Annotated in this window: 171 protein-coding genes, 2 tRNA genes and 1 pseudogene (1 of these 174 only partly in view); 91 read left to right on the top strand and 83 right to left on the bottom strand. The window is 42.3% G+C overall.

What is annotated here, in order from left to right:
• Positions 1–317 precede the first annotated feature (317 nt).
• The 4 genes from ACFQ1M_RS05025 (at position 318) to ACFQ1M_RS05040 (ending at position 1,990) form a co-directional block, all read left to right on the top strand.
• Positions 318–395: transfer RNA gene (locus ACFQ1M_RS05025), tRNA-Pro, on the top strand.
• 708 nt (positions 396–1,103) lie between these two features.
• Positions 1,104–1,436 (top strand): YtxH domain-containing protein, encoded by a 333-nt coding sequence (locus tag ACFQ1M_RS05030; RefSeq protein WP_386404803.1) that lies wholly within the window; start codon positions 1,104–1,106, stop codon positions 1,434–1,436.
• The gene (locus tag ACFQ1M_RS05035; protein WP_386404806.1) at positions 1,433–1,780 is read left to right on the top strand and encodes a hypothetical protein; all 348 of its coding nucleotides are present in this window, start codon (positions 1,433–1,435) and stop codon (positions 1,778–1,780) included. The genes ACFQ1M_RS05030 and ACFQ1M_RS05035 overlap by 4 nt, the downstream gene beginning before the upstream one ends.
• Before the next feature lie 9 nt (positions 1,781–1,789).
• On the top strand, positions 1,790–1,990 hold the full coding sequence (locus tag ACFQ1M_RS05040; protein ID WP_386404809.1) for a DUF6327 family protein: 201 nt from the start codon (positions 1,790–1,792) through the stop codon (positions 1,988–1,990).
• A gap of 221 nt (positions 1,991–2,211) precedes the next feature.
• Here the strand turns inward: ACFQ1M_RS05040 and ACFQ1M_RS05045 are convergent, their stop codons facing one another.
• Positions 2,212–3,330 carry a LytTR family transcriptional regulator DNA-binding domain-containing protein gene (locus tag ACFQ1M_RS05045; protein WP_386404812.1) on the bottom strand — a complete coding sequence of 373 codons (1,119 nt, stop codon included), beginning with the start codon at positions 3,328–3,330 and terminating at the stop codon, positions 2,212–2,214.
• 273 nt (positions 3,331–3,603) lie between these two features.
• Here ACFQ1M_RS05045 and ACFQ1M_RS05050 point away from each other — a divergent pair, with 273 nt between their 5' ends.
• From ACFQ1M_RS05050 to ACFQ1M_RS05170, 25 genes and pseudogenes are all read left to right on the top strand, one after another.
• Positions 3,604–3,981, top strand: coding sequence for a hypothetical protein (locus ACFQ1M_RS05050; RefSeq protein WP_386404815.1), 378 nt, complete (start codon positions 3,604–3,606; stop codon positions 3,979–3,981).
• Between the two features lie 57 nt (positions 3,982–4,038).
• Positions 4,039–4,620 (top strand): YceI family protein, encoded by a 582-nt coding sequence (locus tag ACFQ1M_RS05055; protein ID WP_386404818.1) that lies wholly within the window; start codon positions 4,039–4,041, stop codon positions 4,618–4,620.
• Positions 4,617–5,012, top strand: coding sequence for a hypothetical protein (locus ACFQ1M_RS05060; RefSeq protein ID WP_386404821.1), 396 nt, complete (start codon positions 4,617–4,619; stop codon positions 5,010–5,012). Before ACFQ1M_RS05055 ends, ACFQ1M_RS05060 begins: the two co-directional genes overlap by 4 nt.
• 18 nt (positions 5,013–5,030) lie before the next feature.
• A complete protein-coding gene (locus ACFQ1M_RS05065; RefSeq protein WP_386404824.1) occupies positions 5,031–5,882 on the top strand; it encodes a DUF5777 family beta-barrel protein in 852 nt (283 codons plus the stop codon).
• A 10-nt stretch (positions 5,883–5,892) separates the two neighbouring features.
• Entirely contained in the window at positions 5,893–6,165 is a 273-nt protein-coding gene (locus tag ACFQ1M_RS05070) for a hypothetical protein (protein ID WP_386404827.1), read from the top strand.
• 213 nt (positions 6,166–6,378) lie between these two features.
• Positions 6,379–7,566, top strand: coding sequence for a hypothetical protein (locus ACFQ1M_RS05075; protein ID WP_386404829.1), 1,188 nt, complete (start codon positions 6,379–6,381; stop codon positions 7,564–7,566).
• Positions 7,567–7,675: 109 nt separating this feature from the next.
• Positions 7,676–9,127, top strand: coding sequence for a hypothetical protein (locus tag ACFQ1M_RS05080; protein WP_386404832.1), 1,452 nt, complete (start codon positions 7,676–7,678; stop codon positions 9,125–9,127).
• A 166-nt stretch (positions 9,128–9,293) separates the two neighbouring features.
• Positions 9,294–9,731: an OB-fold protein gene (locus tag ACFQ1M_RS05085; protein WP_386404835.1), complete on the top strand. Its 438-nt coding sequence runs from the start codon at positions 9,294–9,296 to the stop codon at positions 9,729–9,731.
• On the top strand, positions 9,724–10,266 hold the full coding sequence (locus ACFQ1M_RS05090) for a YceI family protein (protein WP_386404838.1): 543 nt from the start codon (positions 9,724–9,726) through the stop codon (positions 10,264–10,266). Before ACFQ1M_RS05085 ends, ACFQ1M_RS05090 begins: the two co-directional genes overlap by 8 nt.
• On the top strand, positions 10,256–11,158 hold the full coding sequence (locus ACFQ1M_RS05095) for a DUF5777 family beta-barrel protein (RefSeq protein WP_386404841.1): 903 nt from the start codon (positions 10,256–10,258) through the stop codon (positions 11,156–11,158). The genes ACFQ1M_RS05090 and ACFQ1M_RS05095 overlap by 11 nt, the downstream gene beginning before the upstream one ends.
• Before the next feature lie 478 nt (positions 11,159–11,636).
• Positions 11,637–13,286 carry a tetratricopeptide repeat protein gene (locus ACFQ1M_RS05100; RefSeq protein ID WP_386404844.1) on the top strand — a complete coding sequence of 550 codons (1,650 nt, stop codon included), beginning with the start codon at positions 11,637–11,639 and terminating at the stop codon, positions 13,284–13,286.
• A 384-nt stretch (positions 13,287–13,670) separates the two neighbouring features.
• Positions 13,671–15,338 carry an alpha/beta fold hydrolase gene (locus ACFQ1M_RS05105; protein WP_386404847.1) on the top strand — a complete coding sequence of 556 codons (1,668 nt, stop codon included), beginning with the start codon at positions 13,671–13,673 and terminating at the stop codon, positions 15,336–15,338.
• A gap of 238 nt (positions 15,339–15,576) precedes the next feature.
• Complete coding sequence (locus ACFQ1M_RS05110) at positions 15,577–16,326, top strand: hypothetical protein (RefSeq protein ID WP_386404850.1); 750 nt, start codon at positions 15,577–15,579, stop codon at positions 16,324–16,326.
• Positions 16,327–16,368: 42 nt separating this feature from the next.
• Entirely contained in the window at positions 16,369–21,042 is a 4,674-nt protein-coding gene (locus ACFQ1M_RS05115; RefSeq protein ID WP_386404852.1) for a leucine-rich repeat protein, read from the top strand.
• Positions 21,043–21,105: 63 nt separating this feature from the next.
• Positions 21,106–21,945, top strand: a complete 840-nt coding sequence (locus ACFQ1M_RS05120; protein ID WP_386404855.1) for a T9SS type A sorting domain-containing protein — start codon at positions 21,106–21,108, stop codon at positions 21,943–21,945.
• A gap of 253 nt (positions 21,946–22,198) precedes the next feature.
• A complete protein-coding gene (locus tag ACFQ1M_RS05125; RefSeq protein ID WP_386404858.1) occupies positions 22,199–24,499 on the top strand; it encodes an FdhF/YdeP family oxidoreductase in 2,301 nt (766 codons plus the stop codon).
• A 181-nt stretch (positions 24,500–24,680) separates the two neighbouring features.
• Positions 24,681–25,100 (top strand): annotated as a pseudogene (locus tag ACFQ1M_RS05130) (polysaccharide lyase family 7 protein); the annotation flags it as partial.
• A gap of 645 nt (positions 25,101–25,745) precedes the next feature.
• On the top strand, positions 25,746–26,735 hold the full coding sequence (locus ACFQ1M_RS05135; RefSeq protein ID WP_386407062.1) for a polysaccharide lyase family 7 protein: 990 nt from the start codon (positions 25,746–25,748) through the stop codon (positions 26,733–26,735).
• A 53-nt stretch (positions 26,736–26,788) separates the two neighbouring features.
• A complete protein-coding gene (locus tag ACFQ1M_RS05140; RefSeq protein WP_386404861.1) occupies positions 26,789–27,136 on the top strand; it encodes a cupin domain-containing protein in 348 nt (115 codons plus the stop codon).
• A 208-nt stretch (positions 27,137–27,344) separates the two neighbouring features.
• The gene (locus tag ACFQ1M_RS05145) at positions 27,345–30,416 is read left to right on the top strand and encodes a SusC/RagA family TonB-linked outer membrane protein (protein WP_386404864.1); all 3,072 of its coding nucleotides are present in this window, start codon (positions 27,345–27,347) and stop codon (positions 30,414–30,416) included.
• Between the two features lie 29 nt (positions 30,417–30,445).
• Positions 30,446–31,870, top strand: coding sequence for a RagB/SusD family nutrient uptake outer membrane protein (locus ACFQ1M_RS05150; protein WP_386404867.1), 1,425 nt, complete (start codon positions 30,446–30,448; stop codon positions 31,868–31,870).
• Positions 31,871–31,882: 12 nt separating this feature from the next.
• Positions 31,883–32,905, top strand: coding sequence for a PKD domain-containing protein (locus tag ACFQ1M_RS05155; protein WP_386404870.1), 1,023 nt, complete (start codon positions 31,883–31,885; stop codon positions 32,903–32,905).
• Between the two features lie 77 nt (positions 32,906–32,982).
• Positions 32,983–33,684 (top strand): FadR/GntR family transcriptional regulator, encoded by a 702-nt coding sequence (locus ACFQ1M_RS05160; RefSeq protein WP_386404873.1) that lies wholly within the window; start codon positions 32,983–32,985, stop codon positions 33,682–33,684.
• Between the two features lie 33 nt (positions 33,685–33,717).
• Positions 33,718–35,004, top strand: coding sequence for an MFS transporter (locus ACFQ1M_RS05165; protein WP_386404876.1), 1,287 nt, complete (start codon positions 33,718–33,720; stop codon positions 35,002–35,004).
• A 50-nt stretch (positions 35,005–35,054) separates the two neighbouring features.
• Positions 35,055–35,807 (top strand): SDR family NAD(P)-dependent oxidoreductase, encoded by a 753-nt coding sequence (locus ACFQ1M_RS05170; RefSeq protein WP_386404879.1) that lies wholly within the window; start codon positions 35,055–35,057, stop codon positions 35,805–35,807.
• Between the two features lie 80 nt (positions 35,808–35,887).
• Here the strand turns inward: ACFQ1M_RS05170 and ACFQ1M_RS05175 are convergent, their stop codons facing one another.
• Positions 35,888–36,904, bottom strand: coding sequence for a LacI family DNA-binding transcriptional regulator (locus tag ACFQ1M_RS05175; protein WP_386404882.1), 1,017 nt, complete (start codon positions 36,902–36,904; stop codon positions 35,888–35,890).
• 150 nt (positions 36,905–37,054) lie between these two features.
• On the opposite strand from ACFQ1M_RS05175, the gene ACFQ1M_RS05180 reads away from it, so the two are divergent.
• From ACFQ1M_RS05180 to ACFQ1M_RS05195, 4 genes are read left to right on the top strand one after another with little or no spacing between them, the layout of a single operon-like run.
• Complete coding sequence (locus tag ACFQ1M_RS05180; RefSeq protein ID WP_386404884.1) at positions 37,055–38,095, top strand: PfkB family carbohydrate kinase; 1,041 nt, start codon at positions 37,055–37,057, stop codon at positions 38,093–38,095.
• Positions 38,096–38,098: 3 nt separating this feature from the next.
• Positions 38,099–38,767: a bifunctional 4-hydroxy-2-oxoglutarate aldolase/2-dehydro-3-deoxy-phosphogluconate aldolase gene (locus ACFQ1M_RS05185; protein WP_386404887.1), complete on the top strand. Its 669-nt coding sequence runs from the start codon at positions 38,099–38,101 to the stop codon at positions 38,765–38,767.
• 7 nt (positions 38,768–38,774) lie between these two features.
• Complete coding sequence (gene uxaC / locus ACFQ1M_RS05190) at positions 38,775–40,175, top strand: glucuronate isomerase (RefSeq protein WP_386404890.1); 1,401 nt, start codon at positions 38,775–38,777, stop codon at positions 40,173–40,175.
• Between the two features lie 14 nt (positions 40,176–40,189).
• A complete protein-coding gene (locus ACFQ1M_RS05195) occupies positions 40,190–41,158 on the top strand; it encodes a Gfo/Idh/MocA family protein (protein WP_386404893.1) in 969 nt (322 codons plus the stop codon).
• Between the two features lie 38 nt (positions 41,159–41,196).
• Here ACFQ1M_RS05195 and ACFQ1M_RS05200 read toward each other — a convergent pair whose 3' ends face one another.
• Genes ACFQ1M_RS05200 through ACFQ1M_RS05245 form a run of 10 tightly spaced genes read right to left on the bottom strand, consistent with a single transcriptional unit; the run spans position 41,197 to position 51,370 of the window.
• Positions 41,197–42,558 carry a T9SS type A sorting domain-containing protein gene (locus ACFQ1M_RS05200; protein ID WP_386404896.1) on the bottom strand — a complete coding sequence of 454 codons (1,362 nt, stop codon included), beginning with the start codon at positions 42,556–42,558 and terminating at the stop codon, positions 41,197–41,199.
• 60 nt (positions 42,559–42,618) lie between these two features.
• Positions 42,619–43,686: a T9SS type A sorting domain-containing protein gene (locus ACFQ1M_RS05205; RefSeq protein WP_386404899.1), complete on the bottom strand. Its 1,068-nt coding sequence runs from the start codon at positions 43,684–43,686 to the stop codon at positions 42,619–42,621.
• Positions 43,687–43,691: 5 nt separating this feature from the next.
• Positions 43,692–44,990: a TRAP transporter large permease gene (locus ACFQ1M_RS05210; protein ID WP_386404902.1), complete on the bottom strand. Its 1,299-nt coding sequence runs from the start codon at positions 44,988–44,990 to the stop codon at positions 43,692–43,694.
• Positions 44,991–45,000: 10 nt separating this feature from the next.
• Positions 45,001–45,465 carry a TRAP transporter small permease gene (locus ACFQ1M_RS05215; RefSeq protein WP_386404905.1) on the bottom strand — a complete coding sequence of 155 codons (465 nt, stop codon included), beginning with the start codon at positions 45,463–45,465 and terminating at the stop codon, positions 45,001–45,003.
• Positions 45,466–45,470: 5 nt separating this feature from the next.
• Positions 45,471–46,451 (bottom strand): TRAP transporter substrate-binding protein, encoded by a 981-nt coding sequence (locus ACFQ1M_RS05220; RefSeq protein ID WP_386404907.1) that lies wholly within the window; start codon positions 46,449–46,451, stop codon positions 45,471–45,473.
• A 17-nt stretch (positions 46,452–46,468) separates the two neighbouring features.
• Positions 46,469–47,656: a DUF4861 domain-containing protein gene (locus ACFQ1M_RS05225; RefSeq protein ID WP_386404910.1), complete on the bottom strand. Its 1,188-nt coding sequence runs from the start codon at positions 47,654–47,656 to the stop codon at positions 46,469–46,471.
• Between the two features lie 11 nt (positions 47,657–47,667).
• A complete protein-coding gene (locus ACFQ1M_RS05230) occupies positions 47,668–48,462 on the bottom strand; it encodes a gluconate 5-dehydrogenase (RefSeq protein WP_386404913.1) in 795 nt (264 codons plus the stop codon).
• 3 nt (positions 48,463–48,465) lie between these two features.
• Complete coding sequence (gene kduI, locus ACFQ1M_RS05235) at positions 48,466–49,305, bottom strand: 5-dehydro-4-deoxy-D-glucuronate isomerase (RefSeq protein ID WP_386404916.1); 840 nt, start codon at positions 49,303–49,305, stop codon at positions 48,466–48,468.
• Between the two features lie 22 nt (positions 49,306–49,327).
• Positions 49,328–50,530 (bottom strand): mannonate dehydratase, encoded by a 1,203-nt coding sequence (gene uxuA / locus ACFQ1M_RS05240; protein WP_386404919.1) that lies wholly within the window; start codon positions 50,528–50,530, stop codon positions 49,328–49,330.
• A 12-nt stretch (positions 50,531–50,542) separates the two neighbouring features.
• Positions 50,543–51,370 carry an SDR family oxidoreductase gene (locus ACFQ1M_RS05245; protein ID WP_386404922.1) on the bottom strand — a complete coding sequence of 276 codons (828 nt, stop codon included), beginning with the start codon at positions 51,368–51,370 and terminating at the stop codon, positions 50,543–50,545.
• 237 nt (positions 51,371–51,607) lie between these two features.
• Here ACFQ1M_RS05245 and ACFQ1M_RS05250 point away from each other — a divergent pair, with 237 nt between their 5' ends.
• The 9 genes from ACFQ1M_RS05250 (at position 51,608) to ACFQ1M_RS05290 (ending at position 69,598) form a co-directional block, all read left to right on the top strand.
• Positions 51,608–53,275, top strand: coding sequence for a hypothetical protein (locus tag ACFQ1M_RS05250; RefSeq protein ID WP_386404925.1), 1,668 nt, complete (start codon positions 51,608–51,610; stop codon positions 53,273–53,275).
• Positions 53,276–53,334: 59 nt separating this feature from the next.
• Entirely contained in the window at positions 53,335–57,429 is a 4,095-nt protein-coding gene (locus ACFQ1M_RS05255) for a hybrid sensor histidine kinase/response regulator transcription factor (protein ID WP_386404928.1), read from the top strand.
• Positions 57,430–57,659: 230 nt separating this feature from the next.
• Positions 57,660–60,659 (top strand): SusC/RagA family TonB-linked outer membrane protein, encoded by a 3,000-nt coding sequence (locus ACFQ1M_RS05260; protein ID WP_386404931.1) that lies wholly within the window; start codon positions 57,660–57,662, stop codon positions 60,657–60,659.
• A 50-nt stretch (positions 60,660–60,709) separates the two neighbouring features.
• Positions 60,710–62,230: a RagB/SusD family nutrient uptake outer membrane protein gene (locus ACFQ1M_RS05265; RefSeq protein ID WP_386404934.1), complete on the top strand. Its 1,521-nt coding sequence runs from the start codon at positions 60,710–60,712 to the stop codon at positions 62,228–62,230.
• A 23-nt stretch (positions 62,231–62,253) separates the two neighbouring features.
• On the top strand, positions 62,254–63,438 hold the full coding sequence (locus ACFQ1M_RS05270) for a glycoside hydrolase family 88 protein (RefSeq protein ID WP_386404937.1): 1,185 nt from the start codon (positions 62,254–62,256) through the stop codon (positions 63,436–63,438).
• 4 nt (positions 63,439–63,442) lie between these two features.
• Positions 63,443–65,878: a glycoside hydrolase family 2 protein gene (locus tag ACFQ1M_RS05275; RefSeq protein WP_386404940.1), complete on the top strand. Its 2,436-nt coding sequence runs from the start codon at positions 63,443–63,445 to the stop codon at positions 65,876–65,878.
• A 9-nt stretch (positions 65,879–65,887) separates the two neighbouring features.
• Positions 65,888–67,114: an alginate lyase family protein gene (locus tag ACFQ1M_RS05280; RefSeq protein ID WP_386404943.1), complete on the top strand. Its 1,227-nt coding sequence runs from the start codon at positions 65,888–65,890 to the stop codon at positions 67,112–67,114.
• Between the two features lie 158 nt (positions 67,115–67,272).
• The gene (locus ACFQ1M_RS05285; protein WP_386404946.1) at positions 67,273–68,346 is read left to right on the top strand and encodes a T9SS type A sorting domain-containing protein; all 1,074 of its coding nucleotides are present in this window, start codon (positions 67,273–67,275) and stop codon (positions 68,344–68,346) included.
• A 373-nt stretch (positions 68,347–68,719) separates the two neighbouring features.
• Positions 68,720–69,598: a polysaccharide lyase family 7 protein gene (locus ACFQ1M_RS05290; RefSeq protein ID WP_386404949.1), complete on the top strand. Its 879-nt coding sequence runs from the start codon at positions 68,720–68,722 to the stop codon at positions 69,596–69,598.
• Between the two features lie 39 nt (positions 69,599–69,637).
• Here the strand turns inward: ACFQ1M_RS05290 and ACFQ1M_RS05295 are convergent, their stop codons facing one another.
• From ACFQ1M_RS05295 to ACFQ1M_RS05315, 5 genes are all read right to left on the bottom strand, one after another.
• A complete protein-coding gene (locus ACFQ1M_RS05295) occupies positions 69,638–72,028 on the bottom strand; it encodes a polysaccharide lyase 6 family protein (RefSeq protein ID WP_386404952.1) in 2,391 nt (796 codons plus the stop codon).
• Between the two features lie 151 nt (positions 72,029–72,179).
• On the bottom strand, positions 72,180–73,847 hold the full coding sequence (locus ACFQ1M_RS05300; RefSeq protein ID WP_386404954.1) for a sodium:solute symporter: 1,668 nt from the start codon (positions 73,845–73,847) through the stop codon (positions 72,180–72,182).
• A 30-nt stretch (positions 73,848–73,877) separates the two neighbouring features.
• A complete protein-coding gene (xylA, locus tag ACFQ1M_RS05305) occupies positions 73,878–75,203 on the bottom strand; it encodes a xylose isomerase (RefSeq protein WP_386407064.1) in 1,326 nt (441 codons plus the stop codon).
• Between the two features lie 10 nt (positions 75,204–75,213).
• Positions 75,214–76,692 carry a xylulokinase gene (locus tag ACFQ1M_RS05310; RefSeq protein WP_386404957.1) on the bottom strand — a complete coding sequence of 493 codons (1,479 nt, stop codon included), beginning with the start codon at positions 76,690–76,692 and terminating at the stop codon, positions 75,214–75,216.
• 7 nt (positions 76,693–76,699) lie between these two features.
• A complete protein-coding gene (locus ACFQ1M_RS05315) occupies positions 76,700–78,952 on the bottom strand; it encodes a glycoside hydrolase family 3 N-terminal domain-containing protein (protein ID WP_386404960.1) in 2,253 nt (750 codons plus the stop codon).
• Between the two features lie 666 nt (positions 78,953–79,618).
• On the opposite strand from ACFQ1M_RS05315, the gene ACFQ1M_RS05320 reads away from it, so the two are divergent.
• Positions 79,619–85,441, top strand: coding sequence for a choice-of-anchor D domain-containing protein (locus ACFQ1M_RS05320; RefSeq protein WP_386404963.1), 5,823 nt, complete (start codon positions 79,619–79,621; stop codon positions 85,439–85,441).
• Positions 85,442–85,513: 72 nt separating this feature from the next.
• Here ACFQ1M_RS05320 and ACFQ1M_RS05325 read toward each other — a convergent pair whose 3' ends face one another.
• The gene (locus tag ACFQ1M_RS05325) at positions 85,514–85,891 is read right to left on the bottom strand and encodes a hypothetical protein (RefSeq protein ID WP_386404966.1); all 378 of its coding nucleotides are present in this window, start codon (positions 85,889–85,891) and stop codon (positions 85,514–85,516) included.
• 37 nt (positions 85,892–85,928) lie between these two features.
• Entirely contained in the window at positions 85,929–86,453 is a 525-nt protein-coding gene (locus ACFQ1M_RS05330) for a glutathione peroxidase (protein ID WP_386404969.1), read from the bottom strand.
• Between the two features lie 159 nt (positions 86,454–86,612).
• Here ACFQ1M_RS05330 and ACFQ1M_RS05335 point away from each other — a divergent pair, with 159 nt between their 5' ends.
• The 3 genes from ACFQ1M_RS05335 (at position 86,613) to ACFQ1M_RS05345 (ending at position 91,138) form a co-directional block, all read left to right on the top strand.
• A complete protein-coding gene (locus ACFQ1M_RS05335) occupies positions 86,613–87,155 on the top strand; it encodes a fasciclin domain-containing protein (protein WP_386404972.1) in 543 nt (180 codons plus the stop codon).
• Positions 87,156–87,434: 279 nt separating this feature from the next.
• A complete protein-coding gene (locus tag ACFQ1M_RS05340; RefSeq protein ID WP_386404975.1) occupies positions 87,435–88,838 on the top strand; it encodes a family 43 glycosylhydrolase in 1,404 nt (467 codons plus the stop codon).
• Positions 88,839–88,843: 5 nt separating this feature from the next.
• Complete coding sequence (locus tag ACFQ1M_RS05345) at positions 88,844–91,138, top strand: glycoside hydrolase family 3 N-terminal domain-containing protein (protein WP_386404978.1); 2,295 nt, start codon at positions 88,844–88,846, stop codon at positions 91,136–91,138.
• A gap of 105 nt (positions 91,139–91,243) precedes the next feature.
• Here ACFQ1M_RS05345 and ACFQ1M_RS05350 read toward each other — a convergent pair whose 3' ends face one another.
• Both ACFQ1M_RS05350 and ACFQ1M_RS05355 read right to left on the bottom strand, forming a co-directional pair.
• On the bottom strand, positions 91,244–91,966 hold the full coding sequence (locus ACFQ1M_RS05350) for a hypothetical protein (RefSeq protein ID WP_386404981.1): 723 nt from the start codon (positions 91,964–91,966) through the stop codon (positions 91,244–91,246).
• Positions 91,967–92,553: 587 nt separating this feature from the next.
• A tRNA-Ser gene (locus ACFQ1M_RS05355) sits at positions 92,554–92,638 on the bottom strand.
• Positions 92,639–93,030: 392 nt separating this feature from the next.
• On the opposite strand from ACFQ1M_RS05355, the gene ACFQ1M_RS05360 reads away from it, so the two are divergent.
• Positions 93,031–93,783, top strand: a complete 753-nt coding sequence (locus ACFQ1M_RS05360; protein ID WP_386404984.1) for a sulfite exporter TauE/SafE family protein — start codon at positions 93,031–93,033, stop codon at positions 93,781–93,783.
• Here the strand turns inward: ACFQ1M_RS05360 and ACFQ1M_RS05365 are convergent.
• Both ACFQ1M_RS05365 and ACFQ1M_RS05370 read right to left on the bottom strand, forming a co-directional pair.
• Positions 93,780–94,052, bottom strand: coding sequence for an acylphosphatase (locus ACFQ1M_RS05365; protein ID WP_386404987.1), 273 nt, complete (start codon positions 94,050–94,052; stop codon positions 93,780–93,782). The genes ACFQ1M_RS05360 and ACFQ1M_RS05365 overlap by 4 nt on opposite strands.
• A gap of 3 nt (positions 94,053–94,055) precedes the next feature.
• Positions 94,056–94,445, bottom strand: coding sequence for an acyl-CoA thioesterase (locus ACFQ1M_RS05370; protein WP_386404990.1), 390 nt, complete (start codon positions 94,443–94,445; stop codon positions 94,056–94,058).
• 129 nt (positions 94,446–94,574) lie between these two features.
• On the opposite strand from ACFQ1M_RS05370, the gene ACFQ1M_RS05375 reads away from it, so the two are divergent.
• From ACFQ1M_RS05375 to ACFQ1M_RS05400, 6 genes are all read left to right on the top strand, one after another.
• The gene (locus ACFQ1M_RS05375) at positions 94,575–95,204 is read left to right on the top strand and encodes an NAD(P)H-dependent oxidoreductase (protein ID WP_386404993.1); all 630 of its coding nucleotides are present in this window, start codon (positions 94,575–94,577) and stop codon (positions 95,202–95,204) included.
• Positions 95,205–95,272: 68 nt separating this feature from the next.
• On the top strand, positions 95,273–95,719 hold the full coding sequence (locus tag ACFQ1M_RS05380; RefSeq protein WP_386404996.1) for a thioredoxin family protein: 447 nt from the start codon (positions 95,273–95,275) through the stop codon (positions 95,717–95,719).
• A gap of 101 nt (positions 95,720–95,820) precedes the next feature.
• Positions 95,821–97,029, top strand: a complete 1,209-nt coding sequence (locus ACFQ1M_RS05385) for a DegT/DnrJ/EryC1/StrS family aminotransferase (protein WP_386404999.1) — start codon at positions 95,821–95,823, stop codon at positions 97,027–97,029.
• 507 nt (positions 97,030–97,536) lie between these two features.
• Complete coding sequence (locus tag ACFQ1M_RS05390) at positions 97,537–98,049, top strand: hypothetical protein (protein ID WP_386405002.1); 513 nt, start codon at positions 97,537–97,539, stop codon at positions 98,047–98,049.
• 180 nt (positions 98,050–98,229) lie between these two features.
• Positions 98,230–98,646, top strand: a complete 417-nt coding sequence (gene aroQ / locus ACFQ1M_RS05395) for a type II 3-dehydroquinate dehydratase (protein WP_386405004.1) — start codon at positions 98,230–98,232, stop codon at positions 98,644–98,646.
• Positions 98,647–98,677: 31 nt separating this feature from the next.
• Positions 98,678–99,241 carry an outer membrane beta-barrel protein gene (locus ACFQ1M_RS05400; protein WP_386405007.1) on the top strand — a complete coding sequence of 188 codons (564 nt, stop codon included), beginning with the start codon at positions 98,678–98,680 and terminating at the stop codon, positions 99,239–99,241.
• A 76-nt stretch (positions 99,242–99,317) separates the two neighbouring features.
• Here the strand turns inward: ACFQ1M_RS05400 and lpdA are convergent, their stop codons facing one another.
• The 6 genes from lpdA to ACFQ1M_RS05430 all read right to left on the bottom strand — a co-directional run bounded on the left by lpdA (position 99,318) and on the right by ACFQ1M_RS05430 (position 104,361).
• On the bottom strand, positions 99,318–100,709 hold the full coding sequence (gene lpdA / locus ACFQ1M_RS05405; protein ID WP_386405010.1) for a dihydrolipoyl dehydrogenase: 1,392 nt from the start codon (positions 100,707–100,709) through the stop codon (positions 99,318–99,320).
• A gap of 269 nt (positions 100,710–100,978) precedes the next feature.
• Complete coding sequence (locus tag ACFQ1M_RS05410) at positions 100,979–101,548, bottom strand: DUF1572 domain-containing protein (protein ID WP_386405013.1); 570 nt, start codon at positions 101,546–101,548, stop codon at positions 100,979–100,981.
• A complete protein-coding gene (locus ACFQ1M_RS05415; protein ID WP_386405016.1) occupies positions 101,548–102,564 on the bottom strand; it encodes a YncE family protein in 1,017 nt (338 codons plus the stop codon). The genes ACFQ1M_RS05410 and ACFQ1M_RS05415 overlap by 1 nt, the downstream gene beginning before the upstream one ends.
• 11 nt (positions 102,565–102,575) lie before the next feature.
• Complete coding sequence (msrB, locus tag ACFQ1M_RS05420; protein ID WP_386405018.1) at positions 102,576–102,980, bottom strand: peptide-methionine (R)-S-oxide reductase MsrB; 405 nt, start codon at positions 102,978–102,980, stop codon at positions 102,576–102,578.
• Positions 102,967–103,476: a peptide-methionine (R)-S-oxide reductase MsrB gene (gene msrB / locus ACFQ1M_RS05425; RefSeq protein ID WP_386405021.1), complete on the bottom strand. Its 510-nt coding sequence runs from the start codon at positions 103,474–103,476 to the stop codon at positions 102,967–102,969. The genes msrB (ACFQ1M_RS05420) and msrB (ACFQ1M_RS05425) overlap by 14 nt, the downstream gene beginning before the upstream one ends.
• A gap of 15 nt (positions 103,477–103,491) precedes the next feature.
• Positions 103,492–104,361, bottom strand: a complete 870-nt coding sequence (locus ACFQ1M_RS05430) for an alpha/beta hydrolase (protein ID WP_386405024.1) — start codon at positions 104,359–104,361, stop codon at positions 103,492–103,494.
• A gap of 193 nt (positions 104,362–104,554) precedes the next feature.
• On the opposite strand from ACFQ1M_RS05430, the gene ACFQ1M_RS05435 reads away from it, so the two are divergent.
• The 3 genes from ACFQ1M_RS05435 (at position 104,555) to glgB (ending at position 110,115) form a co-directional block, all read left to right on the top strand.
• The gene (locus ACFQ1M_RS05435) at positions 104,555–106,495 is read left to right on the top strand and encodes an alpha-1,4-glucan--maltose-1-phosphate maltosyltransferase (protein WP_386405027.1); all 1,941 of its coding nucleotides are present in this window, start codon (positions 104,555–104,557) and stop codon (positions 106,493–106,495) included.
• A gap of 1 nt (position 106,496) precedes the next feature.
• Positions 106,497–108,137: a trehalose synthase gene (locus ACFQ1M_RS05440; protein WP_386405029.1), complete on the top strand. Its 1,641-nt coding sequence runs from the start codon at positions 106,497–106,499 to the stop codon at positions 108,135–108,137.
• Positions 108,138–108,207: 70 nt separating this feature from the next.
• Complete coding sequence (gene glgB / locus ACFQ1M_RS05445) at positions 108,208–110,115, top strand: 1,4-alpha-glucan branching protein GlgB (RefSeq protein WP_386405032.1); 1,908 nt, start codon at positions 108,208–108,210, stop codon at positions 110,113–110,115.
• Between the two features lie 16 nt (positions 110,116–110,131).
• Here glgB and ACFQ1M_RS05450 read toward each other — a convergent pair whose 3' ends face one another.
• Both ACFQ1M_RS05450 and ACFQ1M_RS05455 read right to left on the bottom strand, forming a co-directional pair.
• A complete protein-coding gene (locus tag ACFQ1M_RS05450; protein WP_386405035.1) occupies positions 110,132–110,917 on the bottom strand; it encodes a class I SAM-dependent methyltransferase in 786 nt (261 codons plus the stop codon).
• Positions 110,918–111,352, bottom strand: coding sequence for a DUF1801 domain-containing protein (locus tag ACFQ1M_RS05455; RefSeq protein WP_386405038.1), 435 nt, complete (start codon positions 111,350–111,352; stop codon positions 110,918–110,920). It abuts the gene before it with no gap.
• 195 nt (positions 111,353–111,547) lie between these two features.
• Here ACFQ1M_RS05455 and ACFQ1M_RS05460 point away from each other — a divergent pair, with 195 nt between their 5' ends.
• From ACFQ1M_RS05460 to ACFQ1M_RS05475, 4 genes are all read left to right on the top strand, one after another.
• Positions 111,548–113,947, top strand: coding sequence for a glycoside hydrolase family 31 protein (locus tag ACFQ1M_RS05460; RefSeq protein WP_386405041.1), 2,400 nt, complete (start codon positions 111,548–111,550; stop codon positions 113,945–113,947).
• A 46-nt stretch (positions 113,948–113,993) separates the two neighbouring features.
• On the top strand, positions 113,994–114,818 hold the full coding sequence (locus ACFQ1M_RS05465; protein WP_386405044.1) for a M48 family metallopeptidase: 825 nt from the start codon (positions 113,994–113,996) through the stop codon (positions 114,816–114,818).
• 61 nt (positions 114,819–114,879) lie between these two features.
• Positions 114,880–116,193 (top strand): MFS transporter, encoded by a 1,314-nt coding sequence (locus ACFQ1M_RS05470; protein ID WP_386405047.1) that lies wholly within the window; start codon positions 114,880–114,882, stop codon positions 116,191–116,193.
• A gap of 33 nt (positions 116,194–116,226) precedes the next feature.
• On the top strand, positions 116,227–117,195 hold the full coding sequence (locus ACFQ1M_RS05475; protein WP_386405050.1) for a DUF6252 family protein: 969 nt from the start codon (positions 116,227–116,229) through the stop codon (positions 117,193–117,195).
• A 79-nt stretch (positions 117,196–117,274) separates the two neighbouring features.
• On the opposite strand, the gene ACFQ1M_RS05480 is transcribed toward ACFQ1M_RS05475, so the two are convergent.
• From ACFQ1M_RS05480 to ACFQ1M_RS05495, 4 genes are read right to left on the bottom strand one after another with little or no spacing between them, the layout of a single operon-like run.
• On the bottom strand, positions 117,275–118,057 hold the full coding sequence (locus ACFQ1M_RS05480; protein ID WP_386405053.1) for a head GIN domain-containing protein: 783 nt from the start codon (positions 118,055–118,057) through the stop codon (positions 117,275–117,277).
• A gap of 27 nt (positions 118,058–118,084) precedes the next feature.
• Positions 118,085–119,173 carry a hypothetical protein gene (locus tag ACFQ1M_RS05485; RefSeq protein ID WP_386405056.1) on the bottom strand — a complete coding sequence of 363 codons (1,089 nt, stop codon included), beginning with the start codon at positions 119,171–119,173 and terminating at the stop codon, positions 118,085–118,087.
• A complete protein-coding gene (locus ACFQ1M_RS05490; protein WP_386405059.1) occupies positions 119,154–119,714 on the bottom strand; it encodes a hypothetical protein in 561 nt (186 codons plus the stop codon). The genes ACFQ1M_RS05485 and ACFQ1M_RS05490 overlap by 20 nt, the downstream gene beginning before the upstream one ends.
• Complete coding sequence (locus ACFQ1M_RS05495; RefSeq protein WP_386405062.1) at positions 119,711–120,271, bottom strand: RNA polymerase sigma factor; 561 nt, start codon at positions 120,269–120,271, stop codon at positions 119,711–119,713. The genes ACFQ1M_RS05490 and ACFQ1M_RS05495 overlap by 4 nt, the downstream gene beginning before the upstream one ends.
• 354 nt (positions 120,272–120,625) lie before the next feature.
• Between ACFQ1M_RS05495 and lon the strand changes: the two genes are divergently transcribed.
• The 3 genes from lon (at position 120,626) to cmk (ending at position 124,937) form a co-directional block, all read left to right on the top strand.
• Positions 120,626–123,076, top strand: a complete 2,451-nt coding sequence (lon, locus tag ACFQ1M_RS05500) for an endopeptidase La (protein WP_386405064.1) — start codon at positions 120,626–120,628, stop codon at positions 123,074–123,076.
• A 116-nt stretch (positions 123,077–123,192) separates the two neighbouring features.
• Complete coding sequence (porQ, locus tag ACFQ1M_RS05505; RefSeq protein ID WP_386405067.1) at positions 123,193–124,212, top strand: type IX secretion system protein PorQ; 1,020 nt, start codon at positions 123,193–123,195, stop codon at positions 124,210–124,212.
• A 20-nt stretch (positions 124,213–124,232) separates the two neighbouring features.
• Positions 124,233–124,937: a (d)CMP kinase gene (cmk, locus tag ACFQ1M_RS05510; protein WP_386405070.1), complete on the top strand. Its 705-nt coding sequence runs from the start codon at positions 124,233–124,235 to the stop codon at positions 124,935–124,937.
• 92 nt (positions 124,938–125,029) lie between these two features.
• Here cmk and ACFQ1M_RS05515 read toward each other — a convergent pair whose 3' ends face one another.
• Complete coding sequence (locus ACFQ1M_RS05515) at positions 125,030–125,410, bottom strand: LysM peptidoglycan-binding domain-containing protein (protein WP_386405073.1); 381 nt, start codon at positions 125,408–125,410, stop codon at positions 125,030–125,032.
• A gap of 349 nt (positions 125,411–125,759) precedes the next feature.
• On the opposite strand from ACFQ1M_RS05515, the gene rpsA reads away from it, so the two are divergent.
• The 4 genes from rpsA to ACFQ1M_RS05535 all read left to right on the top strand — a co-directional run bounded on the left by rpsA (position 125,760) and on the right by ACFQ1M_RS05535 (position 131,622).
• Positions 125,760–127,538 carry a 30S ribosomal protein S1 gene (rpsA, locus tag ACFQ1M_RS05520; protein WP_386405076.1) on the top strand — a complete coding sequence of 593 codons (1,779 nt, stop codon included), beginning with the start codon at positions 125,760–125,762 and terminating at the stop codon, positions 127,536–127,538.
• A gap of 189 nt (positions 127,539–127,727) precedes the next feature.
• Entirely contained in the window at positions 127,728–129,794 is a 2,067-nt protein-coding gene (locus ACFQ1M_RS05525; protein WP_386405079.1) for a M1 family metallopeptidase, read from the top strand.
• A complete protein-coding gene (locus ACFQ1M_RS05530) occupies positions 129,794–130,705 on the top strand; it encodes a patatin-like phospholipase family protein (protein WP_386405082.1) in 912 nt (303 codons plus the stop codon). Before ACFQ1M_RS05525 ends, ACFQ1M_RS05530 begins: the two co-directional genes overlap by 1 nt.
• Positions 130,702–131,622, top strand: a complete 921-nt coding sequence (locus ACFQ1M_RS05535) for a patatin-like phospholipase family protein (protein ID WP_386405085.1) — start codon at positions 130,702–130,704, stop codon at positions 131,620–131,622. The genes ACFQ1M_RS05530 and ACFQ1M_RS05535 overlap by 4 nt, the downstream gene beginning before the upstream one ends.
• Before the next feature lie 805 nt (positions 131,623–132,427).
• Here ACFQ1M_RS05535 and ACFQ1M_RS05540 read toward each other — a convergent pair.
• From ACFQ1M_RS05540 to ACFQ1M_RS05555, 4 genes are all read right to left on the bottom strand, one after another.
• The gene (locus tag ACFQ1M_RS05540) at positions 132,428–132,970 is read right to left on the bottom strand and encodes a hypothetical protein (RefSeq protein WP_386405088.1); all 543 of its coding nucleotides are present in this window, start codon (positions 132,968–132,970) and stop codon (positions 132,428–132,430) included.
• A gap of 161 nt (positions 132,971–133,131) precedes the next feature.
• Positions 133,132–133,893 (bottom strand): LytR/AlgR family response regulator transcription factor, encoded by a 762-nt coding sequence (locus ACFQ1M_RS05545; protein WP_386405091.1) that lies wholly within the window; start codon positions 133,891–133,893, stop codon positions 133,132–133,134.
• Between the two features lie 99 nt (positions 133,894–133,992).
• A complete protein-coding gene (locus ACFQ1M_RS05550) occupies positions 133,993–137,127 on the bottom strand; it encodes a histidine kinase (RefSeq protein ID WP_386405094.1) in 3,135 nt (1,044 codons plus the stop codon).
• Positions 137,128–137,955: 828 nt separating this feature from the next.
• A complete protein-coding gene (locus ACFQ1M_RS05555) occupies positions 137,956–140,388 on the bottom strand; it encodes a DUF5916 domain-containing protein (RefSeq protein ID WP_386405097.1) in 2,433 nt (810 codons plus the stop codon).
• 164 nt (positions 140,389–140,552) lie between these two features.
• Between ACFQ1M_RS05555 and msrA the strand changes: the two genes are divergently transcribed.
• The 4 genes from msrA (at position 140,553) to ACFQ1M_RS05575 (ending at position 142,440) form a co-directional block, all read left to right on the top strand.
• Positions 140,553–141,119: a peptide-methionine (S)-S-oxide reductase MsrA gene (gene msrA, locus ACFQ1M_RS05560; protein ID WP_386405100.1), complete on the top strand. Its 567-nt coding sequence runs from the start codon at positions 140,553–140,555 to the stop codon at positions 141,117–141,119.
• Positions 141,109–141,705 carry a GTP cyclohydrolase I FolE gene (gene folE / locus ACFQ1M_RS05565; protein WP_386405103.1) on the top strand — a complete coding sequence of 199 codons (597 nt, stop codon included), beginning with the start codon at positions 141,109–141,111 and terminating at the stop codon, positions 141,703–141,705. Before msrA ends, folE begins: the two co-directional genes overlap by 11 nt.
• Positions 141,706–141,782: 77 nt before the next feature.
• Positions 141,783–142,064 carry a hypothetical protein gene (locus tag ACFQ1M_RS05570; RefSeq protein ID WP_386405106.1) on the top strand — a complete coding sequence of 94 codons (282 nt, stop codon included), beginning with the start codon at positions 141,783–141,785 and terminating at the stop codon, positions 142,062–142,064.
• Positions 142,065–142,119: 55 nt separating this feature from the next.
• The gene (locus tag ACFQ1M_RS05575; RefSeq protein WP_386405109.1) at positions 142,120–142,440 is read left to right on the top strand and encodes a hypothetical protein; all 321 of its coding nucleotides are present in this window, start codon (positions 142,120–142,122) and stop codon (positions 142,438–142,440) included.
• Positions 142,441–142,460: 20 nt separating this feature from the next.
• Here the strand turns inward: ACFQ1M_RS05575 and ACFQ1M_RS05580 are convergent, their stop codons facing one another.
• The 8 genes from ACFQ1M_RS05580 to ACFQ1M_RS05615 form a co-directional block, all read right to left on the bottom strand.
• Complete coding sequence (locus tag ACFQ1M_RS05580) at positions 142,461–143,003, bottom strand: DUF4287 domain-containing protein (RefSeq protein ID WP_386405111.1); 543 nt, start codon at positions 143,001–143,003, stop codon at positions 142,461–142,463.
• A gap of 54 nt (positions 143,004–143,057) precedes the next feature.
• Positions 143,058–145,019, bottom strand: coding sequence for a S9 family peptidase (locus ACFQ1M_RS05585; protein ID WP_386405114.1), 1,962 nt, complete (start codon positions 145,017–145,019; stop codon positions 143,058–143,060).
• 158 nt (positions 145,020–145,177) lie between these two features.
• Positions 145,178–145,489 carry a DUF6787 family protein gene (locus ACFQ1M_RS05590; protein ID WP_386405117.1) on the bottom strand — a complete coding sequence of 104 codons (312 nt, stop codon included), beginning with the start codon at positions 145,487–145,489 and terminating at the stop codon, positions 145,178–145,180.
• 33 nt (positions 145,490–145,522) lie between these two features.
• The gene (locus ACFQ1M_RS05595) at positions 145,523–145,942 is read right to left on the bottom strand and encodes a DUF6146 family protein (protein ID WP_386407067.1); all 420 of its coding nucleotides are present in this window, start codon (positions 145,940–145,942) and stop codon (positions 145,523–145,525) included.
• Positions 145,943–146,107: 165 nt separating this feature from the next.
• Complete coding sequence (locus ACFQ1M_RS05600) at positions 146,108–146,746, bottom strand: DUF937 domain-containing protein (protein ID WP_386405120.1); 639 nt, start codon at positions 146,744–146,746, stop codon at positions 146,108–146,110.
• A 148-nt stretch (positions 146,747–146,894) separates the two neighbouring features.
• Positions 146,895–148,490, bottom strand: coding sequence for a M28 family peptidase (locus ACFQ1M_RS05605; protein WP_386405123.1), 1,596 nt, complete (start codon positions 148,488–148,490; stop codon positions 146,895–146,897).
• 116 nt (positions 148,491–148,606) lie between these two features.
• Positions 148,607–148,960, bottom strand: coding sequence for a hypothetical protein (locus tag ACFQ1M_RS05610; protein WP_386405126.1), 354 nt, complete (start codon positions 148,958–148,960; stop codon positions 148,607–148,609).
• Between the two features lie 6 nt (positions 148,961–148,966).
• Positions 148,967–149,719, bottom strand: coding sequence for a DUF3108 domain-containing protein (locus tag ACFQ1M_RS05615; protein WP_386405129.1), 753 nt, complete (start codon positions 149,717–149,719; stop codon positions 148,967–148,969).
• A gap of 229 nt (positions 149,720–149,948) precedes the next feature.
• Between ACFQ1M_RS05615 and ACFQ1M_RS05620 the strand changes: the two genes are divergently transcribed.
• The 3 genes from ACFQ1M_RS05620 (at position 149,949) to ACFQ1M_RS05630 (ending at position 152,435) form a co-directional block, all read left to right on the top strand.
• Positions 149,949–150,335 carry a hypothetical protein gene (locus tag ACFQ1M_RS05620; protein ID WP_386405132.1) on the top strand — a complete coding sequence of 129 codons (387 nt, stop codon included), beginning with the start codon at positions 149,949–149,951 and terminating at the stop codon, positions 150,333–150,335.
• Between the two features lie 613 nt (positions 150,336–150,948).
• Positions 150,949–151,743: a sensor histidine kinase gene (locus ACFQ1M_RS05625; RefSeq protein WP_386405135.1), complete on the top strand. Its 795-nt coding sequence runs from the start codon at positions 150,949–150,951 to the stop codon at positions 151,741–151,743.
• An 11-nt stretch (positions 151,744–151,754) separates the two neighbouring features.
• Positions 151,755–152,435 (top strand): response regulator, encoded by a 681-nt coding sequence (locus ACFQ1M_RS05630; RefSeq protein ID WP_386405138.1) that lies wholly within the window; start codon positions 151,755–151,757, stop codon positions 152,433–152,435.
• A gap of 9 nt (positions 152,436–152,444) precedes the next feature.
• Here ACFQ1M_RS05630 and ACFQ1M_RS05635 read toward each other — a convergent pair whose 3' ends face one another.
• From ACFQ1M_RS05635 to ACFQ1M_RS05645, 3 genes are all read right to left on the bottom strand, one after another.
• Positions 152,445–153,197 (bottom strand): hypothetical protein, encoded by a 753-nt coding sequence (locus tag ACFQ1M_RS05635; RefSeq protein ID WP_386405141.1) that lies wholly within the window; start codon positions 153,195–153,197, stop codon positions 152,445–152,447.
• Positions 153,198–153,351: 154 nt separating this feature from the next.
• Positions 153,352–156,861, bottom strand: coding sequence for a hypothetical protein (locus ACFQ1M_RS05640; RefSeq protein ID WP_386405144.1), 3,510 nt, complete (start codon positions 156,859–156,861; stop codon positions 153,352–153,354).
• Between the two features lie 49 nt (positions 156,862–156,910).
• Positions 156,911–158,728, bottom strand: a complete 1,818-nt coding sequence (locus tag ACFQ1M_RS05645) for a hypothetical protein (protein ID WP_386405147.1) — start codon at positions 158,726–158,728, stop codon at positions 156,911–156,913.
• 290 nt (positions 158,729–159,018) lie between these two features.
• On the opposite strand from ACFQ1M_RS05645, the gene ACFQ1M_RS05650 reads away from it, so the two are divergent.
• Positions 159,019–160,554, top strand: coding sequence for a YifB family Mg chelatase-like AAA ATPase (locus tag ACFQ1M_RS05650; RefSeq protein ID WP_386405151.1), 1,536 nt, complete (start codon positions 159,019–159,021; stop codon positions 160,552–160,554).
• A 75-nt stretch (positions 160,555–160,629) separates the two neighbouring features.
• On the opposite strand, the gene ACFQ1M_RS05655 is transcribed toward ACFQ1M_RS05650, so the two are convergent.
• The gene (locus ACFQ1M_RS05655; protein ID WP_386405154.1) at positions 160,630–161,169 is read right to left on the bottom strand and encodes a hypothetical protein; all 540 of its coding nucleotides are present in this window, start codon (positions 161,167–161,169) and stop codon (positions 160,630–160,632) included.
• 424 nt (positions 161,170–161,593) lie between these two features.
• On the opposite strand from ACFQ1M_RS05655, the gene ACFQ1M_RS05660 reads away from it, so the two are divergent.
• The gene (locus tag ACFQ1M_RS05660) at positions 161,594–162,181 is read left to right on the top strand and encodes a hypothetical protein (protein WP_386405157.1); all 588 of its coding nucleotides are present in this window, start codon (positions 161,594–161,596) and stop codon (positions 162,179–162,181) included.
• A 114-nt stretch (positions 162,182–162,295) separates the two neighbouring features.
• Here ACFQ1M_RS05660 and ACFQ1M_RS05665 read toward each other — a convergent pair whose 3' ends face one another.
• The 28 genes from ACFQ1M_RS05665 to ACFQ1M_RS05800 all read right to left on the bottom strand — a co-directional run bounded on the left by ACFQ1M_RS05665 (position 162,296) and on the right by ACFQ1M_RS05800 (position 211,678).
• Positions 162,296–163,702 (bottom strand): hypothetical protein, encoded by a 1,407-nt coding sequence (locus ACFQ1M_RS05665; protein WP_386405160.1) that lies wholly within the window; start codon positions 163,700–163,702, stop codon positions 162,296–162,298.
• A 34-nt stretch (positions 163,703–163,736) separates the two neighbouring features.
• On the bottom strand, positions 163,737–166,139 hold the full coding sequence (locus ACFQ1M_RS05670; protein WP_386405163.1) for a DUF7452 domain-containing protein: 2,403 nt from the start codon (positions 166,137–166,139) through the stop codon (positions 163,737–163,739).
• Positions 166,140–166,159: 20 nt separating this feature from the next.
• Positions 166,160–167,611, bottom strand: coding sequence for a M12 family metallopeptidase (locus ACFQ1M_RS05675; protein ID WP_386405166.1), 1,452 nt, complete (start codon positions 167,609–167,611; stop codon positions 166,160–166,162).
• Between the two features lie 19 nt (positions 167,612–167,630).
• A complete protein-coding gene (locus ACFQ1M_RS05680) occupies positions 167,631–169,550 on the bottom strand; it encodes a hypothetical protein (RefSeq protein WP_386405169.1) in 1,920 nt (639 codons plus the stop codon).
• A gap of 25 nt (positions 169,551–169,575) precedes the next feature.
• The gene (locus ACFQ1M_RS05685) at positions 169,576–171,552 is read right to left on the bottom strand and encodes a hypothetical protein (protein ID WP_386405172.1); all 1,977 of its coding nucleotides are present in this window, start codon (positions 171,550–171,552) and stop codon (positions 169,576–169,578) included.
• An 8-nt stretch (positions 171,553–171,560) separates the two neighbouring features.
• Entirely contained in the window at positions 171,561–172,247 is a 687-nt protein-coding gene (locus ACFQ1M_RS05690) for a hypothetical protein (protein ID WP_386405175.1), read from the bottom strand.
• 11 nt (positions 172,248–172,258) lie between these two features.
• On the bottom strand, positions 172,259–173,998 hold the full coding sequence (locus tag ACFQ1M_RS05695) for a hypothetical protein (RefSeq protein ID WP_386405178.1): 1,740 nt from the start codon (positions 173,996–173,998) through the stop codon (positions 172,259–172,261).
• A gap of 26 nt (positions 173,999–174,024) precedes the next feature.
• Positions 174,025–175,842, bottom strand: a complete 1,818-nt coding sequence (locus ACFQ1M_RS05700) for a hypothetical protein (RefSeq protein WP_386405181.1) — start codon at positions 175,840–175,842, stop codon at positions 174,025–174,027.
• Positions 175,843–176,209: 367 nt separating this feature from the next.
• Positions 176,210–177,541, bottom strand: coding sequence for an ATP-binding protein (locus tag ACFQ1M_RS05705; RefSeq protein WP_386405184.1), 1,332 nt, complete (start codon positions 177,539–177,541; stop codon positions 176,210–176,212).
• A gap of 112 nt (positions 177,542–177,653) precedes the next feature.
• Positions 177,654–178,790, bottom strand: a complete 1,137-nt coding sequence (locus ACFQ1M_RS05710; RefSeq protein ID WP_386405187.1) for a hypothetical protein — start codon at positions 178,788–178,790, stop codon at positions 177,654–177,656.
• A gap of 9 nt (positions 178,791–178,799) precedes the next feature.
• Positions 178,800–183,197, bottom strand: coding sequence for an eCIS core domain-containing protein (locus ACFQ1M_RS05715; RefSeq protein ID WP_386405190.1), 4,398 nt, complete (start codon positions 183,195–183,197; stop codon positions 178,800–178,802).
• Between the two features lie 163 nt (positions 183,198–183,360).
• Positions 183,361–184,002 carry a hypothetical protein gene (locus ACFQ1M_RS05720; RefSeq protein ID WP_386405193.1) on the bottom strand — a complete coding sequence of 214 codons (642 nt, stop codon included), beginning with the start codon at positions 184,000–184,002 and terminating at the stop codon, positions 183,361–183,363.
• 10 nt (positions 184,003–184,012) lie between these two features.
• Positions 184,013–188,554: an eCIS core domain-containing protein gene (locus ACFQ1M_RS05725; protein ID WP_386405195.1), complete on the bottom strand. Its 4,542-nt coding sequence runs from the start codon at positions 188,552–188,554 to the stop codon at positions 184,013–184,015.
• Positions 188,555–188,595: 41 nt separating this feature from the next.
• The gene (locus ACFQ1M_RS05730; protein WP_386405198.1) at positions 188,596–190,179 is read right to left on the bottom strand and encodes an eCIS core domain-containing protein; all 1,584 of its coding nucleotides are present in this window, start codon (positions 190,177–190,179) and stop codon (positions 188,596–188,598) included.
• 15 nt (positions 190,180–190,194) lie between these two features.
• Positions 190,195–192,006, bottom strand: coding sequence for a contractile injection system tape measure protein (locus ACFQ1M_RS05735; RefSeq protein ID WP_386405201.1), 1,812 nt, complete (start codon positions 192,004–192,006; stop codon positions 190,195–190,197).
• 3 nt (positions 192,007–192,009) lie between these two features.
• The gene (locus ACFQ1M_RS05740) at positions 192,010–197,736 is read right to left on the bottom strand and encodes a hypothetical protein (RefSeq protein WP_386405204.1); all 5,727 of its coding nucleotides are present in this window, start codon (positions 197,734–197,736) and stop codon (positions 192,010–192,012) included.
• Complete coding sequence (locus ACFQ1M_RS05745) at positions 197,733–200,474, bottom strand: hypothetical protein (protein ID WP_386405207.1); 2,742 nt, start codon at positions 200,472–200,474, stop codon at positions 197,733–197,735. Before ACFQ1M_RS05745 ends, ACFQ1M_RS05740 begins: the two co-directional genes overlap by 4 nt.
• Positions 200,462–203,725, bottom strand: a complete 3,264-nt coding sequence (locus ACFQ1M_RS05750; RefSeq protein WP_386405210.1) for a baseplate J/gp47 family protein — start codon at positions 203,723–203,725, stop codon at positions 200,462–200,464. The genes ACFQ1M_RS05745 and ACFQ1M_RS05750 overlap by 13 nt, the downstream gene beginning before the upstream one ends.
• A gap of 15 nt (positions 203,726–203,740) precedes the next feature.
• Positions 203,741–204,148 carry a GPW/gp25 family protein gene (locus tag ACFQ1M_RS05755; RefSeq protein ID WP_386405213.1) on the bottom strand — a complete coding sequence of 136 codons (408 nt, stop codon included), beginning with the start codon at positions 204,146–204,148 and terminating at the stop codon, positions 203,741–203,743.
• A 33-nt stretch (positions 204,149–204,181) separates the two neighbouring features.
• Positions 204,182–204,475 carry a PAAR domain-containing protein gene (locus ACFQ1M_RS05760; RefSeq protein ID WP_386405216.1) on the bottom strand — a complete coding sequence of 98 codons (294 nt, stop codon included), beginning with the start codon at positions 204,473–204,475 and terminating at the stop codon, positions 204,182–204,184.
• 61 nt (positions 204,476–204,536) lie between these two features.
• The gene (vgrG, locus tag ACFQ1M_RS05765) at positions 204,537–206,282 is read right to left on the bottom strand and encodes a type VI secretion system tip protein VgrG (RefSeq protein WP_386405219.1); all 1,746 of its coding nucleotides are present in this window, start codon (positions 206,280–206,282) and stop codon (positions 204,537–204,539) included.
• Entirely contained in the window at positions 206,283–207,008 is a 726-nt protein-coding gene (locus ACFQ1M_RS05770; protein ID WP_386405222.1) for a CIS tube protein, read from the bottom strand. It lies immediately after the preceding gene.
• A 10-nt stretch (positions 207,009–207,018) separates the two neighbouring features.
• The gene (locus ACFQ1M_RS05775) at positions 207,019–207,183 is read right to left on the bottom strand and encodes a DUF5908 family protein (RefSeq protein ID WP_386405225.1); all 165 of its coding nucleotides are present in this window, start codon (positions 207,181–207,183) and stop codon (positions 207,019–207,021) included.
• Positions 207,184–207,185: 2 nt separating this feature from the next.
• Positions 207,186–207,635, bottom strand: coding sequence for a phage tail protein (locus ACFQ1M_RS05780; protein WP_386405228.1), 450 nt, complete (start codon positions 207,633–207,635; stop codon positions 207,186–207,188).
• Complete coding sequence (locus ACFQ1M_RS05785; protein WP_386405231.1) at positions 207,635–208,075, bottom strand: phage tail protein; 441 nt, start codon at positions 208,073–208,075, stop codon at positions 207,635–207,637. The genes ACFQ1M_RS05780 and ACFQ1M_RS05785 overlap by 1 nt, the downstream gene beginning before the upstream one ends.
• Positions 208,076–208,109: 34 nt before the next feature.
• A complete protein-coding gene (locus tag ACFQ1M_RS05790) occupies positions 208,110–210,083 on the bottom strand; it encodes a phage tail sheath family protein (RefSeq protein ID WP_386405234.1) in 1,974 nt (657 codons plus the stop codon).
• A 23-nt stretch (positions 210,084–210,106) separates the two neighbouring features.
• The gene (locus ACFQ1M_RS05795) at positions 210,107–211,087 is read right to left on the bottom strand and encodes a hypothetical protein (RefSeq protein ID WP_386405237.1); all 981 of its coding nucleotides are present in this window, start codon (positions 211,085–211,087) and stop codon (positions 210,107–210,109) included.
• A gap of 3 nt (positions 211,088–211,090) precedes the next feature.
• The gene (locus ACFQ1M_RS05800) at positions 211,091–211,678 is read right to left on the bottom strand and encodes a DUF4255 domain-containing protein (protein WP_386405240.1); all 588 of its coding nucleotides are present in this window, start codon (positions 211,676–211,678) and stop codon (positions 211,091–211,093) included.
• 408 nt (positions 211,679–212,086) lie between these two features.
• Here ACFQ1M_RS05800 and ACFQ1M_RS05805 point away from each other — a divergent pair, with 408 nt between their 5' ends.
• From ACFQ1M_RS05805 to ACFQ1M_RS05840, 8 genes are read left to right on the top strand one after another with little or no spacing between them, the layout of a single operon-like run.
• On the top strand, positions 212,087–212,599 hold the full coding sequence (locus ACFQ1M_RS05805) for a hypothetical protein (RefSeq protein ID WP_386405243.1): 513 nt from the start codon (positions 212,087–212,089) through the stop codon (positions 212,597–212,599).
• Positions 212,600–212,619: 20 nt separating this feature from the next.
• Positions 212,620–213,285, top strand: coding sequence for a hypothetical protein (locus tag ACFQ1M_RS05810; RefSeq protein ID WP_386405246.1), 666 nt, complete (start codon positions 212,620–212,622; stop codon positions 213,283–213,285).
• Positions 213,258–214,088 carry a sensor histidine kinase gene (locus ACFQ1M_RS05815; RefSeq protein WP_386405249.1) on the top strand — a complete coding sequence of 277 codons (831 nt, stop codon included), beginning with the start codon at positions 213,258–213,260 and terminating at the stop codon, positions 214,086–214,088. Before ACFQ1M_RS05810 ends, ACFQ1M_RS05815 begins: the two co-directional genes overlap by 28 nt.
• A complete protein-coding gene (locus tag ACFQ1M_RS05820) occupies positions 214,085–214,726 on the top strand; it encodes a response regulator transcription factor (RefSeq protein ID WP_386405252.1) in 642 nt (213 codons plus the stop codon). The genes ACFQ1M_RS05815 and ACFQ1M_RS05820 overlap by 4 nt, the downstream gene beginning before the upstream one ends.
• 59 nt (positions 214,727–214,785) lie before the next feature.
• Positions 214,786–215,982, top strand: coding sequence for an Nramp family divalent metal transporter (locus tag ACFQ1M_RS05825; RefSeq protein WP_386405255.1), 1,197 nt, complete (start codon positions 214,786–214,788; stop codon positions 215,980–215,982).
• A gap of 4 nt (positions 215,983–215,986) precedes the next feature.
• The gene (gene pxpA, locus ACFQ1M_RS05830; protein ID WP_386405258.1) at positions 215,987–216,727 is read left to right on the top strand and encodes a 5-oxoprolinase subunit PxpA; all 741 of its coding nucleotides are present in this window, start codon (positions 215,987–215,989) and stop codon (positions 216,725–216,727) included.
• A complete protein-coding gene (gene pxpB / locus ACFQ1M_RS05835) occupies positions 216,720–217,454 on the top strand; it encodes a 5-oxoprolinase subunit PxpB (RefSeq protein ID WP_386405261.1) in 735 nt (244 codons plus the stop codon). Before pxpA ends, pxpB begins: the two co-directional genes overlap by 8 nt.
• Entirely contained in the window at positions 217,447–218,301 is an 855-nt protein-coding gene (locus ACFQ1M_RS05840) for a 5-oxoprolinase subunit C family protein (protein ID WP_386405264.1), read from the top strand. The genes pxpB and ACFQ1M_RS05840 overlap by 8 nt, the downstream gene beginning before the upstream one ends.
• Here the strand turns inward: ACFQ1M_RS05840 and ACFQ1M_RS05845 are convergent.
• Genes ACFQ1M_RS05845 through ACFQ1M_RS05855 form a run of 3 tightly spaced genes read right to left on the bottom strand, consistent with a single transcriptional unit; the run spans position 218,298 to position 221,261 of the window.
• Entirely contained in the window at positions 218,298–219,077 is a 780-nt protein-coding gene (locus ACFQ1M_RS05845) for a hypothetical protein (protein ID WP_386405267.1), read from the bottom strand. The genes ACFQ1M_RS05840 and ACFQ1M_RS05845 overlap by 4 nt on opposite strands.
• A gap of 31 nt (positions 219,078–219,108) precedes the next feature.
• Positions 219,109–219,840 carry a nitroreductase family protein gene (locus ACFQ1M_RS05850; RefSeq protein ID WP_386405270.1) on the bottom strand — a complete coding sequence of 244 codons (732 nt, stop codon included), beginning with the start codon at positions 219,838–219,840 and terminating at the stop codon, positions 219,109–219,111.
• On the bottom strand, positions 219,840–221,261 hold the full coding sequence (locus ACFQ1M_RS05855) for an aldehyde dehydrogenase (RefSeq protein WP_386405272.1): 1,422 nt from the start codon (positions 221,259–221,261) through the stop codon (positions 219,840–219,842). The genes ACFQ1M_RS05850 and ACFQ1M_RS05855 overlap by 1 nt, the downstream gene beginning before the upstream one ends.
• Positions 221,262–221,421: 160 nt before the next feature.
• Between ACFQ1M_RS05855 and ACFQ1M_RS05860 the strand changes: the two genes are divergently transcribed.
• The 7 genes from ACFQ1M_RS05860 to ACFQ1M_RS05890 form a co-directional block, all read left to right on the top strand.
• Positions 221,422–222,150: an energy transducer TonB gene (locus ACFQ1M_RS05860; protein WP_386405274.1), complete on the top strand. Its 729-nt coding sequence runs from the start codon at positions 221,422–221,424 to the stop codon at positions 222,148–222,150.
• Between the two features lie 505 nt (positions 222,151–222,655).
• Positions 222,656–224,335, top strand: a complete 1,680-nt coding sequence (ilvD, locus tag ACFQ1M_RS05865) for a dihydroxy-acid dehydratase (RefSeq protein WP_386405277.1) — start codon at positions 222,656–222,658, stop codon at positions 224,333–224,335.
• A 54-nt stretch (positions 224,336–224,389) separates the two neighbouring features.
• Positions 224,390–226,123 (top strand): biosynthetic-type acetolactate synthase large subunit, encoded by a 1,734-nt coding sequence (ilvB, locus tag ACFQ1M_RS05870; protein ID WP_386405280.1) that lies wholly within the window; start codon positions 224,390–224,392, stop codon positions 226,121–226,123.
• A 5-nt stretch (positions 226,124–226,128) separates the two neighbouring features.
• Positions 226,129–226,656, top strand: coding sequence for an acetolactate synthase small subunit (ilvN, locus tag ACFQ1M_RS05875; RefSeq protein WP_386405283.1), 528 nt, complete (start codon positions 226,129–226,131; stop codon positions 226,654–226,656).
• A gap of 29 nt (positions 226,657–226,685) precedes the next feature.
• The gene (gene ilvC, locus ACFQ1M_RS05880; RefSeq protein ID WP_386405286.1) at positions 226,686–228,200 is read left to right on the top strand and encodes a ketol-acid reductoisomerase; all 1,515 of its coding nucleotides are present in this window, start codon (positions 226,686–226,688) and stop codon (positions 228,198–228,200) included.
• Between the two features lie 20 nt (positions 228,201–228,220).
• Positions 228,221–229,486: a threonine ammonia-lyase IlvA gene (gene ilvA / locus ACFQ1M_RS05885; protein ID WP_386405289.1), complete on the top strand. Its 1,266-nt coding sequence runs from the start codon at positions 228,221–228,223 to the stop codon at positions 229,484–229,486.
• A 66-nt stretch (positions 229,487–229,552) separates the two neighbouring features.
• Positions 229,553–230,686 carry the 5' portion of an NADP-dependent glyceraldehyde-3-phosphate dehydrogenase gene (locus tag ACFQ1M_RS05890; protein WP_386405292.1) on the top strand. Its footprint extends 468 nt past the window's final position, so the window shows 1,134 of its 1,602 coding nt (coding positions 1–1,134); it begins with the start codon at positions 229,553–229,555; its stop codon lies beyond the right edge, outside the window.

A 230,686-nucleotide genomic window follows, 5' to 3' on the forward strand; every position in this document is an offset into this window, starting at 1 on the left:
CAGGCTTTTATTGAGCAACACAACCCTTTTCAGGATCAGGAGCGAAGCGAGTAATCCTGCCACCCTACCAATAAAAGTGTGGATTTTTTAGAACATTTATCATTTTGAATCAACTAAAGTTTCACGTCAATAAGTTCAGCAGTTCTTCGGACTTTTTTTACATTATCATGCAGGATGCGGTATTATGAGCGCTGCTCGCAGCGGCATGATATTTATGTTGCTTGAGCTCATCCAAATTTATACCCATGGACTTTTACCGAGCAAATACATTTTATATATTTGCGCACCCTTTTGATTCAAGGGTCCAATTTTTCAATCGGGATGTGGCGCAGTCCGGTTAGCGTACACGGCTGGGGGCCGTGTGGTCGCAGGTTCAAATCCTGTCATCCCGACCAAGCACAAAAGTGATTTCGAGTATCGAAATCACTTTTTTTGTTTCCGAAAGTCGTGAAAGCTTGCTTTAAAGGCTGTAGGAAACAAAAAAAGGAGCGCGTGAGCGATTACTTTTGTATTTTCAGCAAGGGTTTTTCGGGATTCTCTAAATCCTGTTCGAGTGCTGTGGGAAACAAAAAAAGGAGCGCGTGAGCGATTACTTTTGTATTTTCAGCAAGGGTTTTTCGGGATTCTCTAAATCCTGTTCGAGTGCTGTAGGAAACAAAAAAAGGAGCGCGTGAGCGGTTACTTTTGTATTTTCAGCAAGGGTTTTTCGTAATTCTCTAAATCCTTTGAGCTCCCGCGATATGAAAGCCTGCTTTCAAATATTTAAGGAAATAATAACGGCCGATGCTCAAAGATCAACTTTTTAATTTGCTAACTGCTTTGACATTAGAGTCAGAAAGACCTATCGGCAAAAGGCCAGAGTGGCTGTAAATCTCGGTAAATATATGTTCATGATCCTCCTTATTGATCTTATTAACGATGATCATTGCTAGACTTATTGGTATATATGGTTAAATGATCTTTACCAGGACTATCAATGGTATGTGAACCATTCAAGTCAATGTTTATCTCGTTTGAACAAAGACATTTTATGAAGATCATGGAATTTTGCGATAACCGTTTAAATCACATTTCAATAATCAATATTTTCAAAATTCAAACTTATGAGCAATAACACAAATACCTTTTTGGGGGTCATTGCCGGAATCGCATCTGGCGCAATATTGGGAATCTTGTTCGCACCAGATAAAGGGAGCAATACACGAAGAAGAATAGCAGAGGAGGCAACAGCCGTTAAGGATAAGATTGCCGATGAGGCATCGACCATAAGAGATAATGTCGTAGATACGATCAGCCAAAAGAAAGGCACCCTGGACGAACAGCTCGAAGAGGTAGTTTCTAACGTGAGTTATAAGACAGAAGATGTTATATCGTCTCTAGAAGCCAAACTTGCGCGACTTAAAGAAAAGAATAGAAAGCTACAAAAGAACGCATGAGTATCGTAGAGTCTTTAAGTAAGATTTCAGATAAGGCGGTGGATGCTGGCGAGCAATACTTAGAATCGACACAGAAATACGCAGAGTTGAAGATATTTCAGCAGCTCGTATCCACCACCTCTTTTTTGTTGAAATTTATAATTTTGGGGGGGCTTTTTTTCCTAGGTCTAACCTTTTCGGCTGTTGCAGGTGTCATAGCTCTTAGTAAATTACTCGAAAGCATGACGCAGGCCCTCATGCTTGTTGCTGGAATCCTTTTTCTGATAACGGTATTGGTCTACTTATTCAGAAAATATATCGACAAAAAACTCATCAAGAAACTTTCAAAGACCTATTTCAATTAGCTGTCAAATATGAGAGAATATTCTTCTTTTGAAGAGATCAATACAGAACTTAGAACTTTAGACCTAAAGCGAAAAATTGCTTTGGAAGAGCTAAGATCCTTGCAATACGATGTAAAGGAAAGTCTTCAGCCTTCTGCTTGGGTAACTACAGCGTTAAAGGCAACCAGAAAATACGGCATACTGTTATTGGTACGAAAGATATTTAGGTAATAGCAAGGACTGTCCATTTCATTGCTCGAATGTTCTAGTTAAGGCTGCGGATGTCGCCTGCTGCTCGGCCATTGCAAAGAAAGGATGTTGTAATGTCCAATATCATCAAGGCCAATGAGAGACTTCAAGAGAATTTTTGATGCTATCTTATGTTTAAATAGATACTTTAAAGACCTACTCACCTTACGCAAGCTCGAGGAATCTTCGAGTTTTTCATTTCCTTAAAGGTCCAACCATCTTTTAAATTCCGCTGCCTTATTTTTACTGATGATAATACCCGTCTCAGAATTAGGTGTCACAAGGATCTTTAATTGATTATTACCATATTTCACGATCTTCTCAATGCTAGAGATGGCTATGATAAATTGTCTGTTGGCTCTAAAGAAATACGATTCGTCCAATTGTGAAAAGAGTTCATCCAAACTCAAATTGGTCGTCGACCGTCTTCCGTCCGTACAAATAAGGTACGTGATAGTGCTTTCGGTATAGATATAGGCGATTTCCTCGATGGGTACCGGCACCAATTCATTTCGAATATAGGTCAGTATCCTCTTTTTTGTATTGTTATTATCTTCAGTATTTCCCTCAACAGTATCTTCCTTTTCTATAACCTTTTGCTGATAATTTCCCACGGCTCTATTCAATTTTGAAAGGTTGATCACCTCATCCTCTAACTTCTCATTTTTTAGCTCCAATCGCTTTTCATAGGTACTCCCTAGTAATCTTAACACAAAAACCGACGAAAGGATCACCAGCAATCCCATAACTATGAATACTACGAAGAATTGTCTTTTGAAATCGGCAATCTGCAGACCAATATTACTGATGTTTGCGTGGCCTGCCACGATCCAGTCGGAGTTTTGAATAGGATAAAGAAAAATGACCTTCGACCTATCTCCACTATCCTCGGGCGAGACTACGTTGATATTTTCCATGTCTGCAGTAAGCAATTCATAGAAATTCTCCGGACTTAAGTCATCGGTGACCGATGAAACATAGGCATTGTTGGTGCTGGCAAATTGCCCGACATATTTGATGTCTGGATGCGCTACGATCTTTCCAGACCAATCATACATGCTTAAAAAGCCCATTTTAAGGTCGGTCCCCTTTAGACTCTGCTGAATATTATCAATAATCGAATCTTGAGATATTCCGTAGGCCAATTGTTGCCCTACCAGAATGGCAAATGATTTAGCCTCTTTTTTGTTGAATTCCAAATGGGTCTCTAATAACCGGTGCGTACTTTCCTTTACCAACAAACGGAAAGCGAGACTTGCAATGATCATATAAATGAGCGCAACCGAAAGGAAAGTATAAAAATAGAGTCTATCTTTTCTCATAGGTCCGATGACTATTTTTTTGGTCTAAGATAGTAATAAGATCGACATGAGCCTGTCATCGACCATTTCGTACGCAAGAAGGATATGGCTTTCGCTTATAGCCCATTTATTCACTCCTACATTCTTCCCTTTCACAGCCAAATATTCCCTCTCATATAGGTTTTATAGGTGATAGCGGGGTTTTGTCTGTTGCTTTGTATCACAATAACGACGGAAGCTCAATCGGCTTTCTTGCAATTTGAAAAAGCAATTATAAAACCAAATCACATTAAAATGAAACGAATTTTAACAAACATTTTTCCATTGGTGATGCTGCTCATCGTCGGATGCACCAATGACAGTGAAAGCGATCTCATCTCAATCGAAAACGAAGAGATCGTCAATCCAGAAACTCCGGTGACGTACGCGGCCGATATTCAAGCGATCATCAGCAATCGATGTTTGGGATGTCATTCGGACCCTCCAGCTGGTGCTCCTTTCCCATTGGCCACTTACGACCAAGTCTCGGCTAGAGCATTAAATGGTCAGATCCTTGGTGCCATTAGCCGTTCTGCAGGAGACCCTCGAATCATGCCACCTTCCGGAAGGCTACCTCAATCTACGATTGACCTTATCGAAAAATGGATACAAGATGGAGCCATTGAAGAATGATCATTAAAAGGCAAACAATCAATTAACAAATAAATAAATCTCAAAAAGTAATTCATTATGAAAAAAGTTAGCAAAGAATTTGTCCTAGTGATGATATGGTTTGGCCTGTTATTCGGCGTGTTTTCGCTTACGCTGTCCGTGGCCCAAGAACAGTATTTGGATAAGAATGGTGTGTTGATCTTCGAAGCTTCCGAGAAGTTGTTTGAGGAAGTAAAGGCGACCAACAAATCGGTCACAACCATCTACGACACAGCAACCAACAAGATCGCGTCGCTGGCGCTGATGAAGGGTTTTCATTTTAAGAATTCCCTTATGGAAGAACATTTTAATGAGAACTATATCGAATCGGGCACCTATCCCAAAGCAAAATTCAGAGGAACACTGATCGACTTTGACCCTAAGGCCGATTTGAATAAAAATGGCAAGAAAGTACGGGTAAAAGGCACGCTCGAAGTTCGTGGAAAGGAAAAGGATATCGACACCACCTTGGACATATTAAAGGTTCAAGACATTATTTCTATTACCGGAGAATTTGTAGTGAGCCCGGCCGATTTTGATATTGAAATTCCAGGAATAGTCCGTAACAAGATCGCCAAGGAAGTAAAGGTGATGCTAGATTTTAAATTGAAAAGAAAATGAAAGCGAAAAGAAAAAACGTCGCCTTAGGGATTCTTTTGTCGGTCATAGCTGTTGTTGCTTTTTCGGCATACAACTACCTCTACCAGGATCATCGGGATATAGCCAAGGAGCGCATTGATTTTGACATTCAAACTACCCAGCTCAAATCAGCGATGGAGGATACTAATACCTCCTTGCAATTTGTAGACAAGGTGATACAGACTAAAGGAAAGGTCACTTCACAAGACCAACAGTCTGTTATTCTTGACAATTCGATTCAGGTGAATTTTAATCCTGAAGTGAATTTTACATCACAAATGGAAAAAACGCTGACCATCAAAGGACGATGTGTAGGGTATGACGACCTACTAGAACTAGTGAAAATTGACCAGGCAACGATAATTGATAATTAACCAACATTCTAAGAAAACATGAAAAATATCTTTTCATTACTGTTATTATTCATACCCATGCTGATATCGGCTCAAGACGATCTGCTCGATGAGATCGATACTGGAGAAGAGCTTGTAGATTATGAGACGGCGGCCTTCAAAGGTTTGAAAATAGTGAATTTCGAATCTACCAAAATGGTCTCAAAGAAAGAGTTGTACTTCGTGGTCTCGCACAGATTTGGCTCTATCAAGAACGGGCTAAAGGATTTCTTCGGTCTAGATCAGGCAGTTACCAGGCTCAATCTTATCTACGGAATTAGCGATGGTATCAACATTGGGTTTTCTCGTAGTTCATTCCTCCAGATCTATGAAGGTTCTTTAAAACTAAGATTGCTAAGGCAGAAGAAAAAAAGCAACCCTTTCAGTCTGGTGCTGTTCAACACGGTTTTGGTGAATACGTCTCTGGACAAAGAAGTATTGCCAGGATTGGAGTTTGACAATAGATTGAGCTACGCGGTTCAAGCCTTGATATCTAGGAAATTCAACGAGGACCTATCCTTGCAGTTGATACCAACGCTATTTCATGATAATTTGGTGCCCTTTGACCCTCAAGATAACACACAATTCGCCATCGGTATCGGGGGGAGACAAAAATTAACCAAGCGATGGTCTCTTAACGTAGATTACGGTCTTCACCTGACCAGAGCCTCTGGCTCTCCATTTAAAAATCCACTGTCCATAGGATTCGACCTAGAAACTGGAGGTCATGTATTTCAACTCCATTTTACCAATGCACAGCCGATGAATGTCAACAATATTTTGGGACGGGCAACGGGTGATTGGAGTAAAGGAGACATCTTCTTTGGATTCAACCTTTCTAGAGTTTTTTAAAACAAGAGTCATGACAACAACAGGTTTAGCTAAAATCTTCGTTCAGAATACCTTCTGCAACCAATGTACCACAACGATCAAAAATAAGATGGTTCAAGAGCAAGAGGTAAGAAATGTGATATTATATCCTTCAGATTCTTTAGTGGTTTTCAATTTTAAGAGGGCCAATCAATTATCTGGAGTGATGAACATGCTCACCGCTTTGGGCTATCCGCCAAAGGGTGACCGGATCACATCGGCAAATACAGCAGTGGCATTATGCCAGTGCGAGATAGCGTCATAGACACCGGTAGGTCTAAATATCAAATCACCACCACAAAAGGTATTGATTTAATAATCAAATAATTAAAAACAATAACTGCAAAAAATGGGAAGTCAATCGATGTCGGAAATGTATTAGCATTCTACGGATTCGTTACAGCCTTCGGTTGAATTCACCAATAATTTTGCACAAGCAACAAAAGATCAAATGAAATCACATCATAAAAAAATAACCATGAGAAATATACTTACATTATCAATGAGCTTTGTACTGCTACTCAGCAGTTGCAGCAGCGACGATTACGGGCAAGATGGAAATAATAATTCGCCACCAGCGAACAACGCCGTAAGACTTTCAAGCGATGCCAACTTCGGCAATGTTTTGACCAATGCCGAAGGGTTTACGCTATATTTTCTTTCAGCAGACAGCAAGGGGACTTCAAATTGTCTTGGGAATTGTATCGATATGTGGCCACCTTTCTATGCCGAAGACTTGACCCTCGATAGCGGATTGGATACAAACAATTTTGCAACGATCACTCGAGAGGATGGTTCTAAGCAAAACACCTATAAGGGCTGGCCGCTATATCGCTTTGCAAACGATCCTGCTCCTGGCAACATCACCGGGGACGGATTTGGAGACGTGTGGTTCGTAGCAAAGCCAGATTATACCATCATGATGGCCAAAGCACAACTCGTTGGGCGCAGCTTGGACGGAGTTGAAACCAATCTTACCAGTGACCTCACACCAGGCGATGGCGAAACGGCCTATATAACAGATGCTGCTGGTAACACACTATACAGTTTTTCTGATGATTATAAAGAAACAAATACGTTCACCAATGCAGATTTCTCTAACAATGGGGTCTGGCCCATCTTCGAAGAGGCCTTGGAAAATGTTCCTAGCATTCTAGATCCTGCGGACTTCTTGATGATCGATGTTTTCGGTAGGCAGCAGCTTACCTATAAGGGCTGGCCGCTTTACTATTTTGGGCAAGATGCGCAACGTGGCGATAACTATGGGGTTGGTTTTCCAACGGCGGGAGTATGGCCTGTATTGAATAAAGAATCTGCCGCTGCACCACCAGTCGAAACTGACGTTACTGCGATATTCAATGTTACCAACCAGGGGGCGTCTGCTTATCTGTTCAATGGTGGAGACTTTAGCAATACGTCCAACCCAAGTATCACTTTAGAACGAGGCAAAACTTACGAATTCAACATCGACGCTCCCGGCCATCCATTTCTTATCAAATCGGATCAAAGCACTGGGACAGGAAATCAATATAATAATGGTGTTAGCAATAATGGGGCTTCAGATGGCACGATCACCTTTACGGTCCCTCAGGATGCACCCAACACCTTGTTCTATATATGCGAGTTTCACGGTTCGATGACTGGGACCTTCAATATCGTGGATTGAAAAAGAAAAGACCATTGACACTAACTAAAGACCAAGGGTGACCAGCCCTTGGTCCTTAAGGTGGAGTACTTAAAATCAAAACAATTAACAACCATAAAATCTCACAACAATGAAAAATGCATTTCTATTTATCCTAGGAGGGCTGCTGTTCTTAAGTTGCAGCAATGACGATTCCGTTGATGATGGAACCCCAGTACCGACAGGTAATACAGTAAAGTTAGGCAATGACGCTACTTTTGGTAACATTCTAACCAATTCGGACGGTTTTACCCTATACTTCTTTGCCCCGGACAGCAAAGATGTATCTACCTGTAATGATACTTGTGCCATCAACTGGCCACCTTTCTACCAGGAAAATCTTTTGTTGGACAATGGATTAGATGTCAATGATTTTGGGACGATCACTCGTAACGATGGCACACAACAAAACACGTACAAGGGGTGGCCACTTTATCTATTTTCTAACGACTCGGCTCCCGGTGTGATCAGCGGAGACGGTTCTGGAGGAAACTGGTTCGTCGCCAAGCCCGACTACACTGTGATGATGGCCAAGGGACAGCTTGTTGGTAGAGATCTTTCTGGCAATGAAACAAATCTAACCAGCGATTATACAGAAGGTGACGGCGAGACCTTCTATATGACCGATGCTGAAGGAAATACGCTTTATAGCTTTTCCAAGGACTTTGAGGGCGTGAACAATTTTACGAATGATAACTTCTCCAACAATGGGGTTTGGCCCATTTTTGAAGAGATCTTGGAGAATGTTCCGAGCGTATTGGACCTAGGCGATTTTGGAATGATCGATGTCTTTGGGAGACAACAGCTTACCTATAAAGGATGGCCATTGTACTATTTTGGACAGGATATCCAACGCGGCGATAACTTTGGAGTAGGATTCCCAAGCGCCGGCGTATGGCCTGTATTGAATCCAGATATCGAACTTCCGCCTGTGGTATGGGTGGGGCCTGCTCTTACCTTTACAAAGGAAAGCAATGCCGATTGGACCTTGCCTGAGAACCAAGATAAGATCACCGAAACGGTGACCATCACACGCCAAGACAGACGACAAATATATAACTACGAATATTGGCAGAGGACCTTTGGGCAAGACCCAAGCGGTGCCGATCTTTTCAGGGAGTTCTGGGGCTCAATTGCAGATACTTCATCTACGACGCTCAATTTTACCCCAACCGGGGGTACTAAGGGTTTGCGCTGGGCCATTTTGGATGATACGGGAGCCACTACCGACTGGTCTGGCTTTGAATTTTACGGGCAGCTGGGTGACCCGACTCACTTTTATAGCTTTCACAATGTTGCCTCAATGATATTTGAACTAGAAGGTGAAAATGGTGTGAGTTCAGTTGATGATAACTTCAACATCAATGGTACTGTAGGTGGATCTTCTACTGATATGGAAGCTTTGGTTGGTAAAAAGCTAGGAGTTTGGGCAGTTGAGGAAGATATCTTTTTCACGCTCACCTTCGACACTTGGGGTTCGGGAGGAAGTGGAGGTGCCGTTTCCTATACCCGAACTACGAATCAAAATGAAGTGGTCAACTAGGGATGCTTCATTTTAAAATGTTGTTTTTTGTTTGATTGGGGAATTAGAACCAGGGGCCAATATTTTTAGTTGGTCCTTGTGTTCTATTCAAGAGAAGGCATCAACTTTTACACGAAATTTGATTTTTAATGCTATAAGAATTTCTCTTAGTTAGTATTTTAGTAGTGTGAAAGTGACTAGACAAAATAGCATCATTTTCTTGCTCATAGGTACAGCTTTGTTGGGTTTCCTATGGAGCAGGGCCTATTTTTTTAAACAAGACACCATCAATATTACAGACCAAGAACCTGCCTATATGCTACATGCCGAAAAGATCATCAGTAGTATTGACAATGAGAGCCTACATTTTTTGGAGGCCGAGGCTATCGTTGAGATCGAAGGCATCATAAAGGAGGTCAACTATACAAATGATCGAGTCACTATTTTTTTGAGAGCTGACAAGGAAGAAGCACCATTTGTGATCTGCGATATGCAGCAAGGCCAAAAAGAAAGAGTTGAAAAATTACACCCCGGAGATACGATACGATTAAAAGGTATGTTCAAAGGGTATTTAAAAGATGCTATTTTTTTGAATTGCGTCATTTCAGAAAAAAACTATGAATAAGATCATCCTATTTCTTCTGTTACCCTTCTTGTTTGTGAAGCAAGAATCTGAAAAGATCATTGCACGGCAAGGCCAAGTATCCTTTTTTTCTTACACGTCTGTAGAGCACATTAAAGCCCAGAACAATCAAGTGCTGAGTATCGTGGACCTTTCGTCGCAGGAGATCGCTGTAAGCATGCTGATGAATGCCTTTGTTTTTGAAAAGGCACTGATGCGAGATCATTTTAACGAGAGCTATATCGAGTCCGATATTTACCCCAAAGCTACTTTTGAAGGGAAGATCATGGATTTTGATCCCTCCATGGATGGATCGCAAACACGTATCATCAAAGGAATTTTATCCATGCATGGAGCACAAAAGGAGTTAGATATAAAATCCAAGATCGAGAAAACAGCAGATGGCTTTTTGATCACAGGAAGTTTTCAGACCATGGTAGAAGATTATAATATTAAGATTCCTCCACTTTTGGCAGGGAATATCGCTAAGAATATTTCAGTAGATTTTCGATTTCAATACACATCCTATGAGAACTAGAATATTTTCATTATTACTGTTGTTGAGCGCAGCAACCAGCTCCGTCGTTGCTCAAGATCTTTTGGAGATTCTCGATAATGAGCGCAAGGTGACTTCAGAATATACGACCGCTACTTTCAAGTTCTCCAGGATCACCTTTGGGCACGCAGTAGAAACTCGAAAGGACGGGACCCTGGATGTCTTCGTTTCTAGCAGGTTTTGGAATACCCCCGCGGATCGATCGCAAAGTTTCTTTGCCGAAAGGTTAAGCAGCAGAATCGCCATAGAATATGGGCTTTCCGATCGTTTTCTAGTTGGGGTAGGTGGTACTACATTCGATGGCCGCTTCGATGGGTTTTTAAAATATAAACTTCTGCGTCAGCGTGCAGATGGCAAGGGCTCGCCATTTAGTATGTCGCTCTTTCAGAATATGAGCTATTTTAGTGAGGGGTTGGCAGCCAATGGGTTTGATGTTGAAGATTCTAATAGAACATCCTTCACCACACAATTGTTGATCGCTAGAAAGTTCTCGCCAAGATTTTCATTCCAACTATCACCTACCTTCGTGCATCGCGGTTTGGTCTATGAGGAAGAAGATCCGCAAAGTCATTTCGCCTTAGGTTTTGGAGGTCGGTATCGTTTGGGAGGCCACGTTTTTCTAGTGTCGGAGTATTACTATGTGGCCAACCCTATAAGATCGGTGGATACCTACGGTGCATTTTCACTTGGTGTCAATTGGGAATTGAGCGATGTGATGCTACAATTTATGCTCACCAATGCACAGAGCATGGTAGAGGATGCATTTATTGTGGATACTCGAAACAATTTCAACTTTAAAGCGCCCAATCTTAACTTCGGATTCCATTTCACCTATACCTTTCATTTAAAAAAGGAATTGAAACTGGCGGAATAGTTTCTTTAGATCCCTAGGTAAAAGCTTTTACGATATGTCGGAAAGACTATTGTCGCATTTATGAAGATCGAGCATCCTCTGAAGACTAACGTCGATCATTTCATGCTTCAAGGGTATCTAAGGTCCTGTATTTTCAATGTCGGAAATGTAGCAGCATTGTGCGATATTGTTATATCCAAAAACGGCTTACCTACGTAATTTGGCTCTCATAGCAAAACCTTTAAAAATCTTACCGATGAAATTAATACGTAAATATACCTTGGAGATCTTCTTGTGCATCTTTTATACTACCTTACTGTATTCCATTGGAATTTTGTTTTTCTAGCTTATGACGTGAGTCGTTTCTCAATTTAAAAAAGCGACCTCATTGTAAAAAGCTGCTAAAACGGTTGTCGAGTTGTCAAATACTGGGTATTTCATTAGAGATTAAATAGTATCTTTAAAGGAAGTTATAGTGTTTATCTACAGATAACGGCCCTTGAGAGCTAAGTTCACCCTCATAATATTTTTTATCGGCGCCTTGCTGCTGCACGCACAGGCACCAGATAGTATTGGGATATCTTTAAGATCACAGATACGAGCGGCAAGATCCGATTCGATCAGAATGCCGCTTCAAATAGAACTGGCGCGTCATTTTGTTTACTCCAAGACGGACAGCGCTCGTATTCTTTTTAATAAAGCCTGGAGGCAAAATGAGGCCGCGTCGTATAGCAAAGACTACTATCTGAAGCAAAAAGCAGCGATACTCAACGGCTTTGGTCTACTGGAAGTGCTCAATGGAGATGCTGATGAAACCTTGAAGTTTTATCTTCAGGCGCTGAAAATAAGAGAACAAATTGGTGATTCTATAGGATTAGGTATTTCTAACAACAACATTGGAAATGTTTATAGAAGAAAGGGCGAGCATGCCAAGGCTAGATACTATTATAGAAAAGGATTTATCATTAGCCAACAGGCCAGACATACCGAAAACGCGGCTAGAACGTTGATCTCTATGGGCATATCCTATGCAGAAAACCAACAAAAGGACTCTGCGCTTTATTGTTATGAAAAGGCAAAGAAAATAGATAATAAAGGTACCACCATTTATAGGGCGAACACCAATATAGCTGCGCTCTATTTTATGGATGGGAAGTACGACAAGGCAAAAGCGATATATCGAGAAAGTGTCGATATATTCAAGGCTCGCAGAAACTATTTGACCGTTAGTATTTGCTTTTTGAATCTTGGGGTGGTACAAACAGAGCTGAAGGCTTATGATGAGGCCATCGCCTTGGTCGATAGTGCCATCCATTATGCCAAGATCATTGGTAATAAAGAACTACTGCGCAAACAATATTTTAGTCGAAGTAACATCAATGAACGCAAAGGTGATTTTCAAAAGGCCCTAGCAGACCACAGGATCTATAAACGCTATGCAGACTCTATCAATGATGTGGAAAAGGCGAAGCGTTTTACAGCGTTGGAATTAAATCACAAATATGAGAAAGAGAAGGAGATCACCACTATTCAATTAGAAAATGAGGCCTCGAAAAAGTCACTGTACTTGGTGTTGTTTGTTATCACCTTATTGACAGGGCTTGTCGTCATATTGCTATTAAGAAAATACAACAGACAAAAACTGACTTTGGCAGCCAATAAAATAGAGCTCGAGCAAATGGAAAAGCTAAAGGCCGATCTCGCACTTGCGAATAGGGAAAAAGATCTGAAGAATGTGGTGTTGGAGAACTCGATACGAGAGGAGGTGCTTAACAAGACCCTGGCCGCGGTCAAGAATGTCATAAGCTTGAAGAATGAAAGAGAGAGAGAAATCGCACTACGCTCCTTATCGGCCTCATTGCTTTCAGAAAAAACCGCTCAAAAGGCGTTGTTCAATCATCAGGACTATTTTGACGAGGTGAGCTTGGATTTTAAAGTGCGCTTGGACACCCATTTTTCCGAACTAAAGCCCAATGAAAAGGAGTTGCTTTGTCTGATGAAGTTGGGTTTAAGCACTCCCGAAATAAGCAAATTATTGAATACTTCTGTGGCAGCGGTAAAATCTACCAGATACCGGATTCGTAAAAAACTTGGCCTCGATTCCAACCAAGATATCATCTCCTTTATAGAGAATAATAATTCTGCATGAGCCGAAATACCATCATTTCTTAGCTAGAGTGAGCGTCAAACTACAGCCCATCTCGAAGCTATTTTACATGGCCAATATAATATCTCAAAAAGCTGATTTACAGTAATAAAATAGGTTTTGCTACCTATTTGCTACCCCTCTGTCTTTTGTGTTCTATTCGGTGTTGCTGTTCTTTGTGTACAAGCGTATTCTTGTATAGAAGCGGAATGCTGTGGGCAATAGGATTCGGGAATTTTTCAAATTCCTTTTCAAGTCCAAATTTTCCAACTCAGCCCTCGCATTTCGCCCTCATACACTTTTTGTTGAAATGAAAGGTTGCACAAAACTAATATTGCATCATCAAAATGTACAACCAACAAGAATGACTCTTGGTAATTGAAAAAAATGATGATACCACAAATTCAATACACGAAAAGCGGAGATATAAACATTGCCTATCAGGTCTTTGGTACTGGCCCTATCGATTTGGTGTATATCCCAGGATGGATCTCTAATATCGATTGGATGTGGGCCTGCCCAGAATTAGTAGATTTTTTTAAGGAACTTGGTAAGGTCGCTCGGGTCGTGCTTTTTGATAAACGCGGAACTGGTCTCTCCGATCGTGTAGTGGAGCTTTCTACCTTAGAAGAGCGAATGGAAGATATCAAAGCAGTGATGGATGCCATCAATTCGGAAAAGGCCATATTGTTTGGTCATTCTGAGGGGGGAAGTGTATCGGCCATGTTCAGCGCTACCTATCCCAACCGTGTTATCGCTCTTATAGCGTTCGGTATTTTTGCAAAGCGTAGATATTCTCCAGAATACCCTTGGGCACCGACCGACGAGGAGCGTCAAAAGGTATATGATATGATCGAGAACAATTGGGGAAGTGGGAAGATGAATTTAGAGACCCTGGTACCTTCGAAAGCAAATGATGAGCGATTTATGAATTGGTTGGCGAGTTACTTCCGTTCTGGTGCAAGTCCGCAGGCGGCCATGAGACTCACGCAAATGAACACCCAGGTCGATATCATCGATATTCTTGGTTGTATCAAAGTGCCGACATTGCTCATGCAACGAACTCATGATATCGATGTAAAGATCGAAGAGGGTAGATTTATCGCGCAACATATCAAAGGAGCCAAGTTTGTGGAGTTCGATGGGGCTGACCACCTCTTTTGGGCAGGCAATACAGAAGAGATACTAGATGAGATGAAGCGCTTCATCAAAGACTTGAAGCCGAATACCGAACGAAAAAAGGGGATGCTCACAGTGCTATTTGGTCAAGTAGCTACCACCTCCAATTCTAATCTGAAGCCAAACGAGATAGCATCCTACATCGAGCAATGTCAAGGTACGATAATCAATTTGTCCCGAAAGAGTTTTATGGCAATCTTCGAAGTTCCAGGTAAGGCTGTTAAATGTGGTGTGGGTCTCCAAGAGCGGCATCAGGAAGCGCATGTGCCAGTTTCGATGGGGGTCTATCTTAAAGAAGGCTTTAAAGAAGCAGGTCAGGAAACGGACGAGCGCGATGATTATATGATGCGCACCATCCTTGCACAAGCCAGACCTTTTCAAATTTTTGCCACTCAGACCGTAAAACACCTGCTATCTGGCGCTGCCTTCAACTTCGCTGAGGAAACATCTATCTTAAGTTATGCCTCGGGCACTATTTGCAGGCTTTATGGGGTGAGTGCAAAATCGAATCCCGAAGAAGTCAAGAATGTCGCCTTGTCCTACGGATTTTCTCGCTACGATTCTTTTTTACAGGACGTTTTAGAAGCTATCCATGATCATTTAGACTGTTGCTCTTTCGGGGTCGATGTACTTACCTCGAAGATTGGGGTGAGCGAACGTAAATTACAACGAAAGACCAAAGAATCCACAGGAAAGTCGCCTGGGCAGCTCATTAACTTTGTGCGATTGCAAAAGGCAAAGGAGGCCTTGGCTTCTAGAAAACTCACCATTGCAGAGGTCGCATTTCAATATGGATTTTCTAGCCCCTCGTATTTCTCTAAATGTTTTAGGAAAGAATTTGGGGTGAGCCCAACCGAAGCATTTTCTACAGTATAGGTCTTTATCCAATATGACTCTTTTTTTAGTTGAGGCATCTCACGATGCTTTAATAGGATATCTATATCAACTATTTAAAAATCAGATAGTTAAAACCATAAACGAAGTTAGGAAAAGAGAAATTATAGTTGTCGGAAATGTACCAGCATTATGCGGTTTCGTTACAGCCTTCGGCGAGCTTCTCCACTAATTTCGTACCCGTACAATTAAACTCACACAATAACCTAAAAGTAAAAAAATGAAAAATTTAGTATTCCTACTTGCAGGAGTTGCATTTATCGGCCTAAGCAGTTGCAACTACAATGATGATATTGAAGATCTACAAAACGAATTGGACGAGCTCAGAGATGATCTCACTGTAGCTGAGAATGAACATGTGGCCATATTGGACTCGATCTCTAGCCTCATTGAAAGCAATGCAGTCTCGGACGTCAACGCCACAAAAATGAGCGTAAGCATTAGTCTATTTGAAATGATCGCTAGAGTGCCGCAATCTTCCGACATGTTTATCAATTTATCAGAGATCATTTACAGTGATTATACCGAATTGCTGCCCTTTACCAACCCAACCATTTTGGTTAGAGGCCAGGCGCTAGGCGAGTTATTTGAAGGTATTGCCAGACAGCCCGAGGCATTTGATAAGTTGGATGCCGCAGCAACACAATTTGTGGGACCTTTTGACTTTGCTCAAATGAGCAACAACGACGCACTGGTAGATGGAAGAGCTAGAGGTATAGCCATAGCGAAGTTATTCGAGGGGATAGCCCGGCAACCTGAAGCTTTTGATAAGCTAAAGACCGCAGCAACCACCTATCTAGGAGTATACGACCCAGCTGTTTTTAGTGATGAGACCATAGAAGTTGCAAGAGCACAGGCTTTTGGAGCGCTAATCGAGTCGCTAGCAAGACAACCTGAAGCCGAGTCCCGTTTAAACGAAATATGCATACAGTTTTTGGACTTCAGTATTTCTAATGACACCACCCATTAGTTTGAATATCACTCAGTAACCTAAACCTTCAAAATTTCATACATGAAAACAAAACTAATTTATATGATGTTGGCTTTGCTGTTCACAGCAACAGGCCTTGCACAGACCTTTACCGTAGATGGTTTTAACTACAATGTGCTGTCTACCAATCCCAATGAAGTAGAAGTGACCGGCGGAAGCGATGGCAGCAATCCGCTTACCATCCGTAGTTCGGTGACCCACGAGGGAATTACCTATACCGTAACAACGATTGGTAATTCGGCCTATAGAGGTCGTGGTCTCAACAATGTGATCTTACCAAATACAATTACGACGATACGATTTAGGGCGTTTAGGGATAATGGAGGCCTTACTACAGTAACACTTCCTGCGAGCATTACCTCTGTTCAGGGTGAAGCCTTTTTTAATGGGGGTCTTAACCAGCTAATTGCTGAAGGCACAGTGCCAGCCTCAATATCAAATAGTTCCTTCGGGACGCGCAGCAATGTGGACCTTATAATCCCCGATGGCTTAGAAGAAACCTACATCAATGCTGGCTGGACAGGTTTTAATTCGATAAATGGAGAAATTCCTTTGTTTGGAACTTTTGAGGTTGGTGATCTACGGTATCGGCTGACTTCAAAAAATCCAAATGAAGTCGAGGTAAGAGCGCGGTTAAACGGAATACAAGAGGTGGTCATTCCTACTTCGGTAGTTGAACCACAATTTGGTGAAACTTTTACGGTAAATAGCGTGGGTCTTAGGGCGTTTAAAAATGCCGCGATCAACTCGGTCGTTTTTCCGAATACGCTCGAGACTATTGGTGTAGAAGCATTTCAAAACAATAATTTAACTGCCATCACCTTTCCCACATCACTTGCAAGTATCGATGATAGGGCATTTCGGTCAAATCCATTAACGAATGTTACTTCACAAGCTGTTGCGGCACCTACGATCACCAGTTCTAGCATCGAAAACCGTGGAGATATCAACTTAACAATCCCAAGTGGTTCAGAGGCGGCTTATGAGAGCGCAGGCTGGACAGGTTTCTTTCTGGTCAACGGGGTCCCTAACATTGGCGCGAATTTTTCCGTAGATGGATTCGCTTATAGAATTACAGGTGTCAATCCAGATACTGCCGAATTACGTGGAGGAGCCAATGGAATTACCGATTTGGTATTGCCGTCTACAGCCACAAAAAATGGGATAACCTTTGCCGTGACCGCTATTGGAAATCGTGCCTTTAGAAATAGAGGCATCAACAGTGTGGTGTTTCCCTCTAGTATTGAATTGATTGGTAACGAGGCCTTTGAGACCAACAACCTTACCACGATTACACTTCCAGCATCTGTAACTGTTATCAATAACGAAGCCTTTAGAGACAATCTTTTATCAGAGGTCATTTCACAAGCGGTAGCCGCGCCAGCAATTGAAATCAATAGTTTCACTAATCGCAGTGATATCGATTTGACCGTCCCCAACGGTTCAGAAACGGCTTATGCGGATGCTGGTTGGACGGGTTTCTTTTCCATTAATGGGACGCCATCTATTGGCTCAACGTTTTCTGTTGACGGATTCAATTATGGTATTAGTGGAGTCGACCCCAATACAGTAGAATTAAGAGGTGGTGGAAATGGAATTACAGATTTGGTACTACCCGCTACCACTACAAAAAATGGTTTTTCCTTTACGGTGACCGCTATTGGAAATCGTGCTTTCAGAAATAGAGGAATCAATAGCGTGGTGTTACCTTCAACTATTGAGGTGGTTGGTGATGAGGCTTTTGAGATCAATAACCTATCAGCTGTAACGATTCCCGCAGCAGTGCATACTATTGGATCTGAAGCATTCATCAATAATAGTTTAACACAAGTTACTTTTACTTCAGGTCCGGAAACAATAGGTGAAAGCGCATTTAGGAACAATTTATTGACCAATGTCAGCATTCCAACGGGAACAGTTACCATAGGAACAGGTGCTTTTTTTAATAATCAACTCACAAGCATTACTATTCCGGGTACTGTAGATTCAATTGGTCGCGAAGCGTTTAGAGATAACCAATTGGGCAGCGTTACTATTCCGCAAGGAGTGATTACGATAGAAAGGGGTGCTTTCTTAAATAATCAATTGACCGAGGTAACGATGGCCAATACGGTAGAGACCATTGGAGGAGATGCTTTTCGCGGAAATCAACTTACCACTGTTAATTTATCAAATTCATTGACGAGCCTAGGTGCTGGTGCTTTTCGAAGTAATCAACTCACAAGTATCGTTATACCCAATGGTGTCACCGAAATTGGATCACAAACGTTTCGAGATAATGATTTAACCAACGTCACATTACCTGAGAATCTACAAATTATAAAGAACGATGCGTTTCGTAATAATGAACTTACCACCATTAGTTTTCCGGCTAGTCTAATTGAGCTACAAGGGTTTGCATTTCGAAATAACAAATTAACGAGCGTTACGATTCCGACAACCATTTCAGCAATTGGCGCAAATACGTTTAGTGACAACCAATTAACGGATATCACGATTCCTGCGAATATCCAAACCATAGGAAATGATGCGTTCGCTAGAAATCCAATCAATATCTTAACTGCCAATAGTGCCACCCCTGCTACTATCACAACTTCCAGCTTTGGAACGCGTAGTACGATCAATTTGATCATCATTCCAGATGAGCAAGCTGTAATTGATGATTATATCGCTGCAGGCTGGACAGGGTTCGGAAGTGTCAATGGCGAATTTCAGGTTGGCGCACGATTTATAGAAGGGGATCTGCGATACGAAGTGACTCAAGTCAATCCAAACGAAGTGAAAGTGCTTAATAGAGTGACCACAGTACAAAATATTACTATTCCTGCGACGGTTACAGAGTCAAACAGTGGAACTAGTTTTAACGTTACAGCCATAGAAGATGCTGCTTTTCAGAATACGGATATTACCGCGGTCACAATTGGAGCCAATATGGAAACCATTGGGAATAACGCTTTTCAAGGCGCTTCTTTAACTGCGGTCGATGCACAAGGTACGACCCCAGCTACCATAACTGCCTCGAGTTTTGGAGATCGATCGTTGATCGACCTAACGCTACCAACAGGTTTGGAAACCGTGTATGCCAATGCTGGTTGGACAGGATTTAAAAGTGTGAATGGAGAACTTTCTGATGGTTTGATAGGTGCTCAATTTACCGAGAGTGGCATAACGTTCGAAGTAATTTCGATTGACCCCAATGAAGTTGCAGTTACGGGTAGTTCTGTAACGGGCGTGGTGACAATTCCTGGACAAGTCACTTTTGAAGCCAATAGTTTTTCAGTAGTAACAATTGCTACGAATGCTTTTCAAAACGATGATATTACAAGCGTCACATTGCCAGCGAGCATTACCACGATCGAAGCCAATGCTTTTTCGACAGATAGCTTAAATGAAATTATAGCACTAGGAACAGTACCTGCAACTATTGAAGCCAATTCTTTCAGTTCGCGCGAGGACATCAGCCTAACCGTTCCTGTTGAGAGTGAAACTGCTTACGAAAATGCAGGTTGGACCGGATTCTTCTCCGTTAACGGGAGTGGACCTTCTGTTGGAAATGCCTTTTCGGTTGGCGGCATTCGCTATGAAATACTCACGCTTTCACCAAACACGGTAAAAGCCATTGGGAAAAGCGGAGTGGTACCAAACAATGATTATGTATTTCCCGAGCTATTGTCAAAAAATGGTGTGGATTTTACCATTACCGTTATTGGAAACTCTGCGTTTAGAAATCGGAGTGTACGGACAGTAATCCTTCCGAGCACTTTACAGATTTTAGAGTTTAGGGCATTTAGGGATAATGGAAACCTTCAAAGTGTAACCCTCCCGGCAAGTGTTACAAGTGTTGGAGTGGAAGCTTTTTTTGACTGCGGCTTAACTGAAGTGATATCAGAGATCGTAGCTCCTCCCAACATTTCTAGCGGTAGTTTTGGTGATCGCAGTGTCATCGACCTTACCATTCCAGCGGAGACCCTTCAAGCCTATTTGGATGCTGGCTGGACCGGATTCAAAACGATCACCGAGTTAGGGGCAAATATCGCGCTTAGCACCAGGGTGTTCTTACAAGGAGCAAGCCTGAACCCCTTTAGTGGTGAAGAGGACCTGATGCGAGACAATCTCCGAATTGATGGAGTCTTACCCACCACAAGTCCATATTTTGATGGTCTAACAGCCGATGCTGGTGTATTTGCCATCATGGGTCCCAATGCGATTGTAGATTGGGTCGTGATCGAACTTCGCGATGCTACAGATAACTCGATCCTTATCGATGGTCGTTCGGCGCTGTTGCAACGCGATGGTGATGTCGTGGATGTCGATGGAGTGTCTCCAATACAGTTTGGCGGACTTCCCGGTGGTGACTACCATGTGGTCGTGGACCATCGCAATCATTTGGCGATCATCACTGCAAATGCGGCAGCGCTCTCTACAGGAACCAACCTTATCGACTTCACCTCCGATGTCACATTGGCACAAGGAACGACCAACGCGCTTGTTGAAGTTCGTCCTGGGGTGTTTGGGCTTGTAGGAGGCGATCTGGACGAAAATGGGCAGGTGCAGAACACAGACATATCTTCTCTGCGACCTAAGCTCGGTATTGCTGGTTATGATAATGCCGATCTCGATATGAATGGTCAGATACAGAATACGGACATCAACAATCTGTTGAACCTGAACTTGGGGAAAGGAGAGCAATTTTAAACAAAAAAAGAAAAGTAGTTCAAACTATACAACATCAAACCATAACCAAATAAAATCATTGACATGAAACGAATTTCAATAACAACAGCATTCCTATTTGTGGCAAACCTAATGCTTGCCCAGAGTATCACGTTCACCTTTGTGAACTCGCAGAACACTACCGATGGGGTGGACGACTTCTTTGAAGCGGACATCTATATTGAAAGTGACACCGACTTCAAATTGGGGTCGGGCCAGCTATATTTCAATTATAATACAGTCGCCTTTGGCGAAAATGTCGTTGGGAGTGGAAACTTCGAGTATCTGTTTCCCGCAGGTTCTATTCTAGCTGAAGAGAACATATTGGAAATTTATAAGGACCGCAACGCTGCAGACAACACATCGAACAGGGTCTCTACCGTGTTCCAGCAATTATTGGGCAGTGGTTCTATTCCAGCAAACAATGTGACCACCACAGCAAAGCATTTGTTCAGCATCAAGATGCGCTATCAAGATGTAACGCAAGATCCGATGGTCTCCTTTGAGACCGGGACGGTGTTCCTGGACCAGTTCTTTACCGCTTGCGGGCCCGAATCTGGCGGAGCGATCATCATCGCAGATTGTCCCAACTTTCCAGGAGTACAGATCCTAGATGACAATTTTGATTCGTCTGGGGCGACCTTATCGACAGAGGCTTTCAAACTAGAGGCTCATAAAATACAAGTGTCTACCAAAGGAGATACCCTTCATTTTGCTTACCCCAATACCTTCCACCTGAGGGGCTACGTCATATACAGCCTCTCAGGGCTTAGGCTACGAAGCGGTGCAGAAAATCAGACGATTATTTCCGCTTTGCCAAACGGCGCCTATATCATTAGAATGAATTTTCAAGAAGGAACATTGAGCAAAAAATTTATAAAATAATTGGTTGAGGTTAGGTTGTGAGTTGTTAGAAGCCCCAGGCTTTTTGAATTAGCTATTAGAAATGTGTGTGAGTGCCAATCACCATTTAGGTTACATTTCGAATGCATACTTGGGGCTTTTACTTCTCATTGGTTATTCTCTATGAAAACTTTCATTCATGATAAATGCATAGCTTCAACTATTTACATGGACATTCTTTCTAAAATCCATTCAAAAAACATAACTTAGAGGGACTATATTTTCTTTCTAAGACATGGCCAAAATCAAAAAAAGAGATCTTTCCATTACAGGATCTACCGAGTTTACAGGCATTACGTTGAAGGAACCCTCGGACTATGCGGCGGGCATGCTAGGCGTAAAAGTAGCGCTTCAACATACCTTTAAAGAGATGGGCGTGATAAGATCCTTCCGCGGACTCAACAAGATGAATCAAAAGGAAGGTTTTGACTGTCCGGGTTGCGCCTGGCCCGATCCAGAAAAACCATCAGCCATCGCTGAGTATTGTGAAAATGGGGCCAAAGCTTTGGCGGAAGAGGCGACCAACAAAAAAGTCGATAAAAACTTCTTTGAGAAATACTCGGTAGAAGAACTCTCCCGGTGGTCAGATTACGATATCGGTAAAAGTGGAAGGGTGGTCGAGCCAATGATCTTAAGGCCCGATAGTATTCACTACGAACCTATATCTTGGGATGATGCCTTTGCGTTGATAGCAAAAGAACTGCGAGACCTCAATTCTCCAAACGAGGCCATTTTTTATACCTCTGGGAGATCCAGCAACGAAGCGGCTTTCCTTTACGGACTTTTTGCCCGTGCCTTCGGCACTAATAATATGCCGGATTGCTCCAATATGTGTCACGAGTCTAGCGGGGTCGCTTTGAGCGAGACACTCGGAATTGGAAAGGGGTCGGTAAAACTCGAAGATTTTGAAAAGGCCGAATTAGTGATCGTCATGGGACAGAACCCAGGTACCAATCACCCACGTATGCTTACAGCTTTGGAGAAATGCAAAGGAAATGGAGGGAAAATTGTAAGCATCAATCCTCTGGAAGAGGCAGGCTTGATAAGGTTTAAGAATCCACAGACCATCAAAGGAGTGTTCACGTCTGGTGAAACACTGACGGATGTCCATCTTCAGATAAAGGTCAATCAAGATGTGCCCTTGCTTAAGTTGATCATGAAGAAGTTGGCTGCGCGAGAGGAAAATGGAGAACAGGTATTTGACCGTAATTTTATAAGCGGATATACCGAGGGATTTGATGAGCTGTTGGAAGATCTAAAGAAATATGATTCGAATAGCTTGTTGGCGATGTGCGGAGTGAAGGAGGAGCAGATCGATGCTGCGGTCGATTTGATCGCCAAGAGAGATCGGATCATCATTTGTTGGGCCATGGGCTTGACGCAGCATAAAAATGGTGTAGAGAACATCAAAGAATGTGTCAACCTCTTATTGCTCAAAGGAAGCCTAGGAAAACCTGGTGCCGGCACCTGTCCAGTGCGCGGACATAGCAATGTTCAAGGTGATCGTACCGTGGGCATTATGCACTATGTCTCCAAGGATCTGAACGCAAAGATCAAAGAGACCTTCGGATTCGATGCTCCGGAAGATAAGGGAGTCGATACCGTCGAAGCCATTAAAGCAATGCATGAGGAAAAAGCCAAGGTCTTTATGGCCTTGGGGGGTAACTTCGTTTCTGCAGTATCAGATACTGAATTTGCTGCCGAGGCATTCCAAAAATGTTCCCTCACTGTCCAGGTGAGTACAAAACTCAACAGGTCGCACCTTATTACCGGCAAAACGGCCTTGATACTACCAACTTTGGGCAGGTCAGAATTGGACCTCAAGGATGGAAAGCAGCGTTACTTTACCGTAGAGAATAGCATGGGCAAGGTACATCGGTCCAAAGGGATGTTGCATCCAGCATCGGAGAACCTTAAAAGTGAACCAGAGATCATTGGAGGAATTGCCGATGCCTATTTTAAAGGAAAACATCCGGTGGACTGGGCAACCCTCAGTGCTGACTATGAGTTGATCAGAGAAAAAATAGCCGTGGTGGTCAACGGTTTCGAGGATATGAGTGCTAAGTCGAAAGGAACAGGTTTCTATCTCCCCAATAATGTCAGAGCCCTCGATTTTAGTAAGCTTCCCAACGGTAAGGCACAGTTTAGCGTATGTGGACTTCCGCAGCATCAGTTAGCTGATGATGAGTTCCTACTGATGACGATTCGCTCCCATGATCAATTCAACACCACGATCTATGGATTAAATGACCGCTATAGAGGTGTGAACAATGAGCGAAGGGTGGTTTTTATGAATGAAAAGGACCTTAAAAAGCATTCGCTGAAAAAGCTAGATAAAGTAGACCTGATCAGTAAGTACGATGGGAAAGAACGATGCGCTCGTTCTTTTCTGGTGATTCCGTATAATATCCCCGAAGGTAATTTGGCCGCCTATTTTCCTGAGACAAATGTGCTAGTGCCTTACAATCATTATGCTGACAAAAGTCAAACTCCTATAAGCAAATCAATCGTTGTAAAAGTGAGAAGACCTTCTTAAAAGGTTGAGGGTCAAAGCTCTTCAATTGTACACAATAGTACCAATATCGTGTTATGATGAGGTGCCTTAGCGTTATATGTCTATATTTAAAATGAGGAAAAAGTATATATTCCTTGGTTCGTAAGGAATAATATCATATTTTGGTTTACCAAACTGGTAAACCAATTTAAACAAACGAACGATGAGCTCCCATATTTTCGAATCAGCCTTTGTCCAATACCCAATATTGATAGTTGCCATTTTATTATCGAATAGTTGTGTTGATAATAAAGAGCAAAGTGCAATAAACACATCAGAAAAGCTAACAATAGGGAAAAATGCAAATGATATAATACCATTTTTCCAGCATTGGAATCTGATCTTGGGTGATGGTTCCAATGTAGGTCAAGCGACCTCTTACAAGAATAATAATTTCTTTTACACCAATAGCGATGACAAAGGTGATTGGGTGGTATTTAAAACACCTAACGCGGGTAATACTCATGGGACGTCGAACAATACAAGGACCGAACTGGCCCAATTAAAAAAATGGTCGCCAATGACAGAGGCTAAAATGAGCGCTACCCTTAAAGTGAAGAATGTGGCAACCACTGGCGATGCGCGTGTTGCGGCGACTTACTCGGTAGTTGTTGGTCAGATTCACAGTGCTGATGGGCATGAGAACGAACCCCTAAAAATATTCTACAAGAAGTTTCCAGGGCACAACAAAGGTTCCGTTTTTTGGAATTATGAGATCAATACCGAAGGTGATGATAATTCAGGAAGATGGGATTACTCCTATCCTGTTTGGGGTTACGATTTTTCCGTTGTTGGAACGGATGCTAATACCTATCCACCAGAACCAGAAAATGGGATAGCGTTAGATGAAGAGTTCAGTTATGAAGTGAATGTATTTGATGGCATCATGTCCCTTAAATTTACGAGTGAAGGCCATGAGACCAAAACATTCACCAAAAACCTCATCAAATCTGAATACACAGAACGCTCGGACATTCCAGAGCAAGTCGAGAATTTATTCGTACCAATAGGCCAAGATGGGGTAGAGCGCAAAAATGCGTATACCGATGAAGGACTCTTTTTCAAGTTGGGGTGTTACAACCAAACGAATGGAAAAGACCCTAAAGTAAATAGGGTCTGGTGTTCTGGTGCAGCAACCCATGGCGGTGATATTCAAAAGCAATATGCGGATGGAAACTATGCTGAAGTTTGGTTTAAATCAGCAAGTATCGAGATCAGTGATGATGCTATTTCAAATGAGGGTTATTTCGCGGCTAACGATGGCCTAGGCGAAAAAACGGTTTATCCCCATCAGGTGATTCCTTTTATGGATAAATTTAAAATATTGATGGGGGACGGAACGAGTGCTGAAGATCTCACTGAGTTCGAGCACAAAGATTTTTTCTATACGGTCATTGATGGTACCAGACGTTGGGTAGTCTATAAAACACCTAATTCTGGTGTTACTTCGCCAAACTCTAGCAACACTCGAACAGAATTACAAGAAAAAAGAGAATGGATACCAGAAGAAGGAGGTAAACTCACAGGCACTTGTAAGGTCATGCAGGTCTCTATTTCAGGCGATGCTAGAGTTGCGGCCTCATACTCGACAGTGGTTGGGCAGATCCATAGCGGAGAAGGACACGAGAACGAACCGCTGAAAATATTCTACAAGAAGTTTCCAGGTCATACGAAAGGGTCGGTGTTTTGGAATTACGAGATCAATACAGCAGGTGATGATAATTCGGTTAGATGGGATTATTCTACCGCTGTTTGGGGACATGATATGTCAGTCATTGGAACTAGCAAGGATGACTATCCAGCTGAACCGGTAGATGGTATTGAACTAGGCGAAGAATTCAGCTATGAAGTGAATGTATTTGAAGGTATCATGTACCTCACGTTCAAAAGCGAAGGTCATGAGCCCCGAACGTTCACTAAAAATCTTATCGCGTCCGAATATGTAAATAGATCAGACCTACCAGCACAGGTAAAAAAAATATTTGTTCCAATTGGACAAGACGGTACAGAAAGAGCCTCCGCCTACAGCGGGGAGTTGAATTATTTCAAGCAAGGTGCATATAACCAAACCAATGGAAAAGACCCTAAAGTGAATATGGTTTGGTGTGCAGGTGCGGAAACCTACGGGGGAGATATTGCAAAACAATATGAGAATGGATGTTACACTGAAGTTTGGTTTAGAGAAGCCACGGTGGGTCCAGGTGTACCGCCAAATTAGAACGAGTTTCAGGAATTAAGGAAATAGTAGATAACTAACGAAGATAATGGTATATGAAAACATTTGGAGCAAGTAAAGAATTCATCATCGGGGAAGAACTCGATTGGGAGGTTGTCGGAGAAGGCCTTAAGCGAAAAATAATGGGCTATGATGATAAGATCATGTTGGTAAAAGTACATTTTGAAGTCGGCGCGGTAGGCGTGATGCACGAGCACTATCACTCTCAGGTAACCTACGTAGAGAGTGGCGTATTTGAGGTGACCATTGCCGGAAAGACCCAAACCCTCCGCGGAGGTGATTCCTTTTATATTCCACCTCATGCGCTACATGGGGCCATCTGCAAGGAGAGCGGGGTGCTGATCGATGTGTTCAGCCCGATTCGCGAAGATTTTATGGAATAGATAATATTCGTTGGTCGTTCAACAAAAATTACATATATTTGGTAAACCAATCTGGTAAACCAGTTTGGTCATACAATTTTGGTAGTAGAATTGTCCGTTTTAAAGCGTACCATTTTGATACCCTGAAGGAAAAATAGATATTGTTCTTTGGAAAACACAGTTACGAGAACAATGTTCAGCGTAAACAACCTTAACTAAACACCGAATTATGAATTTTAAGTTGAAACTAATCGCAACTGCGATGCTGTTTTTGTGCATGTCAACTTTTGCGCAGGAGGCCCGAACGATCACGGGGCAAGTGGTCTCCGATGTTGATGGCGTCCCAATTCCAGGAGTCAATGTGGTCGTAGCAGGAACTACGACAGGAACGACCACTGATTTTGATGGTAACTATCTAATTAAAGCGAAACAGGGAGATGTCCTTCAATTCTCCTTTATTGGTTTTGTTACTCAACTCATTCCAATTGAAAATCAACGTACTCAAAACGTAATTCTCGAAGAGGATACCGAGGCATTGGACGAGGTCGTAGTCATCGGTTATGGAACTCAGAAGAAAAGTAATTTGACTGGGGCCATATCCAAAGTTAAAAATGAGGATCTCGATCAGATCGCCGTCGCTCGTGTAGATGATGCATTGGTAGGGCAGGTATCAGGGGTCAATATCCAAGCTACAGAGGGAGAAGCGGGTTCAGCACCAACCATTCAAATCAGGGGCGTAGGTTCTATCTCTGGTAGTTCTTCGCCGACCATTGTCGTGGACGGATTGGTCGTGGACAATGATTTTCTCGCAAATTTAGACATGAATGATGTAGAGTCCTTTGAGGTTTTAAAGGATGCTGCCTCTGCCGCGATTTTTGGTGCTCGAGGTGCCAATGGCGTTATCATCATAAGTACCAAAAACGGTAAAGAGGGTAAGACGCGGTTCACCTACAATACCTTTACAGGTTTTAAGGAAGCTATACAGAATGATAAGATCTATTTCTCCGTACGGGATTGGGCTGAAAGAGAGCAGGCCGCTACGGGAACGTTATCCGATAAGACCCAGTACAAATTATTACTAGGCGTCGATCAAGATTGGCAAGACATCATATTTAATGGGGGACTTATCGAAAGCCATTCCTTTGCGGCTAGAGGTGGTAGTCAAAGAACAAAATTCAGTTCGGCCTTTAGTTACTTGCATGATGAAGGAGTCTTACTTACCGACGACTTCAAAAAATATTCCTTTAAACTTCGAGTGGATACTAAGCTTGGAAAGAAGTTCAGGTTTGGAGTGAATATTACTCCTTCCTATTCCAATAGGAGGCGATTTGACGGCTCTACCCACGATATATTGCGACAGCCGCCTTGGCTTCCATTGTATCACAATGCACGTACTATTCAATTCGTCGATAGGGCGAATTATCCAGATGTGCAGGTCGGGGATTATGCGGTACAAAGACATTTCGATAACTTCGATCTATTCGGTAATGGAGGGCAGGTAGATATTAGTACGACCAACAATACCAATCCAGGAGCAAAAGTCTTGGAGCGCGACAGAAATGACTATAGATTTAAGATCTACGGAAATGTCTTTGCTGAATATAGACTCACAAAAGACCTCAGGTTTAGGACGACCTTTGCCGGCGATTACCAACATACCAAAAGGGACAGATGGCAAGGAGTCAAAGCGAGCAGAAATGGCACAGCAGCCACACAATTGGATATTTCCAACGAGAATAGGATACACTTTGTTACAGACAACGTCCTTACCTATGATAAGGAAATTGGCAAGCATGATATCAATGCTATCGCAGGTTTTTCTGCCGAGACTTATTATACTACCATAGAAAGTGCACAAGGAATAGGATATAATTCTGATCTAGTACAAACGCTTTCTGCGGCCACGGTCATCTCGGATGCCTTTTCAGAAGAATTTGAAAATAGGATCATGTCATTTTTTGGTCGGGTCAATTACGCTTATGATGACAAATATTTAGCTTCTTTAAGCTTTAGAAGAGATGGTAACTCAGCTTTCGGGCAAAATAAAAAGTTTGGTACGTTCCCTGCGGCTTCATTGGGCTGGATTGTCTCTAGAGAGAACTTTCTAAAGGATAGCGACCTGTTGAGTTTTTTAAAGTTTCGTGTAAGTTATGGTGCGACAGGTAATCCAAACATCGATACCAATGACAATCAAATTGAGAGTTATGCTTATCTCTCATTGGTTCAGGGTTCGTCGGCAGTGATCAACAACGGCATTGTTAGTGCTTTCAACCCTATCAATATCGCGAACCCAAATTTACAATGGGAACGGTCGATAGAGGTGAACCCTGCTGTGGATTTTGGATTCCTCAACAACCGAATTACCGGATCGGTAGATTACTACAATCGAACAAGTGATAACTTATTGCTCAACGTTCCGGTATCTGGCACGACCGGTTTCTCCAATGCACTTGCCAATAGGGGTAAGGTAGAAAACAAAGGTGTGGAAGTGGAGCTTAGAACTAAAAACATCGTCAAGCCTAATTTTAAGTGGGGCACAACGATCATCGCTTCCAAAAACGAGAACACCCTATTGGATTTTGCCGAAGCCAATGGTCAGGTATCCAATGTAGATACCAAGCGCGCCGCCGAATGGATCAATTTGGTGGGCAACCCAATTTCATCCTACTATGGTTGGGTGATAGAGCAGGACATTCCAACTGAATACATCGCTCGTCCTTGGGAGCGTGTCGGACAGACCAATAGAGAGGTGATCGTAAGGGATCTCAATGGAGATGGAGTCATCGATGATGATGACAAGACCATTTTGGGAGATCCCTATCCAGATCTTGTTTGGAGTGTCTCTAACGATTTTAGATTGGGAGATTTTGATCTTAGCTTCTTATTTCAAGGGAGTCATGGTGCCGAGATCCGTAATATTGGTGACCAGTATATCTTTCGTCATTTTGGCTCATCATCTGTAGCCGATGCGCAGGCTTTGGTCGATGATGGTTTAATTCCGAATACCGGATTTGTGAAAGAAAAGATCTTTACCAATTCGATCATTCAAAATGCTTCTTACGTATCTTTAAGAACCGTTAACTTTGGTTATAGCCTTCCAAATGATGTCCTAGACAGATTTGGTTTGGCAAAGGCACGTTTTTATTTAACAGGTCAGAACCTGCTGTACTTTTTCGCAAAGGACTATACAGGTCTTAATCCTGAATCGATCAATAATACGAGTCCAACGACCTATGGCTACCAAAGAGTAGGGTCGCCGATCAACAGAACTATATCGTTAGGTCTTAATCTCGAGTTTTAATCAAGAATAATGTGGAAATGACAGAAATTATGAAACATATAAAAGTTGTAATAGTACTTCTAATAATGACATCCCTGTCTTCATGTGGAGAAGACTTTTTAGACCCGGTTCCAACGTCTTCTATAAGCGCGGAGAACTTTTACCAAAATGAAGAGCAATTGGTGGCTGGTATTATAAACATGTACGATGGTCTCCAAGGTGTTAATGATACCAGATCGGATTCTAATCACGCTACGCAGATGGAGTTTTATGTCACCGAGATGCGCAGCGATAATACAAGGACAAAAAACGGCGAAGGGGAAGCGGCACAATTCGATAATTTTGAGGTGCGTCCTACCAATGGATTGGTGGCCGACCATTATCGTAGTTTTTATAATGTGATATTCAGGGCCAATACCGTATTGGCAAATTTGAGTGTTGCCTCAGAAGAAAATCGAGCAAAATTTGAAGCCGAGGCCAAATTTGTTCGTGCCTACGTATATTTCAATCTGGTAAGGCTTTATGGGGAGGTCCCTTTGGTAGATCGTGTCATCGGTATCAACGATACGGATATTTCCTATACGAGAAGGTCATTGACAGATGTCTATGATCTGATCATAAGTGATCTAGAGGCGGCTGTTGAACATTTAGATAACACCTATCGAAATAGGGCATCGAAAGCAGCGGCCCAAGCACTTCTGGCAAAAGTATACTTAACATTGGGAACCGACCATCTAGAGGCTCAATTATTACTCGAGGACGTTATGGCGAGTGGCTATTCCCTAGAACCCAACTTCTATGATGTTTTTTACAATGAGAACAACTCGGAGGTGATTTTCTCTATCGGGTATGTTTCAGGGCAGGCCGATGATAGCCAAAATTTTTCCGCAGAATGGTTGAATGGAGTAGGAAGAACTGTTGGGGTGAATTATGTTACCAATGATGCCGTTGAAGCATTGAACAACTTAGGAGGAAACCGAACCGATGTTTCTATTAGAACAGATCCCGTGCAGCCATCGCAAACGCAAGTAACCAAATATCTACCAGATGGTGCGGACGGAGGAGCCAATGGGAGAACTTTTGATTTTGATGCCAGACTGGCCGGGAATGATTGGATCGTGCTGAGATATGCCGATGTACTGCTGATGCATGTAGAAGCCATCATGGCTGACGGATCTGAAACTTCTGTACCCGCTGCATTGAATTCCTTCCAATTGGTTAGGGACAGAGCAGGGCTCACAGACCCAGTGACCAATATTACAAAGCAAGAATTGCTCGACGAGCGACGTGTAGAACTGGCATTTGAAAATCAACGACTCTTCGACCTGATTCGATTTGGAGTGGCTGTTGAGACCTTATCGGCATTCGCAGCCGAAACCGGTGGTAGCTTTAGTTCGACCGACCTTTTATTGCCGATCCCTCAAGGAGAGATAGGATTGAGCAACGGACGTTTATCACAAAACCCAGGATACTAAAAATATAGAAGGATGAAAAAGCAATTTAAAGCACAGAACAAATCGATAGTTCTTAAAAACACCCTGTGGCAAATGTTTGCCGTAATTGTGTTGTTTGCCTACTCCTGTGACGATCTCGACAAGTATGAACTCCCCGAAGCAGGTTCGATACCGGATGCAACTCCTCCCGAAGCTAATTTCGTGGCCACTCAAAATGAAGGCCCAGACGATCAATGGAAGACCTATTCATTTTCTAACCAATCTACAAGCGCTACCAGTTATCGTTGGGATTTTGGCGATGGAAACACCTCTACCGAGTTGGAGCCCAGCAATACCTATCCAGGAGAAGGGTCGTTTACCGTTTCTCTTACCGCACAAGATAATCTAGGGGTAGCCAGCACCTATTCAGAAGTCATAGATGTGGTAGAACCCGAAGCAGCGGCTATTCCCGACCCGGTCTTGGTCAACGCTGATTTTGATAGACTTCCCAAATCCTCAGGTTCTGACTGTACTTGTTCGGCGTGGATCAATAGGAGCCTAGGTGATCAAGGAGAATCAAGTTCAGGTAATGGTGGCTCTAATAATCTCATCAAATTTGACAATAACGAGCCGGATCACGCTTATCAAGAGTTTGAAGTGGCGCCAAATGCTGATTATACCATTAGCATGGTTGCCAACTTTAGAAGTCCGATGGGCGGTTCATTTCCTAGTATGCTCGAAGTAAGAGTGCTAGCTGGTACGGGATATGTCGATGGATATTCGCCAACCTATTATACCGAAACCACAGAGTTTCCTCAAGATAATTTTGGCTATACGAGTATTGCTCAGGTCGAAAACCCTGCGAACAATCTCTTTGAGGAAACCATCAGCAATCCGAACGATTCAGGCTATCTAACATATACCTATACTTTTAATTCTGGTCCCAACAATAGTGTCGCACTTTTCATCAGAGGTATAGGTGGGCCTGCTACTGGTGGTAACGGTGGTAATTATGGGTACAATAGCGGAGATGAAGAGCTTCGCGTGGATTTTGTGGAGATCACGGCCATAAATTGATTTACAAAATAATAAAAAAGAAAGGGATATTGTTTTTCAGGATTATCTGGTTAACCAGTTTATGCTAAATTTGCATTATGAAATTAGAGATACTTACAAAATCTGAAAATGCCCAATTACAGAAATCGATTATTTCTAGACTACGGGATCTTATAAATTATAAAAATCTCGAGCCTGGCGATAAGTTGCCTTCTGAACGGATGTTGTCAGAGAAGTTTGGCGTATCGCGAAGCAACATCCGGGAAGCCATTCAAAAATTGGAGTTTTATGGCCTGTTGAAGTCCATTCCACAAAGTGGAACCTTCGTTGCAAACATTGGCGTGATCGCTCTCAACGGAATGATCGAAGATATCTTGAGACTCGAAGAGCCCGATTTTAAGTCACTCGTCGAGACCAGAATCTTGCTAGAGCTAAAAACTGCTCGGTTGGCCGCTTTACGAAGAACGGATGATGACCTGAGCAAAATGAAGGAAGCCTTGGAGGCCTACACGGAAAAGGTGCTTAAAGGAGAGGATGCGGTACAAGAAGACCTTTTGTTTCATCTGGCCATCGCCAAAGCCAGTGGTAATAGTACGATGAATACACTAATGTTGATCATCACCCCAGAGATCATCACAAATTTTGAAAAGTATCATGTTTGCGATGCGGATCTGGCACATTCTGGAATCGCCGAACATCAGGCGATATACGACGCCATAGAGAATCAAGATCCGCCATTGGCAAAACAGAAAATGAAAGAGCACTTTAAGGTATTGTATCAATTTTGTTATGATACCTAAGCGACCTAACAACCAACCCTAACCAACTACCAAATGAAAATAAAGGGATTAAGGTGGTGGATCATTGGCTTGATCTTTATTGCCACCGTCATCAATTATGTAGATAGGACTGCTTTTGCCTTACTTTGGCCACAGATGGGTGAGGACCTAGGGATGGACCAATCAGATTATGCCTTCCTTCTCAATGTATTTATGGCCGTCTATGCCGTGAGCAAATTCCTTTCTGGCAGATTGTATGATCAGATAGGTACGAGAATTGGGTTTACCCTCTCTATCGTTGTCTGGTCCTTGGCGGCTACCTTTCACGCTTTTGCCAAAGGTATTGTATCGCTCTCTATCGTTCGCGGACTTCTTGGTCTTGGTGAGGCAGGTCTATGGCCTGGCGCGGTGAAGAGCAATGGAGAATGGTTCCCTGTTAAACAAAGAGCGTTGGCTCAAGGTATTTTTAATTCTGGTGCATCCATTGGCAATGTCATCGCACCGGTCATTATCGTATTCCTATATGCTAAGTTTGGTTGGAAAGCAACCTATGTGATCCTTGGACTCCTTGGATTGATTTGGGTGATTCCATGGCTTATGATCAACAAGACAAATCCAAATGACCATCCTTGGATCACTGATAAGGAACGGGCACTTATTTCAAGTGATGATCTGGCCAATAGAAAAGAGGATAAGAAGATTGAGAGAAAAAGCTTGAGCCTTACAAAGATCTTGAGTTTCAAAGAATCATGGGGTGTACTGCTATGTCGTTTCTTTATCGAACCCATTTGGTGGTTCTTTGCTGGCTGGATGCCGATCTATCTCAATTCCAAATTTGGCTTGAGCATCGAGGAAATAGGAAACACCATGTGGATCTCTTATCTGATGGCAGCCGCCGGTAGTATTTTAGGCGGAATCTTCACAGAAGAGGCGATCAAACGAAGCTCGGTAAATGTTGGAAGAAAATTGAGCATCGTCGTGGGAAGTCTATTGATCATCATCGGCTTTGCAGGAATCATTCTATTTGTAAAAGAGACGAATTTCATGACCTTTATCTACCTCGCTGGCGTGGCGTTGTTTGGTTTCCAATTTGCCATTGGTAATATTCAAACCTTGTCGAGCGATCTCTTAAGCGGACCGTCCGTGGGGACTTTGGCCGGACTCGCTGGAACGGTAGCGGCCGTTTCGCCCATGATCATGAATTGGTTTATCGGACAGATCACCAAAGGAGGATCGTACATACCGGCATTTGTGGCAATCACAATTTCAGTAGGATTATCGGTATTGGTCATCTTCTTTTTTATCAGAAAGGTCAGATTGGTAGATCATAAGTATCAGTAAAAACATATGGTCGATTTTAAAATTGACCAAAAACTTAAACAAAAATTTAAATGAACAAAGTAGCAATAATAACAGGAGCCACGGGTGGTATAGGTTTTGCAGTCGCTGAGAGACTGGGAAAAGATGGATATACCGTTGTTTTAAATGGTATTAATGATAAAGCCGGAGCCGAAAGGGTTGAAGAACTTACCAGTAAAGGCATCACCGCAGAATATTGTGGTTTCGACGTCACCAACGAAGAAGAAGTTACCTCGAATATCATCAAGATAGGGGAGCGATACGGAAAGATCGATGTATTGGTCAATAATGCTGGTGGTTTAGGTGGAAGATCTCGATTTGAAAAAATGACCACTGAATTTTACAGAGCGGTCATGGCTCTTAATTTAGATTCAGTGTTCTTCGCTTCAAGAGCCGCAATACCTTTCCTAAAAAAGGGAGCACATCCAACGATCATCAACTATACTTCAAATGCAGGGTGGACGGCCGGAGGTCCAGGAGCGGGGATCTACGGGACATCGAAAGCCGGTGTTCATGCAATGACCAGAGCATTGGCCAAAGATCTCGCTGAATATGGCATTCGCGTAAATGCGGTATCTCCAGGGACTATCGACACGCCCTTTCATGCTCAAATTAAATCCACAAAGCCAGAAGTGTTTGCTTCTTGGAAAGACAACATCTTACTAGGTAGATTAGGGCAGCCGGAAGATGTGGCAGGCGTCGTTTCATTCCTTGCGAGTAAGGATGCATCATTTATCACTGCTGAGACGATTCAGATAGGAGGGGGACAAGCCCTCGGGATCTAAAGGATATTAAGCTTAAAATGACTATATCGACCTTCTCAATTAGAATGGTGAGACACTTTTTTGTTGGCGTCACGATAAATCTATCCTGAAGAGTCCCTAACGATCAATTCTGCATCGAGGATGATCTTGTTTAGGCTCTGTTTGAGATTGGGCGTATTCACCCGTTTTAAAAAGGTCTCTGCGGCCAACTTACCGATCTTATCGCTGTGCTGATTGATACTTGATAGCGTTGGAGTAACTAGGGACGTGAAGGGTTCGTTCCCAAAACCGACCAAACGGATCTCTTCTGGCACACGGATGTTCTGTTCATTCAGAATCTGCAAGGCCCCAAGGGCTGCATGGTCGCTGGCTACATAGACAGCATCCGGTCGTTGTTCTAGTTGTAAGAGCGCTAACATTTTTTCTCGCCCATCCTCTAAAGTCAGATTGCTTTCTAGTAATAGTTCATCTTCATAAGGCAGTTGATGCTTTTTCACCGCATCGATATATCCCCTAATTCTATTGTTGAATATTCGGGTACGACGATAGCCGCCGATATGCGCGATTCGCTTACAACCCTTGGCGATAAGATGCGCTATAATGACATGACTGCTATCATAGTCATTGATTCCTATATAATCGACGTTAAGGTCATTCTCTCCGCGATCAAAAAGGATGAGGGGAATACCTTTGGATTTTACTTTTTCATAATAGGAAAGGTCCACTGTCTCGTTGGCCATGGAAGCAATAATACCATCAACTTGAGTGAACAATAATGTATCGATGTTGCTGCATTCTTTCTTGAAGGATTCGTTTGAGTGGGTGATAATGATGTTATAGCCCTCCTTGTTTAGAACCTCTTCCATATTTTGCAGCACCGAAGAAAAGAAGTTAGAGTTGGTTCGCGGGACGATCACGCCCACCAAATTGCTTTTTCCTTTTCTTAAAGCACTCGCCAGATGATTGGGCTGATAATTCAACTCTTCGGCAACGCGTTTTACCGCCGCTTTGGTCTTCACGCTGATCCTTGGGTCATCATGCAAAGCTTTGGATACGGCAGCCGGTGAGATCTTCAAGACATTGGCAATGTCTTTTATGGTGGTTCTCTTTTTATTCACCTAAACTTTTTTTATATTTGCTTAAACGATTAAGCAAAAGTACAGTTTTCCAGATCACCATCAAAGCAACGAACGCTTTGGTTTATTTTTAAACCTCTGGTTAAACGTTTAAGCAAACTGTAAGATTTAGAACTAATAAAACCATTCAAAATGAAAAAAGTAGTTACCTTCGGAGAGATCATGTTGCGTCTGGCACCACCAGGATTTCTCAGATTCTCACAAGCCTCAAGTTTCGATGTCGTTTACGGGGGCGGTGAGTCTAACGTTGCCGTATCACTGGCCAATTACGGTGTTCCAGTCGATTTTGTTACACGATTACCAGATAATGACATCGGGCATTGTGCCATGATGGAAATGCGCAAAAGGGGCGTAGGTGTCGACAAGATCATCTATGGAGGTGAACGTCTGGGAATTTACTTTTTAGAGACCGGTGCTGTAAGCCGAGGAAGCAAGGTCGTCTATGATCGTGCGCATTCGGCCATATCGGAAATTAAACCTGGAATGATCGATTGGAAATCTGTTTTCAAGGATGTAGCTTGGTTTCACTGGACAGGGATCACTCCAGCCATCTCTCAAGGAGCTGCCGATGCTTGTCTCGAGGCGGTGAAGATCGCTAGCGATATGGGGGTCACCATCTCTACAGATCTAAACTATCGCGCAAAACTATGGAAATATGGAGGTGATCGTGAGGCGATCATGACAGAGCTTACTTCCTATTGCGATATTATTTTAGGTAATGAGGAAGATGCCGAAAAACATTTTGGCATCCATCCCGAAGGCTTAGATGTCCACAAACATGGCCACGATGTAAAAGCGGAAGCCTTCTTATCCGTTTGTAAGCAAATGATGGAAAAATTCCCAAGGGCTAAGAAAGTAATTACTACCTTAAGGGGGTCGATATCTGCATCGCATAACACATGGGCCGGCGTGCTTTACGACGGAAAGAAGATGTATGATACAAGACAGTACCAGATCACAGACATTGTGGATCGTGTGGGTGGTGGTGATTCTTTTATGGGCGGGTTGATCTATGGACTATTAAAGTATCCAGACGATGACCAGAATGCATTGGATTTTGCTGTGGCAGCCTCCTGTTTGAAGCATACGATCAAAGGAGATGCCAACTTGGTCACAGTAGCAGAAGTGGAAAAATTAATGGGCGGTGACGCCTCAGGACGTGTAGCACGATAGGTTATGGCAAAGTATACAAGATTAGAGGTTGCATCGGTGATGCAAGAGACCGGGATGGTACCGCTATTCTATAATAGTGATATGGCATTAAGTAAAAAGGTGTTGAAAGCCTGTTATGATGGAGGTGCTCGATTGCTCGAATTTACTGCCAGAGGAGATTTTGCCCATGAAGTTTTTGGGGAACTCAACAAATATGCCTTGGCAGAATTGCCCGGAATGATATTGGGTGTAGGGTCGATCACAGATGCAGCTGCCGCTTCGCGATTTATGGCCTTGGGCGCTAATTTTATAGTCACGCCAGTATTGAGAGAGGACATTGCCATCGTATGTAATCGGAGAAAGGTGCTTTGGTCTCCTGGATGTGGTTCGCTCACAGAGATCACCAAGGCTGAGGAATTAGGCTGTGAGATCGTTAAGCTCTTTCCTGGAGGGGTCTATGGGCCAGACTTCGTGAAGGCGATACGAGGTCCACAACCATGGACCAGCATTATGCCCACTGGAGGAGTATCCCCAACCAGAGAAAACCTAGAGGGCTGGTTCAATGCAGGGGTCACCTGTGTCGGGATGGGATCTAAACTAATTTCAAAAGAGATCATTGCCAATAAGGATTATAAGACGCTTCAAGCAAATGTTGAAGCGGCCTTGAAGATCATCAAAGACGTAAGAAACTAGCGTATTCATGGGTTCATTTATCACAGAGGATTTCTTATTGCAGACGGCCGTGGCAAGAAAGTTATTTCACGACTATGCCAAATCGTTGCCCATCATCGATTACCATAATCATCTACCGCCACAGCAAATAGCCGAGAACTTACAATTTGACAACATCACACAGGTATGGCTTGCAGGCGACCATTACAAATGGCGAGCTATGCGTGCCTACGGTATTGATGAAGTGTACGTTACTGGTAAAGCCTCAGATAAGGAGAAGTTTCTAAAATGGGCGGAAGTGGTTCCATACACACTAAGAAATCCTTTGTATCATTGGACCCATCTCGAACTGAAGCGTTATTTCGGTATTGATGAGCTACTTTCACCTGATAATGCGGAATCTATCTATAAAGAAACCGCGAAACAGCTTCAGCAGCGATCACATACAACAAATGGATTGTTGAAGATGCAAGATGTTGAATCACTATGTACTACGGATGATCCAACAGATGATCTTCGTTACCACGACCTGATCAACACTGACGAAGATAAAGTAAAGACACTTCCAACCTTTCGGCCAGATAAGGCATTTGCCGTCGAAGACCCAAAAACATACAATAACTATCTGGACAAATTGGGAGAAGTGACGAATAGCACCATCAACTCGTATGATAACTTATTAGAAGCGCTTTCGGCTAGAGTTGCTTATTTCCATGAGAAAGGTGGTAGGCTTTCAGATCACGGTCTGGAACAGCTGTACCATTTTGAGACCAACGAATACGAAATAGCACACGTATTTAAAAAGGTGCGAACTGGCAAAATCCTGGAGCGACGGGAGGTGCAATTCTTCAAGACAAAAACCATGATCGCCCTCGGCCGAATGTATCACGAAAAAGGCTGGACACAACAGCTGCATCTGGGCGCCATTAGAAACAACAATAAACGCTTATTACAGGCCTTGGGTCCAGATACCGGTTTCGATTCGATCGGTGATTTTTCGCAGGCCCGCGGGTTGAGCGGATTCTTGAACGCCTTGGATAGCACAGATCAATTGGCGAAAACGGTCGTTTATAATTTAAATCCTTCCGATAATGAAGTATTCGCTACGATGGCTGGGAATTTTAATGATGGTAGCATCAAAGGCAAAGTGCAATATGGTTCGGCATGGTGGTTCTTGGATCAAAAGGACGGTATGGAAAAACAGTTAAATACCTTATCTAATCAAGGATTGCTTAGCTGTTTTGTGGGAATGTTAACAGACTCTCGGAGTTTCTTATCGTTCCCAAGGCATGAATATTTTAGGCGCATTCTTTGTAACCTTATCGGGAATGATGTAGCCAATGGCGAACTGCCGAACGATGAGAAATGGTTGGGCAAGATAGTGAGTGACATCTGCTATCATAATGCAAAGCACTATTTCAATTTCTAACTCCTTCATTTGAAATGAAAACTGTTAATTGGGGTATTATTGGTTGCGGCGACGTTGCTGAGGTAAAAAGTGGCCCGGCATTCAAAAATGTGCATCATTCTTCCTTATTGGCAGTGATGCGACGAAATAAAGAAAAAGCCGAAGATTTCGCCAAACGACATCAGGTCCCTTACCACTTTGATGATGCCCAAGCTGTTTTAGCACATCCAGAGATCAACGCAGTTTATATTGCAACACCACCTTCCACCCATTTGCAGTATGCGTTACAAGGCTTGGAAGCGAACAAGGATGTGTACTTGGAAAAGCCGATGACCCTTAATACTGCAGAAGCTGAACAATTGTGCGAAGCACTGAAAAATAGCAGCAGTAAACTCACGGTAGCACATTACAGAAGACGGTTGCCAGCATTTTTGAAAGTGAAGGAACTCCTGGACCACGCGAAGATAGGAGAGATCATTAGTGTGGACATTCAGATCTTACAACCAAAGATGTCCAACATCATTGCTACGACAGAGGAACATTGGCGATTGGACCCATCGATTTCTGGAGGTGGATATTTTCATGACCTTGCGCCACACCAATTGGACCTGATGCTACATTGGCTGGGGCCCGTTGAAAGATATGCTGGCTATGCCACAAATGAAGATCCAAGTTCGAAAGTAGCGACAACGGTCAATGGTATCATGCATTTTAAAAATGGGGTTCAATTCAGGGGATTATGGAGCTTTAATACGGCTGAGGATAAAAAAGACGAATGCAAAATTTATGGGACAACTGGAAACATTACCTTTTCATTCTATGGCGATAAAGTAATACTGAATAAAAACGGGGAAACTTTCATCTTTGATTTTGAGAATCCAGTGCACATTCAACAGCCGATGATCGAGGCAACGGTAAAATATTTTAGTCATTTGGGCCCTAATCCATGTTCGGCCTCAGAAGGTCTTGCCGTGATGAAGGTCATGGATGCCTTCACCAAATAAGAATGCGCTTTATCTGATATCATGAGGCAAATGCTGCCTCATTCTTTTATGACCATTTTCGTCATGTGCCCACTGGTACCAGCCAAATTAAGTATATAGACTCCAGCACCTAATTGCGACAGGTCAACACGAGTTGTTTCCTCGCTGACAATCAGCTGTTTTTCAAAGACCAATCTTCCCTCAATGTTATAAATGGTGACAGAAAGGTCATTCAAATTATCACCAACAATTTGAAGCTCGTTTTTCACGGGATTTGGATAAAACGAAAATCTCAAAGTTTCAACAGTATCTGTGCCTAGCGTAGAACAGGTCACAATATTCCAGCTTGGACAAAACTCGAATGCGTCGGTAGAGGCTGCCGTGTTGCTAGTTTTTATCCAAGGACTATCTGGGTTTCTAATGTTATCCCAGACATGTATTTCTGTGGAAACCGCACCTCGCGAAGTAGCCGTTGGGATGTAATCCAAGGTGCCGAGATTGAAAGTGTTGTTAAAAAAGGCATTTCTGTATCCCGTTTTATAGGTATAGCTGCTTGTCGTTCGGTTGTTAAAATCGATAATGCTGTTGATATTGGTCTCTCCATTTACATTGAATGTATTGTTGTAAACGAACGCATAGATACCTTTGATATCCATAAAGGAGTCGGAAAAATTGGCTCCAGTGATACCGGTTCCGTCCATAACACAATCTTTTACCACGTTGTATTCGGTGCCTTCTTTGATATCAAAGTGCTCTGCTCTGATATTAGGACCCAAAATACAATTGGTGACGGTATTGTTATTGCAATTGGGATCATAGGTGCCGTGTTGCCCGCGATCCGAACCGATATAAATGCCTTCTCCAAAGCCAGGTGACTGAACACCGGTATTGCTTACCGAACAATTTTCTATGGTATTGTGACTAGAGCCACTTCTGATATGTATAGCCTCTTCGGCCACATCTTGAACATCCACATTGAATAATGTACAATAATTGGCTGTATCCAGCATAATTCCTTTAGAACCTTGAGCCACTTGTATATCCCTTATTATCCAGTGATCGCCAGTAATGCTTATCACAGCTCCGTCATAAATATCATTATCGGGGCATTGCAACAAAGGTCGATTGGTACTGCTAGAACCTCTAATGATAATTGGATTGGTGGCGGAGCCGCTTCTGTCTGAGGTAAACCGAACAAACTTGCCAATGGCATCCTCGATCTTTCCACTCGGTTCATAAGTTCCAGGCGCGATAATGATCTCATCTCCAGGATTTGCGATGGCCATGGCATCTCTTATGCAGTTTACGGTACTACAATTATAAACGGTAGCATATGATAAGCTGGCCGTTGAAAGACAGATCAACATAAGAAAGGTAGCTTTCACTGATTTTAGTGACGTAGGTAAAGTTGTGATTAACATAGTTGACTTTTTTTAAGGGCGATATTTTTACTTTTTCAAAATCGAATATAAGAGGTTGAGTTATTCAACCATACATTTTAAAACTTTCGCAGTATTCTTATTATTTCTAATGACGATATAATAGAGTCCAGTTTGAAGTCCGGAAACATCGATCTTATTTCGTTTCAATCTACGGTTCAAGGAAATAAGCTGCCCGATGCTATCATAAAGATGAATGCTATCATAATCGTCTGATCTAAGATTCTTAATTCGGATGATATCAGACGAAGGATTCGGAGTCAGCAATATATCATCTGCTTTTCGCTCTAGGTCTGTAACGCTTAGACTACCAATTTCTTCAATACTGAAATTTGCAAAAAACATTTCTTCATCCCTTAGGTCAGCTGGATTGTTCAGACTTCTATAGATACCCCATTTTGGTCGTGCAAAACTGGCACCATCTTGCCAAGTGTCCATGTTGTTATTGGAGTGATCGAGTAAAACTTGACCGTCGGAGACGCGCTTTAATTCGATCGAATAACTACCTGCATCGTCATAGGCTATGGTCTCGGTCACTTCGATCCAAAATCCTTTGAACAACGACAGCGCAGCTTGGTCAATGGTCGTCTGACTATTGGTTGGTGTGTATCTCAATTCCAATCGATCAGGGCTCGCCTTTCTCAGCGTCAGGGTTATCATTGGAATAGAAGCATACGGCCCACCGACCGACTTGATCTGATGGATGTGTGTAAAACTTGATGAAGGTTGAAAGTTGGCGTCGATCTTGAACTTCCATGTATATACCACCGTTTCGCCTTGTACGGCTTTCAAATTGTCTGGAGATTGATTATAGGTCTTTATCTCCACACGTTGTCTGTCAAAATTGATACAACGGTCGTTATCTGGGGTCACGTGTGCGATGAACCTAAACACATCAGTGTTCAGCGTTGCATCAAATGTCTCTTCAATATGCCTTCCGAAAGTTGTGTGACCACAGTCTGGCACTTCAACAGCGTCATAGCCAGGAGCCAATACCGAGTTGATAAGTTCGTAGGTGTTTCCAGCACCATCGGCATCCAACGTTACTTGTGCTTGAACAAATGTTGCGGAAAGCAAGAAAAAAGCGAAATGTAAAAGCGGTCGTCTCATAACTACTAAATTAGGTCAAATTGTCTTGGTAACCACATGGTCAATTCGGGGAAATAGGTGATAACTAGCAAAATGACGATCATCGCAACAAACAAGGGCAACAAAGGCCTTATCACCTTTTGAATACTCAATCCGGCAACGCTACAGCCTACAAACAGTACAGAGCCCACAGGCGGTGTACAAAGTCCGATACACAGGTTGAGGATCATAATGATTCCAAAATGAATGGGGTCCATTCCCAAACTCGTCACTATCGGAAGAAAGATAGGGGTAAAGATGAGTACGGCAGGCGTCATATCCATAAATACACCGACAAACAACAAGATGAGATTGATGATGATAAGGATCACTATCGGATTATCACTGATTGCCAGTAAGGTAGTGCTTATTTCCTGCGGAATATTTTCGTAAGACATCACCCAAGACATGGCGATCGAAGTTGCAACCAGTAATAATACAATTGCTGAGGTCTTTATGGTTTCGAGCAATATTGGTGAGATATCTTTAACACCGATCTCCTTATAGGCGAAGCCCAAAACAAGGGTGTACACCACAGCGATGGCCGAAGCCTCGGTCGCGGTGAAAATACCCGCCACTATACCTCCGATGACGACTACAAGCAACATCAAACTGGGAAAAGCAGCGATAAATCGTTTGAAGAACTCTTTTACACTGACAAACTTATCCGTGGGATATTTTTTGATGATCGAATAGACTGCAGCAACGATCATCAATGCAAGGCCAACCAATATTCCTGGAACATAACCCGCGATGAACAATGCTGCGATAGAAACGCCTCCACTTGCTAGGGAATATACTATAAGTACATTACTCGGTGGGATGATCAAACCAGTGGTGGCACTTGTGATGTTCACAGCGGCACTAAAGGGTTTAGAGTAGCCATCCTTTTCCATCATTGGATTCATAAAACCGCCGATGGCGGATGCTGCTGCTACCGCAGAACCCGAAATGGCCCCAAAAAGCATACAGGATATGATGTTCACAAAGGCCAAACCTCCTGGCAATGGGCCCACGATCGCCTTGGCAAAATTGATCAGGCGTACGGCAATTCCTCCGCGATTCATGATCTGGCCAGCAAGAATGAAAAACGGTATGGCCGATAAGGTAAAGCTGTCCAAAGAGGTGGCCATCCGTTGCGCCAAGGTCGTTACCGACGGCAAGAATGGCATTGCACTCAGCAAGGTGAACAAAGCGGCTAAACCTATGGCATAGGCAATGGGCACTCTGAGCGATAGAAAAACTAAAAAACTTAAGACTAAAATAAAGACTTCGATATAATTCATAATTCTAGACTTAATTGTTTTTTGGTTTGGTTAAAAAAGTATGAAGGCTGTAATAACAGATAAGCAATCCAGAAACAGGGACGACGAGATAAATGATACCCAGAGGGATCTCAAGCGTTGCAGAGGTCTGTTCAAATTGAAAGCTTAATTGACAAAGTCGTATGCCACCAACGACCATGACAGCAAATGCAAAGACAAAGACGGATATATGCACAATGCCGTCAAATAGCTTTTGTCTTTTTGACACAATCCGCTCAGGAATTAGATCGATGGCAAGATGTAAATGTTTTCCTGTGGCATAGGCCGCCCCGAGCAATCCTACCCAAATAAGGGAGAAACTGGAGATCTCGTCGGTGATGGTGCTGGGTGCTCGTAATACGTATCTCGAAAATACTTGCCATATCACGCTTAGGAGCATGAGGACTAATACAAAAAGAACGACACGCTCAAGTATCTTATCGATGGTTGCTCTCATGATGATTATTGTTGTTGTTTTATTGCTTTGATAAGGGCGGTCATTTCTGCATCTCCTTTAAAAAGGTCCAAAATTCCTTTGGTCTGAGCCTCAAAAGGGGTCTTATCAGGGAAGATGATCTGTACGCCTGCTTTCTTCACCTCGGCCAATGATTCCTTCTCCGAATCGGCCCATAGCTGCCGCTGTGCGATCGTTGATTGGGACGTCGCCTCTTTCAACCATGTACGTTCTTGATCGTTCAAGCGATTCCAAGTATCAAGGCCTATAAGCAAAACATCTGGTACCGAGGTATGCTCATCCAAACTATAATACTTGCATACTTCGTAATGTTTGGAGGTATAAAAGCTGGGTGGATTGTTTTCGGCGCCATCCACAACTCCTTGCTGTAATGCTGTATATAATTCACCCCAAGAAATGGGGGTGGGAGAGCCTCCAAGGTCATTGACCATGGCGACCGCCATATTGCTCTTTTGCACTCTGATCTTTTTACCAACCAGATCCGACGGGGAATTGATTGGATTCTCTTTCATATAGAAACTACGACTGCCCGCATCATAAAAGGTCAAACCTCGAAGCCTGAATTTTTCACCTTTCAGCAGAAGCCCTTCACCGATTTCGCTATCAAAGACACTAAACGCATGTGCGCGGTCCCTGAACATATAGGGTACACTAAAGACCTTATATTCTGGAATAAAATTTTCTAAAACCGCTGCTGAAACTTTGGTGATGTCCAGACTTCCGATCTGTAGCAACTCCAAACACTCGCGCTCGCCACCTAATTGGGCACTGGGATAGATGCGTACCTTGAGCTTCCCTTCCGACTTCTCTTCCAATCGCTCTCCTAGGATCACCATTGCTTTGTGCACAGGATGTTTGGTGTCCAGACTATGTCCTAATCTAAGAACCTTGACATCGTCTTTAGTTTGGCAGGCAGAAAAGATTGTGGTGACACTTAGAAAAAGAATATAAAGATGCTTTTTGATCATATCTTTTGTTTTTAGTTCTAAAGTTGGGTCACCTTCAGAGGGTTTCTTACTTTTCTTGAAAAATCGGATAAGTAATCGTGCCAGTCTTTTTCAGTTTCGAACTGACCACTTTTTTTCCATCCGAAGCCAGCATAATATTCAATTTGGCATTCTTTTACTTTTAGATGGGCATACAGGTTGCTCTCATCTTTTCTATCGGTCATGTAGGTCTCATGTCCTACCAAATATCCCTTAGGAATTACCAATCCCTGTCCCAACTCCGAATCATCGAAAGGTTCCCAATAACTCATCCAACCATCAGTGGTTTTGGTACGGGTATTCCCGTCTTTTTTGTGCAAGGTCATCCCTACAGAAAGCGTATCCGTGCCTTTTACTTCAATGACAAATTTTGAAAGATTTTGACCATAGTCCAGTGAAATATGTTTGGATTCTAGGATGGTTTTACCTTCGGCATCCCACGACGCATAATCCAAGACGAAACTCGTCCGTATGGGGCCATTGGTAATGGTTTTCCATTTAATGAAGTTTTTAGAAAATGCATAGGTGGAATCTGTTTTTAAGGCCGTTCCACCAACACCTCGACTTACTCCTACATGAAAATTGTCCAATCCTTCACCCGAATCCTCATGATATGAACCTGCGCCAGAAGTGTGTTTTTTGTACCATTTGTCGATAATTGGATACTCCACACGTTTTAGCCATGCATCAATACCACTAGATAAAGTTCCTCCTTGTACACCATCTTCTTTCATTTTCTGTGCAGTGGGACCAAAGGTTCTAAAGGCAACACGATTATTCTCCCAGGCGTAATCGTCCGTACGCTCGGGTACAAATCGAGAATAGCATCGCATCGATGTTGAATCTTCCTTTGCCTCAGAGGGTGTTGCGATGATGGTGAATTGTTTTTTAGAATGGCCCTTTATTTCGGGTTGAAATAACAAAACGTCCATGGTTCCATCCCCATCAGTATCCACTAGTTGTGATAGTAGCATGTCGCCGTTTTCTTTATTCACTACTTGGATGGTTTTCGCACTTTCATTTGAAAATGCATCAAGACTATTGAGGTCAACTTCTACCGTTTCAAAACTGCGATCGACATCCAAGTCGTTGGCAACTTCGATGGTTGCGAGTTCGGAGGACTTGCTACAATTACTACTGATAAATACAATTGTAATGAGAATGAAAGTAATTCGAACTAATTTCATTGGTTTTAAACTTATGGTTCGTTAGATGGTTTTCCGATGGTCGCCAGAATACCGCCATCGACATATAGGATATGGCCATTGACAAAGTCGCTCGCCTTGGACGAAAGAAAGATCGCTGCGCCGGCAAGATCGTTGGGGTCGCCCCATTTGGCTGCTGGTGTTCGGTTCACTATAAAATCATTGAATGGATGACCATCCACACGGATGGGAGCGGTTTGGGAAGTCGCAAAATAGCCTGGACCAATGCCGTTCACCTGAATGTTAAATCGGGCCCATTCTGTGGCCATGTTCTTTGTGAGCATTACCAGACCACCTTTGGCGGCAGCATAGGCCCCCACGGTGTTTCGACCCAATTCGCTCATCATCGAACAGATGTTGATGATCTTCCCCTCTTGGCGTTCTATCATTCCGCGAACCACATGTTTAGAGACGATAAATGGACTGATAAGGTCGATTTCCACGACTTTCTTGAAATCTTCTACCTCCATGTCCATCAGAGGAGTCCGCTTGATAATACCGGCGTTATTGATCAAGATGTCGATAGCACCTACTTCGGTCTCGATCTTTTTGATATTGTCGATCACCTCTTGTTCATCTGCCACATTAAACTTATAACCGAAGGCTCTGACACCTTCCTTTTGGTAGTCCTCCAGTGCCTTGTCGATCTTCTCTTGCGAAGAGTTGCCATTGACAATAATGGTCGCTCCTGCTTTTCCCAAGCCCATCGCCATTGCCATGCCTAAGCCATGCGTGCTTCCTGTGACCAGGGCAACTTTACCGTTGATATCGAATAATGATTGTGACATAGCTTATCTGAGTTCCGTTATTTTGGCCACATCCATATCACCGTAATCTAAGTTTTCACCCGCCATTCCCCAGATAAAGGTATAATTGCTGGTTCCGGATCCTGCATGAATGGACCATGGTGGCGATATCACGGCTTGATGATTCTGCATCCAAATATGTCTGGTTTCCTGAGGTTGCCCCATAAAGTGGCATACCGATTGATCTTTTGGAACATCCAGATAAAAGTAAACTTCCATTCTGCGGTCGTGTACGTGGGCTGGCATGGTGTTCCAAACACTTCCTGTTTTCAATTCGGTCATTCCCATTTGTAACTGACAAGTAGTAACGATGCCACCGATGATCATCTGACTTACGGTCCTGTGATTGGCGGTCTCCAGACTTCCTAGTTCAATCTTGTTAGCTTCGGCCAGACTTACCTTTTTTATCGGATAGCTCTCATGTGCCGGGGCAGAATTGATATAGAATTTCGCTGGGTCCTTCGCATTATCACTTTTAAAGATCACTTCTTTGGCACCTTTACCAATGTACAAGGCGTCTTTATGGTCTAACTCGTGGGACGCACCATCGATTTCAATGCTTCCTTTCGCACCTACGTTGATGATTCCCATTTCTCGTCGCTCTAGAAAATAATCGGCCTTCAACGGGTCTATGGTCTCTAATTTCAAATCGGTGGTAGGAACAGCCGATCCTGCGATGTAGCGATCGTAATGCGTGTAGGTCAATTTTATTTTCCCTACCTGCATCAGGTCATCGATCAAAAATTCATCTCGCAGCTGCTGAGTGTCGTATTGTTTTACGGCTTGCGGACTAGAAGCGTATCTTGTTTCAAATGTTGTTGACATAGTGTTTTTATTCTGAAGTTGATTAATTGGTCAATAATTGTAGTGAATTTCGAATTCCGAGTTCGAGGCCACGTAATTCGGCCAACCCTCTTAAGCGTCCGATACCTGAATATCCTGGGTTCGTCTTTTTCTTTAGGTCATCTAGCATTTTATGTCCGTGATCAGGTCTAAATGGCATGCGTAGATCTTTACGTCCCGATCTTTCTCTCCAAAGCTGTTCCTCCACCAAGGCCTTCATTACCCCGTACATGTCCACGTCGCCATCCAGGTGATTGGCTTCATGGAAGTTGCCGTATTCATCGCGTTTGGTAGACCTGAGATGGATGAAGTGAATGCGACTACCAAGCCGCTTCACCATACCCACAAGGTCGTTATCCGCTCGCACACCAAATGATCCTGTGCAAAAGGTAAGTCCGTTATTAGGACTATTCACCGCTTCGTATAGATCTTTGATGTCCTGTTCTGTACTTACTACTCTGGGCAACCCCAAAATCGGATAGGGTGGATCGTCTGGATGAATACACATCAAGATTCCGGCTTGTTCGGCGACAGGAATGATCTCTGAAAGAAATGCGAACAAATGTTCTTTCAATTCTTTGGGACCGATATTCTTGTAGGTCGCTAAAATGGTGTTGAACTCTTCCAGGGTATAGCCTTCTTCCGCTCCGGGTAGCCCCGCAATAATATTCCTGATCAGTTTCTGTTGATCTTGGGTAGAAGTGTTTTTAATATATGTTTCTGCAGCTTTCTTTTCTTCTTCGGAATAGGATTCGGCTGCACCTGGGCGTTTGAGAAGAAATAATTCGAAAGCAGCAAAGGCATCAGCCTCAAACCGAAGTGCGGTTGAACTGTCCTCTACTTCATAATCAAGATTGGTTCGAGTCCAATCTAAAACAGGCATAAAATTATAGCAAACGATATCGATGTCGCAAGCGCCGAGATTCAATAGGGTTTGTTTGTAATTGTCGATATACTTTTTATAATTCCCCGATCTCGTCTTAATATTTTCATGAATTGGCACACTTTCCACCACAGACCATGATAACCCAACACTTTCGATCTCTTTCTTTCGTTTTTCGATTTCCTCAACGGGCCATACTTGCCCATTTGGGATATGGTGCAAAGCAGAGACCACTCCTGTAGCTCCTGCCTGTTTGATATCTAAAAGTGAGACAGGGTCGTTAGGACCGTACCATCTCCATGTTTGTTCTAAATGTAAACTCATTCTATTATTCTTTTAAACACCGCTATAAGCGGCAAAACCACCATCGATAGGGATTACAACACCGGTGACAAATCTTGAGCTGTCGCCACATAGCCACAACGCAGTTCCTATGAGGTCTTCGGGCTCTCCGAAACGGCCCATTGGTGTTTGTTCAATGATCTGTTGCCCTCTAGGAGTAAGACTTCCATCCGCCTTAGTCAACAATGACCTGTTTTGATCTGTCAGAAAAAAACCTGGAGCGAGCGCATTTACTCGGATACCCACTTTTGAGAAATGGACCGCTAACCATTGGGTAAAGTTGGATACTGCCGCTTTGGCACCGCTATAGGCAGGTATTTTCGTCAGCGGAGTGAAGGCATTCATCGAAGAGATGTTCAAAATGCTGCAACCCTCTCTCCCCACCATATCGCTAGCGAAGATCTGCGTAGGTAACAGGGTACCGATAAAATTCAAATTGAATACGAATTGGATACCATTGACATCTAGGTCGAAGAATGTTTTAAAATCTTTGTCCTTATTCATTAGGTCCTCTGCCACTAAAAATGGATTGCTGGTAGTGCCTAGAGGATGATTCCCACCAGCACCATTGATAAGAATATCACATTTACCAAAGGCCTCATTGATCGCTACTTTGGCCTTTTCAAGTGTCTCCTTTTCTAAAACATTTGCAGCGACACCAATAGCGTTACCACCTTCATTTTTAATAAAATCCGCCATATCATCTGCGGCTTCTTTTCGCAAGTCCAATACCGCTATATTATGTCCTTCTTTAGCTAATGCCAAGGCCATAGTGCCACAGAGAACACCTCCAGCCCCGGTTATCACAATAGTTTTACTCATAGTTGGTTGTTATTCATTTTGATCGGTTAGTGTAAGGGTCAAATTCAATTGATTCTAGTCTATATAGATCATCGAATTTCTTTAGAATTTTAAATTACGATAACTTTCTCAATTCTTTTTGGCATTACCAGCATTTTAAAGCTTTTAGAACAATTTTACGACCATTTCTGAACGTTAAGTAACCTTATTCAAGGTATCTTTACGATACGTCTTAAATTAAACAATACCTGTAGCAAAATGAATGTCAGAACCCTTTCAAGTGTACTTTCGGCAATCCTTCTTTTTATATTTTCATTCACTGAATCCTTCGCTCAAGAGGTCCCGATGATCATCAAGGACAAAAGCACACGGGCAGCTAATTATTTACCAGATTTCAGTTATGCCGGATATCAATTCGGAGAGAGGCATATTCCCAAGAAGATGGAGACTACGATCAATGCTTCTGATTACGGCGTTATCGCAAATGATGGTTTAGATGATACGGAAGCTTTGAAAAAGGCTATTGTTGCTGCTTCAAAGGTCAAAGGAAGTGTCTTGGTGCAACTTCCCGTTGGGCGGATCATCATAAGTGATATTATATACATAGAACGAAGCAATTTTGTGCTTCGTGGTGCTGGTACTGGAACCAAAGGAACTGAAATCTATTTTCCCAGACCTCTTATGTATACCAAAGATTCTGAATCGCTTCAAGAGCTTAGAGAATACCTCGTTCAATTTGATAAACGTCAACGAGAAAAGGAGAACAATATCGATTTGCCGTTTTCTCAATACGCATGGTCTGGAGGTTTTATATGGACCCGAGTGCCTGGTGTTCGTGTAAAGTCGTACCTTCAAAAATACGAGCGCCCATTTCATGTTTTGGCCAAGGTAATAAAAGGCAAGAAGGGGACACATACGATTGAAGTATCAAGCGTGACGGATCTTAAGGCAGGTGATGTCGTAATATTACAGCTATTCAACAAAGAAGGAGAAAAGGGGACCATCATCAATGATATGTATAAGGGTGCTGATGTAAAGGTTGGGTCACATCATTGGATGTTTCCAGACCTTCCGATGGTAAAACAAGAAGTATTGATCACAGCCGTTTCCAAGAATAAAGTGACGATAAAGACACCATTAACTATAGACATAAAGCCAAGCTACCAAGCACAATTGTCAACCTGGGAGCATTTGGAAGAGGTTGGGATAGCGCATATGCGATTGACCTTTCCACCAAGCCCTAGGGTAGCGCATCATGTTGAACCTGGCAACAATGGAATTTTTTTGACGCGTGTCTTCAATAGCTGGGTCGATGACATTGTGATCGAAAACGCCGACAGTGGTATCTTGACCGAAGAAATAGCAAGTGTCACCATTCAAAACATCACCACCAAAGGGACCAACAAAGCACACTATACTGTTGCTATGGCTGGGGTTCATAATGTCCTAGCAAAGAACATCAACGTGTATAATTGGGCCGTACATCCACTTAGCTTCAACACCTTTTCTACAAAAAATGTGTATTTGAACTGTGAAGTATTTGTAGACCCCATCTTGGATCAACATTCTGGCGCCAATCATCAAAATCTATTCGATAACATCACGGTACATTTAACCCCTCAAGAAGATCGAACGTACCCGTTATTCGCCGGAGGCGGGGCTCCTTATTGGAAACCATCGCATGGGGCATACAGTACCTTTTGGAATATTAAGGTGCGTTTGTTGGGTGGATTGGACGATGATGCTCCTGTGATACTTAACGGGATGAAAGACGGACCTTTGGCGAGGGTTATTGGGGTCCATGGCAATCATCAATTTAAGGTAGTATATGAGCCTGACGCCTATATGGAATTTACTAACCGATCGCTCGAAAAAATTCCTTCACTCTATGAATTTCAACTGAAAAAACGTTTGGGCAACCATTAAAATTTTGATTTAAACCATAGTTCATTACTTTTATCACCTATCAGACCCTCGTTTTTTGAATGTTTAGAGCATATACAGTTTTATTGGCCCTCGTAGTTTTCGTTGGTGGTTATCCACAATCGGATACTTATAAGTTTAGACATTTATCCACAGCAGAAGGATTGTCGCAAAGCTCTGCCATTGCCATTCATCAAGATCAATTGGGCCAGATGTGGATTGGCACACGCGACGGACTCAATAGATACAACGGTAACACATTTACCGTATTCAGAAATATTCCAGACGATTCAACCTCTATAAGCAATAATGATATTCTGTCGATCGAAGAGGATAGCGATGGCTTCATTTGGGTGGGCACATACAACGGACTCAATAGATTCGACCCCAAGAAAAATACCTTCACTACGTATTTTCATAACAATGGTGAAGCCTCATTGAGCAATAATACGATATGGACGATCAAAGAGATGAGCAACGGGGAGATTTGGATAGGAACATCCATGGGGCTCTCAATATTCCGTAAGGATAGCAGCGATTTTATCTCGATATTCCAATCAGAAACCGATAGTGGTCTAGCTGGAAATCATATTTATTCCATTTTAGAGACCAAAGATGAGGAGGTGTATGTCGGAACAACCAGTGGACTCAGCCAGCTGACCGGGCGTGACGGTAAAAAACCGATCTTTAGACCGATAGATTTTTCTTGGAAACATTCTGGCGATGAATATTCACCATACATCCAAGATATTTTGGAGGGGTCGGATGGTCATCTTCTGGTGGCCACGAGAAATCATGGGATTCTTTTGTATGATCAAACGACTCAAGCTTGGCGGCCTTATTTTGAAGAGGCCCGGTCGGATCGAGAGATCAATGTTAGAAAATTGATCTATGATAATGAAGGGACGCTTTGGGTAGGTACCTATAACGGACTTCAGGTTGTGACTCCCGATCGCCAGGTCACCTCATTGGTAAACCAAATCAGTGATCCAAAGAGTTTGAGCAAGAACTCTATCAAAACGCTATATAAGGACCGCAAAGGTTCTATTTGGGTCGGTACATATTATGGCGGTGTCAACATTTGGGATGAGTCCAATGTGAATTTTATCAATTTTTCGCAGACTTATGGAAATAAAGGACTTAGCTACGATGTGGTGAGTTCGATTGCCCATCGCAATGGAGTGCTTTTCTTTGGTACAGAAGGTGGTGGGATCACAATTTTGGACACAAAAGACCAGACGACCACGTATATCGATCAACAAAACACTTCGGCCTTGCCAGATAACAATATCAAATCGCTTTACTTGGCTGATGGCGGACATCTTTGGATAGGTACCTTCAACAATGGCCTAGCTGTTTACGATATAGATCGTGACACATTTGATGGTACTAAGATCTCAGCAGAATTAGCCACTTTCCTGGATGATGTGGGTGTGTATAACGTGAAGCGCGACAACAATGGCGCACTATGGATAGGTACCTTTGGTAAAGGACTTGTAAAGTATAACGAAACCACGGGAACACTCATCATCTATAGACATCGAAGCTCCGATAAAAATTCTCTTTCCAGCGACCTGGTCAGGGCCATCAACATAGATGCTCAGAACAACATTTGGATCGGTACCGAGCGGGGCTTGAATTTGATGGACAGCTCTGGATCTATCCGGCATTACTTCTACAATAGCCAAGTCCAATCTGGAGACGATATCTCTACCATCTTCGAAGACTCTTCCAAACAGATTTGGGTGGGCACAAAAGCGAAGGGATTGTATCGGTTTGATGGGGTCAAGTTTAACCATGTAAAACTTAGGGATGCAGGCCAGATGGTCTCTGCCGTTCATAGTATTTTAGAAGATCATAACGGTCAGCTCTGGATCAGCACCAATCAAGGTCTTATACGATATGATCCTAAAGACGAGAATAGCACGGTCTACAATCAGAAAGAAGGATTGGTGAGTAATGAATTTAACGACAATGCCAGCCTCAAAGTTGGCGATTCTCAATTTTATTTTGGGGGGCCGGCCGGTGTCACTTCTTTTGATTCGAAGAACTTGGCAACGAATGATTACTCTCCACAAGTGATCATTACAGACTTTAAAATCAGGAACGAGTCCCTAGATCCACAAGGAGAAAATAGTGTCTCTCAAAACACCATTCAATATACGGACGCTCTGGAATTATCCTATGAACAAGGTAATTTCACTATCTCCTTTGCCATCCCTAGCTTTATCAACTCTAGTAGTAATAGGTATCAGTATCGTTTGAAGGGATTGGATGAAGATTGGGTGACCACTTCACAAAACAGTGCTTCGTATACGATACAGAATTCGGGTGAGTACATCTTTGAAGTAAGGGGAGCCAACAATGATGGGGTTTGGAATGAATCTCCTACACAGTTGTCGATTCTTGTCAATCCAGCACCATGGCGCAGTTGGTGGGCATTTTTAATTTATGGACTTCTCATATTGGCCGCGCTCTACTTCTTAATGTCGATATTAAAATCAAAAACAAAATTAAAGCATCAGCTCGATCTCGAACATATAGAGACAGAAAGAACCAAAGAGGTGAACAAGGCCAAATTGGAGTTTTTTACAAATATCTCTCACGAGTTTAGGACACCCTTGACCTTGATCCTAGGTCCGTTACATCAGATCTTGGACAACTATAAGGGAAGCAGTAAAATGTACAAGAAACTAAAAGTGATCGAAAGCAGTGCAAACCACCTGCTGCAATTGATCAATAGGTTGATGGATTTTAGAAAGTTGGAGAACAATCTTTTTAAACTAGAAGCGGCTGAGGGAAATATTGTGAAATTCTTACGAGAAATATACCTCTCATTTAGCGAATATGCCAAGGATGGCGATTATGATTATAGCTTTCATACAACCGAAGATCAGATATTGGTCTACTATGACCGCTATAAACTAGAACGTGTATTTTACAACTTGATATCCAATGCATTTAGATATACCCCAAAAGGCGGGAGAATTGCAGTGAGGATAAGGTTGGAGAAAGATGAGATCATCATTCAGGTGGATGATTCTGGTGTAGGTATTGCTGAAGAATATCGAGATAAAATATTTGAACGCTTCTTTGAAGTTTCAGTGAATAACAATCCAGATCACAACTACAACAAGGGTACGGGAATCGGACTCTCTATTGCCAAGAACATTGTGAACTTGCATAAGGGTCGAATTTGGGTAAAGCCTAACGATGACGGGAAGGGATCTATATTTTCGGTGGCGCTACCCTTAGGAAGCGGCCATCTCAAGGAAGAGGAGATCATTGAGGATTTTAAATTTAGTGATGACGTTTCGCAGTATGTGGACCAGTTGAAAGAGCCCAGTCTTACGATGGAAGAAGAGGACCTCACAGACCAGATAAAGTCGAATGACAAGGCAACGGTACTGCTGGTTGAAGACAACAAGCCGCTACGTTCTTTTATGAGGAGCATTCTGAAGAACGACTACAACATCTTAGAAGCCGAAAATGGGAAGGTAGCTTTACGAATCGCCCAAAAAGAATCGCCAGACCTTATTGTTTCAGATGTGATCATGCCAGTAATGGTAGGGACCGAGTTGTGTTCAGCGATCAAGCAAGATATCAAGACCAGTCATATTCCGATCATTCTTTTGACAGCAAGGACCTCTCTGATCTATAAGTTGGAAGGCTTAGAAAGTGGGGCAGACGACTACATTAGCAAACCCTTCAATGTTGAAGAATTTAAGGCGCGTATCAAAAACCTTATAAAATCGACCTCGCGTATCAAAAATAAGTATAGCTCGGAGGACAGTTGGCTGCCTAGTGAGGTCATCGTATCGTCCTTGGACGAAAAACTATTGAAGAAAGCCTTGGAGATCGTTGAAGAGAACATTTCCAATGAGCAATTCGATATCCCACACTTTTGTTCAGAACTTGGAGTCAGCCGTACCATGCTTTTTATCAAAATTAAGGCATGGACAGATTTTACCCCCAACGAATTCATTCAACACTTTAGAATGAAACGTGCTGCGCAGCTTTTGGAGCAGGGAAAGATCAATATTTCTGAAGTAAGCTATAAGGTAGGATTCAAGAATCCGAAGTACTTCAGCAAGTGTTTTCAAAAGAAATTTGGCGAAACCCCCACACAATATGCCAACCGATTTTCAATCGATTAAGCACACTTCTAGCGAAAAGCACTAAAAGCACCTAAAACAGCTGCTTTTTGGATGTTTATGTACCTATTTCTGAATTTTTATCTCCGTTTTTCTAGGTAGCTTTCAGCAATGAAAAATAACGATTTCAGTAGGTCTTCACTAACCGCAGTACTAATAATGGTGATTATTATTCTGGGACTTACAATAATTTACTTTAGTTAACCAAACAAAAACACAACCTAATGCAAAAAATGAAAAAAATTGAATCGATCAAGTACAGTTCGATTCTTGTCTGTTTCTTGTTCTCCCTTTTTTCCTACGCGCAGCAAACCGTGTCAGGTATTATAACGGACAGTCAAGATGGCACGCCGTTACCTGGGGTCAATGTCGTTGTACAAGGGACAAGTATAGGGACCTCCTCGGATTTTGACGGAAATTATACCATTCAAGTGCCGAATGACAGCGCTGTATTGGTATTTAGCTTTGTTGGATATACCAATCAAGAGATCGCTGTTGGTGGTAGAAGCACTATCAATGTTTCCTTAGTTGAAGATGTAAATCAACTTGGAGAGGTTGTTGTGGTCGGCTATGGTACTACAAAGCGAAGCGATATCACAGGAGCCGTTTCTTCGGTCAAATCTGAAGAATTAAACGAGTTTCCAGTATTGAATGTAGAACAGGCCTTACAGGGTCGAGCAGCTGGGGTCGCCGTTCAGACCAATAATGGTGGGGAGCCAGGAGCTCCAATCGCTGTTAGGGTACGTGGTAATACCTCCATCGGTGCAAGTAGCTCCTCGTTGATCGTCGTAGATGGTTTTGTCGGCGCTACACTGCCGCAGCCTGGAGATATCGAATCCATTGAAATACTAAAAGATGCCTCAGCAACGGCGATCTATGGATCGAGAGGTGCTAATGGAGTTATTTTGGTAACTACTAAGAAGGGGGTAAAAGGGAAGCCATCTATAGAACTGAACAGCACCTATTCCTTGCAATCGGTAGCCCAAACCTTAGACCTTTTAAATGCCGATCAGTTTGCGACCTATCAGCAGGCGATTAACCCTGCTTATGTTCAAGGTCCGGCCAATACGGACTGGCAAGATCTTATCTATGATTCTGGTAGCACTGCTAACCATCAATTGTCATTTTCTGGTGGGGCCGACAATATAAATTATTATGCCTCTGTGAATTATTTCGATCAAGATGGGGTGGTCATCAATTCTGGATTTGAACGATTCTCCTTTCTAAGTAATATTGACAGTCAAGTAACTGAAAAGTTAAAAATGGGTGCTAACCTCTTTGGAAGTAGAAGTATAAAAGATGGAGTTTCATCACAAGCTGATACTGGCGGACGAGGTAGCGGGGATGTTATTTCGCTAGCCTATCGTTTCGCACCAGATCTAGGGATTCTGGATGCTGACGGCAATTATACATTCAACTCGGTGGGAGATGATGTAGACAACCCATTCGCCGTCGCTGTAGTTTCGGTAGATGAAACCAAGCGAGATGAATTTAGAGCCAATCTCTATGCAGATTATGAGATCATCGAGGGACTTACGTTCAAGACCACTTTTGGTTATAGTACGGTAAATGAAACGAGAGGGACCTTCAAGCCTTCTTCACTGATCACCAGTGCAGGGGACCAAGGCGGAATTGCGGGAATCGCTAATCTAAAGCGATCCAATACGCTAAGTGAAAATTACTTGACCTATAATAAACAGTTTGGAAAAAGCGACATAACATTATTGGCAGGTTACTCCTATCAGAATACGATAACCGAAAGAAGTAGCGCTGGTGCCCAAGGATTCATCACCAATAGTGTCTCCTATCAAAATTTGGGTCAAGGAGCTGTACCTCTTACACCTAGTTCAGAGTTTCAACAAAGAGAGATCATCTCGCAATTTGGAAGACTGAATTATGGTTTTGATGATAAATATCTTTTGACGCTTACCGTGCGTCGAGATGGTGCGTCAAATTTTGCAGCGAACGAGAAATATTCTTTCTTCCCGTCAGGGGCATTGGGATGGAGAGTCTCTAACGAGGACTTCTTAAAGGATAACGAGGTCATTTCCAACCTTAAACTGAGAGCCAGTTACGGGGTCACAGGGAATCCAGCCATTCAGCCTTATCAATCATTGGCCAGCTTTAGAGACATCTACGCTGTGGTAGGAGACCAGACGGTGAATGCCTTGGTTCCGCGACAGGCGGCAAACCCCAATTTGAAATGGGAAACTTCCTATCAAACCAACTTTGGTCTGGACCTAGGATTCTTAGATAACCGATTTTCATTATCTTTAGATGTCTATAATATTGATACCGAAGACCTAATTCTTAGAGATGCCTCTATTCCAGAATATTTTGGATTTGAAGTCGCTTCCTTTAAGAATATTGGAGAGATCAGTAATAAAGGTGTAGAAATCGCCTTGACCACAAGAAATATTTCCAATGAGAACTTCTCTTGGACGACAGATTTCAACTGGTCAAGAAATAGAAATAGAATTGAAAAATTGATTGAAGGTGATGACATTATACTTGATGCGTCTCCAGGACACTTCATCCAAGATGAAACTCATATTTTAAGAGAAGGTGAGCCCGTTGGAGTATTCTATGGATTTGTATATCGTGGTGTATATCAAGGTGGTGCATTTCCTGATGGTACTGCTAGTTTTTCTAGCAATGCGGGTGATGAACTCTTTGCCGATTTAAATGGTGACGGAATCATCAATTCAAATGATAAAACGATTATCGGAGATCCCAACCAAGACTGGACGGCGGGTCTCACCAACACCTTTCGCTACAAGAATCTAGACCTTACGATCTTTTTTCAAGGAGCTTATGGAGGAGATATCTTTAGCTTCACGAATCTAGAGCTAGCTTCAGGAGGTTCGAATGCAACAACAGAGGCGCTTGATGCATGGACCCCTACCAACACGAATACCAACGTGCCTTCAGCGGCAAATAGAGAAAAGAGAATCACCTCTAGATTTGTTTATGATGGTAGCTATATTCGACTAAAGAACATCGCGCTAGGTTATAATTTGCCAACGAATATCGTTGAAAAATTGGGGATGGATAAAATTAGGCTGGGCATAAGTGGTCAAAACCTTTGGACGATCACCGATTATCCTGGGGCCGATCCCGAAGTAAGCTATAGGGCATCTGGAAATCAGAACAGCAATGTGAATCAAGGCTTTGATTATGGTAATTATCCCAATATCGAGTCCATTACCTTTACTGTAAATCTAAAATTTTAAAAGTGCTTTCTTATTTGTAAAGAACTTCCAATCATAAAAAAATCAAAACAATGAAAAATTTCAAGTATCTATTTTTAGTATTAGGTATCACACTTTTTGGGTGTTCCGATCTAGAAGAGGAGCCCGTTGGGCTGCTTTCTCCGGAGGGATTTTTTAAGAGTCCAGATGATGTGCAAACGGTGATCAATGGGTCTATCGGTAATATGGCAGAAGAGGCATTTTGGGGACGTAAATTGTCGCTGCCATTGATGTTGCGCAGTGATATGGTGGGTATTGGTGACTTGGGGACACCGCAAAGACGTCAGGATCATGACAACTTCACCGTAACCGACGATAATGGAATGATCACCGCCTACTGGCCAAGAACCTATCAGATCATCGCCGGCACGAATGAGGCGATCGCAGGTGCCAACTCAATAGATGTTCCTGATGATGTGATCAATCCAGTAAGCGCGCAAGCCCATTTTATAAGAGCCTATGCGTACTATCACTTAGTGAGATTGCACGGAGATATTCCGTATATCGATTTTCCGATAACGGATGCTGAAGCAGCTGCGAGCATTTCTAAGACACCCGCGGCCCAAGTATATGAGAATATTATTGCCGACCTAGAGTTTGCTAAAACATGGTTGCCAAACACACAGCCTACAAGATCATTACCTTCCAAGGCGACTGCAGCCGCCTATTTGGCTTCTGTATATTTGACCTTAGGAGATTATCAGAAAGCTTATGATGAGGCTAAATTTGTGATCGATGGCGAAGGAACATTCGGTCTTATGTTGGCTTCGGATTTCCAGGATCTCTTTGACGCTACCGTAGGTAATGCCCAAGAAGAGCATCTCTTCTCACTGCATTTCAATGGATTCAGAGATGGAAATTATGGACAAGATTATACAGCAGCATTAACAGGAATAAGGGCGAATGAATTCGGCGATATTGGTGGGGGATGGTCTGTGGCCGTACCAAGTGTAAATGTTTACGATACATGGAATGGACAGGATTATAGAAAATCAGTCAGTTTAGATACTATCGGAATATTTGACGGGAATGTAGAGCCGTTTATGAATTTTCCATCCTTTGATTCTAGAAATATACAAAGTGCCTATATCGCAAAATATTCGCGTTTCCCAGGGCAGACCTCTAACGGTAATGGCCGTGGGTCCGAGCACAATTATGCTTTGATGCGATATGCTGAAGTGTTACTCATCGCTGCTGAAGCATTAAATGAAATATCACCAGGAAGTACAGAGGCAGATGGATATGTGAACAGAATACGCGCAAGAGCACGAAATGCGAATGGCGTTACAAGAGCATATCCGCCAAATGTAACTCCTGGATTGTCTCAAGATGCGTTTAGAGATATGGTCTTGGAAGAGCGTAAGTGGGAACTTGCCTTCGAGTTCAAACGTTGGTACGATATCGCAAGACGAAGACTTGGAGATGAAGTTTTCAATGCTTCAGGATTGGAAACGCGTCCCAATTTTAGTGCCGCGAGAGATTATTTACTTCCGCTACCGGCCGACGAATTACAGCGAAATCCAAATCTTGAACCACAGAATCCAGGATATTAAGTTTTCTCATTGTTGTTTAGTTTATGTTTAGAATTAGTCTTTACGTCTTTGTCTTTGGGTTTGCAGTCTTAAATATGTCTTGCAAGCCCAGTGGCGAGGACAAAAAAGTAGCGGATACTATCGATATAGATTCGCTGCTAAACATCAGGTATTCGAAGTTGTTAAAGTATCCTGTGGATTCCATGGCGTTTCCCAGAAGCTATAATGTAGCGACGAACACCATCAAAAAAGTACCTTCTAAAGACTGGACAAGTGGTTTTTTTGTAGGCAACTTATGGCAAATTTATGCATTGACCGGTGATGATGCATATAAAAAACGAGCAGAGCAATGGACTCCCCTTGTCGAAAGGGAAAAGCTAAACAATAGAACCCATGATATGGGGTTTAAAGTTTTTTGTAGCTTCGGGAATGGCCTTAAGGCCAATAAAAATGATTATTATAAAAATGTCATCATTAAGAGCGCGCAGACGCTAAGCACAAGATTTAATGAGAACGTTGGAAGCATCCGTTCTTGGGACTTTAACAAAGATATCTGGGAGTTTCCTGTGATCATAGACAATATGATGAATCTCGAGCTACTTTTTGAGGCGACGAAGATCACTAAGGATAGTAGCTTTCACAAAATGGCAGTGACACATGCCAATACCACGCTAAGAAATCATTTTAGAGATGACAATAGCACCTATCATGTGGTCGTATACGACACGATCAATGGTAGCGTAAAGCAAAAGGTTACCCACCAAGGCATCAATGATGAATCTGCTTGGGCCCGTGGTCAAGCTTGGGCCATTTATGGTTATACAATGGCCTATCGATATACAAAGAATGCAGATTACCTTAAACAGGCAGAGGAGACAGCCAATTTTTTCATCGATCATCCAAATTTACCAGCAGATGGAATTCCGTATTGGGACTTTGATGATCCAAAGGTCCCTAACGCGCCGCGGGACGTTTCGGCTGGTACCGTTGTTGCATCGGCTTTGATCGAACTTTACGCATATACCCAAAATGAAAAATACCTGAATCACAGTAAAAAGGTCATCGACCAGCTACAATCTGAGAACTACATATTAGAGGCTGGTATCGAGGCTCCGTTCATCTTAAAGCACAGTACTGGAAACTGGCCCAAGAATGACGAAATCGACGAACCTATCGTATATGCCGACTATTATTTTTTAGAGGCGCTATTAAGATTAAAAGCATTGTAACTTCATGAAGTTAAAATATATTTCTAAGAATGCTATCGTATATAGTATTGGTTTTCTTTGTGCCTTACTGGTCCTCGTTTCTTGTGAAACTGCATCCGTAAGTGATACCCAAAGAGCGAAAACAAACATCAATACTAACTGGTCGTATCTAGAGGATGATACAACACGTATAGAACAAGCGCTAGATACCGAAGCTTGGAGCTCGGTAAACCTGCCACACAGTTGGAATAGTTTGGATGCGACCGACCTAGACCCAGGCTACAGGCGTAGTGCTAGTTGGTATAAGAAAACACTAGATATTCCCTCGATAGACGACAGTGCAATCTACCAATTGTATTTTGAGGGTGTAAATATCACCTGTGATGTCTATGTGAATCAACAGCGCGTTGGAGGGCATATTGGCGGTTATATAGGTTTTACGATCGATATCACAGATGCCCTGCAAAGTGGCGAGAACGAAATTCTAGTCCGAGCAGATAATGGTTTCGATCCAGAGATCATTCCTTCCCAAAAAAGTGACTTCTTCATCTTTGGTGGAATCAATAGGGATGTTTGGTTGAAAACACTTCCAAAACAGCACCTCGAAAATATCAAGGTCACTACTCCAAATGTTTCAAATGAAACAGCATCACTAGTGGCGGAGGTTTCGGTTGTAGGAGTCGACGATAATAATGGCCAGAAAGTAGTGGCCATACTTGAGGACGAAACCGGCGCTCAAGTTTCGAAAGGCAAATTTTCGATTCGCGAGAATAAGTCGATTGTCAGATTCGACGATATCAAAAACCCGAAACTATGGAGTACGAAGAGTCCAAACCTATATACACTGACTGTTTCATTGGTAGACCAAGACCTCATGAAGGATAGTCTATCCGAACGTGTCGGTTTTAGATGGTTCGAATTCAAGGATCACGGTGCGTTCTACCTCAATGGAGAACGTTTACTTCTTCGCGGAACACATCGGCATGAGGAGCATGCTGGTGTTGGTGCGGCTATGAGCAATGAGCAGCATCGAAAGGATATGGAACTCATCAAAGAGATGGGTGCGAATTTTGTGCGATTGGCACATTACCCGCAAGACCCAGAAGTTTATAAGGCCTGTGATGAACTTGGCTTACTGGTTTGGGATGAGCTTCCTTGGTGTCGAGGAGGGCTAGGAAATGATCGATGGAAAGCGAATACCAAAGAGATGTTGAAAGAGATCATCACCCAGAACTATAATCACCCAAGCATCATTCTATGGTCCCTAGGAAACGAGATCTATTGGCTTCCAGACTTCGAGAACGGAGATGATACAGATCAAATAAACACGTTTCTAAAAGAGCTAAATACACTGGCGCATGAATTGGATCCAACAAGAAAAACGGCCATTAGAAAATATTATGAAGGGGCCGATATCGTGGATGTATTTTCACCTTCCATTTGGTCTGGATGGTATTCAGGAAGTTATAAAAGCTATGAGAAGGCCATCGACCTTTATAAAAAACAATATCCGCATTTTCTTCACGCCGAATATGGTGGTTCCAGCCATTTAGGACGTCATGCAGAGAATCCTATTACCGGAGAAGGAAAGATCATGGCCGATGGATGGGAAGAGGCCATCGTGCAGACCAACGTCGCCAATATTGCACAGATCGGTGATTGGAGCGAAAGTTATATCGTCGATCTTTTCGATTGGCATCTGAGAATTTCTGAGACCGATTCTAGTTTCGTTGGAAATGTCCAATGGGCCTTTAAAGACTTTGGAACACCGCTGCGACCAGAGAACGACATTCCATATATGAATCAAAAAGGGTTGGTAGACAGAAGTGGAAATCCGAAAGATGCGTTCTACGTTTTCAAGAGTTATTGGAGCGACGAACCATTTACCTATATCGAATCTCATACATGGAAAGAACGGCAGGGCCCAAAGGATAAACAACGAAATATCAGTGTGTATAGCAATTGCCCACGTGTCGAATTGCTTTTAAATGGAAAGAGCCTCGGTGTAAAAGAAAAAGACATCACCAAATTTCCTGCATCTGGTTTAAACTGGGATCTGAACTTTAGTGAAGGGAGCAATCAGTTGGTCGCTTTAGGAACTATTGCCGAAGGGAAAACAGTGACAGACACTCTTCATGTTAATTATAGATTCACTAAAAACGGCAAAGCGAAGGAGCTAAAGTTATCGTCAAAGTTGATGGATAATGGAAACTACCTTGTCACTGCCACAGCGTATGATGCAAATGGCCTACGCTGTCTGGATTATGAGAATCGTGTGTATTTTCAATGCTTATCAGGCGGGGAGACCATAAAGAGTCATGGCACGCCTACAGGAAGCGAGTCGATCTCTATGGCCAATGGTAAAGCCTCGATAGAGGTAAAAAGAGATTCTAAGGACACTCCTTTAGAGATGATGGTCCTCAATCAAAGCTTCAAAGGCACTTATTTAACGATAGAATAAAAAACTGAAATGTATAAATTAAAAGAAATCCCCAGCCTGTTCAGCCAAGCGGGGATTTTTTTGGTTATGAGAGGAAGTATTAAAATTCTTGTATTATGCCTACTCCTTACGGCAAGTTGCCATAAAACTCCTTCTAATTTCGAACTGGTATCGGAGATTGAAAGAGAACGTATACTTGAGAAAGCATCATCATATCTTGATGCCAAGCCTATCACTGTCACCGCCAGTTTTTCTGAGCGAAGTGCCGGAGGACGGCACGATTACTTTTCTGAAGGCGACTATTGGTGGCCAAATCCCGAGGATCCAAAGGGTCCCTATATTAGAAGGGATGGAAGGTCCAATCCGGATAACTTTAACGATCACAGAAAAGCATTGATACGTTTCTGTCAAATTTCGGGAGCTTTGGCCTCTGCCTATTTGATCACAGAAGATAAAGCGTATGTTCAAAGCTTACGACCCCATTTATTAGCTTGGTTCGTAGATGAGGAAACGAGAATGAATCCTCATCTCTTGTATGCGCAAGCGATCAGCGGCAAAGTTACTGGCCGAGGCATTGGGATCATCGATACGGTTCATCTTGCAGAAGTGGCCATGGCTGTAGAAATATTAGCAGATTCCGAAGTGGCCAGCAATTCGGAGATCGATGCCATAAAGAAATGGTTCAAGGAATACCTTCAGTGGCTCACCTCTCATCAATTTGGAATTGATGAGCGTGATCATGGGAATAATCACAGTGTCTGTTGGACTATACAGGTAGCAGCATTCGCAGCGTTGGTGGATGATACGAAGACGCTGGATTTTTGTGAGGATCTTTATAAGAACTCCTTGCTGCCTCAACAAATGGATGTCGATGGAAGTTTTCCCAAAGAATTGAATCGGACAAAACCGTATGGGTATTCGCTCTTTAACATCGATGCCATGGCAAGTGTTTGCCAGATACTTTCTACCGAAAAAGAGAACCTCTTTAAGTATACCACGAAAGAAGGAAAAAGTCTGGCTTTGGGGATGCAATTTATCTATCCCTATATTAAAGATAAGGATACTTGGCCTTACCAAAAAGATGTGATGTATTGGGAAGAGTGGCCAGTTAGGCAGTCTTCATTATTATTTGCGGGAATGGCCTTCGATAACGAATCATACATCAAGTTGTGGACCTCCTTGAATGGTGATTTTCAAACTGCGGAGATCGTGAGGAACATGCCTGTAAAACACCCCTTACTGTGGATTGAAAGATAGGACGATTCTTTGGATTTACGATTGATTGGGCCTATTGCTATAAGCAACCTACGCTACGTGTATTTTTCGGACAATTGTGCCCCTTATTTGGTATCATAGATTTAACACTTTCAATAACTTTATACAAATAGGGACCACCAACTAACACTACATTCATTATGAAAAAAAGAATACTCTCAACGCTAATGCTTTGTATTACCGCTCTTGGATTTGCTCAGGTAAATGGAGACATTTTGATCAACGAATTCTTACCCGATCCAAATGGTACAGAGAATCAGAAAGAATGGTTCGAAATATGGAATACGACTGCTTCTGATATCGATATAGAAGGTTGGACCATCAGAGACCGATCATCGTCCAGTAGATGGCATCTGATCGCCAATGGAGGCCCGTTGATCGTGCCGGCTAATGGCTACTTGGTGTTGGGGACCAATACAGATACGGGGACCAATGGAGGTATCAATGTTGATTATGCTTACAACTTTGTTTCCCAATCTCCTTTTACAACGGTTACGGCCACAGGCTTCCCAAGTTTTAACAATTCGAATAGCTTTGACGACGGAGTTGATGGCTGCAATAGTACGGTCGATACCACTGGAGGGATAAGCGATAATGAAAAAGATGGCGTACGCTTGTTGATGCCCGATATGTCAACGCCGATGGACCCTACCGATTTTATCGAGATCGACCGCTTAGAATATGATTACGGATACAATGCTGATAATCTCGTGGCCAACGGTGGAAGTGGTCAACCCATTGGGATACCCTATCTTCCCTCAATTCCTGGATGGAACGATGGCTATACGCAATTAGAGGGATCTGGTTGTTTCATGGGCAATGAAGACCTAGATAATAACCGAAGTATTCAACGTATAGGTACCTCAGGCGTGGCTTTGGATGATTGGGCGTTCTCAAATGATGTTAACGTTGCAGGTGAATTTTTTGGAACTCCTGGGGCAGCCAATAACAATGTGCTGTCTACAGACAAATTCACCCTAGACCCAGACAATTTTGATATTTTTCCAAACCCTGCCACCAATATATTGACCATCAGATCGGACAAAGTCGTAATAGAATCCATATCGTTGTTTGATATATTAGGGAAAAATGTTTTTACCGGTAAAGAGATGATCGACGATGGAATCGATGTTTCCAATATTGCCTCAGGATTATATGTACTAAAAGTGACGGCCAACAATTCAAGCCTTGTTAAAAGAATTGTTATCAACTAACCATACCAAAAAGACAGAAAACCACAAAGGGAGTTTGGACCTCATTTTGATAAGTACCCAATCCCTTTTTTTAAAAATCTTTTCTTTATGATCAAAAAGAATTAAGACTATCCTAAGTTTTCTTTAAGGGATCATCCGGAGATTCATTTTTAAGATATGGTGGGTAGCATTAATAATGCTCTAAGATATACATAACACAATTCTACTATTAGATATTGACCAAGTTTGAACTGAATCATCACATCAGACCTAGCGCTAGCTTTGTTCAATTTTTTTAAAATAGATGCAGGTGTTAGGTGAGGTCTTTTGAGCGATTCTCGCAAATGCGAAAAACAAGTACACAAACTAATAGTAACCACTAAACTTTAAAAAAATGAAAAACCGACCAACCAAAACTTGGATTCCTTCCTATGTCAAAGTTTTCATACTTTTCATAGCGATCAGCGCTACCTCCTGTAGCCGCGAAGAACTAGAAACAACAACCGATGAAACTGCTTCGGATGAGGTTGTAACCGATGAGGATCTTACGTCGAGATGCACTACAACAGGATATGAATGGCTAGGAAGCAGCCCTAATAACAACGATAACTGGAAACTGCAATATCAAGGCAAAGAAGCCCGTAGAGTAGGAGGTGACGCCTCCTTTTATACCATAGCGAACTCTCGCTTCGAAGTCGTAGGATCTTCATGTAATCGGCTTCGATTCAGAGTGGACGATTCCGACCCCACAACTTCAGGCTCCTCAAATCCAAGGTCAGAACTCAGGGAAATGCGAAAGCTCAGTTCCTCTGGAAAGGAAAAAACGGCTGGCTGGAGCTACACTTCCACGAAATATATAGATATCGATTTTAAAGTACGAGAGATGACATCATCCGGTCGATTATCTGTTGCACAAATTCATTCAGGACAGGATGATATTTCACAAATAAGTGTAGATAAATTGAGCAACGGAAAGTATAAGGTTTCATTGATCGTTGAAGGTGACGATGGTCCAGAATACAAGACCTTGTACGACAATGCCAGTTCCGGTACTCGATTTAAAATTCGTATGAAGATCGAGGGTAAAAAAGTGAAAGCCCGGAAATTGACCAGCGGCAGTTCCTATACTTCGGCGGTCACCATAAAGAATTCAAGCAAATACAGAACGAGTACTTGCTACTTTAAGGCAGGAGCGTATCTCATCGGAGCTAGCTCAGGTAAAGCTAAAGTTGAGTTCTATAAAATAAAGACCAGTGGCGCACAAAGTTATTGATATGTGATAAAACCGCGGAGCTTGATGTCTCTGCGGTTTTTATTCTCTCACTAGGCCAATGGTTCCTATGTTATTGTTTTCTCTTAGAAGTGGTGACTTCTCACTCGGGATAAAAGCATTGCGATCCTCCCATTTAGGGTTTTTGTATTGGATATTCATTTCCTGCGCGCCTTTGCTCACCTTTACGAAACCGCTATCATAGAACAAGCAGTTGCGAATGCTATTGGAGCTTCCAGCAAGATTCACCGGGTTTTTGATCAGGTAGCTGTCCTCAAATACAGAATTTGAGATGGCCACTTTATGGATTCCGTTGGTACGTAGTATCTTGCCTTTTTCGGTATTGGCCACCTTGTGAAAAACACAGTGGTCAATGATGAGACGCCCTCCTTCGATATTTACATTTGGAGTGGTACGCACATAGTTCACGGCAAATTGTTCGATATTGCTGAAGACACTATTGTTAACAATGATCGTATTGGCATTGAAAGCGCCGATATCATCCTTATCGTATGAAAGATTCAATCCTCTGTAACTGTTTTCAAATCTCGAATTCACAAAGCTCAAGGTATCTGCTTTGGTACCGGCATACGCCTTGAAAATACTTCCGCCATCGGTATTGGTGAAATTTTTGAAGACGCAATGGTCGGCAAAAAGGCTATAAAGACCGGGGCGCTGTTTATCGGGTGAAACGATGGCATACTTCATCGGACTTGAATGCTCACCATCGAAGGTAATATTATTGATATAGAGCTTTGCATTTTCATTCAGTCTGAAAAAATGATCTATAGGTTTTGGTAGCTCGTCCTTCGCTTTGATCAAGGTTTCCCCATTTTTTGCACCATTTATCGTCAACGTACCATTGATCTTGATCTTTTTTTCAATTTCATAGATACCAGGTTCCAAAGATATGACGGAGCCGGAGGCGGCCTTGCCAATGGCCTTTCTCAGCGTTCCTAACCCCGGTTTTATCGCGATTTCTGAAGGAGCCGCTTTAGGAGTCTTAATATCAGGATTCCAGCCAGGTCCAGCTCTCATGGTCATCGCTCTAGGCAGTTTCGTACTTCCTAAGTTGAAAGCTCCAGCCGCATAGACCGCTCTTTCCTTTTTTGTGATATCCCATTCGGGACTCTTTGGTGTGCTTTTCACTGATGTCAATATCGGATTGTTCTCAGCAGGTATGGGAAGTGATTTGACCATTTTCCAGACAATGCTTGTTTTCTCAAACAAATTGGGGTCTACCGCCGCTTGGCTGTCAACGATATTACCGCTAAAAGAGATACCGTCTAAGGCGTCATCAGCATCTAAGATCTTCCCACCATCGGAGTTGGTAATGATATTATTGGCAAAGACTGTGCGAATGGGAGCTAAGGTCCTTTCCGAATCTTTGCCTGCGCCAAATGCCATAGGACCGCAATTGATAATGGTATTATTCTGGATGTCCACATCCTTTACTTGGTGATATCTATTCAAAGGGGAGTTTGGAACACCGTTCATGATGACAATGGGACCTCGAAGGCCAGTTCCTTTGAGACCGACCAGCAGATTGCTTCGAACGATATGACCTTCATTGATGATACGGATCCCGCCAGTATTGGAAACATTGTTTCCAAGAAAGACATTATTTTCTACCAATGCATTGTTGCCATGTCTCAAGGTCAACGTTCCTCGGCTTTCCACGAAGAGATTGTTTCTAAAAATATTATCGCCAGATTTGTTACTGATGATCTCAATTTCACCATCACAATTTTTAAAGACATTGTTCTCAACGATGGTTTTTGACGATCTCATGGAGTTGGTACTGGTACCGATTCGAATACTCTCACCACCATTAGCGCCAAGATCAGGGCGCGCTCCAAAAAAGTTATGATCGATCTTGTGATTATTCTCTGTGTGTTCATCGCCTTTTAGCCAAACGACCAAGGTAGTGCCAGCGGATACCTTTCCAGTGAAGTTGTTATGGTCCACACGATTGTTCTTCCCCCAAATATCGACCCAGTGATTTTTCAAATCGGCATCTCTAGTTTTAATATAGGATATCGTAGAATTGGCAAACCGACAGTTATTCGCAAATACTCTGGAGTCTTTTCTAAATTGAACCACATGTTTAGCTGTGGTATTTCCATCCTTGAACCAAAGTCCACTGACGATGACAAAATTACCATAGATGCTGAGGTTAGAATCGCCAGTGATAATGACTTTTCCCGGGGTTTCTGCTTTGATGATCACGGGGTTCTCTTTGGTGCCATTACCATATGCCTTGAGTTCCACATCCTTCCAAACACCATTGGCGAGTAAAATGGTACCACCTCCATCTAAAGAGGCGAGGGCAGCATTTAATTCATCAGTATTGGTCACTCTAATATCCTGTGCTGGCACATACCAAACAACTACTGCTAGTGCGATCTGAAATAATGCGTTTTTGATGGTCATTGCGACTTCCCTTAAGATTTATCATAGTTTTTGATAAATATACTCAAAAACGATTCCGTTTTGATCAGATGCTATTGGCAGGCACATTAAAAGGAACTATTCTTTATCAATTTTGTACAATTTTAACCACTCATAGGATCCAGGTGTGCCTTTATCCAGTAAAATATGCTAAAACGGCAATTACCACTACCACCAAAAGCAAGGATAGAATGACATCGATGGTGTCGTAACTTTTCTTCGAAGCGATCTTGTCTTCGCTAGATAAAGTGCCAAATGAGAGCCCCTTGATGCGAGCATAGTTGGGTGCTGTTGTAAGTACACTCACGGAGATACAGAGTATCACCGAAAAGATGAACATAAAGATGGCCATATGGGCAAAGTTGATGGTTGCAAATTCATATAGTAGACCTGTAGCCGTTGGTTCACCTGTGAGCCTAAAATCTGCAATATGTTGCTGATAATATATTTCGGAACCTAGACGCAAAATGAGCAAGAATAACCCCGCGAGTAGTGTAGTGATCGCCGCTTTTGAATTGACCCGTTTCCAAATGATGCCCAAAAGAAACACAGCTGTCACCGGAGGCGCAATGTAGGATTGCACATTTTGAAGGTATTGATACATCACCCCACCACCTATCTTTTGCATAATTGGAATCCAAATGATGCCAAGAATTACGATCATAGCAGTGGCTATCTTTCCAATATTCAATAGCTGACGTTCGGTTTTCTCTGGTTTTAATTTCTTATAAATATCGATGGTGAAAATGGTAGAGCACGAATTGAATACCGACGCCAACGAACTCATTAAAGCTGCCATCAAGCCTCCAGCGACCAACCCTTTTAGACCAACGGGTAGGAGCGTGGTCACCAACATTGGAAATGCCCTATCTGCTTTGTCCAACGCGAAGACCTCGGGATTTTGTACCGACAAAGCAAACGCGATGATACCTGGAATCAGAAATATGAAAATGGGCAGTAACTTGAGATAGGCACCAAAGATCGCTCCACGACGTCCTATCTTGATATTATTCGCTGCCAATGTCCGTTGCACGATATATTGATCGGTACACCAATACCAGATCCCTACGATCGTACCACCAAAAAGGAGTCCGGTCCACGGGAAGTCCGGATCACTCATCGGTCGCCACATGTTAAAATGCTCTGGTTTTGTGTCTCTTACCGTTGCCGTTAGTTGTTCCCAACCACCGACCTCCACTAGGCCAAAATAGGTGATCATCACCGCTCCTAGGATCAATATGATGGTCTGCAACGTTTCGGTGTAGATCACCGCTTTCATACCGCCTACAACCGTATAAAGCCCTGTAAAAATAACAATACCAATGGCACCATACCAAAAGGGAATGCCAAGGAGTTCCGAAACTACGATACCTCCTGCGTATATGGTCACAGAGACTTTGGTCAACACATACGCCAATAATGAGAATACGGACAGAAACCACCGCGATCTGCTGTCAAAACGCTTTTCTAGAAATTCGGGCATGGTAAAAGCCCCACTACGAATATAAAATGGTAGAAAGAGCCAGCCAAGTAGAAGCACGATCCATGCATGCAGCTCATAGTGGGCCATAGGCATCCCAGATTCGAAACCAGTTCCTGCAAGTCCCACAACATGCTCGGATCCGATGTTGGAGGCGAAGATGGACGCACCAATGACAAACCAGCCTACATTACGTCCTGCTAAGAAATAGTCTTCTGTGTTCTTGTTCTTTTGAAGGACTACCCATACAGCAACGGCTATTAACGCCAAGAGGTACGCACCCAATACCCACCAATCGGCGGTTTCTAGAACTGATTCCATATTCGTTTATTTAGTTGGTTAGAAAGATCTTTAGATATATTGATTGATGATGTTTTCGAATAATTCCTGTTTACCGCTTCGCGCCTTTATATTTTGGTTTCCTCGCGCATGGACATACAAATCCTCTAGACTGCTCTTTCCGCTTTCAAACGCCTTTCCGGCTCCTGAGTCAAACGAAGCATAACGTTCCGCTCGCAGCTTTGTATATTCTGAATTTTGCAGAATGTTATCTGCCGCAATGAGGGCACGAGCAAATACGTCCATGCCACCAATATGGGCATGAAAAATATCTTCGAGATCCGTCGAATTTCTTCGGATCTTCGCATCAAAATTAACACCACCACCTTGTAGTCCATCAGCCTGAAGGAATACGAGCATCGCTTGTGTAAGTTCATAGACATCCACAGGAAATTGGTCGGTATCCCATCCGTTTTGATAATCGCCTCGGTTGGCATCGATGCTTCCTAGAAGTCCGTGATCTGCAGCAACTTGAAGTTCATGCTCAAACGTATGCTGTGCCAAGGTGGCATGGTTTACTTCGATGTTTAGCTTGAAGTCGTCCATTAGGTCATAACGCGCAAGAAAACCTGCCACTGTAGCGGCATCAAAGTCATACTGATGCTTGCTGGGTTCCATCGGTTTAGGCTCAATAAAAAAGGTGCCTTTAAAACCCTGTTTACGGGCGTAGTCTCTACACATATGGAGGAAGCGAGCAAAATGTTCTTGTTCCCGCTTCATATCTGTGTTCAACAGGGACATATAGCCCTCGCGGCCACCCCAGAATACATAATTCTCGCCGTCGAGTTTGATCGTAGCATCTAGGGCGTTTTTGACCTGCGCCCCGGCATACGCCACAACATCGAAGTCGGGATTGGTCGCCGCACCATTCATATAACGCGGATTGCTGAAACAGTTGGACGTTCCCCATAATAATTTAACCCCGGTTGTTTTCTGTTTTTCCAGTGCATAGTCGGTGATCAACGCCAAACGCTTTTCCGATTCAGCAAGACGATCACCTTCTGCGATGAGGTCAAAGTCGTGAAAGCAATAGTATGGAGCACCTATTTTGGTGATGAACTCAAAGGCCGCATCCATCTTATCTTTGGCCTGTTGAACGGGGTCTGAATTTTTCAACCATGGAAATTGTTGAGTAGGAGCCCCAAAAGGATCCGATCCAACTCCGGTGAAGGTATGCCAATAGGCAATTGCGAATTTGAAATGTTCCTTTAGTGATTTTCCTGAAACGATCTTATTTTCATCGTAATACTTGAAGGCAAAAGGATTTTTGGAGTCTTTCCCTTCAAATGTTATTTTATTGATTCCCTTGAAATATTCCATTCGACCTGATGTTATAATGATTTATGTTCTAAAGTGTCTTTGTTAATTTTGATTTCCAATCTTCGTAGGCAGCGCGATAAGCACCATCTATATTTAATGGATGGTAGGTGTGTTGTATCTTATCATGTTGTGTTGCTTCACTGAAATTCTTAAAGATACCGCTCGCATAAGCGGCCGCCCTTGCTGCTCCAACAGCCCCTGTTGTTTCTACAATATCGATTCGCGCGTCGGTGAGCGTGGCAATGGTCTCTGAAAATATCTGTGACCTAAAAAGATTGTCATTGCCCGCTTTGATCCTACTGAGGTCTACACCGTCGGCTTTTAAAATTTCCAATCCATAGACAAATGAAAAAGCGATGCCTTCCAAAGCAGCTCTAAAGAGATGTGTCTTCTTGTGGATATTGAAATTAAGATTGATGATGCTCGCCTCAGGGTTCTTATTTTTAAGCATGCGTTCGGCTCCATTGCCGAAGGGGAAGATCCGCAGGCCATCCGAACCAACAGCCACCTCACCGGCCCGGGCATTCATTTCTTCGTAGGACATACCGCTAGTTAGATTATTTCGTATCCAACTATATTGAATGCCAGTGCCATTGATACACAGCATTTTTCCTATCCTAGGAAGTTTGTCAGTATGATTCACATGAGCGAAACTATTGATACGAACACTTTCGTGGGTGATAACTTGGTCGGACAACGCATATACCACTCCAGAGGTTCCGCCAGTTGCGGCAATTTCACCTGGTTCTAAAACATTTAGAGCCAAGGCATTGTTTGGCTGGTCACCTGCCCGATACATCAGAGGAATTCCTTCGGGCAAGCCTGAAGCTTTGGCGGCATCTGCTGTCACTTTTCCTTGAAAAGAAAAGTTTGGCCGCACCTCAGGGATCAAAGACCTATCGATTTCTGTTGCATCTAAAAGCCAGAAAGCGGGTTCATCTGCTATAAAATCCCATAAAATAGCTTCGGAAAGACCAGAAGGGGTTGTGAGGCATTCTTCTGTGAGCTTATATCCAATGTAGTCTCCAGGAAGCATGAACTTATGAATTTGATCGAAGACCTCAGGTTCATTCTCTTGAACCCACTTAAGTTTCGAGAGCGTGAAATTACCTGGTGAATTTAGTAATCGCTGCATGCATTTGTCGGACCCGACGGATTCAAATATTCGATCCCCGATAGTTACAGCTCGGCTATCGCACCAGATAATGGACGGACGCAATAATTGCATTGATTTGTCGACCAATACCAGGCCATGCATTTGGTAAGAAATGCCAACTCCTTCAATACGATCGGGCTCGACGCCCGTTTTGGCTATAAGTTCCTTGGTCGCTTCACATAAATGTTTCCACCATAGATCAGGGTCTTGCTCACCCCAACCGCTTTGCTCAGAAATTATAGACATTTCCTTTTTAGGATATTGAGCAATCCCCGCTACACTGCCATTCGAAGACTCGATCAATGCGGCCTTTATCGAAGAGCTGCCAACGTCATAACCTATCCAATACAAAACGTTCTTATTTTAGGGTGAATGTTGCTTCGGCAAAAGCAGCTGCTCCCAGAGCCAAACTTCTAGGCATAGGGCTTGCGCCACCGATATAAAGTTTGAATTGACCTGGTTCTAGAACCTTTTTTCCATGATAATCTACCAATTTCAGATCATCAGCTGTCAATCTAAATTGTACCTCTTTGATAGCCCCTGGATCAATTTCAACACGCATCACATGCTTAAGGTCAAAATTAGGAACACGAACCGAGGCTTGTACATCAGAAAGATACAACTGTACCACTTCTTCTCCTGTAAGTTCTCCTGTATTTTTGACAGGAACGGTGATAGTAAGCTGGTCGCCTTCAGCGATGCTTTCTGCCGAAAGTCGGATGTCACCATATTCAAATTTGGAATAGCTCAATCCAAATCCGAAAGGGTAGAGGGGTTCTTTTACCATGTATTTATACGTCCTACCTTCCATCGAATAATCTTCATAGGGAGGCAACTGATCGAGGGATCTGGGAAATGTGATAGGCAATCGTCCTGAAGGATTTCCCTTTCCAAATATCAGTTCGGCTGCCGCATTGCCACCCTCCTCACCGGGATACCAAATAAGCATCACAGCATCGGAGAGTTCGTGGACTTCCGCCAAATTCATCGGGCTGCCACCTGTAACCAGTGTAATTATTGGTCTTTCTTTGGCCTCTTCACGAAGTTTTTTAAGATAATCGATCTGATTCTGAGGGATGTTATAGTCCAAACGGTCGCCTTTGGTAGACGAGGCTAGGGATTCGCCTTCCTCTCCTTCCAAAAGTCCAGAGATGCCCAATACGACAATTGTGGCATCGCTATCCGCCGCATGTCCAGAAGACCAATCTAGAGGATTGATCGGTTTTCGATCGAAGAGCGCTCCCATGGCATAGTATAACTGACTGCCTGGTGCCAAGGTTCCGGCAATACCTTCTAATACGGTACTCATATTGGGGTTCACACCATAGTAATTTCCTAATAGGATATCGGTATTTGCAGCATGCGGACCTGTCACAAAGTATTTCGCGAGGTCATTCCGCAATGGCAAAACACCATTGTTCTTAAGAAGTACCATACTCTTCTGCGCCACTTCTTTGGCCAACGCGCGATGTTCATCACTATCCACTACATCCATAGAGATATCATCGTAAGGATTACTACCATCTGGATCGAATAGCCCCAATTTAAAACGGGTTTTAAGCAACACGGCTAACTTTTCGTCCATTTCTTCTTCAGTGACCAATCCTAATTTTACGGCTTCTGGCAATGCGGGATAGGTACTCCCGCAGTTGAGGTTTACACCACTTTTCAACGCCAAGGCGGCAGCTTCGGCTTGGGTGGCGACCACTTTATGTCCTTCCTCTGCATAAAAGTCTACCAATGCCCAACAATCACTAAGGAGATGTCCCTTAAAATTCCAAGTATTGAGCAGTACATCATCGATCAAATATTTATTTGCGCAGCATGGTTCTCCGTTGGTTGCATTGTAGGCGCACATTACCGCTTCGACCTTCGCTTCCGTGACCAATGCTTCAAATGCAGGAAGGTAAGTTTCCCAAAGGTCCTTCATATTTACTTTGGCATCAAATTCATGACGAAGTGCTTCAGGGCCGTTGTGTACCGCATAGTGTTTAGCGCAGGCAGCGGTTTTCAGGTATTTGGAATCATCTCCTTGTAAGCCACGGACGAAAGCTTTTCCCAAGATGGAGGTCAAGTAAGGGTCTTCCCCATAGGTTTCTTGACCGCGACCCCAACGAGGGTCTCTAAATATATTGATGTTAGGCGTCCAAAATGTTAGGCCACCGTAGCGTAAGTGATATCCTTTGGCTTTTGCTGCATTGTACATGGCTCTTGCTTCATCAGAGATAGCATTCGACATACGATATGCCAAGTGCTCGTCGAAAGTAGCTCCCAAGGCGATTGCTTGCGGAAAGACCGTAGCGGCGCCCGACCGGCCAACACCATGTAAGGCCTCGTTCCACCAATTATAGGCAGGAATGCCCAATCGCGGTATAGCGGGCGTATCATAGGTCATTTGCGCGGCCTTTTCTTCAAGTGTCATGCGCGCTATAAGATCATTGATTCGTTCATCCATTCCCAAGGATGTATCATAGAAAGGGAAATCGTATTCGGTCTTTTGTGTGGCGATTTTCTCGGAAGTATCCGTCTTTTGGTCAGCTGCTCTTTTGCAACTGGAGAAAATAGATAAGAAGAAGAATAATGCTAAGGTCCAGGAAATTGATTTTTTCATGCTTGGTCGTTGTAAACAATGTATTTGGCCGTTCGATAGCCGTTGATTTTTAAAGATATCATTTAAATTTAAGTTTACTCAAGGCGTAGAGACTGTAAATATCAAAAATGAATGATATGTGATATTTAATGAATGATTTGAGATATCCAGTTAATAAAGCTTCGATGCTGCAAACTTTTCTTTCGCTACCTAGGGATGACCAGTATTTTCTACGAAATAGGTATTCTTGGAGCGACTTCTAATCATACGAGCCTTGGCGATACATGCGATCTTTGAACTTAATACTGTCAACCATTTCGAGAAGTTTCATGCTGATCCCGAATGGGCTTACTTTATAGGTTGATAAATTATAAGAGTCGCGGATGGAGAATATTTTAGATTCTGAGTTAGGCTATCTTCTGACAGTTGAATTTTTGGATATATAAGAAGCTCTAACCAAATGTATGAAACGATAGCTTTGGCTTCATGTGGTGTGTTAAGAGGCCTCATGGCTTTTCAACTTATACCTATACTCAAATTAAGAAATGTATTACAAATACCTATTTTTATTAATATAAATGATGCATTTTAACTAATTTTATTGGATTCTTACAAGTATTTGGTATTTTTTTTATAAATTCTTCTACATTTTAGAAGATTAGAACATAAGATTTAGCCCCAAATCGAATGAAAAAAAACTACCTACTAGGTAAACTAGCAGTTGCCCTACTGTTAATTACCGCAGCAAGTACCGGCCTCAGTGCGCAGGTTACTATTCTTAACCAAGGTTTCGATAGTTCCCCTGCAGACACGTGGGGTTATACGACGAATCCAGGTTCAGGAACCATATTTTTAAATGCAGGTTTCTATAACGAACCTTCTACTCCCAACGCTTTGGTTCTTAGAGGAGGTCCTGGAGACCAGACCAATCCCAATATTGTATTTAATAACGTCGATATCTCGGCTTACAGCAATGTAACCATCAGTGTTGATTTTGCGCAGTATCGCGTAGAATCCACAGATGATTTCGATATGTTGGTTTCCTATGACAACGGCGCAACATTTCCGACGGTCATCACTTTGACCGATGGAACCTTTGGAGGAACTACCAGATCTTTTGATTTTGGCGCAAGTGGAGGTTATGTTGGCGCCAATCCCTACACCTTCAACGTACCAGCCGTAGCAACACAGGTAATGGTGATGTTTCGCTTTACCGAAACAGCCACATTTAGCAATACTGCAGATTATTTTTTCATGGATGATGTTAGATTAGAAGGCCTTCTACCTGCTTCAGAAATAGATATCATTGGTAACGGAGTAGATATAGCAGATGGAGATACGACGCCATCGGTAGCAGATGATACCGATTTTGGGCTATCGTCGATCGGCATTCCTGTGGTTCATACCTTTACTATAGAAAACGATCCGTCTGCCGGTAGTACGTTAAATTTAACTGGATCGCCTTTAGTTGATATATCTGGTAGCTCCGACTTCTCTATCACAGCACAGCCGGCAACAAATGCCTTAGGTGTGGCTGCGACAACGACATTTCAAGTCGCATTTAACCCAACTACAGCAGGAGTTAAAACTGCGATCATCTCTATTGACAATGATGACGCTAATGAAAATCCTTATAATTTTACCATTCAGGGAGCCGGGTTAGCTGCGTCTGCGGAGATGGATGTTTTTGGAAGTGGTCTAGAAATCGTGGATGACGATACTACACCATCCGTTACAGATGATACCGATTTTGGTTCTACGACACTTGCACTGCCTTTGACCAGGACCTATACCATTAGCAATTTTGGCACGACCAATCTCAACCTTTTCGGAGCCTCACCTGTAACAATTTCCGGAAGTACCGATTTTACGGTGGTGGCACAACCTGCTAGTCCAATTTTGCCGGGTACTTCTGTGACTTTCCAAGTTTTATTTACTCCATCAGTTGCAGGAACAGCAAATGCTACAGTAAATATTGCAAATAATGATAGTGATGAAAACCCATATAATTATGATATTCAGGCCAACGTTTTGAGTACAGTTTCTCTCTATTGTGAGGACTTTACCACTCCTAGCGGATGGACGGTGGCCTCATCCACCAATGGGACGTGGCTGGAAGGCTCAGAGGCAACGATGTCTGCCGGAGCAACCGGCAATTATGCCTATTCTCAGCGGTTTTCTGGGCAATATCAAAATAATGCCTTTATCGAATATGAATCTCCTTCGTATGACCTTACCGGTTATGAACATTTAGTACTTCAACTGGATTATAATACAGATACCCAAGTAAATCGAGATTTCTTGAATATCTATTTCTCCAATAATGGAGGAGCTAATTGGTATCGATTAGGCCATGTAGACGTTGGCGAGGGAGTCAATTGGTATAACACCAAAACTGGTGGCACCTATGGCTGGACAGGTAATTCTGGTAGCTGGATAACTGCAGAGATCGACCTAGAGTCTATGGGATTTGATAATCAATCGGATATCCGATTTAGAGTGCGATTCGACTCCGATGGTTCTACAAGAGACGTAGGAGTTGCATTTGACAACTTCTGTATTATCGGAGACCCTATTGTACCAAAGACCTATCTTACTTGTGGACCTGGTGGTATTGGAAATGACCTGGAACTATGGTTAAGGGCTGACTCCATGCTTGGCACGGTTGCTGATGGAACCATAATTGATACTTGGGAGGACCAGGCGTTTGGTACCAAATGGACGAACGCAACCTCTTCTGGAGCAGAAAGACCTACTTTCTATGATAATGCTGCCAATAACGTAAACTTCAACCCTGTGGTTAGTTTTGATGGCACCAATGCGATGTATGGTAAAAAAGGATTCTTCAATCACGAGATCTATGTGGTGATCAACCCACGAACGACCATATCTAGTTCATTGCCAACACAAGATGTTTTCTTAGGTGATGATTATTTAGAAATTCCGCTTTCAGAAGATGTTACAGGCATCTCAATCGGAAATACATCAGCGCGATTTGTCAATGATGTCGTTGCTTACAATCAGGCATCAAATACCAAGTATGGTAAAGGGGTGGTTAGTACTACTTTGAGTTATGACCGTCCAGTGATATTTAGTACAAGTATCAACAGTGCTGGGAATGGGATGGACCTATTCTTAGATGGTATCAATTTAGATGTGTTGTCTGTCACTCAAGAAGTGAATCTAGCAACCTATAAGGATATTTTAGACACAAGATGGTGGTTGGGAAAAAGTGAATTCTTCGGACCTAGTTTTGATGGTGATATGTTAGAGATCGTTGTGTTCTCTTCGACGAAGTCGGCCATCGAAAAAACGCAGATAGAATCTTATCTGGCAATGAAATACGGTATCACTATGGGATTCTTTCCCGATCCTATCGCAGGAGTTCCTCATATTCCAAAATCCCTGTTCGATTCGAGCACCACCCCAATATGGGATACGGCTGTCAATGTTGGTTATACCTACAATGTTGCGGCTGTGGGTCGTGATGATTGTGCAGGACTTTATCAGAAACAAGCGAGAAGTGTGGATCCTGGTACAGTATTAACACTGGGACTAGGAGACATCTATAATACAAATTCTACCAACCCGAATACCTTTGCAGACGATTTCGATTTCTTGGTATGGGGAACCAATGGTAGGGATATGGCAAATAGCGGGACACCTATATCGGTGGACCTAGGTCCTGCAACGGTTACCACGCTAACAGAGGTACCCAATAGGATATGGAAAATAACCGAGCGTGCAACAGGAGATATTGGAACTGTAAAGGTGTCTGTGGCCACTGCCGATCTTGCTGGCCTACCAGCCTTGTCGGGTAATGACGCTTATGTGATGATCTTAGCCGACGACGATAGCTTTACCACAGCTGTGGAAACGATCTTTTTGACCGCGAATGGTGCTGATCAAGAAGCGTATTACGATTTTGACGGAACCAAATTCTTTACGTTTGGTGTCGCCCATGAGACACTCGCCGACCGTCATGTCGAATTTGATGGAACAGACGATTTCTCTATGATAGGGGATAGGGTGGATATAACGGGCCCATTCTCTATTTCCGCTTGGATCTATAACGATGGGTCTAACGATGCCAACGGCGATAAGACCATCATTGCTAAAAGAGGTAGTGGTAGTGACGGATATCATTTTTTGGTTGATGATAGCAATCGAGTGGTCATGCGATTCGATAGTGGCGGCAGTGATATGATCATTTCGAACACCAACTTGCCAGACAATCAATGGCATCATGTGGCTTTTACTTTCGATGGCGCCAGAGGTAATCTCTATATCGATGGCGTGATAGACGAAAGTCAAAATATGTCAGCGCCAACGGCAAATAGCCACTATCTTTCAATTGGGGCACGGTATATCGATAAGACTACCGAGGCCGATTATTTCAAAGGATATATCGAAGAGATCCGCATGTGGAATATCGCCCTATCAGTAGACCATATTCGCTATGTGATGAATCAAGAGATCGAAAATGATGGTAGCGGCAATGTAGATGGAGAAATATTACCACTAGGTATCAGCAAAAATGACATCAATAGCGTTCAATGGGCAGATCTTTTGGCCTACTATAGCATGAATGCCTTTATAGGAACGAGTGTCAATGATGTTTCAGGAAATGCAAATAGAGCGAGTTTGGCAGACCCAGATAAATTTGAGCTGCAAGATCAAACCGCTCCCTTGCCATATGTTTCCACCGCGGACGGTCCTTGGGAGGTCAATGGTACTTGGGCCAATGGTTCCGATCTGTATGTACCGAACGACAATCTAACGATCAATGGAATACCGACTGATATCGACTGGAATATCGTTCAGGTAGGGGATAATGTGGTGGCAAATGATGATAAGACCGTTTTGGGCCTTTTCTCTACTGCCAACGAGTTATCCGTGGTGAACGATTCCGAACTTATGGTTACACATTATTTAGACCTTGATGGCGTCATCGATCTCGAAGGTGAATCCCAGTTGGTACAAGATGATGGCTCTGACCTCGAAGTGGCCAGTGCCGGCTATATTGAGCGGGACCAGCAAGGTACTGCAGATAGTTATACCTATAACTATTGGTCGTCTCCTGTTGGAAATATCAATACGACCGCGAACAATCAAAACATACAGCTATCCGCCACCCTGATGGATGGCACCGTTGCCGCTAGTCCTGTTGGAATTAATTTCCAACCTGCGTACGACGCCGCGGACGGCGGACCGACTTCACCTATTACCATAAGTTCGTATTGGATATTCAGGTTTGTAAATAGCCTCGCTGATGATTACGATGCCTGGTTGCCCACAGGCTCTGTTGGTGATATACTTGCCGGAGAAGGTTATACCATGAAAGGAGCAGGCACTGGAGGTGTATTTACCGATCAGAATTATGTCTATATGGGAAAACCAAACAATGGAGATATATCGTTGACCCTATCGGCAGGAAATGAGTATCTCGTGGGTAATCCATATCCTTCTGCCATAGATGCCGACGAATTCATAGCAGACAATACCTCTACCACAGGGTCGCTCTATTTTTGGCAACATTGGGGAGGCGGTACCCACGTCCTTAGTGGCTATCAAGGAGGTTACGCGATATATAATCTATCTGGTGGCGTCTCGGCCGTCTCACATCCAAGTGTTGATCAAACAGGTTCTGGAACAAAGACCCCGGAACGTTATATTCCGGTCGCACAAGGTTTCTTTGTGGAAGGAAGTATCGATGGAACCGTCAATTTTGAGAATGACCAGCGAATTTTCGTAACTGAGGCCTCGGGGAATTCTATCTATATAAGAGGAGCGGTGTCATCTCAACGAGAGGAGATCATCGAAGAAGATACACGGACAAAAGTACGCCTTAAGATCACAACGCCCGGAGAAATTACCCGAGAGCTATTGCTCACGATAGATGAGAACACTACGGATGGCATCGATTGGGCCTATGACGCCAAATTGATTGAATCGCAGGAGGATGATGCCTTCTGGTTGATCGATGATATAAAACATGTAATTCAAGCGATCCCAGAAAGTCAAAAAGACAAGAAGCTACCCCTTGGAGTAAGCATAGCGAGTGCTGGAGAGGTTTCGTTTGAACTTTTCGAAGTGGAAAATGATGTGGCTGATATGGATTTGTATCTTTTGGATAAGGAAACGAGTGAAGTTTATGACCTAAGAGCTGCGAGTGTTACTGTTGATTTGAATGCAATTGGTGATCACAATGAGCGTTTCGAGTTATTGTTCAATGATCCTTTTAAAAAGGACATCGGCGACCCTCGTTTACAGGATGTTGTGAATGTGAGTTATCTTAATGACAAAAAAATTATCAGGATTGAAAATCAAATGAATATCAACTTAAGGTCTGTCAGCTTGTTCAATATGATGGGTCAAATGACGAATGTGTGGAATCTGAATACCGAAAGTATACAGGAGATCCAAGCTAACCATCTCATCAATGGTGCATATATTTTGAAGATCGAAACTGACGACGAGGAAGTGACGAAAAAATTCATGGTCAATTAAAAATTGCTAGAAACTTAGATTAAAAAAGGTATCGTTGACAAACGGTACCTTTTCTTTTTAAGTGTAACCACGTTATAGAAGATTCAAAAAATGCAAAAGACTTAAGGCAAAAAGTAGCGTCCAAAGAATGGTTCTAAGCCAGTTTTTCCGAACAAGCTGAAGCAACATTTCGGTATTCGTTCTTCCCTTTGAGATAGCATTGTGGACAGGTACAAACATCAAAAAAGTAGATAACCATAATGCAGTGATCATTGTAATAGAGAGTGTAGCATAAATATCTGGTGAAAGGATATCAAACACGGCGACAGCAAGTTGAACCAGCATCAAAGGTGCCACAATAAAGGCAAATCTCTTGGTATATTGTCTGTGCCAAATGATCAGATTCTCTTTGCTGTAATAGAGAAAACTTGGGTAGATGATACGTTGCACTATCCAAATGAGTACCATCATACCAAAATCCACTAATAACCTAAGCAGCTCCAATACCTTAGAGATGTTTGGTGATCTTTGCGCTCAATGGATTGGTAAATGACAAGTAGTGATCGATCAGTTTACCATTTTCATCGACCAAGTACTTTTGAAAATTCCATTTGACGCTAGAGCTTTTTTTGCCATTCAGCTTTTTCGAGCTAAGCCATTGGTATAAGGGATGCTGATCTTTTCCTTTGACGTTGATCTTTTCCGTCAGTAAGAAAGTGACGCCAAAATTCTTTTCACAAAACGTTTTTATCTGCATCGCATCGCCCGGTTCTTGCTTCCCAAATTGGTTGCAAGGAGAACCAATGACCACCAGATCATCCGGATAACGGTCGCTTAGCTCCTGTAAATCCTTGTATTGTTTTGTAAAGCCACATTCCGAGGCCACATTTACAAACAGCATCTTCCTTCCTTTGTAATCGGACAAGTTGATCGAATTTCCACCTAGGTCATTGATAGAGATATCGAAGATCGAGGTCGTCTCATTGTTGGCGGTTACATTTGAAGCTACTTTTGCTGAGTCGAGTGTTTTCATGGCGATTTTTATTTTTAAGACGGTGGCCTGATAATTATGATCAGATAGAGACTATAAAGATACCTATTTTTTTGTTTATGTTTTTTAACAAACAATTAAACAAAATTAACAGCTTTAAAGCAAATCACCCGATATCTTTGTAAAAAAATCAAAATTGTTATGAAAAAGTTTATTCTATTATCATTGGCCACGAGCTTTGTTTTTGTGCTTTCGGCTTTCACTGGTCTTAATGACACAACCCTAAAAACAAATGAAGGTGATGGCACCATCGTCGCTGTTGCTGCTGGCAACGAGAACTTCTCTACTTTGGTAACTGCTGTTAAAACAGCCGGTCTGGTCGAAACGCTCAATGGCGATGGACCCTTTACCGTATTTGCACCAGTCAACGATGCCTTTGGGAAATTACCTGCCGGTACAGTTGAATCTTTATTGAAAGAAGAAAACAGGGAAACGCTAACGGCTATTTTAACGTATCATGTGGTCAAAGGCGAATTTAAGGCGGCAGATGTCCTTAAAGCGATCAAGTCAAACAAAGGAAAGTTTGAGATAACTACCGTACAAGGTGGGACACTCACCGCTTCTTTGAGTGGTTCAAATGTAATTTTAACCGATGCGAAAGGAAATACTTCCAAAGTGGTCATTACAGATGTCGATGCGTCCAACGGGATCATCCATGCCATTGATACTGTGGTGATGCCATAAGTTCTAAATAAACAGTATAAGTATAAGTAAGGACCTGTCTCCCACGAGGCGGGTTCTTCTTTTTAAAGAAATCTCAAAGTACTTCAGATTACTTTTTTGGATTCTTGCTATTGATGCTGGCGATGAGCATATTCGAATCTATATTCTCCTATTTTTAATTATGATCTTCAAGATTTTCATCATTTGGTTTTTTTCTACACCTAGTTTGTATTTCTAATTGCTGGTGATGTTTTAATTTATCCAAAATTTTCAAACCAACCAACCAACTACAAACATCTTATGGACATTTTGCGATATAATGACATAGAGAAACTTATGTCCGTGCCTAGTTGCCAACCGATTATGGGTGCCTTTTTGATCTTCATGCTATTTGTCTTTCCTACTTTTTCTCAAAATCCTATAGTTCCAAACAAAGGATTGAACGATCCTCATGTTCATATCTTCAGGGATACGGCCTATGTTTATGCTTCCCATGATCGCGCCGCGGATAACAAGGGCTTTATTATGGATGATTGGTGGGTATGGTCGTCGCCTGATCTGGTAAACTGGACCAAACGCAGTGTCTTAAAACCCGAAGACACCTATATCGGAAAGAAATTTCAAGGATGCTGGGCCACCGATGTTGGTGAAAAAGACGGAAAATATTACTGGTATTTCTCTGAACAGAATCGTCAAGCAGGTGTGGTGGTTGGGGATTCACCCATAGGGCCTTGGAGCGACCCTTTAGGAAAACCTTTATTATCTGAGGATCTGACCCCCACTCATGAATACGACATGGCTATTTTTGAGGATAATGGGAATCACTATATCATCTTTGGGGTATGGGATTTCTATATCGCCAAACTGAATTATGATATGATAAGTTTGGCAGAAAAGCCCAAAAAAATCATCATCAACAATCCGAGAGGCCCGTATAATCTGAATGGTGAGAATACCAAAATGCCGACAGACGACAAACCCTTTGTCCACAAATATAATAACACCTATTATCTCTCGTGGGGATGTTTCTATGCTACCTCACAGAATTTATATGGGCCTTATGATTACCGTGATACGGTGATAAAGGCTGATAGTTTTGTTGAAGGCCATGAAAGTCCCACATGGCCAAACGGTTTTCTTCAAGGACGACATGGCTCATTCTTTGAGTGGTATGATCAATGGTATTATGCATATTGTGATATAAGTAATACTGGGAATCGATATTTTAGGGACACCTTTATCAGCTATGTACATTATAAGGACAACGGAGAAATAGCCCCTATAAGAATCGATAGTGTTGGTGTGGGTCAATATAAGGCTGACGCTCCAAAAATTGAGGCCGAAGACTACTTTCGGGCAGAAGGTCTCGTGAAGAAAGAGATCCTGAATGGATTTGCCGTGCGAACAACTGCCAATAAAAGTTATTTGATGTTTCCAAACGTTCAAGGTCTTCAAAATTTTTCAAAAATAATTCTGAAGGTTAGGGCACCTCAAGGAGGAAGATTTTCTTTAGAAGTCCGTAAGGATGGGTTACAGGGAGTGCTTTTAGGTAAATCGCTCTTATCATTAGATGTACCGATGAGAGAATTTAAAGAGATAGCGATTCGTCTAGCCCCAATGGAAGAGAAGGAGGAACTATTCTTTCTCATAACAAAGCTTGGCACTAACGAATTAGAGATCGAGTCATTATCATTTTCAAAATAACAAGAATGAACAGTTTTTTCAAACCAATGATGAGTAGGGTCGTAATTTTTATATGCACCGTTTCCATGACGGTTTTTCTCAATTGCGAAAGATCAACTTTAGCTACCAACGACTATAAGAACACATCCTTGTCGATAGAAGAACGGGTGGAAGCTCTGTTGCCTCTGATGTCGATAGAGGAAAAAGTGGCACAAATGCGAATCTTTCATGCCAATATCGGCGTTGAGGCTGACCAAGAGGGAAACTTAAAACTTTCGGATAGGGTTGTCGAAAAACTAAAGTTGGGCATCGCGGGCATCAAAAACCCTGGAGAGCATCTCGACCCTGTCGCCGCTGCAAAACTCAATAATCAACTTCAAAACTACATTATCCAAAACAACCGATGGGGCATCCCAGCACTATTCGTGACCGAATCGTATAATGGCGTGGACGCAGCGGGCTGCACAAAATTTGGAAGACCGATCACTTCTGCAGCTTCTTTCAATCCAGCCTTGATCCATCGCATGTGGGATGTTGTTGGGAGAGAAGCGCGTCTTAGAGGGATGCACATGTGTCATTCTCCCGAGGCCGATATCGTTCGTGACCCTCGCTTTGGTAGAATGAGTGAAGCCTTTGGAGAGGACACCTATTTGACGACGGAAATGGTTGTCTCAGCGATCAAAGGGGTACAGGGTGACTATGATGGTCTTGGGAACGGCACGCATATCGGTGCCGTTGTGAAGCATTTTGCAGGGTATGGTCAAGTATTGGGCGGATCTAATTTCGCAGCGGTCGAAATTTCACCAAGAACGCTTGTAGATGAGATATTTCCACCGTTTGAAGCCGCAGTGAAAGAAGCCAAGACGCTTGGGGTAATGGCGTCACACGGTGATCTTAATGGCATTGCTAGTCATGGAAACCCCGACTTGCTTACTAGGGTGCTGCGTGAGGAATGGGGCTTTGAAGGCTATGTGGTCTCGGATGCCAATGATATCGGTCGTTTGTTCTATTTTATGAAAGTGGCCGAATCACCAGAGGCAGCTGCTCTGATGGGATTGAGGGCAGGTATTGATATTGACCTTTATGCAGAAGATGCTTACGCCTATCTGCCAGAGATGGCAAAAGAAGATCCCGAGATCGAAAAACTGATCGATCGATCGGTAAGACGCGTCCTGCGAATCAAATTTATTCTGGGTTTGTTCGATGATCCGTTTATCGATATTGCGGAAGTGGAAAATGGTATACGGCATCCATCATCACTGTCATTGGCAAAGGAAGCTGACCTAGAGTCGATCATTCTTTTGAAGAATGAACAAAACATCTTGCCCTTGAATAAAAGTAAGATCAACAGTATTGCGCTTTTAGGGCCAATTTTGGACAACGATACAAAAGATGCATTCGAGTCGGTAGCGGGGTCTAATATCAAGTTTATTGACGAAAAAGGTTTTCAGCTTACGGACGAGGACGACCGTGTTCCAAATTTATTGGAAAGAGATGGGAAGGCCCTCGACAAGATGGTGGCAATCGCTAAAAATACCGATGTTGCTATTTTGTTTCTCGGAGGTGATGAGCATACTTCTAAAGAAGCTTATTTTAATAGTGCTCTCGGCGATCGGGCAACGATAGAACCATTAGGCGCACAAAATGAATTGATCCAGCGAGTGAAGGCCTTGGGGAAACCAGTGGTCGTGGTTTTGAAACATCGCAGAACATTATCCATCAATGTGATATCAGAACTAGCAGATAGTATTTTGGATGTTTGGGATCTTAGCGAATTTGGAAATGAATCGGTAGCCCGAATTATCTTTGGAGAGGTGGCTCCATCTGGAAAATCACCGGTGACGATACCAAGATCGATAGGGCAACTACCCTTTCATTATAGTATGAAGGAGATCAACTATAAAAAAGGATATCTATTCCTAGAAGATGGACCGCTATATCCCTTTGGTCATGGTTTGAGCTATACCACTTTTGAGTATTCCAATTTGAAATTGTCCAGCGATCAAATTATATCGGATGGTGAGATCACTGTAAGTGTTACTGTAAAAAATACGGGAAAAACAAAGGCAAAAGAAGTGGTACAGCTGTATATCAAAGACGATATTGGGTCGGTTACCAGACCAGATAAGGAACTGAAGGCTTTTGAGAAGATCGAATTACAGGCTGGAGAACGTAAAGAAGTTTCTTTCAAGATAACGCCAGAGATGCTCTTGTTCACAGGGGTGAATATGGAAAAGGCCTTAGAGGCTGGTGACTATACCATATTAGTTGGTACCTCTTCAAAAGAAGGTATTACTGCAAAATTCAAACTGAACAAGTAAGATACTACGATTCTTTTGTAGCCGGATTGAACAAGAAGAACCCCCTCAATTTGCTCGAGGGGGGTTAAAACTTCTACTAATCATTGTTTGTCAAATAATAAAGAATTATGGGATTTCATGTCCCGGAGGGCAGCCTCCTTCATGTACATGCGGTTCATTACCGCCAGGACCATTTCCACAAGCGCCTTCACCTGAACCATTTCCTTGCGGGCTGGCAAAGAAACCCGAATAGGTAACGGTTTCGCTAATACCTACTGGTGTTCCATCATATTCAAAGCCTAAAGTAAGTCTTCCTCTGATGATATATTCAACCGTTCGGTTGGTACGATACTGCGATATTTGCGTTGTCGGTGTCCAAGAAAGACCAATAGAAGCTCCTGCGAGATAAGAGGTGGCGCTAAATTTAGAGGCATCGTTAACAATATTGCCATTACCAGTACAATAAGCATATCGAATGTCGGCTTCGATACGAGCTCCTAAGTTCAACCATGATGATTGCAGCACTAGGTTTTTTAAACCTTGCCGAACCGTCGGTGTTCTTGAAGTTGTCCCTGCATTTCCGTTTGATTCTATTGGAAAGACATTATCATCATGAAAGTGCCCCCCTTTTTTCATGATAGCTCTCATTTCATCGATGTAAGCGCGAGCCTCATCGAGGCTTTCAAATGAAGCTACTGTAGGACTCCCTTCATCCAAGATGATGAGGTCATTATTTTCAATGAATTTTTGCAATTCCACAGTGGCGTCCTCCTGGACATCATTTTCTTGGCAACCAAGCGCAACAAATAGAAACGCCATAGCCATTATTTTTAGTGAAGTTTTTTTCATAATTTTCGATTTAGTTAATTAGTGTTATTAGCCTGATTATTAGAAGAATCGAACTAAAATTACTAGAACCGGAGAGCAGAAAAAAGAAGTGCTACACCAGATTAATTAAAATGAGGAAGTACAAAATCGAAAAATACTTTAATGGTGTGTAGGAGTTCTTTTTCAACGTTAACAAGTCCAAGATTTCAATGATAGGACCAGGTCCTCAGAATAAAATCAATCCGTGCTTAAAATATACTTTTGGGCCAGCTGGCGCGCTAGTGATAGAATGAGATGCGTGGTTTGTCATTGGAGGGATTCACTTCACTTTGTTCGTGTTCCCCAATACCGTATAGTGCAAATGCAACTTCAATCCTTGACAGGATTGACACCTTAAAATCAAAAATCCCACTCAAGCAAACTTGGTGGGATTTTATCTTTAAGCTGCGTTAAAGTTGCGCTTGATCCCAGAGTAGGGATCCTAGGCAAGGATGAAACCCCCACGAACTTCGTTCGTTGGGTTTTGTGTTTCCTTCCGCCCCTTCGAAGTAAACTTCAGGGGCTCCAGAAAACACAAAACCCGCAACTCTCGTTGCGGGTTTCTTTTGCGGAGAAAGAGGGATTCGAACCCCCGGAGGTGTGACCCTCAACAGTTTTCAAGACTGCCGCATTCGACCACTCTGCCATTTCTCCTATGTCTTTTGGAGTCTTGGTTTTCAAGACTGCTCCCGAGTCCTCGGGAACCACGCTACCATTTCTCCATTTTTAACGTATCCGCCGCAAGAACCTATACTGTTCCGTAGGCGGGTGCAAATATAATACCCTTTTTTTATTCTATAAAACAAAATTGTAGGTTTTTTAAAAGTACAGCGTTTCTATCAAAGCGTGTTACGAAAGCGTATCTCAGAAAAGCGGCTCCGTGTTGGTTTGGGAAGGAGCCTCTTCTAAAATGCTATGAAAAAATGGATAGCAACTGAAAAAATCGCGTCAATGACATTGGATGATACATGTGTTTTAGTTTTATGTATCGGCAAGTCGTACACCGTTAAAAATATAGTATTTTCACACTGCAAAACAACTATTCTATGGAATTTTCATGGGAATATATCCTGCTTATCGCCGTAGGCACCGCGGCGGGCTTCATTAATACCTTGGCGGGAGGTGGGTCCTTACTTACGCTACCAACACTCATTTTTATGGGGCTACCGCCAGCTGTAGCGAATGGAACGAATAGAATCGCCATCCTGATTCAAACGTTCTTTGCAATAAGAGGTTTCAAAAGCAAAGGGGTATCGACTTTTCCCTTTAGCTTGTATGTCGCTGTCTCGGCATTGTTTGGCTCCATCTTAGGTGCAAAATTGGCAATAGATATCAAAGGGGAGACTTTCAATAAAATTTTGGCCGTTATCATGGTGCTGGTGGTTTTGATGATCGTCTTGAAGCCAAAGGCAAGTCTTGGGGACCTTGAGGAACGAATTACTGGTAAATACCGATGGATCTCTGTTTTCCTTTTCTTTTTTGTCGGGATCTATGGAGGTTTTATCCAAGCTGGAGTCGGGTTTTTTATGTTGCTGATCTTGCCGTTGGTAAATCGCTTGTCACTTGTTAAAAGTAATGCCACCAAAGTTTTCGTCGCTTTTATCTACACCATCGCTGCGGTAGTCGTCTTTGCCTTGGAGGATAAGATCAATTACAAGTTGGGATTGACCCTCGCTGTCGGAAATGCAACAGGTGCTTGGTTTGGCAGCCGTTGGTCTGTTGATAAGGGAGATAAGGCCATCAAGATATTCTTGGTGGTCATGGTCATGGCTTTGGCGGCAAAGCTATGGTTTTTCTAATGTGTTATGATGAATCGACTAAAATTTTTCAAGGCCGAGACTTCAAGAGTAACAGCATCCACTTCTGAGAGCGGTGATCCTTCGTCGCTAAGCCATAGGATGAGTTCTTCGAGTTTCTGTCGGCTTCCTTCAGCTTCAACATAGACACTGCCATCAACTTCGTTTCGAACAAATCCGGCAAGACCGAGTGAGAGCGCCTTCTCATAAGTGTATTTTCTAAACCAAACACCTTGAACCTTCCCCGTCACTTTGATATTGTAATGAAGCATCTATTAAATAATTGGTGTTGGCCGTTTGTGATCATCAATGGCGACATATGTAAATGTTCCCGATACGGCTAATTCTCTACCTTCTTCGTACATTTTTTCCATAAAAATATCCACATTCACAGCGCAACTTGTGCTACCGACGTGGGTCACCTTTGCGATGAGTTCTACCAATGTGCCTTGGGGTATAGGCTTTCCAAAATCTATCTTGTCGGTGCTAACGGTGACCACTTTCTTCCTGCTGAAGCGTGTAGCGCAAATAAATGAGACCTCGTCCATTAATTGAAGGGCCGTTCCACCAAAAAGAGTGTCGTAATGATTTGTGGTATTTGGAAATACCGCTTTGAAAATGCGAGTGGTCGATCGTTCTATTTTTTCCTCGATATCTTTTCTCATACAGCTATAAGCTAATTTTATGCTAAAGATAAGTTGCACGCAATCATTCTCGCTATTTTTGTAGTGTTTTTTGGCTATTGGGCGGTTGATTTTTCAATTAGAATCACAGCTCTAGAATGTACAACACATATGGGAATTATTCAAAGTTTGCAGTGGCGCTATGCCACAAAAAAGTTCGATAGTAAAAGGACACTTTCGAAGGAACAATTGGAAGTTCTAAAGAAAGCGTTCAATCTTACGGCCACCTCCTATGGCTTACAGCCTGTAAAGTTGGTCATAATAAATGACAAAGCACTTCAGAAGGAATTAGTGCTGCATTCGATGGGACAGCAACAGGTCGCCGATGCTTCTCATCTGCTTGTATTCTGTATAGAAGACACCATTGATGCGGACTATATCGGTAATTACTTCAGACGTGTAAAGGATATCCGCAAAACTCCAGATGAGATCCTTAGTCCTTTTGAAAACTTTCTGAAAAATGATTTTGAGACTAAGCAGGTAGATGATGTTCACAATTGGGCAAAGATGCAAGCTTATTTGGCAATGGGCAATTTGCTCACAGTTTGTGCCGTTGAACAAATAGATGCTTGTCCAATGGAAGGGTTCTTACCCGAAAAGTATGACCAATTGCTTAAGCTTCGCGAAATGGGGTTGCGTTCGGTCCTGGTGCTTCCAGTAGGCTTTAGAGCGCAGGATGATGTCTTTTCGGAGTTCAAGAAAGTTAGAAAAGAACTATCAGAAAGCGTCATTGAGCTTTAAGTGTTTTTTTGGCAAGATTATTGGACAAATCATTTCAAATTATATATTTGTCGAAATTGAGTCCCAAAATGAAAAAAATAATCAGCTTATTGGTAATTGTTGCAGCTTCTACCTTGATGACACAAGCTCAGGAGTTGCAATGGCATACTAACCTAGAAGAGGCGAAAGAGGTTGCGAAGGAAAATAAAAAGACGATCTTATTATATTTTACCGGAAGCGACTGGTGTGCCCCATGTAAGATGCTTAAAAAGGACTTTTGGAATTCTCAAGAGTTCCTTCGGATAGCAGATAACTTTGTGTTGGTAGAATTAGATGAGCCAAGGCGCATGGATATCATCTCGGATGAACAGCGGAAGTACAATCGTTCTGTCGCCAAAAAATATAACAAGCAAGGTTCGTACCCGTTAGTGGTAGCGATGAGCTATAAGGGTAAAGTTTTAGATGAACTTTCGGGATATAGCATGTTAAGGGATACAAGTCTGCATTTTGCACTGGTCAATCGGTTCGTAAAATAAGGTTGACTAAAAAATAGTAAGGTTCTCTGGCGCTTTTCTATATTTTTGTAGAGAAGCGTTTTTGTTTCATAATAGTTAGAATAATCAATAGTAAGTAACGTATGCCAGGATTTGAACTTTTTGGAGCGGAAGAAAGACAGCAGGTAAATGAAGTGTTGGACAGTGGTGTTCTGATGCGATACGGTTTTGACGGTATGCGAAATGGCCATTGGAAGGCTAGAGCGTTGGAAAATGCTATCAAAGCTCGTTTTCAGACAAAGCATGCACAATTGGTGTCCAGCGGAACCGCTGCTCTCACGGTTGCTTTGGCCGCTGCTGGTGTGGGAGCAGGGGATGAGGTGATCATGCCCACTTTTACTTTTGTGGCTAGTTTTGAATCTATCATAGCACTAGGGGCAGTACCTGTACTGGTCGATATAGACGACACTTTGACACTTTCTCCAAAGGCGGTGCGCGATGCCATTACCCCAAGGACCAAGGTAGTGATGCCAGTGCACATGTGTGGCAGCATGGCCGATTTAGGAGCGTTGAAGCATATTTGCGATCAACATCACCTGCTACTTCTCGAGGATGCCTGTCAGGCCATTGGTGGCACTTATGACGGAAAACCCTTAGGTTCATGCGGAGACCTGGGATGCTTCTCATTCGATTATGTCAAAACGATCACTTGTGGAGAAGGTGGGGGAATCATTACCAATAATGATACCTACGCCAAAAATGCGGACCATTATTCAGACCATGGACACGATCATATTGGAAACGATAGAGGCGCAGAGACCCATCCATTTTTGGGATATAACTTTCGTATTTCAGAATTGAATGCGGCGGTTGGTTGTGCCCAGATCAAAAAGTTGGATGACATACTAAAGATACAAGAGAAAAACTATGAGGTTTTGAAAGACAGTATAAGTACTGTCGAAGGAGTCTCTTTTAGAAGAATTCCGGAAGGCGGAAAAGAAAACTATTCATTTCTCAATTTTTTTCTTCCCACCGAAGAAACGGCAAGGCAAGCACATAAAGCGCTGACAGGAGCTGGAGTAGATGCTTGTTTTTATTGGTACGATAACAATTGGCATTATTATAGAAAGTGGGAACATCTTATGGCCCAGCACTCTTTGGGTAAATTGCCCAAGGAGGTAAAAGAAGGATTACAATATTTAGGAGAAGCTGATTTTTCGGCATCAGACCATTGGATGGGTCGCACCATCTCTTGCCTGATCAAATTGTCTTGGAGCGAGGACGAACTTAAAGAACGAGCATCAATGATGGAAGCGACCTTGAGCAAGGTATTAACATCAACGACTATTTAATGCAGTGCAAGTGATTCAGCATTGCAATGATATTCTTATGGGCATTATGAGAAACATAGAATTGTATAACGGAAAAGACCATCGAAATGATGGTCTTTTTTAATTCTATTGAAATCAGATAATGATTAATAACCCCCAAAAATCGAAGATCTAATTTCAAAAACTAGACTAACTTGCATTAGTAAAAACAATTCCAAGTAAGCGGAATGATTTGTGCTAAAGTATGGTGAAAGCCCCATAAATGCTAAGAAAACTTTGTGAACGCAAGAAAACTTTGTGAGTGTTATTTTTTGTTAATAAAAAGTTAATAGAGATAAATCTTTTTCTTACAAAAGGTGTATCGTCGATTTGATCATTGATAGAATTTAAAATACTGAATATCAGATAATTAGTATTTAGAAATAAAACAAATTACAATATTTAGGTATTAAAGTTTAAAAAAAGATTGCCAGATAAATGTTTGATACTATATTTGTCGTCGAAAAATTTTAACCTAAACACTTAAACATGAAAAAAGTTTTTTTAGTAGCTGTGGCAGCACTAGGTTTTGCATTCACAGCGCAAGCACAAGACGACGCTGCAGGCGGACAAACTGACAAAGGAAAGTGGTTGATCGAAGCGAACACTGGTTTTGGTGCAGCTCATCCAGCAGCAACGGGAATCCAGTTTGCTTCTTCAGATGGAGAGTCTACTTTCAATATTGGTTTGGAAGGTGGTTACTTTGTAATGGATGACCTAGCTGTTAAAGTTGGTCTTGGCTACAATGACGCTTTCGAATCTTTCTCTTACAAGATCGGTGCTAAGTACTACATCACTGGGATGATTCCAGTTCAGGTTGATTACAGCGGAGCTTCTTCTGATTTATTGGGAGATCTGAGCTTTGTCGGTCTTCAAGGAGGTTACGCGATCTTCCTAGGTGATAACGTAAGTGTTGAGCCAGGTCTTCGTTACAACCTTTCTTTAGAAGATGGTGTAGAAGATATTCTACAATTGAACATTGGTTTCGCACTTCACTTCTAAGAAACTGTAGCAGATAAATAAAGAAAACGGAAGCCAATGGCTTCCGTTTTTTTGTGTCAAAATTTTCCTATTTTTACTTAAAAATCATCAATGAAATGAGCCATATACAGTATTCAATTAATTGAATATGTGAAAAGGCGAATTACATCTGACCTAATTAAGACGATAAAAAACGTACAGATGAAACTGATCATCATCAATGGCCCTAATCTAAATCTTCTCGGTAAAAGAGAACCCGAAGTCTATGGAAAGGAGACCTTCGAAGATTTCTTTAGGAAACTGCAGTTCAAGTTCCAAAAGGTTGAACTCGAGTATTTTCAATCCAATATCGAAGGGGAACTCATAGACAAAATCCAAGAAGTCGGCTTCTCTTATGATGGTATTATCCTTAATGCTGCCTCTTACACGCATACCAGCGTGGGATTGGGAGACGCAGTGAAAGCAGTGACCACTCCTGTGGTAGAGATCCATATTTCTAATGTCGCGGCCCGGGAACCTTTTAGGCATAGCTCTTATATTTCCAATGGCGCTAAAGGTGTCATCTTTGGTTTTGGACTGAAAGGCTATGAGCTGGCCATTCAGAGTTTTTTTGAATGATCTTTTATATCCACCTAATATTTATTCAATTATGAAAAAGAGAATAGCACTCTTACTGATCCTTATTTCGTCCATAACCATCGCATGGGCCCAATCGACAACCTTTGGTGTAAATGCGGGATTGTACAATGTCACGGCCACAGCAAAGCTGGAGGCACAGGATGCCCCTAGAAGCTCGGAATCCGATGCGGGATTCTATCTAGGAATTCTCGCCGATATTTCCTTGTCAGACAAGGTGCATGTGCAACCGGCTGTGAACTATGCGAATACTAGTGGAGATGGTTGGGTTCAACTACCGATCATGTTCAAATACTATGCAGCGCCAAAGTTTTATCTGCAAGCTGGACCTCAAGGAACCTTTAGCCTCGAGGACGGCGGAGGAATTGTAAATACCTTTGGATTGGATCTGGGCTTCGGACTTGGATTTGATATCGACAAGCATTTCTTTATCGAAGCGCGCTACGCACTTGAGTTAACGGATCGAACTCCAGATGCCATTGCTGCCTCGTCATTTGGATTCGACCCTTCATTAGGTAGTTTCGATATAAGAACGAAACTGAATACACTTCAGTTTGGATTAGGATATAGATTCTAAAAGATATGATCTACAACTATTAAAAAAGCTGCAACTTTTTCAAAGTTGCAGCTTTTTATATTCCGGCTAGTATTCTTTATAAATGGATCACTTCATCATAGGCATCGGCAACAGCCTCCATCACTGCTTCACTCATGGTTGGGTGAGGATGAACCGCCTTCAGCACTTCGTGACCTGTAGTCTCTAACTTACGCGCCACGACAGCTTCTGCGATCATATCGGTGACACCGGTGCCGATCATGTGGCAACCAAGCCATTCGCCGTATTTGGCATCGAAGATGACCTTCACAAATCCGTCCGAATTTCCACTCGCCTTCGCTTTCCCAGATGCAGAGAATGGAAACTTTCCGACTTTAATGTCAAAGCCCTTCTCTTTTGCTTGCGCTTCGGTAAGACCTACAGAGGCGACTTCGGGATAGCAATAGGTACATCCTGGAATGTTTCCGTAATCCAACGCCTCTACATGCATGCCAGCGATCTTTTCTACACATAGGATACCCTCGGCAGAGGCCACATGCGCAAGCGCTTGGCCAGGAGTGACATCGCCAATGGCATAATATCCAGGAATATTGGTCTGATAGTAATCGTTGACTAAGATCTTATCCCTGTCGGTAGCGATGCCAACCTCTTCCAATCCGATATTCTCGATATTCGATTTGATACCGACCGCTGATAGGACAATATCGGCCTCAAGTACCTCTTCGCCTTTTTTGGTCTTCACAGTAGCTTTCACACCTTTTCCAGAAGTATCTACCGAGGTAACTTCGGCAGAGGTCATGATCTTGATACCACTTTTCTTAAAGCTGCGTTCCAATTGTTTGGAGACGTCAGCATCTTCAACAGGAACGATGTTTGGCATGAATTCGACAACGGTCACCTCAGTGCCCATCGAATTGTAGAAATAGGCAAACTCAACACCGATGGCGCCAGAACCCACAACGATCATTTTCTTGGGTTGCTTGGACAACGTCATGGCTTCGCGATAGCCGATGACCTTTTCGCCATCTTGTGGCAAGCTCGGCAGTTCTCTACTGCGTGCACCGGTCGCAATGATGATATGGTCGGCACTATATTCAGTCAACTTTCCATCGGTATCCTTTACGTCTATTTTTTTTCCTGCTTTGAGTTTTCCAAAACCTTCTAGAACATCTATTTTGTTCTTCTTCATCAAGAACTGTACACCCTTGCTCATTCCATCAGCAACATTACGACTGCGCTTTACTACGGCATCGAAGTCCTTGTCAAAGCCATCCACTTTAAGGCCATAGTCTTCAGCATGCTTTAAGTATTCAAATACCTGTGCGGATTTTAACAATGCCTTGGTTGGGATACACCCCCAATTTAGACAAACACCTCCTAGGCTTTCCTTTTCTACTACGGCGGTCTTAAATCCCAGTTGAGACGCACGTATCGCTGTAACGTATCCTCCAGGACCGCTTCCTAACACGATCACATCGTATTTACTCATATTCTATTGAATTTAATTGTCTGAATTTGAAAGCACGAATTTACGCAATTCTCAACGAATGTCATTTTTGTTTTGACACAATTTTGGGGGTCTGTTGTGAACCGAACCGTTTGGCGCCTCTCATACGTACTTAAACTGGGCTCGGTACGATATTCGGTACGGGGCAAGTGCCATTTTTCATGATCGTCACACCGAGCGCAGCCGAGGTGCCATTGAAAAGGATTTTCACTGCCAAAACATACGTATTCACACGGAATGTTGGGAATGCTCTAATTCGGAGGTAGGTACTCGTCCGTGAAATGGCCTCGTTGCTTTTCTTTATTGAACTTTTCCTTATTGTAGGTTGCAGATTCGCCCTTTGGTATCGACAATGACTCCCAATCTTTTCCTTTAAGCATCTTTCCTAAAAAAACGATCTGCCCGATGTGAAAAGGGTAGTGCGCCAATTGACGATTGATCGCCTCTTGTACCGTGTGCCCTTGATTTCGGATATAAACGATTCGCATCTCGTCTCCGGCATTCAACGGTTCTATAGCATCAAAGAGGCATTGCCAGCCTTTTTTCCATGCCTGAAGCAGCTCTTTCTTGTCTTTGTAGGAATCTTCAAATTCTTGATCTCTATGTCGCCATTCCTTTTCGCCATCTTCGGTAAGAAAGTTGGTCCAGCGACTTAGCATATTGCCAACGATATGCTTCACAATGATGGCAACACTGTTGCTTTCTTCATTGTATTGCCAGTGAATATCCTCTTCAGAAAGGCGTTCTATCGTCTTATCGCCCAAAAGTTTGTAATAGTGGAATTGCTTTAAAACACTTTCAAGATAATTGGATGCTGCCATCAAAATTTAGTATTAGAAAATCCAAGTCCGTCAGGCTCCTTTCCAGCGGTAAGTCTGCCAGTGATGCCCATTTTGTTCAGGTCGATCACCGTGATGATGTCTGCGTTAGTATTTGCCACAAAGACATGCTGATTATTTGGGTGGACCAAGATGCCTACAGGTACCGGACTCTTGTCAAAATCTTGGAAAAGACGAGAGGCTTCTTTCTCCTCAACCGTAATATCCATGGCGATGGTCTTTACCAAAGATCGTGTTTTGGCATCGAATACATTGATATCACCGCTTTGTGCGTTCGAAACCAAAATATACTTTCCATCACTGGTTGCTTTGGCACGAATGGGAAATTTCTCTGAAACTAAAGTCTTCGTTGTTTCCAAAGTAGATACATCGATGATGACGATATTGTTGGCGCCTCGGTTAGTGACCCAAACCTCATTGCCATCTGCAGAAAGTGCGATGCCTTCGGCTCCATTGCCAGTTTTTATCACTTTTTCAAGAACATCATTCTTTAGGTCAATTACCGAAACACTTCCCGATCGGATATTGGCCACAAATGCGCGTTTTACTTTCGGCGCATAGCTTACCATGTGGCTGGTCTCTTGTTCGGTGTCGATGGCTTTCTCCGTTTTACCAGAATCGATATTTACTTGAATCAACTTTTTACTGTCTTCACAGGTCACCAAAACGCGGTCTTTATCAATAAATTCTATGCCGTGCGGTGCTTTGTATTCAAGTGAAATAGTCTTCACCACCTTTTTGCTCGGAATGTCGATGACAGTTAACGAGTGTCCTGGCCACGCTTTTCGGCCATAATTGGTAACTACAGCGGTATTACCATCTTCGGAGATGGCAACCTCATGCGGCCCATCACCAGTTGGTAGCGTCGCCTTACTTTCCTTGGTTGCTATATCGATGAGATCTACAGTATCATCGGACTTATTCAATACGATCAGTGTGCCATCTTGCGCACCTCCGAACATGGGAATCAGAAACAATAAGAGCAGTAGATTTTTCATTTAAGTATTGGTTATTGGTCATTGTCAAAAATAATGCTGGCAGAATTTACGCAATAGCGTTGTCCAGTTTCAGTTGGGCCATCGTTAAATACATGCCCGAGATGTCCCCCGCAGTTAGCACAAAGGATTTCCGTTCTGATCATGCCATGGGAAGTATCCCTCACATATTCTACAGTTCCTTCTATGGCATCATCAAAACTGGGCCAACCGCAACCACTTTCAAATTTGTGATCACTTTCAAATAGTTGTGTGCCACATCCTTTACAGCTATATGATCCTTTTTCAAAATGGAGGTTATATTTTCCAGTATGTGGATATTCGGTTCCTTTGTTTCTAAGAATATTGTATTCTTTCTCGGAGAGCTGTGCTCGCCACTCCTCATCGGTCTTTTGAACGGGATACTTATTGTTTTTCATCTCCTTCTGGAATAAAGTTTAGCGCAATCCCATTGATGCAATGTCTTTTTCCTGTTGTTTCTCTGGGCCCGTCATCAAACATATGCCCAAGATGGCCGCCACAGGTATTGCATTTCAACTCGGTTCGTGCATATCCGATCTTATAGTCCACATCAAATTCGATATTACCTTCTACGGCACGATCAAATGAAGGCCATCCTGTTCCCGAATCGAACTTGTGTTCTGATTCGTAAAGCGGTGTGCCACAACCTGCACAGACGTAGGTGCCTTCTTTTTTGTTCTCGTTTAGTTCACTCGTGAAAGGTCGCTCTGTCCCTGCCTTTCTAAGTACATAAAATTCTTTGGAAGTGAGCTCTTTTTTCCATTCTTCCTCGGTTTTCATCACCGCATATTCCTTTTGTTCTTTTTTTCCGGCTTCATCCTCAGGAGCTTTTTGCGCATTACCTTTACAACTCAATAATGAGGCTGCTACAAATAGTAGCATTAACTTTTTCATCTGTTTCATTTTTTTCTAGCTTTCTATAAAGTTAGCGATTTTCTCAATGACTTCTTTATCACCTAGGATCCTCTTGTGTCCAAGACCATCGGTAATGAGCAAGTGGCCATTGCTTAAGCTTTGACGAATATGATGAGCCGCACTTACAGGTACATCCAGATCGTCGTTTGCATGTGCGACCAACACCGGAATATGTACATCTTTCGCCGCTAGAGAAGCGGAGTAATCGTCCATGCACTCATTGAAGGTGCGCTCAAACTTAGCGATCATTCTATCTCCAATATCTTTTTTGAGACCGAGTTTTTGCACGAAATCGTACATGATATGACTTACGATGTCACCACTACCAATGGTTACAAGCTTTTTTATATGTAGTCCTCGTTTCACGGCATTGAGTAATGACATGCCTCCCAAAGAATGTCCAATAGCAGCTTCAAACGGACCATGTTGTTCTTCCAAGAACATGATCGATTTGATAAATTCGTTCATGTCCGTTGTCTTATCGCCCGTTTTGCCGTGAGCTGGTGCGTCAAAACTAACGGTGGTATAACCCAGTTTTATGAAGTGGTCGGCAATCTTCACCAATTGGGTTCCTCGGCCACTCCACCCATGAGCCAGAAGTATCCTCTTTTTACCATTTCCGTAGGTGTAAACCCTAATTTCCTTTCTGATTTCTGGTACATGGAGGACCTGTTGCTCGCTGTTGGCATCCATGATCAATTCGCGATCAGGGATTTTGAATTTGATGGGCGAACGAAAAAGACGCGCTGCAAAATTGGTCGCTAGCGTTGGGGAAATGAATCGAAGGAACTTCGCGGTAAAAATAATGGGTTGAGGAACGTCTATGGACTGTTGGTAGCCAAATTTTGTCGGTTTTTTGGGCATAGGTATCATTTGGTATGGCAAGTTAATAATTTATCTACATTCCAAAGACTCTCCGATACATCAGGCAAAGATCCTTTTCACTTGATTCATATCTTTTTTAGATGATGGGAGAGCGATTTTGTCCTTAACTTTTCTATTGCTCGTATGGACAGTAATTTTTTTATACTTTTATGTGTTACTAATCCGCCAAAAGATGCAAGATCAGAAAAGAGTCGTTATAGAGTCCATCACTCCGCAATTGAACTGCGGAGTTCATTTTATAAAAAGGGTCGTAGGAGAAACAGTGAACATCACTGCAAATGTGTTTTCCGATGGTCACGATGTGGTGGCGTGCTCTATATTGTTCAAACATGAAAATGCCAAAAAGTGGAATGAGGTGAGAATGACCCCGATCGGGAATGATAAGTGGGGTGCGACCTTTGTTGTAGAAAAGCAAGGTTATTATACGTACAAGGTAAAGGGTTGGGTGGATGATGCCCTAAATTGGCAACATGGTATCGGTCGAAAGATCGAAGATGGTCAGTATGTCATTTCAGAATTGCTAGAAGGCATAGAATACATCAAGGCGATCACAAAGAAGGTCTCGAAAAAGGAAAAGGAATATCTTCAACAGTTGATCTCATGGTTTGCGGACGAGCATGATTACGAAAAGGCGATCAAAGAAGCTAGGTCCGATAAGCTTCACCATATTTTTATAAAATATCCAAAGAAATTCTTGGCGAATGAATCCAAAGAGCTTAAGATTTACGTCGATCGGGTAAAGGCTAGATTCAGTACTTGGTATGAATTCTTCCCTCGCTCTGCATCAGAAGTTGAGGGTAAGCACGGAACATTCAAGGACTGTGAAAGACTATTGCCGCGGGTAGCAAAAATGGGATTCGATGTGCTCTATCTTCCGCCAGTTCATCCCATTGGCGAAATAAATAGAAAAGGAAAGAATAATGCAACGAAGGCCGAAAGCGACGATGTTGGATCTCCTTGGGGGATAGGGTCCAAACTAGGAGGTCATAGCGACATCCATCCAGAACTGGGCACAGTCGAAGACTTTAAGTCTTTAGTGAATAAAGCCAAAGAGCTGGACATCGAAATAGCGATGGATTATGCCCTGCAGGCAGCACCAGATCATCCTTGGGTGAAAGAACATCCAGAATGGTTCAAATGGCGTCCGGATGGCACGGTTCAATATGCAGAGAATCCGCCGAAGAAATATCAAGACATCTTACCGATCTATTGGGAGAGCAAGGATTGGAAAAGTCTTTGGAAGGAATGTCTGGATACCATGCTCTTTTGGGTCGAGGATTGTGGAATCCGAATTTTTCGTGTAGATAATCCCCATACAAAACCCTATTTTTTTTGGGGATGGATCATTGCAGAGGTAAAGAAGAAATATCCAGACGTGCTCTTTCTGTCGGAAGCATTTACGCGTCCAGCTGTAATGCATCAGTTGGCAAAGCAAGGATTCACCCAGTCATATACCTATTTTACCTGGCGTAACTCTAAACAGGAGTTGATCGACTATGTGGAAGAGCTGACAAAAACGGAACAGAAAGAGTTCTTTCGACCTAACTTTTGGCCAAACACTCCCGATATCAATCCTTGGGCATTACAAGGTGGTAATGAGGCCGTACACCTTTATAAGTATTTTTTGGCTGCTACCTTGAGTTCCAATACAGGAGTTTATGGCCCCGTCTTTGAACATATGATCAGTGAGGCCGTACCAGGAAAAGAAGAATATTGGGATTCTGAGAAATATCAAATAAGACATTGGGACTGGGAAAAAGAAAATAAGTTGACCACCATTATTTCCAAGATCAATCATTGCAGACATCAGCGAGCTTCTTTGCAACAGACCAATAACATTCAGTTTTTGAACGTTGAGAATGACCAGCTTTTAGCTTATTACAAATACGATAGTGACAAAACCGATGAGACGCTTATGGTCGTCAATTTGGACCCTTACTACGCGCAGCAAGGTTGGGTGCAATTACCCCTTGCGGCCTTGGGCATTTACGAAGGGCATCAGTTACAAGTAGAGGACCAGATCACTGGAAGTAGCTATCTTTGGAATAAAGAATGGTGTTACGTAGAATTACACCCATCATTGCCGTTCCATTTGTTCAAAATAACCAAATAGTATGACCGAGAAACCAACCAACCAGATCAGCCCTAGCAAGTCTAAGCTTTACGAGTTTGACGTGCCATGGGAAGCATTGATGGACGACAAGGATTTTACAGAGGCCTTTTTGTCCGATGTGCTTGAAGATTATATCGTCGAACAACGTTGGTATGGAGGCAAAGCCAGTACGATCAAATATATAGAACTGGCCGAATATTTTAAGATACAGCAACATGGAGAGGTGTATTATGGGCTGCTTTTGGAAATTAATTTTACCGAAGCTTTCTATCAGCATTACTTTCTTCCGATAGCGTTTGTGTCCGACGAGAAATTTGCTAAAAAAGACCGTATTCTTCCAATAAAGATCAAAGGAGTAGAAGGATTTATTATAGATGCAGTAAATCTTGAGGCCTTTAGGAAATTGGTCTTTGAAAGAATCATTCATGCAGAGCCAAACGACATTACTCGAGTCCGATATCATAAGGGCGCTCAATTTGATGAGACGGCATACCACTCCTCACGTCTTATGGGTTTGGAACAGAGCAATACTTCCATCATTATCAACGACCGATACGTGATCAAATTCTTTAGAAGGATCTACGCTGATCGTAATCCGGATTACGAGATGAGCAGATTCCTATCTGACAAGAAGGGATTTAAGAATACGCCCGCCTACATGGGCAGTATCAATATCATAGGTACGGACGATGTGATCATCACGATCGCCTTGATGCAGGAACTTGTTTCTAACCAAGGGGATGCTTGGGAATATATGTTACGAGAATTGAACAAGGTATTTGCCAATCTCGAGTATAAAGGAATCAACATTGATAAACTGCCTAGCGCAGCAATGTTTGAGCGATTGCAAATCCGTGATGTTCCTCCAGAGATCATCGATTGGGCAGGTCTCAACGTCTTCATGAAATTACAAAAACTAGCGCAGCGCACTGCCGAGATGCATGTGGCATTGGGGTCCGAATTTGAGGATACCGCCTTTGAACCACAGCATTTTAACAGTGATTATACGGTGTGGTTGAAGAACAGGCTGCTCTACCAATTTCAAAATAGATTGAATACGGTAGAGAACAATCTCCATAAATTGGAAGGCTCGGCATTGCAACTGGCACAGCAATTCTTAGAGCAAAAGAATACCATTAGAAGAAGGTTGCTTTCCTTTGATTGGACAAAATTAAAAGGCGAGCGAATTCGTGTCCATGGCGATTATCATCTAGGACAGATCTTGGTAAAAGATGATGATTTTTATATTCTGGATTTTGAAGGAGAGCCCGAAAGTACCATCAGAGATCGAAAGGTAAAACAGCCACCATTAAAGGATGTTGCGGGCTTATTCAGATCGTTTCACTATGCCATTTACGCGACGATCTTCAATAATGCCGAGAAGTATCCGTACTCAAAAGAAAACCTCTTTAAGGCCGGTGAGATCTTATATCGCTATTTTATCGGGGTGTTCTTAGATACCTATACCAACATTATTCAAGATCATAATCTAAATATTGGCTATAATCAAGAGCGTGTCTTTATGCTGAAGTATTCCATGCTGGAGAAAGCGGTGTACGAACTTGGCTACGAAATGAATGCTCGTCCAAAATGGGCGGTAATTCCGCTGGAGGGTATCGCAAGTATCATGAAAGATTACTAACCATAATTTATAGTCATTCTAGCATAGGCTGGAATAGATTTTCACAACAAACTAATATCAACTAAAACTAATGAACAACGTTATCCCACATAGTCTTTTTACGGATTTTGACATTGATCTTTTTAAAGCTGGCAAACACTTTCGCCTCTACGAGAAGATGGGTTCTCATCTCATCGAAGTAAATGATGAAAAAGGCGTGTACTTCGCCGTTTGGGCACCATCGGCCAAGGCGGTGTCTGTGATTGGTGATTTTAATTATTGGGTCGAAGGACAACATCCGTTGAACGTGCGTTGGGATGGCTCTGGTATCTGGGAAGGATTCATCCCAGGCATTCAGCAAGGCGAGAAATACAAATACAAGATACATTCGCACCATAATGATATTAAGACCGAAAAGGCAGACCCCTTCGCGTTGAGTTGTGAACACCCGCCAAATACTGCTTCTATCGTTCGGAAGCTCGACTATAAATGGAAGGATAAGAAATGGATGGGGTACCGCAAGGACAAAAATGCCCTGGATCGGCCATTCTCTGTCTATGAAGTACATTTAGGCTCTTGGATGTTCAACGCCGAGGAGAATCGTCCGCTGACCTATGTGGAATTGGCAGATGCCTTGGTGAATTACGTCAGGGAAATGAACTTTACACACGTAGAATTCATGCCTATTATGGAATATCCTTACGATCCATCTTGGGGATATCAGCTGACAGGATATTTTGCACCGACCTCACGCTTTGGAAAACCTGAAGATCTTATGTTGTTGGTCGATAAGTTGCATCAAAATGACATTGGGGTGATCTTGGATTGGGTACCATCGCATTTCCCAGAAGACGCACATGGATTGGGATTCTTTGATGGCTCAAATCTGTACGAACATCCAGATAGACGCAGGGGATATCATCCCGATTGGAAAAGTTTGATATTCAATTATGGGCGCAACGAGGTCCGCGCCTTTCTGATCAGCAATGCCGTTTTTTGGTTGGATAGATATCATGCCGACGGATTACGGGTCGATGCCGTTGCTTCGATGCTATATTTGGATTATTCTCGTGAAGATGGCGAGTGGGAGCCTAATGAGTTCGGCGGACGTGAGAATTTGGAGGCCATCTCTTTTTTGCGGGAACTCAACGAGGAAGTGTACCAAAATTTTGAGGGAGTGCAGACCATTGCCGAGGAATCCACAGCCTTTCCAATGGTGTCCAAACCCGTTTATATCGGAGGATTGGGCTTCGGCATGAAATGGATGATGGGTTGGATGCATGATACGCTGGAATATTTCAAAAAAGAACCCATTTACCGGAAGCATCATCAAAACGACATTACCTTTAGTTTGACTTACACTTTCACCGAGAACTTTATGTTGCCGTTAAGTCATGATGAGGTGGTATATGGCAAGCGATCTATCTTTGGTCGAATGCCTGGGGACGAATGGCAACGCTTTGCCAATTTGCGATTGCTTTATGGCTATATGTTTACACATCCCGGAACGAATCTACTTTTTATGGGAGGTGAGTTCGGGCAAAGTGAAGAATGGAATTTTCAGCAAAGTCTGGATTGGCATTTGTTGCAATATGATTATCACAAAGGGATCAAAGCCCTTGTCACCGATCTCAATACGCTCTACAAATCAGAACCAGCCCTATACGAAAAGCAATTCTCTTCTGAAGGTTTTCAATGGATCGATTATGGCGATGCAGAGAATTCTGTACTCTCCTACATCCGAAAGGGACATGACATAGAGAATGACCTCATTGTCTTGTGCAATATGACCCCAATCCCAAGAGAACAATATAGAATAGGAATTCCATCCAAAGGAAAACTCAAAGAGATCTTTAACTCTGACGATAAAAAGTATGGGGGGAGCGGTATGCTTCATGTAAAGCCGATCAAAGCAGAGGCGACGCCTTGGCATGGTAGAGATTTTTCTACTGAGGTGAACCTGCCTCCCTTGGGGGTAGTAGTATTCAAGCGAAACTGAAAAGTTCGATAATTACTTACTTGAGTTGTCCTATGATGAATAAATAATCTCCCAGATCATTTTCGTAGGACCTCATGATAGTGTCAATATTACCACTTTCGATATCCGCCTGCAATCTCAAAAGGCCTTGCGATACTTCCTGAGAATTGGCCAGAGACGAGAAGGAAGAAATACCATTTCTTGTCTCCTTCTGCAAATAGAGTTTGGGGTCTTGTTTACCACAATAGAGGAATTGATCTTCGAGGTCTGGTCTCACAAAATATTTTTCGGTATCGATTATCTCAAGTCCCGCCTCTACCATTGCCGTTATTGTTTTCTCAAGTGTTGGCATTTGGGCAATAGAGTCGCTCAGCATTTTTGGGAAGTAATGACGTAGCCAATATCCTTGCATCTGTTTGGGTGTCGACGTGAAGATGACGATGCGACCATGCCTCTTCAGAATACGGCTCAGTTCACAAAAGGCTTTATTGAGATTTTTCCAATGATGGGTGGTCAATGTTGCAATGATGCCATCGACACTGTTGTCATGTAGCTTGGTCTTTTCAGCAGATGCTAGGCGCCAATCGATATTTGCATTTTTTGACCTTGCCTTTTGAAGCATCTTTTCTGAGGGATCGATGCCAATAAAATGCACTCCCTTTTCGAATAGGGCATTGGAGTAATTTCCTGTTCCGCAGCCAATGTCGAGATACGATCCTTTTTCTTTAGGATCTAGATGATGATATAAGCGCTCGCTAAGATAATGATCCGCTTTGCGGGTGCGGTTATAACCAATTCCTATTTTATCATATTTAATAGCCATTCAAGAATATCTTTGCGAAGCCCCTAACAAGGGTAGATGCTTTAACTTGTGATACAACAGTGCCATAGTGATGCAATGCCTTAATTCCTTCTCAGGGATCTTAGCGTTGAGTTCAAATAGCAATGCGCGATCCCCTTCAAATCTAAAAACATCGCTGTAGAGTTCTTTGAAGGTAGGGACTAGTTTCGAAGTGCACTTAAAATAGATGGCATAATGCTCGGGGTCCTTCTCTTTCCAATCGATCCGTATGGTGCTACCATTTTTTGCAAGGTAACTTGGTTCTCCCCATTTTAGCGTTTCTTCGAGTGGGTCAGTTGCATCGATGTTCGCTGCGGTATCTAGGATCAACGCTCTCAGAAAAAGTAATTTTTTCTTTACAGGATTGGGATATTGTTCAAAAACCATTCGGACCCGTTCGTCGGTTATTTGTTCCATTCGGTAAAGCTATTCAACGAAGTTAGCATATTTTGAGGAAATTAAATGTTGTTCAAGTCAGGTTAACAGATTCCTTTATGCTAATTCTGAACGAAACCGTTTTCGTTGATTTTCTATAATAAATCAAGGCCTTAAACCTTTGAGTTCTGATCTAAAAATACTTCCTTTGGTTTGCTTAAATGAAAAGGAATACCGATGATAACTAACACCGAACTGGAACAGAAGGGTAATGTTTTTCCCAATAATATAGTTTCGCATCAAAGAGATGCGGACACCTTCACCTTTACAACGGCCAACAATGTGCTGCTACAGGTCAAAGTAATTCGCGATAGTGTTTTGCGATTTCGATATGCCACTGAAGGTAATTTTGAACCTGATTTTTCATATGCGATCGATGACCAGGCCTCCACGGGCTATAATCACTTGGAGTTTGAAGAAAACACCTATGCCTTTGTGATCAAAACAGCCAAATTGGTCTGCCATATCGCTAAGGTCAATCTGAAGAAGACCATTTATGATGTCGATGGGGCACTCATATGTGACGAGGAGAGTGGTTTTCACTGGGAGTACGACTACGAAAGCGGAGGGAACATTGTAAAAATGTCAAAGATCGCCCAAAAGGCCGAGAGCTATTATGGATTGGGAGATAAGCCTATGCACTTCAACCTAAAAGGCAAAAGAGTACAGAATTGGGCAACCGACCAATATGCGTTCGGAAAGGACCAAGACCCCTTGTATAAGTCAGTGCCTTTTTATACCGCTTTACACGATAATATTTCTTATGGGATATTTTTTGACAATACGTTCAGGACCTATTTTGATTTCTGTCAAGAACGAAGAAATGTCACCAGTTTCTGGGCAGAAGGCGGGGAGATGAACTATTATTTCATCTACGGACCAAATATGGAGCAGGTGGTCACCAGTTATACCGATCTTACCGGAAAGCCAGAGCTACCACCATTATGGACCTTGGGATACCACCAATGCAAATGGAGTTATTATCCTGAAAGCAAAGTAAAGGAGGTCACGGATAAATTTCGAGAACTTAAGATTCCTTGCGATGCCATTTATTTGGATATCGACTATATGGAAGGTTTTCGCTGTTTTACTTGGAACAAGGAATATTTCCCTGACCCAAAGCGTATGGTCGATGAACTTAAAGAAGATGGATTCAAAACAGTGGTGATCATCGATCCGGGGATCAAGATCGATAAGGACTATGACATCTATCAACAGGCGATTGAAAACGATTATTTCTGTAAGCGAGCAGACGGCCCTTTGATGCGTGGAAAGGTTTGGCCAGGGGAATGTAATTTTCCAGATTTCACCAATCCCGAAGTACGCGAATGGTGGGCAGGATTGTACAAAGAGCTGATCAGCGATATCGGTGTAAAAGGGGTTTGGAACGATATGAATGAACCCGCCGTGATGGAAGTTCCCACAAAGACATTTCCGCTGGATGTAAGGCACGACTATGACGGCCATCCATGCAGCCATCGGAAGGCACATAATGTCTATGGTACACAGATGGCCCGTGCCACCTATGAAGGCATCAAGCGGTTCGCTTATCCCAAACGTCCTTTTGTGATCACTCGTTCCGCATATTCTGGGGCTCAGCGCTACACTTCGTCGTGGACAGGAGATAATGTGGCAACGTGGGAGCATTTGTGGATCGCTAATATTCAGGTGCAACGAATGTGTCTATCGGGAATGTCCTTTACAGGCACAGACATTGGTGGTTTTGCCGAGCAGCCAACAGGTGAGTTGTATGCGCGCTACATTCAACTGGGGGTATTTCATCCATTTTGTAGAACGCATTCTTCCGGAGATCATGGCGAACAAGAACCTTGGTCCTTTAGCGACGAGGTCACCGACATCGCTCGTAATTTTATCGAACTACGATATGAGTTGCTTCCGTATTTATATACCATGTTCAAAGAATATGTAGATGAGGGAGTGCCCATGTTAAAAGCTTTGGTCTATTATGATCAAGAAGACCCCCAAACACATTATCGTACCGACGAATTTATCTTTGGTCACCATTTTCTGGTATGCCCAGTATTGGAGCCAAATGCTCAAGGAAGACGTATGTATATCCCTAGAGGAAAATGGTATAACTATTGGAATGACGAGATCATCGATGGCGGAAAGGAGCATTGGGTCGTGGCCGATCTAGACAAGATTCCGCTGTTCGTAAAAGAGGGTGCCATAGTACCAAAGTATCCTGTACAGCAGTATGTAGGTGAAAAAGAGATAGAAGAGCTTACCTTGGAGGTATATTATAAACATGGGAAAGAGCAATCGATGGTCTATGAAGATGCCCAGGATGGCTACGATTATAAGAAAGGCCGATACAGCTTACGCAAATTTAAGCTCACTGGGAAAAGCAATGAGCTGATCATTCAACAGCATAAAGAAGGTAAATTCATCACCTCTTATGAAAATTTCAAAATAAAACTTCATGGCCTACCGTTTAAGGTAAAAACCATAGAGTTCGACAATGAGGAGATTCCCTTTGAAAAAGTGAAGTTAAACGGCGATAATACACTGCTCATCGATAAGAATTTTACCGAACTCCACTTTATCGGGGAATAAATGCAGTTTTCGTAACTTTACGATAGTGATTTTAAAAACCCAAAAAATGAAAAAATTACCAATAATCCTAAGTATTATTTTTTTAATGCTTTCGTGCAAGACAAATCCGTTCACAGGAAAGAAAACCTTGGCCTTGGTGCCAAATTCTCAATTATTTCCAACGGCTTTCGCACAGTATGATCAGTTCTTGAGTGAGAATAAGGTGATCGAGGATACGAAGGATGCAAAAATGATAACTACAGTAGGTCAGCGCATCTCCACCGCTGCCGAAAGATGGTTGAATGCCAATGGTTATCAAGGATATCTAAAGGATTATAAGTGGGAGTATAATCTCATTGATTCCGAAACTGTAAACGCTTGGTGTATGCCAGGAGGAAAGATCGTATTCTATACGGGTATCTTACCAATTGCAGAGAATGAGACTGGTGTAGCGGCTATTATGGGCCACGAGGTTGCACACGCCTTGGCAAATCATGGGCAACAACGAATGAGTGCTGGGATGTTGCAACAGGTCGGTGCTGTGGCAGGTAATATCGCAATTAAAGACGAAAGAGACCGGGCGTTGTTCAATCAGGCGTATGGTGTTGGTTCTGCAGTAGGAGTGATGTTGCCCTTTAGCCGAAGCCATGAAACCGAAGCAGACAGGATCGGTTTACAGATCATGGCGATCGCTGGTTACAATCCAGAAGAGGCAGCGCGACTATGGCAGCGCATGAAAGCCAAAAGTGGGGGACAGGCACCACCAGAGTTTCTTAGCACACACCCGTCCAACGATACTAGAATCAATAATCTAAAGGCATGGGCACCAGCAGCCAAAGAAGAAGCGAGAAAATTTGGAGTCACCTCCTTTAAGCCGATAAATAAAATTTAGAGAAAAAATAAAGTCCTATATTCGAGGTCGTGCTTTTTGCACGACCTTTTTTTGATAAAATATGCGTACAACAACGATAGTAAAAGGCGATAAGAAGACCATAAACGCTTGGATATTTTATGATTGGGCCAATTCTGTGTATCCTCTGGTGATAACCACGGCAATTTTTCCAATATACTATGAAGGTGCAACCGAAGCCATCGGTGGCAAGATCGAAGTATTTGGTTATGAGTTCATCAACACCGAGTTGATCAACTATGTTGGGGCGCTTAGTTTTTTAATAGTAAGTATCGTATCACCGTTCCTTTCAGGAATTGCAGATTATGCCGGGCACAAAAAGACCTTCCTAAAATTTTTCTGTTATTTAGGGGCACTCTCGTGTATCGGCCTCTATTTTTTCGATGTGGAGCATCCAATTTTTGGATTGACCTGCTATTTGTTTGCCAGTGTCGGATTTTGGGGAAGTTTGGTATTCTATAATTCATACCTACCCGAAATTGCCGAACCTGCGGAGCACGATGCCATCAGTGCCAAAGGATTCTCCATGGGCTATATTGGAAGCGTCATTCTTTTGCTCATCTCCTTGGCTATCACACTTGGTCATGAAAGTTTAGGACTGGCCGAAGGAGAAGCCGCCAAAATGTCGTTTATCCTCACAGGAATATGGTGGATCGGTTTTAGCCAGATCACCTATAGACGTCTTCCCAATGTGAAAACAGGAGTGAAGGTCAAAGGAAAATTACTATTGAATGGCTATAGAGAGCTTTACAAAACCTTTAAGGGACTCGAACACACCAAACGCCTAAAGCGCTATTTGCGGGCTTTCTTTGTGTACAGTATGGGCGTTCAAACAGTAATGCTTGCTGCGGTATACTTCGCAGCCAAGGAAGTTGCCTGGGCAGAAGGAGAGAAAACCCAAGGACTCATTGTTAGCATGTTGTTGATTCAATTTTTGGGGGTCGCCGGAGCACAACTGTTGGCCAAAGTCTCTGGCAAAATTGGAAACCTGAATGCTTTGAAGATCGTTGTAGGATTTTGGGCAGCCCTCTGTGTAGTGGGTTATTTTGTAGAAACACCGCTACAATTCTATATCATTGCAGCTTTTGTTGGATTGGTCATGGGTGCCATACAAGCATTATCGAGATCGACCTATTCAAAATTTCTTCCACCAAATACTCAAGATACCGCATCATATTTTAGCTTTTATGACGTTTCAGAAAAGATAGGATTGATCATCGGGCTGTTCGTTTTTGGTTATATTGAAGGAATTACGGGTAGCATTCGATCCTCGATCCTCGCTTTGATCGTATTCTTTATAATAGGCTTTCTTTTACTAATGATGGTGCCTAAAGAAGAAAGCGTTGTTGATAATTGATGTATATTTACCAACTTTTTTAAAATTTTTCTTATGAGCTTAGCCCCAAAAATAATCGTTCGCCTTTCGATGGTTTTTCTATTGATATTCGCAATGCATTCTTGTACCGAGGAGATCAATGAAGATGTTCTTGGCAGTGGAGAATTCTTGGGCGGGGATCCCGACGGAGGTGGTGATCCCGATGGTGGGAATGATGACCCTTTTTTTAGAATGGATTTTGATGGAGCTACTTTTACATCGGACAATACCACTGCCAGCGTTGTCGGAGGATTGGTGAACATCACAGGTGCCCGCGGTACCAATGGAGAATCGGTATCGCTGAGTTTCTATGCCAACGGGACTGGAACTTACCAGTTTGGAATTTCGATCGATGGACTTCCAAATAATGCCACATATAGGGCAAGTTCGAGTGCCACGCCACTTTCAGCGACCACCGATGGCGGCACACCGCAAGGTCAAGTGGTGATAACGGAGTTGGATACACAAAGCAATGTGATCTCTGGGACCTTCAATTTCACAGGAAATGATGGAGCTGGAGGGTCCAAAGAATTCACGGATGGAGAATTTAGTAAGATAGCCTTTGTGACCACCTTAGGGGGCAATGGTGGACAGGATGCGTTCTTTGCTCGGATCGATGGTGTTGAGTTTGTGGAAGAATCATTTGGCGGCAATGTCTCTGGTACTGCGGGTAGTGAAGTACTGACAATGACCGCAACCAGGAATACCGATCAGAATATTGTTATTTCGATGCCGGCGGATATCGCCGTGGGCACCCAAACTATGGTAAATGCCGCTTCGTCTAGTGATGATGTGGTGGGGACCTATTCTTTGGGAGGACTCGACATCAACACATCGAATCCAGGCACCTTGCTTATCACATTTCATGACATCGAGGCAAAACATATCGTAGGTACCTTTAGCTTTACAGCGCAACCCCAACTGATGGACAGCACTGGGCCATATACGGTATCTGACGGAAGCTTCGACCTCGTTTATCAATAAACAAAAGATGATTCAATATTAAAAAATAAAGCCCCTTCATCGAAGGGGCTTTTTATTGGCTGGTTGTTTGGTTTTGTCTTTAATTGCTAGAGATGTCTCCAGAACCGACCGCCTTGGTATCTTGTTTTTCTGGATTACCTCGGTATGAAATATCCCCTGATCCAACTACTCGAGCTTTAATGGCTTCGCTACAATAGACATTTACGTCTCCAGACCCCGAAACGGAAACCTCTGCAGTTTTTGATTTAAGACCATAGGCATCGATATCACCCGATCCTGCCAAGCTAATATCCACGCTATTGGCTGTTCCGCTCAACTCGATATCACCCGATCCTGCGAGATTCGCCTTAACTTCGTTAGCATCAACTTCGAGTGAAACATCACCGGATCCAGAGAGGCTTGTTTTAAAATTATCTGCTTTTATTCTGGATTTTCCAACAACATCACCGCTACCAGCAAGCGAGACCATGCTGATGTCTTTGAATGGAACGGTGATCAGTAGGACAGTATTTCTAGAAGGTTGAATGTTGATTCCCTTCTCGGTCTTTATTTTCAGCTTGTCTCCATCCACTTCTGTGACGATGTACTCCAGTAAGTTCTCTTCCCCTTTTAGGGTGAGTTTCCCTTCATTTCCAGCTACCAATTCGACATCGAAAGAACCCGCTACGGCCACTTTATCGTAACTGCCTACGTTTCGCGTTTCTGTGACGACCTTGCCATTTCCCTTTATCTTTTTTCCACCCCACCATTGTGCGTTGGCTGCTGATATCGTCAAAAGACCGATAAATAGTGTTGAAAACGCCTTGTTCACTAGGCTTCTTCTGTTGATACGTAATTCTAGATTTCTGCTCAAAAAGTTCATTGTTTGATATTTTAGTTATTGATCGATTTAATTTTTATTTAGAGTGATGCTGCCATAATCGGCCGTTATGGTCATCCTATTCCCACTATTTTCCCTGCCATGATATCCTGTATAATATTTGTCCGAACCATCTACTCTTTTGATTTTGAACTGCAGGTCATCTTTACCCTTAAAACCGGCATAGTCTAAGCGAACTTCAAAATCGAAATAATAGTCGGTAGCGTATCCGATCCTGATCCCTGTGTAATCTGAGCGGATATCGACATTGCCAGCATCTGAGGCCATCTCTTCGATCTTGATCGACCCATAATCTGAAGAAATGTCTACATTACCGTGCACCTTCCCGATTCTGGTGGTAATATAATCTCCAGAGCCCTTTAGATTGTCGATCTCGTCGATAGTGATATTGCCATAGTCACAAGAGTAGGTGAGGCTTTTTGCTTGTCCGATCTTCGAATTGGTATAGTCGGCACTGATCACCAAATTTTCTGCTTTTTCCAGGGTAAACCCAGAGTAATCAGCATTGATCTTTCCATTTTTCATGTATGAGATGGATGAACCCGATGTATAATCAAATGAAAGTTTGTTGTCATTTGCCAATAACTCTCCAATATCGATCTTCCCATAATCACAACTAATGTCTGCACGTCCTTGAAGTCTATCCAAGCTGATACTTCCATAATCGTTATTCAAGTCTACATTATTGGTAATGGGTACCTTCACTGTATAATTGATCTCCATATGTACACTGTTGCTATCGCTCCATTTCCACCACGAACTCTTCTTGTTCTTGTTAAAGATGGTTTTGGCATAGACCATTTGACTGCTACCTTCAAATTGTACATCTATCTCATCAAGTTTCTTTTGAACCTTCTCCTCGTTATTTCCATTGGTCTTTACATGTACTTCGATCACTACTTTGTTCTGATCCCAGGAGGTCAGGTAGAGATTCCCATAACTGTTGTTCAACTTCAACAGGGCATCTGCATTCACATTGAATTCTTTTTTGATCTTTTTCTCTTTCGTATATTTTCCTTTCCATTTGTCGTGATTGGCCATCATCATCGATGGGATCATCAAAAGGATGCAAACCGTTCTATATAATATTGTCTTCATTGCTATTATTTTTAAATTGTTTCACTGCTTCAATACGTTGCAGTACGTTTTCCAAGAGTGTTATTCTATTTTGGAAGTTGGTGATCATCGCATGCACCAAGCGCTTATCATCCCCGTTTTCCAATAATTCCTGTTTCAATATTTCATAATCCACTTCAAGTTTATTCAGTTGGTCAAGTGCGTCCGCTATGATCTCTCTGTTATCATCATTCTCTTCGAGTTTTACCTTCTTCAATTCGGTCTCGATCAAGGACGAGAAGAAGAATTGCGTTTCCTGAAGTTGGGGTGAGATATCGGCCAATTCATTGGTTGGCTGCAACACTGATTTTCCGATGAAGAAGCCAAGCACAAGTGCAAAGGATGCCGCGATCGCCAGTGGTTTCCACCAGTTAAAGCTTTGCTTGTTAGAAACTACGCTGGACTCATGGCCAGCATGCAGCTTTTCCAAAAACCTTTGCTGATGTCCAATTCTAGGCTCGGCAGTGTCGAACTGCCCATCCAATCGCTCAAAAAGCGTTTCTATATGGTCGTTTTGTTTCATATTGGTACTTCGATTAACTTTTTTCTTAAACTCTCCTTAGCGCGAGAGATCATCGTGCGGCAATTCGCATAGCTTATTCCCATGATCTCCCCAATCTCCTCGTAATCATAACCCTCGATCAAAAAGAGGGTCAAAGAAACTCTGTAATTGTCTTTTAGAGTTTTCATGGTCTGCAAAACTTTCTGAGCCTGTACGTTTTCTAACTCATGATTGTCCGAAGCAATTCCGTCGTTATCTTCGACCCTGTACATTACGGTATCCAAAGGAATTTCTTCGATACGTCGCTTCTTTTTGTAATGATAGATACTGTTGTTTATTACTATACGCTTCATCCAGGCTCCAAATGTCACTCCACCTCTAAAAGTGTCAAGTTTCGTAAACGCGTTTAAAAACGACTCTTGCATCACATCTTCGGCTTCCATGGGATCTTTTACAATGCGCACTGCAGTGTTGTACATGGCCTTGTAATAGCGATTGTAAAGTTCCATTTGTGCTTTGGTCTCACCTCTTTTGCACGCCTGTAATAATTGCTCAGTATGTATCGTTGGTTGGCTCAAAAAATCTTGCAATTTGTAGTAAAGATGAAGTTACAGATTCTTTGTTACACTTTTTCCAAAAAAATGATGTTTCAGATTTTAGAATATACATTCGTTTGTTATTCTGACGCAACCAAGAGTCCATAGAGATACTATTACGGTTGGTGTTTTTGTTCCGAAATAAAATGCACTGACCAAGATGTTGCTATTGTGTGCTGTCCAAATTGAGGTTGGCACAAGAATTGACTATATAGAGTATCCAGAACCATGATTATTCACATATTCAGTGATATTGAAAGGTTCCAAGGTTTAAAAGACTAATTAAAAAAAATGATAGGCGACTGGAAATAGTGACAGTTTGACCTAAATACTCATATGACGAAGACAAAATTTTTATCGATTGACAACTTGTCATTACAAGAAATGCAAGATGATGCAGAGTTGATACCGTTGATGACGCCAGAAGATGAGGAGGAGATTGCGAAAGAGCCGCTTCCAAAATCACTTCCTATATTACCCTTGCGAAACACGGTGTTATTCCCAGGAGTGGTCATTCCTATCACTGCTGGCAGGGACAAGTCCATAAAACTCATCAAAGATGCAAATAACGGAAGTAAGGCCATCGGTGTGGTTTCTCAAAAGGACGAGTCTATAGAAGACCCTGAAATTGAAGATATCAACACCTTGGGTACGGTAGCACGTATCCTTAGAGTGCTCAAAATGCCAGATGGAAATACCACGGTGATCATTCAAGGGAAAAAACGATTTGAGGTTGCCGAGGTATTGACCACAGAGCCTTACATCACCTCTACGGTACGAGAGGTGGAAGAGTCTAAACCACCACATACAGATAAGGAGTTTTCAGCGATTATCGAATCAATCAAGGACATCGCCTTGCAGATCATCAAGGAGAATCCAAATATACCCTCAGAAGCATCCTTTGCGATCAAGAATATCGAAAGCAGTTCATTCCTGATCAATTTTGTATCATCCAATATGAATATCACTGTAGCGGAGAAACAACAGCTCTTGGCGATACACGATCTTAAAGAACGTGCGTTGGCAACATTGAAATTCATGAATACAGAGCTACAGAAGCTAGAATTGAAACAAGATATTCAATCTAAGGTGCGTAGTGACTTAGACCAACAACAACGAGAATACTTTCTTCATCAGCAAATGAAGACCATCCAAGAAGAATTGGGGGGCGTATCCTCTGAGCAGGAGATAGAGGAGATGCGAGCAAAGGGAAGGGAGAAGAAGTGGAGCAAAAAGGTCAAAGAACACTTTCTAAAAGAGCTGAATAAGATGCAACGGATGAACCCGCAAGTTGCGGAGTATTCAATTCAACGCAATTATTTAGAATTGTTTCTCGAACTTCCCTGGGACAAGTATTCCAAGGATATTTTTGACCTGAAAAGAGCACAGAAGATACTGGATCGCGACCATTATGGGTTGGAAGATGTGAAACGCAGGATCATCGAGTATCTGGCCGTTTTGAAACTTAGGAATGACATGAAATCACCTATACTCTGTTTGTATGGCCCTCCAGGTGTGGGAAAGACCTCTCTGGGGAAATCCATTGCCGAGGCTTTGGGCAGAGAATACGTACGAATGTCTTTGGGAGGATTACGAGATGAGGCCGAAATACGCGGACATCGAAAGACCTATATCGGTGCAATGCCAGGAAGACTGCTACAAAGTATAAAAAAGGCGGGAACCTCCAATCCGGTCTTTGTACTCGATGAGATCGACAAGTTGTCCAACAGTCATCAAGGCGACCCTTCCTCCGCGATGTTGGAAGTCTTGGACCCTGAACAGAACACTGAATTCTATGATAATTTCTTGGAAATGGGTTATGACCTTTCCAAAGTGATGTTTATTGCAACGGCAAACAGTTTGGCCACGATCCAGCCGGCTTTGAGGGATCGGATGGAAATTATCAATGTTACTGGATACACCATCGAAGAGAAAGTGGAGATCGCTAAGCGTCATCTACTTCCTAAGCAGCTAGAAGAACATGGGCTGAAGAAAGAACAGCTGAAGATCGGCAAAAAGCAGCTAGAGAGGATCGTTGAGGGCTATACCCGGGAATCTGGTGTAAGAGGCTTGGAGAAGCAGGTGGCCAAAATGGTAAGACATGCTGCAAAATCCATTGCCATGGAGGAGGAATATAATGTAAAGGTGACCGATGAAGACATCGAGAAGGTTTTAGGCCCTGCTCGAATGGAAAGAGATAAATATGAGAACAACGATATTGCGGGAGTGGTAACAGGACTGGCTTGGACCAGCGTTGGTGGAGATATCCTTTTTATCGAATCGATCCTATCCAAAGGAAAGGGGACCATGAATATTACTGGTAACCTCGGAAAAGTGATGAAAGAATCCGCTACCATCGCTTTGGAATACATAAAATCCAATGCTGAAGAATTAGGGATCGACCCCGACATCTTTGAGAAGTACAACGTGCACATTCATGTGCCTGAAGGGGCTACTCCAAAGGATGGTCCTAGCGCTGGAATTACCATGCTGACCTCTTTGGTCTCTTTGTTTACACAAAAAAAGGTGAAAAAGAGTTTGGCCATGACCGGAGAGATCACCTTGCGAGGCAAGGTGCTTCCAGTGGGTGGTATCAAGGAGAAGATATTGGCCGCCAAACGAGCAAGAATAAAAGAGATCGTTCTTTGTGAGGATAACCGAAAAGATATTCTAGAGATCAAGCCAGAATATCTCAAAGGGTTGAAATTTCATTATGTAACGGAGATGAGCGAGGTGATCGAGGTCGCCATTACGAACCAGAATGTGAAGAACGCAAAAAAACTCTAAGAACAGAGTGGCCAAATAAAATCCGAAAGTTCGCTTTCGGATTTTTTTATTGTGCTGCACGGAAAATATTTAATGCCTCAAGTCGTTTTCAATAAAGATTAGTTATTTTTGCGCCCATGCAGAAAAGGATACCTTTTTACTTTTTCTTACTACTTTCAGCCCTATCTCTTGCCCAAATCGGAGGACGAACTACATACCAATTCCTAAATCTTGTATCTTCTCCAAGACAAGCCGCGCTCGGTGGAAAGGTCATCACCAATTATGATCATGATGTGTCGCAGGCGCTTTTCAATCCGGCCAGTATCAATATAGAAATGGACAACAAACTTGCATTGAACTATGTTAATTACCTTGGGGATATCAACTATGGTTCTGCAGCCTATGCCTATAGCTGGGACGGACGGGAAAACACCTTCTTTGCTGGGGTCACTTATATCAATTATGGTACGTTCGATGGTCGAGACGAGCAAGGTAACCCCACGGGCGACTTTACAGGGAATGAGGTCGCGCTTTCCGTTGGCTATGCAAAAAATATTCCATGGACCAAATTTCACATAGGAGCCAATGCCAAGGTCATTTCTTCTAGGTTAGAACAGTTTAGTTCCTTTGGTGCGGCCATTGATGTAGGTGTCTTTTATCGGGATGAGGAAAAAGGATTCAACGCGGCCTTGGTGGTCAGGAATTTTGGAGCTCAGCTAACACCCTATAACGAGGTAAAGGAAAATCTCCCGTTCGAAGTCTCATTGGGGCTTTCACAACGTTTGCAGAATGTTCCGGTGCGTTGGCACCTTACCTTTGAGAATCTTCAGAATTGGAATTTATCATTTTCAAATCCAAATAGAGCACAGTTCAATCTAAATGGCGGTGTGGCCGAGGAAGAGGTTGGTTTTGTACAGGAGTTCTTGAGACATGTCGTCGTTGGAGCTGAACTTTTTCCAGAAAGAGCCTTTAGCCTTCGTTTGGGATATAATTTCAGAAGGGCCGAAGAGCTTCGTATCGTCGATCAACGTACCTTTGCAGGAATTTCTGCAGGTTTTGGGTTAAAGATGAATCGACTTCGATTCAACTACACTCATGCTAGATATAGTACCGCAGGAAATACTGGACTCTTTGGTCTGGCGATCGATTTTCTCTAGGCCATTAAAAAATTTTATAATTGAAAAAGATCACTATAGCGGTTGATGGTTATTCTTCTACAGGGAAGAGCACCATCGCAAAACAATTGGCAAAAGCGCTTGAATACGTTTACGTGGACACCGGTGCCATGTACCGCGCGGTCACACTGTTTGCAATGCAGGGTGGGTTTATAGATGCCGATACGTTTAAGGTTCAAGCTTTTTTGAAGGTGCTTCCAACGATTCGCTTGAAATTCGTTTACAATGAAGCATTGGGTTTTGCTGAAATGCATCTCAACGGAAAGAATGTGGAAAAGGAAATTCGCACGATGGAGGTTTCGCGTTTGGTAAGTAAGATCGCAGCGATCTCCGAAGTTCGCCAATTACTAGTTGCACAACAACAAAAAATGGGAAAGGACAAGGGCATTGTAATGGACGGACGAGATATTGGAACCGTTGTTTTTCCAGATGCTGAGTTGAAGCTGTTCATGACCGCTTCACCAGAAAAACGCGCTACACGTCGCTACAAGGAACTGTTAGAAAGAGGCGATAAGGTGCAATACGAGGAGGTCTTAAAGAATGTTCAGGAACGTGACCATATTGACAGCACTCGAAAAGACTCTCCATTGACCAAGGCAACCGATGCCATTGTATTCGATAATAGCGATATGGGTCTCGACGAGCAGTTTGACAGAGTGTATGATTATGCCAAAAGGATCATTAAAAAGGTCACCGATGACCATTGACCAAAGACCTAGTTAGGAGCTTGAAACATCAACAAATAAAAAAACCACGAATAATCATTATTCGTGGTTTTTTCTATATAGATATGGTAATCTTATAGATTTGGAATCACCAATTCCTGGTCTGGATGTATGAGGTCTGGATTTTTTAACTTGTCTGTGTTTGCGGCAAAAATTTCCTTGTACTTCATGGCGTCGCCATAGTAATGCTTAGCGATCTTACCAAGGGTCTCTCCTTTTTGTACCACATGTCTGTGATAGACAGACTCATCTGCCACTTTAATGTTCGCCTTGATATCAGACGGCATCTCGCCTCCTATTTCTTTGATCTTGTCCCAAAGTACGTTCTTTTCATACTGTGTGTTGGCCGTTCCTTTGATTTTCAGCACATCTCCTTCCACACTTACATCCCCATCTTGGATGTTCAACTTTTCTCCTAAGTCCAGTACTGGTTGGTATTTTGCTTTTACGCTCATGGTATAAAGTATTTAATAGTTTATGTTCAATCTCAAAGATAGCACATTTATCCCAAAATTTTTTAACACGACAATACTTTCAATCAAAATAGATAAAATGCAGCTTTTGTCGGTGAAGTGTTAGCTTTAGTTGTTCAGGGCCGTAGCATGATACATTTGGATAAGGGGAATTTCAATCACTTCAAATACCTTCTATTTTTTTGTAAATCAAAAAGAATAGTGGTACTTTTGCACACCTTTTGGCGAGTAGTGGACAAAAAGGATTTTTAAACATTTTATTTTTAACCACTTCTGTACGGATGTTCGCGTTGGTCCCACATTACGGCAGAATACAAAGTTACCATCAGCAATGGCTGAAGAAACAACAAAAACAGACGTTCAGGAAACTGTAAATCCTGAGCAATTTTTAAAAGAGTTCAACTGGGAAAAATACGAAGAAGGTATTGAGGCAGTTGCAGATTCAAAACTAGAAGAATTTGAAAAGCTCGTAGAAGAGAATTTCGTAGATACTGCAGACGAAGAGGTCGTGGACGGAACCGTGATTCACCTAACAGACAGAGAAGCGATCATCGACATCAATGCAAAGTCTGAAGGCGTGATCTCATTGAACGAGTTTCGTTACAACCCAGATCTAAAAGTTGGAGACAAAGTAGAAGTGTTGATCGATGTTCGTGAGGACAGAACCGGTCAGTTGGTACTTTCTCACAGAAAAGCACGTACCATCAAGGCATGGGATCGCGTAAATGCGGCGCACGACAATGGTGAAGTGGTCAATGGTTTTGTAAAGTGCAGAACTAAGGGAGGTATGATCGTTGACGTATTTGGTATCGAGGCATTCTTGCCAGGTTCTCAGATCGATGTGAAACCTATCCGTGACTACGATCAATATGTGAACAAGACCATGGAGTTTAAAGTGGTGAAGATCAACCACGAATTCAAGAACGTTGTGGTTTCGCACAAAGCGCTTATTGAAGCAGATATCGAAGAGCAGAAAAAAGAGATCATCGGACAGCTTGAAAAAGGTCAAGTATTAGAAGGTATCGTTAAGAACATCACTTCTTACGGTGTATTCATCGACCTTGGTGGTGTAGATGGTCTTATTCATATCACGGACCTTTCTTGGAGCCGTATCAATCACCCGAATGAGGTTGTTGAACTAGACCAGAAGTTAAATGTTGTGATCTTGGATTTTGACGAGAACAAATCTAGAATCCAATTAGGTCTTAAGCAATTACAGCAGCACCCATGGGAAGCACTTGGAGAAGAGCTCAAAGTTGGTGATAAAGTAAAAGGTAGAGTAGTGGTGATCGCTGATTATGGTGCGTTTATCGAAGTTGCTGAAGGTGTTGAAGGATTGATCCACGTATCGGAAATGTCTTGGTCTACGCACTTACGCTCGGCACAAGACTTCGTAAAAGTTGGCGATGAGATCGAAGCCGTTATATTGACGTTGGATAGAGAAGACCGAAAAATGTCTCTTGGTATCAAACAATTGACACCAGACCCATGGACTGATATCACTACAAAATATCCTGTAGGTTCTAAACACACAGGAATCGTTCGCAACTTCACCAACTTTGGTGTGTTTGTAGAGTTGGAAGAAGGTATCGACGGGTTGATCTATATCTCTGACCTTTCATGGACGAAGAAAGTGAAGCACCCATCAGACTTTGTGACTGTTGGCGATAACCTAGAGGTTGTGGTCTTAGAGTTAGATGTCGAAGGACGTAAACTTAGTTTAGGTCACAAGCAGACCACGACGAATCCTTGGGACAAGTACGAGACCGAATTTGCAGTAGGCACGAAGCACACTGCCGAACTTACGGAGATCGTGGACAAAGGAGCTACCATCAACTTTAATGATGATATCGTAGCCTTCGTTCCTTCTCGTCATTTAGAGAAAGAAGATGGTAAGAAGTTGAAAAAAGGTGAGGAAGCAGAATTTGTGATCATCGAATTTAACAAAGAATTCAAAAGAGTTGTTGCATCGCATACGGCTATCTTCAAAGAAGAAGAGCAGCGAAATGTCAAAGCCGCAGCTAAGAAGGCTTCTTCTTCTGCAGAAAAGACCACGCTAGGTGATCTCGATGCTTTACAAGAACTTAAAGATAAGATGGAAGGTAAGTAATATTATCAAACATCTGTAAATTAAAAGAGGCCTCCGTATTACGGGGGCCTTTTATGTTCTAAGGGCTTTTCAATATTCTGTAGTGTATTTCGTTATAAAGTGGAAAATCATCTAACATTGAAAAGATTGTCTTTTTTTCATCATATTCCTTTTTCCTATTTTGGCTTAAATTTTGAAGCCAGCAATCGCATGAAACGTTTTCTGCTATTTTTTCTCTTGCTAATAGGTTCATGGTTACAGGCGCAACAGCTTCAACTCGTAGACTTTACCAAGGCACATGCCGAGATCAGCATCGATGCTTATCAGAAAAAGGTTTTTGGCACCGTCACCTACCAATTCGATGTGTTTCAAAAGACCAAGGAGGTCTTTTTAGATGCAAAGTCGATGACCTTTGCATCTGTTTATCTCAATGGAAGAAAGGTGAAATTCAAAAACAATGGCGATAGCCTGATAGTACAGAAACGATTGAAGCCTGGTGCGGGTTATGAGCTGGCCATCTCTTACGAGGCCTATCCCAAGAAGGCGATGTATTTCATCGGATGGAATAAGGCAGGGCGAAATCAGGTCTGGACGCAAGGGCAAGGCAAGGAGTCCAGTCATTGGATACCCAGCTTTGACGATGTGAACGAAAAGGTGGAGTTTGATCTTTCGGTGACCTTTGATAAACACTATAGCCTTGTTGCCAACGGAAAATTGATCGCCACGGAAGAGGATGAAACGACCAAGACCTGGCATTATGATATGAATGCGCCTATGAGCAGCTACCTCTTGGCAATCGCCGTCGGGAAGTATGATAAAAAGGTTTCTTTCTCGGATGGAGGCACACCACTAGAAATGTATTATTACCCTGAAGATGAAGATCTATTCGAGCCTACGTATCGATACACCAAACAAATCTTTGATCTCATCGAGGCCGAAACATTGACGGCCTATCCCTGGCAAAACTATAAACAAGTGCCCGTGAAGGATTTTTTATATGCCGGAATGGAAAACACTTCAGCGACCATCTTTTCCGACAGCTTTGTGGTAGATAGTCTTGGATTCATTGACAGGAATTATGTGAATGTGAATGCGCACGAAATGGCCCATCAATGGTTTGGAGATCTGGTCACAGCAAAAAGTGGTAAACACCATTGGCTGCAGGAAGGCTTTGCCACCTATTACGCCCTATTAGCCGAAAAGGAGCTCTTTGGAGACCATTATTTTTATGGAAAGCTGTACGAATCATCGCAAGACCTGATGGCACAGCAAGAAGCCGGAAAGGCGACCTCCTTACTAGACCCAAATGCAAGCTCGCTTACCTTCTACCAAAAAGGCGCTTGGGTCTTACATGTCTTACGAGAAGTAGTTGGTGAAGAGGTGTTTAGAACATCGGTTAAAGAGTATCTGGACACTTTCAAGTTTCAGAATGTTGAGACCGATGATTTTCTTGCTATTGTCGAAAAGCAAAGCGATCTTGACCTAAGTGCATTTTCCGAGAAATGGATACGGAGCAAACAGCTTAAAGAGAAGGATCTTATAAAATATCTACCACTGCAATATCTCTTGCTTTGTGAGTTTAGAGAGTTCGATGCTGTCGATGTGATCAAAAGGTATGATTTTGCGCTCGATGGCGTGCATTTGGCACAGGATAAAAAGATACTGGAGTATCTTTCCGAAAGTAGCATGGAGAATTCCAAGGGTCTGTATGCCCAAGTCTTACAAAGTGACAACATCCTACTTCGGCAAGCAGCTGCTTTCAGCCTCGACACGATTCCTATGAGTTTGAAGAAGGATTTTGAAGGCCTGCTAGAGGATCCTAGCTACCGGACAGTGGAACATGCTTTGTATCAGTTATGGTCGCAGTTCCCAAAGGAGAGAGCAACCTATTTAAAACAGACCAAAGACATCATCGGCTTCAAGGATAAGAATGTAAGGTTGCTATGGCTAACACTCGCCTTGGTGACACCCGAATTTGAGCTTGCCAAAAAAAGTGCGTTCTATGAAGAATTGACCGGATATACCTCGAAGGCGTATGGTTTTGAGGTTCGGCAAGGAGCGCTTCAATATTTATATCAAATACAAGGATTAGGAGACCAAAATTTAATCGATCTGTTAGATGCCTGCCTTCATCACAATTGGCGATTTGCCTCATTTGCCAGAGGCCTTCTCAAAGAGATGCTCAAGAACGCTAGATATAAAGAAAGATTTGTAGCTTTAGAAGACGAACTGCCCTATAACGAGCAGCTATTCCTTAAAAAACAATTGACAGAATAATGAGAGCACTCGTAATAAGTGGTGGAGGAAGTAAAGGAGCTTTTGCTGGTGGTGTCGCCCAGTATCTGATACAAGAACGGGGATATCATTACGACCTTTTCCTTGGAACTTCTACAGGAAGCCTACTCATCTCTCATTTAGCACTGAAAAAGATAGAAAAGATCAAGAATGTGTATACGTCAGTAACACAAAGTAGTATCTTCAGCAATTGCCCCTTTGTCATAAAGCGAAAAAGAAAATATGGCATCGAGACGATCAATATCAATCACTTCAACGTTCTTAAGAACTTTCTACGAGGCGGGAAAACCTTCGGGGAAAGCTATCATCTTCGAAACTTGATACGAGAGACCATCACTGAAACAGAGTTTCAGGAATTGAAAAATGGCCCGAATGATATCGTTGTCACGGTGTCTAACCTTAGTCTCAATCAAGTGGAATATAAAAGCATCAATGATTTTAATTATGACGATTTTTGCGACTGGATATGGATATCCTGCAACTATACCCCTTTTATGAGCTTGGTTCGAAAGGAAGGTTGTGAGTATGCAGATGGAGGCCTTGGCTGCATGGTACCTATTGAAGAGGCCGTAAAGAGAGGTGCCAAGGAAATTGATGCGATCGTATTAGAGACCGAGGTGACCCACCTGAATAGGATGCCGTCTAAAAATGCCTTTTCATTGCTTACCAACATTTTCAATTTTATGTTAGACCGGATAGAATATCAAAATATTAGGATCGGTAAATTTGCTGCTTCGCATAGCGATGTGATCATCAATTTGTATTATACGCCAACGGTCCTCACTACGAATTCCTTGATATTCGATAAGAAGAAGATGACATCTTGGTGGCAACAAGGGTATGATTATTGTAAGTTTAAAAATGAAGAGATCAATCAAATAGATTTTCAATGAAAGCATTAGTGATCAGTGGTGGTGGTAGCAAAGGTGCATTTGCTGGTGGAGTTGCACAATATCTGTTGGAGATAGAGCAACAAGAGTACGATATGTTTCTTGGAACATCGACAGGCAGCCTTTTAATACCACATTTGGCGAATGGGCAGGTGGCCAAGGTCTATGAAAACTACACCACGGTGACCCAGCGAAAGATATTTAGCAATAATCCTTTTGTGGTAAAGAAAAAACAGGGTCGAGAGTTTGTAAAGATCAATCACTTGAATGTCATTTGGCAGATGCTAAAACGAAAGCGAACGTTTGGAGAGAGTAAGTCGTTGCGCCGATACATCAAAAGACAATTCACTTTGGAAGAGTTTGAGACCATTAAGGAAAAGAAAAAGGAGGTGATCGTAACGGTTTCCAATCTTTCTAAGAATAGAGTAGAGTACAAGAGCATCCACGATTTTAGTTATGAGGACTTTTGCGACTGGATATGGATCTCCTGCAATTATATTCCCTTTATGTCTTTGGCAAGGAAAAATGGTTTCGAATATGCCGATGGCGGTTTTGGATGTGTCGTTCCCATTAGAGAGGCGATACGCCGTGGCGCTACGGAGGTAGATGCTGTGATCCTCGAAGCCGAGAACATGGAGCATAATAAGATATTAGGGAAGAACCCTTTTTCCTTGATGGTCAATTTGTTTGGGTTTTTGCTGGACCAGATCGAATATCATGACATTGCCGAAGGCAAGCTCGCTGCCATGCACAGGGATGTAAAACTTCGTGTTTATTATACGCCCACAAAACTCACGGAGAACTCCTTAGTGTTCAATAGAAAGGAAATGGCAAAATGGTGGGAACAGGGATGGCAATATGCCCAGCAGAAAAAGCAGGAGGCTGATCAACTGAAATTTATAAACAAGGATATAGCATGAGGGACTTGCTAGTACAGTACAAAAAAAAAGCTCTAGAGACCTAGAGCTTTTTTTTTCTTTCAGTGTTCCTTAGAATTGGGGCAAAAAAGATACACTTATTAACCAATAACCAAGGCTAAGTAACGCAGATTATTGTGTTCAAAAAAAAAATTGTTGTCAATAAAGCAGAAGTTGTTGTGAAAGGCAAAAAGAAAGATATTTGTCAAAAAAATCGCTCGATGAGTAGGTATTTTTCAACAAAACAGATGTTTAGAGTTCTATTTTTAACAATGTCATAACTATAAGTCATTGATAACTAGCCACTTGAATTTTATTGTAAAAGTTGGTAGACCAATAAAACCCGCCTCTTTCGAAACGGGTTTTGAATTTAGGTAGCTTCGGTTTGGGACAACCTTCTGTTTGGGGCCTAAATAAGTCTTATTTCAAATTCAATTATAATAAAAGCTCCGATTTGATCATCAGGTCTTTTTCACCGCTGTTCCTTTTCTTCGGTCTCAAAGATATCATCTGGATACATTCCCAGTCCTAATCCGTCGGTGATCGCTGTAAATATCTGAGAGACAAAATTTTTCATTTTTCTCATTTTAGACATTTATAAGAATTCAGTGTTTTGGGATATGTGGCCGATGTTTATTGGTTAACGGTATTGGGACAAGTTTGGGGGAACTTGTTCGTAATACTTCACTGATGGTCGTAACGACGCTCAAAATGTTCTCGATGTAGCTGTTTACTCTTTTCATAGGGCAAATGATCTTTTTTTAAATTAGAATAGTGGTTCGGGGGAACTTCATTCTTGATCGACCAATTACTTACCGATGTTTTCGATGAACCTTTTTAGAATAAGATTGTTGGCTACGGCTATCGAGTTTTCCTTCTGTAGGTTTAAATTCAATTGATATACTACTTCTTTCCAGCTGTAGGTATGCTCTAGATCGAAGCTTAAAACATCAAATGAGGTATCAAAACTCACATCTTTGGTTGTTGGGGCAATCTGATTTACATACAGGATGTAAGCAGCGCCTAGACCTTCGGCTTCTCGGTAGATAGCGCCTTCAAAATTGCGCTCAAGAAATAAGGTCTCGGTCTTTATACCATATTCATTGAGTTTGGCATTTAGATCAGCAGCATACTTTTGTAGGTGTTTCGTATTTTGTTGTGCTAATTTAATGACCACATAGACTTTGGGGGTCGCTTTGTCAACTAATTCAGAACAGTTTTCTGTTGGGGCAAAAAAGGTGTCTGTAACGGGCGTTTCGGTTTGGGCAAAAAAGGGTTTTACATAGGCTTTGGTAATACTGTGGGCAAAAAAGGTGATGAAAATTAATAGGGCTTTTTTTAGGTTCACCATTATCATTAAAATTCGGTTATCAAATAATTACAGTACAAATGTAGCCCTAGTATGGGCCATTTAAAATCGTGATGTAACAATCGGGAGTATTTGATGAATAGATGGTAAAAAACCAAAAATCTTTCAAAATTTGGATATTCAAGTAGTTGCTGTACAGCTAGTTATTTGATCTTTAAGAAGCGATGTAGCTGATCTTGGCGGCGCTTTGCAATTGGGATGGATTCTCCAGTGACCAGTTCGCAGTAGTTACCACCACTTTTATTGATGTTGAGTACATGGGTGAGATTGACAATATAAGAATTGTGAATTCTAAAGAAAATGTTCTTATCGAGTGTTTGTTCGTATTCACCAAGATTCTTGGTGGCAACGATCTCCTTGCCGCTAATCAGGTGAAAGGTGGTGTACCTTCCTTCGGAGTTGCAAAATACAATTTCGTTGGTCTTTACAAAATCGATCTTATCCACCGAAGGTATTGCAATAAAATTAAGTGGTAGGCGATTTTTGTTAATTGAATTAGAGAGCATGTTCAATTGCTCTTTTTCCGTGAATAGACTAAGTTTTATCTGTTCGTGGGCCTTGTTTACCGCAAGCACCAACTCTTCAATTTCTATTGGTTTTAAGACATAGTCGATGGCACTGAATTTAAATGCCTTTATCGCAAACTCGTCAAATGCGGTGACAAAGATCACCTTGGATTTTGTGAATGTTACGTCTTCCAATAATTCAAAACCAGTGCCCTCGTCGAGCATAATATCCAAAAAAATGAGTTGTGGTTGCAATTCCTCGATAAGAACTTTACCTTCTCGGCTGGTGGTCGCCTTTCCGATAATCTCTACAATGGGGCAGTACTTTTCGAGAAAGTGCACCAGTAGGTCAACGTTGTTTACTTCGTCATCGATGACGATCGCTTTTATCTTTTCCATCAAGGGCTGGTTTATTACCTTGAAGTTAAAGGTATATTTTCTAAAAACAAAAGAAAAAAACCGTTAAAAAACTATGGGTTAACCACTTAAGGGTCAAATTTAGGACTGGTCGAGCGCTATCGAAAGCTTTTTTACGATCGGTATTTGTATGGTCACTTGAGTGCCCAAAGGGGTTTCACCCTCCCTTAGGTCGAGGATATTAAATGAGATCTTCTTTTTGTTCACATCGTTGAAGATGTGTATGCGCTCGTTCATTATATGGGTAGCCCAAGACTTGTGGTTCTTTCTGTAGCGTTCGTTGATCTTAGCAGCGGCTTCACGCCCAATCCCATTGTCGATGATATTGCCATGTACCATGCCATCTTCCTCATGAAAACCGATCCATATGATCCTGTCCTGCTTTTTTGGAGTAAGCCCGTGAACAATAGCATTTTCAATTATTGGCTGAAAGAGCATGCACGGGATCATCAGGTCACCGACATCCATTTTTTTGTCTACCTCAAAAATAACCTCCAATTCATCATTAAGTCGCAGTTTCTCTAATTCTAGATAGGATTTTAGATAGGTGATCTCGTCCCTCAGTAAAATAAATTCAGAATTGCTCATGTCGAGCGTTAAACGCAATAGTTTAGAGAAGGCAGCAAAGTATCTATTGGCTTCCTTCTCGCCTTTGAGCAACATTACACTTTGCATGCCATTTAGGGCATTAAATATGAAATGAGGATTCATCTGTGCTCTAAGCGCCTTGGCCTCTAACTGGGCTATTTTGTTTTGGTGCTTGAATCGCATCCTCATTTGCTTGCGCTTGTAGTAATTCCAAAAGTAGATGGCTCCTAGAAAGAGAAAAATACACAAAACGATGAACCAGGTCTTTTTGTAAAAGATCTGATAGGCTCGGATCTTGTAATTGAGCATATTGGTCGGATTTCCTAATGAAGAAAATCCACGCACCTGAAGCAGATAATCCCCCGGGGGAACGCCAAATAGTCTGACAGTATTGTAACTACCAAGATCCACCCATCCCTCGGTGAGGCCATCGATCTTGTATTGATAGCTGTTTTTCTCAGGATTGAAGATGTCATTGATCAAAAAGCGTAGTGTCGCATAGTTCTTGTTATAGGGCATGGTCAATTCTTTGACACTTGCAAGATCGTATTTGAAATTTTTATTTTGCTTGGTTACTTGATCATAGATCTCAAGATTGGTAAGGATAATATTCGATGGCTTGGCACGTTGGGAAATCGTTTTCGGATCAAACCTTACAATCCCATTAAGTCCTCCGAAATACATTTGGCCATCCTTGGTTTTGTAAGCAGACCGGTTGTTGAATTCATTATTTGGCAGTCCATCATTAGTGTAAAAATCTTGGATTCTTCCGTTGTATTTGTGTAATCTCACCAATCCGTTGTAGGTCCCGAACCATATATGATCTCCCTCTTCTAAAACGCCCGTAATATTGTCGTTTTTTAGTCCGTTTTCGATGGTGTACTTTTTGATCTTAAAGGTGATGGGATGTATGCTATGCAATCCTTGCTCCGTACCTACCCATATATGTTGATCACGATCTTTATATAGTACCTTTATATTATTATCCTTAAGCTGATATTCACTAGATTCCGTGCTAAAATGCGTTACGGCGTTGGTGGTAAGATTCTTTCTGAAAAGCCCATTTTTCAAGGTGCCTACCCAAAGGATATTTTTGGACCTATCTAGGAAGAGCTTGAAAATGGGAATTCCAATGAGATCATATTGCCCATTCAACCAGCTCACCTCTGTGAACTCTTTGGTCTTTAAATTGTAGTTATGTAAACCAAGCTCTCCGGCAATGAGTAAATTATCACTGTCGAGTTGTACAATATCGAAATAGTTGATATCCTCGAAGCGTGGCAGACCTGTAAAACCTATTTCCTCGTAGGTATTGGTCTTTAAGTCGATCTTTATAATTGAATGATAATATCCATAGGCCCATATCGTGTCATCGTTTTGCATGTAAAAATTATACACCCAGGCGTTATTCAGCGGCTTTCCGCTGTTTTTTTCAGTAATCCTTAAATGTTTGAATTGATCATCGCCTTTTTTAAGCTTGAAAAAGCCCGCATAGGTGTAGATGTAAAGGTCTCCAGCTGAATTCTCGGAAAACCCGCGACAGCTGATGTTGTTGGAAAGAGCGAACTCTTTGGGGTCGTCCAGATACTTTATGAACCCAGGGTTGGTATAACGTATTTTGGTAATACCACTTTCTGAAGAAGCTAAAATAACACCACTGGGATCTACGACAACATCGAAAATATAAAAAGGAAGGTCTACCTTATCTTTTTGTACCATCTTAAAGTCGCCGTTCACTTCTATAATATGTACACCTTTGATGATCTTATTATCTATGAGAAAGAGTCCAATGCCCTCTCTATAACGAATGCTGTTAGAATCGGGTATGATCTTGGTAGTGCGACAAGGTAATTCGATGATCTGTTTGTCTATAGAAGGGACGTAAGTAAATCTATATATGCTGTTGTCATATTCGTACGAACCTGATGTATCTTTTGGAAAAAACTCGCCATTATCACTCAAAATGCTTTCTTCATGTCGATCAAATGTTCTTCCATCCTCTAAATCCCATAACAAATCACTTGCACCATTTTTAAAAGAGTACCATCGATTGTCTTGCCTTAAGATAATGGTGCCATCATCAAGGATGTCATTTATGACAATACCATTTTTCGGGGAAAGGGAAACATTATCTTTCTCTGGGATTTCCGTGACTTCAAAAAGCGAAAGCTCGTCATATGCGTCATAACGAGCAATATAGTTGGTATAGGTCCCAATCCAAATATTCCCTTCGCTATCCTCCTTGAGAGAGGAAAAGATGATCTTTTTCCTGCTATTCGGGTAGACACTAGATAGTGGTTTGGTCTTGCCAGTATTAAGGTTGATGATAAATGTTCCTTGATTAGACGACAAAAAAACTCGACCATCCTTCGTCTTTAAGAAATCTGTAGCTGTTAAAATAGGTTCTTGCTTATCAGGATAGTCTATAGGAAAGAGTATATGTTCCTCTGGAGTTTCTCTAACAAACCCATCATAGGTAGTATACCATAAAAATCCTTCATCGTCTAAGAATAGCTTCTTATAGAAAGAATTGCTCTGCCCATTATTGTTAACGGGAACATTCTTTATATCATGTGGTTGGCCAAGACCAATTTGCAAAGAAAGGAATGTAAAAAATAACGACAGCATGGATAACTTTATCGTGATATTTCTATTAAAAGTTTGGTTGTAGGCACCCATGCATTGCTTAATTGTATTTTAAATATATACAAATTAATGACATTTGCATGGTTGCACTGTCCAAGACTAAAAATGGTAGGGCCTTCCACTTTACATCTAAAAACAACTAGGAAGATCGGAATACTTTTCATGATATGTTAATCCCGTGTAATAAGTGGGGCATTTACGTACATGAACGGTTAAGATAATTTTTGTAACGGTGTGATTTTCAAATGCTTTTAAAAGCAAAAAGCGAGCCCGAAGACTCGCTTTTGCCATTAATCAACACTATAACTTTTGAAACCAACCAAAACCAGCTATAGCTTGAAAAATACAATCATAACTTCAAAACCAACCAATAGAGTTATGATTCAACCAACCAATAAAAACATCAAACATGAAAATCTTTTCTTTCTGCATGGTCAACAACCTCTTGTCGACCAATTGTGATACAAATATCTGACGAAAGGAGGTTATGGCAAAGGCCTATGTAATAAACGGCTTAGATGCTGAATAAGTGGAACTTATTGTATAAACGATGTATTTTTCATCCTTTCAGAGCACTGAATCTTTGTTGAAAACAAACAGACTCCTTTTGGAGTCTGTTTTATGTGACTAGTGATTCCCCTAAAATTTAAATCCTAGTCTTTGTTATGAATGCGGCCTTGGCCGCTACTTTGGATACTCTTTAAAAACAAATGTCACAGACTGGACGCACAGTTTAAAGCTAGCTGTTATAAACGGGCGATATAGATAATAAGTGGGAATCTAGAAAAAAGGAAGTATTTCTAAGAATATTTACCCTTTAAAGCTATTTTTCAAATTATTTACGTCGATAAAATACACGATACGCAAAGAGAGGGTATGTTGCGTGGGATTGTCAAAAAGTTTTCCGAGGCTTCCGATATAATTCTCGGTCGAGGGAGCCTCGTCATTAAAGGCTTGATTGCGATAAAGCAAAATGGCTTCACTTCCAGGCGAAAATCTCCATCTAAAACTAAGGTCTAAATTCCATATATTGAAATTTCGATTGGGATCGTTGGCGGCAATGTCATAGGGCGTTTCCGTGCGTGTTCCATCGTCATTCAAAAGGTAAAATACCTCATCCTTGTAATTCGCCGTGCTCCAAAAATTTCTAAATCTAAGGTCAATGGCCTTGTAAGAGTCGAAATTATAGCTAGCTTGTAATGAGTTTTCGATTCGGCGGACCTCTCTTCTCCCAAGAAACACATCTGTACCGTCATCATCGATATAACCAAAATTATTGTATTGGTTGAAGAGCTCGGTTCTCCAGATAAGCAAAAATTTATCCGAAAAGCGATATCTAGGTGACAATTCTAGAAAGATATGCGACTGCTGCTCATCACCAACAGATGCTTCATTGAACCAGTTGCGCCCTGCTATGGTCGCATCATAAGCGAACTTTTTCCGATAGTCTGAGGATACCCATAATGCGCCACCTATATTCGGGAGAAAAGTGACAAAACGGCCTGCTACACGTGGTTCAAAATAGTCTTGCGATTTAGAGTTGTAGTTCACGTTTCCCCCAAATGCAAAACGCTCTTTAGTGACGAAAAAAGAACTCAGCCTATACGAGTTTTCGGTTTGCACACTAGGTTTGTAGAGTCTTCGGTGCGCCACTCTAAAATCTATTCGATATTTGTTGAATCTTTTGGTAGGCTCGAAGATCTCATAGGAAGCTTCGCCAATAACATTGTTAAAATTATTTCGAAAGTTAAGGCCAAGGTCATTTGCGTCGTAGGTGTCGTTCGCGAAATAATTCGCAATACCATACCTAAAATTACCTTTGGTCCTTCGAACTTCAAAGTTGGTTCTAAGACCTGTGGTGGTCACGCCATTTTCGACCACATTGCTCACACGGGCACCACCCTCAAAATTCCACGAATTCGCCTTATTGGAAACATCATACAAGAATCCTGTTACATTGGCATCCCTAAAGCTACCATCCCTTGTAACATTGGTGTTGATAAGGGTCACCGAGGAGTTCTTGTTGAACAATTGATCCACCACAAAAATGTTATAATTGGCTAAGGGTTCTACAAGTACATTTCTTACCTCATCTGTATCTAAGTTTCTAATTCTCGCTTCGGTGCGTTCTGTGACCGCATTAAAGAATCCTACCCCTAGATTTCCCTTGGTCCTTCCAGAGATCTTCAAAGCATTCAATAGCCCGACTTTTGAAGGTTCTTCTATGATCTCTTCATTATCGGCTACTGTACCGATATCACCACTGGGGGCCCCGCCGACCCTTCGACTAAAAAAAAGTCCACCTTTATTAAAAAGATCGGTTCCCTCGGTAAAAAATGCTCTGTTCTCATCAAAGACCTGCTCAAAAGGTCCAAGGTTGAGCTGTACCTCGTCAAAAGCCGCTTGGCCAAAATCAGGTATTAGAGTTGCATCTAGCGTAAAGGCATCACTCAATCCATATTTGATATCCATACCTGCGGTGAGGTTGGTGGTCGTCTCGTTGTCAAAATGCTGTACGAGACCTTGGGCGAAAGGATATAACGTAAGCCGAAGCGGAGGGTCGATATTTCGTATGCCTTCAACAAGACCATTATATTGCGATTCTAATCCAACTGAACGGTCTATTTGATTCCAAACATAGGTTTCGTTCAGATGGGTGATGCGACGTCTAAAATTGGCACTCCAGTTTTGCTCTTCGGCTTGTGGGAAACGCAGCGCGTTGTAGGGAATCTTAAACTCTGCATACCAGCCTTTCTCATCGAAGGACACATTGCATTGCCAAACGACATTATAACTAAAGTCAAAATTGTTTCCAGAGACGATAGCGTCGCCAATGGTGCCAGCACTGGTCACTAAAAAATGTACTTCATTGATGCCGTCATTATAGGTGTTTAAAGCGAAGGAGAAATGGTCGGCTTGTACAAAGATGTCATCTCGTTGACTAAACTGCCGCTGTACCTTGGACGGCTCGTTGTCAAACATATAGGCCGCCAAATATACCGCCTTGTCGTCATAGGCCATTTTTACCTCGGTACGGTGTGTTTCACGTTCCACGCCTTCATTCGCTGGCTCCAGCATGAAGAAGTTCTTGGCGGGTTGTATGTTTTTCCAAACATTATCGTCTAAAACTCCGTCTATTTTAGGGGAAGTGTCAATTCTAGTAGCCGAGATCACCTTCTTTTCTTGGGAATACGTCCCAAACGTGATAATTAAAGAAGAACAAAATAAAATGAACTTGGACATTGTAGAAGGTTAGCGTGAAATTCGCTACAATGATACTATAAATCTTGTGAGAGAAATGTAAAGGAATTCCCAAATATACGTTAAAAAGGAATTAATTTGTTTAATCATTTTATAAATTAGCTAAACAAATATTTTTTATTAATATAGAACTAAAAAACATAGATATGAGTATTAAGAATATAGAGATAGCAACATTCGCTGGCGGATGCTTCTGGTGTACCGAGGCTGTTTTCGATAGGATCAATGGTGTTGAGAAGGTGGTATCGGGTTACACTGGTGGAACTATAAAGAATCCAGCCTATCGAGAAATTTGTACAGGAAAGACCGGGCATGCAGAAGGGGTGCAGATCACTTTTGATCGCGACATCATTACATACGAAGAGTTACTGGAGATCTTCTTTGCGACACACGATCCCACTACCTTAAATCGACAAGGTAATGACAAAGGAACGCAATACCGATCTGCTATCTTTTACGCCAATGAGGATCAGAAGAAAAAAGCGGAAGATTTCATTGCATATTTAGAAAGAAGGGCCATCTTTGAGAATCCAATAGTGACTGAAGTTGCTGAATTGGAAACTTTCTATGAGGCAGAGGATTATCATCAGAATTATTATGAGATACATAATCAGCAGCCATATTGCCAAGTGATCATTAATCCAAAACTTCAGAAACTAAAGAGAAATTATCAGCATAAATTAAAAAAACAACGACTAGCTAATGCCGTATAAGTCATTTGAAGAGTACAACATCAAAGTTACCGATGATGTAAAGGACCGATATAAGAGTATCATTGCAGAAATTGGGGAAGACACGAAACGCGAGGGCTTATTAAAAACTCCTGAGCGTGCTGCCAAGGCCATGCAATTTTTAACGCAAGGCTATTATCAGGATGCTTCCGAAATTTTAAAAAGTGCGATGTTCAAAGAGTCATACAATGAGATGGTCATCGTTAAGGACATCGAACTATATTCGCTTTGCGAACATCATATTTTACCTTTTTTCGGAAAGGCGCATATCGCCTATATTCCAAATGGATATATTGTAGGTTTGAGCAAGTTACCTCGTATCGTAGATGTGTTTGCCAGGCGATTGCAGGTGCAAGAACGTCTTACCGAGCAGATCCTTGATTGTATAAACGATACCTTAAAACCTCAAGGGGTTGCTGTGGTTATCGAAGCCAGTCATATGTGTATGATGATGCGTGGAGTGCAAAAACAAAATTCGGTGACTACGACCTCCGGTTTTAGAGGAGCTTTTGAGAAGCAAGAGACCAGAAACGAATTCCTGAAGTTGATCAGTAGTGATTTTTCTTAAAATTTTAAGATAATCGTATTTTATATATATATTAAAATGCCTTAAATTTGTAATTCACAATTTTAAGGCATTTTATTATGAAATACGTAATATTCACTTTATCCTTATTCTTTTGTGTATTGTCTTATGGACAGCAAACTCAATTGACAGGTCCTAAATTCAAAAAGGCCAAGATCTCTGAGCGATATCCTGCAAAGGGGAAGGTGGTTCTTCAATCTAATAAAGAGAAGTTACAAGGTCCAGCGGCCAAGAATAAGAAGCCAATGGCTCTTAAAGATCAGAAGACACAACCGATTGCTTTTAAAAAGAGAACACCTGTTTATGGTCCAAAGGCCAAGAATAGGAAGCCTTGGCAATAGGACAATTTTTTGGCACGAAAATGGTTATATTTAGGTCGAACCTAAAATCTTCTTCATGTCAAAAAATAATGATAAGAAATACCAAAAACTGTTATTAAGCCTGGTCATGGATGGCTTGGGCGTCCTCACCTCGTCATATGCAGTAATATTGTTGGGCGACTTTGCCGATGTGGTCTGGGCACCTCTAGCAGGCTATGCCATGACCAAGATGTACAAAGGGAATGAAGGGAAGATCGCTGGTGCGGTGACCTTTATTGAAGAGGCCATTCCTGGGACCGATCTCGTTCCGACCTTCACTTTGATGTGGATATACACCTATGTGATTCAAGGTAAGAAGAAGACCGAGGAGATCATCGATATCGACATCGAGCAATAGATGTTTTCATTTGGCAGCACTTACACCGATTTTTCATAGGCTTCTTTTAGCCATGAGATAAGTTCGGCATCTATATCTTCTAGCGCTGTGAGTTGCACGCGATGCGAGCACATGGTTCCAAAGGGACCGGAGTTCCCAAGCCTTTCGGTGGTAGGCTTATCCTTTAATTTTAGCCCGAGGTCGATTCTGGTCTTAGTGGCTGGTTTTATCAGCGCGAATTGCCGCTTTCGAATGAGGCTCACGCTTGTTTTCTTTGGTGTTTTTATCACATCGCTTCCAAAAGTATCGACGACCGCGATCAATTTTTCGTAAATAGGCCTTAAGTTTTCCTTGCCATCATATTGATTGGCAATGAGGTCATCTGCTGTATCATGGTCGTCTTTGGAAAGAGATACGATGGTATTGGCGAACCCATGCGTTACACCATGTTCTTGTTTCAGATATTTAACTGCTTCTCCATGTTTGGCAAACGCCTTCTCGTTCAAGAGTCTTTTCCATTCATCTAATGACTTCCCGGTCTTTTCGGGCATATTGTCGATCATGGTCTGTAATGCCTTGTCCATAGTGGTTTCTTTTGATTGAAATGCTTTGGTTTTGGTTATACTTCTTGAGAGATATCAATCATTCAGCAGATTTTCTTTTAAGAACAAGGCGACCGCTTCGGTCATTCTATCCCTATTTGCTTTCTTTCTAAATCCATGCCCTTCATCTTTCGCTAGCATATACCACACCATTCCATTATTATTTCTAATCGATTTTACCATTTGTTCAGATTCTGAAGCAGGTACACGTGGATCGTTTGCACCTTGAATCACAAATAAGGGTCTTTTGATCTTATCCACATGATTTGTAGGCGAAATGGACATTAAGAATTTTCGCATTTCAGGATCTCGTTCATCACCATATTCTGCTCTTCTTAGATCACGTCTATATGCTTCCGTATTTTCTAAGAACGTCACAAAATTACTTATCCCAACCACATCAATGCCGCATTTGAGCTTATCATTGAAATGATACATCGAGGATAGAACCATATACCCACCATAAGAGCCCCCGAAAACAGCGATTCTTTCGTTATCAAATTGCGGTTGATTCTCTATCCACTCGAGAAGTTTGCCGATGTCTTTGACAGAATCCTCTCTCTTGAATCCGTTATCTAGTTTTAAATAGTTCTTACCATATCCTGAAGATCCGCGGACATTGGGAGCGATCACCGCTATGCCCATCTCATTGGCCAAAAAAGCATAGAATGAAGAGAAGTTGGGAGTATGTTGACCCTCCGGACCCCCATGTATAGAAATCATAACTGGCATTGGGTCATTTACTTTTGAAGGCTTATATACAAAAGCTGGAATCATTCTTTTTTTTCCTTCCAATTCATCAAAGGTTTCGTAATGGATAAGCACTGGTTTTGGAAACGTACTTGTGTCAAGTCCACCTACTTCGCTGGTCGTCCATCTTTCAATTTTCATGCTAGAAATATCCAAAGAATATATATCACCGGGCGTTTGAGACGTATTTATGGCCATTCCTAACTTATCCTCCGTTGGATGAAAATGAATCGAATAAATTTGGCCGATCGGTAAATTCTTCGCCTTTTTATATGTATTCGATCGGAGATCTATTAGATATAATTGGTTATATCCGTTTTCATTTACTGTAAATGCGCCTTTGGTACCAGACCTATTCGTAACAAATTCTTCAACATCCCATGGGATGTCCTTGGTGATATATTCAATTTCTTTCGACTTTACATTATATTTAAAGAGGGTACGAAATTCTCCTCCTTGGTTGGTGGTGCCATAGATGTTTTCTCCTTTGCTATCCCAGCTATCAGCTAGAAAAACAGCATCGGTATCCTCATCATTGATCTGAGTTAGCTTGTTGCTTTTCAGTTCCAAAATATAGGAGTTTGATTTTGTACTTGATAAATATTGAAAGACAAGCAATCTCTTATCATCTGGCGACCAATCGGTCGCTATCCAATATCCGTTTCCTTTGTTAATTTTTAGAGCAGCTTCTTTGGGTGTCTCCATATTGGAAATATAAATATCAAAATCTTTTTTATTTCTTCTTGAAGATGTAAAAGCAAACTGATCCCCTTTGTTAGACCATAACATTCCAAGATTTACAGATGCTCCATCGCTTATCATTTCCGATTTTCTTGTGGCCATGTCGTACCAGTAAATTTGTCTGAATTCATTTCCGCCAATATCTTTAGAAAAGAGAAAGCCGTTATGGTCTTTAGAAGGGCAAAAAGTACCATTTGATACAGGTTCATTAAAAAAGGTGATCTGACTTCTGGCCCCACCAGGATACGCTATGGTATGTAATTGTGAGGTATTAGCGAATCTCGTAGACAACAATATACCCTTATTGTTGGGCATCCAATCCACGAAGTTTGCAGATCGGGTGTTTTGATACTGCTGTAATCTCGATTTGATATCTTCGGGGATCTCTGGAATATCTTCCAATATCAAATTTCCAGACGTTCTGCGGTTTTGAGAATGAGCGGTATTGGATAAAAGAAATAGGAGGAAAATGAAAATTACGCTGAATTGCTGAAAAGGATATTTCATGGTTTGGTTTTTTGTTATTGGCTTAAATACTTCGGTATTTCTTCACGCAAGAATGACCTAATTTAGCCAGTTTTTATTGCAATGGCAATAGAAGAATGAAAAAACCTCACAGGTTTTGGATTGCCTGTGAGGGTCTTTCGGAGTCGTATATGTTATGTTTATTCGCTCTTTACAAATAAAAATCCAAGGCCCAAGCGTTGCAGCATTTTCTTTTCGATATTCCAAAAGAATTTGAACTGCCCGAAAAGCCATCCAAAGAAAACCAATAATACCTGATATACAGGAAAGATCAATAAAATTCTGATAGGCCAATATATCCAGCCGTTGGTGTTTTCCTTAGTTATATTGAGCAAATCCATCAGAGGCCCTGCTAATTTTGCGGCAGAAGACCCGGTAATGGCAAAAACGATAAATATAATGGCCACTTGAAAATTCGAGGTGATACCCCAACGTTCCTTTAATTTTTCCATAGCATTTCAAAAATCAGCTGCAAAGATACTAAATTAGATGCGTGGAAAATAAGGACCTAGGCGTTGATTGTATTTTCGTTGAAAGTAGATAAAATAATTATAGAGCTTATAGTTGACCTCGTATCCATAATCGATATTGGGTTCATAGTCGATAGGCACTAGATAGAGATCGGGATTGTATATAGTGGGTTGTAGCACACGCTGATTCCAGTTAAGGACAAACAGTCTATTCCTTGTTTCTAAAAAGCTCTGTGAATAAAATCCTCTGGGCCTGGCGATACTCTGTAGCCAATAGTTGAATCCAGGCTCGATGACAATGATCTCATACTCATCTTCGGCATCTTCTTCTGCTGCGATACGAACCGTGTCATTCCCTTTTTTGTTGAACAATTCTTTTTCTGTGTCATCGATGACCAACGCCTCTTTGGATGTAGAACAGGCCATGGACAACATTAGAACTATCGCTAAGGTATAAACATATCTCATATATCTAAAAATACGAAATATTTATATCCTTGTTCGGCAATTCACGAAGTTTTAACACTTCGCTAGGGTATAAAAAAGGCATTGGAAAATTAAGATTTCCAATGCCTTTTTTCAAATTATAAAAGATGTTAATTAGCGTCTTCTTCCAAACAATCCGCCAAGAAGACCACCAAGACCGCTTTTCTTCTTATTAGCGCCAAGCACCATATCTGCTACATCATCCAAGACGCTACCGTCGCCGTCGGCATCGATAAGACTTTCTATGAGGCTTTGATTTCTTTGTGGTTGTCCTCCGAGCATGCTTCCTAGCAGCCCTGTAAGTCCATTGCTGTCACTAACGTTGTTCTGTCTTGTTTGCTGTCCTACAACACCCATAAGAATAGGGGCTGCTACCTTTAAGATTTGAGAGATGGTACCGGCATCAAGTCCGGATTGGCTGCTTAAAGCATTTTCCACATTCGGTTGTTTTTGCCCCAAGAGATGCCCTAGGATACCAGCACCGTCATCCATTACCGATCGGTCTACACCGCCACCGAATAGCCCGCCTAGGTCATTCAGAATACTCCCATCATGTTTGTTGGATAAGGCATTCATAAGTCCAGAAGCGCCTTCTGGTGTGGCGGCATTCTTTTTCATCGCTCCCATCAATACAGGAAGCGCCATGCTTAATACATCGGCTGTCTTGTCTTCGGGTTGTCCAGTTTGCTGACTTACGCCATTGATCATTTGACGTCCCATATCGCTATTTAATAAATCTAATAATCCCGACATTTCGTTGTTTTTTAGGTTTGAAGCTCCAAGTTACGAAAAAAGATAGTTTCACTTTGAAGTCCCTTAGGAAATAAAAAAGATCCGATGAACGGATCTTTTTTGAGGATAAGAAGAATAGGGATACCCCATCAATATTACTTAATTCGTGTTAGTTGCCCGTAGACTCGTCGAGCTTATCTGCAACGATACGATTATCTCGGTTTGCTATTTCCCAAGCGGTATGAAAGATCAGCTTGGCGCGTTTGACCATCAATTCATACTCAATTTTATCTGGAGTGTCAGAAGGTCGATGATAATCATCGTGTGTTCCATTAAAATAAAAAATGATCGGAACATTATTTTTTGCAAAATTATAGTGGTCACTACGATAATAGAAACGATTTGGGTCATTTTCGTCGTTGTAGGTGTAGTCTAGCTCTAGATTTGCATACTTTGTGTTGATGTCCTCAGACAGTGAATGCAGTTCAGAACTCAATTTATCAGACCCTATCAAATAAATATAATCTGGCCCGCCATTTCGTTTTGGGTCTGTGCGCCCTACCATATCGATGTTCAAATTTACTACCGTGTCCTCTAACGGAAAGATGGGATTGTCCGTGTAATATTCAGAACCCAAAAGCCCTTTTTCTTCCCCAGTAACATGTAAGAATACGACCGATCTTTTAGGACCGTTTCCTTCTGCAGCGGCCTTTTTGAATGCCTCAGCGATTTCCAAAACAGAAACCGTTCCCGAACCATCGTCATCGGCTCCGTTATTTATCTGTCCGTCAGCGCTAACTCCTATGTGATCCAAATGAGCCGAGATCACCACATATTCATTTGGTTTTTCAACGCCTTCTATGAAGGCCACTACGTTTTCGGATGACACCTCTTCTGTAGTATTGGCGATATCGATAGAAAGTTTGGTTTGTAGTTGCTGCGAAGTCTCTGTATTTTCAATATCGGCATAGATATCTTTCGCCATCGTCTCGTTCACAAAGAAGTAAAAGAAATCTTCTCCATCTTTCTTTAGCGACATTTGCCCGCCACCATTCTTAGCGCGTTCAGAAACAAATTTGAATTGTTGAAGTACCAGTGGAAAATTAGCAGCATCATAATACAGTAGCCCTTTTGCACCTTTAGACTTTGCGATTTCAATCCTATTGCCAAAACTCTGTCTAATGTTTGACCAAGAAGAGGTTTCTGCCGAACCAGTGATCACATAGGTGCCATCATCATTTTTTGGCTCTCCTGCTTTGATAAGAACAATTTTCCCATCTACGTCTACATCGTCATAATCCGAATATTTCTCATCTTCAATTCCATAACCGACAAAGGTGATACTTGTCACATCGATCTTCCCATTTTTAGAAGCTGAAAAAGTGGCAAAATCCTCACCGATCTTGTAATTTTTGTTAGGAGAAGTGATACTGGCATTGGGCACACTCATCATTTCAAGAGGTACTTTTTGAATAAAGTCATTGTTCCCTTTGGCTGCTGGCACACCCAGACCCACATAATAGTTTTTGAGGTACTCAACGGCCTTCTTCTGTCCAGGCTTCCCAGTTTCACGCCCAGCATATTCGTCCGATGCGTAAATATAAAGGTGTTTGCTCAAATCCTGGGCATTGATCGTGTTTGCATATTGCACCGGATCCCCAATTTCTCTTGGTGCCGAATTCGTTCCAGTTTCTGCGACTGTATTCTTGTTACCGCCACATCCCATCATCGCCACAAGGGCTATACCTAATAATGATCTTTTCATCTGATATAAAAATAAATTTGTCAAATATAACCAAAAAATGATGGCGTGATCAGCTAGAGAAATCTTGTATCTTGCCTGTTTTTCCTAAAGTTTTCTTAAAATTGGAATAGGTGGTCTTATTCTTCTAAACCTTCTAACTCGTCCAGCTCCTCTTCTAATTCCTCAAGTTCTTCCACAGCTTTTTGTTCAGACTCTTGTTCCCTAAGTTCAAATTGCTCATCCTTTGCTACCTTATTTTCAAAAAAGACCACTTTGGATATGGTGACAAATGATGCTAGAAGCCCTGCGATAATAATAAATTTGGGAGCATTGAGATTCTTATTTGCACTTTTGGAAAGCATGAATGCAAGAATTCCAACGATGATGGTAACAAGCGCAGGAAGCATCGTAATGGTCCCTAATGGTAGGAATGATAGAATGATGGTGAGTACTGCTGCTATGACTCCTAAAAAAACAAGGAACTTTCTCATGACTATTTAGTTTGCCAGCCCCGAGGCTGTTTTTAGGTTCAGTTGACCGCTTCCAACAGGAATGTTGAACTTTATCAGCGTTGGAATTTTATTGGAATCTGCTGTCAAGTAGATGGTTCCATTGATACTGCCACCTTTGGCAGAAACGGCGAGCTTGTAGCATTCTTTGGTGCCCAAACTTCCGGCTTTGATAAATTCTTTGCCCTTGTATGTAACTTTGATCGGATGTTCTTCACGATCGAAGAGCACTTTAAAGGTTTTGCTTTCACCGGGCGAGACCGAGGCGATAGGTATTTGTCTTATTTGATAAATGGTGGAGACCACATCTAATGTCTCTTCACTTATCTTATGTGTTTTATGTTCATCGTAGCCCTTCTTTTTCATGTGGCTCTTCACCACACCGGTTTTATGGTTATACGTATACTTCACCATTTTCTTATACCCTCCTTCGTCAATATTTCGTTTGTAAAGTAGGGGTCTAAAGGTTTTGGTACTCCAATAGGTTTCATAGAGGTCTCTGATCTTAAAGAAGGTATCCCATTTGCTATAGGTGCTGGCCTTACACTTTAAATGCAGGAGTGTGCTCTTGGAGGTTTCCACCTTTTTGGTCTCCATGGTCAACTGTGCCAGTTCGGTCATAAGGCCGCTCATGTTATAGGAGGCAGCGTATGTCAACTTTTCTCCCGATGTAAACGCCTGTTGTGCGGTCCCATTTTTGGTAATGGCGGCCAATGCGATAATTGCAAATATTCTTCTCATCAGATATCGGTTCTTAAATTGGTATAACGAACCTACTTTCATTTATTGTGCCAAAGATAATCTTTTGTGCTTGGGATTGAAACCAAATATTTATACCCAGTGCTTTACTTCAATAATTACGGTTTTCACGTAAAATTGTTGCGGTTTCCATTAGATAGACGAATTATGCAGATATATTTTATAATTTAGGACTATCTTAAAAGAATAATCAACCACAAAACCTTTAAATATGTCAAAGAACGACAACAAGATCACATTTCAACAAGGAATCGATTGGACGACCAATTGGAGAAACGGAAGAGGAAACCGCAACGTAGATGCATTCTTGATACCTGCCGAGGATCTAGTTGCTGCGCTTATAGAGATAGGCGTACTGCCGAATGGTACCTATGCTACCGATGATAAGAATATAAGAGCATACTTGGGTGTCGATGATAAAAATACGGATAGATTGGTCATTGTAGGAACGAAGAAAGACACTTCGGTGACGCCGGCCGTTTATCGCGATATGATCACGGACGACCAGACTGGAAGAAAATGGGAAGGCGGCGGAAGTCTTTATGATTTTACAGAGCCTTGTCCAACAGCATGCGATGTTAATAGTCCTTTAAATTAGCCATATAGAGTAAGATGCAACTACTTAGGGCTCTGTCACTTATAGGTAACGTCATATTACTTGTAAATGTCGTATTGTATTTTAAAAGCTTTTCCAAGAAAGGGAAGGCTTTTAAAATTTTCACTATGTATCTTGCTACGATATTGATGATTCAAGTTTTTAGCATATTATTGGCGCGGCAGGGGATGAACAATATATTTCTATCACATGCTTACTTCTTTTTTCAATTGCTATTGTTAGGGTGGTTTTATCTAAACTTATTTAAATCCAGAATCCAAAAGAAGATCGTTATAATCCTACTTATAATTACATCGTCATATAGCATCATACAATATTCGTTGGATTGGAATATCATCAATAGTTTCAATCTTGTATTGATATGCGTTACTTCGCTTTGTTTAGTGTTGTTTTCAATACTTTATCTTTATAACTCCTTAAGCGAGAAACAAGATTTTCTTTATGTCAATATTGGGATTCTTGTATATATGTTATCTAGTACTTTATTGTTTACTGCTGGAAATTTGATGATTGAGGTTGATCCGATGTTCAATAAAGTGATCTGGATCGTCAATGCCTTTTTATATATAATTTATCAAATAATAATTTTTTTTGAATGGTGGAAGAACTTTTCAATAACGAGAATAGAATAATCCCAATTCTAATATCTGGTGTGATCGTGCTCCTTTTTATGGCAGTGTCGTTAATTGCGTTCTTTCATTTTTCTCGGAAGAAGATCGTCCAAAAGGAACTTGAAAAGAAAGACCTAGAAATTAGCCATCAGAAAAAGTTATTGCAAGCAACCATCCTTACTCAAGAGAAGGAGCGCAAGCGTATTGCACAAGATCTGCACGATGACATCAGCTCCAAGCTGAATATTGTTTCGCTCAATTCGCATGTGCTCCAAAACGGTAATATCACCGAAGATGAGCTCCAAGAGGCGACCGGCAACATTATCGCAATGACCAACAAAGCTCTAGAGAGCTCCCGTCGTATCGCTCATGATCTTTTACCTCCAATTCTGGAGAAGTTTGGATTGAAAGCTGCCATTGAAGAATTGTGTGATGAGTTTGAATCCAGTAAGAATGTCACCGTCAAACTTGAGATGGACAGTGACCTGGACCATTTTAGTGATACCGATCAGTTGAACATTTTTCGAATTCTCCAAGAATTGATGAACAATTCGTTGAGACACGGAAAGGCAGAGAATATCACCGTTCACTTTTATAAAGAAAACGAACGACTGCATTGTAAATATTCAGACAACGGAAAAGGATTTGATGTACAATCTACTGATAGTCAGAAGGGTTTGGGGATGAAAAATATTGAAAGTAGGATCGAATTGTTAAAAGGAAGTATTAATTTTAAGAGCGCTATAGACCAAGGTGTACATGTACATGTCACCATTTAAGACCTACCATAATGACAACCAACGCCATAAACATCGTTCTTGTGGATGATGAGGCTTTATTCCGGAAGGGAATGGCCTTTATCCTAGGAAGAGAAAAGAATTTTAATATCCTCTTTGAAGCCGCTGATGGGGAAATGCTGCAAAATGCGCTAGCGGAGACCAATGTTGTTCCAGATATCATTTTGATGGACCTTAAGATGCCAAAGATGAATGGGGTGGAAGCGACAAAATTCCTACATAAGGAATATCCAGAAATAAAGGTCATCGCATTGACGAGCTATACAAACAAGGCATTCATCATAAATATGGTCGATGTCGGGGCTTCTTCCTACCTAGTGAAGAATGCATCACCAGACGAGGTGGTCCATACCATCAACGAAGTGGCCACCAAAGGCTTCTATTATAACGATGAGGTGATGCGCGTAATTCATCAGAACATGTTGGCCAGTGATGGAAAACCCCAAAAGAGTAGATTGGATAGCGACCTGCTCACCAAACGCGAGAAAGAGGTACTTCAATTGATATGTGAACAAAAGACCACAGCCGAGATTGGAGAACAACTATTTATCAGCCCCAGAACGGTCGAGGGGCATCGCAACAATCTTTTGCTCAAGACCGAATCTAAGAACACTGCCGGCTTGGTCATCTTTGGCATTCAAAACAAATTGGTGGATCTTCAACCTAATTTTTAGTACGTCTATTTAACTGTTCGGAGTGCTAAAGATCTGCTTTAGCTTATTCACAACGCTTTGCAGGATCGCAAAGATCGCATCTGAGGAAAATCCGCCGATCAGTGCCAAGGCTACGTTATTGAACAAGGCTGTATTATTCCCATTTAGACTATTGAAAGGAATGATCTCCGAGATGATCAAACCTGCGATGATCCCCAAAATGATCAAAGCGGAATAATAAATAGAATCTTCCGGAACCAGCGTTCCTTTTTTGATACCGATGGTCACGTTTCGCAACATGGAGAACAACACTCCAAGGCCCGAAGCCGAAGCGATAAAAGCGAGATTTAAAAGTAGATTGAGTCCTTGATTGTCCATGATTCCCTTTGCGACGCTGTCGTTGTTGACATTCGGAGAAAGACCCGTACCGATGAACAGCGCCAAAAAGACCAATGTTAGTAAGATCAGGTTTCGAAGGATGGGAAGTTTGCTAAAGAAGGACTTTTCTCGTTCATTATTTTGAAGCTCTTCGAGATAGGAGATCGACTTTGGTGTTGCTGGCGCCACATTTTGTACCAAGAGTGCATGTAAGCTCATCAGATCTTCAAAACTATTGGAAGAAGCCAAGGTTGTAACTTCTTTATCGATGGCAATACCATTTTTCAATGCAAAGGCAAGCATCGTATGCGTTTCCTCTACCAATTCATCGGTGATCCGTTTGGTGATACCCGATGCAGTGTTAGGATACGTGGTGGCCTTGGGGGTTGCAGTTTTAGTTTCCATTGAAGGTTTTATTTATTCTATGTAAAGATCATAAGAAAAGTGTTGTTGTCTAGCCGTATAAATACCCGTTTTGTTTTGATCTAGCATGATCATTCGAAAAAACGCCCCAAGAACCTTTCGGTTGATGGAGCATTTAAAAAAGGCTAACTTATAGCTATGCTAGACTTACAGCTTTTTGTTCAGGTATGGCCAATTCTTCAACAAAAAGAATGAATTGTCCAGCGCCGTACAACCCAACAAGAACCATTTTTGCAGCAAAAATTCTAGGTTTTTCATCGATGTCTGCAAATGGCGTAGCTATTCTGTTGGCATTCCAGCTAATATTGGTGAGTGCTCCCGTGACAGACTTCACACTAGGGTCATAGATCGGAGCAGATACTGAAGGTACCAGACCTGCGGCCCCCAAAAGCATATCTATCCATTTAGAGGCTTTATTCCATCCTTTCATAAATGGCTTGTAAGAAGCAATATCCATTAGTTTCTGTATAGCAGTAATGCCATAGATGATCTCGGCCGTCACCTTATCCCAACGTTGTGTCGGGGATGCAATAAGCGAGGCGATGATATTTGGCAGGGTAGCCACAAAGAAGCAGGTACCTTGCAATTGTGAAATGGATTTCAAACCAGGCGCCTCCTCTAATTTTGATTCCTGGGCTTTCACTATGGTCAAAGGAAGGAACCCTATGGTCCCGTAGCAGGCCGCTATTCGCATAAAGGCAATAAATCCTGATTTTACACCATCATTCTCAGTGGCCTGTGGGGTAGCTGCCAGCACTATCCTCGAGGCCATATTCGAATCTTGTTGAAAGACTGCTTTGAGGGCATCCCAACTCTTGGCATCAATGAGGCTTTGCGTCATAGCGTTATCTGGAAAAGGTGCTTTCTCAGCGGCCAATTTATAGATAATGGTTCCAGGTATGGCGACTATCAAACAAACAACATCAAGAATGGTTAGATCATTACCTGTTATTTCTTTGTAGAGCCAAGAAAGTACGGGAATATCCAATTTTGCATTTAAAATCTCGATGACCCCTTCAACCAAAATGGCTACGATATCCAATGCGGTGTCAATGATGTTTTCGGCAGATTCGACCAAAATATCCGCAAGAATAGCTACTAGTCGCTTCACGATATCTCCAAAGCTTAACGTACTTATCTGATCGATGACCTGGGTTTTAAGGGTGTCGAATGCGTTTTGAAAGATCTCGCCTTCCTTTTCGACTGCCCCAAGCAGTGTTTCCAATAACTTTTCTACTTCTGAAGTGATGGTCACCGCAATGTCTGCATTGGAACGAGAATCTGAAGCACCGTGCTTTAAATGGTAGGTACCAAAATTAGCTTCTGGCGAATGATGCCCCTCCATTTCCTTTGTATTCGAAGAACGTTGGCTAAGCGAAGTCTTATTATCTTCCAATCCCGCCCATTCATTGATGTGCTCCTCAATGCCGTCGAATATTTTATTCACTTCGGTCTTAACGACACCAATGTCCGCAACCGTTTTCTTCATGAATTGATTGATGATGTTCTTTAAAACATCATGGGATCTTAGAATATCCTTCCATTTGAATAAGAAGCCCAACCACTTGATAAGGTCCTCGAAGAATACTTTGATCTTCTTTAAAACAAACTCGATGGCTTGCACCACATCGGTAATGGCGGCTAAAATGAAACGATATAACTTACCGGCAATTTCAACAAAGAAATGATATAGGCCATCGATCACTTGTACAAAGAAACTCGTAACATCTTCCCAGGCGTCCTTTAGCCAGTTAAAGATATCACCAGCCGTAGATTCGATAGCGCTAGAAACATCATCCAATGCAGCTGCACTCCCTTGTATCATCATTCTGTTGGTCGTCGTATTTACCACGAGTCCAAAACGCCTCATACCACTCTCACCTTCATGAAACTGGTGTTGACCATTTTGATAGGTCATCCCAAAGAAATCACTTGGCTTGCCGATAAAATCATCTGCGGAGAATGCGGTGGCCATTCTACCGCTTTTTATCGATGGTTTCACACTTCCATCCTTAGGCAAGGTCGTGGAGGCCTCTACAAATTTTTGAAGTACTTTCGCCGTTGCATCTTTGTTGTCTTTGGAGACATCTTTTGGCACCAATGGCTGCTTGCTACCATCTTTATTGGTGACTTCGATCTTACCTAGGTCATCACCCGTCTTCACATTTGAGATGGTATCCAACATCTTGTTCATAGGGTTGATATCGATAGATGACGAGCCATCTTTTAAGCTCAACTTGTAGGTAATTGCGCTTAGACTTTCAGTCTCTTGGAGGATGGTGACCGCTCCAGAAGCATCTGTGGTCATATCCACTGGGTTGTCTGGTGACAAGATTTTAAATGTGTTATCGATATAGACGCTAACTGGGCTGGTAGATGTAATCGCCAAAGTTTGGTTTGCCAGCGGCAGCTTGTCATCCTGCAATATTTGGATCTGGGTGGTAAAGGTGTTGAATGATATCACATCATTGACATCTGTACTTGGCAAAACGATAGAACGTCTTTTCCATATCGTGGTTATGGGGTCTTGTGAGAGTTTGATGAGATTTTGTCCATTAAGGTGAGCAAAGATCACACTAGAAGGGTTATCAGCATCAAGATACGAAGCGATTTGCTCCACATTGGACAGAATCGGGATTGGAACGGACCAAGAAGAGGCATTTTTCAGATTCCCCGAGGAATTTCTTGTATAGAAAATTTGCCCTTGTGCATTTAGTCCCCAAACCACAAAGGTATTGTTTTGACGATGTGCATAGAGTTGTTTGACATTTTTGAACAAGGGATTGTCGAGGATATCAACCCCTGCATCCCCATCCTCTTGCTGATCTGGTGTAAACAGCAGTAACTTACCTTGTCCGGCGACGAAAACGGGCGTCAAGCCACTTTGATCCGTGGTCAATGCAAAGGCAGTGGCGTCTACTGGGATAGAGAGTCTGCTGGGATTGGCCGGTAGTTTAGGATTGAACGGATTATAGATGGGCGTATAGATCAATTCTGTGGTCCCAGTAATACTTCCCATGGTGTAAATTCCATCGACGCGTTGGTCCGTTTTTTTTCCCAGAGCGCTTGTAATTTTATCGGCCTGTAAATTAGCCGATAGGTCATGGTCGTTCCAGACTTTTCCCGTAATTTTCTTGGAAAGGTCCAAATAGTATCTAAAGATTGCGCTGTCTGTGTTGGAAGGGTCTTTTAGAATATCAACAACAAAATATTCTTCATTTTTCGCTTGTGCAATATATACATCGTCTATCACTAGAGGATCATATGTGGTAGCGCCGTCATAGGCCACTGCACTCCAGGCAATAGGGGTGCCCCAAGAAGATGTGGTATTCTCTTGTTGGAGTGCTAGATAAAGAAAACTTTCTGAACCGACCTTGATGATCAAGGCCATATCTATTTTCCCAGTGGCGGAATTCTTCACTACCGTAAAATTGCTTACGGTAACGGTTTTACCACCATGGTCACTACTTAAGGCAGAACTTTGGTCAAGTTTCTTCCATCCTTCCTCATCATTAGGGACCTCTCTTGTTACGTAGAAGACACCGTCACTTCCAACGGAAAAGAATACAGAAAGTCCCTCTTGTGTTTGCAAGGCTTCGAATTTCTTGTTGGCAGCCATGATGACCGCTTGCTTATGGTTTTTCATCAATTTTGATGAAGCTTTTATCTGTGTCATGCTTTCTAAGAGTTATCGATTAATGAAGTTGTAGTTCTGCCTCTTCCTTTTTCATAGAGGCGGCAGTCATGGTTTTGTTCAAGCGTTCTGCAGTGGGTTCTGCATAGGTGACATCTGCAACCAGATCCTGATTGTTTGAGAACTGTACATTCTTGAATACAAAGGTTTTTCCACCTGGAAATACCCAGACATGAGAACCGTTCAGCATGGCCAGTATTTGGTTGTTATAATTACTCAAAAAGGTCTCAATTACTGTGAGGTATCCTTTTATTTCTTTAATGAAACCTTTATACGTTCCTGCGGTTACAATGGTTCCCCAAACTCCTGGATTGATATCATCTGATTCATCCTTGACATTGGGTTTGCCGCCAACCAAGGTGACTTTCAACTGGCCGTAAGCATCTACACCTAATTGATAATCAACGGTGGATTTATACTTCACAAAATTCCCTTCGGCAACGCCACCATCGACATTGACATGCATCCATGCCGTTGTTGTGGTGATTACTTGAATAGTATTCCCTGTCAAATGAACTTCCGAGTCAACCGTATATTTAAATGTGATGTTTCCCCAATTGCCCCAACAGAAATCTTTACTGGCATTACTGCTTTTTGTGTAAGAGTATGTCAACACTTTTGATGAACCATCATTCACTACTTGGTATTTTAAGGCGCCAGTTGCGGCTTGCATGCCGATGTTGTATCGCATTTTTACTGGATTCACACAATCTATGGAGCAACTTGTAGAAAAGCTAACACTGTTTAGTTGTGGAGAGAACAGTTTATTCAGATAGTCCACAAAAGCAGCTTTTTTTATGGCCATGACCCCATTAAAGTTAGCCTCGTTCGCTTTTTCTACCCAGTTCCAACCAAAAGGCACTGCCGCTGGCATATGATGGTCATCGGCCATGATCAGGTAATTGAGCGTATACATGTCATAATCCTTGGTAGGATTGCCACTACTATCCAAATAGGGTGATACCAGAAAATTGAGATCGGTAGGAACAATGGATGGTGTAGGTCCTGGCTTGGATGGTTTTATCGAATATCCTAAAAGAAAGTTGCCATCTGGATTATCACCGGATTGATTGTTCTTTTGCAGATCCTTAAAATAAGAATTGATAAACGTTCTCGTTAAAAAGATATAGGCATCCGAAGTCGGGTCGAGTCCAGAAATAGACGGAGCAGAATCGAGTCCGGCAGTATTGAGGTCCAAATATAATTGCTGAACGCTGAACATGGAACCCGGCGAAAGATTCTTTACCTTGTCCTGTACCGATTTTGGAAGATATGCAAAGGCGCTGTCGCTAGATCGCAAGTCGAGATTGACGTTAAAGCTAAAGACCCATGGTTCTGATTGCGACGACTGTGATATATTGCTCCAAGTGATATCCCCAAAATTGTTGGTGAGATTGAGAACCTCAAAATTCTTGCAAACCAAGTTGTAGGTCACCAAAGAATTTCCTTTGTCCAGCACGATGACATTGGGGATCTTATCTAGAGGAAATTCCGTGGGAAGGCCGATGCTTGCTCTAAATGCAAAGCCAAATTTCATTTGATACAGTTTTTGTAACAGAGCATTGTCAGATGGGGCGCCATCTGGGATGGAGAAGGGATCGCCGCCAATTTCTTGCTTAATGTCTTCGAAAGGCTTCGATACCCAACTGCCCTTATTGGTGGTCGGATCGGTCTGATAGACATAGCACATAACAAACTCATGGCCTTTGTACTTGTCTAAAAAAGATTTCATTGTAGCGTTGATAGAGGCCTGTGTTACCCCTACTACCATATCGTATCCGTATTGGGATGCCGATAGATTGGATTGAATTGCACTCATTGTGATTGGTTTTATGATTAATTAAATGCCTTGTACGGTGGTGGTAAGCATTGCTATCGGAGGGAACTTCTACCAATGACAAAACTAAAGTGTCTACTTGGTGAATTTTAGCGAACTTCTTCCTGTATTTACAAACCCGTTTTTATACGTGCTTTTATAAGCTTCGACAGTTTTTGCGCTGAAGATTACTTTCAAAAAATTGATTTGTAAGGGATTAAGTGTTATTTTCATCTTAGAATTGTCTCTCATTACAACAAGGATGTATAATTTCAAGTACGAAAACAATCACCATGCTCACCAAGGTTTATGGAAGTGCTGTCTTTGGAGTGGAGGCGACAACAGTTACAGTAGAAGTAAATATCGACAAGGGAATCGGCTATCATTTAGTAGGATTGCCCGATAATGCCATTCGCGAGAGTAATTATCGCATTGCGGCCGCCTTAAAGAACACCGGTTACAAGATCCCAGGAAAGAAGATCACCATCAATATGGCTCCAGCAGATCTGCGAAAGGAGGGAAGTGCCTACGACCTTACTCTAGCCATCGGTATCTTGGCAGCTTCAGGACAGATAAGGGAGGATTCGGTGGGCGACTATCTCATCATGGGAGAATTATCGTTAGATGGCGGGCTTCAACCCATCAAAGGGGCTTTACCCATAGCCATCAAGGCTAGGGAAGAGGGCTTTAAAGGTTTTATCCTTCCAAATGAAAATGCAAAAGAAGCCGCCATCGTAAATGATTTGGAGGTCTTTGGGGTTGAGAATATCAGGGAAGTGATCGATTTCTTCGATGGTGAAAGCATACTTGAGCAAACAATCATTGACACTAGAGAAGAATTTTATAAAAATTTGGACTTTCCAGAGTTTGATTTTGCCGATGTGAAGGGACAGGAAAGTATCAAACGCGCCATGGAGATAGCCGCTGCTGGTGGCCATAATATTATTTTGATCGGTCCGCCAGGTGCGGGGAAGACCATGCTGGCCAAACGATTGCCCAGCATTCTTCCTCCGATGACCTTGCATGAAGCACTGGAAACCACCAAAATTCATAGCGTTGTAGGAAGGGTAAAGGATTCAGGTCTTTTAAGCCAGCGCCCTTTTAGAAGTCCACATCATACCATTTCGGATGTGGCCTTGGTTGGAGGAGGCGCCTATCCACAGCCAGGCGAAATTTCACTTTCCCATAATGGTGTCTTATTCTTAGATGAGCTTCCAGAATTTAAACGAGGCGTTCTCGAAGTGATGCGACAGCCTTTAGAAGACAGAGAAGTGACCATCTCTAGAGCAAAGTTTACGGTTACTTATCCATCGTCATTTATGCTGGTGGCGAGTATGAATCCCAGTCCCGGAGGATATTTTAATGATCCAGATGCTCCGGTCACCTCTACACCAGCCGAGATGCAACGATATCTGAGTAAAATTTCGGGGCCGTTGTTAGACCGAATAGATATTCATATCGAGGTCACTCCTGTTCCTTTTGAGGAACTCTCGGATGATCGCAAAGGAGAGAGTAGCGTGGAGATCCGAAAGCGAGTCACCAAGGCCAGAGTATTGCAGACCGAGCGATTTGCCGATCTAGAGCATGTACATTACAATGCTCAGATGAATACCAAACAGATCCGCGCGTATTGCAAATTGGACGAAGCTTCTAAGACACTTTTAAAAAATGCCATGGAACGCCTTAATCTTTCTGCGCGTGCCTACGACCGTATCCTAAAAGTCTCAAGGACCATTGCTGATCTGGCTGGGATGAACGAAGTCGATGGCAGTCATATCGCTGAGGCGATACAATATCGAAGTCTGGATAGAGACGGATGGTTGGGATAAATAGGAACGGATGCCTAGAGCGCAAAAAAAACCGTCAATTGCTTAACGGTTTTTGAAGTTGTTCTTTACTAGGGCCTATTGTGATAATGTGCTTAAAAAGGCATCAAAGCTATCCATGATAGAATCGCCGCTGTCTTCGCATTCACAGTCATCACAGCAATTTGGGTTAGACTCTCCACTGGGATCACAAGAATCGGATACAACGCAGTAACAATCACATTCATCACCACCACAGCTATCTATGATTATTTCACAATTTTCATCACCTTCTCGACCTTTTAATACATTTTCGCTAAACAACTTGGCCTTTCCTTTGAAGTAAAGTTGTCCATCTCGCTCGATCATGGTGACCTTTTTCACCCCATGCGATTTGGTCTTATACACAATGACCGCTTTATTGGTGATCTTCACTTTTCCAGATTTTTTGGCCAAGATCTTCAGTGATGAGAATTTTTTCAACGGAACTCCGATGACCTTCATGGTGCGATCGTAATCTCTCAATAATTCTACAAGTTTTTGTTCAGCGACATTTACCTCGTCAGTCGCCTCACTTAGAGGCGTCCAGCTTATCACTAGGACCGCTAGCGAAAGCCTTAAGATGTTCAATAATTTCATAACTAATACTTTTAGGTTGATATTTATTTGAAATAAATGTAGGTCTCTTCTGCATACGAATGGCACATAGATTTCCCCAATCTTTCAGGGTATATCACCTGTTGGTATAAAGGTCTTTACAGGATAGTTGACCAAATGAAGGCATATCCATTGGTGTCTTTCTCGTCCTCTGGAAACTGAACTGTTTATTCTAAAGTCATTGTTTACCAGTAGCGATCCTCATCATTTTCTAGTAGTTTATTTCATGGGTTTTGGGGATAGTATGTTGTTTTTCAGTTTGATAGCTTTGTATTGTCAATGTTGATAATGTATTTCTAAGACACCTAAAATTTTCACGTCTTATTTTCTAAAGTACAGAAAGAGGACACCTTTTTTGGCGCCCGTGTGGTCTTTCTGTAGAGTATTAACTAAAACCAATAAAAAAATGAAACCATTAAATGCATACAGAATAGTCATCTTGTTATTGACAGTTGGAATGTTTAGTCTCTCATGCCAAAAAGAAAACCTGGAAGATGAGGTTGTTGTACAACAAGAGTTAGTTACAGACTTCGAGGAAGCCGAGGCGCTTTTTGAAGAATACCTCATGAATAATGATGGAATCATTGCTAAGGGCGATGATCCTGGAAAGAGTCTTGGAATTGATTCAGAAGTTTATGACGAGCTCAAGGCTTCTTACGATGAAGTAAATAGACAGATAGAAGCAGGAGAGATCAAGCGCGAGTGGATCGGCCAAAGTATCGATTTGGAAACCAAAGAAATAATCACATTGTCAGATCGTGCTTGTAACAGAAACAAGATCAGTTTTGGATGGACGACTGCTACAGTGTACCTGTCCACGAATTCTGCTAGTTGGGCGAGTGTTGTGGGATGCAGTGCCGTTGGGTTGGCCGGATTTTGGCCTGGCGTTGCTTGTGCAGCCATTATCCAAGCCTTAAATCAGTTTGTATGTACTTGCGGCTATAAGTCAAAAGTAACTTACTGGGGTAGTGTAAAATGGACAAGATGTCAATAAAAGGCATGCAACCCTTTTTTAAGTGATCATTTGTATTCTACTAACCATTTAAATAGGAAGAAGTGGCTCGAAACCACTTCTTCTTTTATGTTAAAACATGATTGAGCATGTCGATCACTCTACATATAAATAGTTGTCAGTCAATTGCCGCGCTTCTTTGCCTGCTATTAGATTACCATCGCTATCGTACTTTTTAACCAAATAGTATAAGGGAGTGTCTTTATCATGTTTCATGGCCAAGAATTGTACAGGTAACTCATCTGTTTCTTTGAAGGTAATGGTTTCAACTTGCGCGGTGTTATTGAAAATGTATCCTATGTATACTTCAACTTTAGAAAGGGAAGCTTCGGTAAAGGATGTCATATCCATTTCTATATCGACCTCCTTTGTTGCTACCTTTTGCTGTTCGTTTGTGGAAGTTACGTCAATGATAGAAGAACATTCTTCCTTGTCTTTCCAATCATGGACCATTCTAATTCCGTTGATGTCCACTTCTGTGATACGATACCGCATGGAGGCATCTATCCGAACCGCGTATGGAAATTGAATATGCTTGGTATTGAGGTCGGAATGCTTTCGTAAGAATTTGGTTTCAATGATGGTGCGTTTGGTCTTATCTACCGTCACACCCTCTACTTCCACGATCTTCATATATAGGTCAGGTCGAAGGTCTTCGGTAAAATCATAACATTTTACTTCAATGGCGGCATAGGCTGGAGGGATCTCTTCGTTGAGGTCAAGCTGTTTTATAGCTCCGGGATATTTTTTCGTATCGATATTGATACTAAGGGTATTGTTCTTTACAATGCGATTCTTTATGGGGTCATCTTCTTGAAGGGTGCTATCTTTTTCGAATTCGGAGATCAACTCTTTGGAGCCCGTTATTTCCTCTTCCGGTAGCCATACATCCGCATAATAGGAATAGCTGAGATTGAGCCCAAGTAAATTGTCTTGGAGCTGTTGGTTGAGTAATTGCGATTCATGCTTGTTCAATTTTACGGTATAGGTCCGTTCTGTCCAATACGCCTTCGAAGTTGAATATCCACTTTTTGAATCGGCTTCTAAGGTGCCATCTTCTCCGAGGACCTGATAGCTCTTTTCACTATTGCTTTCTACTGGAAGTATCAATCGTGTGTCTATAGCAGAGAGTGGCAATGGTTTTAAGGTTGCTCTTCCTCGAGATTTAAGGGTACTCTTTATTTTTTGTAGTGTTTTGGGGTCTACTTTATTCATCGTGACGCCAAATCTTACAAGACTCAAAAAGCTCTTCTCACCGGCGTCATCATAACATTTAGAACCGGTATAGCGCATATCCAAGAATTGGAAATCTGGGGTATCGTTTTCTGTGACCTTTAGAATGAGATCACCAGGTTCGTAATAGTACAATTGAGGGTCGGACTTGTCATGAAAAACAGTTATTCCTTCTATTTGTCGCTTAGACTGATAGTTTGGTTGCGCCAGTGATAGACTGAATGAACTTGCGAAAACAAAAATTGTAATTAAAAATCGACCGACCCTCATGAGATATGTACTTTGTAAATTTTGCTATTTGCAATTATAAATTTTCGTTTTCGTCATTTTCATTTTCCTCGTTTCCATCATTTTCGTCGGAATCCTCATCGTCCTTCTTGTCCTTTTTCTTTCCGAAGAGACCGCCCAAGAGTTCTTTCCCTTTTTCTATGAGCTCGTCCTTGCCTTTTTGCATCACAGAGTCTTTGGCCTTTTCTAAGCCAGATTTTTCCAAATGCTTGAAGAGTGATTTTATCTGACTCTCTCCAAGAACCAAAAGACTGGTGCTACCGGTCTTCCAATGACTGGTCTTCACCGTTCCGTCTTTCATGATCATGATCACTTGATAGTCATATGCAAGATCTTTTCCCTCTGGGACAAAGAGCTGTACGGCATCTAGTGTCTGGTCGTCTTCGGTAATGCTCATTGGAGGAAAGGTGATCTCGTTGGTGGCATTGGGATCGCCTTGAATGGATTTGATCATCAGTTTCATCGAATGCGCATCTGAATAGGAAAGCGCATTTAATACTTGGATCTCCAAGTTGGTGATCTGGCTTCCAGAGGTTCCACCGATGATCTTTCGCTTCACTTCTTGGTTGCAGGAGTCACAGTCCTTATTCAAAGAGTAGTCCAGCCATAAGTTTTGGATGTTAGAAGCATTTGCTATCCTATTCTTTACATCATTATTTAGGTTATAAGTATCACCTTTCCCGATCTCCTCATTGTCAAGCGAGATGGTCTCGAAGTAATTTCTGCTACCTTGCTTTCGGAGAATGACCAATTCTTTTGGAACGACTGGATAATCAAGTTCGTTGGTCCAACCAGCAGTAAGGTCAGACGGTTTTTCAAATTCGATCTTGCCAAAGGTCATGGGAGAATTCACTTCTAGATTGATGGGTACATTGATCACGGTAGTTTCGTCTCCGTGTGGCCTGAACTCCAAGTTGAGATTTACACCAATGTTATTGAGCATAGCGCCGACAAAATCGTCCACATTGCTATCCATTCTCCAATCTAGGATGATAGGTTTGTGATAGTCTGAAGGAATACTCGCATTGATACTTTCTGCCTTCACATTGAAATTGGTGAGTGTCGCACCGAAGTCGACCTTTGGAACGTCTCTTAGGTCCATCGGCATCAACTTCACAGGCTTGCGCAACTTCGCAGCCAATAGTTTTTCGGCCAACTTTATATCTTCAGAGCTTATCTGTGGAGAGAGTTCTGCATTGATCAAAACACTTCCCTGACCACCTTCGGATGACATATAGTAAATGTTGAAAGCATACTCATTGGTCTCCTTGTTCCACTTCAGCGTATACTCTGCTGGAAAATAATAATACTCTCTAGCATTTTTATTCTTGTCGTGATAGATCTTGCGGAAGATATTCAGTTTTTCTAGAAATGACTCGTACTGCTCCCCTTCGAGAAGCGTTCCTATATCTTGATATTTAGTAATGTCTGGCCCTTCGCGCTCTGTGCTACTGGCAGAATTATCGGTCCTTTTGATAGGTTTGTATCTGACCAACCCAACAGTTTTCAATCCCTTGGTGTTCGGTTTTTTAGGATCGATATCTTTCTTGATCTCTACTGGTCTGTATACAACGCCGTCTGTAGGCTGTTTGATAAGAACAGTCCCTTTTTTGTCTAAGGCAATGATGTTATAAGCTTCATTCCCTTTTAACGGTTTCCGGTCTTCATTATATACCGTCCATTTATTTGCAGAATACCAAACTCCGATAGGATTGTTGAAATTCTTTCGGCTATTCTGAGCATTGAAGGTGGCCAACACAATGCTATTGGACTTTCCGTTGGTCCTAGCATCGTTGATATAAGTGATATGGTTTTTCTTGTTGGTATTCCCTACCTTATGTCTGAACGTTTTTTTGTGAACGAGGACGTTGAATTTCGCTCCATTTGGAATTGGTTTTCCATTGGTGTTGAAAATATGCCACATCCCTCCAGCATAGTATACCCCTACTGGGTTCGCATTATAAGGACCTTTGGCTCCCCAATTTTGGGTGACGATAATATTGGCGTTTGGATTGCCATTCAACGATCGATGATCGATCTTTGTAGCGCCATTGGCCATGTTTGTGCCACCAGCCTTGTGAACAAAGGCATTGCTGCCTCTAGGTACCGCAAGCACATTGAATTGAGTCTTCGCTTGCATGGGTGTCCTGTCTTGATTGAATATTGTCCACTTCGTTCCATTGTACCATACACCAGCCGCTTTTGTGGCGTACGGTCCACCTTTCCCATAATCATGGGTCACAAAAAGGACCATATTTGATTTCCCATCAGTAGCACTATGGTTAATGCTACTGATGTGACTTTTTGTATTAGTATTGTTCGCAACATGCTTGAAAGCAGTTTGTGCGTGCCCGATACCGATGGCCATAAATAGCGATCCAATAACGGACTTTACAACACTCTTTTTTATTTTTCTCATGATATTTTTCTTTAATTTTTCTAATACGCAACATAAAATGCCGATGGCTCGGACAACTCTCTTGTGGCCAATCGTTCTTGGCGTCTCACGAACTCGGAATAGGTCTGTTGATAGGTCGATCCCGAATTGGATGGTCTAAAGCTTGTCATTCCCCTTTCCCAAGGATCAAGGATGGTCAGCATGGTTCCATCTGGCGTACCATCTCCTTGAGCGCCGGCGACCACTACCACGTGAGCGCCATTATTAAGGTCTGTAGCTACCCATAAGGGACCGACTTCCAAGAGGTCGATAAAACCTTGAACCGTATAGCTTTGAGGATATTCATATTGTAATCCCCAAACACTGAACATCTCGGTATTGTCTGGTGGTAAACCGCCATTTCTGTAATAGGGTTCCCAGCCGTTGATGCCTCGAGCGATATCCTCTGGGTCGATGCTAATTCGTTCTCTCCATCCTACGATCATCGAAGCTGCAGCGGCCCAACAAGACATTCTGGTGGTCTGTGGCACTAATTGCACGGAGTAATTGACATTTATGGACTGATTTCCACTCGAACTGCTGGTCGATGAAGAACTACTATCACTGCTTGCGGTACTGTCATCACTAGAGGTGGAGCCCGCTGAACATGCAGTGGTGTAAATTCCGTTGATACTGGCTATATCGGTTGTGCTTAGCGCATTTCTCTGGCCGATGGTGACACCACTTCGCTTGGGTACGATAGTGATCATTCGACCGCCACCAGATGCCGGTTTTCCAAAGGCTCGTGGTCCATAATGCATGATAGAGCCATAATCATAGTTACCCATATTTCGCCCTTCTGGCCAGAAATAATGGTACCAACTTTGATTGTATTTTCTAAAGTTACTGATACCGTCTGGAACGATATTACTCGTATTCACAGTAATGAATCTGTCCCTATCATCACGGCTTTGCTCATGATAAAAACCAAGTGCATGCATAATTTCGTGTGCAGCACTGCCTCGTGTGTTTCCGCAAGAATCACCAATCGTGATCTCCTGTCTTCCGCCAATTCTGCCGATCCAAGAAAGTCCACACATGCCTTCTTCATATACGAATTCTACATAATCGCTTTCCGAAGCTCTTGGTGTTAAACATACATTGGTCTGCGTGTTGATGTGATTGATCGCCCATAAAATGTCCGCTCTTTTTGGGTGCCCACTAGCGATCACATATGGAACTCTGGCTCCTGGCCATCTCGAACTGCTGCTTGTCGACGCTGCACCACCTCGTCCTGATGAGGGGAGCAAAATGTCACCTTCAAAAATATTCTTACCGTTGATCACCGCTACCTTTACGGTCTGTGACGTCTGGCTGAATGGTAATGTGGTGCTAATGTCTCTTGTTGTAATGCTTCCGGTATTGTTTGGATAGCCTTCTTGTGCCAATAGCGATTGAAAGGCCAATCCGACGGTTACCAATACCAGTGAAGCGATATATTTATAAAGTTTCATCGTTATCTATTTAAATGTTCTATAAAAATCTATCAATGTCAATTCTCCCGTAGTCCGAATGTTGCTTTCCAGACTTCTTGGGTGCTTGTCCCTTTAAGAAATAGGTGATCTCATAGTCATACTCGTCCGTATCTCTTGGAAGTAGTATATCTATCGTTTTGCTCAACTCGTTCTTATTGGTCTTTAGATTGACACGCTCTACGGTGTTCTTCTCACCCAGCTTGCCAAATACTTTGATCTCCACAGCCTTTAGGCCATTGAGGAGCACAAAATCTTCATCTACCTCTACATAGATCGGTTTTTTAACGATGGGTGGTTCTAAGGCTAGACTACCAAATTTGGTGGTCTCCCAATCAGATTCTACTTTGTGATTTCCATTGAAACTCCACAACGTCTTATAATCGTAACTCAACCATTTGTCCCTGTTGTCATCGCCTTTCCATCCGTAAAGCATTTTGAAGAAGTTTCCACTGGTATTGAAGGCAGACTTGTCGATCTTGATCTCATCCACTGTCTCCTGACCATTTTCGTGCTTCTTGCGCATGATGACATTAACAAAATTTACATGTTTGAAGTCATCGGCATTGATGCCTCCAAGTGTGGCATTGATCTCGCGTTGTTTCATTAGCGGATCGTCTGCATTGATCTCCCTAAAACAGCTGTTGCAGATACTTTTTACATTGCCGAGGTTATAATCGAATGGCAACGTTCTAGTGGTTTCTGTATACTTGTTAAGGTCGATCTTATAGGTACCTCTGCGTCTCACTTTCTTCATCTGGTAAGAGACAGCAATAGAGAGGCTTGGCATTGGTTGTCTTTCCGGGATTTCCGCCTCGGTCTCGTTGTCCTCGTCATCGTTGGAAGAGCGCGTAATGGGGGAGTGACCAGCACTCGTTCTAATAGAGTCTGCTCTTCCACGGGCATTATTTCTTGCTTCGCGATTTCTTCTTGCCCTCGCTTGCTCTAACGATTCGATTCGACGATTCTCCTCGCGCGTTTCTTGTCGTGCCCTTTGTAATTGAGAGGTTGCACGATCCAACATGCTCTGTTGGTTGTTGGGCAATAGCTGATTTAACTGAGGAACTCCAGTACCGCCAACCTTATCAAACATCAGATTGATGAGTTGGGTGTAGGCAGCGTCCTTTAATTTATTCAATTCTTCATCATCACCTACTTGTGTAAGTTTAATGGCACCAGAATCGAACAGATCGTCAAAGGTCGCCTTGATCTCTGCGGAAAGCACTGGCATCGCCACTGCGGCTTCGATACCTTGATGCTTATAGATTCGATCGAAATCTGCTTCGATGAGTACTCTTTTTGGTGAAAGATATCCTTCAACCTCCATCTCAAAGTGCACACTAAAATCTGGAGTAGGCGTATTGAAAGTTTCCCAAAGGATCTTAGAGCCCAACTTGTTCAACTGCACTGAAACTGCGGAACGTTGATTCTCCAGTACTGGCGCATTACCAAAGCCGACGACCTTAGCTTCAAAATCCCCATTTGGTTTGGCTACGGACGATATGAGTGACACCGTTCCAGATTTGAAAACAACGGGTCCCACAATCTTCCCCTTATTATCGACACGCTTCAAGGCGCGTTCTGCATCCTTCAGCATTTTATCTGGCACTTTCAATTCTACCAAGGTGTGTACGATTCCGCCGCCTACAGAACTTTCGGAGATGCCTTCATTGACATCACTGGCCGTCTCGTTGTTCTTAACATATCTAAGAAATGAGAATATCGGGTCGCCATCGGGGTGTGAAGCCAATTGCGGTTTATCTGGCAGATAGTAGTATTTACCTGAATTATCTAGTGAAGGAAACAGAATAAGTTCTCCAGCACGCACTGGCTTATCCAGCAATATTTGCTGTTGTCCCCATGATAGCAATGGAATTATTGCCATTGCCACTATGATTATGATTTTATCTAAGATTTTCATGATTATAAAATTTTTATTGATTGCATTAATCGGTCTTCACCACTTTGATCACATCTTTGAATTTCTCTAAGATTCCGGCGGCCTTACTAACTTGACCGTCTGCACCAGGCTTTAAGATGGCCTCGCCAGCCTTGATCACCTTTTCTAAATAATCTGGATCCTCGTCTTTTAGTTCTTGAGGGATGGTAGCGTAGACATAGTCATCATTGACTTTGGCATCCCAGTCCAAGACCATTTTGCCTCGTTCTTTGTGCGTTAATACAAGCTGATATGCGTAGCCTCGAGTATCTCTATCTGTGAAGATCATCTTTTCGATGAGCGGTTCTCCTTTTGAGACTGTAAGTGGAATATTGGTCTGGGTCTCTTTCCCAAATTTGTAATAGCGCAGTTGTAAGGTGGCTCGTACAATTCCCATGGCACTCAACTCTTCGAGATCCGATTCAAATTCGATAGTTCTTGGCACTACAGGTGGTTCTAAGGTTATACCCTGCCAATCTCCTTTGATCCATTCTGGGTCTTCTGGATAGATATTGCCGCCTTTCAAACTCCATTGGCTCTTATATTCATACACATCCGAATTCTTGTCGTCACCTCTCGCATAGTTGATGGTCGCTTTCAGTCCGTTGTTCTTAAGATATTCAATGTCGATGGTTCTCGAATCCTGGAAATCATTGCCCGACTTACGTTTTTTCCTCACATTGACGGTTACATAATTCACTTCCTTGTCAAACATTTCCTTAGCCTCTAGATCTAGGATCAAGTTGATATCTCTGTGCTCAAAGAAAGGATCGTTAAGGTATACCGAACCAACACATTTCTTGTTGTTCTTAACGGCGTCGTACCAGCTTGCCAGATTGGCGGTAATGGTAAATGGCTTTTCAACTGCAAGACGGTAGTTGAGATAATAGATCTCGGTCTTCTTTTTGAAGCTCGACTCAAAGAACTTACGGTTGTAGGTGTACTTTTTACCATATTTGATATTTGGCATAGCCTCTTTTTCCTTCTTCGTCGGTGGAGCCAAATTGTCAGAATCACCAGACTCGGTCATTTTCTGTAAAAAGAAATCAAAGAACGCTTCGCGAATTTTGGTGACGCGATCATCCGCGATATTCTCATCAAAGTCTACTTTGATGTATTCTTTTTCTACCATGGTATCGATGACCGATCGTACCTCGTCATAGGACCTACTTGTGACTTCGGTCTTTTTACCGAAGAGCGCATCGCCAATCGCACCAAACAACCCGCCACGACTTTTCTTTTTGCGGGTTTCTTTGTATTGGGCATAGTCTCTCTCAATATGCTTTTGGATCTGACTCCAATTGACGATCACGCGACCTTTAGCAGCAGGAATACGAGTGGTGTACTTAAAGCCCATTTCGATAGAGAGGTCCGTGATGGAACGTGTTTTCTCGAACGTAGCTGCTAACAATTGAGCCCCGTTAGGACTGAGATTGGAAGCCACCGCTACCTTTGCGCCTGGCAATACCGGTGCATTCAAAGACTGAACGACCGAAGGTGCCAGTTTCTCATCCGTTAGTGTTGCAGAGATGATACGCAAAGATTTGTCTCCATCTGGTTTCACATCGAGCGCTCCTTTTAGTACACTCTTTTTGGGCGCTCCCTGCTGACCATTGGCAAGGATCTGCTCCACTTCTTTCTGCTGCTCGGGAGTCAAACCCCATTCCATGAGCATGTGCAAGAGCGCACCACCAATTCCACCTTCAGATTCTTTCTTGTCGGTAATATACTTAAGGAACAAGAACTCTTTGGTCTTATCCGGTCTTTCGCCTAATCGTAACGAAACCGGTAAATAATAATAGTTCTTTGTTTTTCTATCGGAAAGGCTACTCGCTTGTCCGTAGAGGGTCACTTGCGTACCATCCGACAGGGTAAGGCTCAGCTTGTTCTCATTATCAACGATCTGTGCCTCCGTTGGAAGTGTCGCAAGGAAAATGCAACATAAAGTTGCCGTTGCTAACAGGTTTTTAATTTTTGTTTTCATGATTGTAATTATTGATTTAAAAGTGTTTTAAAGTTTTGTTTCAAAGAATAGTGTACCGTGCCTGCAGCACTTCCAGATTCCGTGAATTTCAATTGAAAGTTGAGGACGAGATAGACCTCTTTCAGCTCCTTAGCATCGTTTTTTATCGCCTTTTCGAAGACGATGGCATCTTCTTCATTGAGATGAAAGGACGCCGCGGTCTTTGAGTTTGGCGTTGTTGGAATCTTTCCTAACTGCGCCTGTGATCTATTGAGAATGGCTGCTATTTCATTCTTTCCCTCGATCGCTATGGTCTCTCCATTCGCAGAAGGCATGATGGCGCCCATCAAAACCGCATTTGGCCCCTTGCTCTCTATCAACATTCTTTGAGCTTCTTCCAACTGCCTTTTGTTGAGTCCCCAAGTTGCTAGAAAGTGGATGATGGCACCGTTGTCTTGGTTCTCTTCTTTATAGCTCAGAAATGAGAATTCTTTTTCGCCAGTGGTTGTGGTTGAAAATCGCAAATGCGACGGCAAATAGTAATATTCCATGCTTTGCTCATCAAAGGCATTTCTTTTCTTGTGCAAAACCACAGTGGAGTGATCTGACAATAACAGCCTCACGCTCTCGTTCTTTTCTAGGACTTGCGCCACGCCTTTACAACAGCCAAAGGCTATGACAAGTACGAATGGTATTTTTAGAATATTTTGTAACATCGTTTGATCGATTATAGGTTGGGCATCTCATCAATAAAGATGAGACCGTATTTGTCCACACCTTTCTTTTGTCTCGGAGCCTCATTCTTTAAAAACCAAGTAATGCTATAGTCTACCTCTTCCACACCCTTGGGAAGGGTGATCTCAAAGTATTTCTCGTTGATATTGTCTGAAGGGTAGAGGGTGAGATTCTGGGTCTTTGGGTCTCCAAAGAAGTCATATTTGATCCGCACGGCAATGGCTCTGATATCGTTGTCCTTTAAACTGGCCAAGTCTCCTGAAAGCTCAATTTTTCTTCTTTGGAAAGGTGTATAGAGATTGATCATTGCTGCATTTTCGGTCTTCCATTCTTCCGAATAAGAGCCGCCACCGATAAATTTCCAAGTGGTCATGTAATCGTAATGCAGCCATTGGCTTCTATCCGTATCTTCATGATTCAGGTACTTCATAGCGACTTTTCCATTGGAGGCCTTGAACGTATCTTTGGTAAGCAAAACCTCTTTGATGGTCTCGTCACCGTTTTCATGCTTCTTGTTCAGTTTCACTGTGACGCTGTTCAGCATTTTATCGAATTCTCGTTCGATGTTGCCGTCAATTCCCACATACACATCTCGCTGTTGAAACGCAGGGTCCCAAAGCGGAACATCTTTGAATATTTCTTTGTTCTCGCCGTATTCCTTATAGAGATTACCAGCGTTGAAGGTTACGTAGTGATTTCTGCTCACATTGCTTCTACCGTTGAATACCATATTGCTTTTACCGGTGGTGCGATGTTCTTTGTATTGATAGCTCACATTGAGTCCAAAACCAGTAGTGTTTCGACTGCCCATCGCACCATTGCCGCTAATGAGCGAACCGATGGCATCCTCCAATCCACCACGGTGTTCGTCCGGTACTTGTTCTAGTGGTACTTTTTTGAACATGAGATCTAACAGCTTGGTATAAACCGTCTGAACAAGACTTTCCATAGAGGCATCGCTCCCTGTACTAGTGAATTTTATCGCCTGATCCTTTCTTAATTTATCAAAGCCTAGACCCACGTCGGCACCTACGAAATAGATACTTCCGCCTGCATCAAAGGCATGACTCTTTTTTACTTCCGACCAGTCGATCTCTAATTCGGCCTCATAATTTTCTGTCAATCCAGAAAATGATAATTCGAAGACCAGCGATACATCTGGTGTAGCCATTTTGAAGCTTTCTAGAAGTAATTTAGATTTTACAGGGTCTATACTGAAGGACAGCGGTATTTTACTGTTTTCAAGAATAGGCGCTTCTCCTGTTCCAAGGATCTGTGGTTTATTGGTTCCTGAAGTTGGATTGAGAATGGATGAAATAAGGGTATATTTACCGCTATTGAAGACGACTGGCCCTCGAATTGTTATAGAGTCATTTTCAAGTTTTTTCTTTAAAAATCGTTCGGCATTTACAATGGATTCTTCGGGGGTATCATACAATACCATAAAGTTGAGAATACCTCCACCATCGGCCTCGGTAATGGTTTTTGTCTCGCTTTCCGATGGTTTTTCTAGTATGTATCGTAAATATGAAAACTCGGGGAGGCTATCCTTGTTGATAGATAGACGTGCTCTTTCTGGAAGATAGAGATAGGTGTTTTCATTCTTATGAATGGGAAAGCACCATAATCCTTGGGCATTGACTCCTCTGTCGATAAGCACTGATTGTGACCTTCCTACAAAGCATAGTCCGACCAGCCCTAGCAAAACTAGGATGTTTTTTATTGCTTTCATGTCGTTTTGTTTTTAGCTGATGTGGATTATTCTTGTGGTGGTATCAGAAAAAGGTAATCTCCTTCAAGCGGTACTGCGGGCATTTCTGTTGGACCAGAGGTGCCGTACCAACTAACTTGATATACTACCGGTTCGCCCTTATCGTGATAGAGATTGACTTTGCTCGTATTTTCGGCATCTCCTTTACGAAGGATCATCGTTTTATGTGGCTTCGGATGCCCATTGATGATGGTAAAGAAGCGAACGGAGCAGGCCTGGATATTGGCTTCTTTAAAGAAGGTCCTATCGGCATCTATTTGTACCGTTCTCTTATCAAATGGAGGTGTCAAGGCAATAGAAGCATCGTTGGCTTTGACCCAATTGGACCCCTTTGGGATTTTGATGGTCTTATCATCTCCTTTTAGATTCCAACTCAATTGATATTCATAATCGAGCCACTCCGAGCCTTTGATCCCAAGCCGAGGATAGAATACCGTTCTGTAGTCTTCTCCTTTTTCGAGATCTCCTCTTTTGATGATGACATCACGGGTCACGTCATTTTGGTCTTCGCCGTAGGTCTTTTTGAAGCTGACGGTGACCGAGTTTAGAATTTCGCTGAAACAATCCACATATTCTCCATCGAGTTGAAATATGACCTCGCGCTTCAAGAAATCGATATCTTCCAGGTCGACGATCCTAAAATATTTGTCCTTCGCAGACGGGTCTTCCTTAAAGGTCTCATAGAGCCCACTAATATTTCCAGACGAAAACACGGGCACCTTGATGGTAGTGGACTTGCTCAAATTCAAATAGAATTTGTTCACTTTGATGTCCTGTCTTTTCTTTAATACAAATTGATTGTCGGTCTGATATTTTTCATCCTGGGCGCCTCCAAAGACTTTGCTGAAAAATCCTCTCTTTCTTCTTCCCGCGAGCTGCCCTTGTTCTATGGCGATCTCTTTTTCGGGTTGTTTGGCCCAACCGGTCTCAGCGTCGAACATCAATTCGATGAGTTTGTCAGTTACCAATGATAGAATGCTGCTCATATCATCGGTCTTAATGCCCAATCCTACGGAGCGATCAAATACGTCGATATTGAGCTTCTGATCTTGGACCATTTCGTCGGTGATCTTGCGCAATTGTCTCTTGGTATAATCCTTTTGATAGCTATATACCTTGCTGTAATGTTCATAAATAGTGGACATGTCGGCAGAGACGATAGCGTTGTAGCCTTTTACTTTTGCTTCGTAAAAGCCATTGACAACGACCGATACGTCTGAGGTTTTCCCTTGTAGCGACTCCCAGAGCAGTGTTGCTCCCTCTTGATTGAGTTTGGCCGCGATAGCTGCCTTGGAATCTTTGTAAAGAGGTGCATGCCCTGAGGTGATGACGTTTTGGGTAAAGGGATTTTCACCCTCCACATTGTTCAATATGGAAGAGACGATCTTAAAGCTGGCGATACCATCACCGCCATCTTTCATGGCCTGCTTCATTGGAACGGGACCGACGATCTTGGCGCCGCCTTTCTTTTCTTGGAGTTCTTTTTCCACCTTACTTATAACTTCTTCTGGAAGATCGAATTGTATAAGGGCATGAAATAGTCCACCACTGGCATTTCCTCCCTGTCCGATATACTTCATACACATCAACTCATAGTCTCCATCGTCTTTTGTTGCTAGACGTGGATAATCTGGAAGATAATAGTAGGCGCTGGGATCGTTGCTATCTTGAAGAAGCTGAACCCCTTCGATATACATCCGTCCTTCGTCATAGTTGACTTGCGCTTGCGATGCTGTACTGATCAATAAGAATATAGTGAGTACTATAACTTTGTGGAAAACGATAAAACAGTTTTCTGGTTTCATGATTATTGGTTTTTAATTACGATTCAAAAGTAACTGCCGAACGGCTTATTTTTTAAAGGGAAATGGATGGTTATGTACCGTGAAATACCGTCTTATTTTACGTTTGTATTTCCCCTAAGGGCTACGGGCTATTTCCCATATCGACTTACGGGTATTTCACCCTTTACCTACTCTTGAATATGTAGGAATCCGGGATCCTAGGGTGACAATGACCATTAAAAACCCAATGATTATAAGGGCTTTACGTGCATATCTATATTCGATGTGTATGGTGTGATACCAGGATGAGGAAGGGGGGGTGCTGTAAAAAAACTCCTATTAAAGGAGTTTTTTTAGCATGGAGATATATTATGTATTCATTAGCGTACTAGATCATCTTACCTTCTTTGATATATTCCTTTTTAATCGCATCTATCAGATCTTGTAAGCGAATATGTGTGTTTTCTTTTTCTAGGGTTTGCAAGCAGGAGTGTTGAATGATATTTACGATATTGGAACCGGTGATCTCATAAGTTTTGGCCAATCCTAAAAGGTCCACTTCTGGATGAAGCGGCAACTTCTTGGGCAAATTCATTTCCCACAACTGCATGCGCTCTTTGGGTGAAGGACTTTCGAAGGCAACAATGGATTGAAAGCGACGTGTAAAGGCCGAATCGATATTGCTTTTGAGGTTGGTTGCCAACACCACAAGTCCCGGATGCGCTTCTATACGTTGTAAAAGATAGGCCACCTCTTGATTGGCATATTTATCGTGCGCGTCTCTCACATTGGTTCGTTTCCCAAAGATAGAGTCGGCCTCATCGAAAAACAGGATCCAATCTTTGTGCATCGCCTTGTTGAACAATTTTGACAGATTCTTTTCGGTCTCACCGATGTATTTGGAGACCACCATGGAAAGGTCGATCCGGTAGACATCCTTGTTGGTATATTTCCCTAGAAGCGTTGCAGTAAGCGTCTTTCCGGTTCCTGGTGGGCCATGGAACATTACGCGATAGCCAGGTTTGATGCGATGTTTGAGACCATGCATTTCCATCAATTGATCGTTATATTTTAGCCAGGTCTGAATTTCCTTTACTTGATCCATGGTCTTTGTCGATAGGATAAGGTCTTCCCATTCCAAAGAAGTAGAAATACGTTCTGCAGGAAATTCGGCAGATTGTTTCGGGATCTGTTTGTTGCCAGAGACAAGCTCAAGGGCATGCTCAGCGTCAATAGAGAGAACACCGCTTAGTGGCGGTTCACCCTGTGGGCTTCCATTGAGCCCAACAATTCCCTGTTTATTTAATTTTCCTTCTTCATCAAAGATGGACATCATCTGGGTCCTGAGATCAAGATCATTGCCTGCCAGCAGATAGAGTGCCGTTTCCCCGGTAGGAATAATGCCGCGATGATTTTTGCCTTTGATACCTCCAAACTCGGGAAATTCTCCACCATTTGGTAAGAATTCTGAAATGATGTCATTGAGAAAATTTGGTGCTACCATCGGAGCCAGCGCCAAGATGAGGACCAAGGTTTCCGATTGAGAAAGATCCTGTATTTTACACCACTGTCCTATTTTGGTAGCGCTAAAAGCTGTATCGTCTGGGATGTTATGGGTGGTTTGCTGTAACTCTGCTGATAGACGATATCGAAGTGCTTCGCCTAGGAATTGCATGGCAGCATCTATTCCGGTGTGGTGTAGGGTAGTGGCTATCTCCATTTGGTTTGGTCAATGATGTTGTAAAGTACAATGATATGCTTCTAAATGATTCGAATCAACAGGAGGATGACGGGGAAATATGGGGGTTTTTCCTATTCTTTAAAAGACTTTCTCATATGATGATATTCTCTATTTCTCCGAAATAAATATTTTCAGATAGTAGACCCTTATTTTTTATTTTCATTATATCTTCAATATTCCAATCTCCTCCAATTTCTAAACGCTTTAATTTATTATAAAAGTTTTTGGTATAATAGTTGAATGCATTGTGCTGGAGTCCAGTATAGTTTAGCTTAATTATTTCTAATTCTTTTATCCACTTGGAATTACGTAGATAATCAAAAGTATTTGGAGAAAATGAATTGTTCGAGAGGGAGAGATTCTTTAATTGGAAGAAGTCAATATTTGAAAATTCGACAAGAAATTGATCACCTAGTTCAGAATTCTCTAATCCTATAGTTTCTAAATGTAGAAAATTTTCAAACAGCTTTTGAGGTTTATTGAGCAGGTCTCCCAATCCCTTCACATTTCTTAGTGAAAAATGTAACAATCCGCATCTATCGGTATTCATAAGATTTAGAAGTCCTTTTGAACTAATATCAGTGTGTTGCAGATTTAACGAATCAAGTTGCCCAAAGAGTTTGGAATTAAGAAGTTCTTTTAAGGTGGTATCATTAAAAGTGACAGCGCTTATTATTAATTTTCTAAGTGCTTGACTTGATGACTTAAAAAATTCGGTAATAGCCAAATTGATATCTCTTGTATGGTCAAAAATTTCCACCACCTCAACTTTTTGGAGCCTGCCTTCTGCTTCCTCATTTTCCAAATATTCTGGGAGATCATAAATTATTAACTTATCACCTTCCTTTCTATAACTAGATTGAAAAGCATGCAAGTCACTTCTTTTTCCAACACTTTTCTTTGAGAGATTGGTTACATTAAGAATACTCTCTATTGGATATTTGAAAAACCCCAATTCAGGATTACTATGTTTAAGATACTCTAAATAGTCAGATTGGTTTTCTTTAAAAAAAAGATTGGAAAGGTCGTAAAAAAAATCCTCAAAGACTTCGAATGGCATTACAATATTGGGATCTTCACGGTCATAGAAGTCTTTGATCTTATTTATTCCTTCTAATGCCGCAAATATGTCTTCAATTGATTGTTTTTTAAGTTGTTTATTCCTTTCCAGAATGGTTTTATAATATCTTAGTTCATCGATATGTCTAAAAAAAAACATTTTTTTCATAATAAAAGTTTAGTCGGCTCCAACTCCAGTCTCCTGTATGGAAGGACTTTCGCCGAATCTATGTCGCTGACCAGCAGCAACCAATTGATTTTGATATCTTCTGACGTCACCGGCCGAACCACCCCCATACAACGTTGGAAATTCTTGCCTTCTTCCTCTACCTAATTGGTCTGCAGCTTCTAACGGTTTATAAGCTCTAATAATTCTTAATCTTCTTACGGCTTCTTCACTTTTAATGACCCATTGATATCCTGCCTTCCAACCGTTCGAACCGATTATTTTCCATTGTCCCTTAACAACTTCACCTTTACTAGCCCAATGTTCATCTCCTGCTCTAGTATCAGGAGTTTGTGGGTGACTGGCTGAAAGCAATAGGTCTTTTGGAACTCCAATATGATAAATATAGCCATTATTGCTATCATCATTTTTGCTATTTGCTGGCGCATATCCTTTAGCATCAATATAAAAATGTGTCAAATAAAGCCCTGATCCTAGTTCAAGTCCAGTCCCGTCCTCTTCTCTTCCTGTTAACAAGGACATATCTATTTCGAGTGCACTTGTGATTTCAGTATTATTATTTGTTCCGTGGAACATGCCAACATACTCAGTACCTTGGTCCCAACCAGTTCCACCAGTACCTTTATCTTGCTTTGGAATATTGGTAATTGGATTGAATTTGACTTCGATCCACCATGAGTTCTCATCTTCTTTCGGTATTAGAAGTAGTTCGGGTGTCGCACCATTATAAGGTGTTTTATCCAAGTTTTGCTCTAACCACCTGGTCTCCTCTTGATGCACGCTCTCCATAATAGCCCCAGTTTGAACATTGTTTTTACCGTTAAGTCGGGGTACTACATTTTGAGTAATTCTATTTGTAATTTGTTCAATGGCTTGCTCAGCGTTTAGGTTGTTTTCTCCTTCCGGCGGTTCTTCTTCACTGTCTCCACCACCCAATCCAAGTGCATTCAAAATTGATCTACCCATAGACATCGCCTTATCGATCAACCAGTCGATACCCTCGTTGATCTTCCCGCGGGCAGCTTCGATCATTTCCTGAATCTTCTGACTAATATCACCCAAACCAAGTTGTTTGGCCAAGAAGGAGATAGCTACCGGAATACCATCGGCCAAGGCGATCTCTAAGAAATTCGCGGCGGTTTGTATGCTACCTCGCGCAATATCGGCGACACCTTGAACAAAGGAGTTGATGATGGCAATGATCTCTGGCAACTTCTCAATAAAGGACATCACAGCGTTAAAGGCCGTTTGCACTCCTCGGATGATCGGCATTATACCAGTTACATCCAAGAAAGACAACAACCAACCGATGGCTTGTTGAATGACCTTCTCCTGAATATAGCCCATGATCCCATCCTTGATGATGTCCCAAAGATTGTTCAGTTTTTCTTGGACATATTCCCAAATGGCAATAGGACCACGCTCCATCACATCTTTGATAAAGGTCCAAATGCCTGTGAGCGTATCGAGTACCGCACGAATCTGATCTACACGTTCCTGACCTATTTTCAAGGCTAGACGCTCTAATATGTTATCTACGGTGATGCCCAATACATCCATGGCGAGCCCAAGAATAGACTGCAGACTTAGATCGGCTGGCATTTGAATGCCCGCATCGGCCAGCGTACCAAACAACCAATTCTGCAGTCCATTCAATAGGTGAGTTCCGATATTGCCTAAGAACTGCATAAAGCCTGTTTTGATGGCATTCATCAAATTTAAAAGGAAACCGATAGGATCGTTTTTGATGTCCTCAAAGGCCGACATGGCATTTGCGATAATGTTACCGACCATCTCTGGAGGAATGTTCATCATCTGCAGGATCAACTCGATCAGGATCTTAATGACCTCCACAACGAACTCAAACAGTCTGCGTATGGGTTCGCCAAAGGCGTCGGTGATTCGCTGGAAGGCAGGTATCGGATTCAAGAGATCATCGATGGTGAATGAATTCCACAGGTCGGTGAAAAGACCAACGATGAATGCCAAAGAGATATCCAATCGGGTGATAAGCGCATCGATACGCGCGGCGGCATTGGTAACCACCCCGGTTTGTTGTAGTTCTTGAAACTTCGCCTCGCCACCAGGGACCAAGCCCATAAAGCCACGAATGATATTGACCGTGGTGCGTGGCACATCTTCACCCGTAAGTGGATTTTTGGCGATGATCACCGTAAGCAAGGTAAAGCCAGGAATATCTGCCGCAAAGGAATTCAACCATTGTAACAAGGCATTTTTGATGATTTCCAAGACTTTTGCTGCTACTACCAATGCGAAGTCTAAGAAGTCTTGCAAGAGGTCCCCAAAATCGGTGAGTAAGCCGCTAAATATTGCCGGAATGTTATGAAGGTTTTCAAGCGAGAAAGCATCCCAAGCCCTTGTGAACAATGCCGAAAAACGATCGAGCAAGGAATAGAAGGTGCCGAGTTGTGTATCGATCCAATCTGCGGTCTCTTGTAAGGTGCCCTTGTTGCGCATTTCTTCAACTTCGGTCTGCTTACCGATCAATATTAGAAATTCTTCCAAGATCTCAACGGTGGGAGCGTTGACCTCTTCTTCCAACGGAAACTTACGTCCTATTACTTTTGTGGCCAATACATACGTAGGACTGTTCTCTTCTAAAAATCCGACCAAAGGCTCTACCACCGCTTCTTTGATCATTTCGAGAATATGATCCTTGAGGTTGTCGGCAAAAGTGACAACATTGTTGTACAAACCTTCAAAGGTATCTGTAAGAACGCCCAAATTGTAGTCAAACGGATCCCATCGAATGAAGTCCATCCGCTCCCAGGCCTCATCGATCAAACGTTCTATGCGATTGGTCGTGATGTCTAAGCTAGATAATTGTCCACTGATCCAATCAAAGGCATCTTCGATGATATTGTATTCTCTAAGCTTGTTTACCAGAAGTACACCCCAGATGGGAACCAGTTCTAAGACGGCTTCCACTAGATTAGTCGCCGTAGGAGTTACACTTCTTCCTAATATGGGATTGAAACCTATGATAAGCGTAAATAGTGTGTAGCCAGGGATAAAACGCGCATATTCGTTAAGTCTATTCGCGACAATGCTTGGCAGGCGCTGTATTTGCTCTGGACTCTTAGAGACTTCCATTTTGGTCTGGACCGCTGCTCCTTGTTGCACGGTATGTGTCAATTCGTGCGCCAAAAGATGTTGACCAGAATCCGATGAGGTATCGTATTTACCTTCATTGAAATAGATATCGCTACCATGGGTAAACGCTTGTGCACCCAAACCTTTACTCATCTGCACCGCGGTGCTGTCGGTATGAACACGTACACTGGAAAAATCTGCCCCAAAACCAGACTCCATTTGTTGTTTGGTACCGTCGGGTAGGGGAGCACCGCCGCCTTTAGATGTGTTGAGCTGTGATTCTATGGATGCTGGTGCCGCGTTAGGTTCGGATTTCGTTTGAACGGTGGTCGCTTCTTGTTCATTGGGATCGGCGATCTTTTGGATAACGCTTTTTTGCTGAATGGTATCCTCTTGTTCTTCCTCTTCTTTTTCTTGAATGACCTCTTCGGTCGCTTGCTTTTGGATTGAAGGAACGATGGGTTCTGGAGCTACTATTTCCTTTGATTGGAGCTCGCTCTCAGGTTTTGGTTGAATTTCCTGCTGAACTTCTGGCGCCTCACTTTCTTGCTTCTGAAGTGTCTCTTCCTTTGCCTGAACTTGATCTTCCTCTTCTTGCTTTTGCAATAGTGTTTGAACAGGCTCTTCCTCCCTTACCTTTTCTTGAACGGGTTCTTCCTCGACCTGCATTTGCAAAGGCTCCTCTTCCTCTTGTCGTTGCACTTGTTCTTCCTGTTCGCAATCCTCACATTTTGCCTGTACTTCCTCTTCGCTCTCTTCTTTTTGAATCAGCGCTTGTACGGGTTCTTCTTCGACTTGGGTTTGAATTTCATCTTCGGCGACTTTTTGCTGAATGGACTCCTCTTCTTGTGGCATTGCCTGGAGCTGTTCTTCTTCTCCTTTGGTTTGAACATCCTCTTCCAGTTCTAGCTGTACCTCGGATTCCTCCTCAGCTTGTGTTTGTAGGATTTCAGGTTGTAACTGGACGACTGGGGTAATGGTCTCCACCAAAGGTTTTTCCTGTATGGCAGTATCGTTTTCTTCTTGGGATTGTTTTTGAACAAGGGGATTTGGAGCGAAGAAAGGGGCAGGGGAATCATTTTTCTTTGCTACGATGGCATCGGCCGCACGATCGGCCTCCACCTCGTATTTATCACCGGGTTTTCCAATACTAAGTTTTGTTTGAACTCCTATGAATTGGTCTGTATTCGAGAAAAATGTAGCACCGCTATGATTACTCTTGGTAAAGGCATGAGAATTACCTGGTTTGGCAGTATGTTGGGCCTTTGTTCGCAAGCGGTTGGTTTATTTGGTTGGTTGTTTCGCGCAACTAATGAAGTTGTTAAGTTAGGAAGAGGTCTCTTTTTCCATGTCAGGATATGTACGGTAAAATTCGGGGGAATTTCCCTAATTTATCATAGATTCTCAGAAAATATAATATGCTTAGTTTAACTATGCATCAGAATTTTGGAGACAACTTAGGTTGTTGAAAATCGGGAATCAATCGTCTAAGTCTCTCCATTTCTGGAATGAATTTCGAGGCATCCTCATAGAACTCCTGCTTATGCAAATTATGTCTTATAGAGTAAACTCCATAGTAACCAGTAATAGCCTTGAAGTATTCGTCAATTGTTAAAGGTATTTTACTAAGTTTCTTGGAGCCTCCGTGATTAACAGACCCTTCAGGAACGTAAAATAGTTGATATGCTCCATCAGGTTCGATTTTTATGGTAACATAGTAATCGGACCCGATAAGTGTTTCAAAAATTCTATGAGCCTTAATTTCTTCAATATCATTGGGTTCATACCAATCTACCCAGAGTTTGCCTTCTGAATCATTGTCGAGCAGGTCTAAAAAATGACTGAAGGCGAAATATCCAGCTACAACTTCACCATTGTCTTGAATTGACCAATTAAACTCTAGACCGTTATATGAACTGTACAAATCAAATAGGTCATCAGGTATTCTGAAATCAAATTCTTTTTCATAATGGGTTCTTTCACCAAGGGTAAAAGCTAACTCAGTCTCCTCTGATTCAAACTTTGCATTGGCCTTTTTGAGCCTGTCTTTTGTGCCATTAAAAAGTTCAGTATAGTTCATTCTTTCAAAATTATTTTCGTTTAACATCTAACTTATTATCAAAATACCTGAGGATATTATTCGCTTTTATCCTTATTTGATCTTCTGTTGCATTCGATGTGTTATCATCAATTTTTCTATTAAAAAGGGCGTTCTTCAGTTTTTCAGAAAAATCGGCTTTACCACTGTAGGGCCTATTGTTTACTATTTCATTAATGAATGAGTTAGAATAGGTAATCCCCTTCTCATCAAAGAATGTTTTGATATGTTGTTGTCCACTTTTACCAAGATTTACACCAGCAGCCATCAGCTTTGGGTTTGGAACTTCTAGATTGGAAGTAAATACAGGTTTAGAGTCTAAAATCCATTTTTGCTTAAGATTTGCTTTACCACCTTTTGGTTTATAATGATAAATACCAGCCTTGGCCTGGATTTCTTTAGCAAAGGCATTTGCATCACCTTTGTAATAGACTACTTTGACATGCATCCACACTACATTCTTATCATTTGGCGCATTGCTGTTAGTTCCTCTAGCTTCGGATTTAAAGATTAGCGCATGAACCTTGTTTTCGAATTTTTGATATGCCTTATTTACACTATTCGGAGTTGGGACCAGATTATTTGGCTGACCTTGTCCATTAAAGTGATCGTTTATGAGGTGAAATTGTATCCAAGGGTCATCTGGGCCTTGACCGGTAAGACCAAATCCTTGAACATCTTGCCATCCGGTGACTCCTGCCCCACTTCCAGGAGGAGATCCATAAGGAACAGCATCAGTAAGGTAATGACTTTTTACGTTACTCGGTTTATTTCCGTTGGAAGAAAACACGATATCTGCAGCTGTAGGATAATCCGCTGGGACAAAGTCACCTGGTAGCTCTCTTAGTTTGAGACTAAGTTCGTTCACCAGCGCTAGCAAATTATCTGCTCTGGTCTTGTCTGCTGCTGGGGTACTACCACCTTTGACCGCCAGTGCTTTGGCCTGTAAAAATCTATTGTAAGTATCTTCTGCTGCAAGTGCCTTGGCTCTAGTCGCAGGGTCTTTTTTATGTTCATTAATATGTTTTTTCACTTGTTTTTTCACACTTTTCATCATCAAGGTCGATTTTTTTCCTGTACCTTGGAAGAAAAGGGTATGTTCATTGTTGTTTTTATCTTTGAATTTTTTTCTGTGTTTCCACCAACTGAATATTTTGGCTGCTGCACCTTTTACTTTCGCCTTGCCCTTCTTCACCAGCTTCTTAAATGCTTTTCTAGCTTTCTTGATCAGTTTGTTAATAGCCCTATCTATACGTTTTCTGATCTTCTTGATTATTTTTTGAACTTTTTTCACCAGCCCACCTAGGCCTAAGAGTTTAGCAAACAAACCTATGACCAGAGGAACCAATCTCGCGAGGCCTTTTTCGACCGCTTTGGCGACACCGCTTACGTTGCCAGCGGCGAGAGCTTTAATGGCTTCTATAAGGGAAGGAATGAGCATGATGGCCGATTCTACAAAGAATACGATAAGATCCTTGATCGCCATGATCGCTTTGATAAATCCAGCACCAGGGATAAGCAGGCTGAGAAGCCACTTGATACCAGCTTCGAGCACTTGCGTGATAAGCATCTGTTTGATCGATTCGATGATGGTTTCCTTAAGGTCGGTAAACGATTCCTTTATATATTCCCACATGCCTAGAACGCCTTTGGTTCGGATGATCTGGAACATTTCAAAACCAACTTCCATGGCTTTGACCACAGGTTCCCCCATCAATTTAACAGCTTTCTTGCGCATATAATCCCAGGATAGGCCCAATACTTGCATCACTAAGCTAAAGATACCTTCTAGGCTGAACAGATTATCGGGAATGGTAATCCCCACAGGGCCCATCGCGCCAGTAAGCCATGTCACAAAGCCACCCAGTACGTGTTTTTGAATGTTAGCCATAAACATGTCGATACCTTTACCAATACCAGAGAATAGGGTTTTTGCAAATCCAATGGGATCTTCCATGATAACATCGATCACGTTGGCTATAGCCGCAAGCAAGCTGTTGATGAGTTCTTTTAATTTTTTAATGGTATCGATAATACCATTGATAAAACCTAGAGCGGCATCGATAAGACCTCTGTTTGCAGCTTTCATTTCTTCTATGCGTGCATCAACGGCATTTAGGCCTTCCATATATTGTTCGGCGAGGCTGTCTATAAGCTCATCTTGTTTGCTATTGACAGAATCCTCAAGCTGGTCAAATTTATCGTTGATTTTCTCGGCTGCGTCTTTCCCTATATTTTGTAGGTTTTCAGGAAGTTCGGCTACATAATTTTGAACTTCTTTTTTCCCAGAGGCTACACGAGCCTTGGCTGCGGTAAGCTTTTCTGCGACCAGTTGCGATACTTTGGTGATCACCTTGTCCATATAATCAATATAGACCTGTCTACCCGTAACGAAGAAATCATTTACTTCATCAGGCATGCCTGCAAACTTATCTTTGATCCATCTCCCTTTGCCGATCAATCCACTATAGCGACGATCTTTATAAGCCGTCATCTTGCGATCTACATGTTGCTCAAATTTTAGTTTGGCGATGATGGTACCAGCAGTAAATAGGGCTTTAACATTGGCGTCTAGATCACTAAGTATTTTTTCAACATCTACTTTAGATTTTTCGTAGATCTTATTTATTTCTGATGCTATTCTCGTACGCTCCGAGGTATCAGTTTTACCCGTTTTCCCTTGATCTACATTTACCTGATTCAAGATTTTTCCGCGCTCTTGGTGCATGCCATTAAGACCAACTTGTCCCTTGTTTTCGGCGCCAGCCTTAGCATTTTGAAGAATACCTTGTTCTTTTTTGCGTAGCTGTGCAGGAGCATTTTCGGTATTCTCTTTGGCCTTGTCCTTTGCCTCAAGGCCTTGTTTAAAGGTAGGTTCATTTGATTTTTCGAGCTGCTCATCTGTTACGTTATTGCTCGCCATTTCTTGATCCACCTCAGACATGTTATCTTGTAGCGGCTGATTCACTTCGGCATTTCCACGTTTGGGGGGCATGGCCTTGTTAGGATTCACACTTTGAGGTGCGGTTCCCACCGGAGCTTCTGGTAGTGGAGTGGTTTCGCGCTCTGGAATGGCATCTACATTTGGTTCTTGTGCAGTTGTTTGCTCTATAGGTCCAGCAGCAGCTGTTTGTTCATTTTGAACATCTTGAGTAGCGGCTGTATTTACTTCATCAATATTGTTGTTTTCGTCAAATTTGGTAGCCTCATCTTGGTTTTCTGGTAGTTGCATCCCTTTGATGCGCTCCATTAATTTTGCCTTAAAGGCTTCCGCATCAAATTCGCCAGCCTCGGTTGCATCCATCGTATCTACCTGATCCGCTTGAGCCATACTAGAACGTTCATTGGCTGGTGAGGCAGCAGCACTTTGCGCGGCACCAGCAGATGCTTGAGGTGTTTCGTGGCCTTGTTGTGATTTTGCGGTAGCGTCAACTCTACCTTCTAATTTTTTAAAGTTTGGATCTTCCTTAGGATTTCGTGGTGTTGTAGGTTCGACCTTACCGCCGCCTTTGCCAGCTCCTCCTTTACCAGAAACATCGCCCCCTTCTTCGACGACTCCTTCCTCACCAACTCCTTCTTTGGCATTAGGCTCGGCTGTCTCTTCAGAAGCTGTATCGACTTCTTCGGTCACTTCCCCTTCGGGCAATACCCCTTCTTTTTGGGTAGCAACTTCGTTATTTTCTTCAGCATTTGGTCCAGCCATATTTTTATTGGACTCCTCAGTTTGTTCTTCTTTTCCTGCTGCGGGGGAAGAGGCCCCTTGTTGGATGGTATGTGTTAGCTCATGGGCAACAAGGGTTTGCCCTTCTTTAGTGGCTGGATTAAATTTCCCTGCTCCAAAGAAGATATCGTTCTTGTTGGTAAATGCTTGGGCTCCCAAATCCTTGTTCATCGATGCAGACTCAGAATCCGTGTGTACTTTGACATTGCTGAAATCGGCACCAAAGCCATCTTCCATCTGAGTTTTTAGGGGACCTGGCAGTGGACTTCCGTTGCCGCGTTGATCATTGATGCGTTTGCCCATGTTGGCCTTGGGAATCGTTTTTGGAGCAGCAGACTTTGCTTGAATTTCTTCCTCTTCCTGCTTCTGTACTGATTCTTCCTCTTCCTGTTTCTGAATGAAGGCCTGCACCGCTTCCTCCTCATCTTTCGCTTGCACTTCCTCCTCTTCTTGTTTCTGCAACATCGGCTGTGTCGTCTCTTCCTCTTCCTGTTTTTGGATCTTTGGCTGTGCCGTTTCTTCCTCGACTTCTTGAAGCTGAACGACGGGCGTAATGCTTTCTGCTATGGGTTTTTCCTGAACCGTTTCTTCCTCGGCCTGTTTTTGCACTGGGACGACTGTTGGACTGAAGAATGAGTTGGGTTGGTGTGTCTTATTGACCACCTTTTCAGCAACATTGTCGGCCTCGACCTCATATTGATCCCCGCGTTGCCCCATTTTTAACTTCGCTTGGACTCCCACAAAATCATCATTGCCCTGTTTTGCGAAGACAGGGTTAAGCGTTTGACTTGATTTTCTGGAAAATGCTTTCACGAAGGCTTTATTTTAATAGGGTTAGTGACATTTGAATACGGCTAGAATTTTATGGTTATAAACAAGGTTGCATGATCACTGCTATCTGTTATGCTCGTGGACACGTTGTGTGGCCTGCCCGGCCCGTCGTGAAAATTGGCGTTAGACTTTCTCTCTTTAAGATAATCGGCAAGTCGCTGAGACCTATCTAACTTTTCTTCTAGTCTGGCTTCGCAAGAACCAAGGCCGAGATAGCCTGAATCGATTTTGTTCGGTAAGCTGTTTACATCCTGTTGGTATTTCACCAAATATTTCTTGAAGAGGTTGTAATCATCTGTTGCGTGCTCCATTTCTGCTTTGAGATCGTCGGCTCTAAGCTTAAGATTGGAAGGGTCTCCTTTGATGACCACTTTGATCATAGCTGGAGCATCGGGGTGGATGTGCGACCCCAAGGCACCATCAAACATGGCTGCCGCGGCTCCTTTAGACATCGTTTTTTCCCAAGGATCAGGTTTTAAGATTCGTACTTTATTGTATGTTGCAAGCTTCAGGTCTTTATTCAATAGATAGCATTGTCCCCCGAGCTTGGTGTAGGTAGGTAATGGGAATAATAGGTTTTTGACATTATTGAATCCACCTTGTTTGAAAAAATTCTTAAGGCCATGACCATTGATGAAAAATTCGGTATGGCCAATGGCCGTTGTTTTTCCAGCAGGCGCTGTGGACGAATCTAGAGGATCGATATCCTGTTTTATCACAGCTCCTTTATAGGTTGGCTTTTTTTGTATCTTTTTCTGGACCATCCCTTTCTGTTGAATGGTATGTGTCAATTCATGAGCCAATAGGTGTTTTCCATCTTTGGAAGCAGGATCATATTTCCCTTTGTTGAAATAGATATCGTTTCCATGCGTAAAAGCTTGTGCGCCCATTTTTTTACTCATTTGCGCCGCTTCACTATCTGTATGAATCCTTACATGACTGAAGTCGGCGCCAAATCCCTGTTCCATTTGTGTTTTGACAGCCTTGTCCATTTTAGAACCACTGCCTTTTTTCGAACTTAAACGACTTTCGATAGATGGGCGATTGATTTTGCTGCCGGTAGTTTTTGCTTGGACCGATTCTTCTTCTTCCTGCTTTTGTACGTCCTCCTCTTCTTGTTTCTGTACTTCCTCATCCTCTTGTTTCTGAACAGGTTCTTCTTCCTCCATTTTCCGAACAGCCCCCTCTTTCTCGCAGTCTTTGCATTTGGCCTGAACGGACTCTTCTTCCTCTTGTTTCTGAACTTCCTCTTCTTCCTGTTTTTGCACAGGTTCTTCTTCCTCTTGCTTCTGCACAGGTTCTTCTTCTTCCATTCTTTGAATCTCTTTTGCCTGGGCTGGCTCTTCCTCCATCTCCTTTTTTTGGATGGGGGTGATATCGCTTGCTAGTGGTTTTTGCTGCACTTCTTCTTCACCTTCCATTTTTTGAAGTACACCACTAGTATCGGGTGTATTATTCACCACGTTATCGGCCATATGATCGGCTTCTACTTCATATTTATCTCCAGGTTTTCCAACTTTCAGTTTTTTTTGGACGGTTGGTTTAATGAAGGGTTCGTTATCGGATTGCTGAAGTAGCTGTGGTTGTTTTGGTTGTCGTCTTTTCATCTTTTCATTATATGTTTACCAATCCACAAATATCAATTGGTCCTTCCATGGAAGTTTAAATAAGCTATGATTCCATGGTAGTTGGTTTAAAAGAATATCCTGCGTCTTTCGTTCCATGATGATCTTGGGATTTTGATCCTTTAGTATCAATTTTCCTGGACGCTGTAAGAATTCATTCTGTAAAAGGTCTTTGGTAGAACTCTTCAATATTTGCCAATGCGATAACGTACTTGACAAGAGCTCATCAGCTTTCTGCTTCAAGTTATCGGGAAGCTCAATAAAGCGATCTATAGAGATACTGACAGGGATATTGCAAAGGAACTTCTCCATGGCCATCAAATTTTCTGGTTCTTGCTCTTTTCCCGTAGCTACGTAATGCAAGAGGTGAATGGCCAAGACGGGATCGGTAAATTTTTTATCGGTCATTAACTCACAGTCCTCAAAAAAAGCGGAGAGAAACGGGTGGAGAAGGAGTAAGCCTGCATTATAGACATAATACGTGCCTTTCTCAGTATGTAAAGGCGCATCTTGGAAGTCCCGCTCAGAGAAATCTGTGTCTTGATGCGATTGTGGCTCACTTTTTAAGCGCTCTTTGCCTTCTTGCTCAGAAGTTTCGGAAATATCTCGTGTGCCATTATCCTGAGTTGTTGGTGCGTGCCCCTTCTTCGTATTGGATGTAAGGAGCTCATCATCATTGCTATTACTTGTGTTAAAAAGTACATCATTTTCAATCTCCTCTTTTTCTTGGACACTACCTTTTTCAGCTAAATATTTATCATCCCTAGGTTCAATTTCTTTGGAATCTCGTTCACGATCTTTTTCTTTAGAATGGTCTTCCTTAAGCGCATCAGATTTATCTTGGTTGATCACTGGCGCTTTTAGATCAGAAGCTGTAGGATGCTCTTCTTGTTGAATATTAGAGTCCTGAGTACTGGATGGATCTATTTTTGTCTTTTCAGCAATTGATCGTTTGCTGCGATCATCAAGAGAATTCTTATATGCTGAAAAATCAATTCCCAATTGCCTGGCAATTTGCTCATCTAGCATTTGAACGATATTTGTCTCATTCTCAGAAAGACCTTGGAGTCGAGTGCTAGCGTTCAGTTCACTAGAGAATAGGCTCTTGAAAGTATTGGTCTCGTCATTTTCCACCACTTGAAATACAGTTCTCCAGAGAGTCTTTCTTAATGCTGGTCTACCATATTCAAATTTTGCTACTTGCTCCTCGGGAAAAAGTTTTGCGAACAATTCTTTATCCTCTGATAGATATTTGAACAAGCTATAAACGTCCTTCTTCGAAAATTGATGGATCAATCTTTCAAAGGCCACCTTGCTTCTTAACGTTCGAATAATTCGACCTTTAGAAATGGTCGTTCTCGGTGCTTTGATCACATCTTCGATCAAATGTAAAACGCCGGTTTCCTCTGGTCGATACCAAGGTTCAATACCCGTTTCGAGAAAGTCAAGGAAGGAACGCAATTGACTTTCCTCCTTACTCATACCTTTTATTCCTTCTTTGGTGTTATTCTGGTCAAATTGAGTAAGAACTTCTGTCAATTGCGTTTTGAATTGCTTAGCAATTGCTTCCCTGATCTGTGCTTTTGAAGCTATCTTTTCAAAATTGAGCTCCAGAGATAATTGGTCTAGCTGCAACACATGATAAGGCATTGACTCATTTGCCTCATCAATATGTTGCGCCAAGACTTTTAGGATCTCTTCTTTTAAGAATTGGTCTAAATGGTCTTTAAAGAACATCGCTCGTTCTCGATCGTTGGTTTCAACTTCAACAAACAGCTTATGGATGATATGTTTATCGCTAGTATCCATACACTATGGTAAAAGTGCGATGATCTCGTTGATCAAATTCTCCAAACTAGGAGATGGCAATCCAGCTTCGATACAAGCAGCTAGGAAAGCTTGGATCGATCTATCTGGATCGTAGTTCACACCACTTACTTGCGCTCTGGCCTGTAGATCTTTCAAGTGTGATTTAAGCGCTTCCAAAAAGTCGAAGAGTACTCCTCCGTCCGAAAGTTGTTCAATTAGGATATCATCGGACTGGCAATGTAGAATATTGATCAACAATCGTATTTGTGCCTCAAAATATTTGGCCGCTATAGCATATTCTCCTGAACTTGGTTCTTGCTGTAGCAAAATCATCGATGTCTGCTCAAATAACACTGCTAAGAACTCAGGGAGGTTGTCATTTAAGTTTCCTGTCATGAATTCGGTTTCTAGGCCTATCACATCATCATAGCGCTGTCTGGTTGGTAACGTAACCTCATTGGCCAAGAAAACTGTGATATCATCCTCTCTCACCAAATTTTCTCTATCAACTTTTATCTGGTCAAATCTCAATTCCTCGCAGGTGGCGGGTTCTTCAATGACCTGAATATTAAAAGTGACCAGTTTTTCTATGGTTCGCGGTGATTCGCAAGGCGTACCAGAGATTTCTAAACGCACGGGGAATCGTATGATCCCTGCTGCTCCTGCTGGTATGCTGAACGGTATGGTGACCGACAGACCATTTCTAATTGCTTGGCTGCCATCAGGATTGGTTCGTACCCATCGGAAATTATAATGGTCATCTACACCACTCGCTACTCCAGTTACGCTAAAAGTTCTTGTGATATTTGTACCGGCGTTCACAGTGGTATTAGCAGGAGGATCGAAATCCGCCCCAGGTGGTAATCTTCTTGCGGTTATCGAACGTGTAATGCCACCAGCAGTGATGTTTATTGGTTGATCGAACGTATTGAATCCGGTACTAAAGACGATCGTCGGTGCGCTCGGGTTGGTTCTATTAAAAACGATCCCTGGAGTTGTGGTACTTGGAAGCAATGTGTTAGGGACCACTGTATATCCTATCGAATTCACTTCGCCTAAACAAATTTCTGACTGATCGATAGTAAAGCTAAACGGTGTGATGCTAATAGTTACGGGTACTGCTGGTATCGCTACTGCTTCGCAGGGGCTACCGAGGACAGATGCCCTTACTTGGAAGGTTCTAGAGTCTGAATCATCGAGATCAGTGGTCAACGCTAATCTTGGATCATGTGTTGTGGCACCTACCACAAGAACATCATCAACAAACCATTGATATTCATAATTGCTCACCTCATCCTCGTTTATACCAGTGATGTTGAATTGCAAATTTGTTGTTCCTCCAGGGAAGACATTTCCAGGTTCGTCAAAAGTGATACCGATATCTTCAGGCTTTTTTCGAACTGTGATGGTTCGAATGACACCTTCTACTTCAAATGCTATCGCTTGGTTAAAATTGCTGAACGACTCTTCAAATCGAATCACGGGTGTGGCAATACCAGCACCGATGACCGTGATGCCGGTCGTTTCGGTCGTTGGAACCAGCGAAACAGGAGAAATGGTATAAGCTACCTCGGTTTGCTCATCAAAACAGATCTCGCTTTCTGAAATTTCAAAAGTGATCTCTGTGATATCTATACGAATCTCGGTAACTACTCTTACCGGAGCGCAAATTCCTTCATCAACGGTGAGTACCACTTCAAAAGTAACAAAACCATCGGCCCCATCTGGAACAGTAAAATTGAATTCGGGTTCTGCGATTTCTGCCGTTGCCTCCCCCGAATTAAAGTTCCAGGCGTATGATATGTTGTCAGATGGATTTCTCAATCCACCTACCGAAAAGCTAAAGCTAACCTCTTGTCCGGGCAAGGCGGTAGCCGCTACAGGATCGGCGATGATAGTCGCGTTGACCGGTCTTTCTCTAAGGGTAAGCGTAGCTTCGACCATTTCACCATCGACCTCAAATTCGATCGGTTGGTTGTAATGACCAAAGTCACTTTTGGTAATCACTACTGTGCTATCCTCTATGTCGATACCATTGATGGTCGGATCTGCCAGCGTTACCGTTTTATTGGCAGGCGTCACCGTGAATTCTATGGTTTCGATACTGTTTTCTCCACTTGGATCGATACACAGCTCGTCTACAATTTCAAAACTTACATCCTGCTCCTCAAATGGGATGGCCGGGACCTCGATGGTATGTGTGCAGAATCCGTTGCTTACCTCGAGCGATGGGAATACCTCGTTGGTCTCCCCGATAGGCAAGTCATATTCAAAAACGACCTGATCATTCGTATCGGGTGCGTTCTGCAAAGTTCGGCCGTCACCTAGATCCCATGTATAGGTCGTAATATCCTCTAGATGATCACTGCTTAATTGGAAGATGACCTGAGCTGTAGTCTTATCTTCATTATAATTGATGTCATCAATTGCAACTTGGACATCCGAAATCCTGAATACAGTGATATTGGCACTGGTTTCCTTTCCATTGACGGTAAAGGTGATCCTTTCTCCGTAGAGATTCTCATCGAGCAGGCTAGGGTCGAACTGAGGTTTACCGTCAGCGTCGATAACGATGGCCGCTTGTGCCGCCGATGGTAATGCTTCTACAGTACCATCTTCAGGCGAAATGGTAAAAGGTATAGGCACTGGCTCGCCATCCAAGCACACTGTTTCTGGAATGCTTAAAAATACAGGAGGTTCTGGGATGATGAAGTTGATCGGCTCACAATCTGAACAACAGATATAAGGTAATGTAAAATCTGCGATCACGGTATTTTTTTCTACGACATTGGTCTCTATGACCTCATTCTCTGGAAAGTAAAGTCTGTTCTTTCTTTTGATGGGACGTACAAAATCAAATCCAAAACCATTCTTTTGATTGTCGTTCAAAGAGAAGTAATATGCATTCTTCGGTACTGAACGATCTTTAATAGTGATGCGAAGGCCTCTTCCTCTGATCATTTTAGCTTCGATAAAGTTGGACGCTCGCGCTATTCTCCAATGAAAATTAAGATAGTCGGCCATATTCTGAACCGTTTCATCTATGGTCGCTCCGATTGGAACGAGCGGTTGAAAACGCTTGGTCTTACCAAGCACAAGATTGTTTCTAACCGGCTCTTTTGTAAAACCAAATTCAGTATTCACACTACGGTCCCAAAGTTGAATCGTGGCAATGTCGCCAGATACAGATGCTGTTTTTGGCGTTGGTTGTTCTTTGAAAGGAATGGTTAGGGATACTGGTCTAAAGTTTTCGATATCACTATCCACGTCGGTAATATAGACCATGACGAAGGTTTCTCCGGGTCCAGCACCCGCCTTGTGTTCCAAAGCATTATTGTCTTCAACAAAATTCTGAAGTTTGATCTTATCTAAAATACGTTGCTTGCGTTCCTCGATCTGTACCAAAAGAATCTCTAATTTCTTGCCCGAACAGCACACGGTGGATAACTGATTGATCAAAAGTCCTAGGATATCTTTTAAAGTATCGTCGATCTCTGCGGTTTGATATGTTGCCTTTAAACGTTTTACGGTGGCGCAAAGGCTTTTCTGTGTTTCGGTGTATAACTTGATACTGCCGCTAATGACCTGATTTAAGCGGGTAGGGGCCCTTTCTACAAGCCCATAGCTATCGACCAAAACTTTGACGATTCCGTCGAGAATAAGATCTTTCGCCTTAGGATTTTCGTCCCATACGGTTTCATCGACTGATTCGTTAATGCGATCTTTCGCTTTCTTATAAAGTTCTATCGCATTATCATCTTTGTTATCTTCGATGGTCTCTTTTAAAAGAAGACCAAGGGTTCCTTCTTTCTTATCTAGATTGTCTAGAACTACATTTTTCTTCGATTCCTGATAATATTGTTTAGCCGATGGTTCGCCACTACGAATACCCAAATTCTCTGTTTTGGTATCTGAAATCGCCATCTTATCGAATGCCACCCGCGCGATGCCAGTTTCCTTCGTTTTAAAGCGTATGGGACCATCGGTTTGACCTTTGATCTTTTTAACGCGAACAATTCCACTGAGATAATCTTGCTTCTTGTCATTTCTTCCAACCTCTTCTAAGCTAAAGCCAGAAAAGAAATCGGTGATCTCTTCGAGTGTACAATTCTGTTCGGTGGTCCACGCTTCGAGTAGTACTTGCAAGTCCTCGAACTCGCAACGATAATCTTCTAATTCGATATTTTGTAAGCTGGCATCGATAGAAAGCAGTTTGATATCAAAATTGAGACCGTACTTTCTCTTGATCGCTTTTAGTTTCTCTAGTGCCTCGTTATAAAGTTTTCCCTGGACTCCTTCGATCCTAAAGAAATCTTTGTCCATATGATCGTAGGCCAACGGATTGGCGATATGGTTATCGACTCCTTCCTTTTGAAAATGATATCCAAGATTATTACTTTCCTTGAAGTTTTTGGTCTTTTCGTAGTTCCAATTCTTCAAGAAATTATCCTTGGCATCATAATAAAATGGGACGGCCTTATCACCAAGCACGGAGAGGGCTTTAGAGGGAGTCACCCGTATCTCATCCCCTTTGTTGGCGGTCTTGTAGGAGATGACGATGCTTTCCACTCTTTCAAACAATAGTTGAAGCTTTTTCAGGTTATCATCCTCATGTCCAATGATCGGCGATTTATAGAATTTATGTCGTAAGGTTTCGAAGTCTTTGGTCTCATCGATCTTTCCAAGCATGAGATGTTTGGGAAAAGATCCGATACCGGGACAGCATTCCACATTGATACATTGCAGTAATGCTTTCATTTCATTGTAGGTATCTGCCAAGTCCTTTAGCAGATCGTAGCGATATTGGAAGTCTGGAAGAACGGCCGTATCACTAAAATTAAAAAGCTGTTCTATTTTGGCTTTTAAGGAAACCTTACCAAACTTTTCTAGAATTTTGTCAATCCCGTCGCTTAAATTGGCAATGGTATCATTGGCATTGATAGCTCCGTGATAGGCTGTTTTTAGATTGTCAAAAGTGGCTGTATTGGCGGTATCCAGAACAACACGCTTTACAAAGACCTCTGGCAGATCAATGTGAAATTCTTGCAATTGGTGTTTTTTAAAGACCTTGTCTTGTGCTGCTATCGTCTCGGCCAAACTTGTGGGAACAAGCAATAGCTTGGTATTCGCTATCTGTGGGATACCTTGGTCATCACAGCTAAGGCCTTTACAGAGGTCACCTTCCTCCGCATAGCATTCCAAATAAATAAATACCACATAATTCTTTAGATCCCCGGCCTCCGAAATTTCCGAGAAACCATCATCTTCGATAGTGATCTGATACCCGTCATAATCATTCTTGTCAGCCAATTCTAAAATCTGTATCGGTGACCCTTCACCGGTATCAAATGCAGGATAGTTGGCCTTTCCATTGTCAAAGACCTTAAAATGGGTAAAGACTTTCTTATCAAAGTTTATTTTTCGCTGTAGCCTCTTTTGTTTGAGAACGTCTGTCGTTTCTTCTGAATTTTCAGGCAGTCGATTTTGCAGCATTAGCAGATCACCGTCTGTAGTCACCCCATAACCCTGATTCACGGTGATGACGTTGGTGTTGATATTCAGCTCAAAATCGAGACCACAAACGATTCCCACACCGCTGAGTGCGATTCGGGAGAGTCGATCCTGATCATCGAAATAATCCAAGAATTCGTTAAGTTGATCTTTGGTCAATACTTGATTGTCTATGAATCTACTGTATTGCGTGGCTATGGTTGACAGTTTTGTGCTCATTGTTCGGTATTTTTTGTATTGTTATTTCCAAGGTTGGTTTGTCCTAGTATCATCTTTCCTTTGAGCGAATCACTTTCATCATCACAATCCAACAATCTGCCAGTAGGATAGATGGAGTTAAGTTTGCTCATCGCATCGATAAGATTGCTGAGTGCTGCTTTTGGCTGTTCATCTTCTTGAGACTTCTGCTCCAAGAATGCCTTATACGCTTTTTCAAAGCATAGCAAGTCGTTCTGGTCGTCTGGTACACTACCTTTTCGTTCGCCAACCCAGCATATCTTGGCCAAAACGTGTGCCGGTAGTTCTTTTCTTATCAGATCCTCGAGATAGTTCCTAAAATCAAAATCTTGAAATCTAAAGGTATATCCCGGTAACACGATGCTGACCATATAGGAGTAAAGGTCCAAAGGGATATCTCCGTTACAATTCTCATCGCAGATGGGAAGAAAGCGTTTCAAGAGTGTTTCTGCTCCTGTGTACGGAACATTATCTGGTCGCAATAGTATATGTTCCACCAAAAAGATGCCCTCCTCGGTGAATTCGAATTTCATAAAGTGGATCAATTCTAAAATGGCGTCCTTTACTTCTTCTAGGGTGTCATAGTAGACAAATTGTTTTGCAATGATGTAATCCTTGGTGTCTGGATCTGCCAGTGGATTGATCACATCAAATGACCATCTACCCGAGTCTGCCTGATGTAAGTGTATATTTTTGATGGTGGTTTCTCCACTCAATCCTTCCATCAACTGTTCTTCTATGGCTCTCTCGCTCGTCTGAATGACCTGTAGGGCGGCGAAGTTAAGTTCTGTTTCTGCAGCATCGACGCTGGTATATTCTTCCGTGCCAGAAAGCATGATCTTTCCATTGGCATTATGTATACGCCAACGAAATACGTCTTCTCCATCCGAGTTCACCAATTCGTAAATGTCAATGAAGGAATTGGAGAGATTTCTACGATGGTAGTTTTTCATTCCTATTAGTCGGGCGATACGGCGTTGCCAGCCCGATATGTTGTCGGTGTCCCACATATCGATCAGTGGTGCCTTGTAATTGAAACCATGACCACGGGATCTACTTAGCTCACGATAATCTTCCAAGAACTTTTCCTTGTTCTGAAGGACTATTTCCTCCGAAGCATCACCATAGAGGGTCTTCATCAAAAAGCTATATTCGCCAAAGTATTCTGCGAAACGCGCCAAAAGATGGTCAAGCAATTCATTTCTACGTTCTATATTATTGTCGAATTGGTCAAAAAGGAGTTCGGTCAATGCCTCGTCATCCTCTTTTGGATAATAGGCGACCAGATCATCAAAACCTTTGATGCCTTTTACGGCTTGGGTGAAATAGGTCTTCGTCTCAACACCTGTAACTGATAATAGGTCCTTTACCTTGCTAAGGTGTTTGAAGTACGTAGCCAAAACCTTATCAAAAAACAGCAGGTACCCTTTGAGCTGCTTGGCCTGTGCCTTTCTTGCCGTGGAGGATCTGCTAGAAAGGCCTTCTTGTCCAATACCATAAACATCTGGAAAATCATTTTGTATGGTCAAATAATTCTCTGAGGCGGTGAAGCTTCCGGAAGGCACCTGTAACGTGAGGTCGCTTTTTGCCAATGACTGCGCTTGTTTTGCATCTTCCTTTAGCTGTCGTAAGTATTCTTTAGATTTTTCTTCATTAAGATTCAAAGGCAGCACCCCTTTGGCGTAGCTTAACTTACTGGTTTTACAGAGTACTGGTTTCTTATCTGGATCTATGCAGATAAGCCATTTGTTCGGCACTGGTATATCGGTATCGCAAAAACCGATAGCGATATCTCTGATGAGAAGCACTCCTTCGATATTCATTATAAGTTTCATGATGTCCGATAGACGGACCTCTCGACGTAATTCTGCGGCTTTTAGTTCTTCGGTATCGATAAAACCATTTACCAAGATAGGGCCGTCAAAAATTTGGTCGGTAGTGTACCCTTTGTCGAGCATTTGGCTTATGCTATAAAATTGAAGGGAAGGTGAGAAATACTGCTCAATGGCATACTTGATCTTGGCGTCTATCAATTCCTCATCCGCCTCGGGAGCCACTTCGATCTCCGCACAGACTGAAACTCCTTGCGTTTGTACGTCGGTAATATCCTCTAGATCCTCGCATAAGTTTCGATTTCTATGAAAACTAGCTCTGATGTCTTTGTTGATTCGATCTTTTTCCACGATGATCGCTGCTTCAGTGAGTCCTTCTTCAAATTCATCGTATTCTACAAAGAGGTCGTAGAGTCCATTATAGCTGTAACTCTTTATGAATTGCCCTAGTACCTTACCCTCAAAATCGGATTTGTTATAGGATTGTTCATGATCCTTACAATTGACCCATACCTTCTGCTCGTGTTTGCGTAACCAACAGTTTTTTACGCCATCGATATCGATGAAGAGTTTTCGGTAATCGAGCTCGTTCACTGGTTTACTAGGGAAAATGTCTGCTGCTTTATAGAACTGGTCTTGAAGAACCCCTATTTCGGGTGCAAGAAGATCTTCAGTTGGCAGATCGATACGCATCCCTAGATCGGTAATGGCGTAGCATAGCATTTCCAGCATCGTAATTCCTGGATCGTGACTATTGTAATCTGTCCATAGTTTTCCTCCTAATTGTTCGATGTATGAAATTCCGGTACTTCGTAGAAAGTCATAGTCGAGATCATCTTTTGTAGCGACATCCTTTGGAATGCTTATATGTTTAATTATACTTGACATGGGTTTGTTTCTATTGGTTTTTCTCCTTTGCAATTGCTGGTAACGGTAGAGACATTATGTTCTTTAGAGCTTACAAGAATAGATTTTGGATTGGATGGAGTGATACTGTTAAGATTTTTTTGAACGATCTCTTCTTCATCTTTCTTGATGATCTTGTTCATGACCACTTCTTGTATGTAATCCACGTAGTGCAGTTTTTCCAGATAGTCGATCAAGACACTTTTGTGAAGCGTACGTCCAAAGTTTACCTTCTTGGTATCATCGTATGCCCATGGCGACAAGAATCTCTTTATATCCTCTTTCAGCTCTTTGGTATAGAAGCTGTCGTCAAATCCTTCATAGAAAGAAACCTCGAGTTCTATTTGCACTTCCTCATAATTTGGGTCGATCACCTCAGCAGTGACCAATTTGGTATTCAGACTATTAACGTAATTGGTGACGGCATTTTTTGTCGCTTTGCTCACTCTCGGCTGATGGATGTCAAATACATTCTTATCTACCGTATCTGGTACCACGATAATGGTCACATTTCCTGGTGACAAAAAGTTGTTTCCTTTAGAATGATTCAAGCACTTTACCTTATAGATATCTGGAAATTGCTGAAGGATCAAATGTTCATAGTCCCATTGATTGACCGCCCGATTCTTATGACGTAGTCGTTCGCTGATTCTTCGATAGTAGTCAGCGTCCGATTCTTCGGCAGCACCATCAAAGGAAACATAAGGTTGTTCCAGCGATTTTATCTGGGGAATTCGAGTGATGAGTTTTTTTATGGTCTTTGCAGGAAGGCCATTTTCCAAATGATCTAAGGTATTGCCATTATTGATGAAGGTGGATTCGACCACCTGGGCATGAATATCTATGAGTTTGCTTACTGCATCATAGCCCCTATGCATTTTAGCTCTGACCCAGATATATCCTTCGGGCAGCAATGTGTTGGTGTTGGTCGCTTCTCTGGGTATGGCAAATTTCACGATCCCTGACCTTAGAAAGTTATCAATGCTGTTGTTCAGAAGATCGTTGGAGACGTCCTTCCACTTATCGTCACATAGGATGGCCCATTCGATCTTCTCATTGAGTTCAAAACTCTTCGTCAATGGATTTTCACTTCCTTCCAATGCCTGAAACAAAAGTGCTACATTTTGAAGTGGTTTCGCATCTTTTAACCCGATGAGCAAATTTCCACCGTGGCAATACTCTGGTACCAGTGTAGCATTGATCGGGGCAACTTCGAACTTGTCTATAATGCCCTTTTGAAATCTACTGACCTTGAGGTAGTTGTGTTCTTCGGCTTGTCCGAAGGGATGTTCGTGAAATAATCGAACCCTTTCATTTTTATAGGCCTCCTCAGTATTTCCAGCTTGCAGAACTACGTCTTCATCAAGCGGAAGATTCTGCTGTTGAAAGGTGGTGTTCTCGGAAGCGCTATAGGATATCGTAATATTTTCTGCTAGCGGGGTGTATGGTTCATTAGGGATCACCTCATACGAATCATTTGAAATAGACACTGCGTATAATCTCGGAAACAATGAATGCAAGAACGATTGTTGAAGTGTTAGCTTGACACCTGTGACATCACCAAAGCTAATAGGAGGGTTTACGCTTGGTTTTTGAATGTTCAACGAAAATTTGGACGCATCTGCTGCTACATTGGAAAACAGATTGGTCTCTGTTTCATGTTTCCATTCTTCCTTGTCTCTTATAGTTGCCTTGATCTTAAAATATTGATCATTATCAACAATATCTGTCAAGGTCATTTTTGTCGGTGGAGTTGTAGAGGCATCGACGATAAGGCTTTTGGGAATTTCATTCAGAAACTCTTTCTTATATGCCTTATACCAATCGCTAAATGAGTCAGGCCTATCTTTCCAATCAAAATTAATGGTGAAGCTATTCCACGCTTTGCTGAAAGCCTCAGGATAATTTACATAGAAATTACTTCCCTCTATGGGTTGTGCAGTGAATGGAAAGAAAGGCTTTTGTGATTTAAGTGTACTGTTATCGTTTTCGATCAGTACCTCGGCAGCTTCGGATACATTGACATCTATTTGAATGCTCTTTACGGTCTGTTTTGCCAGATGACGGTACAGGTCGTGCCCAGCTTCCTTATGCTGATCGATCACAAAACGCAATAGGGGAAACGAGGTATTATATTTTTCAAGTAAAAGTTCGGCATTATAGGCGACCAATGCCTCTTCGTCCTTTGGTAGTTGTAAGGCCAGTTTCAAGGCGGATGCCTCTAGCTGGCTAACATAAGTTGAACCGCCAACCGAAATAGTTTCCTTCAACGCTAAGGTTCGTATCCAATCTTCGGCACCGCTACCTTCGACCTTCATGACTTGTGCTGGGTTGACCAACTTCGCAAGATCAGCGGCTGTGGTAATATCTTCGAACGTAATGACGATTTGGATACTTCTAAGTCCTTCACTAAGTTGCAACATAGGTGATGCAATGGTAAAGCCTACCTTTGCCTTTGGAAGCTCGGTAAATTCTTTCGGGCTGTTAATATAACCAAATGGCCACCAGTAGGGTGATGTTTCCGGCAGTGGTTCTGCTATACCATCTGAGGTCTTTGGGTCAAAGCTATTATAGAAGGTCTTGGTCGTATGGTCGTTGTAAATGGTGCGCAGTGCGCCAACACTTGCCTTATTGACCACGAGGTCTTCATCGGTTTCATATATCCTAGGATTTCCATCGGTATCCTCTCCCGCGTTCAATTTGGTCTTTGCCTTTATCAGTTCTTCTGTACTTTTCTTTGCGAGTTCGAATAGAATGTGAACCGTATCTTCTTTTGCAGGCGTTTTGGAGACTTGAAGAATCTCCTTGTAGTAAAAGTCGAGGTGTCTCTTGGTCAGGTCATTGAATCGCTCCTTAGATTCGTTCAGTAAATTAAGAAAGCATAGGAACAATGTCAAATGAGGCGTAATGCTAGCGACCAGTTCCAATTCTTCTATTTTACTGGCAACACGTTGTTTTAGTGCTATATATTCTTTAGATGTTCTAAACGGGATCTCTGTAAGTTCTTCTTTGGTGATATTGAAGAATTCCTGCCAGTTATTAGAGGCATTGGTGTCGTCTGATACATCGAAGTAGTTTACCTGTTTTGCAAAATGAAAGGCGAACAACACCCAATCCTCGACTTCGAAGTCCATCAATTCAAAATTGGCGGGATCTAGAGCTTCTACAAAACGCTGTACCTGATCGCTGCCATTCCTATATAGTGTATTTTCTATGTTCTTTAGTGTACTCATGGTTGGTTTCACTTTTTACAGGTCGGTTCCTTCTTCTTTATAGAAAGGAAATACCATATTTCTACGCGAGTTGGTAGCACGTACCCTATAGTCGATCTCCACTAGAACAATGCCTTCAAGCGGATCTGATTCTGAGATGTCGATGCGTTCCACATCGATCCGTGGTTCATGGTATAGGATGGCGGTCTTGATAAGTTCGGTGATATAGGTGATGAGCGTACGATTCAGTGCTTCGAACAGCAACTCTTCTAAATTGCATCCATAGTCGGGAAGCATCACGCGTTCTCGTAGTCTTGTGGACAATAGTATATGAAGACTGCTGTCAATATCCTCTTCGGCAGAGATCATTTTTACCTTGTTCAAGGTATTGCTGAATTCTGGCGGAAATCCCCAGCCTGTTCCTAAAAATGCATTCTTCTCCATTTTTGGTAATTGGTTTCTATTGGTTAATACTGTTTATCCTATGAGCACTGTAAACTCTCCAAGAACGATGGTCCCTCCATGGGCAGTGCTGTCTCCCATCCTTGCTGCGGGCATTCCGCCGATCATCACCGTTCCCGATCCTGCAATGATCGTATCGGGTGGCCCAGTACATGTCGCCATGTCTCCAACCCTTGCCGCTGGCATTCCACCAATGAGTACTGTGGGTTCTCCAGCGGGGAGGATAGGCCCTCCCACATGTGGTATTCCTGGTGGTGTTACCATTGGACAAACGTGCATGTCGGTTATTCTTGCGGCTGGTGCTCCCATTGTCTGTTTTTTATAATTAATTATCCATGGACCATTTTGTGCTTATCACGATGTTGGTCTTTTAATTTATTTGAACCAATGAACCTTCTACTTTTGCAATGGCGCTTGAGGTAAGCTCTGCTCCAGCACCTCCATCGGCCTTGAACTCGGCATCCGCTTTCACCTCTACGTTGGTTCCCTGTATCTTCACGTCTCCCGAAGCTTTGATCTCTATATCTCCGTTGCTTTCCATTTTAATACCATCGCCGTCTATGGTGATGACATTAGAGTTGTCATCTTCGATCTTTATAACACCAGCGTCTTCATCGAGACTGATCAGTTTTCCAGCAGGAGTGGAAATATTTATGGACTTCTTGTCGTCGTCGAACATCACTTTCATTTCGCTTCGTGTCACAAATCCCTTTTCATGATTGTCGTCAGAGGCTGTGATGGGTGCTGGCTTGGCGCTGCTATTCAACATTCCCAGCACCACTGCATGATTTGGGTCTTCGTTGATAAAGCCGATGATGACCTCGTCACCGATTTCGGGTCTAAAGAAAGATCCGCGATTCTCACCGGCATCCAACGTTCCCACGCGACACCATATTCCTTGTTCTTGATTGTCGATGATCGGAATTTGTACTAGGATGCGTTCTTCGCCATCGGGATCATCTGCCAATTGGGATACGATGCCCACTTGCAGACCTTGTATGGCAGGCAGCAGACCTGCTGCAGGTTGTGCATGAATGTCGAAGGTTTCCGAAAACCATTCTGGATTTAGCCCAAATTGAACATCAACGGTCCAATTTCCCTCTGCTATACTGTGCCTTACTCCAGTGATGTAGACATTTCCATTAAAACGATCACCTACACCCTCTAGTTTAAGCACCGTGTTGGGTTTGGCTGCGGGAATTCCTTGAAATCGAACTCTACCACGTACTTTGGCCAGTTGCTGAAACAACCATTTGGCGTCTGCCCAATCTTGCAATTCGGTATCTGTTACGGCACCACCATGCTTCAACTGTAAGTTTTCTAAACCGATGGTATCGCTTAGGTCGCTTGATGAAAGGTTTCCATTGAGGCTTACTCCTGGGTCGGTTCCTTCGATCTCCAATAATTCTTGGTCCGCATGATTCCAGCCGTATGACGATACTTTGGCAATTTGTGTACGAGCATCGATCTCAGCATCAAAATCCAGCATCGTTGTACCAAAGGTCACTGTTTCGATCTCTGTTTCGGAGGTAGCAGGCCGCACCACGTCTACCGCACCGTCATCAACAAAGCACAACAGTCCATTGGCTTGTGCACGCGCCACCATAAAGTCCCAGTCCGAAGCATTGTATTGAACCAGTTCGGGATGGGCATGGTTGGTGTTGTCCACATTGGCATCTAGACCGTGGTCATCGAGCAATTGTTTGATGATGTCGCTGTCACTGCTTTCATAGAAGTATTTACTCTTACAGCCTACGGTCATCTTCACGGCTTTATCTTTACACTCAATATGTAATTGCGAGGCATTCTTTCGGATCTTTATGGCATGTTTTATCACAAGGCCTTTAAAGATCGTTTCTTCGTCGGAATGATATCCAGCAGTGATCTCGATCTCTTTCCCTGGGATAAATAGCTCTTCATTGCTCAGTAGGAAATCTCTTGTAGCTGCTTCTCCGTCCTTTAAGATGATATAGGCGGTGGGGACACGGTTGACTTCTTTAGATACTTCGATACTCAATACCTCATTGGCTTTAGAAAGCTCATTGCCATCCACGAGGACCTTAAAGGTGATCAAGTCTGCACTTTTAGAAGTTTGTATGACGCCGCTGTTGTTCATTTAGCTGGTTTTTTTGATTGGAGGAAAAAAAACTTTTTGTCCTGCCTGTAATGTTCTAAAATTGATGATGTTGTTTGCTTTTGCGACTTCCAGATAGTATTTGGAGTCACCATAGATATCATAGGTCATCAGAGGAAGCGTATCGCCAGCTTTGGCTGTGCGATAATGGGTGAGGTCTGGTGAGCTGTTGTTTTCTGCTGCCGCTCTTTTGTTGTCCTCTATGACTGAGATAAATTTCACCTTTGCGATAGCTCTAAGTGGTGTGCCATCGGAACGGAAAAGTTTGTACTCAAAAGACATTTCTGTAAGAACTCCTTGAAAATTTAGGTCTCCCCATAATATCCAGAGATAGTTTGGTTTATGACTATCTCCATTATAGGCATAGACCGTCTTTTTGAAGTCCTCGATATCCTTGCTGATCCCAGTACCATAATCTTTATAGACATACTCGGAAGCGTCCCCGTTCTCGTCCTTACCATAATGTGCTATGACCCCAGTTCGGTCAAATAGTAACTCCAGGTCTAAGTCCGGTGGAGGTGATCTCGTAAATTTTGGAGCTGTATTACTGCTTCCGCTTCCCTGTTCCTTTTTATATTCAGTTTTGAAAATTTGCGAATATTTATCTGGATTGAGCAATGCGGTGTATTCGAGCTCCTTTATTTCATCTTGAAAGGTTTCGTCCTTGTAGCACTTAATGATCAATTTGGTTAAATCTCCTCCGCTCATCAAAATAATTTTAACGTTCTTTTTGTCTTTCTAAAATCCCCATTACTTGTTCGACACAGGCAGATATCAATTGCTCCTTGCCCTCGCTATCTTGATCATCACCGGCACCTGCTCCTCGATTTGGACCTTCGTCCAGATTGATCTTTATGTGCAGCTCTTTGATTTCTATAGGCATGATTAGGCGATTTTGAAATAATTATATGTCAACTCTAAAGATTCTATGACTATCTTGTTTTCCTCGGCGTTCAGGTCGCTTACATTCCATTTTACAGGATATGCATGTACTACATTCCAAGAAAATAGAGGTTCATGTTTTTCGTCTAAGAGCGACACACTTAGATCTGCAGGAACGATCTCGTAATTTTCGAGCGCATTCTTACACCACGTGATCAGCCCTGAGTCTTTTAATAATCCTCGCTTTAGGACAAGGTTTGGATACTTTGTCCTAACGGGGATCTTGTGTTTGAATCGGTTTTCGCCACCTTCAGCAATCTCCTCGGTTTCCAGGTCTACAGATAGACCGGAAACCGATTGAAATTGATGGTCGTTACTTTTAAGTTCAATACCGTCTAATCGGGTAAATTCAACCTTAAAGTGAAAACCGACGGGTGGATAATAGCCAGCCATTATAACAAGGATAACTTCTCGTGGACGAATTCTGCCGTCTCTATCGCGATCTCATTCCCATCTGCTTTAAGATCGGTAGACTGGATCTTGGTGAGATATGCTCTTTCGGCCTTCCAGCTTACAATGGGCTCGTGCTTCTCGTCTAGCATACTGATGGTGAGATCTCCGCGATACTGCTCTTCTCCTTCTTGGAAATAAACGGTCTTCACCCATTGCGTATAGAATTCTTTGCTCTTGTCAGCAAATGTGCCACGCTTTAATGTGATGTTGCTGTACTTGCGAAGCCCCGGTTGTTTGGTCTTGTGATATTCGGTATCGGCGCCTCCTCGATATTCGATCATTTCCGCCTCAAAATCGAGACCTGAAACTTCGGTACAATTAAATTCGGTGTCTCCAAAGGATACTTTAAAATGAAACTTTGGTAATGGATATGTTGCCATGATGTTTTTTTTTAAGTTTTATTGTTTTTATTGCTTATGCTTCTTGCATTTTGTGAGAGAATCTCAAGATGATGAACTCTGCAGGACGAACGACTGCCATACCTATTTCGACGATCATCTCACCTTCAAGGATATTTTGGGCGGTCATCGTTTCGCCAAGCCCTACATTTACATAGAAGGCCTTATCGGGAGTTGGCCCAGCCAAGGCTCCTGCTCGCCATTGTTGTGTAAGGAAATTATCGATCATCGCCTTAACACGTGTCCAGGTGTTCTTATCATTTGGTTCAAAGACGAATTGTTCTGTCGCTTTTTTGATAGATTCTTCGGCCATATTGAAGAAGCGACGAACGGGAACATAGCGCCATTCATTGTCATTCCCTGCCAATGTGCGAGCGCCCCAAACGAGGGTTCCTTTTCCAATAAAGGTGCGAATGGCATTGATGGATTTCCCGGTTGGAGGATGTACATTCAAAAGCTCTTGATCCTCACTTGAAACCGGTACCGAAGGTTTAGAAACATATACAACCCCAACATTGGCAGGCGCTTTCCAGACGCCTCTGTCAGAATCCACTCTGGCATACACTCCGGCCATCGTGGAGCTTGGAGGTAACTTCACAGGCATCAATCCAATTTCTGCCTTTATCGCATTATACATTTGGTCATCCTCATCCTTGATCACACTTAATTTCTTTACGACGGCACTTCCACTTGCTGTTGGAAGGTTATCGATGAGATCTTTAAGTTCCCCTGAAGCTACCAAGGTGTCGATCTTCACTTTTAGTGGATCGGTGGCCGGTGTATCATCGTCATGGATGCCTAGAACTCTTCTCAACGCGTTGACACTGGTAGTGCTACTTGTAATTTCATTGAGTACCATGGTTTTAGAAGTATCGGCATTGAGCCTGTCGATGGTCTTGTTCAAACCTAGTACCGTTTCCTCGAGTACATCCGTGATCCAAGTGTCCAAGGCGTTGGCTTGTGTTGGTGCACTTCCATCATTGCGAGCGACAGAAAGTGCCTTCTCTAACTCAGCCTGAAGCCCATGGATATAAGATAACATTTTGTTGACATTTGCCTTGATATCTGGGATCATCGCCACGGCATCCGCATCTTCACTAGGACCTGAAAGGGCGGTCACATCAGCTTCTAAGGTGTCTAGCTCTGCGATCATCACGTCTATCAGTGCCGTATTGATGGTATCTGAGATGTTCTGCACCTCTTGTTGTACGTTGGTAGGGCTAGAGCTTGCGATGGTCACATCGATCTGTGATTCATCATATGCATAATCCAAAATGGTTTCTAGGAAGGGGTAGTATACGGCACCGTATTTCAAATAGTCCTTTCCTAGGGTAATGCCAGAGCGAATCGCATCATCTGGGTCTAGCGTAACATAAGGAGTTCCCCCTGGATCGGAGAGTGATGTGTCGTGCTCCTTATCGGAATAGGTGTCGATAATGGTAAATCGATCCTGCAAATCCTTGCACTGTTGGAGTGCCTCGGTATAGATCGCATAGAAATCTCCATCTCCTGCCAGTGAAGTAGCATCTGGAAAGAGTAAGAGTGTTGGCTCATCTTCTTTTCTAATTTCTGCGAGACCTGATTGCAGATCAGCTAATACCACCGCGGTTTTTTGGTCACCTGCAGCAGCTCCGTACTCACCCACAGATGAAATATAGCATGGGCCTCCACCGTTGGCAAAATACATTTGCATGGAGTAATACATGAGAAAAGGAGACTTGTTCGGTTTTTCTGGAGGGGTGGCATTGACATCTCCATCTGTTACAGTAACAGTGATATCTGTTTCTTGCTTCGCCTTCCCAAAAAATTCCTCATACTCCAAGAGAGAGCTAATTCTAATAGGCTTCCCAATAAGGTCACCATTGACCTTTTTTGTTGCTTTTTCGGTGTAACCGATAAAGGCAGGGATTGCCGTTTCTACTTGAGCCACAGAGGGAGGGAATTTGGTGATCTCCTCAACATAGACTCCTGGTGTGCTGTACGTTGCCATAATTTAAATATTTGTTTTTGGTTTTAAATGAATATTTCTGAATAGTAATTATTATCGTCTTCCAGTTTAATGAGATGTGCGTCTGGGTTGGGATAATTAAGATCGGTGCTTGGCTCGGGGTCCAAGTCTTCTTTTACGATTTCTACAAAACCGTTTTTGGTGAGCGGTTTTTCTTCTTCTGTGGTGAAGCTTAAATTTTCCTTTTCTTGAATATATCGCCAAAAGGTACTTCGGTTCACCATGTGCAGTGTGAAGCTCGGAGCATCTTCTGGCAAGTACTGTTTTATATCATTCGGGTCATCATCGTTGTATAGCAACAGATCGTTATCAGAATCTCCTTTGACATGTAAGGTGACAAAGCCTAAGAGCCCATTTTTCTTTTCTCTTTCTATGTAAGCATTCAATATTTTTTGGGCTTCCGTGGTTCCGAGGTCGGTGTCTGGAATGCTTGTGATGGCATCCGTACCGATAACCGTATTGTTCAATTGTCCAGTCACAGCCAAAGAATGTATGAGGAGTCGACTACCTTGTTCACTTAGTAAATAATCCTCATCGACAATGCCATCACCCGTAAAAATATTTGCGAAACCGCCACCTTCGGTAGAAAGTTTCTTATTCGTAAAGTGATAGAGCCGGTGACTATTGATGTCTTCCAAATTCGAATAGTTGTTAAAAAAGGGATCTGATGCGCGGACCTCAAATACCAAAGCGAGGTCGTCTGCAAATGGGATTATTGGTTGATGTTCGTCGTCACCGTCTATTGTAACATCGATAACACTGACCAATACTCTGATGCCATGAGGGTTCTTACGCCAGAGCATTCTATGGTTTCTTAGTGTTGATTTGCTTGCTGGCATAGGCGTTACCATCATAAACTCTGAAAGATTGTATTTTAAAAGCTGTACATCTTTTTCATCGTCGGTCATATCTAAAAACTTGGAGGTCCCGTCGTCCAAGAAAAAGGCATGATGGATATTGATGTTGAATATTGATTTGTATAGCATAGCCTAATTTCTATTTATGTTGCGTGGGAGTCCAGTGATGACCACTCCTTTTTTGCTTGTCACGTCCCTTTCAATTTCTACAAGACTTAGTTTGTAGAGCAGAGATGGTAGCTGCTTGCCACCGAGGGTGCTCCATACAAAGTTCATCTCCTCGAAAGTGGGGGTATATAGTTCTACCGTAAACTTGAAGTTGCTGATACCGCTGAGGTCGATATCGTTTCGGTTGTAGGTCGTATTGTTTTGTGTAAAGACCTTTTTACCTTGAAAAAACTCGGAGATCTTAGAGATGTTTCTCAGGGAGATGGTATAGGTATCCCTGTTTGCTGCAAAGAGCAGATACAAGTTCAAATAAATGATTGGGTTTTTATAGGTGACACTATCATTGGACACCTGCCTGTTGAAATGATTTTTCAGAGTGACCTCCTCCTCGATGTTTATAAGGCTGAGGGCAACGGCATCTTTTAAAGGGGAATTGGGCTCGTGCGAATCTACAAAGGCGATATTGTCCAACACCACTGGTGTTTGCATACCTTCGGCTTCTAGATAATCATTGACCTGTTTGGTTAGAATGTGTAAAACTTCAAAAATCATTATTGGTTGGTTATTGATTGGATTTCTGAAGAGGTTTTGCTAGGGAATACGCTATTGTGATTCACAAAAATAGCGTAATGTGTAAATGGTATATAGCGTGTTTCACCTTAAACTGAGGGGGAAAAATCCCTTTTATAAAACAGGAAATAAAAGATGTCTTTTATGTTTGGGAATTCATAATAAGGATGAAAGAAGCTGTTAAGAGATGGCTGAATAAGATTAAAAAATCGACAAAACGAATGTCTTTAATCGAAATGGGGAAATACCCCTTTCTCAATAATACGAAAGCCCCTTTTCTTTGCCATATGCGTAACACTATATTTACTTTTTTAAAAAGTAATCGCGATATACTTAAATAAGTATCTTTATCCTAAGTATTTACTTTTTAACCTTTTAATCAATAATAGCATGAAAAAAATCAACCAATTACTAACTGTAGCACTCATTTTGTCGCTCGTTTTTGTTCTTTCGTGTGGAGATGCCTTTAATTTTCCGCGAGATTTGAATATTATCGAGGAGAAACTTATTCAGCCGCAACAGGCTGCTGAATGGAGTAAATTATATGAAGAGCGCTACCAAGCTATCAACAGTACAATAGGTTATGACGATAATAGGTCTAGCTGGTACTCTGTAAGAGAACTTCAGGCTTACATTGCCTATGCTCAAGTAAAGGCACGAGAGAAAGGATACAACCTCGAAGGGTTTAGATTACACCTTGCAGTAAATCCAAATCAGGGAGGAGACAACGGATATACCACTATATTTATCGCACCTACAGGTAGCGAGATCGACCCTCAAAGAGGAAGTATGCTGAATTTTGTTCAGGGCAATAATAATAGGAGTGAGGATATCGATGAAATAGAGGTTTTAGATAAGGGTAGCGGAGGCGACCCACCACATGACCTTTACGATGTGGACTAAGAATGCATTGGAGATAGAAAATGGAAGAACTCTTAAAGTTTAGTACACTTCAATCTTATTTGAAGCTACTGGCCTTATTCACGGCCTTGCTGGGCAGCATCTTATTTTATAAGTATGCGCATGGCAAGGCCAAATATTTCATTTTCTATCTTTGGATATTGTTTTTATTCGAGATCTCCTATAAGGTGATCTATTATGAATTCTTTCCCGACATAAGGGCCTCTATCATTATTGGTAATATTTTCGATATAGTATCGCCGACGTTCATCCTATTTTGGTATAGAAATCTGGTGACCTCTACACAGAGCAAAAAGATCATTTTGGCACTTTGGGTCTTTTTTATAGTGGCCGTGGTGCTCAATTCGATCTTTCTCCAAGATATTTTGAATGATACTCAATTTTATACTACTTCGCTGGGAGTAATATTCATTTTTTTTTCAGCGATCATGTATTTTCGAGAAGTGCTCGAAGGGGATTTTATTTTGAAGCTCAACCGTTCGGTCTATTTCTGGTTCAGTCTTGGAATTTTGATATTTTGTATCCCAGTACTTCCATTATGGATCATGATACAGGAGTTTCAATTTGAAGGTGAGGTGTATGGAGTGACCATGTTCATTGCGAATGTATTGATGCATTTATCGTTTATCATTGGAATTTTATGGAGCAAGAAGCAATACAACAGTTAAACCAAGAGCTTACTACGCTGGTCATCGCGGTAACAGCCATATTGTTTCTCATGGTTGCTTTTGTGATCACGTTCTTCTCTATTTTTCAGAAAAGGAAAACAAAGCTGCTCATCGAGAAGGCAGAAGAGAAAATACGTTTCGATCACGAGCTTGCACAATCTCAAAATGAAATTCAGGAACAGACATTTCAAAACATCTCATGGGAACTGCACGATAACATAGGACAACTACTTTCAGTCGCTCGCATGCAACTGAACATGTTAAATTCTGAGGCTCCCGAAGAATTGAAGGTGCGGATCAAAGAAACCGGGGAGGTCGTAGGCAAGAGTTTGGCGGAATTACGAGCGCTTTCAAAAGCACTCAATACCGACTTTATTAAAAATATAGGTCTCACCAGAGCGCTAGACACCGAACTGCAACGCTATAACAAGCTTAATTTTTTGACTGCCACTTTCGAAGTTCATGGTGAAGAGATACATATAGATAGAAAGGACGAGATCATCATCTTTAGAATTTTGCAAGAGTTTTTCTCCAATGTCATAAAGCATTCAAAAGCCAGCGAGCTAAAGGTGACTCTTAACTATAACAATCAGGAATTATACATCAGAGCAGAGGATAACGGCGTTGGATTTGATATAGAAAATGTCGAAAAAGGAAGCGGCCTGCTCAATATGCAAAGCAGAGCTTCACTCATCAATGCCGATATTACCATAGATGCCAAGATAAATCGCGGTGTTTGCTTAATTTTGCGATACCCATTAACCAATTCCGATGATGATCGGGAACAAACCAACCACCAATGAGAACATATTCAGTAGTCATAGTCGACGACCATTCGCTTTTTGCGCAATCCTTGCAGGGACTCATCAATTCTTTTGATGATTTTCAGGTCTTATATCACGTCAAGAATGGTAAAGAGCTTGTCCAAAAGTTAGAAAGCAACAGCAATGCGCCTGATGTTATTTTGTTAGACATCAACATGCCCGTAATGAATGGTATAGAAACCATGGAATGGCTCAAGGAGCACCGTCCGGATCAGAAAGTGATCGTCCTGTCCATGGATGATGACGAGGAAACGATCATTCGTATGCTTCGCAATGGCGCAAGGGGATATTTGTTGAAGGATATCGACCCCGATGTATTTAAAGATGCGCTCAACGATAGTATTCATAAAGGCTTCTATTATACCGATAGAATTTCCAAAACCTTGCTCGGCTCGCTTCATAAAGAAGAAAAAGGCGGCGTAAAGCTAAAAGAGCGTGAGCTCGAATTCTTGAAATTAGCTTGTACCGAAAAGACCTATAAGGAAATTGCTGGTGATATGTTTCTAAGTCCAAAGACGATAGATGGTTATCGGGAGGCCTTGTTCGAAAAGCTTCAGGTGCGCAGTCGTATCGGACTCGTGCTGTACGCTATCAAAAATGAGATTTTCAAACCATAGCGTGTTAGCTCCAAAATGCATAACTTAGAATGCGCAACTAACCAATCTAAGTTATCCTCTTGAAGAATGTTTTTAAAGATATAGGCCCAGCGACACTCGTCACCGCGGCCTTCATAGGTCCAGGAACGGTCACTGTATGTACCCTTGCAGGTGCGACCTATGGTTTTGACCTGTTGTGGGCCATGCTTCTTTCAACCATTGCAACGCTCGTACTTCAAGAAATGTCTGCCCGAGTAGGTATTGTAACCCAAAAGGGGCTGTCGGATATCATTAGAACATCGATCGGATCACCGATATTGAAAGCGATGGTCATCATTCTAACGCTTTCGGCCATAGCCATTGGAAATGCAGCCTATGAAGCAGGGAATATCAGTGGAGGAATACTAGGGCTAGAGACACTTTTCGGGGAACAGCGTATTTCCGCACTCCTTATCGGAGCTGCTGCCTTCGTATTGCTTTACTTTGGGAATTATAAGATTTTGGAGCGTATTTTCATCGTTTTGGTGACGCTGATGAGTCTTTCGTTTATCGTTACGGCCTATATTACCAAACCAGATGTTTCTACCATACTCAAGGGCTTATTGACCCCTAAACTTCCAAAGGGAAGTTTGCTTACTGTGATAGGCCTCATCGGCACCACAGTGGTTCCCTACAACCTTTTTTTACATGCATCCTTGGTGAAGGAAAAATGGAACGCCCCAGAATATTTAGCAAACGCACGCCGAGATACCTTAATTGCAATTATACTTGGAGGTGTGGTGTCGATGGCGATCATCATTACTGCTGCCTCGATCTTTGGCTCAAAAATAACCAACGCTACCGATATGGCCAGGGGGCTAGAACCGCTTTACGGAAGGCTTGCCAAATATTTTCTTGCGGTGGGGCTTTTTGCTGCTGGAATCACCTCTGCCATTACGGCACCGCTCGCTACGGCCTATGTGGTGAAAGGATGCCTTGGTTGGAAAGGAGGCCTAAAATCCTGGGAATTCAGAGCGGTGTGGATGACCATATTGTTTCTGGGCGTGCTTTTTTCGTCTTTCGGAATAAAATCGATAGAGATCATACAATTTGCGCAAGTCACAAATGGCCTATTACTTCCCTTGGTCGCAGGATTGCTACTATGGACGATGAATAAAAAGGATCTACTTGGTTCCTATCGAAATACCATTTGGCATAACTTGATAGGGTTGTTGATCGTTGCGGTCACCATATTCTTAGGGGGAAGAACGATACTATCAGTTTTTGGATTAATTTAATGTCATGCAGCACAAAATCATTGATATCAATAGCGATCTTGGCGAAGGTATGGGGAATGACGCAGAGATGATGCGATTTATTTCTTCATGTAATATTGCTTGCGGTGGCCACTATGGCGATGAGACCTCCATGAGCAAAACCATTCGTTTAGCATTAGACCATAACGTTCGCATTGGAGCTCACCCCTCGTTTCCAGATAAACAAAATTTTGGAAGGTTGCCAGTGGATATCTCAAGCGAAGATCTAAAAGCATCATTGTATGAACAGCTGCTCGATTTTAAAAGTATTCTAGATTCAGAAGGGGGGAAGCTACATCACATAAAACCACATGGCGCACTTTATAATCTGCTAAAAATGGACATGGACCTAGCTGATTTATTTTTAGATGTCACATGTAAATATTTCCCTAAAAGTATATTATATGTTTCCCCAGATTCCTCGATCTTAGAGAGAGCAGAGCATAGAGGAGCAAGGTGCTGGATCGAGGCTTTTGCCGATCGAAATTATAACGATGACCTGTCTTTGGTCCCAAGGTCGCAACCAGATGCGGTCATCGAGAATGCTGCTGCTGTTTTGGCACATGTGAACCCAATGATCTTAAAAGGGCACATTAAGACGGTTTCGGGCAATAGAAAGTCTATCTCACCTCGAACACTTTGCGTGCATGGAGACCATCCGAATGCGCTCGAAATAGCAAGGGCTTTAAATATGAATGTTAAAGAACTGAATATTACCATTGGTTAGATACAATTTAACATATAAACCGCTTGGAAAAGCCGCAATTTTGGTTGAATGGCCGAAGAAAACAAGTCAGGAACAACTTTATGATATATTGGGATTCGTCGATAATATTGAAAAATCAAATATTAAAGTAATTATTGAGTTGAATTTTTCATACAACTCATTATTAATTAGTTATGAAAATTTAAAGATTGATTTTTTCAAGTTAAAACATATGTTGGAATCGGTATATGCGTCGATTGACGGTCAAATTCCTAGAACATTTAAGAAATGGAAGTTGCCCGTTTGTTATGAGGACGAATTTGCCATTGATATCGATGATCTTTCCATGCAGATCGGGTTGACAAAACCAACCATCATCGACGTACATTCTAAAAGTGAATATACTGTTTTTTTTATTGGGTTTCTGCCTGGATTTCTATATTTACATGGTTTACCGGAACAATTGCATTTTCCTCGCAAATCGAAGCCAAGATCAAAGGTGTCTAAGGGTGCAGTAGGCATCGGAGGAGATCAAACGGGTATTTATCCGACAACGTCACCAGGAGGATGGCATATCATAGGAAATTGTCCCATAGAACTTTTCAGACTTAACTCCACAAAACCTTGCTTTGCTGCGCCTGGTGATATTATTCAATTTTTCCCTGTTTCAAAAAATGAGCATACACAGATCCTCTCGAATTCGTCATCAGAGAAACATATATTAGAATGGGAGGTGTACCATGGCTAAGATCACTGTATTGGCGCCTGGCTTTTTTAGTTCGTTTCAGGATATGGGAAGGATGGGATTTCGCAAATTTGGTGTCCCCTGTTCTGGTGCGATGGATAGTTATTCATATCGATTGGCCAATGCGATCGTGAATAACAAAAATAACGAAGCGGCCATCGAATGTACTTTGACAGGGCCAACATTACAATTTGGTTCTAATACAATTTTGACGATCGTAGGGGCCGATGGTTCCCCTATGATCAATGGTAGGCCTTGCAAAATAAATTCACTTTTGACCGTCGTGAAAGACGATATCCTTTCTTTCGGAAAATTGAAATATGGGGTGCGGTATTATATCGCGGTAAAAGGTGGATTTGATGTCACTGAAATCCTTGAAAGTAAAAGTTATTACAAAGGTATAGCGGACCACCTTTTATTAAAGGAGGGTGATATCATTAGTATTACCGATAACGATACAGGTTTGCTTCATACCAATGCCAATGTGCGAACGCGGCTGACACACTTTAACACACCAAATATTACAGTGACTCCCGGGCCAGAGTTCGAAAGCATGCTGTATTCTCAACAATTACAGCTTTTCAAATCCGACTTTATAATTTCAAAGCACAATAATAGAATGGCCTATCAGCTGGAAGGAGCGGTCGAAAATGACCTTGGTTCGATGATCACAGGGCCAGTGTTGCCCGGGACGGTGCAGCTCACCTCCTCCGGACAATTGATCGTCTTAATGAGAGATGCACAGACCACTGGAGGGTATCCTAGAGTGTTACAGCTAACAGAAGAGGGCATCAATAGGTTGTCGCAGAAACGACAAGGCGATGTCATCAGATTCCGAGCAGAAAATTAATCCTCGTTCTCTGGCGTACCAATGAGATCGATATCCGATGTCTCTTCTATGTTTACAATGTTATGGTAGATCGAGAACATCATCGTATATATAAAAGGCAGGGTAAAGAGAACGCCGATCAAACAGGCGACCAATCCGATCATCGAGCAAATAAACCCTACAATTAGGAGTAGCAGGATCATTAGAAAATGCTTGCCTCCAATTCTTATAGAATCCTTGATCGCCTCCACACCATCGTAATCTCTAAAAATGATCAATGGATATATACATAATGTCAATACGGAAATGATGATCGATAGCGGTACTTGAATAAAAGCGAGGCCAAAATATTGTGTAGGTAAGGTGATTGCCAAGGTAACGATGGCCACAATGGAGGCTGCCACAATGATATGGTTAAAATAAGGCTGTTTATAATATCTGAACAAGATGCCTATCTCTGGGGTTTCATTTCTATAGCCCACCTCGCACATCTTATAGAAGCCGGCAGAGATTGGAGCTACGAGCAAACCTAGCACAAAACCAAGAAGACTAGTTTTCAGTAGGTATGGCCAGCTTTGACTTAATGCTGCAAAGTCATCGGGGTCCGTTACAGCTTGCTCAAAGATGTTTCCAAATAGAGCGAAGAAAACTACAAAATAGATCGCTCCGGCAATGACTGCAACAACTAGAATACCGAGTAAAAGTTGAAGAAATATCTTCTTATACAACTCAAATGCATCTTCAAATACTTTTCCAAACTCTAGATTATTGGTTTGTTCAATGTTTACTTTTTTCATCTTTAAGGCAGGTATATTTTAAGTTTTAAATTTAGATTTTTTTATAGACTTCATCAAAAGGCACACGAAATCTTGGACCATAAATGCCTTTTTCGTCTCTTACGCCACAAGCGATGACCATATTTATCTCGGCTGACCACGGCAAACCTAAAATGTTCTTCACCCGTATCGTGTCGCTGCCTTCCATTGGGCAGGTGTCGTAATCGATTGCCGCCATGCTGTTCATAAAATTACCCGCAGCAAGGCCAGCACTTTTATGGGCTACGATGCGCATATCGCTGCGTCGCACTTGTCGATAAATAGGTCGAAAAAAACCTATGATAGTAAAGACAAATAGTTTTATCCATCCCAGAATACCAAGAAAGTCAGTATAAATTGAAGGAATTACTTTACGGTAATAGTCCAAGGATTGTTTCTTTCGCTTTTCAGAGACCGCCTCAGGTTTCCCATTGAATAATTCTTTAAGAAAATTCACATTTGCCTTGGCGCGTTTTCTCCAAAGATCTTTTCTTACGACGATCACTACAAGTTGTTTGGCTGTCCTGGCAGCATTCTGTCCCAGGCAGGCCTTTGTCATTTTCTCCAAAGTTTCCGCGTCGGTCACATGATAAAATTCCCATAGCTGCAGATTGCTACTAGTAGCGGCAAGGGCTGCATTCTCAATACATGTCTTTACCTTTTGTGTGTCGATCTCAACATCTTTTCTAAAAATCCTTACCGAACGACGATAAGCTATGGCCTCACTTACTGTTCTTTCTCTCATTAAAAGTACTTTAAGAAGGTTTTCAGCTTCGTTAACTTTCCTTTGTAGGGGGCATATCTTACTGGTACATCCAACCAGTTGGCGCGTTTTACCACCGGCTTAAAATGAGAGAATGTGTCAAAGCTCAACTTGCCATGGTAGGCGCCAATACCACTATTGCCAACACCACCAAAGGGGAGTCTATGATTGGCAAAGTGAACGATCGTATCATTGATGGCACCTCCACCAAACGAGTATTTCTCGATGATTCTTTGCGAAAACGCCTTATCGGTAGAGAACACATAGAGCGATAGTGGTTTGTCATAACTACTTATAATGGCCTCGATATCTTCTTGATCTCTATAAGTGACCAGCGGTAAAATAGGCCCAAATATCTCATCCTTCATTACCTCGCTATCCAACTTTGGGTTATCGAGGAGCGTCGGAGCGATATAAAGATCGTTGAGGTCCTGTTGACCACCAACAAGAATCTCTTCTCCCTCTAACATTTTCGTCAAGCGATGAAAGTTCTTTTCATTTACGATACGCGGCAAGTCTGGCGATGCCTTTGGGTCCTTGCCATAGGCATTTTCAATTTCGTCTTTTACAGCTCTTACAAAATCGTGCTTCGCTTTGGCATTGATCAAAATATAGTCTGGAGCGATACACGTTTGCCCACCATTCAAAAATTTTCCCCAAACGATACGGCGTGCTGCCAATTTTATGTTGGCAGTGTCATCTACAATACAGGGATTCTTTCCACCTAATTCTAAGGTGGTAGGGGTTAGATGCTTTGCTGCGGCCTTTGCAACGATCCTTCCTACGGCGACACTTCCTGTAAAAAAGATATAATCCCATTTTTTTGAAAGGAGGGCCTCAGAAACGGGTACACCACCCTCAAAAACAGCAACATGCGCTTCTTCAAAAACCGCGCTGACGATCTCCGATACTACCTTAGAGGTATTCATCGTTAGTTCGGATGGCTTTACAACTACTGTATTTCCAGCGGCGACAGCGCCGATCAAGGGGGCCATCGCTAGCTGAAAAGGATAGTTCCAAGGTGCGATGACCAAGGTCGCCCCATAAGGTTCGGGGTAGATCTTATCGCTAGAGGGGAAATTTAACATCGACGGAAAGACGCGCTTTGGTTTTGACCATGAATTGATTTTCTTCAACATCAGGTCCAATTCTGAGATGACGACCCCTGTTTCGGAAAGCACGGATTCAAATACAGGCTTTTTAAAATCTGCTTCCAAAGCCGCAAAGATATCTTGCTCTCTCGCCAATATTTCTTGCTTTAGCCTCTTGAGTGCTGCTTTTCTAAAAGCAATATCTTTTGTCTTTTGACTGTCAAATAGTTCCCGCTGTTTTTTTTGTATAGTCGCAACATCGTGTTCAATATTTTTGGGCTTTTCCTTTTCGATTTCTTGCGCGGTTTCCATGGTCATAGTTTTATTAGTGCACAATGTATAAAATTTCTATAAACATTATGTCCATCATTTAGGCACATCGTCATTTTTTGTTGAATAGGTCTAATGACAAATGTCATATTTTTTTTTGATGGCTCTGACTAATTTCGGGTAAACCAATACATTATAAGTGATGGAACTGAAGAAAAATCCGGGAGCAGAGCTAGGCAGGTATAGCAATCTTTTCTTTTTGATTGGACTTAATATAATGCTTTTTGTAACATGGCGTTTACTTGAATTGAAATCTTTTACCCAAGACGAGATCACCATCGAAAGTGTGGCCATGGCCGATGAATTAGATGAAGATATTCCAATCGTTGAAATGAAGGATCTGCCACCACCGCCACCGCCACCTGTAGCGCCATCAGTAATTGCAGTGGTAGCTGACGAGCTTGAGGTAGAAGAAACAGTGATCGAATCCTCTGAGACCAGTAGTGAAGATGTTATTGCAGATGTGGTCGATGTCGACGCAGTGGAGGTCGCTGAAGTTGAAGAAGATGTAGAGGTAGCCTTTGCAGTGATAGAGGACGTTCCTATTTACCCGGGTTGCGAGGGTCTTTCTAAACAGGGAAAGCGCGAATGCTTTAACCAAAAGGTCCAGAAGCATATTCAAAAGAATTTCAGATACCCTGTTACCGCGCAAGAACTGGGTATTCAAGGAAGGGTTTTTGTTAGGTTCGTAATAGACGCCAAAGGGAAGGTGACCAATGTTCAAATGCGTGGTCCTGATCCAACCTTAGAGAAGGAAGCCCAGCGCATCATAGACCTCTTGCCCACTATGATTCCCGGAAAGCAACGAGGTAGAGCGGTCAAAGTTCCATATAGTATTCCAATAACGTTTAAGCTAGCCGACAGAACCTAATAGGATCAATGATTATTTGATCTAGCAAGGCCAAATTTGCTGATACTGCAATATTTGGCCTTGTTTTTTGTAAAGGCACAATAATGAAATTTTAAATATGATGGAAGCATAATTCTTTCTAATATTGTAATAAGAAATGAGCGCACCTTTAACAACTAATATCACCATAGTCATTATCGTCGTTATCGTGATTTTATCACCATAATGGGAATGGCATCATTGTATCATATAGACCTTCCCGATTTCGGGAAGGTTTTTTTTTGAATTGTAACAAAGGATAACCCGAGATTCATTTGAAAATTTGACAAAGAAACCTACATCAAATTGAAAAAAATATAGTTTTTTGAATTTCATTTTTTGTTGAATATGATTAAATAAATACATATAAATAACTGATAATCAAATAATTAAATGATTTATAAAACAATTGAACTTAATAGTAGAAATATTGTTAAAAAAATATTGAAATCATAGAAAAGTAATTTCGAATCAATAAATACCATTCATGGAGCTAAATAAATATAGCCGCAACGTAACTCAAGACCCAACACAACCAGCAGCACAAGCGATGTTGCATGCTATTGGACTCACGGACGAAGACTTTAAGAAGCCGTTGATAGGAATAGCAAGCACAGGATATGAAGGGAATCCGTGCAATATGCATCTCAATGATCTTGCCAAGTTGGTAAAGCAAGGCACAATGGAAGTCGATCTTGTCGGGCTCATCTTTAACACCATTGGTGTAAGCGATGGGATTTCGATGGGTACCTCCGGAATGCGGTTTTCGTTACCGTCAAGAGATATCATTGCGGATTCTATGGAAACAGTGGTCGAAGGCATGAGCTACGATGGTTTGGTGACTGTGGTTGGCTGCGACAAGAATATGCCCGGTGCCTTGATGGCTATGTTAAGATTAGATCGCCCTTCCGTTTTGGTCTATGGTGGCACCATTGCTTCTGGCTGTCACAATGGTAAAAAGCTAGATGTGGTTTCGGCTTTCGAAGCTTGGGGAGAAAAGGTAGCTGGAACCATCGATGAAAAGGAATATAAGAGCGTGGTTCAAAAGGCATGCCCTGGTGCTGGCGCATGTGGGGGAATGTATACAGCAAATACCATGGCCTCGGCGATCGAAGCCTTGGGAATGTCCTTGCCATACAACGCCTCCAACCCAGCAATAAGCAATAATAAAGAGGAGGAATGTGTCGAAGCCGGCAGGGCCTTGAAATTATTGCTCGAAAAAGATATTAAACCTTCTGACATCGTCACCAGAAAATCACTAGAGAATGCCATCAGGCTGATCACCGTCTTGGGTGGTTCAACCAATGCAGTGTTGCACTTTCTGGCAATCGCAAAGGCAGCCAATGTGAGCTTTACCTTAGATGACTTTCAAAGAATCAGCGACACTACACCCTTTTTGGCAGATCTAAAACCAAGCGGTAAATACCTTATGGAAGATGTCCATGATGTAGGAGGTATTCCAGCAGTCCTGAAATATATGTTGGAAGAGGGAATGCTTCATGGAGATTGTCTAACGGTGACTGGGAAGACAATTGCAGAAAATCTAGCCGATGTGCCAAGTCTGGAAGAAGGCCAGCAGGTGATCCGACCCAAAGAAAGCCCGATAAAGGCCACCGGCCATATTCGAATTTTATACGGTAATCTGGCCACCAACGGTGCTGTCGCAAAGATAACGGGTAAAGAAGGATTGAGATTTTCGGGAAAGGCGAAGGTGTTCGACGGGGAATTTGCAGCGAATGACGGTATTAAGAATGGAAAGGTAACAAAGGGGGATGTGGTGGTCATACGCTACGAAGGCCCAAAAGGAGGGCCAGGAATGCCCGAGATGCTCAAGCCAACTGCAGCTATCATGGGTGCAGGGCTTGGCAAGGATGTAGCGCTCATCACCGATGGTAGGTTTTCTGGAGGTACCCACGGTTTTGTGGTCGGTCATATTTCGCCAGAAGCGCAAGAAGGAGGAAATATCGCGTTGGTGAAGGATGGCGATCAGATCACCATCGATGCTGAAAAGAATAGCATAGAGGTGCATCTTTCAGCAGAAGAATTAGCCGAAAGAAAGAAAGGCTGGCAATGTCCACCTCTGAAGGTGAAAAGAGGGTCATTGTTCAAATATGCCAATATCGTATCATCGGCTTCACAGGGATGTGTGACCGATGAATTTCAATGAAGTAATTCGCCTTAAAGGGCGGAAGAGAGATATCTCTTAATAAATGTTGTAAAGATGCAGACAAAAACATTAACAAAGCAAAAGGCAGTTGCCTCCAAAAGTATCAGAATATCTGGTGCAGAGGCCGTGATCAGATGTCTTTTGGCTGAAGGAGTAGAGACCCTTTATGGCTATCCAGGAGGTGCGATCATGCCCATTTACGATGAGTTGTATAAATTCCAAGATCGACTGCACCATGTGCTTACACGTCACGAACAGGGCGCAACGCATGCCGCTCAAGGATATGCAAGAGTCTCTGGAAAAGTAGGTGTGGCAATGGCTACATCTGGTCCTGGAGCAACCAATCTGGTCACAGGAATCGCGGATGCGCAGATAGATTCAACGCCAATGGTCTGCATTACAGGGCAGGTACCACGTCATTTATTGGGCTCTGATGCTTTCCAAGAAACAGACATTGTTGGAATCTCAACGCCAGTGACGAAATGGAATTATCAGATCACTCGTGCAGAAGAAATTCCAGAGGTCATGGCCAAGGCCTTTTATATTGCAAGATCGGGGCGTCCAGGACCCGTTTTGGTAGATATTACCAAGAATGCCCAGTTCGAGGAATTCGATTTTGAATATAAAAAATGTACCGGTATTCGAAGTTATGATGCGGTTCCAAAATTCGACCCAAAAAAGGTCGAAGAAGCTGCTAAATTGATCAATGCCGCTAAGAGACCTATGATCGTCTGGGGACAAGGCGTTATTCTCGGTCAGGCAGAGGATGAATTCAAAGCTGTGATAGAGAAGTCTGGCGTTCCTGCAGCATGGACGATCTTGGGTGTCTCGGCAATCCCTACCGATCACCCGCTCAATGTAGGGATGGTTGGAATGCATGGAAACTATGGGCCTAATGTGCTAACAAACGAATGTGATGTGCTCATCGCCATTGGAATGCGTTTCGATGATAGGGTTACGGGCAATTTAGACAGCTATGCCAAACAGGCCAAGGTCATCCATTTTGAGATAGACCCGGCAGAGATCGATAAGAATGTAAAGACCGATGTTGCTGTGCTTGGCGACGTAAAGCAAACGCTCGCAGCGCTGCTTCCTTATCTGAATAGCAATAAACATGAAGCATGGCTGGACGAATTTAAAAAGAAGGATACGCTAGAGTTTGACAAGGTGATAAAGAATGATCTTTTCCCTGAGAAAGAAGGATTGACAATGGGAGAAGTGATAAAATATATCAATAGCGCATCAGGAGGAGAGGCGGTGGTCGTTACAGATGTTGGTCAACATCAAATGGTGGCGATTCGCTACGCAGAATTCAAACGGTCAAAGAGCAACATCACCTCTGGTGGACTGGGAACTATGGGCTTTGCGCTTCCTGCAGCCATTGGAGCAAAAATGGGAGCTCCCGAAAGGGAGGTGATCGCTGTGATCGGTGATGGCGGATACCAAATGACCATTCAAGAGTTAGGGACCATTTTTCAAACAAAGGTTCCGGTAAAAATTGTGGTGCTTAACAACGATTTCTTGGGAATGGTTAGACAGTGGCAACAATTGTTCTTCGATAAGCGCTATGCGTCTACAGAATTGGTGAACCCAGATTTCGTGACCATTGCCAAAGGATATCATATAGATGCCAAGCGTGTCACCAAAAGAGCAGAACTAGAAGGGGCCGTAAAAGAGATGCTAGCAAGCAAGGATGCCTATTTTCTAGAAGTATGCGTTGAAAAGGAAGATAATGTATTTCCGATGATCCCAAGTGGGGCTTCGGTTTCGGATTGTAGATTAAGTTAGAGGCCATGGGAGAAAAAAGAACATTTACCATTTCGGTGTATTCGGAGAACAATGTGGGACTCCTGAATCGAATTTCAGGTATTTTCCTGAAACGACATATTAGTATTGAAAGCCTGAACGTGTCAGAATCTGAAATTGATCACGTATTCAGATTTGTCATTGTGGTGCATACCACAGAAGATTGGGTAAAACGGATCGTCGGACAAATAGAAAAACAGATCGACGTGATCAAAGCATTCTATCATACCGATGAAGAAACGATCTTTGAAGAGGTAGCATTGTTCAAAATAGACTCGTCGCTCTTGTTCGACGAACGCCAAATTCAGAATATCATTAAAGAAAGTCATTCTGAGATCGTCACTGTGGCACGTGACTTCTTTGTGATCTCTAAAGCGGGTAGGCGCAACGAAATAGAGGCGCTTTACGAACAATTGAGACCCTTTGGTATTATGCAATTTGTAAGGTCTGGAAGGATTTCGGTTTCAAAGGCAAGTATGGATATCTCAACGATGCTCGCAGAATTTCAACATTAAAACAACTAAACAAAAAACGAATAGAAGACATGGCAAATTATTTCAACACACTATCGCTAAGAGAACAATTATCACAATTAGGAAAGTGTCGGTTTATGGATTCTTCAGAGTTTGAAGATGGGGTGGAGCCTCTTAAGGACAAGAGAATAGTCATAGTAGGCTGTGGCGCACAAGGTCTTAACCAAGGACTGAACATGCGCGACTCCGGACTTCATATTTCTTATGCCCTTAGAGAAGGAGCTATCCGAGAAAAGCGTCAATCATATGTGAACGCAAGTTCAAATAATTTTGAGGTGGGAACCTATGAGGAGTTGATTCCAAGTGCAGACTTAGTTTGCAACCTTACTCCAGACAAGCAACATGGAAGCGTTGTCAAAGCGGTGATGCCGCTAATGAAGCAGGGTGCGACGCTGGCATATTCCCATGGATTCAATATCGTAGAAGAAGGCGAAAAAATACGTAAAGACCTTACCGTGATCATGGTGGCACCCAAGTGTCCAGGATCGGAAGTAAGAGAGGAATATAAAAGAGGGTTTGGCGTTCCAACCTTGATCGCTGTCCACCCAGATAATGACCCTAATGGGTTCGGATTGTCACAGGCAAAAGCCTACGCCGTGGCTACCGGCGGCCATAGGGCAGGAGTGTTAGAGTCTTCGTTTGTTGCAGAGGTAAAGAGCGATCTCATGGGCGAGCAAACCATTTTGTGCGGATTATTACAAACGGGTTCTATATTGTCATTTGACAAAATGGTGGAGAAAGGTATCGACCCAAATTATGCTGCAAAACTAATTCAGTATGGCTGGGAGACGATCACAGAAGCTTTAAAGCACGGTGGAATCACCAATATGATGGATCGCCTAACAAATCCAGCCAAGTTAAAAGCTTATGAGCTGTCCGAAGAACTTAAATCGATCTTACGTCCGTTGTTTCAAAAACATATGGACGATATTATGTCTGGTCATTTTTCAAAAACAATGATGGAGGACTGGGCAAACGATGATAAGAATTTACTTTCTTGGAGGGCTGCGACCGGCGAGACCGCTTTTGAAAAAACAACGGCAACCGATAATACAATATCAGAACAAGAATATTTTGAGCATGGCGTGTTGCTCGTAGCTTTCGTTCGTGCGGGGGTAGAGTTGGCATTCGAGACGATGACAGAGGCAGGGATCATCGAAGAATCTGCGTATTACGAATCATTGCACGAGACCCCGCTTATCGCTAATACCATCGCACGTAAAAAGCTCTTCGAGATGAACCGGGTAATATCGGATACCGCGGAGTACGGATGCTATCTTTTCGATCATGCTGCGAAGCCATTACTTCAGGATTTCATGAAACAAATAGAGACCGACGTCATCGGTACGGCCTTCACTAAAGATAAAGACACGGGCGTGGACAATGTAGCATTGATCACCGCTAACAAAGCGATCCGTAATCATCCGGTGGAGATCATCGGGACAAAACTTCGTGAATCGATGACCGCAATGAAAAAGATAAGTAGCGCTACTAATATAAAAGAACTTGCCTTAAGCGAGGTGTAGCAGCATCTAAGAATTTTTATATGGAAAAAACATTGCATACATATATGCCTCAGTTGGTTAATGTTGAGGAGGCCGCAGCAACGCTCAAAGGCGTTGCCGCGGTTACTCCATTGATGCATAGTTTTACCTATTCCAATAAGTTCAACGCCAATGTCCTCCTTAAAAGAGAGGATCTGCAGCAGGTGCGGTCCTATAAGATTCGTGGTGCATATAACAAGATCAGTTCACTTACAAAAGAAGAGAAGAAGCGCGGCGTTGTATGCGCCAGTGCGGGGAACCATGCGCAGGGCGTGGCACTTTCCTGTAAGAAATTAGGGATAGAAGGAACCATCTTTATGCCAGCACCAACACCAAAACAGAAGGTAGAGCAGGTAGCAATGTTCGGCGGGAGTGCCATAAAAATAGAGCTCGTTGGGGATACATTCGACGATTCATATGATGCGGCCAAGAAAGCTTGCGAGAAGCAGCAAAAGGTCTTCGTACATCCTTTCGATGACGAAAAGGTCATTGAAGGGCAAGGTACCGTCGGATTGGAGATCATACGTCAGACCGAAAAACCTATAGATTATGTTTTCGTGGCCATCGGAGGTGGAGGGCTGGCCTCTGGATTAAGCAGTGTCTTTGCACAGCTTTCTCCACGGACCAAGATCATCGGAGTAGAACCCGATGGGGCGCCTTCGATGAAGACCTCCTTAGAAAATGGTGAAGTCGTTACGCTGCATAACATAGAAAAATTTGTCGATGGAGCCGCAGTGCAACGCGTGGGAGAGAAAACTTTTGAGATCTGTAAAAAATATCTTCATGATATGATCACTGTGCCAGAGGGGAAGGTATGCCAAACCATCTTGGACCTCTATAATAAGGATGCAGTGGTTGTGGAGCCTGCTGGAGCACTTACGCTATCCGCTTTGGACCAATATGCGGATCAGATCGAAGGCAAAAATGTAGTGTGCATCGTTAGTGGAAGCAATAACGACATCACACGAACAGCAGAGATCAAAGAAAGAGCACTGCTATTCGCAAATTTGAAACACTACTTCATTGTGCGATTTCCACAGCGAGCGGGCGCCTTAAAGGAATTCGTGGCAGAGATCTTGGGTCCAGATGATGATATCACCTATTTTGAATATTCAAAAAAGCACAGTAGAGAGAATGGTCCTGCAGTCGTCGGAGTAGAATTGAAAAGCAAAGAGGACTTGAAGCCTTTAATAGCAAGGATGAAAGCTCATAACTTCTATGGCGACTATCTAAACGATAAACCAGACCTATTTCAATTTCTGGTGTGACCACCAATTGAGCAAAGCGAGGATGCTCGTTGAAAACTTCGCGTTATTAATACTAAAACCAACTTTATGCCTACAACACAAGTAGCAATACCAGAAAAATACCAGATTCAAGAGCTGATCAAACAAAATACCTATTTGGTCAATGGGGAATTGAAAGAATGGAAGGGCGAAATGACCGATGTATTCTCTTCGATCCGTACCGAAAACGATAAAGGCGAATTTGCGCCAACCTTGCTTGGAAGTATTCCACGCATGCAAGAGGAAGCTGCTCAGGAGGCATTATCTGCAGCTAGAAAAGCCTACGATAAAGGCAAAGGAGTTTGGCCCACCATGAAAGTGGCAGAACGAATCACCGCGATGGAGACTTTCGTAGAGATCATGAAGACCAAACGTGAGGAGGTTGTGAAATATCTGATGTGGGAAATAGGGAAGAACCTTCCAGATTCCGAGAAGGAATTTGACCGCACGGTAGAGTACATCTATGACACCATTGAAGATTATAAACAAATGGATAGGGATAGTGCCAAGTTTCATAAGAATAGTGGTGTCTATGCACATATTCGTCGCGGACCGCTCGGGGTAGTGTTGTGTCTTGGGCCTTATAACTATCCTTTGAATGAGACCTTCGCCTTGTTGATTCCGGCCATCATTATGGGCAACGTGTGCATCTTTAAGCCCGCAAAGCACGGAGTCTTGCTACTATCACCTCTCTTAGAGGCTTTTCATAAGGCATTCCCAAAAGGTGTAGTGAATATCGTTTATGGCAGGGGAAGGGAAGTGGCAGCTCCAATCATGCAAAGTGGGCGAATCGATGTCCTTGCCTTGATCGGAAATAGCAAATCTGCCATAGCACTGCAGGATCAGCATCCTAACAAGAATAGACTGCGTTTGGTACTTGGATTGGAAGCAAAGAATCCAGCCATTATTTTACCGGATGCCGATCTAGATCTTGCGGTGGATGAATGTATTGCTGGAACACTCTCTTTTAACGGTCAGCGATGTACTGCTTTGAAGATAGTATATGTTCATGACGAGATCAAAGATGCATTCCTTCAGAAATATGCGGCAGCCGTGGATGCCCTGAAGTTCGGAAACCCGTGGGAAGATGGCGTAAAATTAACGCCGCTGCCAGAGCCTGGAAAACCGGATTATATTCAAGAATTAATAGATGATGCGGTTAGCAAAGGCGCCAAGGTGATC

The organism is Sungkyunkwania multivorans (assembly GCF_042675645.1).
Lineage (GTDB): Bacteria > Bacteroidota > Bacteroidia > Flavobacteriales > Flavobacteriaceae > Sungkyunkwania > Sungkyunkwania multivorans.

Coding starts and splice junctions, on each gene's coding strand:
- ACFQ1M_RS05455 (WP_386405038.1), bottom strand. CDS start 111,352: ATGGAACAAATAACCGACGAACGGGTCCGAATGGTTTTTGAACAATAT.
- ACFQ1M_RS05545 (WP_386405091.1), bottom strand. CDS start 133,893: ATGGAAAAGATAAAAGCGATCGTCATCGATGACGAAGTAAACAACGTT.
- ACFQ1M_RS05140 (WP_386404861.1), top strand. CDS start 26,789: ATGAAAACATTTGGAGCAAGTAAAGAATTCATCATCGGGGAAGAACTC.
- kduI (WP_386404916.1), bottom strand. CDS start 49,305: ATGTCAACAACATTTGAAACAAGATACGCTTCTAGTCCGCAAGCCGTA.
- ACFQ1M_RS05260 (WP_386404931.1), top strand. CDS start 57,660: ATGAAAAAAATTGAATCGATCAAGTACAGTTCGATTCTTGTCTGTTTC.
- ACFQ1M_RS05450 (WP_386405035.1), bottom strand. CDS start 110,917: ATGGCTATTAAATATGATAAAATAGGAATTGGTTATAACCGCACCCGC.
- ACFQ1M_RS05040 (WP_386404809.1), top strand. CDS start 1,790: ATGAGAGAATATTCTTCTTTTGAAGAGATCAATACAGAACTTAGAACT.
- ACFQ1M_RS05295 (WP_386404952.1), bottom strand. CDS start 72,028: ATGACCATCAAAAACGCATTATTTCAGATCGCACTAGCAGTAGTTGTT.
- ACFQ1M_RS05245 (WP_386404922.1), bottom strand. CDS start 51,370: ATGAGTAAAACTATTGTGATAACCGGGGCTGGAGGTGTTCTCTGTGGC.
- ACFQ1M_RS05335 (WP_386404972.1), top strand. CDS start 86,613: ATGAAAAAGTTTATTCTATTATCATTGGCCACGAGCTTTGTTTTTGTG.
- ACFQ1M_RS05120 (WP_386404855.1), top strand. CDS start 21,106: ATGAAACGAATTTCAATAACAACAGCATTCCTATTTGTGGCAAACCTA.
- ACFQ1M_RS05210 (WP_386404902.1), bottom strand. CDS start 44,990: ATGAATTATATCGAAGTCTTTATTTTAGTCTTAAGTTTTTTAGTTTTT.
- ACFQ1M_RS05650 (WP_386405151.1), top strand. CDS start 159,019: ATGCTCACCAAGGTTTATGGAAGTGCTGTCTTTGGAGTGGAGGCGACA.
- rpsA (WP_386405076.1), top strand. CDS start 125,760: ATGGCTGAAGAAACAACAAAAACAGACGTTCAGGAAACTGTAAATCCT.
- ACFQ1M_RS05205 (WP_386404899.1), bottom strand. CDS start 43,686: ATGAGACGACCGCTTTTACATTTCGCTTTTTTCTTGCTTTCCGCAACA.
- ACFQ1M_RS05410 (WP_386405013.1), bottom strand. CDS start 101,548: ATGGCAGCATCCAATTATCTTGAAAGTGTTTTAAAGCAATTCCACTAT.
- glgB (WP_386405032.1), top strand. CDS start 108,208: ATGAACAACGTTATCCCACATAGTCTTTTTACGGATTTTGACATTGAT.
- ACFQ1M_RS05750 (WP_386405210.1), bottom strand. CDS start 203,725: ATGAGTACACTAAAGAACATAGAAAATACACTATATAGGAATGGCAGC.
- ACFQ1M_RS05370 (WP_386404990.1), bottom strand. CDS start 94,445: ATGAGAAAAGATATCGAGGAAAAAATAGAACGATCGACCACTCGCATT.
- ACFQ1M_RS05605 (WP_386405123.1), bottom strand. CDS start 148,490: ATGAAAAGATCATTATTAGGTATAGCCCTTGTGGCGATGATGGGATGT.
- ACFQ1M_RS05785 (WP_386405231.1), bottom strand. CDS start 208,075: ATGGCAACATATCCATTACCAAAGTTTCATTTTAAAGTATCCTTTGGA.
- ACFQ1M_RS05290 (WP_386404949.1), top strand. CDS start 68,720: ATGAAAAACCGACCAACCAAAACTTGGATTCCTTCCTATGTCAAAGTT.
- ACFQ1M_RS05320 (WP_386404963.1), top strand. CDS start 79,619: ATGAAAAAAAACTACCTACTAGGTAAACTAGCAGTTGCCCTACTGTTA.
- ACFQ1M_RS05250 (WP_386404925.1), top strand. CDS start 51,608: ATGAATGTCAGAACCCTTTCAAGTGTACTTTCGGCAATCCTTCTTTTT.
- ACFQ1M_RS05485 (WP_386405056.1), bottom strand. CDS start 119,173: ATGAAGACAATATTATATAGAACGGTTTGCATCCTTTTGATGATCCCA.
- ACFQ1M_RS05535 (WP_386405085.1), top strand. CDS start 130,702: ATGAAAGCATTAGTGATCAGTGGTGGTGGTAGCAAAGGTGCATTTGCT.
- ACFQ1M_RS05200 (WP_386404896.1), bottom strand. CDS start 42,558: ATGTTAATCACAACTTTACCTACGTCACTAAAATCAGTGAAAGCTACC.
- ACFQ1M_RS05055 (WP_386404818.1), top strand. CDS start 4,039: ATGAAAAAAGTTAGCAAAGAATTTGTCCTAGTGATGATATGGTTTGGC.
- ACFQ1M_RS05700 (WP_386405181.1), bottom strand. CDS start 175,842: ATGAAACCAGAAAACTGTTTTATCGTTTTCCACAAAGTTATAGTACTC.
- uxaC (WP_386404890.1), top strand. CDS start 38,775: ATGGGTTCATTTATCACAGAGGATTTCTTATTGCAGACGGCCGTGGCA.
- ACFQ1M_RS05050 (WP_386404815.1), top strand. CDS start 3,604: ATGAAACGAATTTTAACAAACATTTTTCCATTGGTGATGCTGCTCATC.
- ACFQ1M_RS05360 (WP_386404984.1), top strand. CDS start 93,031: ATGGAATTTTCATGGGAATATATCCTGCTTATCGCCGTAGGCACCGCG.
- ACFQ1M_RS05780 (WP_386405228.1), bottom strand. CDS start 207,635: ATGGCTGGCTATTATCCACCCGTCGGTTTTCACTTTAAGGTTGAATTT.
- ACFQ1M_RS05735 (WP_386405201.1), bottom strand. CDS start 192,006: ATGGATACTAGCGATAAACATATCATCCATAAGCTGTTTGTTGAAGTT.
- ACFQ1M_RS05540 (WP_386405088.1), bottom strand. CDS start 132,970: ATGGTGAACCTAAAAAAAGCCCTATTAATTTTCATCACCTTTTTTGCC.
- ACFQ1M_RS05710 (WP_386405187.1), bottom strand. CDS start 178,790: ATGAAAAAAATGTTTTTTTTTAGACATATCGATGAACTAAGATATTAT.
- ACFQ1M_RS05440 (WP_386405029.1), top strand. CDS start 106,497: ATGACCGAGAAACCAACCAACCAGATCAGCCCTAGCAAGTCTAAGCTT.
- ACFQ1M_RS05470 (WP_386405047.1), top strand. CDS start 114,880: ATGCGTACAACAACGATAGTAAAAGGCGATAAGAAGACCATAAACGCT.
- lon (WP_386405064.1), top strand. CDS start 120,626: ATGACGAAGACAAAATTTTTATCGATTGACAACTTGTCATTACAAGAA.
- ACFQ1M_RS05635 (WP_386405141.1), bottom strand. CDS start 153,197: ATGGAAACTAAAACTGCAACCCCCAAGGCCACCACGTATCCTAACACT.
- ACFQ1M_RS05760 (WP_386405216.1), bottom strand. CDS start 204,475: ATGGGAGCACCAGCCGCAAGAATAACCGACATGCACGTTTGTCCAATG.
- ACFQ1M_RS05490 (WP_386405059.1), bottom strand. CDS start 119,714: ATGAAACAAAACGACCATATAGAAACGCTTTTTGAGCGATTGGATGGG.
- ACFQ1M_RS05590 (WP_386405117.1), bottom strand. CDS start 145,489: ATGGAAAAATTAAAGGAACGTTGGGGTATCACCTCGAATTTTCAAGTG.
- ACFQ1M_RS05170 (WP_386404879.1), top strand. CDS start 35,055: ATGAACAAAGTAGCAATAATAACAGGAGCCACGGGTGGTATAGGTTTT.
- ACFQ1M_RS05600 (WP_386405120.1), bottom strand. CDS start 146,746: ATGTCGGGATTATTAGATTTATTAAATAGCGATATGGGACGTCAAATG.
- ACFQ1M_RS05400 (WP_386405007.1), top strand. CDS start 98,678: ATGAAAAAGAGAATAGCACTCTTACTGATCCTTATTTCGTCCATAACC.
- ACFQ1M_RS05805 (WP_386405243.1), top strand. CDS start 212,087: ATGAAAAAAATCAACCAATTACTAACTGTAGCACTCATTTTGTCGCTC.
- ACFQ1M_RS05380 (WP_386404996.1), top strand. CDS start 95,273: ATGAAAAAAATAATCAGCTTATTGGTAATTGTTGCAGCTTCTACCTTG.
- ACFQ1M_RS05160 (WP_386404873.1), top strand. CDS start 32,983: ATGAAATTAGAGATACTTACAAAATCTGAAAATGCCCAATTACAGAAA.
- ACFQ1M_RS05150 (WP_386404867.1), top strand. CDS start 30,446: ATGAAACATATAAAAGTTGTAATAGTACTTCTAATAATGACATCCCTG.
- ACFQ1M_RS05645 (WP_386405147.1), bottom strand. CDS start 158,728: ATGAGTGCAATTCAATCCAATCTATCGGCATCCCAATACGGATACGAT.
- ilvB (WP_386405280.1), top strand. CDS start 224,390: ATGCAGACAAAAACATTAACAAAGCAAAAGGCAGTTGCCTCCAAAAGT.
- ACFQ1M_RS05800 (WP_386405240.1), bottom strand. CDS start 211,678: ATGATTTTTGAAGTTTTACACATTCTAACCAAACAGGTCAATGATTAT.
- ACFQ1M_RS05595 (WP_386407067.1), bottom strand. CDS start 145,942: ATGTTGTCCATGGCCTGTTCTACATCCAAAGAGGCGTTGGTCATCGAT.
- ACFQ1M_RS05670 (WP_386405163.1), bottom strand. CDS start 166,139: ATGAGAAAAATAAAAAAGAGTGTTGTAAAGTCCGTTATTGGATCGCTA.
- ACFQ1M_RS05850 (WP_386405270.1), bottom strand. CDS start 219,840: ATGAGAGAAAGAACAGTAAGTGAGGCCATAGCTTATCGTCGTTCGGTA.
- ilvN (WP_386405283.1), top strand. CDS start 226,129: ATGGGAGAAAAAAGAACATTTACCATTTCGGTGTATTCGGAGAACAAT.
- vgrG (WP_386405219.1), bottom strand. CDS start 206,282: ATGAACAACAGCGGCGTCATACAAACTTCTAAAAGTGCAGACTTGATC.
- ACFQ1M_RS05275 (WP_386404940.1), top strand. CDS start 63,443: ATGAAGTTAAAATATATTTCTAAGAATGCTATCGTATATAGTATTGGT.
- msrB (WP_386405018.1), bottom strand. CDS start 102,980: ATGAAAAACAATAAGTATCCCGTTCAAAAGACCGATGAGGAGTGGCGA.
- ACFQ1M_RS05345 (WP_386404978.1), top strand. CDS start 88,844: ATGAACAGTTTTTTCAAACCAATGATGAGTAGGGTCGTAATTTTTATA.
- ACFQ1M_RS05065 (WP_386404824.1), top strand. CDS start 5,031: ATGAAAAATATCTTTTCATTACTGTTATTATTCATACCCATGCTGATA.
- ACFQ1M_RS05515 (WP_386405073.1), bottom strand. CDS start 125,410: ATGAGCGTAAAAGCAAAATACCAACCAGTACTGGACTTAGGAGAAAAG.
- ACFQ1M_RS05375 (WP_386404993.1), top strand. CDS start 94,575: ATGGGAATTATTCAAAGTTTGCAGTGGCGCTATGCCACAAAAAAGTTC.
- ACFQ1M_RS05730 (WP_386405198.1), bottom strand. CDS start 190,179: ATGAAAAGACGACAACCAAAACAACCACAGCTACTTCAGCAATCCGAT.
- ACFQ1M_RS05770 (WP_386405222.1), bottom strand. CDS start 207,008: ATGAGCGGAGGAGATTTAACCAAATTGATCATTAAGTGCTACAAGGAC.
- ACFQ1M_RS05325 (WP_386404966.1), bottom strand. CDS start 85,891: ATGATGGTACTCATTTGGATAGTGCAACGTATCATCTACCCAAGTTTT.
- ACFQ1M_RS05185 (WP_386404887.1), top strand. CDS start 38,099: ATGGCAAAGTATACAAGATTAGAGGTTGCATCGGTGATGCAAGAGACC.
- ACFQ1M_RS05655 (WP_386405154.1), bottom strand. CDS start 161,169: ATGAAATTATTGAACATCTTAAGGCTTTCGCTAGCGGTCCTAGTGATA.
- ACFQ1M_RS05230 (WP_386404913.1), bottom strand. CDS start 48,462: ATGTCACAATCATTATTCGATATCAACGGTAAAGTTGCCCTGGTCACA.
- ACFQ1M_RS05180 (WP_386404884.1), top strand. CDS start 37,055: ATGAAAAAAGTAGTTACCTTCGGAGAGATCATGTTGCGTCTGGCACCA.
- ACFQ1M_RS05145 (WP_386404864.1), top strand. CDS start 27,345: ATGAATTTTAAGTTGAAACTAATCGCAACTGCGATGCTGTTTTTGTGC.
- msrB (WP_386405021.1), bottom strand. CDS start 103,476: ATGAAAAAGTTAATGCTACTATTTGTAGCAGCCTCATTATTGAGTTGT.
- ACFQ1M_RS05390 (WP_386405002.1), top strand. CDS start 97,537: ATGAAAAAAGTTTTTTTAGTAGCTGTGGCAGCACTAGGTTTTGCATTC.
- ACFQ1M_RS05585 (WP_386405114.1), bottom strand. CDS start 145,019: ATGAAATATCCTTTTCAGCAATTCAGCGTAATTTTCATTTTCCTCCTA.
- ACFQ1M_RS05060 (WP_386404821.1), top strand. CDS start 4,617: ATGAAAGCGAAAAGAAAAAACGTCGCCTTAGGGATTCTTTTGTCGGTC.
- ACFQ1M_RS05720 (WP_386405193.1), bottom strand. CDS start 184,002: ATGAACTATACTGAACTTTTTAATGGCACAAAAGACAGGCTCAAAAAG.
- ilvD (WP_386405277.1), top strand. CDS start 222,656: ATGGAGCTAAATAAATATAGCCGCAACGTAACTCAAGACCCAACACAA.
- ACFQ1M_RS05430 (WP_386405024.1), bottom strand. CDS start 104,361: ATGCCCAAAAAACCGACAAAATTTGGCTACCAACAGTCCATAGACGTT.
- ACFQ1M_RS05840 (WP_386405264.1), top strand. CDS start 217,447: ATGGCTAAGATCACTGTATTGGCGCCTGGCTTTTTTAGTTCGTTTCAG.
- ACFQ1M_RS05475 (WP_386405050.1), top strand. CDS start 116,227: ATGAGCTTAGCCCCAAAAATAATCGTTCGCCTTTCGATGGTTTTTCTA.
- ACFQ1M_RS05155 (WP_386404870.1), top strand. CDS start 31,883: ATGAAAAAGCAATTTAAAGCACAGAACAAATCGATAGTTCTTAAAAAC.
- ACFQ1M_RS05070 (WP_386404827.1), top strand. CDS start 5,893: ATGACAACAACAGGTTTAGCTAAAATCTTCGTTCAGAATACCTTCTGC.
- ilvA (WP_386405289.1), top strand. CDS start 228,221: ATGGAAAAAACATTGCATACATATATGCCTCAGTTGGTTAATGTTGAG.
- ACFQ1M_RS05685 (WP_386405172.1), bottom strand. CDS start 171,552: ATGAAAACAAAAATTAAAAACCTGTTAGCAACGGCAACTTTATGTTGC.
- ACFQ1M_RS05285 (WP_386404946.1), top strand. CDS start 67,273: ATGAAAAAAAGAATACTCTCAACGCTAATGCTTTGTATTACCGCTCTT.
- ACFQ1M_RS05465 (WP_386405044.1), top strand. CDS start 113,994: ATGAAAAAATTACCAATAATCCTAAGTATTATTTTTTTAATGCTTTCG.
- aroQ (WP_386405004.1), top strand. CDS start 98,230: ATGAAACTGATCATCATCAATGGCCCTAATCTAAATCTTCTCGGTAAA.
- ACFQ1M_RS05625 (WP_386405135.1), top strand. CDS start 150,949: ATGGTGGAAGAACTTTTCAATAACGAGAATAGAATAATCCCAATTCTA.
- ACFQ1M_RS05435 (WP_386405027.1), top strand. CDS start 104,555: ATGCAAGATCAGAAAAGAGTCGTTATAGAGTCCATCACTCCGCAATTG.
- ACFQ1M_RS05570 (WP_386405106.1), top strand. CDS start 141,783: ATGAAATACGTAATATTCACTTTATCCTTATTCTTTTGTGTATTGTCT.
- ACFQ1M_RS05525 (WP_386405079.1), top strand. CDS start 127,728: ATGAAACGTTTTCTGCTATTTTTTCTCTTGCTAATAGGTTCATGGTTA.
- ACFQ1M_RS05575 (WP_386405109.1), top strand. CDS start 142,120: ATGTCAAAAAATAATGATAAGAAATACCAAAAACTGTTATTAAGCCTG.
- pxpA (WP_386405258.1), top strand. CDS start 215,987: ATGCAGCACAAAATCATTGATATCAATAGCGATCTTGGCGAAGGTATG.
- ACFQ1M_RS05615 (WP_386405129.1), bottom strand. CDS start 149,719: ATGAGAAGAATATTTGCAATTATCGCATTGGCCGCCATTACCAAAAAT.
- ACFQ1M_RS05845 (WP_386405267.1), bottom strand. CDS start 219,077: ATGAAAAAAGTAAACATTGAACAAACCAATAATCTAGAGTTTGGAAAA.
- ACFQ1M_RS05855 (WP_386405272.1), bottom strand. CDS start 221,261: ATGGAAACCGCGCAAGAAATCGAAAAGGAAAAGCCCAAAAATATTGAA.
- ACFQ1M_RS05225 (WP_386404910.1), bottom strand. CDS start 47,656: ATGAAATTAGTTCGAATTACTTTCATTCTCATTACAATTGTATTTATC.
- ACFQ1M_RS05095 (WP_386404841.1), top strand. CDS start 10,256: ATGAGAACTAGAATATTTTCATTATTACTGTTGTTGAGCGCAGCAACC.
- ACFQ1M_RS05300 (WP_386404954.1), bottom strand. CDS start 73,847: ATGGAATCAGTTCTAGAAACCGCCGATTGGTGGGTATTGGGTGCGTAC.
- ACFQ1M_RS05045 (WP_386404812.1), bottom strand. CDS start 3,330: ATGAGAAAAGATAGACTCTATTTTTATACTTTCCTTTCGGTTGCGCTC.
- ACFQ1M_RS05030 (WP_386404803.1), top strand. CDS start 1,104: ATGAGCAATAACACAAATACCTTTTTGGGGGTCATTGCCGGAATCGCA.
- ACFQ1M_RS05695 (WP_386405178.1), bottom strand. CDS start 173,998: ATGAAAGCAATAAAAAACATCCTAGTTTTGCTAGGGCTGGTCGGACTA.
- porQ (WP_386405067.1), top strand. CDS start 123,193: ATGCAGAAAAGGATACCTTTTTACTTTTTCTTACTACTTTCAGCCCTA.
- ACFQ1M_RS05665 (WP_386405160.1), bottom strand. CDS start 163,702: ATGAGGGTCGGTCGATTTTTAATTACAATTTTTGTTTTCGCAAGTTCA.
- ACFQ1M_RS05115 (WP_386404852.1), top strand. CDS start 16,369: ATGAAAACAAAACTAATTTATATGATGTTGGCTTTGCTGTTCACAGCA.
- ACFQ1M_RS05105 (WP_386404847.1), top strand. CDS start 13,671: ATGATGATACCACAAATTCAATACACGAAAAGCGGAGATATAAACATT.
- ACFQ1M_RS05640 (WP_386405144.1), bottom strand. CDS start 156,861: ATGAAAAACCATAAGCAAGCGGTCATCATGGCTGCCAACAAGAAATTC.
- ACFQ1M_RS05705 (WP_386405184.1), bottom strand. CDS start 177,541: ATGGAGATAGCCACTACCCTACACCACACCGGAATAGATGCTGCCATG.
- ACFQ1M_RS05165 (WP_386404876.1), top strand. CDS start 33,718: ATGAAAATAAAGGGATTAAGGTGGTGGATCATTGGCTTGATCTTTATT.
- ACFQ1M_RS05080 (WP_386404832.1), top strand. CDS start 7,676: ATGAAAAATGCATTTCTATTTATCCTAGGAGGGCTGCTGTTCTTAAGT.
- ACFQ1M_RS05035 (WP_386404806.1), top strand. CDS start 1,433: ATGAGTATCGTAGAGTCTTTAAGTAAGATTTCAGATAAGGCGGTGGAT.
- ACFQ1M_RS05415 (WP_386405016.1), bottom strand. CDS start 102,564: ATGAAAAATCTACTGCTCTTATTGTTTCTGATTCCCATGTTCGGAGGT.
- ACFQ1M_RS05660 (WP_386405157.1), top strand. CDS start 161,594: ATGAAACCATTAAATGCATACAGAATAGTCATCTTGTTATTGACAGTT.
- ACFQ1M_RS05350 (WP_386404981.1), bottom strand. CDS start 91,966: ATGAAAAAAACTTCACTAAAAATAATGGCTATGGCGTTTCTATTTGTT.
- ACFQ1M_RS05755 (WP_386405213.1), bottom strand. CDS start 204,148: ATGGAGAAGAATGCATTTTTAGGAACAGGCTGGGGATTTCCGCCAGAA.
- ACFQ1M_RS05810 (WP_386405246.1), top strand. CDS start 212,620: ATGGAAGAACTCTTAAAGTTTAGTACACTTCAATCTTATTTGAAGCTA.
- ACFQ1M_RS05365 (WP_386404987.1), bottom strand. CDS start 94,052: ATGCTTCATTACAATATCAAAGTGACGGGGAAGGTTCAAGGTGTTTGG.
- msrA (WP_386405100.1), top strand. CDS start 140,553: ATGAGTATTAAGAATATAGAGATAGCAACATTCGCTGGCGGATGCTTC.
- uxuA (WP_386404919.1), bottom strand. CDS start 50,530: ATGAGTTTACATTTAGAACAAACATGGAGATGGTACGGTCCTAACGAC.
- ACFQ1M_RS05110 (WP_386404850.1), top strand. CDS start 15,577: ATGAAAAATTTAGTATTCCTACTTGCAGGAGTTGCATTTATCGGCCTA.
- ACFQ1M_RS05270 (WP_386404937.1), top strand. CDS start 62,254: ATGTTTAGAATTAGTCTTTACGTCTTTGTCTTTGGGTTTGCAGTCTTA.
- ACFQ1M_RS05330 (WP_386404969.1), bottom strand. CDS start 86,453: ATGAAAACACTCGACTCAGCAAAAGTAGCTTCAAATGTAACCGCCAAC.
- ACFQ1M_RS05195 (WP_386404893.1), top strand. CDS start 40,190: ATGAAAACTGTTAATTGGGGTATTATTGGTTGCGGCGACGTTGCTGAG.
- ACFQ1M_RS05255 (WP_386404928.1), top strand. CDS start 53,335: ATGTTTAGAGCATATACAGTTTTATTGGCCCTCGTAGTTTTCGTTGGT.
- ACFQ1M_RS05690 (WP_386405175.1), bottom strand. CDS start 172,247: ATGTTACAAAATATTCTAAAAATACCATTCGTACTTGTCATAGCCTTT.
- ACFQ1M_RS05215 (WP_386404905.1), bottom strand. CDS start 45,465: ATGAGAGCAACCATCGATAAGATACTTGAGCGTGTCGTTCTTTTTGTA.
- ACFQ1M_RS05610 (WP_386405126.1), bottom strand. CDS start 148,960: ATGAGAAAGTTCCTTGTTTTTTTAGGAGTCATAGCAGCAGTACTCACC.
- ACFQ1M_RS05820 (WP_386405252.1), top strand. CDS start 214,085: ATGAGAACATATTCAGTAGTCATAGTCGACGACCATTCGCTTTTTGCG.
- ACFQ1M_RS05815 (WP_386405249.1), top strand. CDS start 213,258: ATGGAGCAAGAAGCAATACAACAGTTAAACCAAGAGCTTACTACGCTG.
- ACFQ1M_RS05315 (WP_386404960.1), bottom strand. CDS start 78,952: ATGAAAAAATCAATTTCCTGGACCTTAGCATTATTCTTCTTCTTATCT.
- ACFQ1M_RS05125 (WP_386404858.1), top strand. CDS start 22,199: ATGGCCAAAATCAAAAAAAGAGATCTTTCCATTACAGGATCTACCGAG.
- ACFQ1M_RS05675 (WP_386405166.1), bottom strand. CDS start 167,611: ATGAAACTTTATAAATATATCGCTTCACTGGTATTGGTAACCGTCGGA.
- ACFQ1M_RS05530 (WP_386405082.1), top strand. CDS start 129,794: ATGAGAGCACTCGTAATAAGTGGTGGAGGAAGTAAAGGAGCTTTTGCT.
- ACFQ1M_RS05860 (WP_386405274.1), top strand. CDS start 221,422: ATGGAACTGAAGAAAAATCCGGGAGCAGAGCTAGGCAGGTATAGCAAT.
- ACFQ1M_RS05630 (WP_386405138.1), top strand. CDS start 151,755: ATGACAACCAACGCCATAAACATCGTTCTTGTGGATGATGAGGCTTTA.
- ACFQ1M_RS05265 (WP_386404934.1), top strand. CDS start 60,710: ATGAAAAATTTCAAGTATCTATTTTTAGTATTAGGTATCACACTTTTT.
- ACFQ1M_RS05580 (WP_386405111.1), bottom strand. CDS start 143,003: ATGGACAAGGCATTACAGACCATGATCGACAATATGCCCGAAAAGACC.
- ACFQ1M_RS05220 (WP_386404907.1), bottom strand. CDS start 46,451: ATGATCAAAAAGCATCTTTATATTCTTTTTCTAAGTGTCACCACAATC.
- ACFQ1M_RS05460 (WP_386405041.1), top strand. CDS start 111,548: ATGATAACTAACACCGAACTGGAACAGAAGGGTAATGTTTTTCCCAAT.
- ACFQ1M_RS05740 (WP_386405204.1), bottom strand. CDS start 197,736: ATGAGCACAAAACTGTCAACCATAGCCACGCAATACAGTAGATTCATA.
- ACFQ1M_RS05340 (WP_386404975.1), top strand. CDS start 87,435: ATGGACATTTTGCGATATAATGACATAGAGAAACTTATGTCCGTGCCT.
- ACFQ1M_RS05745 (WP_386405207.1), bottom strand. CDS start 200,474: ATGTCAAGTATAATTAAACATATAAGCATTCCAAAGGATGTCGCTACA.
- ACFQ1M_RS05795 (WP_386405237.1), bottom strand. CDS start 211,087: ATGCTATACAAATCAATATTCAACATCAATATCCATCATGCCTTTTTC.
- ACFQ1M_RS05385 (WP_386404999.1), top strand. CDS start 95,821: ATGCCAGGATTTGAACTTTTTGGAGCGGAAGAAAGACAGCAGGTAAAT.
- ACFQ1M_RS05075 (WP_386404829.1), top strand. CDS start 6,379: ATGAGAAATATACTTACATTATCAATGAGCTTTGTACTGCTACTCAGC.
- ACFQ1M_RS05620 (WP_386405132.1), top strand. CDS start 149,949: ATGTCAAAGAACGACAACAAGATCACATTTCAACAAGGAATCGATTGG.
- ACFQ1M_RS05555 (WP_386405097.1), bottom strand. CDS start 140,388: ATGTCCAAGTTCATTTTATTTTGTTCTTCTTTAATTATCACGTTTGGG.
- ACFQ1M_RS05790 (WP_386405234.1), bottom strand. CDS start 210,083: ATGGCAACGTACAGCACACCAGGAGTCTATGTTGAGGAGATCACCAAA.
- folE (WP_386405103.1), top strand. CDS start 141,109: ATGCCGTATAAGTCATTTGAAGAGTACAACATCAAAGTTACCGATGAT.
- ilvC (WP_386405286.1), top strand. CDS start 226,686: ATGGCAAATTATTTCAACACACTATCGCTAAGAGAACAATTATCACAA.
- ACFQ1M_RS05480 (WP_386405053.1), bottom strand. CDS start 118,057: ATGAACTTTTTGAGCAGAAATCTAGAATTACGTATCAACAGAAGAAGC.
- ACFQ1M_RS05775 (WP_386405225.1), bottom strand. CDS start 207,183: ATGCCTATAGAAATCAAAGAGCTGCACATAAAGATCAATCTGGACGAA.
- ACFQ1M_RS05280 (WP_386404943.1), top strand. CDS start 65,888: ATGTATAAATTAAAAGAAATCCCCAGCCTGTTCAGCCAAGCGGGGATT.
- ACFQ1M_RS05090 (WP_386404838.1), top strand. CDS start 9,724: ATGAATAAGATCATCCTATTTCTTCTGTTACCCTTCTTGTTTGTGAAG.
- ACFQ1M_RS05680 (WP_386405169.1), bottom strand. CDS start 169,550: ATGAAAATCTTAGATAAAATCATAATCATAGTGGCAATGGCAATAATT.
- lpdA (WP_386405010.1), bottom strand. CDS start 100,709: ATGAGTAAATACGATGTGATCGTGTTAGGAAGCGGTCCTGGAGGATAC.
- ACFQ1M_RS05550 (WP_386405094.1), bottom strand. CDS start 137,127: ATGCTGTCGTTATTTTTTACATTCCTTTCTTTGCAAATTGGTCTTGGC.